This window comes from Clavibacter michiganensis (genome assembly GCF_002151125.1).
Classification (GTDB): domain Bacteria; phylum Actinomycetota; class Actinomycetes; order Actinomycetales; family Microbacteriaceae; genus Clavibacter; species Clavibacter michiganensis_C.
In genome coordinates this window covers 55260-285945 of sequence record NZ_MDJZ01000015.1, presented here as the reverse complement: position 1 = coordinate 285945, position 230686 = coordinate 55260, and the positions used below count along the sequence as shown (strand labels likewise).

The 230686-nt window shown below is 73.8% G+C and carries 202 protein-coding genes, 5 tRNA genes and 1 riboswitch (2 of these 208 only partly in view); of the genes, 72 read left to right on the top strand and 135 right to left on the bottom strand.

All coding sequences use genetic code 11. The features are described 5' to 3' along the window. The 3 genes in view from BFL37_RS09135 to BFL37_RS09125 are tightly spaced (at most 52 nt apart) and all read left to right on the top strand, a layout consistent with a single transcriptional unit that may run on beyond the window. Positions 1-2700 carry the 3' portion of a DNA polymerase III subunit alpha gene (locus BFL37_RS09135; RefSeq protein ID WP_086514800.1) on the top strand. 732 nt of this gene lie to the left of the window's left edge, so the window shows 2700 of its 3432 coding nt (coding positions 733-3432); its start codon lies beyond the left edge, outside the window; the stop codon is at positions 2698-2700. Between the two features lie 52 nt (positions 2701-2752). Further along, positions 2753-3799 (top strand): FUSC family protein, encoded by a 1047-nt coding sequence (locus BFL37_RS09130; protein ID WP_086514866.1) that lies wholly within the window; start codon positions 2753-2755, stop codon positions 3797-3799. Next, entirely contained in the window at positions 3796-4728 is a 933-nt protein-coding gene (locus BFL37_RS09125; protein WP_086514799.1) for an alpha/beta fold hydrolase, read from the top strand. Before BFL37_RS09130 ends, BFL37_RS09125 begins: the two co-directional genes overlap by 4 nt. A 123-nt stretch (positions 4729-4851) precedes the next feature. Here BFL37_RS09125 and BFL37_RS09120 read toward each other — a convergent pair whose 3' ends face one another. Further along, complete coding sequence (locus BFL37_RS09120; RefSeq protein ID WP_053774392.1) at positions 4852-5418, bottom strand: YceI family protein; 567 nt, start codon at positions 5416-5418, stop codon at positions 4852-4854. A gap of 153 nt (positions 5419-5571) precedes the next feature. Between BFL37_RS09120 and BFL37_RS09115 the strand changes: the two genes are divergently transcribed. Beyond that, positions 5572-6549 (top strand): NAD(P)H-quinone oxidoreductase, encoded by a 978-nt coding sequence (locus BFL37_RS09115; RefSeq protein ID WP_086514798.1) that lies wholly within the window; start codon positions 5572-5574, stop codon positions 6547-6549. Here the strand turns inward: BFL37_RS09115 and BFL37_RS09110 are convergent. The 3 genes from BFL37_RS09110 to BFL37_RS09100 are packed head-to-tail and all read right to left on the bottom strand — an operon-like array spanning position 6546 to position 9771. Then, the gene (locus BFL37_RS09110) at positions 6546-8027 is read right to left on the bottom strand and encodes an MFS transporter (protein WP_241533928.1); all 1482 of its coding nucleotides are present in this window, start codon (positions 8025-8027) and stop codon (positions 6546-6548) included. The two genes, BFL37_RS09115 and BFL37_RS09110, sit on opposite strands and share 4 nt — an antisense overlap. A 30-nt stretch (positions 8028-8057) precedes the next feature. Continuing rightward, complete coding sequence (locus tag BFL37_RS09105) at positions 8058-8792, bottom strand: esterase/lipase family protein (protein WP_086514797.1); 735 nt, start codon at positions 8790-8792, stop codon at positions 8058-8060. A 58-nt stretch (positions 8793-8850) separates the two neighbouring features. After that, complete coding sequence (locus tag BFL37_RS09100; protein ID WP_086514796.1) at positions 8851-9771, bottom strand: alpha/beta fold hydrolase; 921 nt, start codon at positions 9769-9771, stop codon at positions 8851-8853. Positions 9772-9855: 84 nt separating this feature from the next. Here BFL37_RS09100 and BFL37_RS09095 point away from each other — a divergent pair, with 84 nt between their 5' ends. Next, entirely contained in the window at positions 9856-10977 is a 1122-nt protein-coding gene (locus BFL37_RS09095) for a histidinol-phosphate transaminase (protein ID WP_086514795.1), read from the top strand. A gap of 33 nt (positions 10978-11010) precedes the next feature. Here the strand turns inward: BFL37_RS09095 and BFL37_RS09090 are convergent, their stop codons facing one another. Next, positions 11011-11946, bottom strand: coding sequence for an SDR family NAD(P)-dependent oxidoreductase (locus tag BFL37_RS09090; RefSeq protein WP_086514794.1), 936 nt, complete (start codon positions 11944-11946; stop codon positions 11011-11013). Further along, positions 11943-14483, bottom strand: a complete 2541-nt coding sequence (locus tag BFL37_RS09085) for a DEAD/DEAH box helicase (protein WP_086514793.1) — start codon at positions 14481-14483, stop codon at positions 11943-11945. Before BFL37_RS09085 ends, BFL37_RS09090 begins: the two co-directional genes overlap by 4 nt. Before the next feature lie 87 nt (positions 14484-14570). On the opposite strand from BFL37_RS09085, the gene BFL37_RS09080 reads away from it, so the two are divergent. Then, complete coding sequence (locus tag BFL37_RS09080; protein WP_086514792.1) at positions 14571-14834, top strand: hypothetical protein; 264 nt, start codon at positions 14571-14573, stop codon at positions 14832-14834. A gap of 71 nt (positions 14835-14905) precedes the next feature. Then, positions 14906-16429, top strand: a complete 1524-nt coding sequence (locus tag BFL37_RS09075; protein ID WP_172403776.1) for an SDR family oxidoreductase — start codon at positions 14906-14908, stop codon at positions 16427-16429. Between the two features lie 74 nt (positions 16430-16503). On the opposite strand, the gene BFL37_RS09070 is transcribed toward BFL37_RS09075, so the two are convergent. The 17 genes from BFL37_RS09070 to rplU form a co-directional block, all read right to left on the bottom strand. Then, a complete protein-coding gene (locus tag BFL37_RS09070) occupies positions 16504-16776 on the bottom strand; it encodes an HPr family phosphocarrier protein (protein ID WP_086514791.1) in 273 nt (90 codons plus the stop codon). Between the two features lie 56 nt (positions 16777-16832). Further along, positions 16833-18884, bottom strand: a complete 2052-nt coding sequence (locus BFL37_RS09065; RefSeq protein WP_086514790.1) for a PTS fructose transporter subunit IIABC — start codon at positions 18882-18884, stop codon at positions 16833-16835. 22 nt (positions 18885-18906) lie between these two features. Next, entirely contained in the window at positions 18907-19878 is a 972-nt protein-coding gene (locus BFL37_RS09060) for a 1-phosphofructokinase family hexose kinase (RefSeq protein WP_086514789.1), read from the bottom strand. Continuing rightward, positions 19875-20663 carry a DeoR/GlpR family DNA-binding transcription regulator gene (locus BFL37_RS09055; RefSeq protein WP_086514788.1) on the bottom strand — a complete coding sequence of 263 codons (789 nt, stop codon included), beginning with the start codon at positions 20661-20663 and terminating at the stop codon, positions 19875-19877. The genes BFL37_RS09060 and BFL37_RS09055 overlap by 4 nt, the downstream gene beginning before the upstream one ends. 135 nt (positions 20664-20798) lie before the next feature. After that, the gene (locus BFL37_RS09050) at positions 20799-21818 is read right to left on the bottom strand and encodes a GDSL-type esterase/lipase family protein (protein WP_086514787.1); all 1020 of its coding nucleotides are present in this window, start codon (positions 21816-21818) and stop codon (positions 20799-20801) included. Positions 21819-21859: 41 nt separating this feature from the next. Next, a complete protein-coding gene (locus BFL37_RS09045; protein WP_086514786.1) occupies positions 21860-22183 on the bottom strand; it encodes a hypothetical protein in 324 nt (107 codons plus the stop codon). 153 nt (positions 22184-22336) lie between these two features. Further along, positions 22337-22409, bottom strand: a tRNA-Ala gene (locus BFL37_RS09040). Positions 22410-22510: 101 nt separating this feature from the next. After that, positions 22511-22921: a zf-TFIIB domain-containing protein gene (locus BFL37_RS09035; RefSeq protein WP_086514785.1), complete on the bottom strand. Its 411-nt coding sequence runs from the start codon at positions 22919-22921 to the stop codon at positions 22511-22513. 31 nt (positions 22922-22952) lie between these two features. Then, positions 22953-23330, bottom strand: coding sequence for a ribosome silencing factor (gene rsfS, locus BFL37_RS09030; protein WP_086514784.1), 378 nt, complete (start codon positions 23328-23330; stop codon positions 22953-22955). Positions 23331-23368: 38 nt separating this feature from the next. Continuing rightward, positions 23369-24937, bottom strand: coding sequence for a hypothetical protein (locus BFL37_RS09025; RefSeq protein ID WP_086514783.1), 1569 nt, complete (start codon positions 24935-24937; stop codon positions 23369-23371). Continuing rightward, on the bottom strand, positions 24934-25536 hold the full coding sequence (nadD, locus tag BFL37_RS09020) for a nicotinate-nucleotide adenylyltransferase (RefSeq protein ID WP_086514782.1): 603 nt from the start codon (positions 25534-25536) through the stop codon (positions 24934-24936). Before nadD ends, BFL37_RS09025 begins: the two co-directional genes overlap by 4 nt. A 17-nt stretch (positions 25537-25553) precedes the next feature. Further along, positions 25554-25769 (bottom strand): hypothetical protein, encoded by a 216-nt coding sequence (locus BFL37_RS09015; protein WP_086514781.1) that lies wholly within the window; start codon positions 25767-25769, stop codon positions 25554-25556. A 100-nt stretch (positions 25770-25869) separates the two neighbouring features. After that, positions 25870-27189 (bottom strand): glutamate-5-semialdehyde dehydrogenase, encoded by a 1320-nt coding sequence (locus BFL37_RS09010; protein ID WP_241533927.1) that lies wholly within the window; start codon positions 27187-27189, stop codon positions 25870-25872. Between the two features lie 60 nt (positions 27190-27249). Then, positions 27250-28029 carry a glutamate 5-kinase gene (gene proB / locus BFL37_RS09005; protein WP_086514780.1) on the bottom strand — a complete coding sequence of 260 codons (780 nt, stop codon included), beginning with the start codon at positions 28027-28029 and terminating at the stop codon, positions 27250-27252. 3 nt (positions 28030-28032) lie between these two features. Then, complete coding sequence (gene obgE, locus BFL37_RS09000; RefSeq protein ID WP_086514779.1) at positions 28033-29571, bottom strand: GTPase ObgE; 1539 nt, start codon at positions 29569-29571, stop codon at positions 28033-28035. A 119-nt stretch (positions 29572-29690) separates the two neighbouring features. Beyond that, positions 29691-29945 carry a 50S ribosomal protein L27 gene (gene rpmA / locus BFL37_RS08995; RefSeq protein ID WP_012299161.1) on the bottom strand — a complete coding sequence of 85 codons (255 nt, stop codon included), beginning with the start codon at positions 29943-29945 and terminating at the stop codon, positions 29691-29693. Between the two features lie 25 nt (positions 29946-29970). Further along, positions 29971-30279, bottom strand: coding sequence for a 50S ribosomal protein L21 (rplU, locus tag BFL37_RS08990; RefSeq protein WP_012038175.1), 309 nt, complete (start codon positions 30277-30279; stop codon positions 29971-29973). Positions 30280-30578: 299 nt separating this feature from the next. On the opposite strand from rplU, the gene BFL37_RS08985 reads away from it, so the two are divergent. Then, positions 30579-30875, top strand: a complete 297-nt coding sequence (locus tag BFL37_RS08985) for a DUF4031 domain-containing protein (RefSeq protein ID WP_086514778.1) — start codon at positions 30579-30581, stop codon at positions 30873-30875. Between the two features lie 63 nt (positions 30876-30938). Here the strand turns inward: BFL37_RS08985 and BFL37_RS08980 are convergent, their stop codons facing one another. Beyond that, positions 30939-33944, bottom strand: coding sequence for an Rne/Rng family ribonuclease (locus tag BFL37_RS08980; RefSeq protein ID WP_086514777.1), 3006 nt, complete (start codon positions 33942-33944; stop codon positions 30939-30941). Between the two features lie 305 nt (positions 33945-34249). Between BFL37_RS08980 and BFL37_RS08975 the strand changes: the two genes are divergently transcribed. Then, positions 34250-34858: a vitamin K epoxide reductase family protein gene (locus BFL37_RS08975; RefSeq protein ID WP_086514776.1), complete on the top strand. Its 609-nt coding sequence runs from the start codon at positions 34250-34252 to the stop codon at positions 34856-34858. A gap of 64 nt (positions 34859-34922) precedes the next feature. Here BFL37_RS08975 and ndk read toward each other — a convergent pair whose 3' ends face one another. The 6 genes from ndk to BFL37_RS08945 all read right to left on the bottom strand — a co-directional run bounded on the left by ndk (position 34923) and on the right by BFL37_RS08945 (position 42358). Then, positions 34923-35342 carry a nucleoside-diphosphate kinase gene (gene ndk, locus BFL37_RS08970; protein WP_043672318.1) on the bottom strand — a complete coding sequence of 140 codons (420 nt, stop codon included), beginning with the start codon at positions 35340-35342 and terminating at the stop codon, positions 34923-34925. A gap of 9 nt (positions 35343-35351) precedes the next feature. Next, entirely contained in the window at positions 35352-35849 is a 498-nt protein-coding gene (locus tag BFL37_RS08965; RefSeq protein WP_086514775.1) for a DUF4233 domain-containing protein, read from the bottom strand. Beyond that, positions 35846-37414, bottom strand: a complete 1569-nt coding sequence (locus tag BFL37_RS08960) for a bifunctional folylpolyglutamate synthase/dihydrofolate synthase (protein WP_086514774.1) — start codon at positions 37412-37414, stop codon at positions 35846-35848. The genes BFL37_RS08965 and BFL37_RS08960 overlap by 4 nt, the downstream gene beginning before the upstream one ends. Continuing rightward, complete coding sequence (gene ileS / locus BFL37_RS08955) at positions 37411-40713, bottom strand: isoleucine--tRNA ligase (protein ID WP_086514773.1); 3303 nt, start codon at positions 40711-40713, stop codon at positions 37411-37413. The genes BFL37_RS08960 and ileS overlap by 4 nt, the downstream gene beginning before the upstream one ends. A gap of 243 nt (positions 40714-40956) precedes the next feature. Continuing rightward, positions 40957-41706, bottom strand: a complete 750-nt coding sequence (locus tag BFL37_RS08950; RefSeq protein WP_086514772.1) for a class I SAM-dependent methyltransferase — start codon at positions 41704-41706, stop codon at positions 40957-40959. Between the two features lie 46 nt (positions 41707-41752). Next, complete coding sequence (locus tag BFL37_RS08945; protein WP_086514771.1) at positions 41753-42358, bottom strand: TetR/AcrR family transcriptional regulator; 606 nt, start codon at positions 42356-42358, stop codon at positions 41753-41755. Positions 42359-42462: 104 nt separating this feature from the next. Here BFL37_RS08945 and BFL37_RS08940 point away from each other — a divergent pair, with 104 nt between their 5' ends. The 4 genes from BFL37_RS08940 to BFL37_RS08925 are packed head-to-tail and all read left to right on the top strand — an operon-like array spanning position 42463 to position 47679. Further along, positions 42463-44109, top strand: coding sequence for an ABC transporter substrate-binding protein (locus BFL37_RS08940; RefSeq protein WP_086514770.1), 1647 nt, complete (start codon positions 42463-42465; stop codon positions 44107-44109). After that, entirely contained in the window at positions 44106-45161 is a 1056-nt protein-coding gene (locus BFL37_RS08935; RefSeq protein ID WP_086514769.1) for an ABC transporter permease, read from the top strand. Before BFL37_RS08940 ends, BFL37_RS08935 begins: the two co-directional genes overlap by 4 nt. Further along, positions 45158-46018: an ABC transporter permease gene (locus tag BFL37_RS08930; RefSeq protein ID WP_086514768.1), complete on the top strand. Its 861-nt coding sequence runs from the start codon at positions 45158-45160 to the stop codon at positions 46016-46018. The genes BFL37_RS08935 and BFL37_RS08930 overlap by 4 nt, the downstream gene beginning before the upstream one ends. Beyond that, on the top strand, positions 46015-47679 hold the full coding sequence (locus BFL37_RS08925; RefSeq protein WP_086514767.1) for a dipeptide ABC transporter ATP-binding protein: 1665 nt from the start codon (positions 46015-46017) through the stop codon (positions 47677-47679). The genes BFL37_RS08930 and BFL37_RS08925 overlap by 4 nt, the downstream gene beginning before the upstream one ends. A 57-nt stretch (positions 47680-47736) precedes the next feature. Here BFL37_RS08925 and BFL37_RS08920 read toward each other — a convergent pair whose 3' ends face one another. Then, positions 47737-49164: a helix-turn-helix domain-containing protein gene (locus BFL37_RS08920; protein ID WP_086514766.1), complete on the bottom strand. Its 1428-nt coding sequence runs from the start codon at positions 49162-49164 to the stop codon at positions 47737-47739. Positions 49165-49275: 111 nt separating this feature from the next. On the opposite strand from BFL37_RS08920, the gene BFL37_RS08915 reads away from it, so the two are divergent. The 4 genes from BFL37_RS08915 to BFL37_RS08900 all read left to right on the top strand — a co-directional run bounded on the left by BFL37_RS08915 (position 49276) and on the right by BFL37_RS08900 (position 54709). Beyond that, positions 49276-51216 (top strand): phosphoenolpyruvate carboxykinase (GTP), encoded by a 1941-nt coding sequence (locus BFL37_RS08915; protein ID WP_086514765.1) that lies wholly within the window; start codon positions 49276-49278, stop codon positions 51214-51216. Positions 51217-51351: 135 nt separating this feature from the next. Beyond that, positions 51352-53997 carry a valine--tRNA ligase gene (valS, locus tag BFL37_RS08910; protein ID WP_086514764.1) on the top strand — a complete coding sequence of 882 codons (2646 nt, stop codon included), beginning with the start codon at positions 51352-51354 and terminating at the stop codon, positions 53995-53997. After that, a complete protein-coding gene (locus BFL37_RS08905; RefSeq protein ID WP_086514763.1) occupies positions 53994-54446 on the top strand; it encodes a GNAT family N-acetyltransferase in 453 nt (150 codons plus the stop codon). The genes valS and BFL37_RS08905 overlap by 4 nt, the downstream gene beginning before the upstream one ends. Then, positions 54446-54709: a hypothetical protein gene (locus tag BFL37_RS08900; protein ID WP_086514762.1), complete on the top strand. Its 264-nt coding sequence runs from the start codon at positions 54446-54448 to the stop codon at positions 54707-54709. The genes BFL37_RS08905 and BFL37_RS08900 overlap by 1 nt, the downstream gene beginning before the upstream one ends. Before the next feature lie 84 nt (positions 54710-54793). Here the strand turns inward: BFL37_RS08900 and BFL37_RS08895 are convergent, their stop codons facing one another. Next, on the bottom strand, positions 54794-55597 hold the full coding sequence (locus BFL37_RS08895) for a methyltransferase domain-containing protein (protein WP_086514761.1): 804 nt from the start codon (positions 55595-55597) through the stop codon (positions 54794-54796). 39 nt (positions 55598-55636) lie between these two features. Between BFL37_RS08895 and BFL37_RS08890 the strand changes: the two genes are divergently transcribed. Further along, positions 55637-57700, top strand: coding sequence for a M3 family metallopeptidase (locus BFL37_RS08890; RefSeq protein WP_086514760.1), 2064 nt, complete (start codon positions 55637-55639; stop codon positions 57698-57700). A gap of 85 nt (positions 57701-57785) precedes the next feature. Here BFL37_RS08890 and clpX read toward each other — a convergent pair whose 3' ends face one another. Next, the gene (clpX, locus tag BFL37_RS08885) at positions 57786-59066 is read right to left on the bottom strand and encodes an ATP-dependent Clp protease ATP-binding subunit ClpX (protein WP_086514759.1); all 1281 of its coding nucleotides are present in this window, start codon (positions 59064-59066) and stop codon (positions 57786-57788) included. Between the two features lie 152 nt (positions 59067-59218). Between clpX and sfnG the strand changes: the two genes are divergently transcribed. Continuing rightward, complete coding sequence (gene sfnG, locus BFL37_RS08880) at positions 59219-60361, top strand: dimethylsulfone monooxygenase SfnG (protein ID WP_086514758.1); 1143 nt, start codon at positions 59219-59221, stop codon at positions 60359-60361. A gap of 64 nt (positions 60362-60425) precedes the next feature. Here sfnG and BFL37_RS08875 read toward each other — a convergent pair whose 3' ends face one another. From BFL37_RS08875 to BFL37_RS08860, 4 genes are all read right to left on the bottom strand, one after another. Beyond that, positions 60426-61106 (bottom strand): ATP-dependent Clp protease proteolytic subunit, encoded by a 681-nt coding sequence (locus tag BFL37_RS08875; protein ID WP_086514757.1) that lies wholly within the window; start codon positions 61104-61106, stop codon positions 60426-60428. 36 nt (positions 61107-61142) lie between these two features. Beyond that, a complete protein-coding gene (locus BFL37_RS08870) occupies positions 61143-61730 on the bottom strand; it encodes an ATP-dependent Clp protease proteolytic subunit (RefSeq protein WP_086514756.1) in 588 nt (195 codons plus the stop codon). Positions 61731-61930: 200 nt separating this feature from the next. Beyond that, positions 61931-63397 (bottom strand): trigger factor, encoded by a 1467-nt coding sequence (gene tig / locus BFL37_RS08865; RefSeq protein ID WP_086514755.1) that lies wholly within the window; start codon positions 63395-63397, stop codon positions 61931-61933. A 65-nt stretch (positions 63398-63462) separates the two neighbouring features. Beyond that, a tRNA-Pro gene (locus tag BFL37_RS08860) sits at positions 63463-63538 on the bottom strand. A gap of 192 nt (positions 63539-63730) precedes the next feature. Here BFL37_RS08860 and BFL37_RS08855 point away from each other — a divergent pair. The 3 genes from BFL37_RS08855 to BFL37_RS08845 all read left to right on the top strand — a co-directional run bounded on the left by BFL37_RS08855 (position 63731) and on the right by BFL37_RS08845 (position 70201). After that, positions 63731-63804: transfer RNA gene (locus BFL37_RS08855), tRNA-Gly, on the top strand. 598 nt (positions 63805-64402) lie between these two features. Next, the gene (locus tag BFL37_RS08850; RefSeq protein ID WP_241533926.1) at positions 64403-69562 is read left to right on the top strand and encodes an SCO7613 C-terminal domain-containing membrane protein; all 5160 of its coding nucleotides are present in this window, start codon (positions 64403-64405) and stop codon (positions 69560-69562) included. Positions 69563-69715: 153 nt separating this feature from the next. Next, on the top strand, positions 69716-70201 hold the full coding sequence (locus tag BFL37_RS08845) for a Dps family protein (protein WP_086514753.1): 486 nt from the start codon (positions 69716-69718) through the stop codon (positions 70199-70201). An 81-nt stretch (positions 70202-70282) separates the two neighbouring features. On the opposite strand, the gene BFL37_RS08840 is transcribed toward BFL37_RS08845, so the two are convergent. The 3 genes from BFL37_RS08840 to BFL37_RS08830 form a co-directional block, all read right to left on the bottom strand. After that, positions 70283-71272, bottom strand: coding sequence for an Fpg/Nei family DNA glycosylase (locus BFL37_RS08840; protein WP_086514752.1), 990 nt, complete (start codon positions 71270-71272; stop codon positions 70283-70285). A 6-nt stretch (positions 71273-71278) separates the two neighbouring features. After that, positions 71279-71767: a ribose-5-phosphate isomerase gene (locus tag BFL37_RS08835; protein WP_086514751.1), complete on the bottom strand. Its 489-nt coding sequence runs from the start codon at positions 71765-71767 to the stop codon at positions 71279-71281. Between the two features lie 115 nt (positions 71768-71882). Beyond that, complete coding sequence (locus BFL37_RS08830) at positions 71883-72509, bottom strand: DsbA family protein (protein WP_086514750.1); 627 nt, start codon at positions 72507-72509, stop codon at positions 71883-71885. Positions 72510-72661: 152 nt separating this feature from the next. Between BFL37_RS08830 and pepN the strand changes: the two genes are divergently transcribed. The 3 genes from pepN (at position 72662) to BFL37_RS08815 (ending at position 77049) form a co-directional block, all read left to right on the top strand. Continuing rightward, the gene (pepN, locus tag BFL37_RS08825) at positions 72662-75205 is read left to right on the top strand and encodes an aminopeptidase N (RefSeq protein WP_086514749.1); all 2544 of its coding nucleotides are present in this window, start codon (positions 72662-72664) and stop codon (positions 75203-75205) included. A 159-nt stretch (positions 75206-75364) separates the two neighbouring features. Further along, entirely contained in the window at positions 75365-76654 is a 1290-nt protein-coding gene (locus BFL37_RS08820) for a mechanosensitive ion channel family protein (protein ID WP_086514748.1), read from the top strand. Beyond that, positions 76654-77049 (top strand): globin, encoded by a 396-nt coding sequence (locus tag BFL37_RS08815; protein ID WP_086514747.1) that lies wholly within the window; start codon positions 76654-76656, stop codon positions 77047-77049. Before BFL37_RS08820 ends, BFL37_RS08815 begins: the two co-directional genes overlap by 1 nt. A 44-nt stretch (positions 77050-77093) precedes the next feature. Here the strand turns inward: BFL37_RS08815 and BFL37_RS08810 are convergent, their stop codons facing one another. Beyond that, a complete protein-coding gene (locus tag BFL37_RS08810; RefSeq protein ID WP_086514746.1) occupies positions 77094-77789 on the bottom strand; it encodes a hypothetical protein in 696 nt (231 codons plus the stop codon). An 83-nt stretch (positions 77790-77872) separates the two neighbouring features. Between BFL37_RS08810 and BFL37_RS08805 the strand changes: the two genes are divergently transcribed. Then, the gene (locus tag BFL37_RS08805) at positions 77873-78778 is read left to right on the top strand and encodes an acyl-CoA thioesterase (RefSeq protein ID WP_086514745.1); all 906 of its coding nucleotides are present in this window, start codon (positions 77873-77875) and stop codon (positions 78776-78778) included. Positions 78779-78787: 9 nt separating this feature from the next. Here the strand turns inward: BFL37_RS08805 and BFL37_RS08800 are convergent, their stop codons facing one another. From BFL37_RS08800 to msrA, 6 genes are all read right to left on the bottom strand, one after another. Further along, positions 78788-79267, bottom strand: coding sequence for an acyl-CoA thioesterase (locus BFL37_RS08800; protein WP_086514744.1), 480 nt, complete (start codon positions 79265-79267; stop codon positions 78788-78790). A gap of 4 nt (positions 79268-79271) precedes the next feature. After that, positions 79272-80954 carry an energy-dependent translational throttle protein EttA gene (ettA, locus tag BFL37_RS08795; RefSeq protein WP_086514743.1) on the bottom strand — a complete coding sequence of 561 codons (1683 nt, stop codon included), beginning with the start codon at positions 80952-80954 and terminating at the stop codon, positions 79272-79274. 63 nt (positions 80955-81017) lie between these two features. After that, positions 81018-81500, bottom strand: coding sequence for a DUF6993 domain-containing protein (locus tag BFL37_RS08790; RefSeq protein WP_086514742.1), 483 nt, complete (start codon positions 81498-81500; stop codon positions 81018-81020). Next, complete coding sequence (locus tag BFL37_RS08785; protein ID WP_086514741.1) at positions 81497-82060, bottom strand: MarR family winged helix-turn-helix transcriptional regulator; 564 nt, start codon at positions 82058-82060, stop codon at positions 81497-81499. Before BFL37_RS08785 ends, BFL37_RS08790 begins: the two co-directional genes overlap by 4 nt. A 537-nt stretch (positions 82061-82597) precedes the next feature. Continuing rightward, the gene (locus BFL37_RS08775) at positions 82598-82846 is read right to left on the bottom strand and encodes a hypothetical protein (protein ID WP_241533925.1); all 249 of its coding nucleotides are present in this window, start codon (positions 82844-82846) and stop codon (positions 82598-82600) included. 107 nt (positions 82847-82953) lie between these two features. Continuing rightward, positions 82954-83481 (bottom strand): peptide-methionine (S)-S-oxide reductase MsrA, encoded by a 528-nt coding sequence (gene msrA / locus BFL37_RS08770; RefSeq protein WP_086514738.1) that lies wholly within the window; start codon positions 83479-83481, stop codon positions 82954-82956. Positions 83482-83651: 170 nt separating this feature from the next. On the opposite strand from msrA, the gene BFL37_RS08765 reads away from it, so the two are divergent. Beyond that, positions 83652-83888, top strand: coding sequence for a hypothetical protein (locus BFL37_RS08765; protein WP_086514737.1), 237 nt, complete (start codon positions 83652-83654; stop codon positions 83886-83888). A gap of 84 nt (positions 83889-83972) precedes the next feature. Further along, complete coding sequence (locus BFL37_RS08760; protein WP_086514736.1) at positions 83973-84677, top strand: hypothetical protein; 705 nt, start codon at positions 83973-83975, stop codon at positions 84675-84677. Positions 84678-84753: 76 nt separating this feature from the next. Here the strand turns inward: BFL37_RS08760 and nadE are convergent, their stop codons facing one another. The 4 genes from nadE to BFL37_RS08740 all read right to left on the bottom strand — a co-directional run bounded on the left by nadE (position 84754) and on the right by BFL37_RS08740 (position 86280). Then, a complete protein-coding gene (gene nadE, locus BFL37_RS08755; protein ID WP_086514735.1) occupies positions 84754-85575 on the bottom strand; it encodes an ammonia-dependent NAD(+) synthetase in 822 nt (273 codons plus the stop codon). Between the two features lie 40 nt (positions 85576-85615). Beyond that, positions 85616-85688, bottom strand: a tRNA-Arg gene (locus tag BFL37_RS08750). 14 nt (positions 85689-85702) lie between these two features. Continuing rightward, positions 85703-86002 carry a thioredoxin family protein gene (locus BFL37_RS08745; RefSeq protein ID WP_086514862.1) on the bottom strand — a complete coding sequence of 100 codons (300 nt, stop codon included), beginning with the start codon at positions 86000-86002 and terminating at the stop codon, positions 85703-85705. 62 nt (positions 86003-86064) lie between these two features. Next, complete coding sequence (locus tag BFL37_RS08740; protein WP_086514734.1) at positions 86065-86280, bottom strand: SCO4848 family membrane protein; 216 nt, start codon at positions 86278-86280, stop codon at positions 86065-86067. A gap of 56 nt (positions 86281-86336) precedes the next feature. Between BFL37_RS08740 and orn the strand changes: the two genes are divergently transcribed. The 3 genes from orn to BFL37_RS08725 all read left to right on the top strand — a co-directional run bounded on the left by orn (position 86337) and on the right by BFL37_RS08725 (position 87525). Next, positions 86337-86957 carry an oligoribonuclease gene (gene orn / locus BFL37_RS08735; protein WP_086514733.1) on the top strand — a complete coding sequence of 207 codons (621 nt, stop codon included), beginning with the start codon at positions 86337-86339 and terminating at the stop codon, positions 86955-86957. A 44-nt stretch (positions 86958-87001) separates the two neighbouring features. Next, positions 87002-87077 (top strand) — tRNA-His (locus tag BFL37_RS08730). A gap of 97 nt (positions 87078-87174) precedes the next feature. Beyond that, complete coding sequence (locus tag BFL37_RS08725) at positions 87175-87525, top strand: metallopeptidase family protein (protein WP_086514732.1); 351 nt, start codon at positions 87175-87177, stop codon at positions 87523-87525. A gap of 105 nt (positions 87526-87630) precedes the next feature. On the opposite strand, the gene BFL37_RS08720 is transcribed toward BFL37_RS08725, so the two are convergent. The 6 genes from BFL37_RS08720 to BFL37_RS08695 all read right to left on the bottom strand — a co-directional run bounded on the left by BFL37_RS08720 (position 87631) and on the right by BFL37_RS08695 (position 92056). After that, complete coding sequence (locus tag BFL37_RS08720; RefSeq protein ID WP_086514731.1) at positions 87631-87903, bottom strand: hypothetical protein; 273 nt, start codon at positions 87901-87903, stop codon at positions 87631-87633. Between the two features lie 9 nt (positions 87904-87912). After that, positions 87913-88461 carry an ATP-binding protein gene (locus BFL37_RS08715; protein WP_086514730.1) on the bottom strand — a complete coding sequence of 183 codons (549 nt, stop codon included), beginning with the start codon at positions 88459-88461 and terminating at the stop codon, positions 87913-87915. Beyond that, a complete protein-coding gene (locus BFL37_RS08710; protein WP_086514729.1) occupies positions 88451-89245 on the bottom strand; it encodes an energy-coupling factor transporter transmembrane component T family protein in 795 nt (264 codons plus the stop codon). Before BFL37_RS08710 ends, BFL37_RS08715 begins: the two co-directional genes overlap by 11 nt. Continuing rightward, the gene (locus tag BFL37_RS08705) at positions 89242-90804 is read right to left on the bottom strand and encodes an ABC transporter ATP-binding protein (RefSeq protein WP_086514728.1); all 1563 of its coding nucleotides are present in this window, start codon (positions 90802-90804) and stop codon (positions 89242-89244) included. Before BFL37_RS08705 ends, BFL37_RS08710 begins: the two co-directional genes overlap by 4 nt. Before the next feature lie 2 nt (positions 90805-90806). Continuing rightward, positions 90807-91466: an ECF transporter S component gene (locus tag BFL37_RS08700; RefSeq protein ID WP_086514727.1), complete on the bottom strand. Its 660-nt coding sequence runs from the start codon at positions 91464-91466 to the stop codon at positions 90807-90809. A gap of 34 nt (positions 91467-91500) precedes the next feature. Next, positions 91501-91601, bottom strand: a riboswitch (TPP riboswitch). A gap of 122 nt (positions 91602-91723) precedes the next feature. Further along, the gene (locus tag BFL37_RS08695; protein ID WP_086514861.1) at positions 91724-92056 is read right to left on the bottom strand and encodes a spore germination protein GerW family protein; all 333 of its coding nucleotides are present in this window, start codon (positions 92054-92056) and stop codon (positions 91724-91726) included. A gap of 206 nt (positions 92057-92262) precedes the next feature. Between BFL37_RS08695 and glgX the strand changes: the two genes are divergently transcribed. From glgX to BFL37_RS08675, 4 genes are all read left to right on the top strand, one after another. Further along, positions 92263-94467 (top strand): glycogen debranching protein GlgX, encoded by a 2205-nt coding sequence (gene glgX, locus BFL37_RS08690; RefSeq protein ID WP_086514726.1) that lies wholly within the window; start codon positions 92263-92265, stop codon positions 94465-94467. Further along, entirely contained in the window at positions 94464-96809 is a 2346-nt protein-coding gene (gene treY / locus BFL37_RS08685; RefSeq protein WP_086514725.1) for a malto-oligosyltrehalose synthase, read from the top strand. The genes glgX and treY overlap by 4 nt, the downstream gene beginning before the upstream one ends. Before the next feature lie 2 nt (positions 96810-96811). Further along, complete coding sequence (gene treZ / locus BFL37_RS08680; protein WP_086514724.1) at positions 96812-98614, top strand: malto-oligosyltrehalose trehalohydrolase; 1803 nt, start codon at positions 96812-96814, stop codon at positions 98612-98614. A gap of 167 nt (positions 98615-98781) precedes the next feature. Beyond that, complete coding sequence (locus BFL37_RS08675; RefSeq protein ID WP_086514723.1) at positions 98782-100095, top strand: UDP-glucose dehydrogenase family protein; 1314 nt, start codon at positions 98782-98784, stop codon at positions 100093-100095. Between the two features lie 32 nt (positions 100096-100127). Here the strand turns inward: BFL37_RS08675 and BFL37_RS08670 are convergent, their stop codons facing one another. From BFL37_RS08670 to BFL37_RS08645, 6 genes are all read right to left on the bottom strand, one after another. Then, positions 100128-100649 carry a DUF4190 domain-containing protein gene (locus tag BFL37_RS08670; protein WP_086514722.1) on the bottom strand — a complete coding sequence of 174 codons (522 nt, stop codon included), beginning with the start codon at positions 100647-100649 and terminating at the stop codon, positions 100128-100130. 11 nt (positions 100650-100660) lie between these two features. Then, positions 100661-101953, bottom strand: a complete 1293-nt coding sequence (locus BFL37_RS08665; RefSeq protein WP_086514721.1) for a DNA polymerase IV — start codon at positions 101951-101953, stop codon at positions 100661-100663. Positions 101954-102021: 68 nt separating this feature from the next. Then, the gene (locus BFL37_RS08660; protein WP_086514720.1) at positions 102022-103026 is read right to left on the bottom strand and encodes an oxygenase MpaB family protein; all 1005 of its coding nucleotides are present in this window, start codon (positions 103024-103026) and stop codon (positions 102022-102024) included. 117 nt (positions 103027-103143) lie between these two features. Continuing rightward, a complete protein-coding gene (locus BFL37_RS08655) occupies positions 103144-103677 on the bottom strand; it encodes a DUF1697 domain-containing protein (protein ID WP_086514719.1) in 534 nt (177 codons plus the stop codon). A 65-nt stretch (positions 103678-103742) separates the two neighbouring features. Continuing rightward, positions 103743-104513, bottom strand: a complete 771-nt coding sequence (locus tag BFL37_RS08650; RefSeq protein WP_241533924.1) for an FAD-binding oxidoreductase — start codon at positions 104511-104513, stop codon at positions 103743-103745. Beyond that, positions 104480-105094 (bottom strand): sulfite oxidase-like oxidoreductase, encoded by a 615-nt coding sequence (locus BFL37_RS08645; RefSeq protein ID WP_086514718.1) that lies wholly within the window; start codon positions 105092-105094, stop codon positions 104480-104482. The genes BFL37_RS08650 and BFL37_RS08645 overlap by 34 nt, the downstream gene beginning before the upstream one ends. Positions 105095-105229: 135 nt before the next feature. On the opposite strand from BFL37_RS08645, the gene BFL37_RS08640 reads away from it, so the two are divergent. Then, positions 105230-105736 (top strand): metallophosphoesterase family protein, encoded by a 507-nt coding sequence (locus BFL37_RS08640; protein WP_086514717.1) that lies wholly within the window; start codon positions 105230-105232, stop codon positions 105734-105736. A gap of 12 nt (positions 105737-105748) precedes the next feature. Here BFL37_RS08640 and BFL37_RS08635 read toward each other — a convergent pair whose 3' ends face one another. Continuing rightward, positions 105749-106954: a M20/M25/M40 family metallo-hydrolase gene (locus tag BFL37_RS08635; protein WP_086514716.1), complete on the bottom strand. Its 1206-nt coding sequence runs from the start codon at positions 106952-106954 to the stop codon at positions 105749-105751. Beyond that, positions 106951-107304 carry a hypothetical protein gene (locus tag BFL37_RS08630; RefSeq protein ID WP_086514715.1) on the bottom strand — a complete coding sequence of 118 codons (354 nt, stop codon included), beginning with the start codon at positions 107302-107304 and terminating at the stop codon, positions 106951-106953. Before BFL37_RS08630 ends, BFL37_RS08635 begins: the two co-directional genes overlap by 4 nt. Positions 107305-107427: 123 nt before the next feature. Here BFL37_RS08630 and BFL37_RS08625 point away from each other — a divergent pair, with 123 nt between their 5' ends. The 6 genes from BFL37_RS08625 to BFL37_RS08600 all read left to right on the top strand — a co-directional run bounded on the left by BFL37_RS08625 (position 107428) and on the right by BFL37_RS08600 (position 114950). Further along, entirely contained in the window at positions 107428-108357 is a 930-nt protein-coding gene (locus BFL37_RS08625; protein WP_086514714.1) for an oxidoreductase, read from the top strand. 64 nt (positions 108358-108421) lie between these two features. Next, positions 108422-110110, top strand: a complete 1689-nt coding sequence (locus BFL37_RS08620; protein ID WP_086514713.1) for a long-chain-fatty-acid--CoA ligase — start codon at positions 108422-108424, stop codon at positions 110108-110110. Positions 110111-110208: 98 nt separating this feature from the next. Next, positions 110209-111207, top strand: coding sequence for an SDR family oxidoreductase (locus BFL37_RS08615; RefSeq protein WP_086514712.1), 999 nt, complete (start codon positions 110209-110211; stop codon positions 111205-111207). A gap of 9 nt (positions 111208-111216) precedes the next feature. After that, positions 111217-112665, top strand: coding sequence for a phytoene desaturase family protein (locus tag BFL37_RS08610; protein ID WP_086514711.1), 1449 nt, complete (start codon positions 111217-111219; stop codon positions 112663-112665). Positions 112666-112737: 72 nt separating this feature from the next. Next, positions 112738-113184 (top strand): SRPBCC family protein, encoded by a 447-nt coding sequence (locus BFL37_RS08605; RefSeq protein WP_086514710.1) that lies wholly within the window; start codon positions 112738-112740, stop codon positions 113182-113184. 77 nt (positions 113185-113261) lie between these two features. Further along, a complete protein-coding gene (locus BFL37_RS08600; protein WP_086514709.1) occupies positions 113262-114950 on the top strand; it encodes a long-chain-fatty-acid--CoA ligase in 1689 nt (562 codons plus the stop codon). A gap of 24 nt (positions 114951-114974) precedes the next feature. Here the strand turns inward: BFL37_RS08600 and BFL37_RS08595 are convergent, their stop codons facing one another. Next, positions 114975-115628 carry a hypothetical protein gene (locus BFL37_RS08595; protein ID WP_086514708.1) on the bottom strand — a complete coding sequence of 218 codons (654 nt, stop codon included), beginning with the start codon at positions 115626-115628 and terminating at the stop codon, positions 114975-114977. A gap of 220 nt (positions 115629-115848) precedes the next feature. Here BFL37_RS08595 and BFL37_RS08590 point away from each other — a divergent pair, with 220 nt between their 5' ends. Beyond that, positions 115849-117498: a hypothetical protein gene (locus BFL37_RS08590; protein WP_086514707.1), complete on the top strand. Its 1650-nt coding sequence runs from the start codon at positions 115849-115851 to the stop codon at positions 117496-117498. An 18-nt stretch (positions 117499-117516) separates the two neighbouring features. On the opposite strand, the gene BFL37_RS08585 is transcribed toward BFL37_RS08590, so the two are convergent. From BFL37_RS08585 to gatC, 4 genes are read right to left on the bottom strand one after another with little or no spacing between them, the layout of a single operon-like run. Beyond that, positions 117517-119154 carry an ABC-F family ATP-binding cassette domain-containing protein gene (locus tag BFL37_RS08585; protein ID WP_086514706.1) on the bottom strand — a complete coding sequence of 546 codons (1638 nt, stop codon included), beginning with the start codon at positions 119152-119154 and terminating at the stop codon, positions 117517-117519. Further along, positions 119151-120653, bottom strand: coding sequence for an Asp-tRNA(Asn)/Glu-tRNA(Gln) amidotransferase subunit GatB (gene gatB / locus BFL37_RS08580; RefSeq protein WP_086514705.1), 1503 nt, complete (start codon positions 120651-120653; stop codon positions 119151-119153). The genes BFL37_RS08585 and gatB overlap by 4 nt, the downstream gene beginning before the upstream one ends. Continuing rightward, positions 120653-122200, bottom strand: coding sequence for an Asp-tRNA(Asn)/Glu-tRNA(Gln) amidotransferase subunit GatA (gene gatA / locus BFL37_RS08575; protein ID WP_086514704.1), 1548 nt, complete (start codon positions 122198-122200; stop codon positions 120653-120655). The genes gatB and gatA overlap by 1 nt, the downstream gene beginning before the upstream one ends. A 7-nt stretch (positions 122201-122207) precedes the next feature. Then, on the bottom strand, positions 122208-122576 hold the full coding sequence (gatC, locus tag BFL37_RS08570; RefSeq protein WP_086514703.1) for an Asp-tRNA(Asn)/Glu-tRNA(Gln) amidotransferase subunit GatC: 369 nt from the start codon (positions 122574-122576) through the stop codon (positions 122208-122210). 56 nt (positions 122577-122632) lie between these two features. Here gatC and BFL37_RS08565 point away from each other — a divergent pair, with 56 nt between their 5' ends. Continuing rightward, positions 122633-123079 (top strand): META domain-containing protein, encoded by a 447-nt coding sequence (locus BFL37_RS08565; protein ID WP_241533923.1) that lies wholly within the window; start codon positions 122633-122635, stop codon positions 123077-123079. A gap of 57 nt (positions 123080-123136) precedes the next feature. Here the strand turns inward: BFL37_RS08565 and BFL37_RS08560 are convergent, their stop codons facing one another. The 4 genes from BFL37_RS08560 to BFL37_RS08545 form a co-directional block, all read right to left on the bottom strand. Next, entirely contained in the window at positions 123137-124522 is a 1386-nt protein-coding gene (locus BFL37_RS08560) for an alpha/beta hydrolase (protein ID WP_086514701.1), read from the bottom strand. Positions 124523-124633: 111 nt separating this feature from the next. Next, on the bottom strand, positions 124634-127141 hold the full coding sequence (ligA, locus tag BFL37_RS08555) for an NAD-dependent DNA ligase LigA (protein WP_241533922.1): 2508 nt from the start codon (positions 127139-127141) through the stop codon (positions 124634-124636). 7 nt (positions 127142-127148) lie between these two features. Beyond that, positions 127149-128312 carry a tRNA 2-thiouridine(34) synthase MnmA gene (gene mnmA / locus BFL37_RS08550; protein WP_172403775.1) on the bottom strand — a complete coding sequence of 388 codons (1164 nt, stop codon included), beginning with the start codon at positions 128310-128312 and terminating at the stop codon, positions 127149-127151. After that, a complete protein-coding gene (locus BFL37_RS08545) occupies positions 128309-129514 on the bottom strand; it encodes a cysteine desulfurase family protein (RefSeq protein WP_086514700.1) in 1206 nt (401 codons plus the stop codon). The genes mnmA and BFL37_RS08545 overlap by 4 nt, the downstream gene beginning before the upstream one ends. 18 nt (positions 129515-129532) lie before the next feature. Here BFL37_RS08545 and BFL37_RS08540 point away from each other — a divergent pair, with 18 nt between their 5' ends. Both BFL37_RS08540 and BFL37_RS08535 read left to right on the top strand, forming a co-directional pair. Next, a complete protein-coding gene (locus BFL37_RS08540) occupies positions 129533-131590 on the top strand; it encodes a glycogen debranching protein (protein ID WP_086514699.1) in 2058 nt (685 codons plus the stop codon). A 176-nt stretch (positions 131591-131766) separates the two neighbouring features. Continuing rightward, entirely contained in the window at positions 131767-133116 is a 1350-nt protein-coding gene (locus BFL37_RS08535) for an SGNH/GDSL hydrolase family protein (protein ID WP_241533921.1), read from the top strand. A 42-nt stretch (positions 133117-133158) separates the two neighbouring features. On the opposite strand, the gene glgP is transcribed toward BFL37_RS08535, so the two are convergent. Further along, entirely contained in the window at positions 133159-135717 is a 2559-nt protein-coding gene (glgP, locus tag BFL37_RS08530; RefSeq protein WP_086514698.1) for an alpha-glucan family phosphorylase, read from the bottom strand. Positions 135718-135934: 217 nt separating this feature from the next. On the opposite strand from glgP, the gene BFL37_RS08525 reads away from it, so the two are divergent. After that, the gene (locus BFL37_RS08525; protein ID WP_241533920.1) at positions 135935-138445 is read left to right on the top strand and encodes an alpha-1,4-glucan--maltose-1-phosphate maltosyltransferase; all 2511 of its coding nucleotides are present in this window, start codon (positions 135935-135937) and stop codon (positions 138443-138445) included. Then, positions 138442-141009, top strand: a complete 2568-nt coding sequence (glgB, locus tag BFL37_RS08520) for a 1,4-alpha-glucan branching protein GlgB (RefSeq protein WP_086514697.1) — start codon at positions 138442-138444, stop codon at positions 141007-141009. The genes BFL37_RS08525 and glgB overlap by 4 nt, the downstream gene beginning before the upstream one ends. Positions 141010-141082: 73 nt before the next feature. On the opposite strand, the gene BFL37_RS08515 is transcribed toward glgB, so the two are convergent. Both BFL37_RS08515 and BFL37_RS08510 read right to left on the bottom strand, forming a co-directional pair. Continuing rightward, the gene (locus BFL37_RS08515; protein ID WP_086514696.1) at positions 141083-142078 is read right to left on the bottom strand and encodes a tetratricopeptide repeat protein; all 996 of its coding nucleotides are present in this window, start codon (positions 142076-142078) and stop codon (positions 141083-141085) included. Beyond that, complete coding sequence (locus BFL37_RS08510; RefSeq protein ID WP_086514695.1) at positions 142075-143943, bottom strand: hypothetical protein; 1869 nt, start codon at positions 143941-143943, stop codon at positions 142075-142077. Before BFL37_RS08510 ends, BFL37_RS08515 begins: the two co-directional genes overlap by 4 nt. A gap of 286 nt (positions 143944-144229) precedes the next feature. On the opposite strand from BFL37_RS08510, the gene BFL37_RS08505 reads away from it, so the two are divergent. Both BFL37_RS08505 and BFL37_RS08500 read left to right on the top strand, forming a co-directional pair. Further along, positions 144230-146002: a hypothetical protein gene (locus BFL37_RS08505; protein WP_086514856.1), complete on the top strand. Its 1773-nt coding sequence runs from the start codon at positions 144230-144232 to the stop codon at positions 146000-146002. A 27-nt stretch (positions 146003-146029) separates the two neighbouring features. Next, on the top strand, positions 146030-147088 hold the full coding sequence (locus BFL37_RS08500; protein ID WP_086514694.1) for an AI-2E family transporter: 1059 nt from the start codon (positions 146030-146032) through the stop codon (positions 147086-147088). 15 nt (positions 147089-147103) lie between these two features. On the opposite strand, the gene BFL37_RS08495 is transcribed toward BFL37_RS08500, so the two are convergent. The 11 genes from BFL37_RS08495 to BFL37_RS08445 all read right to left on the bottom strand — a co-directional run bounded on the left by BFL37_RS08495 (position 147104) and on the right by BFL37_RS08445 (position 157517). Continuing rightward, on the bottom strand, positions 147104-147838 hold the full coding sequence (locus BFL37_RS08495; protein ID WP_086514693.1) for an alpha/beta hydrolase: 735 nt from the start codon (positions 147836-147838) through the stop codon (positions 147104-147106). Then, on the bottom strand, positions 147835-148131 hold the full coding sequence (locus BFL37_RS08490) for a hypothetical protein (protein WP_086514692.1): 297 nt from the start codon (positions 148129-148131) through the stop codon (positions 147835-147837). The genes BFL37_RS08495 and BFL37_RS08490 overlap by 4 nt, the downstream gene beginning before the upstream one ends. Positions 148132-148166: 35 nt before the next feature. Beyond that, positions 148167-149897, bottom strand: a complete 1731-nt coding sequence (locus BFL37_RS08485; RefSeq protein ID WP_086514691.1) for a cation:proton antiporter — start codon at positions 149895-149897, stop codon at positions 148167-148169. A 68-nt stretch (positions 149898-149965) separates the two neighbouring features. Then, positions 149966-150676, bottom strand: a complete 711-nt coding sequence (locus BFL37_RS08480; RefSeq protein WP_086514690.1) for a hypothetical protein — start codon at positions 150674-150676, stop codon at positions 149966-149968. Between the two features lie 103 nt (positions 150677-150779). Next, positions 150780-151325, bottom strand: a complete 546-nt coding sequence (locus BFL37_RS08475) for a DivIVA domain-containing protein (protein ID WP_086514689.1) — start codon at positions 151323-151325, stop codon at positions 150780-150782. Positions 151326-151335: 10 nt separating this feature from the next. Beyond that, positions 151336-152376, bottom strand: a complete 1041-nt coding sequence (locus BFL37_RS08470) for a phosphatidate cytidylyltransferase (protein ID WP_086514688.1) — start codon at positions 152374-152376, stop codon at positions 151336-151338. Beyond that, positions 152377-152895 carry a ribosome recycling factor gene (gene frr / locus BFL37_RS08465; protein ID WP_241533935.1) on the bottom strand — a complete coding sequence of 173 codons (519 nt, stop codon included), beginning with the start codon at positions 152893-152895 and terminating at the stop codon, positions 152377-152379. It abuts the gene before it with no gap. A gap of 153 nt (positions 152896-153048) precedes the next feature. Continuing rightward, on the bottom strand, positions 153049-153765 hold the full coding sequence (pyrH, locus tag BFL37_RS08460) for a UMP kinase (RefSeq protein WP_012298201.1): 717 nt from the start codon (positions 153763-153765) through the stop codon (positions 153049-153051). A 153-nt stretch (positions 153766-153918) separates the two neighbouring features. Beyond that, on the bottom strand, positions 153919-154746 hold the full coding sequence (gene tsf / locus BFL37_RS08455) for a translation elongation factor Ts (protein ID WP_086514686.1): 828 nt from the start codon (positions 154744-154746) through the stop codon (positions 153919-153921). 111 nt (positions 154747-154857) lie between these two features. After that, on the bottom strand, positions 154858-155820 hold the full coding sequence (gene rpsB, locus BFL37_RS08450) for a 30S ribosomal protein S2 (RefSeq protein ID WP_086514685.1): 963 nt from the start codon (positions 155818-155820) through the stop codon (positions 154858-154860). A 239-nt stretch (positions 155821-156059) separates the two neighbouring features. Then, positions 156060-157517: a sugar porter family MFS transporter gene (locus BFL37_RS08445; protein ID WP_086514684.1), complete on the bottom strand. Its 1458-nt coding sequence runs from the start codon at positions 157515-157517 to the stop codon at positions 156060-156062. Positions 157518-157635: 118 nt separating this feature from the next. Here BFL37_RS08445 and BFL37_RS08440 point away from each other — a divergent pair, with 118 nt between their 5' ends. Beyond that, entirely contained in the window at positions 157636-158187 is a 552-nt protein-coding gene (locus BFL37_RS08440; protein WP_086514683.1) for a murein hydrolase activator EnvC family protein, read from the top strand. 75 nt (positions 158188-158262) lie between these two features. On the opposite strand, the gene BFL37_RS08435 is transcribed toward BFL37_RS08440, so the two are convergent. From BFL37_RS08435 to BFL37_RS08395, 9 genes are all read right to left on the bottom strand, one after another. Further along, positions 158263-159231 carry a tyrosine-type recombinase/integrase gene (locus BFL37_RS08435; RefSeq protein WP_086514682.1) on the bottom strand — a complete coding sequence of 323 codons (969 nt, stop codon included), beginning with the start codon at positions 159229-159231 and terminating at the stop codon, positions 158263-158265. Between the two features lie 246 nt (positions 159232-159477). Then, the gene (gene dprA, locus BFL37_RS08430; protein ID WP_241533919.1) at positions 159478-160860 is read right to left on the bottom strand and encodes a DNA-processing protein DprA; all 1383 of its coding nucleotides are present in this window, start codon (positions 160858-160860) and stop codon (positions 159478-159480) included. Beyond that, on the bottom strand, positions 160860-162410 hold the full coding sequence (locus BFL37_RS08425) for a YifB family Mg chelatase-like AAA ATPase (RefSeq protein ID WP_086514681.1): 1551 nt from the start codon (positions 162408-162410) through the stop codon (positions 160860-160862). Before BFL37_RS08425 ends, dprA begins: the two co-directional genes overlap by 1 nt. After that, positions 162410-162766 carry a YraN family protein gene (locus tag BFL37_RS08420; protein ID WP_086514854.1) on the bottom strand — a complete coding sequence of 119 codons (357 nt, stop codon included), beginning with the start codon at positions 162764-162766 and terminating at the stop codon, positions 162410-162412. The genes BFL37_RS08425 and BFL37_RS08420 overlap by 1 nt, the downstream gene beginning before the upstream one ends. 110 nt (positions 162767-162876) lie before the next feature. Then, the gene (locus BFL37_RS08415) at positions 162877-163200 is read right to left on the bottom strand and encodes a DUF2469 family protein (RefSeq protein WP_012298192.1); all 324 of its coding nucleotides are present in this window, start codon (positions 163198-163200) and stop codon (positions 162877-162879) included. A gap of 110 nt (positions 163201-163310) precedes the next feature. Further along, on the bottom strand, positions 163311-163970 hold the full coding sequence (locus tag BFL37_RS08410; protein WP_086514680.1) for a ribonuclease HII: 660 nt from the start codon (positions 163968-163970) through the stop codon (positions 163311-163313). Further along, complete coding sequence (lepB, locus tag BFL37_RS08405) at positions 163970-164722, bottom strand: signal peptidase I (RefSeq protein ID WP_086514679.1); 753 nt, start codon at positions 164720-164722, stop codon at positions 163970-163972. Before lepB ends, BFL37_RS08410 begins: the two co-directional genes overlap by 1 nt. 66 nt (positions 164723-164788) lie before the next feature. Then, a complete protein-coding gene (rplS, locus tag BFL37_RS08400; RefSeq protein ID WP_012298189.1) occupies positions 164789-165133 on the bottom strand; it encodes a 50S ribosomal protein L19 in 345 nt (114 codons plus the stop codon). Positions 165134-165297: 164 nt separating this feature from the next. After that, a complete protein-coding gene (locus tag BFL37_RS08395) occupies positions 165298-165789 on the bottom strand; it encodes a hypothetical protein (RefSeq protein ID WP_086514678.1) in 492 nt (163 codons plus the stop codon). A 70-nt stretch (positions 165790-165859) separates the two neighbouring features. Here BFL37_RS08395 and map point away from each other — a divergent pair, with 70 nt between their 5' ends. Next, entirely contained in the window at positions 165860-166627 is a 768-nt protein-coding gene (gene map, locus BFL37_RS08390) for a type I methionyl aminopeptidase (protein ID WP_086514677.1), read from the top strand. A gap of 27 nt (positions 166628-166654) precedes the next feature. Here map and trmD read toward each other — a convergent pair whose 3' ends face one another. The 4 genes from trmD to rpsP are packed head-to-tail and all read right to left on the bottom strand — an operon-like array spanning position 166655 to position 168612. After that, the gene (gene trmD, locus BFL37_RS08385; protein WP_086514676.1) at positions 166655-167341 is read right to left on the bottom strand and encodes a tRNA (guanosine(37)-N1)-methyltransferase TrmD; all 687 of its coding nucleotides are present in this window, start codon (positions 167339-167341) and stop codon (positions 166655-166657) included. A gap of 1 nt (position 167342) precedes the next feature. Next, positions 167343-167981, bottom strand: a complete 639-nt coding sequence (gene rimM / locus BFL37_RS08380) for a ribosome maturation factor RimM (RefSeq protein ID WP_086514675.1) — start codon at positions 167979-167981, stop codon at positions 167343-167345. Further along, positions 167959-168195 carry an RNA-binding protein gene (locus BFL37_RS08375; protein ID WP_012038054.1) on the bottom strand — a complete coding sequence of 79 codons (237 nt, stop codon included), beginning with the start codon at positions 168193-168195 and terminating at the stop codon, positions 167959-167961. The genes rimM and BFL37_RS08375 overlap by 23 nt, the downstream gene beginning before the upstream one ends. 3 nt (positions 168196-168198) lie before the next feature. Then, positions 168199-168612: a 30S ribosomal protein S16 gene (gene rpsP, locus BFL37_RS08370; RefSeq protein WP_086514674.1), complete on the bottom strand. Its 414-nt coding sequence runs from the start codon at positions 168610-168612 to the stop codon at positions 168199-168201. A gap of 273 nt (positions 168613-168885) precedes the next feature. On the opposite strand from rpsP, the gene BFL37_RS08365 reads away from it, so the two are divergent. Further along, positions 168886-170019, top strand: coding sequence for a glutamate--cysteine ligase (locus BFL37_RS08365; protein WP_172403773.1), 1134 nt, complete (start codon positions 168886-168888; stop codon positions 170017-170019). Positions 170020-170038: 19 nt separating this feature from the next. Then, positions 170039-171232: a MarP family serine protease gene (locus tag BFL37_RS08360; RefSeq protein ID WP_086514672.1), complete on the top strand. Its 1194-nt coding sequence runs from the start codon at positions 170039-170041 to the stop codon at positions 171230-171232. A gap of 66 nt (positions 171233-171298) precedes the next feature. Here the strand turns inward: BFL37_RS08360 and BFL37_RS08355 are convergent, their stop codons facing one another. The 13 genes from BFL37_RS08355 to BFL37_RS08295 form a co-directional block, all read right to left on the bottom strand. Next, positions 171299-171679, bottom strand: coding sequence for a VOC family protein (locus BFL37_RS08355; RefSeq protein ID WP_086514671.1), 381 nt, complete (start codon positions 171677-171679; stop codon positions 171299-171301). Positions 171680-171820: 141 nt separating this feature from the next. Continuing rightward, complete coding sequence (ffh, locus tag BFL37_RS08350; RefSeq protein WP_086514670.1) at positions 171821-173392, bottom strand: signal recognition particle protein; 1572 nt, start codon at positions 173390-173392, stop codon at positions 171821-171823. 118 nt (positions 173393-173510) lie between these two features. After that, positions 173511-174386: a signal recognition particle-docking protein FtsY gene (gene ftsY / locus BFL37_RS08345; protein WP_012038048.1), complete on the bottom strand. Its 876-nt coding sequence runs from the start codon at positions 174384-174386 to the stop codon at positions 173511-173513. A 20-nt stretch (positions 174387-174406) separates the two neighbouring features. Beyond that, positions 174407-178192: an AAA family ATPase gene (locus tag BFL37_RS08340; protein ID WP_086514669.1), complete on the bottom strand. Its 3786-nt coding sequence runs from the start codon at positions 178190-178192 to the stop codon at positions 174407-174409. Positions 178193-178274: 82 nt separating this feature from the next. Next, positions 178275-179210: a bifunctional DNA-formamidopyrimidine glycosylase/DNA-(apurinic or apyrimidinic site) lyase gene (gene mutM / locus BFL37_RS08335; protein WP_086514668.1), complete on the bottom strand. Its 936-nt coding sequence runs from the start codon at positions 179208-179210 to the stop codon at positions 178275-178277. A 6-nt stretch (positions 179211-179216) separates the two neighbouring features. Then, a complete protein-coding gene (gene rnc, locus BFL37_RS08330) occupies positions 179217-179933 on the bottom strand; it encodes a ribonuclease III (RefSeq protein ID WP_012038044.1) in 717 nt (238 codons plus the stop codon). A gap of 25 nt (positions 179934-179958) precedes the next feature. Beyond that, the gene (gene rpmF / locus BFL37_RS08325; protein WP_012298174.1) at positions 179959-180162 is read right to left on the bottom strand and encodes a 50S ribosomal protein L32; all 204 of its coding nucleotides are present in this window, start codon (positions 180160-180162) and stop codon (positions 179959-179961) included. A gap of 2 nt (positions 180163-180164) precedes the next feature. Further along, positions 180165-180737, bottom strand: a complete 573-nt coding sequence (locus BFL37_RS08320) for a YceD family protein (RefSeq protein WP_086514667.1) — start codon at positions 180735-180737, stop codon at positions 180165-180167. 19 nt (positions 180738-180756) lie between these two features. After that, positions 180757-181248 carry a pantetheine-phosphate adenylyltransferase gene (coaD, locus tag BFL37_RS08315; protein ID WP_086514666.1) on the bottom strand — a complete coding sequence of 164 codons (492 nt, stop codon included), beginning with the start codon at positions 181246-181248 and terminating at the stop codon, positions 180757-180759. A 25-nt stretch (positions 181249-181273) separates the two neighbouring features. Continuing rightward, on the bottom strand, positions 181274-183457 hold the full coding sequence (locus tag BFL37_RS08310; protein ID WP_086514665.1) for an ATP-dependent DNA helicase RecG: 2184 nt from the start codon (positions 183455-183457) through the stop codon (positions 181274-181276). Further along, on the bottom strand, positions 183454-185991 hold the full coding sequence (locus BFL37_RS08305; protein WP_086514664.1) for a transglutaminase TgpA family protein: 2538 nt from the start codon (positions 185989-185991) through the stop codon (positions 183454-183456). Before BFL37_RS08305 ends, BFL37_RS08310 begins: the two co-directional genes overlap by 4 nt. Continuing rightward, the gene (locus BFL37_RS08300; RefSeq protein ID WP_241533918.1) at positions 185988-187316 is read right to left on the bottom strand and encodes a DUF58 domain-containing protein; all 1329 of its coding nucleotides are present in this window, start codon (positions 187314-187316) and stop codon (positions 185988-185990) included. Before BFL37_RS08300 ends, BFL37_RS08305 begins: the two co-directional genes overlap by 4 nt. A 4-nt stretch (positions 187317-187320) precedes the next feature. Continuing rightward, positions 187321-188295, bottom strand: coding sequence for an AAA family ATPase (locus tag BFL37_RS08295; RefSeq protein WP_143331601.1), 975 nt, complete (start codon positions 188293-188295; stop codon positions 187321-187323). 253 nt (positions 188296-188548) lie between these two features. On the opposite strand from BFL37_RS08295, the gene rsmD reads away from it, so the two are divergent. After that, positions 188549-189145 (top strand): 16S rRNA (guanine(966)-N(2))-methyltransferase RsmD, encoded by a 597-nt coding sequence (rsmD, locus tag BFL37_RS08290; RefSeq protein WP_086514663.1) that lies wholly within the window; start codon positions 188549-188551, stop codon positions 189143-189145. Here rsmD and BFL37_RS08285 read toward each other — a convergent pair. Further along, positions 189142-190272: a thiamine-phosphate kinase gene (locus BFL37_RS08285; protein ID WP_086514662.1), complete on the bottom strand. Its 1131-nt coding sequence runs from the start codon at positions 190270-190272 to the stop codon at positions 189142-189144. The two genes, rsmD and BFL37_RS08285, sit on opposite strands and share 4 nt — an antisense overlap. Before the next feature lie 24 nt (positions 190273-190296). Between BFL37_RS08285 and BFL37_RS08280 the strand changes: the two genes are divergently transcribed. Next, positions 190297-190806 carry a DUF3515 domain-containing protein gene (locus BFL37_RS08280; RefSeq protein WP_086514661.1) on the top strand — a complete coding sequence of 170 codons (510 nt, stop codon included), beginning with the start codon at positions 190297-190299 and terminating at the stop codon, positions 190804-190806. Here the strand turns inward: BFL37_RS08280 and BFL37_RS08275 are convergent. From BFL37_RS08275 to BFL37_RS08235, 9 genes are all read right to left on the bottom strand, one after another. Then, positions 190763-191752: a glycosyltransferase family 2 protein gene (locus BFL37_RS08275; RefSeq protein WP_086514660.1), complete on the bottom strand. Its 990-nt coding sequence runs from the start codon at positions 191750-191752 to the stop codon at positions 190763-190765. The two genes, BFL37_RS08280 and BFL37_RS08275, sit on opposite strands and share 44 nt — an antisense overlap. 39 nt (positions 191753-191791) lie before the next feature. Further along, a complete protein-coding gene (locus tag BFL37_RS08270) occupies positions 191792-192901 on the bottom strand; it encodes a D-alanine--D-alanine ligase family protein (protein WP_086514659.1) in 1110 nt (369 codons plus the stop codon). Positions 192902-192903: 2 nt separating this feature from the next. Beyond that, the gene (locus BFL37_RS08265; protein ID WP_172403772.1) at positions 192904-193974 is read right to left on the bottom strand and encodes an NAD(P)H-dependent glycerol-3-phosphate dehydrogenase; all 1071 of its coding nucleotides are present in this window, start codon (positions 193972-193974) and stop codon (positions 192904-192906) included. Beyond that, positions 193967-194704: a lysophospholipid acyltransferase family protein gene (locus tag BFL37_RS08260; RefSeq protein ID WP_086514658.1), complete on the bottom strand. Its 738-nt coding sequence runs from the start codon at positions 194702-194704 to the stop codon at positions 193967-193969. Before BFL37_RS08260 ends, BFL37_RS08265 begins: the two co-directional genes overlap by 8 nt. Before the next feature lie 121 nt (positions 194705-194825). Further along, entirely contained in the window at positions 194826-196196 is a 1371-nt protein-coding gene (murA, locus tag BFL37_RS08255; protein WP_086514657.1) for a UDP-N-acetylglucosamine 1-carboxyvinyltransferase, read from the bottom strand. Continuing rightward, positions 196197-196811, bottom strand: coding sequence for a 3-isopropylmalate dehydratase small subunit (gene leuD / locus BFL37_RS08250; protein ID WP_086514656.1), 615 nt, complete (start codon positions 196809-196811; stop codon positions 196197-196199). It lies immediately after the preceding gene. A 3-nt stretch (positions 196812-196814) separates the two neighbouring features. Then, the gene (gene leuC, locus BFL37_RS08245; RefSeq protein WP_086514655.1) at positions 196815-198284 is read right to left on the bottom strand and encodes a 3-isopropylmalate dehydratase large subunit; all 1470 of its coding nucleotides are present in this window, start codon (positions 198282-198284) and stop codon (positions 196815-196817) included. A 79-nt stretch (positions 198285-198363) separates the two neighbouring features. After that, positions 198364-199185: a PP2C family protein-serine/threonine phosphatase gene (locus BFL37_RS08240; protein ID WP_086514654.1), complete on the bottom strand. Its 822-nt coding sequence runs from the start codon at positions 199183-199185 to the stop codon at positions 198364-198366. Beyond that, positions 199182-200216: a TerC family protein gene (locus BFL37_RS08235; RefSeq protein ID WP_086514653.1), complete on the bottom strand. Its 1035-nt coding sequence runs from the start codon at positions 200214-200216 to the stop codon at positions 199182-199184. The genes BFL37_RS08240 and BFL37_RS08235 overlap by 4 nt, the downstream gene beginning before the upstream one ends. Before the next feature lie 150 nt (positions 200217-200366). Between BFL37_RS08235 and BFL37_RS08230 the strand changes: the two genes are divergently transcribed. Further along, a complete protein-coding gene (locus tag BFL37_RS08230) occupies positions 200367-201041 on the top strand; it encodes a TetR/AcrR family transcriptional regulator (protein ID WP_086514652.1) in 675 nt (224 codons plus the stop codon). A gap of 33 nt (positions 201042-201074) precedes the next feature. Here BFL37_RS08230 and BFL37_RS08225 read toward each other — a convergent pair whose 3' ends face one another. After that, entirely contained in the window at positions 201075-201872 is a 798-nt protein-coding gene (locus tag BFL37_RS08225; RefSeq protein WP_086514651.1) for an SDR family NAD(P)-dependent oxidoreductase, read from the bottom strand. Between the two features lie 134 nt (positions 201873-202006). Here BFL37_RS08225 and BFL37_RS08220 point away from each other — a divergent pair, with 134 nt between their 5' ends. From BFL37_RS08220 to BFL37_RS08195, 6 genes are all read left to right on the top strand, one after another. Then, entirely contained in the window at positions 202007-203377 is a 1371-nt protein-coding gene (locus tag BFL37_RS08220; protein ID WP_086514650.1) for a bifunctional o-acetylhomoserine/o-acetylserine sulfhydrylase, read from the top strand. 41 nt (positions 203378-203418) lie between these two features. Further along, positions 203419-204630: a homoserine O-acetyltransferase MetX gene (metX, locus tag BFL37_RS08215; RefSeq protein ID WP_086514649.1), complete on the top strand. Its 1212-nt coding sequence runs from the start codon at positions 203419-203421 to the stop codon at positions 204628-204630. A 120-nt stretch (positions 204631-204750) separates the two neighbouring features. Then, the gene (locus BFL37_RS08210; RefSeq protein ID WP_086514648.1) at positions 204751-205431 is read left to right on the top strand and encodes a response regulator transcription factor; all 681 of its coding nucleotides are present in this window, start codon (positions 204751-204753) and stop codon (positions 205429-205431) included. A 160-nt stretch (positions 205432-205591) separates the two neighbouring features. Further along, entirely contained in the window at positions 205592-206746 is a 1155-nt protein-coding gene (locus BFL37_RS08205) for a sensor histidine kinase (protein ID WP_086514647.1), read from the top strand. Then, on the top strand, positions 206743-207975 hold the full coding sequence (locus tag BFL37_RS08200; RefSeq protein ID WP_086514646.1) for a hypothetical protein: 1233 nt from the start codon (positions 206743-206745) through the stop codon (positions 207973-207975). The genes BFL37_RS08205 and BFL37_RS08200 overlap by 4 nt, the downstream gene beginning before the upstream one ends. A gap of 27 nt (positions 207976-208002) precedes the next feature. Further along, positions 208003-208659, top strand: coding sequence for a response regulator transcription factor (locus tag BFL37_RS08195; protein WP_086514645.1), 657 nt, complete (start codon positions 208003-208005; stop codon positions 208657-208659). A gap of 27 nt (positions 208660-208686) precedes the next feature. Here BFL37_RS08195 and BFL37_RS08190 read toward each other — a convergent pair whose 3' ends face one another. Next, positions 208687-209967 (bottom strand): MFS transporter, encoded by a 1281-nt coding sequence (locus BFL37_RS08190; RefSeq protein ID WP_086514644.1) that lies wholly within the window; start codon positions 209965-209967, stop codon positions 208687-208689. 51 nt (positions 209968-210018) lie between these two features. Further along, a complete protein-coding gene (locus BFL37_RS08185; RefSeq protein WP_086514643.1) occupies positions 210019-210336 on the bottom strand; it encodes a thiamine-binding protein in 318 nt (105 codons plus the stop codon). 206 nt (positions 210337-210542) lie between these two features. Between BFL37_RS08185 and BFL37_RS08180 the strand changes: the two genes are divergently transcribed. Beyond that, positions 210543-211223 (top strand): YceI family protein, encoded by a 681-nt coding sequence (locus BFL37_RS08180; RefSeq protein ID WP_086514642.1) that lies wholly within the window; start codon positions 210543-210545, stop codon positions 211221-211223. On the opposite strand, the gene BFL37_RS08175 is transcribed toward BFL37_RS08180, so the two are convergent. Further along, positions 211220-212101, bottom strand: coding sequence for an ADP-dependent NAD(P)H-hydrate dehydratase (locus tag BFL37_RS08175; protein ID WP_241533917.1), 882 nt, complete (start codon positions 212099-212101; stop codon positions 211220-211222). The genes BFL37_RS08180 and BFL37_RS08175 overlap by 4 nt on opposite strands. A gap of 135 nt (positions 212102-212236) precedes the next feature. On the opposite strand from BFL37_RS08175, the gene BFL37_RS08170 reads away from it, so the two are divergent. Further along, positions 212237-213316 (top strand): NADH:flavin oxidoreductase/NADH oxidase, encoded by a 1080-nt coding sequence (locus BFL37_RS08170; RefSeq protein ID WP_086514641.1) that lies wholly within the window; start codon positions 212237-212239, stop codon positions 213314-213316. Between the two features lie 69 nt (positions 213317-213385). Here BFL37_RS08170 and BFL37_RS08165 read toward each other — a convergent pair whose 3' ends face one another. From BFL37_RS08165 to BFL37_RS08155, 3 genes are all read right to left on the bottom strand, one after another. Next, positions 213386-214429: a hemolysin family protein gene (locus tag BFL37_RS08165; protein WP_086514640.1), complete on the bottom strand. Its 1044-nt coding sequence runs from the start codon at positions 214427-214429 to the stop codon at positions 213386-213388. Continuing rightward, positions 214422-215852, bottom strand: coding sequence for a hemolysin family protein (locus BFL37_RS08160; protein ID WP_086514639.1), 1431 nt, complete (start codon positions 215850-215852; stop codon positions 214422-214424). Before BFL37_RS08160 ends, BFL37_RS08165 begins: the two co-directional genes overlap by 8 nt. Positions 215853-215965: 113 nt before the next feature. Beyond that, on the bottom strand, positions 215966-217405 hold the full coding sequence (locus BFL37_RS08155) for a GuaB1 family IMP dehydrogenase-related protein (RefSeq protein ID WP_086514638.1): 1440 nt from the start codon (positions 217403-217405) through the stop codon (positions 215966-215968). A 206-nt stretch (positions 217406-217611) separates the two neighbouring features. Here BFL37_RS08155 and BFL37_RS08150 point away from each other — a divergent pair, with 206 nt between their 5' ends. Then, entirely contained in the window at positions 217612-221430 is a 3819-nt protein-coding gene (locus BFL37_RS08150; RefSeq protein ID WP_086514637.1) for a multifunctional oxoglutarate decarboxylase/oxoglutarate dehydrogenase thiamine pyrophosphate-binding subunit/dihydrolipoyllysine-residue succinyltransferase subunit, read from the top strand. Between the two features lie 105 nt (positions 221431-221535). Here the strand turns inward: BFL37_RS08150 and BFL37_RS08145 are convergent, their stop codons facing one another. The 3 genes from BFL37_RS08145 to BFL37_RS08135 are packed head-to-tail and all read right to left on the bottom strand — an operon-like array spanning position 221536 to position 223009. Beyond that, on the bottom strand, positions 221536-221976 hold the full coding sequence (locus tag BFL37_RS08145; protein WP_086514636.1) for a GNAT family N-acetyltransferase: 441 nt from the start codon (positions 221974-221976) through the stop codon (positions 221536-221538). A 35-nt stretch (positions 221977-222011) separates the two neighbouring features. Beyond that, positions 222012-222254, bottom strand: a complete 243-nt coding sequence (gene rsrA, locus BFL37_RS08140) for a mycothiol system anti-sigma-R factor (protein WP_043672716.1) — start codon at positions 222252-222254, stop codon at positions 222012-222014. After that, complete coding sequence (locus tag BFL37_RS08135) at positions 222251-223009, bottom strand: sigma-70 family RNA polymerase sigma factor (RefSeq protein WP_277620512.1); 759 nt, start codon at positions 223007-223009, stop codon at positions 222251-222253. Before BFL37_RS08135 ends, rsrA begins: the two co-directional genes overlap by 4 nt. A gap of 129 nt (positions 223010-223138) precedes the next feature. Here BFL37_RS08135 and aroA point away from each other — a divergent pair, with 129 nt between their 5' ends. Genes aroA through BFL37_RS08120 form a run of 3 tightly spaced genes read left to right on the top strand, consistent with a single transcriptional unit; the run spans position 223139 to position 226512 of the window. Next, a complete protein-coding gene (gene aroA / locus BFL37_RS08130) occupies positions 223139-224602 on the top strand; it encodes a 3-phosphoshikimate 1-carboxyvinyltransferase (RefSeq protein ID WP_086514635.1) in 1464 nt (487 codons plus the stop codon). Then, a complete protein-coding gene (rsgA, locus tag BFL37_RS08125; protein WP_086514634.1) occupies positions 224599-225663 on the top strand; it encodes a ribosome small subunit-dependent GTPase A in 1065 nt (354 codons plus the stop codon). Before aroA ends, rsgA begins: the two co-directional genes overlap by 4 nt. A gap of 36 nt (positions 225664-225699) precedes the next feature. Next, positions 225700-226512 carry an inositol monophosphatase family protein gene (locus tag BFL37_RS08120; RefSeq protein ID WP_086514633.1) on the top strand — a complete coding sequence of 271 codons (813 nt, stop codon included), beginning with the start codon at positions 225700-225702 and terminating at the stop codon, positions 226510-226512. Between the two features lie 36 nt (positions 226513-226548). On the opposite strand, the gene BFL37_RS08115 is transcribed toward BFL37_RS08120, so the two are convergent. Beyond that, positions 226549-228039, bottom strand: a complete 1491-nt coding sequence (locus BFL37_RS08115) for an MFS transporter (protein ID WP_086514632.1) — start codon at positions 228037-228039, stop codon at positions 226549-226551. A 240-nt stretch (positions 228040-228279) separates the two neighbouring features. Between BFL37_RS08115 and BFL37_RS08110 the strand changes: the two genes are divergently transcribed. The 3 genes in view from BFL37_RS08110 to BFL37_RS08100 are tightly spaced (at most 2 nt apart) and all read left to right on the top strand, a layout consistent with a single transcriptional unit that may run on beyond the window. Further along, positions 228280-229362, top strand: coding sequence for an extracellular solute-binding protein (locus BFL37_RS08110; RefSeq protein WP_086514631.1), 1083 nt, complete (start codon positions 228280-228282; stop codon positions 229360-229362). Further along, positions 229362-230390 (top strand): ABC transporter ATP-binding protein, encoded by a 1029-nt coding sequence (locus BFL37_RS08105; RefSeq protein WP_086514630.1) that lies wholly within the window; start codon positions 229362-229364, stop codon positions 230388-230390. Before BFL37_RS08110 ends, BFL37_RS08105 begins: the two co-directional genes overlap by 1 nt. Positions 230391-230392: 2 nt before the next feature. Then, a protein-coding gene (locus BFL37_RS08100) for an ABC transporter permease (RefSeq protein ID WP_086514629.1) crosses the window boundary here: on the top strand, positions 230393-230686 show its start. It continues 1518 nt past the right edge of the window; only the first 294 of its 1812 coding nucleotides appear in the window; the start codon lies at positions 230393-230395; its stop codon lies off the right edge, out of view.

The window sequence follows — 230686 nt, the reverse complement described above, 5'->3', positions numbered from 1 at the left end:
GCGTGGCTCAAGACCCCGGCCGAGATGCAGGACATCGCGCGCGAGATCGCGGGCGCGTCCTCGCTCGACCGGCGCGCGGGCGAGGCGCTGCTGCGCGCCACCGAGGAGCTCGCCGACCGCTGCCGGCTGGATCCCGACGCCGACCTCGCCTGGCGGAAGCCGAAGCTGCCGGAGAAGGAGGTCATCGGCATCACGGGCGACCCGGACGAGGCGCTCTGGCGGAAGGCCGAGGCGGGCGTCACCGAGCGGTTCGGCCACGTCGACGAGGCCATGCGCCAGCGCGTGCTCGCGCGCATGCGCACGGAGCTGCAGACCATCACGGGCTTCGGCTTCGCCACCTATTTCCTCACCGTGGCCGACGTGTGCTCCCTCATGCGCGACATGGGCGTGCGCAACCAGGCGCGCGGATCCGGGGCGGGCAGCCTCGTCAACTACCTGCTGCGCATCTCGAACGTCGACCCGCTCGAGCACGACCTGCTCTTCGAGCGCTTCCTCGGCAAGGTGCGCTCGACGCTGCCCGACATCGACATCGACGTGGAGTCGGCCCGCCGGCACGAGGTGTACCACCGGGTGTTCGAGAAGTACGGCAGCAACCGGGTCACGCTGCTGTCGATGCAGAACACCTACCGGGCCCGCGGCGCCGCGCGCGACGCGGGGCTCGCGCTCGACCTCGACGAGCAGCAGATCGACTTCATCGCCAAGAACATCTGGCGCTTCAACGCGCGCGAGTTCCGCGCGGTGCTGGAGACGAAGCCGGAGCTCAAGCCCATCGCCGACCTCGTGCGCGACGACCCGAGCATCGACCTGCTGGTGGACCTCACCGAGCGGCTCGACCGGCTCCCCCGGCACATCTCCATGCACCCGTGCGGCGTGATCCTCGGCGACTCCGACCTGCTCAGCACCAGCCCCGTGCAGCCGAGCGGCATGGGCCTGCCGATGAGCCAGTTCGACAAGGACGACATCGACGACATGGGGCTGCTCAAGCTCGACATCCTGGGCGTCCGGATGCAGAGCACCATGGCGTACGCGCTGGACGAGATCCACCGCATCCACGGCGCGCGCTCGGCGGTCGCGGGCGGCGTCCCGGTGGATGCGCGCTACGTGCACCGCGACGGGCGCATCGAGCTCGACGAGATCCCGCACGACGACGAGGAGACGTTCGCCGCGATCCGCACCACGCACACGCTCGGCATGTTCCAGATCGAGTCGCCCGGGCAGCGCGAGCTCATCGGCAAGATGCAGCCGGACGTGTACGAGGACCTCATCGCCGACATCTCGCTGTTCCGGCCGGGGCCCATGAAGGGCAACATGGTGGCGCCGTTCCTCGACACGAAGCACGGCATCACCCGGCCCGACTACCTGCACCGCCGCTTCGCGCCGTTCCTCGCGCCCACGTTCGGCGTCGTCATCTACCACGAGCAGGTCATCCGGATCTTCGCCGACTGCATGCAGGTCTCCCTCGCGGAGGCCGACGAGCTGCGCCGCAACATGGAGCGGCAGGACACGGTGGTCGAGGCCGCGTTCCGGGAGCGCACGTCCGCCCACGTGGACGGGCGCACGGGTGAGCGCCCCTTCACGGACCAGGACGTCGAGCGCATCTGGAAGGCGCTGAAGGGCTTCGGCTCCTTCGGGTTCTGCAAGGCGCACGGCGCCGCGTTCGCGCTGCCCACCTGGCAGAGCGCGTGGCTGAAGACGCACTACCCGGCGGAGTTCCTCGCGGGGATCCTCACCCACGACCCCGGCATGTACCCCAAGCGCCTGCTCCTCACCGAGGCCCGGCGCATGGGCGTGCCCGTGCTGCCCCTCGACGTGAACCGGTCGCGCGGCGTCTACCGCGTGGAGCGCGTCGAGGGCGAGGAGACGACCGGGCGCACGCGCATCGGCGAGCTGGGGATCCGGCTGTCGCTGCAGGACGTGCACGGCATGAGCGAGGCGGAGCTGGAGCGCATCGAGCGGGGCCAGCCGTACGACTCCATCACCGACTTCTACGCGAAGGCGCAGCCGTCGCGCGCGCTGCTGGAGCGGCTGGCCGCCGTGGGCGCGCTCGACTCGCTCGCCGCGTCCGACGAGGACGCCGCTGCCCGCGGGGCCGCGTCGCGCGGCGACGTCATGGCGTTCGCGCGGCGGCTCACGGCGCGCACGGCCCGCCCGGCGGATCCGGCCGGGCAGCTGCCGCTCTTCGTCGACGACCGCGACCTCATCCCGCGCGGCTCGCCCGACCCCGACGGCCGCGCCCGGGTCGCCGCCGAGCTCGACATCCTGCAGATGGAGGTCACCGACCACGTGCTGGAGAGCTACCGGCCGATGCTCGACGAGCTCGGGGTGATCCCGGCGAGCCAGCTGCTCGAGGTGCGCAGCGGCTCCGAGGTGGTGGTCGCGGGGATCCGGATCGCCACGCAGACCCCACCCATGCGCAGCGGCAAGCGGGTGGTCTTCATCAGCCTCGACGACGGCACGGGCTGCTCCGACTCCACCTTCTTCGACGAGGCGCAGCAGAAGGCGGGGCCCATGCTCTTCGGCACGCTGCTGCTCGTCATCCGCGGGCGCACCCGGCGCACGGGCGAGCGCGGCGTCTCCATCCAGGCGGAGGACGCCTGGGACCTCAAGGAGATGTGGGCGCGCTGGCAGGACGCGCGGAAGCAGGGCGGCGCGGCAGGCGACGGGTCCGACGGGATGGACGACGCGGCCCAGGTCGCCTGAGCGCGCGGGCCGCGGGATGATGGAGGCACCCGAGAGCCGCCGGAGGCCGCACGTGCGCATCACCACGACCGTCCGCACGACCACGCGCATCCCGTTCGTCCAGGTGGTCAAGACCTCCGTCGCCGCGATCATCGCCTGGTTCGTCTGCATCGCCCTGCTGCCGGCGCAGCTGCGCATCTTCGCGACCATCGCGGCGCTGCTCGTGGTGCAGCCGAGCATCAACCAGACCTTCGGCAAGGCGGTCGAGCGCAGCCTCGGCGTCATCACCGGCGTGCTGCTCGCGCTCGTCCTCGGCCTCGCGCTCGGCACGTCGAGCTGGGTGGTGCTCCTCGCGGTCGTCGTCGCCGTGCTGGTGGGCTGGGTGTTCCGGCTGACGCCCGGGTCGAGCACGCAGATCCCCATCAGCGCCATGCTCGTGCTCGCCATCGGCCAGCTCTCGCCGGTGTACGCGGTCGACCGCATCGTGGAGACGATCATCGGCGCGGCCATCGGCGTGGTCGTCAACATCGCCATCGCCCCGCCCGTGCTGCACGAGGCGAGCCGCCGCGCGGTGGTGGGCCTCGCGGGCGACTGCGCCGCGGCCCTCGACCGGCTGGCCGGCGCGCTGTCCGAGCCGGTCGAGCGCGCGGAGCTCGACCGCATGCTCACGCGGGCCCGGGAGCTGCGGCCTCGGCACACGAAGGCCGTCGCCGAGGTCGACAGGGGGCTCGAGAGCCTCACCCTCAACCCGCTCCGCCGTCGGCACCGCGCGCTGCTCGAGGCCGACCGCGAGCTGCTCGCGACGCTGACCGTGCTCGTCAACCGCGTGGTCGGCATGACGCGCGCGGTGCACGACCGCTACGACCCGTCGCTCGCCGAGGAGCCGGTGGTACGCGGCATCGCGACGGAGCTGACGCGCGCCGCCCACGACGTGCGCCTCCTCGCCGAGCACGCGCTGCCGGGCGACGGCCACGGTGACGGTGGCGGGCCGCACGAGGAGCCCGCGCTGACCGCGCCGCTCGTGGTGCTGCAGCCGAGCGAGGAGCACTGGATCCTCATCGGCTCGCTGCTGGAGGACATCCGCCGCATCCGCTCGGAGATCATCGGCGGGGCCGAGTGACGCGACCGCTGCCCGGCTACAGCCCGCTCGAGCTCGACCCGGATCCGCGTGCGTCCGGCCTCGTCCGCGGCTCCACGCCCACCTCGCTCGGGATCGTCCGGCACCACCACGCGGAGCGCCGCGGCTCGGACACGGCGACGGTGCTGCTGCACGGCGCCGCCGGATCGTGGACCACCTGGACGCCGCTGATCCGCACGGCGCGCGACGCGGGCGTCCCGTTCGCGGATGTGGTCGCGATCGACCTGCCCGGCTGGGGCGGCTCCGCGCTCGACGCCACCGACGACGAGGCCACGGTCGACGCCATCGCCGACGCCGTCCGCGCCGTGGTCGACGGGCTCGGCTACGCGCGCTGGCGGCTGGTCGGCCACTCGATGGGCGGCTTCATCGCGCTGCACCTCGCGGCCCGCGACCCCGATCGCGCAGTCTTCGTCGCCCTCGTCTCGCCCACCACGTACTCGGTCATCGCGTCCGTCGCGCATCCCGTCCGCGCCTTCCGGGTCATCCCCGGCTTCACGATGATGCTCGGGGTGATGCGCACCATGCGCCGGCTCGGCCGCCCCGGCACCGCGCTCATCCGGGGCGTGGGCCGCATCCGCCTCATGCGGGCGGTCGCGCTGCCGCTCTTCGCGCACGGCTGGCGCGTGCGCCGGTCCGTCGTCGACGCCATCGCCACCGAGGCGCGTCCCCGCGCGTTCTCCCTCGCCGCGGAGGTCACGCGCGGCTACGACGCGGACGGCCGGTGGGCGCGCATCACCTGCCCGGTGGTCGCGGTGCGCGGCGACGACGACGTGTTCGTGTCGCGGGACGACCTCGACCTGCTGGCGCGCGCGGTGCCGGCGCTCCGGTCCCGCGTGATCCGCGACGCCGGCCACTTCGCGCACGTCGAGCGCCCGGTCGAGACGCTCCGCGCGCTCGACCTCCTCCCCTGACGCCCGCCGCCCGGACACGACGACGCCCCGGACACGACGACGCCCCCGGTCCCGGCGAGGGGAACGGGGGCGTCGGATCCGCGTGATGCGGAGGCGGCCGGACGGATGCCCGGCCGGTGCGCGCTAGGCCGCGGGGGTCGCGAGGACCGCCTGGATGTCGAGCGTGATGGTGACCTTGTCGCCGAGCAGCACGCCGCCGGTCTCGAGGGCCGCGTTGTAGGTCAGGCCGAAGTCCTCGCGGTTGATGACCGTGGTGGCCGTCGCGCCGAACTTGGTGTTGCCGTAGGGGTCGCCGCCGAAGCCGCCGAACTCGACGTCGAACGTGACGGGCTTGGTGACGCCGCGGACGGTGAGCTCGCCGTCGACCTTCGCGTCGCCGTCCTCCTCCACGCGCACGGCGGTGGAGACGAAGTCGATGGTGGGGTGGTTCTCGGCGTCGAAGAAGTCGTTCGTGCGGAGGTGCTGGTCGCGGTTCGGCTCGTTGGTGTCGATCGAGGCGATGGTCGCGTGGGCCTTCACGGAGCTCTGCTCGGGGGTGGCGCCCGTGACGATCTCGGCGTCGAAGTCCTTGAACGTGCCCTTGACCTTGCTGATCATGATGTGGCGGATGCTGAAGCCGATGGAGCTGTGGGTCTTGTCGATGGTCCAGGTGCCGGCGATGTAGCCGGGGACGGTGGTGGTGTCGCTCATGTGCGTGCCTTTCCTACGGGGTCATGGGTGCGGGCCGACGGCCTCGAAGGTATGCAAGCGCATGGACCTGGGGCCTATTCCCGAATTCAGTTGCGAGTTCATGTACTTCTGGGGCGGGCCGGGCAGCGCCGACGGCGGGCGTACCGTGGCGGGATGCGCGCGATCACCTTCCCCTCCCCCGGCTCCCCCGACGTCCTCTCCCTCACCGACCTCCCGGATCCCGTCGCAGGTCCCGGCGAGGTCCTGATCCGCGTGGCCGCCGCCGGCGTCAACCGCGCCGACCTCAGCCAGCGCGAGGGCGCGTACCCGCCGCCCGCCGGGGCGCCCACGCACCTGGGGCTCGAGGTCTCCGGCACGGTCCAGGCGGTCGGCGACGGCGCGACGCGCTGGAGCGTCGGCGACCGCGTGTGCGCCCTGCTCGCGGGCGGCGGCTACGCGGAGCTCGTCGCGGTCGACGAGCGCCACGTCCTGCCGGTCCCCGAGGGCGTCGACCTCGTCGAGGCGGCGGGGCTACCCGAGGTGGTCGCGACCGTATGGTCGAACGTCGTCCTCGACGCGGGCCTCGCGCCGGGCGAGACGCTCCTCGTGCACGGCGGGTCGAGCGGCATCGGCACCATGGCGATCCAGCTCGCCAGCCGGCTCGGCGCCCGCGTGGCCGTGACCGCGGGCAGCCCGGCCAAGCTCGCGGCGTGCCGGGCGCTCGGGGCGGACATCCTCATCGACTACCGGGAGCAGGACTTCGTGGCGGCGCTGCTCGAGGAGACCGACGGCCACGGCGCCGACGTGATCCTCGACGCGATCGGCGGCGACTACATCGACCGCGACATCCGCGCGCTCGCCCGCGACGGCCGGATCATGGTCATCGGCGCGCAGAGCGGCGCGCCCACGAGCATCGCGCTCGGCCAGCTGATGGCGCGTCGCGGCCGGATCTGGGGCACGACGCTCCGGGCCCGCGACGCTGACGACAAGGCGCGCATCGTCGCGGCGATCGGCGCCGACGTGTGGCCGGCGGTCGCCGACGGATCCGTGCGGCCGGTCGTCGACCGCGTGTTCCCGCTCGCGGAGGCGGCCGTCGCGCACGCCCACGTCGCGTCGTCGCAGCACGTGGGCAAGGTGCTGCTGGCGGTCTAGCCGCCGCCCGTCGTCGGGCTGCCGGCGGCCGTCGAGCTGCCGCCGGCCGTCGCGCCGGAGCCGTGCCGGGAGCGGATCCCGACCAGGGACACCAGCCCGCCCGCGACGAGCAGCGCCGCCGTCACGAGCACCACGCGGTGGAAGGCGGCCACGTCGAGCTCCGGGCCGGCGACCAGCCCGATCGCGGCGATGGCGACGAGCCCCGCGACGCGCGAGACGGCGTTGTTGACCGCCGAGGCGATCCCCGCCTGCGCGGAGGGCACGGCCTCGAGGATCGTCGCGGTCAGCGGCGCGACCGTCATCGAGAGGCCGAGGCCGAACACCAGGATCCCCGGGAGCAGCTGCCCCCAGTAGTCCACGGGCTCGGCGACGCGCAGCATGAGCAGGTAGCCGGCGCCCGCGACGATCGGCCCGACGCCCATGAGGAGCCGCGGCCCGATGCGCCCGGCCAGCGCGCCGAAGCGCGTCGACAGCAGGAGCATGATCACGGTGGTCGGCACGAGCGCGAAGCCCGCGGCCGTCGCGGACAGCCCGCCGGTCTGCTGCAGGAAGACCGCGATCACGAAGCCGCCGAGCGACAGCGCGCCGTAGATGCCGACCGTCGCGATGTTGCCCACGAGGAAGTCCCGCTCGCGGAAGAGCGACAGCGGCAGCATCGGGTGCGGCGTGCGCCGTTCGCGCAGCACGAAGAGCACGAGGCATGCGACGCCCACCACCAGGCTGCCGACGACGAGCGGATGCGCGGGCCCGAGCCGCGACTGCTCGATGAGCGCGAAGACGGGGCCGCCGATCCCGAGGGCGCCGAGCACCGCGCCCGGCACGTCGACGCGCGTGCCGTCGGCGACCGGCGCGTCGTGCGGCAGGCGGGCCAGGAGCACGAGGGTCACGACGATGGGCAGCACGTTGATCCCGAAGACGAGCCGCCAGTCGAGCGCGTCCACCAGGACGCCGCCGAGCACGGGGCCCACGAGCATCGCGGTGCCGGTCCAGGCCGTCCACGAGCCGATGGCCTTCGCCTGCGCGGGACCGCGGAAGGCCTGGGCGATGAGCGCCAGCGAGCTCGGCACGAGCAGCGCCCCGGCGGCGCCCTGCGCGGCGCGGGCGGCGATGAGGATCGCGGCGGTCGGCGCCACGGCGCACACCAGCGAGGTCACGCCGAAGCCCACGAGCCCCCAGCGGAGCACGCGCACGCGCCCGAACGCGTCGGACAGGGAGCCGGCCAGGAGGATCAGCGCGCCGAGGGTGATGAGGTACGCGTCCACGACCCATTGCTGCACGACGAGCCCGCCGCCGAGGTCGTCTCCGATGGCGGGCAGCGCGACGTTGACGACCGTGCCGTCGAGGAACGCGACGAAGGAGGCGAGGATCGCGACCGCGAGCACCGTGCGGCCGCGACCGTCAGCGGTGCCGTCGGGATGCCGGCCGGCGGATCGGTCCGCGTCGCCGTCCGCGTGGGACGCGGCGGCGAGATCGGGCATGTGCCCAGTATGCGCCCGGCGGGAGGCGGATCAGGCGGGCGGTGCCGCCGCGGTGCCCGCCCGGTCGATCGCGGCCTCGACCCGCCGCAGCACGTCCTCGTCGCCCATGATCCGGAAGTGGCCCGACGCCCGGACGCGCTCGTCCCTGGCGCCGTCGAGCGAGCTGCCGCCGGGGATGTGCGGGTCGAAGCGCGCGAAGACGCTCGTGATCCGCGCGTTGACCTCGCGCGACCGGCCGAGCTCCACGAGCGCGGCGTTCCGCGGTGAGAAGTCCCGGATGCTGCGGACGGGGAACAGGCGCGCGTACGAGGATCCGCCGAACGGCGTGTTGATCGCGACCATGGTCCGGATCCGCCGGTCCGGGTCGCCGAACGCCATGAGGTGCTTGCCGACGAGGCCGCCCTTGCTGTGCGCCACGATCACGACGTCGCGCAGGTCCTCCGCCTCCAGGTACGCGCGGGTCCGGCGCGACATCTCGGCGACGCGGCCCACGTTCGCGCCGAGCGCGCCGACGACGTGCACGCCGTGGCCGCGCGCGTGCAGGCGCCGGATGATCGGCAGCATGAACTGCCAGCGCTCGTACACGCCCGGCAGCACGAGGATCGTCGGCCGGTCGTCGCCCCCGTCCTGGAACGAGCGGGCCTCATCTCGGGAGAGCGTGGCGGCCGCCTGCCAGCGGAGGACGTACGCGTAGTCGAGCGCCCAGTCGAGCGCCTTCCGGAGGGCCGTCAGCGGCGGGAGGGCATCGGGTTCGGGGGCGGTCACCGCTCCATCCTGCCCGCGCGGAGGGGGCTCGGTGCCGGGAGGCGGCTCGTCGTCGACCTCAGCGGGCCCGCGCGTGCTCGACGATCGCGCGCGCCACGCCGAGGGGATCCGTGTACATCACGACGTGCGGGCCGCGGGCCACGCGGTGCGTGCCGCGCGGGAAGCGGGCGGCGAGGTCGCGGGCGAAGGCGCGGTCCACCACGGCGTCGCGGTCCCCCACGATCACGAGGGCACGGGCCCGGATCCCCGGCGCCCGCTCCTCGATCGCGTCGCCGATGAGGTGCGGGAGCTGGCGCACGTAGTACGGGATCCCGCAGCGCAGGAGGTAGTCGCCCAGCACGACCGCGTTCGCGAGCAGCGGCTCGCGGAGCATGTCGAGGGAGAGCGCCAGGGCGGCCCGCAGCAGGCCGCGCGTCCGCGGCGGCAGCGTCGGCGCGATGAGCACGATCCGGTCGGATGCTGCGGGGTGGTCCGCGGCGAGCCGCGCCACGATCTGCGCGCCCATCGAGTGGCCGACGACGACCGGATCCACCAGGCCGTGCGTCCGGACCACCTCGGCGACGACGGCCGCGTGGTCCGCGAGCGTCACGTCGCGGCGGACGCGCGGCGACTCCCCGTAGCCCGGCAGGTCGATCGCGTACACGTCGCCGTGCTCGGCGAGGAGGGCGGCGACGGGATGGAAGTAGCGCGACGAGACGCCGATCCCGTGCACGAGCACGAACGACGGCCGCGGCCCCGCGGGATCCGCCTCCGCCGGGCCGGCGGACGGGATGCGGCCCGCGTTCGCGCCCGCGGAACGGAACACCTTGATCGCGATCCGGAAGCCGAGGACGGTGCGGCGCTCGAGGTCGTGGTCGACCGGGACCGACCGCGACGCGTAGCGGCGGGAGAGCAGGAGCCACCGGGGCGGCGAGGACTCCGTGCGGTGCACGTCCCCGGGACGCCGGACGCGGGTGAGCCGGGCGAGGGGGGAGCGCATCCGATGACCCTAGCCGCCGGAGGCCGGGCGTCCGCGGTCCCGGTCGATGGGAGGATGGACTCCCGACGACGCCCGAGGAGACCCATGAGCCCCGACTGGTCCGAGACCGCCCTCGCCGACCTGCCCCTCCGCGACGGGATCCGCGGCGAGGAGCCCTACGGCGCCCCGCAGCTCGACGTGCCCGTGCTCCTCAACGTCAACGAGAACCCGTACCCGCTGCCCGAGGAGGTGGCCGTCGCCGTGAGCGAGGCCGTGCTCGAGGCCGCGCGCGGGCTGAACCGCTACCCGGACCGCGAGTTCCTCGAGCTCCGCACCGAGCTCGCCGACTACCTCACCGCCGACAGCGGGCTCGAGCTCGGACCGGAGAACGTGTGGGCGGCGAACGGATCCAACGAGGTCCTGCAGCAGGTGCTCCAGGCCTTCGGCGGCACCGACCGCGTCGCGCTCTCCTTCGCGCCGCACTACGCGATGTACCCCGAGTACGCGCGCAACACGCTCACCACGTGGGTCTCCGGGCGTCGCCAGGAGGACTTCACGCTCGACCTCGCGAACGTCACGGAGCTCGTCGAGCGGCACCAGCCGAGCGTCGTCTTCCTCACCTCGCCGAACAACCCCACCGGCACCGCGCTCACGACGCGCGAGATCGAGCACGTGCTGTCCGTGGCGCCCGGGGTCGTCGTGATCGACGAGGCGTACGCCGAGTTCCGCCGGGAGGGCGTGCCGACGGCGATCTCGCTGCTGCCGGAGAACCCGCGGCTGATCGTCTCGCGCACCATGAGCAAGGCGTTCGCGTTCGCGGGCGGTCGGCTCGGGTACCTCGCGGCGTCGCCCGCGGTCGTCGACGCGCTCCGCATCGTGCGCCTGCCGTACCACCTGTCGCGCATCACCCAGGTGAGCGCGACCGCCGCCCTCCGCCACAGCCGGGTGCTGCTCGCGCAGGTCGCGTCGCTGCGCGAGGAGCGCGACGCGCTAGTCGACTGGCTGCGCGGCCGCGGCTTCGAGGTCGCGCCGTCGGACGCCAACTTCGTGCTCTTCGGGCGGTTCGCCGACCGGCACGCGGTGTGGCAGGGCCTCCTGGACCGAGGCGTCCTGATCCGCGAGACCGGTCCCGAGGGCTGGCTGCGCGTGTCCGTCGGCACGCCGGAGGAGACGGCCGCCTTCCGCGACGCGCTCGACGACGTGCTCGGGACGCCGCGCGGCGCCTGATCCGCCCGCGGTCCGGGAACGGCGGACGCTGCGTCAGGGCCGGAAGCGGATCCCCGTGGCGTCCTCGGCGGCGGACCACAGCTGCTCGGCGACGGCCTCGGAGCGCGCGTGCTCGGCGACGAACCCGGGCGCCGGCGTGCCCTTCAGCTCGAGCGGGCCGCCGGGCCCCCAGAAGGCGCCGCCCGTGATCCCGTCGGCCGCCGCCGCGTGCGCCACCGGCCACGCGCCGGCGTCCTTGCCCTGCACGAGCACGCGCCCGGCGCCGGCGACGCCGCGTCGCACGGCCGCGGGGACCCCACCCTGTCGCGCGCCCGGATCCTGCGGCGGCGTCAGCGCGTCCACCGCGTACCCGGGGTGCGCGGAGAGCGCGACGCGGTCGGATCCCGCTGCCCGCCATCGCCGGTCGAGCTCCGCCGCGAGCATCATGCACGCGGTCTTCGACCGCCCGTAGCGCACGAGCGCCGGCATGCGGCGCTCCCCCGCGAGGTCGCCGAGGTCGAGCGGCGAGAAGCGGTGCGCGAGGGATCCCAGCATGACCACGCGTCCGCCCGCGCGCAGCCGCGGCGCGAGGCCGGCCACGAGCGCGAAGTGCCCGAGCGCGTTGACGCCCATCAGCTCCTCGAAGCCGTCGATGGTCGTCCTGCGCCGCCGGGCGCGGCCGCCCGCGGGTGTCAGCCCCGCGTTCGCGACGATCGCGTCGAGGTCCTCGCGGACGGCGGCGACGCACGCGTCCACGCTCGCGAGGCTCGCCAGGTCGAGGGCGACGACGTCCACGTCGGCTCCCGGCACCCGCGCCTGGAGCGCGCGAGCGGCGGCGTCCCCGCGCTCGGCGGATCGGCAGGCCATCAGCACGCGGGCGCCCGCGCCGGCGAGCTGCACCGAGGCCCAGAAGCCGATGCCGCCGTTGGCGCCGGTGACCAGAGCCGTGCGTCTCGCGAGGTCGGGCAGCTGCGGGGACGCGACGCTCACGAGAGCGTGCCCACGCGCGTCACGCGCACCACGGCCTCGCCGGCCTCGTTCGACGCGTCGAGGTCGACGGTCGCCTCGATCCCCCAGTCGTGGTCGCCCTCGGGGTCGTGCAGCGCCTGCCGCACGGTCCAGGCGGCCGGGCCCTCCTCGATCGCGACGAGCGCCTGGCTGCGGGCGTCGCCGTCGGTGAGGATCCGGTCGTACTCGCCGAAGTAGCCGTCGAGCGCGTCGCCCCACGCGTCCGCGTCGAAGCCCGCGGCCTGATCCAGCTCGCCGAGCGCCTGCAGGTCCTCGCGCGCGGCGAGCTGCACGCGGCGGAACATCTCGTTGCGCACCAGGATCCGGAACGCGCGCGTGTTCGAGGTGAGCAGCTTGGGCGCGGGCGGCAGCACCGGCGCGTCACCCGGGGCCGCGGTCGGGTGCGACAGCTCCTCCCACTCGTCGAGGAGGCTCGAGTCGACCTGGCGCACGAGCTCGCCGAGCCACTCGATCACGTCGAGCAGCTCCTCGGTCTTCGCCTCGTCCGGGATCGTCTGCCGGAGCGCCCGGAACGCGTCGGAGAGGTAGCGGAGCACGAGGCCCTCGGAGCGCATGAGGCCGTAGAACGAGATCAGCTCGCTGAAGCTCATCGCCCGCTCGTACATGTCGCGGACCACCGACTTGGGGCTGAGCGCGAAGTCGCCGATCCACGGCTGGCTCGCGCTGTACGTGGCGAACGACTGGTCGAGCAGCTCCTCGAGCGGCTTCGGGTGCGTGACCGACTCGAGCAGCTCCATCCGCTCGTCGTACTCGATGCCGTCGGCCTTCATCTGCTGCACGGCCTCGCCGCGGGCCTTGAACTGCTGCTGCGACAGGATCGGCCGCGGGTCGTCGAGCGTCGCCTCCACGACGCTCACCATGTCGAGCGCGTAGGTCGGCGACTCGCGGTCGAGGATCTCGAACACCGCGACCGCGAACGGCGACAGCGGCTGGTTGAGCGCGAAGTCGGCCTGCAGGTCGACCGTCAGCGTGATCCGCGTGGGGCCGCCGTCCGGGTCCTCCACCTGCTCGACGATGCCGGCCGTCCGCAGCGTGCGGTAGATGGCGAGGGCCCGGCGCGCGAGCGCGAGCTGGCGGATCCTCGGCTCGTGGTTGTCCTCGACGAGCGCGCGCATGTGGGCGAAGACGTCGCCGCCGCGCGCGATGACGTTGAGCATCATCGCGTGGCTCACCTGCATGCTCGAGGTCAGCCGCTCCGGCTCCGCGTCGATGAGCTTGCGGAAGCTCGGCTCGCCCCACGAGACGAATCCCTCGGGCGCCTTCTTGCGCACGAGCTTCCGGCGCTTCTTCACGTCGTCGCCCGCGCGCTCGAGCATCTTGATGTTCTCGGTCTCGTGCTCGGGCGCCTGCGCGACCACCGTGCCCGCGGTGTCGTAGCCGGCGCGTCCCGCGCGCCCGGCGATCTGGTGGAACTCGCGCGCGTTGAGCTGGCGCATCCGGGTGCCGTCGTACTTGGTGAGGCCCGTGAACAGCACCGTGCGGATGGGGACGTTGATCCCGACGCCCAGCGTGTCCGTCCCGCAGATGACGCGCAGCAGCCCGCGCTGCGCGAGCTGCTCGACGAGCCGCCGGTACTTCGGGAGCATGCCCGCGTGGTGCACGCCGATCCCTGCGCGCACGAGTCGCGACAGCGTCTTCCCGAACGCGGTGCTGAAGCGGAAGTCGCCGATGAGGTCGGCGATCTCGTCGCGCTGCTCGCGCGTCACGATCTTGATGCTCGAGAGCGCCTGCGCCCGCTCCAGGGCGGCGGCCTGCGCGAAGTGCACGATGTAGACGGGCGCCTGCTTCGTGTCGAGGAGCTCCTCGACGGTCTCCTGCACCGGCGTCACGGCGTAGTGGAAGAAGAGCGGCACCGGGCGCTCGATGCCCGTGATCCGCGCCGTCGGCCGGCCGGTGCGGCGCGTGAGGTCCTCGGCCAGGTCGGTCACGTCGCCGAGCGTCGCGGACATGAGCACGAACTGCGCGTGCGGGAGGAGGAGGAGCGGCACCTGCCAGGCCCAGCCGCGCTGCGGATCCGCGTAGAAGTGGAACTCGTCCATGACCACCTGGTCGACGGGCGTGTCCGCGCCGCCCCGGAGCGACCGGTTCGCGAGGATCTCGGCCGTGCAGCAGATGATCGGCGCGTCCGGGTTCACGGACGAGTCGCCGGTGACCATGCCCACCTGCGCCGCCCCGAACAGCTCCACCAGCGCGAAGAACTTCTCGGACACGAGCGCCTTGATCGGGGCCGTGTAGTACGAGCGGCGGCCGCGGGCGAGCGCCGCGAAGTGCGCGGCGACGGCGACGAGCGACTTCCCCGTGCCGGTGGGCGTCGAGAGGATGAGGTTCGCCCCGGACGCGATCTCGAGCGCCGCCTCGTCCTGCGCCGGGTACAGCTCGATCCCCTGCCCGAGCGCCCACTCGGTGAACGCGTCGTAGACGGCGTCGTCGGTCGCCCCGTCCACGGCCAGTCGGGCCGCCTCCTCGGTGAGCGTGGGGGCGAGGGCGGTGTCCGACATGATGCGTCCATCCTCCCCCACGCATCCCGCCGCGCAGTTCTCCACAGGCCGCAGGGTCCGCCGTGCGCCAGCGCGTACGGTCACCGGATGCCCTCCACCCCGCTCGACCCGCGTCCCGATCGCGCCCCGCTCGACCCCACGTCGGCACCGTCCGCGGAGACGGAGCGGACGGCATCGCACGGGGATTCCACGCCCTCCGGGGTCCCCGATCCGGAGGCCGTGCCCGTCGACCCCGAGTCGGAGCGCGCGCGCTGGCGCGACCGCCGCACCGGGCTCATCGCCCTCATCGTGGTCACGATCGCGCTCTGGGCCGTCATCGCGGCCGCGACCGGCTTCGCGACCACGATGTAGCGCGGGGCCGCCGCACCGCTCCGCCGCCCGGGAGTGCCCGGCGGCGCCCGGCAGCCCGGGTATCATCTCGTGTGCCCTCCGACGCCCTGCCCGACGACCCCGCCCGCCCCGCGGATCCCGTCACCGCCACGTCCCCCGCCGCCCCCGGGTCGGCCATCGATCCCGCCGACCTCGCGGTCGCGCTCCGCGTCCTCGGCTCGCTCGCCGACATCGACGAGGAGCACCCCGACTTCGTCGCCGTCCGCCGCGCCACCGCCTCCATGTTCAAGGAGGTGAAGAAGGCCCGCCGGCTCGAGAAGCGCGAGGCCGTCGCCAGCGCCGACCGCGCCGTCGTCGCCGCGACCGCCACCGGCGCGCCCGACCGCATCGACGACGAGACCCGCGGCATCCCGCTCGCGATCACGACCGCGAAGCCCACGGCCGGCACCCTCATCCGCTCGCGCCCCTGCTACATCTGCAAGCAGCACTACACGCAGGTCGACGCGTTCTACCACCAGCTCTGCCCGGACTGCGCGCTCCTCAACCACGCCAAGCGCGAGGCCCGCACCGACCTCACCGGCATGCGCGCGCTCCTCACGGGCGGCCGCGCCAAGATCGGCATGCACATCGCGCTGCGCCTCCTCCGCGACGGGGCGCACACCACCATCACCACGCGCTTCCCGCGCGACGCCGTCCGTCGCTTCGCCGGCCTGCCGGACGCGCACGAGTGGGTGCACCGCCTGCGCATCGTCGGCCTCGACCTCCGCGACCCGGCGCAGGTCATCGGGCTCACGGACGCGGTCGCCGCCGCGGGTCCCCTCGACATCCTCATCAACAACGCCGCGCAGACGGTGCGCCGCTCCCCCGGCTCCTACGCGCCGCTCTCCGAGGCGGAGGCGGCGCCGCTACCGGACGGCGACCTGCCCGAGCTGCTGACCTTCGGCCACACGGCCGACGCGCACCCCGCGGCCCTCGCCGCCTCGGTCGCCGCGCACCCGATCCTGTCGACCGCGACGGGCATCACGGCCGCCGAGGTCACCGAGCTGGCCATGACGGCCGGGTCCTCCTCGCTCGCGCGCCTCGCCGCGGGCACCGCGATCGACGCGGGCGGCCTCGTGCCCGACCTGCACGACGCGAACAGCTGGACGCAGGTGGTGCACGAGGTGGATCCGCTCGAGATGCTCGAGGTCCAGCTCGCCAACGTCACGGCCCCGTTCCTGCTCGTCAGCCGGCTGCGTCCCGCGATGGCCGCGTCCGCGTCCCGCCGGAAGTACGTCGTGAACGTCAGCGCCATGGAGGGCCAGTTCGCCCGCGCCTACAAGGGCCCGGGCCACCCGCACACGAACATGGCGAAGGCGGCGCTCAACATGATGACCCGCACGTCGGCGCGCGAGATGCGCGAGACCGACGGCATCCTCATGACGAGCGTCGACACCGGCTGGATCACCGACGAGCGGCCGCACCCCACGAAGGTCCGCCTCGCGGAGGAGGGCTTCCACGCGCCGCTCGACCTGGTGGACGGCGCCGCGCGCGTCTACGACCCCATCGTCATGGGCCAGGCCGGCGAGGACATCTCGGGCGTCTTCCTCAAGGACTACCGCGTCGCCGAGTGGTGACGACGCGCGCCACCTGAGACGACGAGGGGCCCGGACCCGCATGGCGGTGTCCGGGCCCCTCGTCGTGCGTGCGGCTACTCGACGGCGTCGAGGTCGCTCTCGAGCAGCGCCGCCAGCTCGTCGAGCGCGGCGTCCGCGCCATCGCCCTCGGCGGTGAGCACGACCTGGTCGCCGTTGGCGGCGCCGAGGCTCATGAGCGACAGGATGCTCGTCGCGTCGAGCGGCGTGCCGCCCGGCTTGCTGATCTTCACCGGCACGCCCGTGCGGCGCACGGCCTCGATGAAGAGGGATGCGGGTCGGGCGTGCAGGCCCACGCGGCTGCCGATGGTGGCGGTGCGCTCGGTCATGGACGTTCTCCTTCTGGTGGTGCGGATGGGACGGGCGGGATCAGGCGGGCGCGGGATCAGGCCGCGACGGGGACGCCCTGGTCGACGGACTCCGTCGCGGCCGCCTCGGGTCGCTTCGTCGTGAAGCGCTTGAGGAGGACCACGAGGAACGCGGAGATGACCGCGCCGACCGCGACCGACGCGAGGAACCCGAGGAACGTGCCGTTCATGGCGAAGAGCACGAACACGCCGCCGTGCGGGGCCTGCGAGACGACGCCGAGCCCCATCACCATGGCGCCCGTGACGGCTCCGCCGACGATGCTCGCCGGGATGACGCGCAGCGGGTCGACGGCCGCGAACGGGATGGCGCCCTCGGAGATGAAGGCGGCGCCGAGGAGCCACGCGGCCTTGCCGTTCTCGCGCTCGGCCGGGCTGAACAGGCGGCGGTCGATGACGGTGGAGGCGAGCGCGAGGGCGAGCGGCGGCACCATGCCGGCGGCCATGACCGCGGCCATGATCGCCCACGGGGCCTGGTTGTCGAGGGATCCGGCGCCGAGGCCGGCGACCGCGAACGAGTACGCGACCTTGTTGATGGGGCCGCCGAGGTCGATGCACATCATGACTCCGAGGATGATGCCGAGCAGGATCGCCGACGCGCCCGTGAGACCAGACAGGAAGTCGTTGAGGCCGCGCGTGAGCGCCGCGATGGGTCCGCCGAGCACCATGACCATGAGGCCGGACGCGACGATCGAGGCGAGCAGCGGGATGATCACGACGGGCATGAGGCCGCGCAGCCAGCGCGGCACGTCGATGCGGCCGATGGCGTAGGCGATGCCGCCGGCGAGGAGGCCGCCCACCAGGCCGCCGAGGAAGCCGGCGCCCATGATGACGGACACGGATCCGGCGACGAACCCGGGCGCGATGCCCGGCCGGTCGGCGATCGCGTAGGCGATGTAGCCCGCGAGGGCCGGCACGAGGAACGCCATGGACGCGTTGCCGATGACGAACGCGACCGCGCCGAGGTACTGCAGGAGGCCGCCGTCGGGCAGGTTCGCCAGCGAGTTCTGCAGCACCACGTCGGAGGCGGTCTCGGTGATCCGGTACCCGCCGAGCAGGAAGCCGAGCGCGATGAGGAGCCCGCCGCCCGCGACGAACGGGATCATGTAGCTGACGCCCGTGAGCAGCCAGCGCTTGAGGCGCGCGCCCACCGACTGCGACGCCTGCGGGGAGGCCTGCTCGGATCCGGCGGACGACGAGGCGCCGCCGGGGACGCGCGCGGCGCCCGGGTCCTTCGCGGCGGCCACGGCCTCGGCGACCATCTGGTCGGGCTGGTCGATGCCGCGCTTGACGGGCGACTGGATGACGGGCTTGCCGGCGAAGCGCGCGCGGTCGCGGACGTCCACGTCGACCGCGAAGATGACGGCCGTGGCGCGCGCGATGATGGCGGGGTCGACGGGCGTGACGGAGGAGGATCCCTGCGTCTCGACGTGCAGCTCGACGCCCGCGCGCTTGGCCGCGGCCACGAGCGAGTCGGCCGCCATGTAGGTGTGCGCGATCCCGGTGGGGCACGCGGTGACGGCGATGAGCACCGGCGCGTCGGCGGCGGGGGCCGCCGTCGGGGCGGAGGACGGTTCCGCGGGAGCCGACGCGGCCGGAGCGCCCGTCGAGGACGCGGGCTCGTCCACGAGCGCGCCCTCCACCAGCGAGACGACCTGGTCCTCGTCGGTGGCGGAGCGCAGCGCCTCGACGAACTCGGGCTTGATGAGCGAGCGGGCGAGGCGCGACAGCAGCACGAGGTGCTCCTGGTCGGCGCCGTCCGGCGCGGCGATGAAGAAGACGAGGTCGGCCGGTCCGTCCGGCGCGCCGAAGTCGACGGTCGGCGCGGGGCGCGCCATGACCAGCGTGGCCTCGGTCACCGCCGCGGAGCGGCAGTGCGGGATGGCGAGCCCGCCGCCCATGCCGGTCGCGGTCTTGGACTCGCGCTCCCAGGCGTCGGCGAAGAGGGCGTCGGCGTCGGTGGCGCGGCCCTCGGCGACCACGCGCTCGGCCAGCGTGCGGACGGCGTGCTCGCGGTCGGCGCCGAGGTCGGCGTCGAGGAGCACGAGGCGGTTCGTGATGAGCGATGGCATGTTCTTCTCCAGGTGGGGCGGGTCAGCGATCGGCGGCGATCGGGAGGAGCGGCTGGACGGTGACGCTGTCCGGCCGGGTCTGGTCGGGGGACGGCATGGTGCTGCCGGGGAGGCTCGCGGCGGCGGATCCGTGGGCGACGGCCTGCGCCAGCCGCCCCTCGGGTCCGGATCCGCGGTGGTCGGCGAGCAGGTAGCCCGCGAGCGAGGAGTCGCCCGCGCCCACGGTGCTCACCGGCACGATCGGGGGCATGGTGGCGAGCCACCCGCCCTCGGCCGTGGTGAGGACGGCCCCACGCGCGCCGAGGGTCGCGAGGACCGCCCGGCAGCCGCGGGACACGAGGGAGCGGGATGCGTCGTGGGCGAGCCGGGGGTCCGCCTCCAGCGCATCCGGGTCGTCGAGGCCGACGAGCTCCGCGAGCTCCTCGGCGTTGGGCTTGACGAGGTCGACGACCGCGTCGGACGCGACGAGCGCCGCCATGGGCGCGCCCGACGAGTCGACGGCGATGCGCGGCGCGGCGTCCCCGAGCTCGGCTTGCACGGCCTGCACCACGCGGGCGTGGAAGTCGTCGTCGAGCCCGGGGGGCAGCGAACCGGCGAGCACGAGCCAGCTGGCCGCGCGTGCGTGGCGGATGACGAGCGCGACGAGCGCGTCGGCCTCCGCGGGCGTGAGCACGGGCCCCGGCTCGTTGACCTTCGTGGTCGTGCCGTCGGGCTCCGTGAGCGTGACGTTCTGCCGCACGCGCCCCGTGATGTCGAGCTGGTCCAGCGGGATCCGCTCGGCGGCCAGCGCCACGAGCATCGGGTCGTCGAGGCGGCCGGGCAGCAGGGCGATCGTGTCGAGGCCGGAGGCGATCAGCGCGCGCGAGACGTTGACGCCCTTGCCGCCGGGCTGCTCCGCGACGCCGCGGGCACGCTGCACGGCTCCGCGCGCGAGGGCGCCGGCGAGGTCGATGGTGCGGTCGAGGCTCGGGTTGGCGGTGAGGGTGAGGATCACGCGACCATCACCTCCACCTCGGCGGCGTCGAGCGCCTCGGCCAGCGGGCCGTCGGGCGCGGCGTCGGTGACGAGCGCGTCGAGGTCGTCGAGGGCCGCGAAGCCGACGAGCGCCTCCTCCCCCGCCTTCGACGCGTCGACGAGCGCTACGGCGCGTCGGGATCCTCGGGTCAACGCGGTCTTCACGGCCGCCTCCTCTTCGTCGGGGGTGCTGAGGCCGAACTCCGCGTGGATCCCGTTCGCGCCGATGAAGGCGATGTCGGGACGCAGCCGCGCGAGCTGGCCGAGGGTCGCGGGGCCGACGGCCGCGCTCGTGATGCCGCGGACGCGTCCCCCGAGCAGCTGCACCTCGACCGCGGGGTTCCGGCTGACGGTCTGCGCCACGGCCATGGAGTGCGTGACGACGACGAGCGTGCGGCCGGGCACGTCGGGACGCCATGCGGCGACGCGCTCGGCGACCAGCCCCGTGGTCGTGCCGGCGTCGAGCGCGATGGATCCCGCGAAGCTGGCGGGCAGGAAGGCCATGGCCGCGTCGGCGATGCGCGCCTTGGCCGCCGTGTTGCGGGCACCGCGCGTGTCGAGGCTCTCCTCGGCGCGCGTGGACCGGTCGGCCATGACCGCGCCGCCGTGGACCCGGCGCAGGACGCCGCGTCCCTCGAGCTGGGCGAGGTCCCGCCGGACCGTCTCGGTCGTCACGTCGAAGTCGCGGGCCAGGTCGACGACCGCCACGCGGCCGGTGCGCTCGAGGAGGGCGACCACCCTGTCCTGGCGCTCTTCCGCGTACATGGGCGGTCTCCTTCGACTCCGTGGGGCACGTGCGCCTCGCGTCCTCGCACTGTAGCCCGCATCGGAGCGGAAGGCAACACGAACCCACACGAAACCACACGAACGCAGGCGCGCCGAGGCGGAGGGCGGATCGGGTCAGCGGTCGAGCGCCGACGCCTCCTCGCGGAGCACGTCCGCGAGGACGTCCGCCTCCCAGGCGAGCCCCGCCGCGTTTGGGTGGAGGGGCACGGCCCCCGCGGTGCCGCCGAGGCCCGCGACGTACGGATCCCCCACGTCGCCGACGCAGGAGCCGTGCGCGGCCGTCGGGGTCGCCTGGTCGACGAACCGGGCGTCCGCGTCCGCGGCGGCCCGGGCGATCGCGTCGTCGAGCTCGCGCTGGATCCCGGCGAGCCACACCGCGTCGCGGTCGGTGAGGAGCACCTGGCCGTTGACCTCCGAGGACGCCGTGGCCCGCAGGCAGCCCTCCGCGGGCAGGGCGTCGGGGTCGCCGAGCACGCTGAGGTAGCCGAGTGCGACGATGCGGGCCTCGGGGGCCGCGGCCCGGATCCCGGCGAAGGCCTCGCCGAGGCGCGTCGCCACCTCCCCGTCGATGCGCGCGCGGACGGCGTCGGTGCCGCCCGCGGGCGCCAGCGCGTCCACGCAGGTCGCGGGACCGGCGGCGACGGGACCCTCCGGATCCCGTGCCAGGCACCCGCCGACGAGCGCGGGGAAGCCGAGGTCGTTGCCGCCGAGGCGCACGAGGACGACGTCGGCGCCGTCGGCCAGCGCGTCGAGCTGCGCGGGCACGGTCTGCCCGCCGCGCTCGCTCGACGCGACGAGATCCGCCGTCGTGGCGCCGTCGCAGGCCGCGTCGACGAGCTCCGCGCCGACCTGCGCCGCCGCGACGCGCACCGAGGACGCGGCCGTGCGTCCGCACGCGCCCGGGTCACCGGGCACCGGGTCGGCGGGTCCCGTGCCCGTCGAGTAGGAGTCGCCGAGCGACACGACGCGCAGCGGGGTCGCCGGCGTCGTCGGCGCGACGGGATCCGGGGCCGCGCAGGCGGTGAGACCCAGGAGGAGGCCGGTGACCGCGACGGCGAGGGCGGTCGCGCGGAGGCGGGCCGGCGACGCCGACGGGATCCGCGGGCTCGGACGGGAGGCGGGGTGGCGGGGCATCCCGTCGACCCTACGCGCGGGTGGCTCCGGGTCGGCCCGGATCAGTCCTCGGCGGTGCGCTGGCGCGCGTAGACGACGGCGGCGACGATCAGGCCGACGACGAGCCCGGCGGCCAGCGGGAAGAGGAAGCCGCCCGGGCCGATCTGCGTCACGACGCTGCCGTGGTCGATGCGGGTGTCGACGACGCCCGGTACGTCCAGTCCGGGGTAGCCCTCGGTCCCCTGGGCGAACGAGGTGATGAGGAGCGTCACGATGACGGCCGCGCCGACCACGAACGCCGACAGGAAGCCGAGCACCGCGGAACCGACCACCGACGTGCGGTGCGGGTCGGTGGTGTGCGTCCGGTGCAGGGTGGCGTGCGACATTGTGGAGCTCCAGGGGTCGATGACCTGTGCCACGGTACCCGCGTCCTCCGAATGGAGGACAGTCCCCCGATCGGGGAGCCCGACGTGCCGCCCTCAGCGCCGTCGCAATGAGAAGAGCCCCGCCCCTCCGTGAGGAGGAGCGGGGCTCGAGGGTGGATCTGAGGGGATTCGAACCCCTGACCCCCTGCATGCCATGCAGGTGCGCTACCAACTGCGCCACAGACCCGTGATCCGCTTCCCTGCGGAAGCGACTCGTCTACATTACTACACATTCCGACCGCCCCATGACCAGGGCATCCTCGTCGGTTGTCGACCGGCGGCGTCGCCTCAGTCGAAGAGCTCGCTCAGCCAGCTCTCCTTCTTGCGGCGCTTCCCGCCGTACCCGTCGCCCTGTCCGTACCCGCCCGCTGCCGGGTACCCGGAGGCGCCCCGGTCGCGCCCGTCGCGCGATCCGTACGACCGGTCTCGATCGTCATCCCGGCGACGATCCTCGTCACGGCGACGGTCGTCGTCCCAGCGGCGGTCGTCGCGCCCGGGATCCGGGTATCCGCCGAGCGGCGCGGCCGGGGCGGTCGCGGCGGCCGCCGGTGCGGGTCGCGTCTCCTGCTCCGCGCGGTCGAGGATCTTGTCGAGCTCGCCGCGGTCGAGCCACACTCCGCGGCAGTCGGGGCAGTAGTCGATCTCGACGCCGCTGCGCTCGCTCATCACGAGGGTCGCGGAGTCGTTGGGGCACTTCATGCGGGCTCCTCGTGCGTCGGGTGCGGGACGATCAGGATGCGGAGGTGGTCGGCTCGATCTCGAGGGCGACGACCGGGCAGTCCTTCCAGAGGCGCTCCAGCGAGTAGTACATGCGGTCCTCCTCGGTGAAGACGTGGGCGACGACGTCGCCGAAGTCGAGGAGGATCCAGCGTCCCTCGCTCTTCCCCTCGCGGCGCAGCGGCTTGGCGCCCGCCTCGATCATCTTGTCCTCGATCTCGTCGGCCACCGCCTGCGCGTTCCGCTCGTTGCGAGCCGAGGCGATGAGGAAGACGTCGGTGAGGGGCAGGGGCCCGGAGACGTCGAGCGCCACCAGGTCGATGGCCTGCTTGGAGTCGGCGGCGGAGGCGGCGACCTTGAGCAGGTCGAGGGCGCGGGGAGAAGCGGTCACAGAGTCCTTCCGGGACGGGTGGGGTGGTGCATCAGCGATCAGAATACATTCGTCATGAACGCGACGATGACGAGGCCGGCGCCGATGACGGCCACCCCGCCTGCCGTGACGGCCGCCACGACGGGCGCGGTGAAGCGCTTGCGGGGCGGCGGCTGCACGACGGCGCGCGTGGAGGTGTGGGTGCTGACGGCGCGGCTGGCGCGCACGGGCTCCGAGTCGGATCCGGCGTGGGCGTGGTCGTGGTCGTCGCCCTGCTCGAGGATCCGGTCCATGTCGGCCGTGTCGAAGCGGTCCGGGTGCGTGCCCATGGAGCCGAGGCTGCGGGGCAGGTCGATGGACCCCGTGATGATGATCTCGCCCGTGCTGTTCAGCGCCTGCTGCATGTCGCCCGCGTGCGGGACGGTAGGGAGGATGAAGTGGTTGCCGGTGTGCGGCTGGTCCTCGTCGACCTGGTCCTGCACCGACCAGTGACCGGTCGGCGGCGTGAACGGCGCGCGGGCGTCAGGCGTGCTGGCCTCGGGCGCGGACGGGGACGAGACCGCCGGGGCGTCCGGCTCGGCGGTCTCGTCGCGCGCGCCGGCGACGTCGAGGCCCTCGGCGGCTGCCGCGGATGCGCGCGTGCCGAACGCGGGCTCGAGCGAGGGCCCGGTGATCCACGGGGTCGGCTCGAGGACGGGTGCGGGACGCGGATCCTCGTCGCGGCTCGGCACGTGGGCCGCCAGCGGCGGGACGGTCGGCTGCTCGCCCGAGGCGTCGACGTCGCGACCGGCGGCGTCGCCCGTGGGGACGATCGGCGCGAAGGGCCAGGCCGACGGCGTCCGGGCGGAGGAGTCCTGCGGGGCCGCGGCAGGGGCGGCGGTGACGGGCGCGTCCTCGGCGACGGCGGGCGTCTCCGCCTCGGCCTGTGCGTCCTCACGCGTCTCGGGCTGCTCGGGAGCGTCCGCCGGCACGGAACGGCGGTACGCGCTCCCGTAGGGAGCACGGGGGCGCGGCGTGGCACGGGATCCACGGCCGTAGCGGACGTACGGCGGGACGGAGGTGTCGGATGACGCCGGAGGCGCGTCGTCGACGGCCGCGGCCGCGGCCGCACGGTCGTCGGCGGCCGGCGCCGACGTCGGCTCGGGAGAGGCCGCCGGCTCCTGCGGGTCCTCGTGCTCGGAGCCGCGCTGCTGGCGGGCGGCCTCCTCGGCCTCGCGGATGGCGCGGAGCTGGCGGCGGGTGAGCACGCCGCCCGACAGGAGGATGGCCGAGGTGTCGGGGCCGACGCCGGGGGCGGTGAGCGGAGCGGCCTCGGGGGTGGGCGTCTCCTCGGCCGTGGGCTCGGATCCCTCGTCGTCGGGCGATGCCGGGTTCCCGGACCGGTCCTCCGACGGAGCGGACCCGGCGTCCGTCGCGGACTGGCCCTCCGACCGTCCGGCGTCCGCGCCGTCCTCGACGGGCGCCGTCTCCTCGACCGGGGCGTCGCCCGCCTCGTCGATGCCGAGCTCACGGGCGCGGGCGCGCTCGGCCGCACGCATCTCGCGGCGGCTGAGGCCGAGCGTCGCGGGAGCGGGACCGTCGTCGAACGAGGTCGGCCCGGTGTCGGGCGCGTCGTGGGAGGGGGTCATTGCGGGCTCCGATACAGGTGGTGCTTGGAGATGTACTGGACGACTCCGTCGGGGACGAGGTACCACACGGGGAAACCGCGTCCGACTCGGCTCCGGCAGTCGGTCGACGAGATCGCCAGCGCCGGGACCTCCAGCAATCTTACGTCGGCGTGCGGGAGGCCGCTCTCGGTGAGGTCGTGCCCCGGCCGGGTGACGGCGACGAAGTGCGCCAGGTCCCACAGCTCCGCGACGTCCTTCCAGCCGAGGATCTGCTGGATCGCGTCCGCGCCCGTGATGAAGAACAGCTCCGCGTCCGGGTGCGTGCGCCGGATGTCGCGGAGCGTGTCGATCGTGTAGGTGGTGCCCGCCCGGTCGATGTCGACGCGGCTGACGGTGAAGCGGGGGTTGGCCGCTGTCGCGATCACGGTCATCAGGTAGCGGTGCTCGCCGTCCGTGACCGTCTGCTTCTGCCACGGCTGCCCCGTGGGGACGAAGACCACCTCGTCGAGCTGGAGGTGCTGCTGGACCTCGCTCGCGGCGACGAGGTGCCCGTTGTGGATGGGGTCGAACGTGCCGCCCATGACCCCGATGCGGAGGCGCGGGGTCGCGGCTGTCGTCATGTGGCGGGTGCTCGCGCTCAGTGCGTGGAGTCGGCGGTGCCGTGGCCCTGCTCGGCGACGGGGGGCTTGCCCCACTTCTCCGAGTGGCGGTTGCTCACGTCGCGGAAGCTGAACATCACGACGCCGAGCGCGATGAACGCGACCGCCGCGACGCCCGGGAACACCCAGAGGGGCGCGGCGAGCTCCATGGCGTGCTCGGTGTCGGCGAGGATGGTCGTGGTCAGCGCGTGCATGGGGTCTCCGTTCGTGGCACGCCCCGTCGAGCGGAGGCGGCGCCTGCAATCCTACCGGCGGCCCCCCCGCGCGGGGCGCACCCCGCAGCCGGGCGTGCCGTCAGCCGCGGACCTGGCCGCTCCCCCGCACGATCCACTTGGTGCTGGTCAGCTCCTGCAGGCCCATGGGACCGCGCGCGTGCAGCTTCTGCGTGGAGATGCCGACCTCGGCGCCGAAGCCGAACTCCGATCCGTCCGTGAAGCGCGTGGACGCGTTGACCATGACCACGGCCGAGTCCACGGCGGAGAGGAACCTCTCGGCCACGGCGAGGTCACCTGTGACGATGGACTCGGTGTGGTGCGTCGACCACCGGGCGATGTGCGCGATCGCGTCCTCCACGCGGTCGACGACGCGCACCGCGACGTCGAGCGACAGGTACTCGGCTGCCCAGTCCTCGTGGGTCGCGGGCACGGCCTCGGGCCACAGGTCCCGGACCGCGGCGTCGCCGTGGACGGTCACGCCCCGGTCGCGGAGGGCGTCGAGGACGGCGGGGAGGATCCGCGGGGCGGCGTCCCGGTGCACGAGCAGCGTCTCCATCGCGTTGCACACGCTCGGGCGGCTGACCTTCGCGTCGACGGCGATGTCGACGGCCATGCGCGCGTCGGCCGATTCGTCGAGGTACACGTGGACGACGCCGGCACCGGTCTCGATGACGGGCACGGTCGACTCCTCCACCACGGTGCGGATGAGCTCGGCGGATCCGCGGGGCACGAGGACGTCGACCAGGCCGCGCGCCCGCATGAGCCGGGCGGCACCCGCGCGGCCGTGCGCGTCGACCGTCTGCACCGCGTCGGCGGGGAGGCCCGCCCGCTCGACGGCGCCGCGCATGACCTCGACGAGGACGGCGTTGGTGCGCAGGGCCGCGGATCCGCCGCGCAGGACGACGGCGTTCCCGCTCTTCAGCGCGAGCGCGGCGATGTCGACCGTGACGTTGGGGCGCGCCTCGTAGATCGCCCCGACGACGCCGAAGGGCACGCGCACCTGGGAGAGCAGCAGGCCGTTCGGCAGGGTGCGGCCACGGACGACGTGCCCGAGCGGGTCGTCGAGGCCGCGGATCCCGGTGACGGCGTCGGCCAGGGACGCCATGCGCCGGTCGTCGAGGGTCAGCCGGTCGAGGAGGCCGGCGGCCAGCCCGGAGACGCGGCCCGCCGCGAGGTCCTCGGCGTTGGCCGCGACGATGCGGTCGGCGGCGGAGACGAGGGCCGTCGCGATCGCGTCGAGCGCGGCGGCGCGCTGCCCGGACGTGCTGGCCGCGAGGGCCGTGGATGCGGCGCGGGCCGACTCGAGGATCCGCTCCAGCGCGGCATCCCGCGGCGGATCGGCTGGACGGTCAGGGGCGGCGGGCACGACGGCGGGGGCGCCGGAGGCGGTCGAGGGCATGCACGGCAGCCTAGCCAGGCCGAGGCGGCGCCCGAGTGCGACGCCGGGACGCTCGCGCGCTCAGGCGCGGGGCGCGAACCAGGTGCCCACGTGGGCGCCGGCGAGGGCCTCTGCGACCTGCGCGGTCGACGTGAGGAGGACGCCCGTGCCCGCCTCGGCGGCCAGGCGCGCGGCGGCGACCTTGGTCACCGCTCCCCCGGTACCCACCCCCGTGCCCGTGCTGCCGATCTCCACGCCCTCGAGCTCGTCCCCGAAGTCCACGTGCTCGATGCGCCGTGCGCCCGGCTCCTCGGGCGGCCGCGTGTAGAGCGCGTCCACGTCGGACAGGAGGAGCAGGAGGTCGGCGTCGACCAGGCGCGCGACGAGCGCCGCCAGCCGGTCGTTGTCGCCGAACCGGATCTCGTGCGTCGCCACGGTGTCGTTCTCGTTGACGATCGGCAGCAGCCGGAGGCCGAGGAGCCGCTCCATCGCCCGCTGCGCGTTCTCCCGGTGGTCGGGCGCGGCGAGGTCGCCGGCGGTGAGGAGCACCTGGCCGGCGACGATGCCGTAGCGGTCGAGGCTCTCCTGGTAGCGGAAGATCAGCACGCTCTGGCCGACCGCGGCGGCGGCCTGCTGCGTCGCGAGGTCCGCGGGACGGTCGTCCAGGCGGAGGAAGGGCATCCCCGTGGCGATGGCGCCCGACGAGACCAGCACGATCTCGGCGCCGCGCGCGTGGACGCCCGCGATCGCGTCCACTAGGGGCGAGATGCGGCCGGCGTTCTCCCCGCTGATGGAGGACGACCCGACCTTCACGACGATGCGCCGCGCGGACGCGATCCCGGCGCGCGAGGCCGTGCCCACCCGCTACTCCTTCTCGTCCGAGGGCGCGTCCTCGTCCGTCCCGTCCTGGTCCGCCCAGAGGCCGGCCTCGCCCTCGCGGACGAGCTCGGCGCGGGCCTCGGCCTTGGCGTCCATGCGGGCGAAGTAGTCCTCGCGACGTGCCTGGTTGGTGCGGCGGTTGACGGGATCCACGCGGGCATCCGCGCCACGGGGGCTCGTGATGAGCTCCGCGGTGGAGGTGAGGGTGGGCTCCCAGTCGAACACGACGCCGCTGCCCTCGCCGATGACGACGCTGGACCCGGCGACCGCGCCGGCCTTGAACAGGCCGTCCTCGACGCCGAGCTTCGCGAGCCGGTCGGCGAGGTAGCCCACGGCCTCGTCGTTGGTGAAGTCGGTCTGCTGCACCCAGCGCTCCGGCTTGGTGCCGAGGACGCGGTAGATGTCGCCGTAGCTGCCGCCGTCGACGCGGATGGTGAAGGGCTTCTCGTTGACGGCGCGGGGGCGCAGGACGATGCGCGGCGCCTCCGGCTCCTCGAGGGCCTTGGTGCGGGCGTCCTCCACGAGCTCGGCGAGGGCGAAGGACAGCTGGCGGAGGCCGTCGTGGCTGACCGTGGAGATGTCGAAGACGCGGTAGCCGCGGGCCTCGAGCTCCGGGCGCACGAGCTCCGCGAGCTCCTGCGCCTCCGGGACGTCGATCTTGTTGAGCGCGATGAGCTGCGGGCGCTCGAGCAACGGCACCTGGCCGGCGGGCACGGGATACGCGGCGAGCTCGGTGAGGATGATGTCGAGGTCGGAGATGGGGTCGCGTCCGGGATCCAGCGTGGCGCAGTCGAGCACGTGCAGGAGGGCCGAGCAGCGCTCCACGTGGCGGAGGAACTCGAGGCCCAGGCCCTTGCCCTCGCTCGCGCCCTCGATGAGGCCGGGCACGTCGGCCACGGTGTAGCGCGAGTCGGCGACCTCGACGACCCCGAGGTTCGGGTGCAGCGTGGTGAAGGGGTAGTCGGCGATCTTGGGCTTGGCGGCCGAGATGGCGGCGACGAGGCTCGACTTGCCCGCGGACGGGTAGCCGACGAGCGCCACGTCGGCGACGACCTTGAGCTCGAGGACGACGTCGCCCTCGTAGCCGCGCGTGCCGAGCAGGGCGAAGCCGGGGGCCTTGCGCTTCGTGGTGGCGAGGGAGGCGTTGCCGAGCCCGCCCTGGCCGGCCTCGGCGGCGACGAAGCGCATGCCGGGGGTGGCCATGTCGGCGAGCTCGTTGCCGTCGACGTCCTTGACGACGGTGCCCACGGGGACGGGGAGCTCGAGCGTCTCGCCGAGCGTGCCGTGGCGGTGGTCGCCCATGCCCGGACCGCCGTTGCGGGACGAGCGGTGCGGCCCGCGGTGGTAGGCCAGCAGCGTGGTGACCTGGGGGTCGGCGACGAGGACGATGTCCCCGCCGTTGCCGCCGTTGCCGCCGTCGGGGCCCGCGAGGGGCTTGAACTTCTCGCGGCGCACCGAGACGCAGCCGTTGCCGCCGTTTCCCGCCCGCAGGTGGAGGGTCACGGTGTCGACGAATGTCGCCATGGCTGGTGCTCGTTTCTTCTAGGGGTGTTCCCTGCGGAACGCAGACAAGGGCGGGCCGAGGCCCGCCCTTGAAGTGCTGCGCGGCAGAGCCGCAGCAGCGTCCGTGCTGTCGGCCTGCGCTAGGCCGGGACGACGATGTTGACGACCTTGCGGCCGCCCTTGACGCCGAACTCCACCGAGCCGGCGGAGAGGGCGAACAGCGTGTCGTCGCCGCCACGGCCGACGTTGACGCCGGGGTGGAAGTGCGTGCCGCGCTGGCGGACGATGATCTCGCCGGCGCCGACGACCTGGCCGCCGAAGCGCTTCACGCCGAGGCGCTGGGCGTTCGAGTCACGGCCGTTGCGGGTAGAGCTCGCGCCCTTCTTGTGTGCCATCTGCTTCTCCCTGCGTTCTTAGGTGCTAGTTGATCTCGGTGACCTGGACGCGCGTGAGGTCCTGGCGGTGCCCCTGGCGCTTCTTGTACCCGGTCTTGTTCTTGAACTTCTGGATGACGATCTTGGGACCGCGGAGGTCGTTCAGGATCTCGGCGCTGACGGTGACGTCGGCGAGCTTCGCGGCGTCCGTGGTGATGGTGTCGCCGTCGACGAGCAGGACCGCGGGGAGCACGACCTTGCCGCTCTGCTGGTTCTTGACCCGGTCCATCGTGACGATGGTCCCGACCTCGACCTTCTCCTGCCGACCGCCGGCGCGCACAACTGCGTAAACCACTTTTCCGTACCTGTTTTCTCTCGCGGGCTTGACTCACTGGGGACTTGACGCCCTGTGGCCCGAATCATTGGAGGAAGTCTGCGGCAGGCGCACGATCTCGGGGATCGGCGCATGCCAGCGACTCACGTTACCGGAACGCCGGACAGGGGTCAAACTCCGGACCCCCGGCGTCCTCGTTCGATCATACGCGAGCCGACCGCGGGACCGGCGCATGCTCTCCGGGCGCGTCGCGCGTGTCCGGTCTCCGCCGGGAGCGCCGGACGGGCCGCGGCCGGGTGCCGCCTGCCTATGCTCGCAGGATGAGCGTGCTCCTCGACCGACCCGCCTGGCCCGCCCACGGCACGCTCTGGGCGCACCTCGTGAGCGACGCCTCCCTGGAGGAGCTGCACGCCTTCGCCCGGGCCGCCGGGATCCCGGAGCGCGCCTTCGACCGCGACCACTACGACGTGCCGGAGGACCGGTACGCGGATCTGGTGGCGCGCGGCGCCGTGCCGGTCTCCAACCGCGACCTCGTGCGCCGTCTCCAGGCGAGCGGGCTGCGGGTCACCCAGCGCGAGCGAAGGTCCCCCCAGCGCCTGAGGGGGGCCCGGAAGTGACGGAGGGCCCGGAGCGTCAGCTCCGGGCCCTCCGTCGTGCGGCCGCCGCGGGGGCGGCCGGGATCAGCTCGCGTCGTCCGCCGGGGCGGGCGTCGTCAGCGTCGCGGTCGAGACGCGGCGGCTGCGCGAGCGCCCCTGTCCGGGCTCCTTGGGCTGCGGCAGCGCGTCGAGCACGGAGCCGAGCAGCTGCTCCGCGTCGGCCGAGCTCACGCGGCGCGGGGCCGTGCGGGCGCTCGCGACCGGGATGTCGAGGATCTGCACCGGCTCGAGGCGGATCGCCTCGCGCGGCTCGAGCGTCGACAGGGCGGGCTCCTCCACGGGCGCGTCGGCCGGCGTCGGGTCCTCGGCGGGAGCGTCCGGCGCGTCGGCGACGGCTGCCTGCGGCTCCGGGCGCTCCGGTGCCTCGGCGGTCGCGGACGACGCGCGTCCCCGTCCTCCTCGGCTCCGACGCGGGCGGTCGCCGCGCGGCTGGTCCTCGACCGGGGCGGGCTCGGTCCGCTCCGGGACCTCGGCGGTCCCGTCCGGGGTGCGCACCGCGTCCTCGACCCGGTCGATGGCCTCGTTCACCGTCTGGATGGTGCTCGTCGCGATCTTGGCGAGCGCGGAGCGCGCGTCGTCGGTGATGCTGTGCGTGCTGGCCGCGGGCGTGCGCTGCTGCTGCTGCTGCGCCTGGCCGCCGCCGTTGCCGCGGCCCCCGCCGGTGCCGTGCTCCTGCTGGCCCTTGCCGCCACGACGGCGACCCTGGCCCTGCACGGGCTCCTGCGGCGTCTGCTTGTGGGCCATGAGCGGGTCGTGGTGGATGATGATCCCCCGACCGGCGCAGGTCTCGCAGTTCTCGGAGAACGACTCGAGGAGCCCCAGGCCGAGCTTCTTGCGGGTCATCTGCACGAGCCCGAGCGACGTGACCTCGGCGACCTGGTGCTTCGTCCGGTCGCGGCTGAGGCACTCCACGAGGCGGCGGAGCACGAGGTCGCGGTTGGACTCGAGCACCATGTCGATGAAGTCGACGACGATGATGCCGCCGATGTCGCGCAGGCGCATCTGGCGGACGATCTCCTCCGCGGCCTCGAGGTTGTTCTTCGTGACGGTCTCCTCGAGGTTGCCGCCGGATCCGACGAACTTCCCCGTGTTGACGTCGACCACGGTCATGGCCTCGGTGCGGTCGATGACGAGCGAGCCGCCCGACGGCAGCCAGACCTTGCGGTCGAGCGCCTTCTCGATCTGCTCGCTGATGCGGTAGTGGTCGAAGGAGTCCCTCTCGCCGGAGTACGCCTGCACCCGGTCGATGAGGTCGGGCGCCACGCCGCGGAGGTAGCCCTCGATGATCTCCTGGGCGTCGCCGCCGTCGATCACGAGCTCGCGGAAGTCCTCGTTGAAGACGTCGCGGATGATCTTGAGCAGCAGGTCGGGCTCCGAGTGCAGGAGCGCGGGCGCCTGCGCCTTCTCTACCTGGCGGCTGATCTCGGCCCACTGCGACGTGAGGCGCTCGACGTCGAGCTTGAGCTGCTCCTCCGTCGCGCCCTCCGCCGCCGTGCGGACGATGACGCCCACGTTCTCGGGCAGCACCTCCTTGAGCGTCTTCTTGAGGCGCGCGCGCTCGGTGTCCGGGAGCTTGCGGCTGATGCCGTTCATGGATCCGTTGGGCACGTACACGAGGTAGCGACCGGGGAGGCTCACCTGGCTGGTGAGGCGGGCGCCCTTGTGGCCGACCGGGTCCTTCGTGACCTGGACCAGCACGCGGTCGCCGGGCTTGAGCGCGACCTCGATGCGGCGCGCGTGGCTCCCGCCGCCCTTGTCGGCGTTCGCGGCCTCCCAGTCGACCTCGCCGGAGTACAGCACGGCGTTGCGGCCGCGGCCGATGTCGATGAAGGCGGCCTCCATGCTCGGCAGGACGTTCTGCACGCGGCCGAGGTAGACGTTGCCGATGAGGGACGCCTCGTCGGCGCGGGCCACGTAGTGCTCGACGAGCACGTGGTCCTCGAGCACGCCGATCTGGATCTTGCCGTCGCGCGAGCGCACGACCATGCTGCGGTCGACGGACTCGCGGCGGGCCAGGTACTCGGACTCGGTGAGCACCGGGCGCCGGCGGCCGGCGTCGCGGCCGTCACGACGGCGCTGCTTCTTGGCCTCGAGGCGCGTGGATCCCTTGATCCGCTGCGGCTCGGTGATGAGCTCGGGCTCGCGGGGCGTGCGGACCTTGACGACCGTGCCGGGCGCGTCGTCGCCGTCGCGGCCCTCCTCGCCGGAGCGGCGGCGCGCGCGGCGGCGGACCGACGGCGAGTCGTCCTCGTCGTCGTGGTCGTCGTCCCGGCTGTCACGGCCACGGCCGTCGCGGCCGGTGCCGCGGTCCGAGGAGCGGTCCTGCCCGCGATCCTGTCCGCGGACGCCGCGGCGCGAGGAGCGCGACGGGCGCTCGTCGCGGTCGAGGTCGTCGTCCTCGTCGCGGGCGTCGTCGCGGCGGTCGTCCCGCTCGCGGCGGGGAGGCAGCGGCGCGATGTCCGGGGCCTGGAAGAAGACGGAGAGGGAGGGCACCGTGCGGGCGGGCGCGGCGGGCGCCTCCACCGGCTCGTCGGTCGGCTCGGCGACCGCGGGCGCGTCCACGACCGTGTCGGGGACGTCGGCGGCGGGCGCCTCCTGCGAGGCAGCGACCGCGGCCTTGCGCGGGGCGCGCTTCCGCGGGGCGCGCGCGGCGGGCGCCTCGGGCTGCTCGCCCGCCGCGACCTGATCGATCGGGTCCGCGGGCGCGGAGGCCGAGGCGGACGCGTCGACGCTGGCGTCGTCCGGCTGGGCGACCGCGGGAGCGGATGCGGCGGTGCTCGCACGGCGGGAGCGTCGGACGACCGGCGCCTCCTGCTCGTCGGGCGTGGGACGGGTGTCGTCGTTCTCGTTCAGGGTGTGGCCCTTCGCTTCGGAGGCGGCGGACGTGCCGCTCGCCTCGGGGGTCGCGGTCGCGGGGAGCGCGGGCGTGCCGCCGGTCCCCGTCGCCGCGTTCGGCTCGGCACGGCGGCCGGTCAGCCGCTCGAAGAGGCTGGGACGCCTCCTGCCGGTGTTCTCGTCTCTCTCCACCATCTCTGGTGCACTCCTCAACCGGTCGGTACGGCCGCGCCGTACCCCGGTAGCTCTCCGAGTGGATCCCCGCATCCGCGGCTCTCCGTCGATCCTGGTCTGCGACGTCCGGCCCGAGGCTTCGGTCGTGCGCACTGGTACGGAACTGGCTATCCGCCGCCGGACGTGCCGGGCGGCCCGGGTCTGCCCCGGGAAAGACTCTTCATGGCGGTCGTCCCGCGCGGCGGTCCGACCTGCCAGCCAGTATCGCACGTCGACGTGGATCCGGCCGTCAGGGTCGGCGCTCCCCCGTCTGCCATGATCGCCGCATGACCGCCACCCGGGCCCCCGCGCGTCCCCGCTCCCTGGCCCTGCTCCTCGTCGTCACGGGCGTGGTCGGCTGGATCGGGTCGTTCGTCCTCGTGCTCGAGCGGCTGAACCTGCTGGAGAACCCGGGCGCGTCGCTCTCCTGCGACATCAACCCCTTCATCTCCTGCGCGACGGTCATCGAGTCGCCGCAGGGCTCGCTCCTCGGGTTCCCCAACCCGCTCATCGGCGTCGCGGCGTTCGTCGTCCCGATCGTGATCGGGATGGCGCTCCTCGCCGGAGCCCGGTTCGCCAGGTGGTTCTGGACCCTGTTCGCGGTTGGCACGCTGGGCGGCTGGCTGCTCGTCACGTGGCTCTTCACGCAGAGCGTCTTCGTCATCGGCGCGCTCTGCCCGTACTGCCTGCTGGTGTGGAGCGCGATGATCCCGCTGTGGTGGGGCACGCTGTCCGCGACCGCGCGTGCGGGGCTGCTGCCGCTGCCCGCAGGCCTCCGCCGCGCCGCCGACGCCGTGGCGCCCTACACGTGGGCGGTCGTGGTCCTCAACTACGCGATCATCGTGGTCGCGATCATCGCGACGTTCCCCGCCCTCATCCCGACGCTGCTCGGCTGAGGGGCCCGGACGACGAGAGGGGCCGACCGGATCATCCGGTCGGCCCCTCTCGTGCGTCCCGGTCCTAGAACCAGAGCGCGAGCTCGCGCGCGGCGGACTCGGGCGAGTCGCTGCCGTGCACGAGGTTCTGCGCGACCGCGAGGCCCCAGTCGCGCCCGAGGTCGCCGCGGATGGTGCCGGGGGCGGCGCCCGTCGGGTCCGTCGTGCCGGCGAGCGAGCGGAAGCCCTCGATGACGCGGTTCCCGGCGACGCGCACGGCGACGATCGGGCCCGACTCCATGAACTCGACGAGCGGCTCGTAGAAGGGCTTGCCCTGGTGCTCCTCGTAGTGCTGCTCGAGCAGCGCGCGCTCCGCCTGCACCATGCGGAGGTCGACGATCTGGTAGCCCTTGGCCTCGATGCGGCGGAGGATCTCGCCGGTGAGGCCGCGGGCGACGCCGTCGGGCTTGACGAGGACGAGGGTCTCCTGGACGGGAGCGGTCATGGGTGTCTCCTACGGGGTGGGAGCCGGCGGCTCATCGGTCGTTCGGTGGTCGGTGGGGCGGTCGTCGCCCGGGGCGGGGGTGCCGTCCGCCGCCGTCTGCTCGTCGAGCATGGCCTGCTCCCACGCGCCGCGGGCGGCGGCCTTCTCGCGGTCGATGCGCGCGCCCTGCACCATGGCGTAGATCCAGAGCAGCAGGAAGAAGCCGCCGACCGCGAACATGGCGGGCAGCACGAGGCCGGTGAGGACGACGAGGACCTGCACGACCCAGCCGGCGCGGACGCCGAGCTGGGAGCGCAGGCTGCCGACGACGGCGAGCATGGCGAGCACGAGGAGCGCTCCGCCGCCGAGGGCGGGCAGGGGCGGCAGCGCCTCCAGCCCGAACGCCACGAGGCTCGCCAGGAACACGACGATGACCTGGAAGCCCATGACGATGGAGCCGAGGATCTCGACCGTCGTCCGGGGCGGCCGGGGTCGCCGGGTGCGGGCCGGTCGCCCGTCCGCGCTCACGCGGTCTTCCAGCCCTCGTCGGCGGCGTGCGCGATGGCCTCGCCGACGAGGAGGATCGAGCCGGTGACGAGCGCCGCGCCCTTCTCGGTCTCGCCCGCGGAGTCGCGCGCGTCGTCGAGGGCGGTGCGGAGGTCGGGCTCGACCGTGACGCGGTCGCGGCCGACGACGCCGACGACGATGCGCGCCAGCTCGTCGGGATCCACCGACCGCTCGGAGGCGGATCGCGTGACGATGAAGTGGTCGACGACGGGTGCGAGCTCGCGCACGATGCCCTCCGCGTCCTTGTCCGCGAGCACGCCGATGACGGCGGTCACGCGGTCGAAGGTGAAGTAGACGGGGAGCGCGGCCGCGAGGGACGCGGCGCCCGCGGGGTTGTGCGCGGCGTCCACGAGCACGGTGGGCTCGGTGCCGACGACCTGCAGGCGGCCGGGGCTCGTGGCGGTGGCGAGTCCCTCGGCGAGCACGTCGTCGTGGATGGCGTGGTCGCCGCCGCCGAGGAACGACTCGACCGCGGCGATCGCGACCGCGGCGTTCTGCGCCTGGTGCGCGCCGAACATCGGCAGGAACACATCGCGGTAGGTGCCCGCGAGGCCCTGCACGGAGATGACCTGGCCGCCGACGGCGAGCGTCGTGTCGAGGAGGCGGAACCGGTCCCCCTCCATCGACCACGTGGACTCGGTCAGCTCGGCGGCGCGCGTCAGCTCGGCGACGACCTCGGGCGCCTGCGCGCTGGAGACGACGTCGGAGGCGGGCTTCACGATGCCGGACTTCGTGCGCGCGATCTCCGCGACCGTGGATCCGAGCCGCTGGGTGTGGTCGAGGGACACGGGCGTGAAGACCGCGACCTGGCCGTCGCCGACGTTGGTGCTGTCCCACTCGCCGCCCATGCCGACCTCGATCACGGCGACGTCCACGGGCGCGTCGGCGAACGACGCGAACGCGAGCACCGTGAGCGCCTCGAAGAAGGTGACGGGCTCCTCGCCCGCGGCGACGAGCTCCTGGTCCACGAGGTCGATGAACGGCTCCACGTCGGCCCAGTTGCGGCTGAGCGCCTCGTCGGTGATCGGCTCGCCGTCGACGACGATGCGCTCGTTCAGGCGCACGAGGTGCGGGCTCGTGAACAGGCCCGTGCGGAGCCCGGCGGCGCGCAGGATGCTCTCGGCGATCCGGCTGGTCGACGTCTTCCCGTTGGTGCCCGTGACGTGCACGATCTTGTAGGCGCGCTGCGGGTCGCCCAGCAGCTCGACCACGCGTCGCGTCGCGGCGAGGCGCGGCTGCGGCGCCTGCTCCCCCACGCGGGCGAGGAGCGCCTGGTAAACGGCGTCGCCCTCCCGCTCGAAGTAGTTCTCGTCGTCGACCTCGCGGCCGGCGACGATCGACTGCTCCGCCTCGCGGCGGAGCTCCGCCGCGTCGTCGGCGAAGAGCTGGTCGTCGCTCAGGCCGTCGACGTCGGGGTCGAGGGCGCGCGCCGCGGCGTCGACGCCCTCGTCCGTCTCCGGCTCGAAGTCGTCGTCGCGCCGGGGCTCGTCGTCGTCGAAGGGCCGTCCGCCCTGCTGGTCGCTCATGCTCGCTCCACCTCGATGTACAGGGGCGATCCGCCGCCGACGGTGATGCCGGACTCCGTCGCCTGGGCGTCCGCGTCGATCCGCAGCGCCACCGCCAGGGTCTCACGCGCGATGAGGTCGCGGAACCGCTCGGCCTGCTCGGCGCCCGCGGCGTCCAGCCGGATCACGAGGGAGATGCGGTCGCTCACGTCGAGCCCCGCGCCCTTCCGCGCGTCCTGGACGTTCCGCACGACGTCGCGCGCGAGGCCCTCGGCCTCGAGCTCGGGCGTGAGCGCGGTGTCGAGCAGCAGGAAGCCGCCGCCCGGCAGCAGCGCGAGCGCCTGGTCGGCGCGGTCGCCCGCCACCTCCAGCACGAGCTCGTACTCGCCGGCCACGAGCGGCACGCCGCCCGCGACGACCTCGCCGTCGGCCTCCGTCCAGTCCCCGGCGCGGGCGGCCTGGATCACCTGCTGCACGCCCTTGCCGAGGCGGGGCCCGGCGACGCGCGCGTTGACGGTGAGCCGGCGGGTGATGCCCGCGTCAGCCGCGCTCGTCGGGGTCAGCTCCTCGACGGAGACGGCCTTCACGTTGAGCTCGTCGCGGAGGATGTCCTCGAAGCGCGCGAGCCCGTCGGCGTCGTCGCTCACGACCGTGAGGCGCGCCAGCGGCTGGCGCACGCGGAGGCCGGACTGCTTGCGGAGCGAGAGCGCGGTCGACGCGACCTGTCGCACGCGGTCCATCACCTCGACGAGGCGGTCGTCCGCCGGCAGGTCGTCGGGCTCGGGCCAGTCCTCCAGGTGGACGCTGCGCCCGCCCGTGAGGTCCTTCCAGATCCGCTCGGAGACGAGCGGGAGCAGCGGAGCAGCGACGCGCGTCACGGTCTCGAGGACCGTGTAGAGCGTGTCGAAGGCGCGCGTGTCGCCCGCCTCCGTGCCCGTCCAGAAGCGGTCGCGGCTGCGACGCACGTACCAGTTGGTGAGCACGTCGGCGAAGTCGCGGAGCGAGGCCGCGGCCAGCGTCGAGTCGAGCGCGGTCATGTGCTCGGTGACCTCGGTGACGAGCCGGCGCGTGCGGGCCAGGATGTAGCGGTCCAGCACGTCGTCGCTCGTCGTGTCGCGGCGCGCCTCGTATCCCCCGGGCTGCGCGGAGTTGGCGTAGAGCGAGAAGAAGTACCACGTGCTCCAGAGCGGGAGCAGCACCTGGCGGACGCCCTCGCGGATGCCCTCCTCGGTGACCACGAGGTTGCCGCCGCGGAGCACGGGGCTCGCGAGGAGGAACCAGCGCATGGCGTCGGATCCGTCGCGGTCGAACACCTCGTTGACGTCCGGGTAGTTGCGCAGCGACTTCGACATCTTCTGGCCGTCGTTGCCGAGCACGATGCCGTGGCTGACGACGCTCGAGAACGCGGGCCGGTCGAAGAGCGCGGTCGAGAGCGCGTGCAGCGTGTAGAACCAGCCGCGGGTCTGGCCGATGTACTCGACGATGAAGTCCGCCGGGCTGTGCTCGTCGAACCACTCGCGGTTCTCGAACGGGTAGTGCACCTGCGCGAAGGGCATGGACCCGGAGTCGAACCAGACGTCGAGCACGTCCTCGATGCGGCGCATGGTGCTCTTGCCGGTCGGGTCGTCGGGGTTGGGACGCGTGAGCCGGTCGATGAACGGCCGGTGGAGGTCGGTGGGGCGCACGCCGAAGTCCGCCTCGAGCTCGTCGAGGCTGCCGTACACGTCGACGCGCGGGTAGGCCGGGTCGTCGCTCTTCCACACCGGGATGGGGCTGCCCCAGAACCGGTTGCGGCTGATCGACCAGTCGCGGGCGTTCCCGATCCACTTGCCGAACTGGCCGTCCTTGACGTTCTCCGGCGTCCACTCGATGTCCTGGTTGAGGCGCACCATGTCGTCGCGGAAGTCGGTGACGCGCACGAACCAGCTCGACACCGCCTTGTAGATGAGGGGGTTCTTGCAGCGCCAGCAGTGCGGGTAGGAGTGCTCGTAGCTGGCCTGGCGGATGAGGCGTCCCTGCGCCTTGAGCATGCGCGTGAGCGTCCTGCCGGCGTCCGACCACAGCTCGCCCGCGACCTCGGGCACGGTGTCGACGAAGCGGCCGCCCTCGTCGAGGGACAGGATCACGGGGATCCCGGCGGCGGCGCAGACCTGCTGGTCCTCCTCGCCGTAGGCCGGGGCCTGGTGGACGATGCCGGTGCCGTCGGTGGTCGTGACGTAGTCGGCGACGAGCACCTGCCACGCGTTCTCCGTGCCGAAGCGCTCGACGTCGGCGTAGAAGTCCCACAGCCGGTCGTAGGAGACGCCCTCGAGCTGGCGGCCGAGCACGGTGCGGGACACGGCGGCGCGGGCCTCGTCGGCAGATGCGTAGCCGAGGTCCTTGGCGTAGTTGCCGACGAGGTCCTGGGCGATGAGGTACTCGGATCCGAGCACCTCGGCCGCGAGCTGCACCGACGACTCCCGGGGCAGCGAGTCGGGCGCCTCGGAGTCGGGCGCGCCGGCGGGCCCGGCGGGCACCACGGCGTAGGTGATGTCGGGGCCGACCGCGAGCGCCATGTTGGTGGGCAGGGTCCAGGGCGTCGTCGTCCAGGCGAGCGCGCGCACGGCGGTGAGGCCGAGCGACTCGGCCTTGGCGCCGACGAGCGGGAACGTGACGGTGACCGACTGGTCCTGGCGCATGCGGTAGACGTCGTCGTCCATCCGAAGCTCGTGGTTGCTCAGGGGGGTCTGGTCGTGCCAGCAGTACGGCAGCACGCGGAAGCCCTCGTAGGCGAGGCCCTTCTCGTGCAGCTGCTTGAAGGCCCAGATCACCGACTCCATGAAGTCGAGGTCGAGCGTCTTGTAGTCGTCCTCGAAGTCGACCCAACGGGCCGAGCGGGTGACGTAGTCCTCCCACTCCCCCGTGTACTCGAGCACCGAACGACGGGCGACGGCGTTGAACTGCTCGACGCCCATCTCCTCGATCTCGCTCTTCTCGGTGATCCCGAGCTGGCGCATCGCCTCGAGCTCGGCGGGCAGGCCGTGCGTGTCCCAGCCGAAGCGGCGGTGGACCTGCTTGCCGCGCATGGTCTGGAAGCGCGGGAAGGCGTCCTTGGCGTAGCCGGTGAGGAGGTGCCCGTAGTGCGGGAGGCCGTTGGCGAACGGCGGGCCGTCGTAGAAGACCCACTCGTCGCATCCCTCGCGCCGCTCGACGGAGGCGCGGAAGGTGTCGTCGCGCTTCCAGAACGCGAGGATGCCCTTCTCGACGTCCGGGAAGCGGGGGCTCGCGGCGACCTGGTCGGGCGCGCCCGGGTCGTCGGGGACGGGACGGGGGTAGGTCATGGCATCTCCTGCGGCGTCGGCTCTCCGCGAGGACGCCCGGACCCCTGTGCGGATCCCCGAGCGCGGTACCACCCCGCTTGCCACGCGACGCGCGGCCACTCTCTGCGAAGGCGATGACGGGCCCGGCCGTTCGGTTCTACTCGCCGCGTCCCCGCGGCTTTCTTCCGAAGGCTCCCCGGTGATGTCCGGATCGACGCCTGTGCCACAGATCCTAGCGCGCCGTCGCCGCGCGATCGGGCGCCGCTAGCCGCCGAGCTGGGCGCGGTACGCGTCGGCGCGGTAGGGCAGGTCGAGCGCGTCGCGGCCGCTCGTGTCCGGGTGGCCGGCGAGGAGCGTCCGGATGTCGTCGAGCACGCGGGCGCGCTCGACGCCGGGCAGCACGATGATCCGGCTGATGGATCCGGCGAGCTGCACCACGTCCTCCGGCGTCATGCGGTGCACGTGCGCGAACGACGCGTGCTCGACCGGGCCGTATCCGGGGAACGGGCCGGGCTCCGTGGCACGGGCCGGGCCCCGGGCGCCCGGCTGGAGGAGCGCGTCGAGCTCGCGGACCCAGTCGACCCTGGTGTCCATGACGTTCCAGACGATGCCGAGGCGGCCGCCCGGGCGGAGGACGCGCGCGGCCTCGCGCGCGGCCGTGCCCGCGTCCATCCAATGCCAGGCCTGCGCGACGAGGACCGCGTCCTCCTCGCCGTCGCCCAGGGGCATCGCCTCGCCGCTGCCGGCCCGGACGTCGACGTCGGGGGCGGTCGCGTGCAGGACCCGCCGCATGGCCGCATCGGGCTCGACCGCGGTGACGGCGAGGCCGCGCGCGCCCAGCAGGCGGGTGAGCTTGCCGGTGCCCGCCCCGAGGTCGACCACGCGGCGGGCGCCGGCCGGGAGCATCCACTCGACGGCCAGGTCGGGGTAGCCGGGGCGGACGCGGTCGTACTGGTCGGCCACCGACCCGAACGAGGAGGCGAGGTCGGGCTGCGGGACGGCGTCGGCGGTCATGCGCCCATCCTGGTCCGTCGCGGCGGATGACGGGCGGGCCCGCCGGTCAGCCGAGGGCGGCGGCGAGGGAGGGGCGGAGCGGATCCAGCGCGCGGCGGACGGCCTCGTCGAGCGGGCCGCGGCCCACGCCGTCGCCCGCCCAGGCGACGACCGCGGCGGCGGTCGCGGCCGCGAGCACGGCGGCGGCGACGCGCACAGGTGCGGCGGAGGCGCGGCGGCCCGAGGCGCGCGCGAGGGCCTGCGCCACGGGATCCACGAGCGGGGCCGCGCGCGCCACCCCCTCCCCCTGCACGTCGGCCCCGAGGCCCATGACCTCGTGCTGCGTGAGGGCGAGCGGCAGCCAGCCCTCGCCGCGGGAGCACGCCGCGTCGATCAGCGCGTCGACGACGCCGTCGACGGCCGGCGCCGCGGGATCCGCGGAGGCCAGCGCCTCGCCGCACGCGCGCAGCGTGTCGTCGAGGCCCGCCCACAGGAGGTCGGCCTTGGAGGCGAAGTAGTTGAAGAAGGTGGCGCGGCTGACGCCCGCCCGCTGGGCGATCTGCTCCACGGTCGTCGCGGCGTACGTGTTCTCGAGGAACAGCTCGGCTGCCGCCTCCTCGAGGGTCGCGCGCGACGAGCGGCGCGGGCGGCCGGCGGGACGGGCGGAGGTCATGCGCCCATCCTGGCGCACCGGACCTCCGGCTTCCGCGTATTGTTGGACGCGGTACAGAAACACCCGCACCAGCGTCCGCAGCGGCGCCCCCACCGGAAGCACCCATGATCCCCACCTCGCGCGCCCGCGCCCTCGCGGGCCTCGGCGCCCTCGCCGCGTCCGCCCTCGTCCTCACCGGCTGCACGTCGGCCACCCCCGAGGCGTCCACGACGCCCGTCTCCGGCGGCACGCTCGTCTACGCGTCCGGCGACGCGGAGCCCGAGTGCCTCGACCCGCACGTCGGCGGCAACTACCCGCAGGCGCTCGTCTCCTCGCAGTTCCTCGAGCCGCTCGTGTCGCTCGACGGGGAGGGCGGGATCACGCCGTGGCTCGCCGACAGCTGGACCTGGAGCGACGACGGCCTCGGCCTCACGCTCGCGCTCCGCCAGGGCGTGACCTTCACCGACGGGACGCCGTTCGACGCGGACGCCGTGGTCGCGAACATCCGCCACGTCCAGGATCCCGCGACCCTCTCCTCCACGGGGTACCTCGCGCTGCAGGCGATCACGGACGCGACCGCGGTCGACGCCTCCACCGTGCGGCTGACGCTCTCGACGCCCGACAGCGCGCTGCTCGAGTCGCTCTCACAGCCCTGGCTCGCGATGGAGTCACCCGCCGGGATCGCCCGCGGCACGGACGCGAACTGCGCGCAGCCCATCGGCACCGGCCCCTTCAGCGTCGAGCGCTGGGATCGCCAGCAGTCGATCTCGCTCGTGCGCAACGACGACTACTCCTCGCCGCCCTCGGACGCCGCCCACGAGGGCCCCGCGTACCTCGAGCGCATCGACTGGCGCTTCCTGCCGGACGCCGCCTCCCGCTACGCGGCCCTGCAGAGCGGCGAGGTCGACGTGATCGACAACGCGCAGCCCGACGCGATCGCCTCGGCGACGGCGGGCGACGCGCTCGGCGAGCTGGACGCGCCGCGACCGGGCGCCTCCAACCGCATCGAGCTGAACTCCGGCCAGGCGCCCTTCGACGACGAGCGCGTCCGCGAGGCGTTCATCCGCTCGGCCGACGTCGACGCGGGGATCACCGCGCTCTTCCAGGGCACGGCCGAGCGCTCGTACTCGCCGCTCGCGAGCACCGAGCCGGCCGCCGTCTCCGACCCCGACCTCTTCGCGATCGACGCCGACCGCGCGGCGGAGCTCCTCGACGAGGCCGGCTGGTCCGCGACGGACGCCGACGGGATCCGCACGAAGGACGGCCAGCGCCTCACGCTCCGCTTCCCCGTGAGCACCAACCAGTCGATCCCCGCCGAGCAGTCGCTGTTCGAGCAGATCCAGGCGAACGTGAAGGCCGTCGGGTTCGACGTGCAGCTCGAGCCCATGGACCTCGGCTCCTGGTACGAGGCGCTCGGCGACGACGCGTACGAGCTCGTCAGCGCGCCGTACACGAAGGCGGGGCCCGACGTGCTTCGGATCCTCTACGACACCTCCGGCATCACGCCCGCGCCGAGCGGCTACTTCGCGAACCACGCCAAGGTGTCGGTGCCGGAGATCGACCAGGCGCTCGCCGAGGCGCGCGCCACGACCGACCTCGACCGGCGGAACGCGCTCTACGCCGACGTGCAGCAGCGCGTGATGGCCGGGTACTGGATCCTCCCGCTGTACGACCAGCAGAACCACTTCCTGCACGGGACGGCCGTCCAGGGGCTCCGCGCCCTGCCGTCCGTCGCGACGCCGACGCTGTACGACACCTGGCTCGCCCGGTGACGCGCGGCCGCGCCGTCCCCGCGTCCGGCTCCCGTCGACCCGCGCTCCTGCGGGCCGCCGGGGCTCGGATCGGCGGCGCGGTCCTCGTGCTCTGGGCGGTCGCGACCGTCACGTTCCTCGCCGTCCGGCTCATCCCGGGCGACCCCGCGCAGGCGATCCTCGGCGGGCCCGGATCCCAGGCGCCGCCCGAGGCCGTGGCCGCCGTGCGCGCGGAGTACGGGCTGGACCAGCCGCTCCTCGTGCAGTACCTGGCGCAGCTCGGCCGCCTCGCGCAGGGCGACCTCGGCCGGTCGTACGCGCTCCGCGAGGACGTCGTGGCGGTCCTCGCGCGGCAGCTGCCGGGCACGCTGCTGCTGGCCGTGCTCGCGCTCGCCGTCGCGTGGATCCTCGCGCTCGGCCTCGCCCTCCTCTCCACGGGCGCCGGCCGCGTCGCGGGGGCGGTGGGCGCGGGCGTCGAGATCGTGGCGGCCTCGCTGCCGCACTTCTGGATCGGCGTGGTGCTGATCCTCGTGTTCTCCACCGGCCTCGGCTGGCTGCCGGCCGTCAGCGGATCCTCGCCCGCAGGGCTCGTGCTGCCGGTGCTCACGCTCGCGATCCCGCTGGCCGGGTTCCTCGGGCAGATCATGCGCGAGGCGCTGCTCGACGCGCTCGACTCCCCGTTCGCGCTGGCCGCCCGCGCCCGCGGCGAGTCGGAGGCGGGCGTGCGGCTGCGGCACGCGCTGCGGCACGCGGCGGCCCCCGGGATCGCGCTGTCGGGCTGGGCCTTCGGCTTCCTCATCTCGGGCGCCGTGGTGGTCGAGCAGATCTTCGCCCGGCCCGGCCTCGGCCGCACCGCCCTCTCGGCCGTGACCAGCCGGGACGTGCCCGTCATCGTCGGCGTGGTGCTCGTGGTGGCGGTCGTCTACATCGTGCTCACGGCCGTGACCGACCTGCTCGCGCGGATCGTGGACCCGCGGCTCGTCGACGCGCGGACGGGTCCCGTGCCCGCGGTCGCGCCCGGCGGCGGAGCGGCCTCGGCGACCGACGCCGACGTCTCGGCGGCCGCGCGATGAGCGACCCCCGGGCCGAGACGCTCCTCGCGTCCGCGCCGTCGCGCCCGCCCATCCGCGTGCTCGCCGCGATCGGCACCGCGGGGGCGTCGATCGTCGTGCTCGCGCTCCTGGCCGCCGCCCTCGTGCCCGGCCTCGTGGCGCCCGGCGACCCGCTCGCCATCGCCCCCGCCGAGGCGTTCCGAGCGCCCGGCCCGGGCCACCTCCTCGGCACCGACGAGTCGGGCCGCGACGTGCTCACGCGGGTCGTGCACGGCGCCGGCCCCAGCCTCGTCATCGGCGTGAGCGCCACCGCGATCGGCCTCGGCCTCGGCGCGGTCCTGGGTCTCGCCGCCGCGCTCCTCGGCCGCGTCGCCGACTTCGCCGTCAACCGGGTCATCGAGGTGGTCTTCGCCTTCCCCGGCCTGCTGCTCGCGCTCTTCCTCATCGTGATCCTCGGACCCGGCATCGGCAGCGCCACGCTCGCCGTCGGGATCTCGGCCGCGCCCGGCTACGCGCGCATCATCCGCGGCCGGGTGATGTCGGTGCGCCGCTCCGCGTACGTGGAGGCGGCCACCGTCCTCGGCCGCCCGCCGCTCGTGGTGCTGGCCCGCCACATCCTGCCGAACACGGCCGCGCCGCTCTTCGTGCTCGGCACGCTGGGCGTCGGCCAGGCGATCGTGTGGGCGTCCTCCCTCAGCTACCTCGGGCTCGGGACGGTGCCGCCGGATCCCGAGTGGGGCGCGATGCTCGCGGCGGGCCGCACCTACATCGGCTCGGCCCCGTGGCTCACAGTCGTGCCCGGCCTCATGATCGTGCTCACGGCGACCGCGTCGACCGTCCTCGGCCGCGCGCTCGAGCGACGGGTGCGCGAGTTGTGAGCGGCGGATCCGCGCCGGGCACCCCGGCTACCCCGCCCGCCCTGCGCGTCGAGGACCTCCGCGTGTCCTTCGACGGCGTACCCGTCGTCCGCGGCGTCTCCCTCCGCATCGCGCCCGGCGAGTGCTTGGCGCTCGTGGGCACGTCCGGCTCCGGCAAGAGCGTGACCGCACGCAGCCTCCTCGGCCTCGCCGGTGCGGGCGCCGACGTCCGCGCGGGCGCCCTCGAGATCGCCGGCCGCGACCTCCGCGACGCCGGCCCCCGCGAGTGGCGGCGCGTCCGCGGCACGGGCGTCGGCCTCGTGCTGCAGGACGCGCTCTCCTCGCTCGACCCGCTGCGCCCCATCGGCCGCGAGATCGGCGACGCCCTCCGCATCCACGGGATGCGGGACGCCCGCGCCCGGTGGGCGCGCGTCCTCGAGCTGCTCGAGCGCGTGGGCATGCCGGATCCGGAGACGCGCGTGCACCAGCGTTCCGGCGAGCTCTCGGGCGGGCTGCGGCAGCGGGCGCTGCTCGCGGCGGCGCTGGCGCTGGATCCCCCGCTCCTCGTCGCCGACGAGCCCACGACCGCGCTCGACGCCACCGTGCAGGCGCGCATCATCGACCTGCTCGCCGACCTCCGCACCCGCGGCCAGGCGACGCTGCTCGTCAGCCACGACCTCGCGGTCGTCGCGCGCCTCGCCGACCGAGTCGCCGTGATGCACGGCGGCGTGATCGTCGAGGAGGGCCCGACCGCCGACGTGCTCCGCGCGCCCGCGCACCCCCGGACGCGCGCGCTCGTGGCCGCCGTGCCGACCGGTGTCCCGCGCGGCACGGCCCTGTCGGAGGCCCGCGTCGAGGCGTCGGCCGTCGCCGCGGGGCCGCCCGCGACGCACCCGGACGACCGCGTCGTCCTCCGCGCCACGGGCCTCACCCGCTCCTACCGCGGCCCCGCCGGGTCCGTCCGGACGGCCGTCGACGACGTCTCCCTCGAGGTCCGCCGCGGCCGCACGCTCGGCCTGGTCGGCGGATCCGGGTCCGGCAAGACCACGGTCGCCCGCCTCCTGCTGGCGCTCGAGGAGCCGGACGCGGGCGACGTGACGCTCGACGGCGAGCCGTGGAGCGGCATCCCCGAGCGCGAGCGCCGGAGCCGACGCGCGCGCGTCGGGGCCGTCTACCAGGATCCGCTCGCGTCGTTCGACCCGCGCTGGACCGTCGACCGGATCCTCCAGGACGCCCTGGCCGTGGCGGGCCTCTCCGGCGCGCGCGCGTTCGACTCCCCCGCGACCCTCCTCGCGCAGGTCGGCCTCGATCCCGCGGTCCTCCGCCGCCGGCCCGGACGGCTGTCGGGCGGCCAGCGCCAGCGCGTCGCCATCGCGCGCGCCCTCGCGGCCCGCCCCGAGGTCCTCGTCTGCGACGAGCCCGTGTCCGCCCTCGACATCGCGGTGCAGGCGCAGGTGCTCGACCTCCTCGACGAGCTGCAGCGCCGGCTCGGCCTGGGACTCCTGCTGATATCGCACGACCTCGGCGTCGTCGCGCACATGAGCGACGAGGTCCTCGTGATGAGCGACGGCCGCGTCGTCGAGCGCGGCTCCGCCGACGACGTGCTCGTGCGCCCGACGCACCCCGTCACGCGCGCGCTGCTGGCCGCCGTCCCGCGGCTGGACCCGGACGCCGCGCGCTAGCGGCCCCGTGGCCGCGCAGCCGCACGGCGCCCCCGCCGCCGGCCCGGCGCCCGCGCGTCACACCCCCGCGTGCCGGTCGAGGAACGCGTACAGCTCGCGGTCGTCCACCCCGGGGAAGGACCCGCGCGGCAGCGGCGCGAGGATGTGCGCGTGCAGCCGGGCGCTCGGCCACGCGCGGTCGCGCCACCGGCCGGCGTCCGCGGGATCCGCCCGCCGGCAGCACGACTCGTCCGGGCAGCGCGACACGCTGCGCGCCGTCGTCTCCCGCCCGCGGAACCACTTCGCGTGCGCGAACGGCACGCCGAACGTGATCGAGTACTCGCCCTCGGCGGTGGATCCCGTCTGCGTCGAGCACCAGAACGTGCCCGCGGGCGTGTCCGTGTACTGGTGGAACTCGGTCGTGCGGTTGGTCCTGTCGAACGCGCCGCGGGCGGCCCACTCCTGGCACACCGGCTGGCCCTCGACCGCGCCCGTCACGTCGACGGGGAGCGGCAGGCCGTCGTTCTCGTACGCCTTGTAGACCGCGCCGTCGCCGCCGACCCGCAGGAAGTGCACGCGGAGGCCGAGGTGCGTCGTCGAGATGTTCGTGAGCCGGAGCGCCGCGGCCTCGTGCGTCACGCCGAACGCGTCCCGGAAGTCCTCCACGGCGAGGTCGCGCCGGGCCTTGGCCTCGGCCAGGAACTCGACCGACTGGGTCAGCGGCATGAGGCAGGCGGCCGCGAAGTAGTTGATCTCCAGCCGCTGGCGCAGGAAGTCCGCGTAGCTCGCGGGCTCCTCATGCCCGAGGACGCGGTGCGCCATCGCCTGCAGCGCCATCGAGCGGAGGCCGTGGCCGCCGGGGATGGACGCGGGCGGCAGGTAGATCCGCCCCTCCCCGAGGTCCGTCACCGAGCGCGTCGAGCGCGGCAGGTCGTCGACGTAGATGAGCTCGAAGCCGAGGCCCTCGGCCATGCGGCTGACGCTGCGGTGCGAGAGCGCGCCGCTCCGGTGGCCGACGTCGGCGAGCATCCGCTCGGCCAGCTCCTCGATGGCGGGGATGTGGTTGTCCTGCTGCCGCATCATGAGGCGCTGCTCGGTGTTCGCGCGCCGCGCCTCCTCGGGCGTCGCGATGGACTCGCGCTCCCGCCGGGCGAGCTCGCGATGCAGGCCGACGAGCGCCTCGAGCGTCTCCTGCGGCAGCGCACGGCTCGCCGGCACGGCGGGCAGCCCGAGCGAGCCGTAGAAGGAGGAACGCTGCGCCCGGTCGAGCTCGATCTCGAGGGCCGAGCGCGCGTCCGGCGCGTCCGCGGCGAGCAGGTGGGTGACGTCCACTCCGAGCGCGGCGGCGATCCGCCCGAGGGTCGACAGCCGGGTCTCGCGCCGGCCGTTCTCGATCATGCTCAGCTGGCTCGGCAGGATCCCCGCCCGCTCCCCGAGCGCCTGCAGCGTGAGCCCCGCGCCCTTCCGCGCGTGCCGGATGCGCCGGCCGATGACGAGCTGGTCCATGCATTCACCTCTCCGTGAACATCCGCGCTTCTTCACGCGGATAGATCCTGGAACCCCATCCTGACGGGTCGCACGCTGGAACAACAGACCGATCGACGAGGACGGACCGACATGACCACCATCCAGGACGCACCCACGCTCACCGCCGACCGCCCGCACGTGGGCGGGACGGGGACCGGGACCGGCGCCGCCGCGCACGACCCCGTCCCCCTCCCGCCCGGCGCGGCCGCTCCCGCGCGCTGCCGCGACCCGCGCATCGCCGAGTGGGTCGCCGACGTCGCCCGGCTCACGCTGCCCGACGAGGTGGTCTGGTGCACGGGCAGCGTCGCCGAGTACGACCGCATCACCCGGAGGATGGTCGACGCCGGCACGCTCATCCGGCTGAACCCGGAGTGGCGCCCGCACAGCTTCCTGGCCCGCAGCGACCCGGCCGACGTGGCGCGCGTCGAGGACCGCACGTTCATCTGCTCCAGGGACGAGGCCGACGCCGGCCCCACGAACAACTGGCGCGACCCGGCGGAGACGCGCGCCGAGCTCCGGGACCTCTTCGCCGGATCCATGCGCGGCCGCACCCTCTACGTCGTCCCGTTCTCCATGGGCCCGCTCGGCGGCGCGATCTCGCAGCTCGGCGTGCAGATCACGGACAGCCCCTACGTCGTCGCGAGCATGGCGCTCATGACCCGGATGGGCGACGACGCGCTCCGCCTCATCGGCCCGGACACCACGTGGGTGCGTGCGCTGCACGGTCTCGGCGCGCCCCTCGTCGACGACGACGGGATCCGCCGCCCCGACGTCGCCTGGCCGCACAACGCCGACAAGCGCATCTGCCACTTCCCCGAGGAGCGGGAGATCATCTCCTTCGGCTCGGGCTACGGCGGCAACGCTCTCCTCGGCAAGAAGTGCTTCTCGCTGCGCATCGCGTCGGTCATGGCGCGCGACGAGGGCTGGCTCGCGGAGCACATGCTGCTCATCCGGATCACGAGCCCCGAGGGCCGCCGGTTCCACGTCGCGGCCGCCTTCCCGTCGGCGTGCGGCAAGACGAACCTCGCGATGCTCACCCCGACGATCCCCGGCTGGACGGTCGAGACGCTCGGCGACGACATCGCCTGGCTCCGGCCCGACGTGCACGGCCGCCTCCGCGCGGTCAACCCCGAGCGCGGCCTCTTCGGCGTCGCGCCCGGCACGGGCGAGACCACGAACCCCGTCGCCATGTCCACCATCTGGGGCAACGCGATCTACACGAACGTCGCCCTCCGCCCCGATGGCGACGTGTGGTGGGAGGGCATGACCCCGACGCCGCCGGCGGGCCTCGTCGACTGGCAGGGGAGGCCGTGGTCGCCCGGATCCGGCACGCCCGCCGCCCACCCGAACGCCCGGTTCACCGTGGCGCTGGAGCAGTGCCCGTCGCTCGCGGACGACTGGGACGACCCCGACGGCGTCGTGGTCGACGCGATCCTCTTCGGCGGCCGCCGCGCGACGAACGTCCCGCTCGTGGCGGAGGCGGACGACTGGGAGCACGGCGTCTTCATCGGGGCGACCATGGCGTCGGAGCGGACGGCCGCCGCCGAGGGCCGCGTCGGGGAGCTGCGCCACGACCCCTTCGCGATGCAGCCGTTCTGCGGCTACGACATGGCCGACCACTGGCGGCACTGGCTCGAGGTCGGCGCGGGCCTCGGAACCGGAGCCCCGCGGGTCTTCCAGGTCAACTGGTTCCGCAAGGGCGACGACGGCTCCTTCCTCTGGCCCGGCTTCGGCGAGAACGCGCGCGTGCTCGAGTGGATCGTGCGCCGCGTCGAGGACCGCGTGGACGTCCGCCCGAGCCCGGTCGGCGGCCTGCCCGTCGCGGACGACCTCGACGTCGCCGGGCTCGACCTCGCCGACGGCGCGCTCGACGAGCTGCTGGCGCTGGATCCCGCACTCTGGCTCGAGGAGCTCGACGCCGTGGAGGCGCACTTCGCGCGCTTCGGCGACCGCGTGCCCCGGGAGCTGATCGAGCGGCTCGAGGGCATGCGCCGCGGATTCCGCACGGCAGCCGGAGGAGCCGCCGCCTAGCCCGGCGGGCCGGATGCGCGGGGTCCGCCGCCCCCGCATCCGGCCATCGCGCCCCCATCCGGTAGCCTGAACCCCGCACAGAAGGCACCTCACCATCGACACGGTGCCGTCCACATCGAGGGAACCGGAGCACGCATGGCTGACGAACGACGTCCGGACACCGCCGAGGGCCAGACCGCACCGGTCGCCCGGGTCCCCGACAAGCCGGCCCTCGAGGGCCTCGAGGCCAAGTGGGGCGGCCGCTGGCAGGCCGACGGCACGTACGACTTCCGCCGCGACGAGGCAGCCGCCGGCACCGTCTTCTCCATCGACACCCCGCCGCCCACGGCGAGCGGATCCCTCCACATCGGCCACGTGTTCAGCTACACGCACACCGACGTGATCGCCCGGTACCGCCGCATGCGCGGCGAGAGCGTCTTCTACCCGCTCGGCTGGGACGACAACGGCCTCCCCACCGAGCGCCGCGTCCAGAACTTCTACGGCGTCCGCTGCGACCCGACCCTCCCCTACGACCCGGACTACCGGCCCTCCGAGACGGGCGGCACGTCGAAGCCCGCCGACCAGGTGCCGATCTCCCGCCGCAACTTCATCGAGCTGTGCGAGCGCCTCACCGAGGAGGACGAGAAGCAGTTCGAGGACCTCTTCCGCACGCTCGGCCTCAGCGTCGACTGGCGCCAGAGCTACCGCACCATCGGCGCCGAGGCGCAGGTCGCCTCGCAGCGCGCGTTCCTCCGCAACCTCGCCCGCGGCGAGGCGTACCAGGCCGACGCGCCGACGCTCTGGGACGTCACCTTCCGCACCGCGGTCGCGCAGGCCGAGCTCGAGGACCGCGAGCAGCCGAGCGCCTACCACCGCCTCGCGTTCCACCGCCCCGACGGCGACGACGTGATCATCGACACCACGCGCCCGGAGCTCCTCGCGGCGTGCGTCGCCCTCGTCGCGCACCCCGACGACGAGCGCTACCAGGGCCTGTTCGGCACCACCGTCACGACGCCCGTGTTCGGCGTCGAGGTCCCCGTGCTCGCGCACCACCTCGCGCAGCCCGACAAGGGATCCGGCATCGCCATGGTCTGCACCTTCGGCGACCTCAACGACGTCGTCTGGTGGCGCGAGCTGCAGCTGGAGAACCGCGCGATCGTCGGCTTCGACGGCCGCATCGTCTCCGAGGCCCCCGCCGCGGTCACGTCGGAGGCGGGCCGCGAGGCGTACGCCGCCATCGCCGGCAAGACGGTCTTCTCCGCGAAGGCCGCCGTGGTCGAGCTCCTCACCGAGTCCGGCGAGCTCGTCGGCGAGCCCCGCAAGATCACCCACCCCGTGAAGTTCTACGAGAAGGGCGACAAGCCCCTCGAGATCGTCTCCACCCGCCAGTGGTACATCCGCAACGGCGGCCGGGATGAGGAGCTGCGCCAGGGCCTCATCGGCCGCGGCCGCGAGATCGGCTTCGTGCCCGACTTCATGCGCGTCCGCTACGAGAACTGGGTCGGCGGCCTCAACGGCGACTGGCTCGTCTCCCGCCAGCGCTTCTTCGGCGTGCCGCTGCCCGTCTGGTACCCGCTCGACGCCGACGGCAACCCGGAGTTCGACCGGGCCATCACTCCGACCGAGGACCAGCTCCCCGTCGACCCGTCCTCGGATCCCGCCCCCGGCTACACGGAGGACCAGCGCGGCGTGCCCGGCGGCTTCCAGGGCGAGCTCGACGTGATGGACACCTGGGCCACCTCCTCCCTCACCCCGCAGCTCGCGGGCGGCTGGGAGCGCGACCCGGAGCTGTTCGACCTCGTCTTCCCGTTCTCGATGCGCCCGCAGGGCCAGGACATCATCCGCACGTGGCTGTTCTCGACGGTCCTCCGGGCCGAGCTGGAGCACGGCGCCGCGCCGTGGAGGACCGCCGCGATCTCCGGCTGGATCCTCGACCCCGACCGCAAGAAGATGTCGAAGTCGAAGGGCAACGTCGTGACCCCGGCGGCCACCCTCGAGCAGTTCGGCTCCGACGCGGTGCGCTACTGGGCCGCGTCCGCGCGCCTCGGCGTCGACGCCGCGATGGACCCGCAGAACCCGACGCAGATCAAGATCGGCCGGCGGCTCGCGATCAAGGTCCTCAACGCCGCGAAGTTCATCCTCTCCTTCGAGGCCCCGGAGGGCGCCCGCGCCACGCACGCCATCGACGTGGGCATGCTCGCGGCCCTGGCCGAGGTCGTCGAGACCGCGACCGCCGCGCTCGAGGAGTACGACCACGCTCGCGCGCTCGAGGTCACGGAGAGCTTCTTCTGGACCTTCTGCGACGACTACCTGGAGCTCGTCAAGGACCGCGCCTACTCGGCCGACGCCGACCCGGCCGACCGGGGATCCGCGGTCGCCGCGCTCCGCGAGGCCCTCGACGTGCTGCTGCGCCTGTTCGCGCCCTTCGTGCCGTTCGCGGCCGAGGAGGCGTGGAGCTGGTCGCACGACGGCTCGATCCACACCGCCCCGTGGCCGACCGCGCCGACCCCGGACGCCCCCGCGACCGGCGGTACGGCCGATCCGCGGCTGCTCGCCCTCGCGGGTCGCGCGCTCGTAGGGATCCGCCGTGCCAAGACCGACGCCAAGGCGTCGCAGAAGACGCCCGTCGCCGAGGCCGTCGTCTCCGCGTCGCCCGAGGACATCCGCTCGCTCGAGCTCGTGGCGCGGGACCTCCGCGCCGTGGGCCGCATCACCGACCTGACCTTCACCGAGGGGGACGGCCCCGCCGTCACCCGCATCACGCTCGCGAACGCCGAGCAGCCCGAGGAGACCGACGCATGACCATCTCGATCCGCCCCGTCCGCGACGGCGACTTCTTCCCCTGGTTCGACCTGTTCGCCGGCTACGCCGACCACTACGGCACCGAGCTGACCGACGAGAGCGCCGTCCTGGCCTGGAGCCACCTCATCGACGAGCGGCACGCGAGCTCCGCGCTCGTCGCCGTGGACGACGCGCACGAGGGCGCCCTCGTCGGTCTCGCGCACTTCCACCGCTTCTCGCGGCTCGCGCGCGGCACCGACGGCCTCCTCGTCGACGACCTCTACGTGCGCGAGATCTCGCGTCGCCAGGGCGTCGGCGAGCAGCTCATCGGCGCGGTCGCCGAGGTCGCGCGCCGCGACGGCGCGCGCATGCTCCGCTGGATCACGGCGGAGGACAACGCGGACGCGCAGCGCCTCTACGACCGCGTCGCCCGCCGCACCACGTGGGTCACCTACGAGCAGGACGTCTGATGCAGCTCGGCACCCGCTGGCCCGTCGGCGGCACCGCCCCGGCGGAGCTGCCCGAGGTCGTCCTCCTCGCGGTGAAGACCGTCGAGAAGGACGTCGTCGCGCTCGCGACCGACACGTCGCAGTGGCGCTGGACGCTCACCTGGCTCGAGCGGAAGCCCGTCGTCGAGCTCGACGACGGCACCGTGATCCGCTACGACCCCGTCGAGGACGCGGCGACGATCACGATCCCCGGCGAGAGCACCGACGACCCCTTCGACGACTGACGCGCGCGCCGCGTCCGAGACCGGACGCACGACGAGGCCCGCCGGACGACCCGTCCGGCGGGCCTCGTCGCATCCCCCGACGGCTCAGCGCCGGGCGAGGATCTCGCCGTGCGGCATGGCGAGGAACCCGTCGTCGTCCGCGGCCCACGCCTGCCACCCCGCGCGGATGGCCTGCAGGTCGGCGTCCGTCGCGAAGCCGCCCTCGAGCGCCTGGCCCGCGAACGAGGAGGCCACCGCACGGTCGGCCCATGCGCCGCCCCACCAGGCCCGCTCGTCGTCCGAGGAGAAGCACCACACCGACGCGCTCGACGCGATCTCGGTGAAGCCCGCCTGGCGCGCCCACGCCTTGAGGCGGGATCCCGCGTCGGGCTCCCCGCCGTTCGCGCGGTGCACGGGCAGGTAGACGTCCGCCCAGAGCCGCAGCCCGTCCGACTCGGGGAAGAGCGCGACCTTCGAGTAGATGACGTCGCGTGCCGCCACGAGACCGCCGGGTCGGGTGACGCGGCGCATCTCCGCCAGCGCGCGCACGGGGTCGCCCACGTGCTGCAGCACCTGATGCGCGTGCACGACGTCGAACGACGCGTCGGCGTAGGGCAGCTCGTACACGGATCCCGTGACGAACTCCACGTTGTCGCTGCCGCGCTCGGCGGCGAGGGCGGCGGCCTGACGGACGACGTCCTCCGCGACGTCGAGCCCGATCACGCGGCCGGGCGCCACGATGTCGGCGAGCTCCACCGTGATGGTGCCGGGGCCGCTCCCCACGTCCAGGACGTCGAGCCCGGGCCGCAGGTGCGGTTCCAGGTAGGCGGCGGAGTTCCGGACGGTCCGCGCGCTGTGCACGCGGAGGACGCTCTCGTGGTGGCCGTGGGTGTATCGCTCGCTGTTCACCCTCCGAGCCTAGGTCGGCGCCCGGCCTAGGCTCGCTGTATGACGACGCCCCCGAACCCCTTCCTCGAGCCGAGCACCCTCCCCTACGGCATGCCCCCCTTCGACGACATCCGCGAGGAGCACTTCCGCCCGGCGTTCGAGGCCGGGATCGCCGAGCACCTGGCCGAGGTCCGCGCCATCGCCGACTCCCCCGAGGCGCCGACGTTCGAGAACACGCTCGTCGCCCTCGAGCGCGCCGGGCGGATCCTCGACCGCGTCAGCCACGTCTTCTTCACCCTCTCCTCCGCCGACAGCTCCCCCTTCACGCGCGACCTCGACGCGGAGATCGCGCCCGAGCTCGCCGCGCACGAGGACGCGATCCGGCTCGACTCCACGCTCTACGCGCGGATCCGCGCCGTGCACGACGCCCGCCACGAGTCCGGCCTCGACGCCGAGTCCGTCTACCTCGTCGAGCGGTACCTCGCCGAGTTCACGATCGCGGGCGCCGGCCTCGACGACGCCGCGAAGGAGCGGCTCCGCGATCTCAACCGCCGCCTGTCCGTCCTCACCACGCGCTTCGAGTCGAACCTGCTCGAGGACACGAACGACCTCGCCGTCGTCGTCGACGACCCCGCCCAGCTCGACGGCCTGGGGGCGGGAGCGATCGCGGCCGCGGCCCAGGCCGCGACCGACCGGGGCCTCGAGGGCAAGCACCTCATCACGCTCGTGCTGCCCACCGGCCACCCGTACCTGTCGCAGCTCACCGACCGGTCGCTCCGCCAGCGGATCCTCGAGGCGTCGCTCGCGCGCGGCGCCCGCGGGAACGCGCACGACAACCGGCCGCTCGTGCTCGAGATCACCCGGCTCCGCGCGGAGCGCGCCGCGCTGCTCGGCTTCCCGAGCCACGCGGCGGCCGTCACGGCCGACCAGACCGCGCGCACGCCGGAGGCCGTCGCCGACATGCTCGGCCGCCTCGCCCCTGCCGCCGCCCGCAACGCGCGCGCCGAGGCCGTCGAGCTGCAGCGCGTGATCGACCGCACGCAGGAGGAGCGCGGCGAGCCGACCTTCGAGCTCGCCGCCTGGGACTGGGCCTTCTACAGCGAGAGGGTCCGCACCGAGCGCTACGACGTCGACACCGAGCGGATGCGCCCGTGCCTCGAGGCAGACCGCGTGCTCCACGACGGCGTCTTCCGCGCGGCGACCGCGCTCTACGGCGTCACCTTCGCGGAGCGGGACGACATCACCTCGTACCACCCGGACGCGCGCGTGTTCGAGGTCCGCGACGAGGACGGCTCGCCCGTCGGCCTCTACGTGCTCGACCTGCACACGCGCGACTCGAAGCGCGGCGGCGCGTGGATGAACCCGCTCATCTCCCAGAGCGCCCTCCTCGACACGCCCACGGTCGTCCTCAACAACCTCAACGTGCCGAAGCCGCCGGCGGGCCAGCCGACGCTGCTGAGCTACGACGAGACGAACACGCTCTTCCACGAGTTCGGACACGCCCTGCACGGGCTCTTCGCGCGCGTCACCTACCCCCGCTTCGCCGGCACGAACGTGTTCCGCGACTTCGTCGAGTTCCCCAGCCAGGTGAACGAGATGTGGATGCTGTGGCCGGAGATCCTCGGCTCCTACGCGGTGCACCACGAGACGGGCGAGCCGATGCCGGCCGAGCTGGTCGCCGCGGTCCAGGCGTCGAGCGCCTTCAACGAGGGCTTCCTCACGAGCGAGTACCTGGGCGCCGCGCTCCTCGACCAGGCCTGGCACCGGATCGGCGTCGACGACCGGGTCGAGGACGTCGACGCCTTCCAGGCCGAGGCCCTCGCCGCCGTCGGCCTCGACGTGCCGGCCGTCCTCCCCCGCTACGCGTCCAGCTACTTCCAGCACACCTTCGCGGGCGGCTACGACGCCGGCTACTACTCGTACATCTGGAGCGAGGTCCTCGACGCCGACACCGTCGAGTGGGTCCACGAGAACGGCGGCCTCACGCGCGCCAACGGAGACCGGTTCCGGTCGCGGCTGCTGGGCGTCGGCGGATCGAAGGACCCGCTGGAGGCGTACCGCGACTTCCGCGGACGCGACGCCGTGATCGAGCCGCTCCTCGCACGAAGGGGTCTCGCCGACTGATCCGCATCCCGAGACGACGAGAGCGCCGCACCCCTCACAGGGTGCGGCGCTCTCGAAATGCGGGCCGTCGGTGCGGCCCGGAGGATCAGGCGGACTTCTCCGCGCGGAGCATGGACGCGCGCGGCACGATCGTGGGCGCCGCGTTCTGCACGACGGACTCGCGCGTGATCACCACGCGGCCCACCTCGTTGTCGGACGGGATGTCGAACATGATCGGCCCGAGCACCTCCTCGAGGATGGCGCGCAAGCCGCGCGCTCCCGTCTGGCGCAGCACCGCGAGGTCGGCGATCGACTCCAGGGCGCCCTGCTCGAACTCCAGCTCCACGCCGTCGAGCTCGAACATGCGCTGGTACTGGCGGACGAGCGCGTTGCGCGGCTTGGTGAGGATCTCCATGAGCGCGCGCTGGTCGAGCTGCGTGACCGTGGTCACGACGGGGAGGCGCCCGATGAACTCCGGGATGAGGCCGAACTTGTGCAGGTCCTCCGGCAGCACCTCGCCGAACACGTCGGCGTTGACGTCCTTGCGGTGCAGCGGGGCGCCGAAGCCGATGCCCTTCTTGCCCGCGCGCTGGCTGATGATGTCCTCGAGCCCGGCGAAGGCGCCCGCGACGATGAACAGCACGTTGGTCGTGTCGACCTGGATGAACTCCTGGTGCGGGTGCTTGCGGCCACCCTGCGGCGGCACCGACGCGACCGTGCCCTCGAGGATCTTCAGCAGCGCCTGCTGCACGCCCTCGCCCGACACGTCGCGCGTGATGCTCGGGTTCTCGGCCTTGCGCGCGATCTTGTCGACCTCGTCGATGTAGATGATGCCGGTCTCGGCGCGCTTGACGTCGTAGTCGGCGGCCTGGATGAGCTTGAGGAGGATGTTCTCCACATCCTCGCCGACGTACCCGGCCTCGGTGAGGGCCGTGGCGTCGGCGACCGCGAACGGCACGTTGAGCCGCTTCGCCAGGGTCTGCGCGAGGTACGTCTTGCCGCAGCCGGTCGGCCCGATGAGGAGGATGTTGCTCTTGGCGATCTCGATTTCGTCGCCCACGGTCTCCGCCGGACCGATGGTGCCGACCGCGCGCACGCGCTTGTAGTGGTTGTAGACGGCGACGGACAGGGCGCGCTTGGCGGCCTCCTGGCCGATGACGTACTCGTCGAGGAAGCCGAAGATCTCCTTCGGCTTCGGGAGCTCGAACTCGCCCGTGGTCTCCTCGCTGGCCTCGGCCAGGCGCTCCTCGATGATCTCGTTGCAGAGCTCGACGCACTCGTCGCAGATGTAGACGCCCGGTCCCGCGATCAGCTGCTGGACCTGCTTCTGGCTCTTCCCGCAGAAGGAGCACTTGAGCAGATCCGCGCTCTCGCCGATGCGTGCCATGGAAGCCTCCCCGGAAGTCGTGCGGTGTCCCACGAGCCTAACCCGTGCATGGGACATCGCCCGGACCCCTGGGAGCACGGCCCGTCGCGTGCTGGCCGTCACACGGCGCAACACTCGGGGTGCGCTCCAGGCGTCGCCCCCACCATGTCCGCATGACCGAGAACACCGCCACCGCATCCCCCGACGCGCTGTCCTTCGCCTACTGGGTCCCGAACGTCTCGGGCGGCCTCGTGACGAGCGACATCGAGCAGCGCACCCACTTCGACTTCGACTTCAACGTCCGCGTCGCGCAGCTCGCCGAGCGGAACGGATTCGACTACGCGCTCAGCCAGGTGCGGTACGCCGCGTCCTACGGCGCCGACCAGCAGCACGAGTCCACGTCGTTCTCGCTCGGCCTCCTGCTCGCGACCGAGCGTCTCAAGGTGATCGCCGCCGTGCACCCGGGACTCTGGCACCCGGGCGTGCTCGCCAAGTGGATCATCACCGCCGACCACATGTCCCACGGCCGCGCCGCCGTCAACGTGGTGTCGGGCTGGCTCAAGGACGAGTTCGTCGGGTTCGGCGAGCCGTGGCTCGAGCACGGGGAGCGCTACCGCCGCACCGAGGAGTTCATCCGCGTGCTCCGGGGGCTCTGGACGGAGAAGGAGTTCACGCACCTCGGCGACTTCTACCGGATCCACGACTTCACGCTGAAGCCGCCGCCCGTCGCCGTGCCCGGCCGGGCGCACCCGGAGATCTTCATGGGCGGCAACAGCACCGACGCCCGCGGGATGGGCGGCCGCGTCACCGACTGGTACTTCTCCAACGGCAAGGACTTCGCCGGGTTCGAGGAGCAGCGCGACGACGTGCTGGCGTCGGCCCGAGCTGCCGGTCGCGCCGAGCGCGTCAGGTTCGGCCTCAACGGCTTCGTCATCGCGCGCGACACGGAGCAGGAGGCGCAGGACGTGCTGGAGGAGATCATCGCGAAGGCCAACCCCGACGCGGTCGAGGGCTTCCGCCAGGCGGTGAAGCAGGCGGGCTCCTCCACCGGCGACGGGAAGGGCATGTGGTCCGACTCCACGTTCCGCGACCTCGTGCAGTACAACGACGGGTTCCGCACGGGCCTCATCGGCACGCCGGAGCAGATCGCGCGCCGCATGGTCGAGTACCGGAAGCGCGGCGTCGACCTGCTGCTGCTGGGCTTCCTGCACTACCTCGAGGACATCGAGCAGTTCGGCACGCAGGTGCTCCCCATCGTGCGGGAGCTCGAGCGCGAGGCGATCGAGCGCGGCGAGATCGCGGCGCCCGCGGCCTGACGCGTCCGGGCAGAGGAAGAGGGGCGGTCGGCTGATGCCGACCGCCCCTCTCGTCCGTGCGGGCCTAGCGGGCGGGGATCGCCGCCGTCAGGTTCTTGCGCGAGGTGAGCACCTGGTCGATGAGGCCGTACTCGAGCGCCTCGTTCGCGCCGAGGATCTTGTCGCGCTCGATGTCGCGGTTGATCTGCTCACGGTCGCGGTTGGTGTGCGACGCGAGCGTGTCCTCGAGCCAGGAGCGCATGCGCATGATCTCCGCGGCCTGGATCTCGATGTCGGAGGCCTGGCCGCCGCTCGACTCGCCCGTGGCGGGCTGGTGGATGAGCACCCGCGCGTTGGGGAGCGCGAGGCGCTTGCCAGGGGCGCCGCCGGCGAGCAGCACCGCCGCGGCCGAGGCCGCCTGGCCGAGGCACACCGTCTGGATCTGCGGGGAGACGTACTGCATCGTGTCGTAGATCGCCGTCATGGCCGTGAAGGAGCCGCCGGGCGAGTTGATGTACATCACTATGTCGCGGTCGGGGTCCATCGACTCGAGCACGAGCAGCTGGGCCATGACGTCGTCGGCCGACGCGTCGTCGACCTGCACGCCGAGGAAGATGATGCGGTCCTCGAAGAGCTTCGCGTACGGGTCCTGGCGCTTGTACCCGTAGGCCGTGCGCTCCTCGAAGCTGGGGAGGATGTACCGCGACGACGGGCTCGTGGCGGTGGAGCCGGCGCCGCGGGCGCCGCCGAAGGTGGGGAGTTCCATGTTCTCTTCTCTTACCTGTCTTCTCTGTCGCGGGCTCTAGGAGGTCTCGGTGCCGCCGCCGCCGACGACGTCGGTCGCCGACTCGCGGATGTGGTCCACGAAGCCGTATTCGAGGGCCTCCTGGGCGGTGAACCAGCGGTCGCGGTCGCCGTCCTCGTTGATCTGCTCGGCCGACTTGCCGGTCTGGCCCGCGGTGATCTCGGCGAGGCGCTGCTTCATCGAGAGGATGAGCTGGGCCTGCGTCTGGATGTCGCTCGACGTGCCGCCGAAGCCGCCGTGGGGCTGGTGCAGCAGGACGCGCGCGTTCGGCGTGATGTAGCGCTTCCCCTTGGTGCCGCTCGTGAGGAGCAGCTGGCCCATGGACGCGGCCATGCCGATGCCGACCGTGACGATGTCGTTGGGGACGAACTGCATGGTGTCGTAGATGGCCATTCCCGCGGTGATGGAACCGCCGGGCGAGTTGATGTAGAGGAAGATGTCCTTCTCGGAATCCTCCGCCGCCAGCAGCAGGATCTTCGCGCAGATCTCGTTCGCGTTGTCGTCGCGGACCTCGGATCCGAGCCAGATGATGCGGTCCTTCAGCAGTCGGTCAAAAACACCGGGTACCAGTGTCGGTTCGGCCATTGTTCGAGCTCCCATTCATTCGTCGCTTCGAGTCACGAATCTATCGGAGCGGATCCGCGCCGATCGCCGTGTTCGCCGCGGGCGGAGTGAACGGCCGCCGCGGGCGGAGCGGCGCCGCCTCCGGACGCACGAGGGCCCGGGGAGCGTGTGCTCCCCGGGCCCTCGTGCTGTCGACCGCCGGACGCGGCCGTCCGATGCGGCTACTCGGAGTCGGTCGCCTTCTCGGCGGCCTTCTTCGCGGGCGCCTTCTTGGCGGCGGCCTTCTTCTTCGGCTTCTCCGCGGGGGTCTCGTCGGAGGCGGGCGCCTCCGCGGCCTCCTCCGCGGGAGCGTCGGCCACGACGGCCTCGGCGTCCGCGTCGGCGGGCTCCGCGTCCACGGCATCCGCGTCGCGCACGACGGGCTGCGTGAACTCGGTCACGTCGACCGTGTTGCCGTCGGCGTCCACGACCTTCGCCTTGTCCAGGACGACCGCGAGGGCCTTGTTGCGCGCGACCTCGCCGACCATGGCCGGGATCTGGTTGTTCTGCTGCAGCACCTGGACGAACTCGTTCGGCTCCATGTTGTACTGCTGCGCGCCCTGGATGAGGTACTGGGTCAGCTCGTCCTGGCTGACCTTCAGCTCCTCCTTCTCGGCGATGACGTCGAGGAGCAGCTGCTGGCGGAAGGCCTTCTCGCTGGACTCCTTGACCTCGGCGCGGTGGACGTCGTCCTCGAGGCGGTTCTCGTTCTCGAGGTGGCGGTGCACCTCGTCCTCGACGAGCTTCTCGGGCACGGGGATCTCGACGCCCTCGAGGAGCTTGTCGACGATCTGGTCGCGGGCCTGGGTGACCTGGCCGAAGACCTTGGACTTGCCGACCTGCGTCTTGAGGTCCGCGCGGAGCTCGTCGATGGTGTCGAACTCGCTGGCGATCTGCGCGAAGTCGTCGTCGGCCTCGGGCAGCTCGCGCTCCTTGACGGACTGGACGGTGACGGCGATCTCGGCCGTCTCGCCCTCGTTGTCGCCGCCGAGCAGCTTCGACTCGAAGGTTGTGCTCTCGCCGGCGGTGAGGGACTCGAGCGCCTCGTCGATGCCGTCGATGAGGTCGCCGGAGCCGAGCTCGTAGGAGATGCCGCTCGCGGTGTCGACGGCGTTGCCGGCGATGGTGGCGGTGAGGTCGATCTGGACGAAGTCGCCCGTCTTCGCGGGGCGGTCGACCGTGATCAGCGTGCCGAAGCGGCTGCGCAGGTTGTCGAGCTCGGTGCCGACCTCATCGTCGGTGACCTCCACGGAGTCCACGGTGAGCTCGAGGCCCTCGTAGGCGGGCAGGTCGAACTCGGGACGGACGTCGACCTCGATCTCGAGGAGCAGGTCGCCGGTGCCGTCCTTCGAGGGCCACTCCTTGACGTCCGCCTCGGGGCGGCCGAGGGGGCGGATGTCCGTCTCCTTGACGGCGGCCTGGTAGAAGCCGTCCATGCCGTCGTTGACCGCGTGCTCGAGCACGGCCTCGCGGCCGACGCGCTGGTCGATGATGGGCGGCGGCACCTTGCCCTTGCGGAAGCCGGGGATGGCGACCTGCTCGGCGATGTGGCCGTAAGCGTGGTCGATGTGCGGCTTCAGGTCTTCGGGGGTGGCAGAGATCGCGAGCTTGACGCGCGTGGGGCTCAGCTTTTCGACCGTGGTCTTCACGTGTGGAGTTCTCCTGTAATCGCGGTACGCGCCTCGGCTGAGACGGCATTTCGTCGTCGGGGATGTGGTCGGGGCGACAGGACTCGAACCTGCGGTCTTCCGCTCCCAAAGCGGACGCGCTAGCCACTACGCTACGCCCCGGCTGCCACGCATTCCCTCGGTCGAGGCGGGCCCCGCGTGCCTCGACGTGCAGGCGCGCGGAAGCCGATCCGACCGTGGCACAGCCTATCCGACTCGTGCCGGGCGCTGGTCACCGGCGGCGGGCGGCTGCGCTACGCTGGATCCCGCGCATCCGGCGCACGGCCCCTCGGGGGCGGTGGTGCCGGGCATCGCGGGGATGTAGCTCAATGGTAGAGCCTCAGTCTTCCAAACTGATCACGCGGGTTCGATTCCCGTCATCCCCTCCACCGCGGTCACGCCGCTCCTCCCCAGCACCGTCGACTCGCGCCCCTCCCCCGTTCGGGGAGGCCCGATGCGCCCCGCCCGTCGAGCCGGTAGCTTCCTGCTCCGTGGATAGCCTGAGAGCTTCCGCAACGGGCGAGTTCGGGGGGCTGCATGGTCGAGGACGACGCACGGGGACAGCGGACCGGCGGCGCCCCCTGGCCGGCGCGAGCCGAGGACCTCCTGCGCACGGACCTGTGCCCGGCCTGCTTCGCGCCGCTGGGCGCGCTGGTATGCGGGCGCTGCGGGCTGGACGTCCGGGCCCCCGATGCAGCCGCCGTGCTGGAGGCGTCCCACCGCGTCGTGGACGCGGTGGCGGAGCGGGAGCGGCTCGTCGACGGCATGCGGCGCTGGAGCCGAGCCGCCGCGCCTCTCCGCGAGACCGTGGCCGCTCCCGCTCTGCGGCCCGTCGGGGACGCCGCCGCTCCGCCGCGGCCCGTCGAGCGGCCGTCGGTGCCCGCTCCCGCCCCTGCCGCGTCCACCGCTCCTCCTGAGCCGGTCGGGCCCCGTGCCGTCTCCGATCCCTCCGACTCCGCACAGGAGGACATCGGGATTCGGACCGCCGTGCGTCCCCCGATCGCGCGCGCGGCACCGCGGCACCGCATCAGCGTCCCGGCCGTCCTGCTCGCCGTCGGCGTCGTGCTGCTCTCGGTCGCCGCCGTGTTCTACGTCGTCTACGCCTTCGTCACCTACGGGCTCGTCGTGCGGGCGGCGATCACCGCGGCCGTCACCCTCGCCGCCCTCGCGGCCGCCGGAGTCCTGGCCCGGCGGCGGCTCCCCGGCACCGCGGAGGCCGTCGGCGCCGTCGGCGTCGTGCTGCTGCACCTCGACGTCTGGGCCGTGCGGTCCTACGACCTCGCGGGCGCCGCGTCGAACGACCCCTTCGTCCACTTCGGCGTCGGCACGCTCATCGTCTCGGCGGCGCTCCTCGCCCTCCGGCCACTGTTGCGGATCCGCGCGGCGGGCATCGCCGGATGGGCCGGCCTCACCGTCGCCGCCGGCCTCCTGGTCGGCGCCGTCCCCTCCGCGGACACCGGGACCCGCACCGCGCTCGCCCTGGCGGCGGCGTCCGCCGTGGCCCTCGTGCACGCGGCTCCGCGCTCGGGTGCCGCCGCGCTGCCCGACGCCCTCGAGCGTCGGATCCTCCGGGTCGTCGGCGTCGTCGGCGCGACGGCGGCGCTCGTGGCCGGCGCCGCCAGCGCCGTCGACCCCGACTCCGTCCCCGCACTCCCGCTCCTCGTCGCGGCCGTCGCCAGCGGCGCCCACGCGTGGGCGCTCGCGCGATCGGCGTCCGGCGCCGAACACGGCCACGACGAGGCGGTGGCCGAGGCCGCATCGCTGGGGAGCGACGTGGACGCCGGCCCGCCTCAGCCTCTAGCCGAGGCCAGGAGGATCGTCGCGGACGCAGCACCCGAGGCGGCCGACGCCGCGACGTCCGCGTGGGATCCGCTGCGCGTGCTCGCCGCCGCGGTCGCGGGCGTGGGAGCGGCGGCCGCCCTCCCGGTCACGGCGCTCACGGGTGGATCCGCGCTCCTCACCTTCTGCGCGCAGCTCGTGGCCGCCGCGTTCGTGTCCGCGGCCCTCGACGTGGCCGCGCGTCGCCTTCACGACCCCGTCCTCGCCGCCACCGCCCGGATCGCCGCGATCTCCGCCCTCGTGGTGACGGTCCTCGCCGGCCTGCCCGCTGCGTTCGCGGGCTCCGGTGGGATCACGGCCGTGCTCGTCGTGGGCATCCCGCCGTGGGGGCACGGCCCGCTGGATGACGCAGTGGCCGTCCTCGGGCGCACGAGCGTCGTCCTCGACCTCGTCGACGACGTCCGCGCGGCGGCGCTGGCCCTCGTCGCGGTGTGGATCCTCGCCGTCGTCGCCGCCGTCGCCGGCCGACGCCTGCGGGAACGCCGCGGGCTCCTCGCCTTGGCCGGGGTCGCCGCCCTGGTCGCCGCGATCCCCGCCCTCGGACCCGTCGCCGTCGTGGCCGGTGCGTACCTCGTCCTCTCCGCGGGGGCGCTCACCTGGCGCCTCTCCCCGCGGGGCACGGCGTCCGCCGCGCACGAACGCGTCGACGACACTCTCGCGCGGATCCACGCGGATCCGCAGGCGGACGCGCGCATCGAGGCCCACGCGCTCGACGCCCCGTCCGGACCGGTGGGGACGGGGTCGGGCTCCCCCGCCGCCGCGGCAGCCGCCCGCCCCGCCCGCCTGCCCGAGCGTCTGCCCGTGGTCCCAGCGGCCCCGCTCGTGACGCTGTCGCTCGCGGCGGGCGCACTCGCGTGGGCCGCGTCGTGGGCGAGCACGGGAACCTGGTGGGCGGTCAGCCCGCTCGTCGTCCTACTGCTCGTCGTCGGATCCCGTGCCGCGCGGACCGAGGACGCGGCGCGCTTCGCCGCCGCGGCGGCCGCGCTGGTGGGCCTCGTCGCCGCCGGCGGCCTCGCGCCGTCCCTCGTCGACGCGCGCGTCATCGAGGAGACGCCCTGGTCGAGCCCGCTCGACGCGGCCGCGGATCCGGTCGTGCTCCTCCTGCTGGCCTCCGCGCTGGTCGTCCTCGTCTCCGGCGTCCTCCCGGGGCGACCGGGCGTGCGACGACGCGCGCTGCTCGCGACCGTGCTGCTCCCCGGGGGCCTCACATCGGTCACCGTCGCGGTCGTCGGGGCGGATCGCGTGGGCGGCGTGCTGACCGGATCGCCCGTCTGGTCCATCGCGGCCCAGGTCGTCCTCGTCGTCGGCCTCGTCGCGTGGACCGTCGGCGGCCTCCGGCGCGTCGCCCTTCCCGCGCGTGCGCCCGGTCCGGAGGCGCAGCCCGCCGTCCCCCGACCCGCCGGGACCACGGCGCTCCGCCGATGGCGGCTCACGACCGCGGGCCTCGTCGCTCCGGCGCTGCTGCTCGCGGTGCTCACCGCCGGCGCCCTCGTCGAGCGCGGCGCCACGCCCCACGGCGCGGTCCCCGCCGGGGTCGCCCTCCTCGTCGTCACGGCCGCCCTGCTCGCGTACCGGCAGGTCTCCCCCGCACTGCGCGTCGCCCTCGACGTCGGTGCGGTCGTGGTGGCGGGCGGAGCGCTGCTCGCGGCCGTCTCCTTCGACCCGTCGCGCGCGGGACGGGAGCTCCTGTGGATCCCGCTGCTCGTCCTGGCGGCCACGGCCCTCGTCCTCTCGTACGCCCACGACGGGCTGCTCGTGTCCCGCAGCGTCCGCCGCGCATGGGGGTGGACGGCGCTCAGTACGGGGATCGCGGCGCTGTGGTCACGGCTGCTCGCGGTCGGCGCGACCACGTCCGAGGCCTACTGGCTGCCCGTCGCGGGCGCCCTGCTCCTGGTGGCGGCGCTCATGCACCGCGCGGCGGTCCGCGTCGACGACGGAGGGACGACGCCACCGGCCGGGCCGCGCGTCCGTCGTGGTGTCACGGCGCTCACCCTCGCTGGGATCCTGACGGCAGTGCTGCCGCTCGCCGCCGTCGGTCGCCCCGACGACGTGCTCCGGCCGTCCCTCCTCATCGGCATCTGCGCGGCCCTCGCGCTCACCGCCGCCGCCGCCCTCCGTCGCGCGCCGTCCCCCGTGCGCCCGCTGGTGCGCGCGGTCGTGATCGGCGGCGGCAGCGGGATCCTGGCCGTGGGCGGCATCCGAGCGCTCCGCCTCGCCGGCGGCCACGTCGACCGGACGCCGGCCGTCGACCTCCAGCTGACGATCACGGCGGTGCTCCTCATCGGGATCGGGGCCCTCGTCCTCCGCGGCTCCCGCGGCCCGGAGGACGCCCGCGTCGCCGCATCCGCCTGGACGGCGACGACCGCGCTCGTGAGCGTCGTCATGCTCGCGTCGGTGGGCATCGGCGACGGCGTCATCCGGCCTCTCGTCGGGAGCGTGGTGCTCGTCGCGGGAGCCGGGGTGCTCCTCGTGCTGCGGTCCGTGCACCGACGGGTGCTCGCGGCCTCCGCAGCGGTCGCGTTGCTCGGCGCCGTGGTGGTGGCGCTGCTCGCCTGGCGCGGCGGCTACACGCCCCTGGAGCCCGCCGCGCTCGCCGTGCCGGCGATCGTCGCCGTGCTCGCCGCTGCGGTCGGTGCCGCAGACCGCCTCCGGAACCCGGCTCCCGACCACGTCCCGGCATCCGCGTCGAGTCCGGCCGACCGCATCCTGCGGCACGCCGCCGATGCCGCGGCGGGCGTGCTCGTGGTCGGCACCGTCCTCGTCGGCGCGGCCTCCGACGCGGCCGGGCTCCCCGTCGCCCTCCTCCTCTCGGGCGTGACCGCGCTCCTCGTGTCCTCGGGCCCGGGGTCGCGCATGCGGCGCCACGTCGGTTGGGTCGCGCTCGCTCTCGGCTCCGCCGCCCTGTGGGTGGCGCTCGGCCGAGGCCGCGTCGACGCGGTCGAGCCGTACGTCCTCCCGCCAGCGGGGGTGCTGCTCATGGTGGCCGCGCTCCTCCATCGCGGGCTGCCCGCTCGACGGCGTCCTGACGGGCCCCGGGCATCCGGCGCGGCGCCCGTCCTCCTCGGCGCCCTGCTCCTCGCGGCCCTGCCCACGGCCGTCGCGTCGTGGACCGGGACGCCCGTCCGCGCCCTCGTGCTCGGCGGCGCCGCCGGCGCCGTCCTGCTGCTCGCCGCCGCCGCTCTGCGTCGCTCGGACGCCGCATCCCCGACGCGGTCGCTCCTCCTCGCGACGGGAGCGGCTGCCGGTCTCGCCGTCCCGGTCGTCGGCTTCGGGCGCGCCGTCGCTCAGCTCGACGCGCACGAACCAGCCACGTTCGCCCGCACGGACCTCTGGACGCTCACCGCGGCCCTCGTCCTCGTGCTCGCCGTCGCCCTCCTGCCCGCCCGTGCGTCGGGCCGCACCCGCAGCAGCGGGGACGCGGGCGCCTCGCCGGTCGCATCGACCGGTCACGCCGGGGACCCGGACGCAGCGGGGAGCGCGGCGGTCGGGATCCGCGGATCCGCCGACGCCCTGCTCCACGCCGCGCCCCGCATCATCGCGCTGGTCGCGCTCGCGGGCGTGGGCGCGGTGGGGACCGCCGGGATCCTCCGCGCCCACGCCGAGTGGATGGACGGGGTCGGCCCGCGCTCCGCCCTCCTGGTCACCCTGGTCGCCGCGCTCCACGTCGCCTGCTCGCCGTCGGTCGTGACGGCCGCGGCGGACACGTCGGCAGCGGCGCCGGCAGCAGCAGCAGCAGCGGCCTCCACGACGGAGGCACGCCCCGCCGGTGGGCCCGCCGCCGCTCCCCCGCTGCAGGACCGCGTCCTCGCGGTCGCGGCACTCGTCGTCGGCGGGCTGGTCGCCGCGGCCCTCGTCGCCGTGGGAGCGGCGGAGCCGGTCGAGAGCGTCACGGTGCCGATCGCCGCGGCGCTCCTCGTCGTGGGCTCGCGGCGCCTGATCCGCGACGCGTCGGCCGGCAGCATGCGGCACCTGGGCCCGGGACTCCTCGTCCTGCTCGTCCCGCCGCTGGTCGCCGACCTCGGCCCCAGCCCGGCCTGGCGCATCGTCGGCCTCGGGATCCTCGCGCTCGCGACCCTGCTCGCCGGAGCCCGCCTGAGGCTCCGCGCGCCCTTCCTCATCGGCGCCGGCGTCCTGCTGGTGCACGCGGTCGCGCAGCTGTGGCCGTGGATCCGGGAGGCCTCCGCCACCGTCCCCTGGTGGGCCTGGGCGGGCGTCGGCGGCGTCGTGCTCATCGCCGTGGCGGCGCGGTACGAGCGGCGGATCCGCGACGTCAAGGAGGTGGCGGCGCGCGTCTCGGCGCTCCGGTGACCGCGCTCCGCCGATGCCCGCCGATCCGCGCCGATCCGCGCCGGCGACCGGTAAGCCATGCCTCAGCTTGCTTGCGGGCGGCGGCAGGATGCGCGAGATTGACGGCATCGTCCGCAGCCCGCAGACCGTCCCCGACGCTCGAGGAGAGAACCCATGACCGACACCGTCCACGTCCCCACCAGCTCCGCATCGGCCGACGTCGCCGCCGGCGTGGCGCAGTTCCTCAGCCCCGTCGTCGTCAACCTCCAGGCCCTCGCCGTCAACGGCAAGCAGGCGCACTGGCACGTCCGCGGCGCCAACTTCATCGGCGTCCACGAGTTCCTCGACGTCCTCGTCTCCCACGCGCAGGGCTGGGCCGACACGGCCGCCGAGCGCGTCGTCGCCCTCGGCCTGCCGATCGACGCCCGCATCGAGACGATCGCCGCCTCCACCACGACCGCGCCGCTCACGCCGGGCTTCCGCCAGTCGAGCGCGACCATCGCCGAGGTCATAGCGCAGATCGACGCGACGATGGACCTCATCAACCGCGCCGTGCAGGAGCTCGGCGAGATCGACGTCAACAGCCAGGACGTCGCCATCGAGATCGCCCGCGGGCTCGAGAAGGACCGCTGGTTCCTCTTCGCCCACATCAGCGAGTAGCGCCGGCCGCAGCACCCGTAGCGACGGTCGAGGGGCCCGGATCCGATCGGATCCGGGCCCCTCCGTCGCGTCAGCGCTCCGTCAGGCCTGGCAGTACGGGCACCAGTAGAGCTTCCGTCCGGCGGCCTCCTCCATGACGATGTTCGTGCCGCACACCCGGCACGGCAGCCCCTCGCGGTGGTACACCCAGTGGCGGTCCGCGCGGTTGCGGAGCGCGGCCTCGAGCTTCTTCCCGCGCAGCCCGTCCATGGTCATCATCTGGCCGACCTCGACGCCCTTCCGCAGCAGCTTCGACCAGTCCCTCCAGAGCCCCCGGACCACGTCCTCGGGCACGTCGCGACCCGGCGTGTGCGGGTTCTGGCGGGCGCGGAACAGGAGCTCGGCCCGGTACACGTTGCCGATCCCGCTGACCACCGCCTGGTCCATGAGCAGCAGGCCGACGGCGGTCGGCTTCCTGCGGACGGTCGCCGTGAAGCGGTCCTCGGAGCGCTTGCCGCCGTCGACGAGGGGATCCGGGCCCAGCTTGTCGATCGCCTGCTGCACCTCCTCGGGGCTGGCCACGACGCACGCGGTCGGGCCGCGGAGATCCGCGACGGCGCGCTCGGTCAGGAGCCGCACGCGCACCTGCCCCACGGGCTCGGGAGGCCAGGCCCCCGCGGAGAACGGGTCGTGCACCTTCTCCTGCTCCGCCATGCGGAGCCGTGCGCGGCGGGGCGCGCCGATGCTCGCGAGCGAGTCCTCCGCCGCCGTGTCCACGGGCGCGTCGTCGACCCGGTCGTCCACGGGCACGTCCCCGCGCATGCCGTTCTGCCCCATCCGGTTGAGCGTCGTGACGTCGCCCGCGAAGTCCCACGCGCCGTAGAGGCCGAGGTGCACGCGGAGCCAGACGCCGCCGTCGAACTCGAGGAACATCTGCTTGCCGACGGCCTTCGCCGCGATCAGCCGGCGGCCGTCGAGCACGGCCGCGCCCTCCGCGAAGCGGCCCTGCGGGGAGGACGCCTGCACCACGTCGCCCACGAAGTGCGCCTCGAACTGCTTCGCGATCCGGTGGATCGAATGCCCCTCGGGCACGGCGGCCTAGTCGGTGACGGGGTGACCGGCGATGGCCCCCGTCGTCTCGTACTCGGCGAGCTGCGCGATGCGGCGCGCGTGCCGCTCCTCGGCGGAGAACGGCTCGGCGATGAAGGCGTCGATGAAGGCCGTGGCCTCCTCGACGGTGTGCTGGCGGGCGCCGATGGAGATCACGTTGGCGTCGTTGTGCTGGCGCGCGAGCACGGCGGTCGACAGGTTCCACACGAGCGCCGCGCGGACGCCCTCGACCTTGTTCGCGGCGATCTGCTCGCCGTTGCCGGACCCGCCGAAGACCACGCCGAGCGCCGTGGTGCCGCCGCGCTGGTCGGCGACGACGGCCCGCGCCGCCCGGATGCAGAACGACGGGTAGTCGTCGAGCGCGTCGTACGAGGTGGGCCCGTGGTCGACGACCTCGTGGCCCGCGGCCCCCAGATGATCGGCGAGGAACCTCGAGAAGTCGAGGCCCGCGTGATCGGTCGCGATGTGGATGCGCATCGTGCACTCCTCCTGCCGCGCGTCGCGGCGTCGTGCCCGCGGCGCGGGCGGTGCCGGGCGCACCGCGGCCGGGCACCCGCGGGTGCCCGGCCGCCGCGCACGCGACGGGAAAGGGTCAGTCGAAGATCGGGCCCACGGTGCGCGAGCGCTTGATCTCGAAGAATCCGGGGTACGCGGCGACGGCGACGACGCCGTCCCACAGCTCGACGGCCTCCTCGCCCTTCGGCGCGGGCGAGATGACGGGGCCGAAGAACGCGACGCCGTCGACGGAGATGACGGGCGTGCCGACGTCCTGGCCGACGCGCTCGATGCCGTCGAAGTGGCTGGCGCGCATCGGCTCGTCGTAGCGGTCGGTGCGGCTGGTCTCGGCGAGCTCGGCGGGGAGGCCGAGCTCGGCGAGGACCTCGGGGATCACGACGTCGGCGTCCTTCTGGTCGCGCAGGTGGATCCGCGTGCCGAGCGCGTCGTACAGCGGCTTGACGTGCTCGGCGCCGTGCTCGGCCTCGACGGCGGCCACGAGGCGCGTGAAGCGGAGCGCGCGCGGGAGGAACTCGGCGAAGTGCGGGTCGTCGGCCTTGTCCTCGTTGAGGACGGCGAGGCTCATCACGCGCCAGGTGATGTCGAGGTCGCGGTGGCGGGCGACCTCGTCGACCCAGCGGGACGTCATCCACGCCCAGGGGCAGGACGGGTCGAACCAGAACTCGACGGCGGTGGTGCGGGGGCTGCTCTGAACGTCGGACATGCCGCAAGCCTAGGTCAGCCGACGCAATAGGATCGGCTCCGAAAGCGGCGCATCTCCGCCCGCGCACCCGCGGTCCCGACCGCCCGGTGCGCCCTCCCGCGAGGCGCGTCCGCACGCACGGCCCACCCACCTCACGGACGAGCAGGAGCACCATGCCAGGAGAGAACCTCACCCGCGCCGAGGCCGAGGAGCGCGCCGCGCTGCTGGCCGTGTCCGAGTACGACGTGACGCTCGACCTCACGCGCGGCGCGGAGGTGTTCGGATCCACCACGACCGTGCGCTTCACCGCCACGGCAGGCGCGTCCACGTTCATCGACGCGATCACCCGCACCGTGCACGCCGTGACCCTCAACGGCCGCGAGCTCGACCCGGCGGACGTCAGCGACGGCGTGCGGATCCGCCTCGACGACCTCGCGCAGGAGAACGAGCTGACGGTCGTCGCCGACGCCATGTACACGAACACCGGCGAGGGCCTGCACCGCTTCGTGGATCCCGTGGACGACGAGGTCTACCTCTACTCGCAGTTCGAGGTCCCCGACTCCCGCCGCATGTTCGCGGTGTTCGAGCAGCCCGACCTCAAGGCCGTCTTCCGCTTCACGGTCACCGCGCCCGCGCACTGGGAGGTCGTCTCGAACTCCCCCACGCCCGAGCCGACCGCGGCCGCCGACGGCGCGTCCACCTGGACGTTCGAGCCGACGCTGCGCATGTCGAGCTACATCACGGCCCTCATCGCGGGCCCCTACGGCGTCGTCCGCAGCGAGCTGACCTCGAGCGACGGCCGCACGATCCCGCTCGGCGTCTTCGCCCGCAAGTCGCTCATGGAGCACCTCGACGCCGACTACGTGTTCGAGAAGACCCGCGAGGGCTTCGCGTTCTACGAGGAGCGCTTCGCGTACCCCTACCCGTTCCCCAAGTACGACCAGCTCTTCGTCCCCGAGTTCAACGCGGGGGCGATGGAGAACGCGGGCGCCGTCACGTTCGTCGAGAGCTACGTGTTCCGCTCCAAGGTCACCGACGCGGTGAAGGAGCGCCGGGTCACGACGATCCTGCACGAGCTCGCGCACATGTGGTTCGGCGACCTCGTCACGATGAGGTGGTGGGACGACCTGTGGCTCAACGAGTCCTTCGCCACATACATCTCCACGCTCGCGACCGCCGAGGGCACCGAGTGGACGGGCGCCTGGACCACGTTCAACGCCGGCGAGAAGTCCTGGGCGTACAACCAGGACCAGCTGCCGAGCACGCACCCGGTCTACGCGACCATCAACGACCTGGAGGACGTGCAGGTCAACTTCGACGGCATCACGTACGCCAAGGGCGCCTCGGTCCTCCGCCAGCTCGTCGCCTACGTCGGCCAGGACGAGTTCCTCGCGGGCGTCGCGGCGTACTTCCAGCGCCACGCGTTCGGCAACTCGACGCTCCGCGACTTCACCTCGGAGCTCGAGGGCACGAGCGGCCGCGACCTCGAGCGCTGGACCGACCTGTGGCTGAAGACCTCGGGCGTGAACACGCTGCGCCCCGAGATCGCGACGGACGAGGACGGGGTGATCACGTCGTTCTCGGTGCTGCAGGAGGCGGCCGCCGACTACCCGACCCTCCGGCCGCACCGCCTGGCCATCGGCTTCTACGAACTGCGCGACGCGAAGCTCGTCCGCACGGATCGGTTCGAGCTCGACGTCGACGGCGACCGAACCGACGTCGCCGAGCTCGTCGGCCGCCAGCGCCCGGCGCTCGTGCTGCTCAACGACGACGACCTGACCTACGCGAAGGTCCGGCTGGATCCCGCGTCGCTCGAGGTCGCGATGCGCCACCTGGCGGCGTTCGACGACTCGCTCGCCCGCTCGCTCGTCTTCGCCTCGGTGTGGGACGCGACGCGCGACGGCGAGATCCGCGCCCGCGACTACGCGCGCCTGGTGCTCGACAACATCGCGACCGAGGACGAGTCCACGGCCCTCCGCTACGCGCTGGCGCAGCTGACCGTCGCGGCGACCACCTACTCGGCGCCCGACCACCGCGCCGAGCTGCTCGCGACGGTCGCGTCCGAGCTGTGGGCGCTCACCGCGCAGGCGGCCCCCGGATCCGACAACCAGTTCCAGTTCCTGCGCACCTTCGCGCAGGTCGCCCAGGAGCCGGCGCAGCTGGATCACGTGCAGGCGCTCCTCGACGGCACCGAGACGCTGGAGGGCGTCGAGGTCGACGCGGATCTCCGCTGGGAGCTGCTGACCGCGCTCGTCGCGGGCGGTCGCGCGGGCACCGCCGAGATCGACCGGGCCCTCGCCGCCGACCGCACGGCGACCGGCGCGCAGTCCGCGGCGCAGGCCCGCGCGGCGCTCCCCACCGCCGAGGGCAAGCAGGCCGCGTGGGCGTCCGTGTGGGAGGCCGACACGGAGCCGAACACGATCGTCCGCACGACCGGCCTGGGCTTCCGCCGCGCGGCGGACGTCGAGCTGCTGCGCCCGTACGTCGGCGCGTACTTCGACGCTCTGCAGGGCGTCTGGGAGTCGCGGAGCTACGCCATCGCGGCGGCGCTCATCGGCGGGTTCTACCCGTCGCCGCTCGCCGACGAGGAGCTGCGCGACGCGACCGTCGCGTGGCTGGACGCGAACCCCGAGCCGCCGGCCCTCCGCCGCCTCGTCAGCGAGCTGCTGTCGGGCGTCGAGCGGGCGCTCCGGGCGCAGGCGAAGGACGCCGAGTAGCCACCGCTCCACCCGAGGGGGACGGTCGCGCCCGCGGCCGTCCCCCTCGTCGTCCCGCCGGCCGCACCTGCGCACGGACCCAGGGCCGGCCGGGGACGCCGCCGGTACACTCGGCCGGATGACCTCCCCTCTCCTGATCCCCGTCGGAAGCGCGCCGCGATGGACCTGAGCATGGTGTGCTGCGGCGACGGCTCGTTCTTCTCCACCTGGGGCGACCTGATCAAGATCGTGTCCTACATCGTCGGCGGCCTGCTGCTGCGGTGGATCCTGCTGGTCGTCATCCGCAACACGGTCTCCCAGATCGTGTCGGGGGTGAAGAAGCGGCAGAACGTCGACGACACGCAGTCGATCCAGTCCTCCCCGCTGACCGCCGTGCGCGTCGTCCAGCGCACCCGCACCCTGGGCAGCGTCCTCAGCAACATCACCACGGTCGTGATCGTGATCATCGTGCTGGCGCTGGTCGTCGACACGGCGCAGCCCGGGATCCTCACCTCCCTCGCCCTCCTCACCGCCGCCCTCGGCGCGGGCCTGGGCTTCGGCGCGCAGAACATCGTCAAGGACATCCTCAACGGCCTGTTCATGGTGGTGGAGGACCAGCTCGGCGTCGGCGACGTCGTGGACGTGGGCCCCGCCACGGGCGTCGTCGAGACGGTCGGTATCCGCATCACGACGCTCCGCGACGTCAACGGCACGCTCTGGTTCGTGCGCAACGGCGAGATCCTCCGGGTCGGCAACATGTCCCAGGGCTGGGCCCGCGTCGTCATCGACCTCGCCGTCCCCTACGACACCGACGTCCAGGCCGTGCAGGAGCGGATGCTCGCGACCGCGACGGAGCTCGCGTCCACCCCGAAGTGGCGCTCGCGCATCGTCGAGAAGCCCGAGCTCTGGGGCATCGAGTCGGTCGCAGAGTCGGCTGTCGTGATCCGCGTGGTCGTGAAGACCCGCAGCAACGCGCGCGACGACGTCTCCCGCGAGCTCCGCGCCCGGCTGAAGGCCAGCCTCGACGCGATGGGCGTCACCCTCCCGTCCCTCACCGCCGTCGTCCTCACCGGGTTCGACAGCGCGGCGAGCGTGGGCGGTGCGCATCCTCCGCGCACGGCGTCGACGCCCGTGCAGCAGCCCGAGGCACCCGCGCCGAGGAAGCGGGCCGCACGCAAGGCCGCCCAGCGGCCGCCGGCCGCGCGGCTGAGCGCACCGGAGGGCCCCGCGTCGCCCGTCGTCCGCGGCGCCGCCGGGCCCCCGCAGGACCCGCGCGCGACGAGCGTGATCCCGCAGCAGGATCCGGTCCCCGACACCCGACCCGATGGCGAGGACGAGGTCACCGCCACCTGGACCGTGCTCCCCGAGGATCCGGGTCCCGCGGATCAGGCCACCGACGCCGCTCCCCCGAAGCCGCCGCGCGCGCCGCGCCCGCCGCGCAAGCCCGCCACGCCGCCCGAGGAGTCCTGATGGCCGACCTGCTCGCGAGCTCGTTCTACGACGACGTCGGCGGCCGGCCGACGTTCGAGAGGCTGGTCCGGGAGTTCTACCGCGGCGTCGCGGAGGATCCCGTCCTCGTCGCGATGTACCCGGAGGAGGACCTCGAGGGCGCGATCCAGCGCCTCACGGGGTTCCTCGAGCAGTACTGGGGCGGGCCCACGACCTACAGCGACGAGCGCGGCCACCCGCGACTGCGGATGCGGCACATGCCGTTCCGCGTCAACCCGGACGCGCGCGACCGCTGGCTCGCGCACATGCGCGTGGCCGTCGACTCGCTCGACCTGTCGCCGATGCACGAGGCGCAGCTCTGGGACTACCTGGAGCGCGCCGCCCACGCGATGGTCAACACGTTCGACGAGACCTGAGCGGATCCCCGCCCGGGTCGGCGGAGGGCGGCGGCAGCGGCTCCCTAGAGCCGGCGGACCAGCACGTGGCCGCGCGCCGTCGTGAGTCGCGTCCACGGACCCGTGCGGAAGACCGCGGCGGGCGGCTCCTCGTCGTCCGGCGCGGCGTCGGGGGCGGGATCGGGGCCGAGGAAGCCTAGGCTGAAGGCCGCGAAGGCACCCCCGGCGAGGACGTCGGGCGCTCCCTCCACGGGTCGGCCCCACACCTCGCCGCGCACGCGCGCGACGATCTGCTCGCCGATGCCCGACGGCACCGCGGCGGCCACCTCGTCGATGCCCGCCCGCGCGGCGGCGCGGAGCACGGCCACGGGCGCGTCCGCGACGCGCTCCCACCCGGCGCGAGGCGGGGAGATCCCCGCCCATGGCGCCGTGGCGGTGTCCGGCGGCACGAGCACGCCGACGGACTCGCCCGGGGATCCGGTCGCCGGCCCCTCGAGGCGCGCCAGCCGGTCGAGGAGCGCGCGGATCGGCACGACGCTGTCCACGGGCGCCTGGGTCTCGGCCGCGAAGGTGCGGAGGCCGAGCACGGTGGGCGATCGGTCGAGGAGTCCGGCGGGCTGCAGCACCGAGGTGTAGACGGCGAGCACGCCACCGGATCCGATGAGGCGCACGGCCCCGTCGTCGACGCGGGCGGAGCGGCCGAGGAAGGTCTGCAGATCGCCGAGGGCGAGGGCGTCCCGGAGGGCGAAGGAGGGCGTCATGGCGTGTCTAAGCTACTGGATGCGCCCGTGCGATCCGCCGGGCGCCCGGCTGCCCGAAGCCGGACCCGCCAGGCGGAGGACCCATGACCGACCACGCATCCGACATCCCGGACGACGGGCCGCTCGCCGGCCTCCTCACCGCGCTCGACCTCACCGACACGGGCGCCCGCACGAGCGAGGACATCTCCACCGGGCCGTCGCAGTGGATGCCGATGGGCCGCGTCTTTGGCGGCCAGGTGCTCGCGCAGTCCCTCGTCGCGGCCATGCGCACCACGGACGCCGACCGCCGCCCGCACAGCATGCACGGCTACTTCCTCCGGCCCGGCGACGTCACGAAGCCCATCACCTTCTCGGTCGACCGCATCCACGACGGGCGCTCGTTCTCTACCCGCCGAACGCAGGCGTACCAGGACGGCCGCCCGATCCTGTCGATGATCGCCTCGTTCCAGGACGCGGACGAGGGCCTCGAGCACCAGGCGCCCATGCCCGAGGGCATCCCGGAGCCGGAGTCGCTGCCGAGCGCGCGCGACGTGCTCTCCCGCATCGACCACCCCGTCGCCGCGCACTGGGCGAACGACCGCCCCTTCGACATGCGCCACGTCGAGCAGCCCGTCTACTTCGGCGCGGCCCCGGACCGCGTCGCGCACCAGGCCGTGTGGATCCGCGCCATCGGCCGTCTGCCCGACGACCCGGCCGTGCACCTGGCGTCCCTCGCCTACGCGAGCGACTACTCGATCCTCGAGTCCATCTACCGCCGGCACGGCCTCTCCTGGGCGACGCCCGGCATCAAGGCCGCGAGCCTCGACCACGCCATGTGGTTCCATCGCTTCGGCCGCGCCGACGAGTGGATGCTCTACGTGCAGGAGTCCACGAGCGCGCAGGGCGGCCGCGGGCTCTCGCTCGGTCGCATCTACTCGCGCGACGGCGTGCTGCTCGCGAGCGTGGCGCAGGAGGGGATGGTCCGGGTCCCGCTCGCGGACCGCGGCTGACCGGCCGGCTCAGCCGCGTCGGCTGAAGGCGACCGGCTCCTCGACGTAGTCGGCCCACGCGGCGCGCTCGTCGTCCGTGATCCGACGGGGCCTCCCGGTCGCGGAGTCCACCAGCACGATGGTCGTCGTCGCACGGGCGTACAGCGCGGCGGGCTCGACGCCCACGGGGGTCCGCACCTCGTAGCAGGCCTCGAGGCTGGACCCGCCGAGCCGCCCCAGCCACACCTGCACGTCGAGCGGCCGGCGTCCGTAGGAGATGGGCAGCAGGTACTCGATCTCCTGCCGGGCGATCATCGTCATCGTCGCCGCGCCGGCCGTCGCGTCGATGAGCGCCATCCCCGGATCCACGCCGTCGCCGTCGTCGTCACCCCGCCAGAAGGCGCGGACGCGCGCCTCCTCGAGGAGACGGAGGACCTCCACGTTGTTCACGTGGTCGTAGGCGTCGAGGTCGGCCCACCTGAGATGGACCGGGACGTGGACCCGGGTCATGGGATCAGTCGCGCGTGAGCTTGCGGTACGCGGAGCGGTGCGGCTTCGCGGCGTCCGGGCCCAGGCGCTCGATCTTGTTCTGCTCGTAGGACTCGAAGTTGCCCTCGAACCAGTACCAGGCCGCCGGATCCTCCTCCGTGCCCTCGTAGGACAGGATGTGCGTCGCGATCCGGTCGAGGAACCACCGGTCGTGGGTGATGACCACGGCGCAGCCGGGGAACTCGAGGAGCGCGTTCTCGAGGCTGCCGAGCGTCTCGACGTCCAGGTCGTTGGTGGGCTCGTCGAGCAGCAGGAGGTTGCCGCCCTGCTTGAGCGTGAGCGCGAGGTTCAGGCGGTTGCGCTCGCCACCGGAGAGGATGCCGGCCTTCTTCTGCTGGTCCGGCCCCTTGAACCCGAAGGTGGAGACGTAGGCGCGCGCGGGGACCTCCTGCTTGCCGACCTGGATGTAGTCCTGGCCGTCGGAGACGACCTCGAAGAGCGACTTCTCCGGGTCGATGCCGCCGCGGCTCTGGTCGACGTAGGAGATGTCGACGGTGTCGCCGACCTTCAGCTCGCCGGAGTCGAGCGGCTCGAAGCCGACGATGGTCTTGAACAGCGTGGTCTTGCCCACGCCGTTCGGGCCGATCACGCCGACGATGCCGTTGCGCGGCAGCGTGAACGAGAGGTCGTCGATGAGGACGCGCTCGCCGAACTGCTTGTGCAGCTTCTTCGCGTCGATGACCTGCGAGCCGAGCCGGGGGCCGACGGGGATCTGGATCTCCTCGAAGTCCAGCTTCCTCGTGCGCTCCGCCTCGGTCACCATCTCCTCGTAGCGCGCGAGGCGCGCCTTGGACTTGGCCTGGCGGCCCTTGGCGTTGCTGCGGACCCAGTCGAGCTCCTCGGCGAGGCGCTTGGAGAGCTTCGCGTCCTTCTTGCCCTGGACGCTGAGGCGCTCCTGCTTCTTCTCGAGGTAGGTCGAGTAGTTGCCCTCGTACGGGTAGAGGCGACCGCGGTCGACCTCGGCGATCCACTCGGCCACGTGGTCGAGGAAGTACCGGTCGTGGGTCACGGCGAGGACGGCGCCCGGGTACTTGGAGAGGTGCTGCTCGAGCCAGAGCACGCTCTCGGCGTCGAGGTGGTTGGTGGGCTCGTCGAGGAGCAGCAGGTCGGGCTTCTGCAGCAGCAGCTTGCAGAGCGCGACGCGGCGCTTCTCGCCGCCGGAGAGGTTCGCGACGGAGGCGTCTCCCGGCGGGGTGCGGAGCGCGTCCATCGCCTGCTCGAGCTGCGAGTCGAGCTCCCAGCCGTCGGCGGCGTCGATGGCCTCCTGCAGGGTGCCCATCTCGGCGAGCAGGGTGTCGAAGTCGGCGTCGGGCTCGGCCATGGCCGCGGCGATCTCGTTGTAGCGGTCGACCTGCGCCTTGAGCGGGCCGACGCCCTCCTGGACGTTCTCGAGGACGGTCTTCGACTCGTCGAGCTCGGGCTCCTGCATGAGGATGCCGACGGAGTAGCCGGGCGAGAGCTTCGCCTCGCCGTTGCTGGGGGTGTCGAGGCCCGCCATGATCTTGAGGATCGTCGACTTGCCCGCGCCGTTCGGCCCGACGACGCCGATCTTCGCGCCGGGGATGAACGACATGGTGACGTCGTCGAGGATCAGCTTGTCGCCGACCGACTTCCGGGCGCGGACCATCGAGTAGATGTATTCAGCCATGGGAGCGAGTCTATTCAGTGCGGCGGACCCCGGACGCCGCACGTGGACCCCGTCGCCGCGCGCTCACCAGTCGATCGAGCGCGTCTGCCCGACCAGGCAGCGATCCGAGGAGAGCACCGGCTCCACATGGGCGCTGAAGCCGTCCTGCGCCCGCTGCCCGATGAGGCAGCCGTCCTGCAGCCGCACCGACACGAGGATCGAGTCGACGGAGTTGCCGAGGGGCGTGGCGTCGGCGGTGACCTCCATGCGGTCCTTCGGAAAGCCCGCGGCGACGAGCGCGTCCACGAGGGCGCGGCCCTGCGCGTTCGGGTCCGCGGCGACGACGCCTCCCGCGGTCGCCTCGAACGCGGGCAGGTTGCCCTCTGCCGTGCCGTCCGGGTCCACGGGCGCGATGGTGGGCGCGGCCGGCGACGCGCCCGGGTCCACGCCCTCCGTCACGGCGGCGGACGCCGTCGGCTCCGGCGCGGCGGGCGACTGCGTGCAGGCCGAGAGGAGCAGGGCGCCGAGGAGCGCCGGCGCCACGAGGGCGCGGCTGACGCGAATCACGCGGCGGGCTCGTCGGCGCGGGCCTGGTCGCCGTCGCGGTCGGGTGCCGGGGGGATGGCGAGGTCGTCGCCTCGGGCGCTCCCCCGGCCGTCGTCGAGGGAGGATGCGCTCATGCTCGCGAGGATATCCCGTGCGATGGCCTCGAGCTGCGAGGTCTGCTCCGGCGTCAACGGATCGAACACCGTGCGGAGCACCTCCTCGGCGTGTCCCGGGGCCGCGGCCTCGAGGGTCGCGCGGCCCTCGTCGGTGAGCTCCGCGAGCAGGCTCCGGCCGTCGTGCGGCGACCGCGAGCGGCGGACCCACCCCAGCTGCTCCAGCCGGGTCACGGCGTGGGAGGTGCGGCTCGCCGACGCCTGGAGCGCCCGGGCGAGGACGCTCATCGGGAGCGCGCAGCCGTCCGCCTCGGAGAGCCGCACGAGGATCATGTAGTAGGCGTGCGGCATCCCGGAGTCACGGAGGAGCTCGCGCTCGATGCGCTCGCTGACGTGGTTCAGCGCGACGATGACCGTCCGCCAGGCGCGCTGCTGGTCCGGCTCGAGCCACCGGGGGGATCCGCTCATGGTGCGATCCTAGGCTCCGGCGCCGCCGACGACGCGGACCCCGATCGGGCGAGCACCGTCTCCGCCACGAGCTCGACGGCGTCGTCCTCGGGCCGGCCGGCTCGTCGCGGCACGAGATCCCCCACGACGATCACGTCGTCTCCGATCGCGAGGCGCCCCAGCGCCCGGCACGCCCCGGCTCCGGAGCACACGACGAGGAGCGGGGCGTCGGCTACGTCGGCGGGCACGCGCGGCATCTCTCGGCGGTGGGTCGACCCTCGCCCGGAGCGTCCACCGACGAGCAGGCTGGTGACCTCCCAGCCCTCCGTGGTGCGGACGTGACGCGGGGGCCGGACCACGGACCCGTGCAGCGCGACCACCGTCCGGATCGACAGCGACTCCGCTCCACGCTCCGCGCCGTCCACCAGCATGCGTCCCCCGTCCGGCGATCGGTCGACCGCGGACGCAGCATGCGGGACCGCGACGTCGTACCGCCCGCCGCGCGCGGATCGCGGGACCCGTGCCACGCGCCTCCGCTGGGGAGGAGCGGGCGGCGGCTCAGTGCTCGGAGAAGCGGAGGTCGTCGTGGCCGGCCCGGAGGGCGGCCTTCGCGATCTCGAGCGTGGGATAGGTGCCGGCGACGACGCCGCGGTGCAGTGACCGCACCTCGTAGCCGTCCTCGTGCGAGTGGATGGAGGCGATCGCCCCCGTGGCCCCGAAGGCCACCCAGGTCTTGCCCGCCGTCCGCGGGATGCCGCTCGTGGTGCTGGTGGTCGTGCTCGTGCTCGTGCTCGTGCTCGTGGTCATCGACATCGTCGTCGTCCCTCCTGCCCGGGCTCCGTCGCCCGGACGTGCCGATCGTACGCCGACGCCCCGCGGCCGTACAGGCCGCGGGGCGTCGTGGAGCACGTGGATCAGGCGGCGCGCACGTACTGCGCGAACGACTTCCGCACCTTGTTGACCTTGGGCACGGCGACCGCGTTGCAGTAGCCCTGGCCCGGGTTCTTCGCGAAGAAGTCCTGGTGGTAGTCCTCCGCGTCGTACCAGGTGCCGACCGGCTCGATCGTGGTGACGGCGGTGCCGTCCCACAGCTCGCCGGCGCGCGCGATGGCGTCGCGGAACAGCTGCTCCTGCTCCGCGTCGGCCGGGAACATGGCCGAGCGGTACTGCGTGCCGACGTCGGCGCCCTGGCGGTTCAGCTGGCGCGGGTCGTGCAGCGTGAAGAACACGTCGAGGATCACGTCGGCGGGGATGACCTCCTCGTCGAAGACCACCTTCACCGCCTCGGCGTGACCGGTGGCACCCGTGCACACGGCGTCGTAGGAGGGGTGGGCGGTGTGCCCGCCGATGTAGCCGGAGATGACGTCCTGGACGCCGTCGAGCGTGCGGTAGACCGCATCGAGGCACCAGAAGCAGCCGCCGGCGAGGATGAATGTCTGCATGAGAGATGAACCTACTTCCCGTCGACGCGCGCGAGGTCCGCGGTGGTCGACATGGGAGGGAACCGTCATCGGGCGGCTCCCATTCCATGCCCCCTCGATGTCGGTGGTCGCCCGTAGCTTCGGTGACATCGGGACACCGCCGGGCCGGCGGCGCACGGACGGAGGACACCATGCCCAGCATCACCTACACCCCCCTGGCGCGCTCGGCGGCCCAGGTCCGCGAGCTGCACGACGGGCTCCTCCGCGTCACCCGGCCGGACGGCGCCGTGCTGGGGTACGTCGAGCGCATGCACGATCCGCAGGGCGAGCGCTTCCGGGCGAAGCGACTGCGTCGGGACGCGCAGGGGTTCGTGCCCCTCGGCGACTTCTGGGCCCTGCAGGACGCGGTCGACTGCCTGCGGTTCTGAGGCCCGCGGCTGCGGGCGGGTACCCGCGCGACGCGCCCGCGCCGCCTCCCCGTGCGCGACGGGAGCCCGGGGTACGGTCGCCGCATGCAGTGGTGGAATGATCTCCTCGATGCCCTCGCGTCCGAGCGGGGCACGCAGCTCCTCTCCGGCGTCGTCGTCCCCTTCGTCGCCATCGTGGTGGCCGGCGTGCTCGCCGCCCTCATCGCGCGCGGTGCCACGCAGCGGATCCTCACGCGCCACGACCGCGAGGTGAAGGCGGCCGCCATCGGCGTGCTGGTCGATGCCGCGCGCCAGGCGTCCGTCTGGGACGGGCTCACGGCGCAGGAGCGCGTGCTGGCCGACCGCGCCGCCGGCGAGGCCGACATCCGCATCCGTCTGCTGCCCGTCAAGGGCGCTGCCACCGCCGCCACCTGGGCCGCGCACGAGATCACCGAGTTCAAGCGCGGCAGCGGGAGCTTCGGCTTCCAGTTCGACGCGCAGCTCGCCGAGTTCCGCGACCGCATGGTCGAGTGGCAGCACCACCCGGGTCGTGCGCGCAAGATCTTCCAGGGCGACATCAGCCGCTGGCAGTTCGAGGACGACCAGCCCACCGCCGACGCCCCCGCGGCTCAGCCCGACCGACGCCAGGCCGAGCCGACCGCGATCGCTCCCGTCCCGGTGCCGTGGCGCAGCGGAGACGACCAGCCCGCCGCGGAGCGCCGGGTGGAGTCCCCCGACGAGCAGTACAGCCCGCCCGTGCCCTCGTCGGCAGCCGCCAACTCGCGCACCGCGGAGAGCGAGCGCCGCTGACGCCCTCGACCGGACGCGACGACGCCCCGCACCTCTTTCGAGGGGCGGGGCGTCTTGGCGTCCGGTCAGGCCGGGATCATCTCCACCAGTCGTCGAACATGCTCGCGGGGACGCGCCTCTTGTGCTCGGTGCTCGCGTAGCGGGCCTCGATCGCCTCGGCCACCTCGTCGTCGACGTCCCGGCCCTCGAGGAAGTCGTCGATGTCGGCGTACGTGAGGCCGAGGTTCGCCTCGTCGGTCTGGCCGGGGGTGTCGTCGAGGAGGTCGGCGGTGGGGGCCTTGAGGTACAGGCGCTCGGGCGCGCCGAGGTGCTCGAGCAGCGCACGGCCCTGGCGCTTCGTGAGGCCCGTCAGCGGGAGCAGGTCGGCGCCGCCGTCGCCGTACTTCGTGAAGAAGCCCGTGACCGCCTCGGCCGCGTGGTCCGTGCCGATCACCAGCAGTCGGGCCTGGCCGGCCAGCGCGTACTGGGCCACCATGCGCGAGCGCGCCTTGACGTTGCCCTTGGTGAAGTCGGTCATCGCGTGCCCGGCGGAATCGGCGTACTCCGCCTGGAAGCCGTCGACGGCGCGCTTGATGTCGAACACGACGCTCGACTTCGGCTCGATGAAGGAGAGCGCCAGCTGCGCGTCCTCCTCGTCGGCCTGCACGCCGTACGGGAGGCGGACGGCGACGAACTCGGCGAGGAGCCCCTCGGCGGCGAGCTCCTCGATGGCGAGCTGGGCGAGGCGCCCGGCGAGGGACGAGTCCTGCCCGCCGCTGACCCCGAGGACGAAGCCCTCGGCCCCGGTGGACCTGAGGTAGGCCTTGAGGAAGTCGACGCGCTTGCGGACCTCGTCGGCGGGATCGATGGTCGGACGCACCTCGAGGGCGGCGATGATCTGTGACTGGATGTCGCGCATGCGATGAATCTACGGCCGATCGCGCGCATCCGACAGCGGGTCCCCCCGGCGCGACTCGAACGCGCAACCGTCGGATTAGAAGGCCGATGCTCTATCCATTGAGCTACAGGGGGTCGAGACGAGGGTACTACGCGGGGTCCCGGCGGTCCCGGGCGCCCTGGGAGCCGGGCGGCGTCGCCCCGTCCATCGCCCGCACCACCGCCTGCAGCACCTGCGGGGCGGTGGGCACGCCCTCCGCGCGGAGCACCTCGCGGTCGCCGGCGCGCACGATGATCGTGGGCGTGGAGCGGATGCGCTGCTCCTCGGCGAGGTCCGGGTGAGCCGCCACGTCGAGCTCCTCGATCGGGAGCCAGGGCACGAGCCGCCGGACCTCGCCGAGCACTCGGCGGGTCGACTGGCACGGGACGCAGAACAGCGAGGAGAACATCAGGACCCGCACGCCGTCGGCGGCGACGGGCGCCGGCGATCCCGGCGTGCGCTCGTCGGAGGTCAGGAGACGAACGCCGCGACGGCGGCGACGATCGACACGAGGGCGAGGAGCAGGGACACGGACACCAGCACGAGGTGCACCGTGAAGAAGGGGGTGCGGGAGCCGTCCGCGGCGCGAGCGCGCGGGTCCTTCGCGACCCGGTTGAGGAACTGCGGCCAGACGACGACGTTCCAGACGCCGTTGACGATGAGGAGGACGGCGAGGAGGGTGATCACTCCCCCATGGTAGGCGGCGCATCGGGGCGGCCCGGGCCCGCCGATAGGATCGGGGGATGGGCAACAACGCGGACCGGCTGGTGTGGATCGACTGCGAGATGACGGGGCTCGACCTCGCGATCGACGAGCTGGTGGAGGTCGCGGTGGTCGTCACCGACTTCGACCTCGTGCCCGTGGACGACGGCTTCACGATCGTGATCAACCCCGATCCCGCCGCGCTCGCCAACATGGGCGAGTTCGTCACGGAGATGCACCGGTCCTCCGGGCTGCTCGACGAGATCCCCGCCGGGGTGAGCCTCGCCGACGCCGAGTTCGCGGTGCTCGAGTACCTGCTGCAGCACGTGCCGAACGGCGGCAAGGCGCCCATCGCCGGCAACACCATCGGCACCGATCGGGCCTTCCTCGCGAAGTACATGCCGCGGGTGGACGCGCACCTGCACTACCGCAGCGTCGACGTCTCCTCCATCAAGGTCCTCGCCAAGGAGTGGTTCCCCCGGATCTACTTCAACTCCCCCGCCAAGAACGGCGGCCACCGGGCACTCGCCGACATCCTCGAGTCGATCCGCGAGCTCGAGTACTACCGTCGCGCGGCCTTCGTGCCGGCGCCGGGACCCACGTCCGACGACGTGCAGTCCATCGCAGCGGACGTCACGTCCGCGTGGGCCCCGCGGCTGTAGTATCCTCATTCATGGCCGTCCGCGAGAGCGGGATCGGCCGCATGGTGGGCGTAGCTCAGTTGGCAGAGCGCTGGCTTGTGGAGCCGGAAGTCGCGGGTTCGAGCCCCGTCGTCCACCCCACCGGGAAGGGCCGGGATCCGAGAGGGTCCCGGCCCTTCCGTCGTCTCCGGCCCGCCCGGCCGACGGCTCCCCCATCGGCGTGTGGGAGGCTGGATCCGTGCTGCACTGCGATCCGGACGACTTCGAGCGGCTGGTGGTCGACGAGCTGGACGAGCTGCCGGACGAGATGGTCGACGGGCTCGACAACGTCGTGTTCGTGGTCGAGGACCGGCCCGAGGACGGGTCGCTCGACCTGCTCGGCCTCTACGACGGCGTCGCCATGACCGAGCGCGGCCAGTACGGGTTCGGCGAGATGCCGGATCGCATCGTCGTCTACCGCGAGCCGCACCTGCACGAGGCCGAGGACATGGACGCGCTGCGCGACCTCGTCCACGTCACGCTCGTGCACGAGATCGCGCACTTCCACGGCATCGACGACGCACGGCTGCACGAGCTCGGCTGGGCCTGATCCGCCGACGCCCACGCGTCGCCGGCCGGACGCACGACGACCCCGGTCACCGCGTCACGGGCCGGGGTCGTGGACGGGCGCCTCAGGCGCCCGGGAGGACGGGGATCAGAGCTCGAGGGACTCGTCGTCGCCCTCGCCGAGGACGTCGTCGCTGCCGTCGGGCACGAACGTGTAGGTGACGCGCTGCTCGCCGGCGACCTCGGACACCGCGCCCGCGCGGTACTGGAACAGCGACTCCTTGCCCTCCACGGCGGACATCGTGCTGATGGTCTCGTCGTGCTGGCCGTCGACGAGGACGCGGGTCTCGGTGGTGCCCTCGAGGGGGCCGTCGGCGAAGACGGCGAGGTAGCGGACGTCGGACGGTGCGGAATCGGTCATGGCCTCAGGCTACCCGGACGCCGCGACGGCGTCCGTGCGGACGACGGCGTCGGCCAGGGCGCGCGGATCCTCCCGGGCCACGTGCGCGCGCCACTGGGCGTCCCACCGCTCCCACTCGACCGCGAAGGACGCGCCGTCCCGGGCGATGGCGCGGGCCCGGCGGACGGCGTCGTCGGCCTCGACCCAGATGCGGTGCGTGGCGAGGCGCGCGGCGGCGCGAGTGAGGGATCCGCAGCCCTCGACCACGAGCGGGCGCACCGGGTCCAGGTCGTGCCACTCCGCCGGCGCGTCCGCGTGCCAGTCCCAGCGGCGCCAGCGCGGGCGTCCGCCCCGACGCATCTCGGGCAGGACGTGCCGCTCGAGGTGCCGGGACGCCGCCTCGAGGCCGTCCCAGCCGGGGTAGACGTCGTCGAGCCGGAGGAGCTGGGCGCCCGCGGGCAGGTGGGCGTCCGCGTCCCCGTCGCGCACGAGGACGTCGGCGAGGGTCGACTTGCCGGAACCCGACGGGCCGTCGACGAGGACCAGCGCCGGGCGCCGCTCCCGCGGATCAGGCCGCAACGAAGTCCCACGTCCCCGCGGCCACGGCCGCGGTCACCGAGCCGGCGGCGACGAGCACGGCCACGGCGAGCACGAGCGCCTCGCGCCGACCGACCACGCTGGGGCGCGCCCACGTGCGGGCGGTGCTCCCGCCGAAGCCCCGGGCCTCCATCGCGGTCGCCAGCTTGCTGCCGCGCCGGATCGAGAGCACGAGGAGGGCGAAGGCCTGGCCGGCGAACCGGCGGACGCGGCCGCGGTCGGCCACGCCCCGCGCGCGGCGGGCGAGCTCGAGCGAGCGCCAGTCGTCGAGGAGCAGGCCGACGAGCCGGACGCCCGCGAGGGCCCCGAGCACGAAGCGCGACGGCAGCCGCCCGACCTGCGCCAGGCCGTCGGCGAGGTCCGTGGGATCCACGTTCGAGAAGAGGATGAGCGACGCGACGCCGATGGCCAGCACGCGCAGCGTCGTCGCCACCGCCAGCAGCACCGAGCCCTCGCTCACGACCACGAGCAGGAACTGGGCGTAGACGTCGCCGGACGTGCGGCCGTAGAGCAGGATCGTGAGGCCGGCGCCGGGGGCCGCGATCCAGATGGGGATGCCGCGGACGAGGAACGCGCGCGGCCGGATCCCCGCGAAGGGCAGGAGCAGCAGCTCGAGGACGAGCGCCGCGCCGGCCGAGACCACGTCGAGGCTCAGCACGAGGGCGAGCGTCAGCACGAGGGCGGCCGCCAGGCGCGCGACGGGGTTCACCGCGGCGAGGCCGGTCGCGCGGGCGACGGGGACGGCCGCGGCGGGGCCGGCGCTCATCGCACGACCTCGAGGCGGCCGGCCCGGTCCGGGGCGGCGTCGAGGCGGAGGACGTCGTCGGCCAGCGCACGGACGAGGTCCGCGTCGTGGGTGACGGCGAGGACGCCGACGCCCTCGCGGTCGACGAGGTCGGCGAGGAGCTCGACGAGCTCGGCCCACGTCCGGGCGTCCTGCCCGAACGTCGGCTCGTCGAGGACGAGGAGCCGGGGCGCCGTCGCGAGTGCCGTCGCGACGGAGAGGCGCCGCTTCTCGCCGCCGGAGAGGGTGAAGGGGTTGGCCTGCGCGAGGCCGTCGAGGCGCAGGCGGAGGAGCAGCTCGTCCACGCGGCGCGCGGCGTCCGCGGCATCCATGCCCACGGCGCGGGGCCCCACCTCGAGCTCCGCGCGGACGGTGGCGGCGAGGAACTGGTGCTCGGGGTCCTGGAACACGGTCCCGATGCGGGAGGCCAGCTCGCGGGACCGCCAGGCGGCGGGATCCGCGCCGAGCCCGTCGGCGAGGCCCGCCTCCGCGACGACCCGGCCGGACAGCGGGGGCAGCAGGCCGCCGAGGGTCAGCGCGAGCGTGCTCTTGCCTCCGCCGTTCGGCCCGGTGAGCGCGGTGACCCGGCCGGAGGAGAGCGCCGCGTCGATGCCGTCGGCGACGACGGTGCCGCGCGGCCCGCCGCGCCCGACGGCGAGGCCCTCCGCGCGCACGAGCGCGTCCGTCGCGGCCCGCTCCCGCACGGGCGCGGCGGGCTCCCGCCCCGGCACCCAGACGCCGGCGGCGGCGAGCGACGCGCCCTGGTCGCGGAGGACGTCGTCGGGCGCGCCGTCGGCGAGGATCCCGCCGTCGGCGGCGAGCACCACCACCCGGTCGACGAGGTCCTGCCACACCGCGACCCGGTGCTCGATGACCACGAGGGTCGCGCCGGTCCGCTCGACCACGGACTCGACGGCGCGCCGCACCTCGCCGACGCCCTCGGGGTCGAGGTTCGCCGTCGGCTCGTCGAGGAGGAGGAGGCCGGGGCGCATGGCGAGGACCCCGGCGAGGGCGAGGCGCTGCTTCTGGCCGCCGGAGAGCGCGGTCGTGGAGCGGTCGAGGGCGACGTCGAGGCCGACGGCGTCGAGCGCCGCGCGGACGCGGACCCAGATCTCCTCGCGGGGGACGCCGAGGTTCTCGCAGCCGAACGCGACGTCGTCGCCGACGCGGGACAGGATCACCTGCGCGTCCGGGTCCTGCAGCACGAGGCCGGCGCGGCCCCGCCGGGTGGTCGGATCCTGCCCGTCCACGCGCAGCGAGCCGAGGGTCTCCCCCTCGTCGTCACCGCCGAGGACGCCCGCGAGGGCGTGCATGAGCGTGGTCTTGCCCGCACCGGACGCGCCGAGCAGGAGGACGCGCTCCCCCGGCTCGATCGCGAGGTCGACGTCGCGGACGGCCCACGCGCTCCGGCCGGCGTGCCGCCAGCCCCAGCCCTCGGCCCGCACGGAGGCACCGCCCGAGGCCTCGGCCGACGCTTCGGGCCCGCCGAGCCCGACGCGGGATGCGCCGACGGACGCCGGTCGACGATCCGGCCGCCGCACGGTCAGACGCGGGCCGCGGTGTCGCGGCCCGAGGCGAAGCGCGAGAGCGCGCCGGTGCGGGCGAGCGCCCGGGCGACGAGCCAGGAGAGCAGGCCGGCGATGACCGCGCCCGAGACGAGCGCCGCCGTCGTGTAGATCGTGGCGAACAGCGGCGTGGATCCCGGGTAGTAGGTGATGAGGTCGGTGATCGCCATCCCGAGCCCGGCGCCCATGCCCGCGAGCACGGCCACGTAGGCGCGCCAGTTCGCGTAGAGGAAGACGAGGAGCACGAGCTCCGCGCCGAGGCCCTGGGTGAGGCCGGAGAGGAGCGTGCCCACGCCCCAGACGTTGCCGACGAGCATCGACACGAAGGCCGCGAGCAGCTCGCCGTACAGGGCCGCGCCAGGCTTGCGGATCACGATGCCCGTGAGGACGCCCGCGAAGAGCCAGCCGCCGCCCGCGAGGGCCTGCAGACCCGGCAGCAGCGGCTGGAAGAAGCCGCTCACCGGCACGGACGCCGTGTTCCAGAGGACGAAGACGAGGCCGCACGCGACGCCGAGGACGCTGGCGACGACGATGTCGATGACCCGCCAGCGGGCGCGGAGGCCGGAGCGGAGTGCGCGCGGGCCGGTGTCGGGGGCGCCGGACGGGGCGGATGCGGTGGAGGAGGGTGATGCGGTCATTGACGTGCCCTTCGAAGGAGTGGAAGAGGGCACGGGTGCGAGATGGAAGCCTCCCTGCGCTGGCATGATCCAGATCAGGTTCGACGGTCGAAGATTGGTGATCTTCCTCTCAGCCCGGCTCACCGGACTCCCGTGTTCACGGTGAGCCTAGCGCGCGGTCGACGCGCCCGGGGCGCAGGGCGCGAGCACGGCCCCGGACGCACGGGAGCGCGGGTGCCCGCGGGCACCCGCGCTCCGCGGTGGTCGTGAAAGGAGGGCTACTTGAGCGTCTTGATGAGCTTGACGAGGACCTTGCCCGAGATCCAGATGACGGGCGTGGCCACCGGGAGCAGCGCGATGACGTTGGGCTGGAAGCGCACCTCGCCGTCGGTGGCGACGTAGGCGCCGATCGGCCACGTGGCGCCGCCCCCGCCGCCGCCGCCCGCGACGTTGCCCTCGGAGTCGGGGAGGTCGCTGCCCCCGCCGAAGCCGTACCAGGCGAATGCCACGGGCACGATGGTCGAGCCGTCGATGTCGAGGGGGTCGCCGTAGACCGTCCCCACTCCGGCGTTCTTCACGTTCTCTGCGAGCTGTGCGACGAGGTTGGTCATGCGTCCCACCGTACCCCGCGACGCCCGATGGATGCGGGGCGATCCGGGTCCTCACGGTACCCTCGCCCCTGGTGCGTCGCTGCGTCGCATCCGGCCTCCCTGCCGCTGCGGCCACGCGGATCCACCGCCTGCCCCGCCCCCGACGGACCCCGTGCACGCACCCCCGCGCGCCGTCGGCGGACGAGTCGACCCAACTGGAGGACCACTTGAAGACCTGGCCCGGAAACCCCTACCCGCTCGGCGCGACCTTCGACGGGAGCGGCACGAACTTCGCGCTCTTCAGCGAGGTGGCCGAGAAGGTGCAGCTGTGCCTCATCGAGGAGGACGGCACTGAGACCCGCGTCGACGTCACCGAGGTCGACGCCCACGTCTGGCACTGCTACCTCCCGCACGTGCAGCCGGGACAGCGCTACGGCTACCGCGTCACCGGGCCGTACGAGCCCGAGGACGGCCACAGGTCGAACCCCGCGAAGCTGCTGCTGGATCCGTACGCCAAGGCCACCTGCGGCGAGTTCGACTGGCACCCGTCGCTGTTCGCCTACGAGTTCGGCGACCCGTCCAGCCGCAACGACGAGGACTCGGGCCCGCACATGATGCTCGGCGTCGTGGTCAACCCGTTCTTCGACTGGGACGGCGACCGCCTCCCCCGCACCCCCTACAGCGAGACCGTCGTCTACGAGGCGCACGTCAAGGGCCTCACGCAGCTCAACCCGCGGATCCCCGAGGAGCTGCGCGGCACCTACGCCGGCATCGCGCACCCCGCGGTCATCGACCACCTCCAGAAGCTCGGCGTGACGGCCATCGAGCTCATGGCCGTGCACCAGTTCGTGCAAGACAACACGCTGCTCGAGAAGGGCCTCCGCAACTACTGGGGCTACAACACCATCGGGTTCTTCGCGCCGCACAACGCCTACTCGTCCACGGGCGAGCTCGGCCAGCAGGTGCAGGAGTTCAAGTCCATGGTGCGCGCGCTGCACTCCGCCGGCATCGAGGTCATCCTCGACGTGGTCTACAACCACACCGCCGAGGGCAACCACCTCGGGCCGACGCTCTCGTTCAAGGGCATCGACAACCAGGCCTACTACCGGCTCATGGAGGACGACCCCACGTACTACATGGACTACACGGGCACCGGCAACTCGCTCAACGTGCGCCACCCGCACGCGCTGCAGCTGATCATGGACTCGCTCCGCTACTGGGTCACCGAGATGCACGTCGACGGCTTCCGCTTCGACCTCGCCTCGGCGCTCGCGCGCGAGTTCTACGACGTCGACAAGCTCGCGACCTTCTTCGAGCTCGTGCAGCAGGATCCGGTGGTGTCGCAGGTCAAGCTCATCGCCGAGCCCTGGGACGTGGGCCCCGGCGGCTACCAGGTGGGCAACTTCCCGCCGCAGTGGACCGAGTGGAACGGCAAGTACCGCGACACCGTGCGCGACTTCTGGCGCGGCGAGGCCTCCTCGCTCGGCGAGTTCGCGGCGCGCATCACGGGCTCGGCCGACCTCTACGAGCACTCGGGGCGCCGGCCGGTGGCGTCGATCAACTTCATCACCGCGCACGACGGCTTCACGATCGCGGACCTCGTCTCCTACAACGAGAAGCACAACGAGGCCAACGGCGAGGACAACAACGACGGCGAGAGCCACAACCGCTCGTGGAACATGGGCGTGGAGGGGCCGACGGACGACCCGGAGGTGCTGACGCTCCGCGGCCGCCAGCAGCGCAACATGCTCGCGACGATGATCCTGTCGCAGGGCGTGCCGATGATCCTGCACGGCGACGAGCTCGGCCGCACCCAGCAGGGCAACAACAACACGTACGCGCAGGACAACGAGATCAGCTGGGTGCACTGGGACCAGGCCGACCAGCCGCTCGTGGAGTTCACCGCCTCGGTGGTGCGCCTGCGCAAGGAGCACCCGACCTTCCGCCGCGGGCGGTTCTTCGACGGGCGTCCCGTGCGCCGCGGCGAGGGGGAGCCGCTGCCGGACATCGTGTGGCTCGACGCCGACGCGACGCCGATGGTCGACGACGACTGGGAGTCCGGCCTCCGCGCGATCGGCATGTTCCTCAACGGGAACGGGATCCGCGGGCGCGACCGCCGGGGCGAGGACATCTACGACACGCACTTCCTCCTCTACTTCAACGCCCACGACGAGCCGGTCGCCTTCACGCTCCCGTCGGACGAGTACGCGGACGCGTGGGAGACCGTGATCGACACCGCGGGCGTCGGAGCCGACTCGACGGCCCTCCGCGCGAGTAGCGTCGTGGAGGTGGCGGCCAAGGCGCTCGTGGTGCTGCGCGCCTACACCGAGCCCGAGGTGGAACCCGACCACTCGGTCGCGGCGAGCCTCGCCGTCCTCACCCACGCGCAGGCCGACCGGCCGGCCGCAGACCCAAGGAGCGACATCAGTTGAGAACCCCCATCTCCACCTACCGGTTCCAGGTGCGGGAGTCGTTCGACCTCGCCGCCGTGGCCGAGCAGCTGCCGTACGTGAAGGACCTCGGCGCGGACTGGGTGTACCTCAGCCCGATCCTCGCGGCCGAGCCCGGATCCGACCACGGCTACGACGTCGTCGACCACTCGCAGGTCGACCCCTCCCGCGGCGGCGCCGCGGGCATGAAGGCCGTCGCGGACCGCGCCCACGAGCTGGGCCTCGGCGTGCTCGTGGACATCGTCCCGAACCACGTCGGCGTCGCGACGCCCGTCGAGAGCGTCTGGTGGTGGGACCTCCTCACGCACGGCACCGCGAGCCGCTACGCCGACGCGTTCGACGTGGACTGGGACTTCGGCGGCGGCAAGGTGCGGATCCCCGTGCTCGGCGACGGCGAGTCCGAGCTGGACGAGCTGATGCTCGTCCGCGGCGACGACGGCACCGTCGAGCTCCGCTACTACGACCAGCGGTTCCCCGTCGCGCCCGGCACGGCCGAGGACGACGCGGACGCCCGCACGGTGCACGCGCGCCAGTCCTACGAGCTGGTCAACTGGCGTCGCGCCGACGCCGAGCTCAACTACCGCCGCTTCTTCGCCGTCAACACGCTCGCGGGAATCCGCGTCGAGCTGCCGCGCGTGTTCGAGGAGTCGCACGCCGAGATCTCCCGCTGGTTCCGCGAGGGCCTCGCCGACGGGCTCCGGGTCGACCACCCGGACGGCCTGCTGGACCCGAAGGGCTACCTCGACGACCTCGCCCGCATCACGGGCGGCGCGTACGTACTCGTGGAGAAGATCCTCGAGCCCGGCGAGACGCTGCCCACCGACTGGGCCACCGCCGGCACCACGGGCTACGACGCGCTCGCGGAGATCGACCGCGTGCTCGTCGACCCCGACGGCCAGGTCGAGCTCGATCACCTCGAGGCGTCGCTCCGCGGGCTGCCGCAGGGCGAGCTCACGAGCTGGGCCGACATGATCCGCGGCACGAAGCGCGGCATCGCCGACGGGATCCTCCGCAGCGAGGTGCTCCGCCTCGAGCGCCTCGTGGAGGACGCTCCCACGGACGCCGCCGACGCGCTCGCCGAGCTGCTCGCGACCTTCCCCGTCTACCGCAGCTACCTGCCCGGCGGGATCCAGCACCTCGAGGAGGCCGCCGAGGCCGCCCGCACCAGCCGGCCCGACCTCGTCGCCACCATCGACGCGCTCATGCCGCAGCTGTCGGATCCGTCCACCCTCGTCGCGCAGCGCTTCCAGCAGACGAGCGGCATGGTCATGGCCAAGGGCGTCGAGGACACCGCGTTCTACCGCTACTCGCGCCTCGTCTCCCTCAACGAGGTCGGCGCCGACCCGTCGATCTTCGCGATCGACGTCGACGACTTCCACGCGCGCCAGCAGGAGCGCCACCGCATCGCGCCGCACGCGATGACGACGCTCTCCACGCACGACACCAAGCGCGGCGAGGACGTCCGGGCCCGCATCGACGTGCTCTCCGAGACGCCGGAGGCCTGGCGCGACGCGCTCGGCCAGCTGCGCGAGGTCGCGCCCACCGGCGACGGCCCGTTCGAGAACCTGCTCTGGCAGACGCTCGTCGGCACCTGGCCCGCGTCGCGCGAGCGCCTCCACGCGTACGCCGAGAAGGCGTCACGCGAGGCCGGCGACTCGACCACGTGGACCGCGCCCGACGAGGCCTTCGAGGAGCGCATGCACGCGCTCGTCGACGCCGCGTTCGACGACCCGCGCGCCCGCACGATCGTCGGCGGGCTCTACGACCGCCTCTCCGGCCCCGGCTGGTCGAACGCGCTGGCGGCGAAGGCCATCCAGCTCACGGCACCCGGCATGCCCGACGTCTACCAGGGCAGCGAGCTGTGGGAGACGAGCCTCGTGGATCCCGACAACCGCCGCGAGGTCGACTTCGGCATGCGCCGCGCCGCCCTCGACGCCGTCCTCAAGGGCGCCGAGCCCGCGATCGACGAGACGGGCGCCGCCAAGCTCCTCGTCACGGCGCGCGCGCTCCGCCTCCGCCGCGACCACCCGGAGCTCTTCACGGGCTACGAGCCCGTGCGCGCCACCGGCGACGCGGCGGCGCACGTCATCGCCTTCGACCGCGGCGGGGCGATCACCGTCGCCACCCGCCTGCCCGTCGGGCTGGAGTCCGGCGGCGGGTGGGGATCCACCACGATCACGCTGCCCTACGGCGAGCTCGTCGACCACGTGAGCGGTCGCCGCCTCGACGGCGGGCGCGTGTCCGTCGCGGCGCTCCTCGCCGACTACCCGGTCGCGATCCTCGCGCCCGCATCCACCGCCGCCGACCTCACCCCCGGGAGCTGAGCATGACCGACGACCGCTTCGACATCTGGGCCCCGAAGGCCCGCACCCTGGCTCTGTCCGTCGGGGATGAGCGCCTGCCGCTCTCCCCCACGGGCGACGGCTGGTGGACCCTCGACGCCGAGCGCGCCGAGGCCCTGCCCTCCGGGGACCTCGACTACGGCTACCTCGTGGACGACTCCGACACCCCGCTGCCTGACCCGCGCTCGCGCCGCCAGCCCGAGGGCGTCCACGGCCGCTCGCGCACGTACGACCCGTCGTCGTTCGCGTGGACCGACCAGGCCTGGACCGGCCGCCAGCTCGCCGGCGCCGTGATCTACGAGATGCACGTCGGCACCTTCACCCCCGAGGGCACCCTCGACTCCGCGATCGACCGGCTCGACCACCTCGTCGCCCTCGGCGTCGACCTGGTCGAGGTGCTGCCGGTGAACGGCTTCAACGGCACGCACAACTGGGGCTACGACGGCGTCCTCTGGTACACGGTGCAGGAGACGTACGGCGGGCCCGAGGCGTACCAGCGCTTCGTCGACGCGTGCCACGCACGCGGCCTCGGCGTCGTGCAGGACGTCGTCTACAACCACCTGGGCCCGTCGGGCAACTACCTGCCCGTGTTCGGCCCGTACCTGCACGAGGCGTCGGCGAACACGTGGGGATCCAGCCTCAACCTCGACGGCGAGGACTCGGGCCCGGTGCGCGAGTACATCATCGACAACGCCCTCATGTGGCTCGGCGACTACCACGTCGACGCGCTGCGGCTGGACGCGGTGCACGCGCTCGTCGACGACACCGCCACGCACCTCCTCGAGGAGCTCGCGGTGCAGGTGGACGTGCTGTCCGCGCACGTCGGCCGTCCGCTGACGCTCATCGCGGAGTCCGACCTCAACGACCCGAAGCTCATCACGTCCCGCGAGGCGCACGGCTACGGGCTCGACGCGCAGTGGAGCGACGACTTCCACCACGCCGTCCACGTCGCGCTCACGGGCGAGACCACGGGCTACTACGAGGACTTCGCCTCGCTCGAGGCGCTCGCCAAGGTCATCACACGCGGGTTCTTCCACGACGGCACCTGGTCGTCGTTCCGTGGCCGCGTGCACGGGCGACCGCTCGACACCGAGCGGATCCCGGCGCACCGCCTCGTGGTCGCGAACCAGAACCACGACCAGATCGGCAACCGCGCCACGGGCGACCGCCTCACGGCGACGCTCGACGAGGGCGGGCTCGCGCTGGCCGCGGTGCTGACGCTCACGTCGCCCTTCACGCCGATGCTGTTCATGGGCGAGGAGTGGGGCGCGACCACGCCGTGGCAGTTCTTCACGTCGCACCCGGAGCACGACCTCGGCGAGGCGACCGCGAAGGGCCGCATCGCGGAGTTCGCCAAGATGGGCTGGGACGAGTCGGTCGTGCCGAACCCGCAGGACCTCTCCACGTTCCAGGACTCCAAGCTCGACTGGTCGGAGCTCTACGGCGCCGAGGCGGCCGACTCGCGGCACGCCCGCCTGTTCGCCTTGTACGGCGAGCTGATCCGCCTGCGCCGCGCCCACCCGGACCTCACCGACCCCCGGTTCGCCGAGGTCGAGGTCGAGGTGCACGAGGAGGCGCGGCTGCTGGTGATGGACCGCGGCGAGCTGTCCATCGTGGTGAACCTGTCCGACGAGGAGCGGCGCGTGCCCGTCGTGGGCGAGCGTCCCGCGCTCCTGCTCGCGACCGCGGCCGGAGTCCACCTCGGCGACGACGAGGTCGTGCTGCCCGCGCGCTCGGCCGCGATCCTCGGCCCGGTGGCGGACTCCGCGGAGGCCCTGCTGGCCTGATCCACCGCGCCGGGGGCGGGGTCGGGCGGGGTGCGCGAGCGCCCGCCGGGCCCCGCCCTCCGTCGTCCACGCCGCGTGCTAGGTTCGTCCTGGCCGGGGCTGGGGGGCACGCCGACGAGGTTCCCGCATGTGCAGTCCGCGGCACCAACTCCAGGGAACGGACACTCGTGCGCATTTCTGTCATCGGCTGCGGCTACCTCGGTGCGGTCCACGCCGCGAGCATGAGCAGGCTCGGCCATGAGGTCGTCGCCGTCGACGTGGACGCCGGCAAGATCGCCGCTCTGCAGTCCGGCGTCGCCCCGTTCTTCGAGCCCGGGCTGCCGGAGCTGCTCACCGAGCAGCTCGCCACGGGGCGTCTCCGCTTCACCACGGACATCGCCGAGGCGGCGGGAGCCCGCGTGCACTTCGTCGCCGTGGGGACGCCGCAGAGGCGCGGCGAGAACGCCGCCGACATGACGTACGTGGATGCCGCGGTCGACGCGCTCACCCCCCATCTCGTCGACGGCGACGTCATCGCCGGGAAGTCGACCGTGCCCGTCGGCACCGCGCGACGCCTGGCGGAGCGCGTCCACGCGCGCGTGCCCGGAGCGATCCTGATGTGGAACCCGGAGTTCCTCCGCGAGGGATTCGCCATCGAGGACACGCTCACGCCCGACCGATTCGTGTACGGCCTGCCCGCGGGCGAGACCGGCGAGGCGGCGCGCGCCGTCCTCGACGAGGTCTACGCCACGGCGCTCGCCACGGGCACGGCCCGGGTCACCACCGACTACGAGACCGCCGAGCTCGTGAAGGTGTCGGCCAACGCGTTCCTCGCGACCAAGATCTCCTTCATCAACGCGATGGCGGAGGTGTGCGAGGCCACGGGCGCCGACGTCACCCAGCTCGCGGACGCCATCGGGTACGACGACCGCATCGGACGGCGCTTCCTCAACGCCGGCATCGGCTTCGGCGGCGGCTGCCTCCCGAAGGACATCCGCGCGTTCATGGCGCGCGCGGGCGAGCTCGGCGCCGACCAGGCGCTCACGTTCCTCCGCGAGGTCGACTCCATCAACATGCGCCGCCGCGTGCGGGCGGTCGACGTGGCCCGCGAGGTGTGCGGCGGATCGCTCCTCGGGCGCAACATCGCCGTGCTCGGCCTCGCCTTCAAGCCGGAGTCGGACGACGTGCGCGACTCCCCCGCGCTCAGCATCTCCGCGCAGCTGCAGCTGCAGGGGGCGCGCGTGCTCGCGACCGACCCGTACGCCAACGAGAACTCGCGCCGCCGGTTCCCGGAGCTCACCTACGTCGACACCTGGCAGGAGGCGGCCCGCGACGCCGACGCCGTCATGGTGCTCACCGAGTGGAAGCAGTACCGCGCCATCGACCCCGCGGAGCTGAAGGCCATCGTGGCGACGCCCGTCATCGTCGACGGCCGCAACTGCCTCGACCCCGTCGCCTGGCGTGCCGCCGGGTGGCGCTACCGCGGCATGGGCCGGCCCTAGCCGCCGCGCGCCGCGCGGGATCCGGCGCTCGGTCAGCGCGGGGTGGTGGCGGCGAGGCCGAACAACGCGCCGCCCGCGACGATGATCGCGATCGCGATGGCGACCGGGATGAGCAGCAGCAGGCCGTTGAGGATGAGGCCCGTGATGGCGAAGCCGCGGCCGGCCGGCTCCCGGCGGATGCCGATGATGCCGAACACCAAGCCGATCAGCGGGCAGAGGAACGTCCAGAAGAAGAGGACCGAGACGAGCCCCAGGATCATCGAGGTGAGGCTCAGGCCCTTCGGCGGTGCGGCCGCGTAGACGGGCTGACCCCAGGCGACCGCGGCCGGGGAGGGCGGCACCGGCGCGGGCGCCAGGCCGTAGGGCGCGGCGGCGGATCCCGAGGGGTACGGCGCGACGGGCGGCGCCGGGGCGGGCGGCGGCGCCGGAGTGGCCGACGGCTCAGGAGCGGGAGCAGGAGCAGGAGCAGCTGCAGGAGCCGCGTCATCCGCCGCGCGTGCGTGCTCGTCGTCGTGGGAACGGTCGTCGGCGGCGGGCGCGGCGGGATCGGTCATGGTGGTCCTCGTCAGTCGGGCGGGTGTGCGGGGAGGGTACCGCGCGCGGCCGCCTCCGTGCGCGGATCCGACACCGTCGCCCGTCTCGCCCCGGGCTTGCGGAGGAGCGACGCCGGGCCGATGGCTCCCCGGCCGAAGCGCTCCGCCGCCTGGTCGACCGTGCGCTCGGCCTCGCGCCAGCCCTCGTCCGCGTCCCACAGGGCGACGGCGCGGTTGTCGGCGTCGTCGAGCTGCTCCGCGCGGACGCCCACGAGCCGGATCCGGTCGCCGGGACGGGCGATCTGGTCGTACACGTCGCGGATCTCGTCGTAGATGCGGCGCGCGACGTCGGTGGGCTCCGACAGCGTGCGGGATCGCGTGATGGTGCGGAAGTCGGAGTAGCGGAGCTTGAGCGAGACGGTGCGCGCGGTGAGGCCCGCGCGCCGCAGCCGCTCGGCGACGCGCGTGGCCTGGCCGAGCAGCTCGCGGCGGACGATGTCCGGATCCGTCACGTCGTCGTGGAACGTGTTCTCGTGCCCCATGCTCTTCTCCTCCCGGTGCGTGCTGACGCGCCGGGGATCCCGACCCCAGGAGAGGTCGTGCAGCCGGGCGCCCGCGGACTCGCCGAGCATCGACTGCAGCGCGGGCAGGGGCGTGTCCGCGATGTCGGCGACCGTGCGGAGGCCGCGCCGGAGGAGCGCCTCCTCCGTGGTCTTCCCGACGCCCCAGAGCGCGCCAACCGGCAGCCCGTGGAGGAACGGCAGGGTCTCGGCCGCGGGGATGACGAGCAGGCCGTCGGGCTTGCAGCGCGTGCTCGCGAGCTTGGCGACGAACTTGGTGGACGCCGCGCCGACGGAGCAGGTGAGGCCGGTCTCGGCGTGCACGCGGCGACGGATCATCGCGCCGATCTCCGCGGGCGAGCCGAACAGCCCGCGTGCGCCCGCGACGTCGAGGAAGGCCTCGTCGATGCTGAGCGGCTCGACGAGGGGCGTGACGTCGCGGAAGATGCCCATGACGACGCGGGACCAGTGCGCGTACTTCTCCATGTGCCCGCCGATGACCGTGGCCTGCGGACACAGGCGGAGCGCCTGCGCCATCGGCATGGCCGAGCGGACGCCGAAGCGGCGCGCCTCGTAGGTGGCGCTCGTGACGACGCCTCGACCCGATGACCCGCCGACGATGACGGGCGTGCCCCGCAGCTCCGGCCGCTCGAGCAGCTCGACGGCGGCGAAGAACGCGTCCATGTCGATGTGGAGGATGGTGGCCTCGGAGTCGTCCGCGCTCGCGTCGGACGTGCGCCGGGTGGATCCGTCCTGCCTGCTCATGTCGTGTCCACGCTAGCCCGGGCCGCCGACATCGGCCGCTCGATGCTGCGCGCGGCGACGGGCAGGGATCAGGCCGCGGGCCGCGCGCGGTCGCCGACGTCGTCGCCGTGACCGGGGTGCGGATCCGGCGATTCACCGGACGCAGCGCCGGTCGACGCGTGCTCGTCCCGCAGCCGCGCGATGCGCTTGAGGGCGGCCTCGTGGCTCGTGGACTGGTCGCCCATCACCCGCCCGGCGACGCCGAGCATCACGCGGGTCGAGGCGAGCGCGGGAAGCGGGAAGGGACCGAAGGAGGCCTTGTCGAGCCCCAGGAGCTCGCGGTAGCGCGGCTCGAGCGAGGCCACCGCTCCCGCGAACAGCACGCGGTAGGCGGGCAGCATGGAGGCGCGCAGCGGCGGCTCGCGGAGGAAGGAGATCGTCTCGCGGGTGCGCTCGTCGGCGCGGAGGAGGCCCTGGTCGTGGAACGCGTCGATCTGGGCGTGCAGCTCGGCGTGCGAGCGGGGCGGAGCCTCCACCCCCATGAGCTCGCCGGCCTTGGCCCACTCGGCGACGTACCGGTCCGGCCCGCCCGGGATCGGCGGCCCCCACTGCATGTGCGTGCTGAGGAACGCGTCGGTGAAGACGATGTGGACCCACGAGAGCAGGTCGGGGTCGTTCGCGCTGTAGGGCCGCTCGACGCCGTGGCCGTCGACGAAGGTGCCCTGCACCTTGCGGTGGTAGCCGCGCACACGCCGGCTGACGTCGACGGCCGTGGCCTGGTCGCCGAACGAGGTGGTGATGACCCAGCGGACGGTCCCGGCGAGCCGGCCCAGCGGGTCCTCGCGGTAGCGCGACCAGTCGTGGACGCCGGCCATGGCGCCCGGGTGCAGCGTCTGCATGAGGAGGGCGCGGATCCCCGCGACGAGCGTCGGCATCCCGCCGTGGACCGCCCACACCGCGGAGCCGGGGCCGAACCAGCCCTCGTCCTCGCCCTTCTCCAGGTCCTGGATCCACTGGGGTCGCCCCTCGGAGTCCGCGGAGAACGTCTCCAGGATGTGGGACTTCCAGCGGTCCGCGAATCTGCTCACGTCCACGAACCTATCCCCCCGTCCGCGCCGTGAGGAGGCCCCCGCGCCCTCGACCCGGAACGGGGGCGTGACGGCTGTCTGGGCGCCACCCCCGAGCGGGGGACGCGCTCCCGGGCGCCGCCCTCAGTCGTCGAGGAGCGCGACGAGGGCGGCCACGGTCCGGGCGTTGCGGGCGGTGACGGAGGCCCCGAGCCCGCGCCAGAAGGCCGGGGGCACGCGCGACGCCGAGACGCCGTCGGGGTGCCAGGAGTAGATCGCGTCGCGTCCGACGACCACCAGGTCCGGGGCGATGGCGTCCGCGGGCGGCGGGTCCGGCAGCGGGTCCTGCGGCCGGTCGAGGAACGAGACGAGGAGGCGGGAGGGATCGTCGGCGACGTCGCCGAACGGGATCCCGGCCGCGATGCGCCGGAGGTCGTCCGCCGGCACGAGGTGGACGTCGGCCGTCACGCCCGTGGCGAGCCGCACCGCGTCCTCGATCGCGACCGCCGCTCCCCTGCCGCTCGGCCGCGCGTGGTCGACGACCGCGTTCCCGCTCCGCAGGTGGGTGCGGACGCGCAGGTATCCGAGGCCCTCGAGCGCCTGGGTCAGCTGCGCCATCGGGACCTGCTTGGCGCGCCCGACGTTGATCCCGCGCAGCAGCACGACCGATCGCTCCATGCGGCACCCGCTCCCCACGGCCCCGTCGCCGTCCGGTCCAGTGTGGCCCGGCGACCGCGCCGCCGTCACTCCCCCGAGGGGCCGAACTGCTCGATGCGGATCGCGTCGCGGCCGACGCCGGCATCCAGCAGCAGGCGCGTCGCCCCGCCCGCGAACGCGGTGGATCCGCACACGAGCGCCACCCCCGCGCCCACGGCGAGGTCCGCGACCTCCTCGGCCCGGAGCCGGCCGAATCCGCGTGGGCCGTGCCGCTCGCGCGTGGTCGCCACGAGCGCGCCGGCGGCCTCGAGCTCCGCCCGGCAGGGGACGTCGGCCGCGGTGCGCGCCGAGACGGCGACGCGGACGAGGTCCGGCACGCCCAGGTGCCGCGCGTGCCGGACCATCGCGACGAGCGGCACCGCGCCGGTCCCGCCGCCGAGCGCGACGGCGGGCGTCGCGCCGTCCCACACGAAGAAGCCGCCGATGGGCAGGCGCATCTCGATCTCGTCGCCCGCTCGCGCGACGTCGGCGAAGAAGCCGCTCACCTCGCCGTCCTCGTAGCGCTCCATCAGCAGCTCGATCCCCGGCTCGTGCGGCGCCGACAGGATCGAGTACGAGCGCTGGGCCGTGTACCCGTCCTCCGCGCGCAGCCGCACGACGCAGTGCTGGCCGGGCAGGTGCGGGATCCGGTCGGGCACGTCGAAGCGCAGCAGCACGGTGGTGGGGGTGGGGTGCTCGAGCGCCGTGATCGTCGCGGTCCGCCACTCGCCGCCGACCGAGGCCGGGACGGCGGGCTCGCGCGCGGGCCCGGGCGCCGACCCGCTCAGCGGTCGCCCTGGTAGCGCTGCTCGCGCCACGGGTCGCCGCGGTCGTGGTAGCCGTTGCGCTCCCAGAAGCCCTGCTGGTCGTGGTCGAGGAGCGTGAGGCGGGCGATCCACTTCGCGCTCTTCCAGAAGTAGAGGTGCGGCACGAGGAGCCGTGCGGGTCCGCCGTGGTCGGCCGTGAGCGGGCGGCCGTCGGCCTCGAAGGCGATCCACGCGCGACCCCCGCGGAGGTCCTCGAGCGGGAGGTTCGTGGTGTACCCGGAGTGCGAGGTCGCGAGGACGAAGCGCGCCTCGGGGAGCGGACCCGCCGCGTCGAGCAGCGTGTCGACGCTGACGCCGGCGAAGCGCGTGTCGAGGCGGGTCCACGTGGTGACGCAGTGGATGTCGCCCGCGTACTCCGAGCGCGGGAGCGCGTGCGCCTGGTCCCAGTCCCACGAGGTGGGGCGCTCGACGAGCCCGTCGACGGCGATCGACCAGCGCGACTCCGGCAGGTTCGGCACGGCCTCGGCGGTGAGGACGGGCCAGCCGCCCTCGGTGTCGTACTGGCCGGGCGGGAGGCGGTCGGCCGCGGCCTTCCGCGGGCGGCCGACGAAGCCGCGGGTGATGCCGGTCATGGGCGCCTCCTCGAGGGGCGGGTGGGGGACGTGACGCGTCCATCATGCCGCGCCCGCCACGGCGGTGACGGGCGCGGACGGGACCGGACCCTGCCGAGCGGCGGCCGGGGGCCCGCGCCGCGTAGCGTCGACGACGTGACCGCCTCCCTCGTGCTCCTCAGCGACACCCACCTCCCGAAGCGCGCGAAGGACCTGCCCGGAGCGCTGTGGCGGGCGATCGACGCCGCCGACGTCGTGGTCCACGCGGGCGACTGGGTCGACGAGCCGGCCCTCGACGCGCTCGAGGCCCGGGCCGCCCGGCTGGTCGCCTGCTGGGGCAACAACGACCCCGACGGCCTCCGCGCGCGGCTGCCGGAGACGGCGCGCACGGTGATCGAGGGGATCCGCATCGCCGTGACCCACGAGACCGGGGCGTCCACGGGCCGCGAGCGGCGGATGGACGTCGCGTTCCCGGAGACCGACGTGCTCGTCTTCGGCCACAGCCACATCCCGTGGGACACCGTGACGCCCGCCGGGCTCCGGCTGCTCAACCCCGGCTCGCCGACCGACCGCCGCCGTCAGCCGGACTTCACCTGGATGACGGCGACGGCCGACGCGGGGCGGCTCGACGTGGAGCTGCACCGGTCGGCCACGCGCGACTAGCCGGCTGGTCGGCTAGGGCCCGTCGCTCCCGCAGAAGTCGAGGATCGCGCCCTCGAGCACGTCGGCGAGCCGGCGGATCGAGTCGACCTCGGCCCACTCGACGTCCGCGTGCGCGCCGCCGCCCGTGACGCCGAGCAGGATGCAGGGGATCCCGGCCTCGTGCACGAGCCCGGCGTCGGTCCAGAACGGCTCGCCGCGGTGCGGGACGGGCGATCCCGTGACGCGGGCCCCGCTGTCGAGCACGGCGCGCGCCAGCGGCCCCTGGACGTCGGCCTCGAAGGCGGCGCGGGCCACCAGCGCCTCGAGCTCGACCTCCATGCCGGGCGTGCGGGCGGCGACCTCGACGAGCGCCGCGCGCAGCTCCGCCTCCACGTGCGCCGTCGACTGGCCGGGGAGGAAGCGCCGCTCGACCGTGAGCACGCAGGAGTCGGCGACCGTCGCGGCGTCCGAGCCGCCGTGGATCCGGGACACGCGCACCGCGCCCGTCCCGAGCAGCGGATGGCGCGGCCCCGAGGCGAGGCGCTCGGCCAGCGCGTCGAGCGCGCGCAGCACGAGGCCGGCGTGCGCGATGGCGTCCACGCCCTGCTCCGGCATCGAGCCGTGCGCTGCGCGTCCGCGCAGGCGGATCTCGTACCAGCCGAAGCCGCGGTGGGCGACGATCGCCTCGGACTGGCTGGGCTCGGAGATCACGGCGCCGTCGATGCGCGTGCCGTCCTCGGCCAGGGCCCGCAGCGCCTCCTCGGTGCCCAGGCTCCCGAACTCCTCGTCGGCGACGAGCGCGAGCACGACGTCGCCGCGCGTGCCGATCAGGCGGACTCGGTCGGCGGCGACCATCATCGCGGCGAGGCCCGCCTTCATGTCGAACGCCCCGCGGCCGAGGAGCCGGCCGTCCTCGATGCGCGGGTCGACGCCGCCGCGCTCCGGGTCGCCGGGCGGCACGGTGTCGAGGTGCCCGTCGAGGAGGACCGTGCGGCCCCCGCCCGTGCCGTGCGCCGTCGCGAGCACGGTCGGGCGGCCGGGCCGCTCCTCGAGCACCCGCACGTCGAAGCCGCGGGCGCGGAGCCAGCCGGCGGCGTGCGCGGCGACCGCGGCCTCCCCCGCGGCGCCCGGCACGAGGTCGGGGTTGGTCGAGTCGATGCGGATCAGCTCCGCGGCGAGGTCGACGGGGTCGACGGGTCCCGCGACGCCCGCGTCGGGTCCCGTGACGGCGCCGCTCACGCGCGCGGCGCGAGGTCGTCGGCGGGCGGCGCGGGGACCGTCTCCTCGCCGTCGTCGACGAGGCGCAGCGCGCTCTGCGGCACGACGACCCGGCGGCCGGCCGTGCCGTCGTCGTCCGAGCCGAGCTCCACGACCCACGCGCGGCCGCGGGCCGTCGGCACCGGGCTGACGCTGCGCAGGCCGTCGGAGGCGGAGGCCACCACGAGGCCGACGGGCTCGCCGTCGAGCGCGGGATCGCCCGTCGCGGCCTCGCCGTCGAGGATCACGACGACCGCCCCGACCCCGATCGCGTGCGACCCGCCGTCCGCCCGCTCGTCCTCGGATCCGTCCCGGCCGCGTCTCATCCACATGCCCCGATCCTCGCATCGGCGCGCCCGGGGGCCCGCTCGGCACGCGGCCCCCGCCGGACCCCGCACGGGCGACGTCCGGCCGACGTCGCTAGCGTGGGGATCCCACCCGCAAGAGGAGTCCGCGTGCCCCGTCCCACCGACATCATCATCAGCCCGCTCGACGGCAGGCGCGCCGTCGTCACCGGCGGCAACAGCGGCCTCGGCCTCGAGACCGCGCGCCGGCTCGCCGCGGCCGGCGCCTCCGTCGTCCTCACCTCGCGCGACCCGGAGCGCGGCGAGGACGCGGCGGGCTCCATCCGCGACCGCCACCCCGGCGTCCACGTGGAGGTCGGATCCCTCGACCTCGCCGACCTCTCCTCCGTGCGCGCCTTCGCCGACCGCGAGATCGAGCGCGGGCCGATCGACATCCTGGTCGACAACGCCGGCGTCATGGCCCCGCCGGACCGGCGCGAGACGCGCGACGGCTTCGAGATCCAGCTCGGCACGAACCACCTCGGCCACTTCGCGCTCACCGGGCTCCTGCTCCCCGCGCTCCAGGCGGCCGACGCCCCCCGCGTGGTCGTCGTGTCGAGCCTCGCGCACTGGATGGGCCGCATCGCGTTCGGCGACCTGCAGTCCGAGCGGCGCTACAGCCCCTGGGCCGCCTACGGCCAGGCGAAGCTCGCGAACCTCCTCTTCATGCGCCGCCTGCAGGCGCTGTCCGACGAGCGGGGCTGGGGCCTCACGGCCGCGGCCGCGCACCCCGGCGTCACGTCCACGAACCTCGCGAAGAACGGCCCGGGATCCGGACCGCAGGGCGTCGTGAGCGAGCTCTCGGCCAGGTTCGGGCCGGCCGCGATGGGGCAGGACGTGCGCGTGGGCGCGCTCCCGCAGATCCAGGCGGCGACCGGCCTCGGCGTGCACCCGGGCGACTACTACGGCCCCGCGGGCCCCGGCGGCATGAGCGGCATGCCGCACCTGGCGGCGTCGAGCCCGATCTCGAAGGACCTCGAGCTCGCCCGCCGCCTGTGGGACGCGTCCGAGCAGCTGACCGGGGTCGTCTACCCCGCCTAGCCCGCGACCGATGCACGGCCGATGCGCCCGGGTCACGCCCGGGCGCATTCCCTATGGTGGGGACATGAGCATCGACGCCGACCGCCCCTGGGTACGCAGCTACGCGGACGGGGTGTCGGCCGACATCCCTCCCGTGATCGGATCCCTGGTCGACATGGTCGAGCGCTCGATCCAGCGGCACGGCACGGCCGTCGCGCTCGAGTTCTTCGGCCGCGAGACCACGTACCGCCGGATGGGCGACCAGATCTCCCGCGCCGCCGAGGGACTGCGCCGCCTCGGCGTGCGGAAGGGCGACCGCGTCGCGCTCGTGCTGCCGAACTGCCCGCAGCACATCGTCGCCTTCTACGCGGTGCTGCGGCTCGGCGCGATCGTCGTCGAGCACAACCCGCTCTACACGCCGCGCGAGCTCCGCCACCAGTTCGAGGACCACGGCGCCCGCGTCGTCATCGCCTGGAACACGGTCGTCGGCACGATCCAGGACATGCCCCGCGACGTGCCCGTGGACACGATCATCTCGGTCGACCTGCCCGCGGCGATGCCGCTCGCGACGCGCCTGAAGCTGCGCCTCCCGATCCCCGCCGCCCGCCGCGCCCGCGCCGCGATCACCGCGCCCGTGAAGGACACCGTGACCTGGGAGGAGCTCGTCGACCACCGCCGCATCGCGGCGTCCCGACCCCGCCCCGAGCTCGACGACGTCGCGATCCTCCAGTACACGAGCGGCACGACCGCGAGCCCCAAGGGCGCGATCCTCACCCACCGCAACCTGCACGCCAACGCCATGCAGGGCCGCGCCTGGGTGCCCGGCCTCGCCGACGGCGGCGAGACGGTCTACGGCGTCCTGCCCATGTTCCACGCGTACGGCCTCACGCTCTGCCTGACGTTCGCCATGGCGATCGGCGCGCGCCTCGTGCTCTTCCCCAAGTTCGACGTCGACCTCGTGCTCGCCGCGGCGCGGAAGCACCCGCCGACGTTCCTGCCGGCTGTCCCGCCCATCTACGAGCGCCTGGCGCGCGCCGCGAAGGAGAAGCGCGTCGACCTCACGGGCGTCCGCTTCGCGATCTCCGGCGCCATGAACCTGCCCGTCTCCACGGTCGAGCTGTGGGAGGGCCTCACGGGCGGCTACCTCGTGGAGGGCTACGGCCTCACCGAGACGTCGCCCGTCGCGCTCGGCAACCCCATCGGCCCGTCGCGGCGCCCCGGCACCGTGGGCGTCCCGTTCCCGAGCACCGAGGTGCGGGTCGTGGATCCCGAGGACCCGTCCGTCGACCGCGCCCCCGGCGAGGAGGGCGAGCTGCTCATCCGCGGACCGCAGGTCTTCCAGGGCTACTGGCGCCGCCCCGACGAGACGCGCGCGGCGCTGATCGACGGCGGCTGGTTCCGCACGGGCGACATCGTGCGCGTCGACGCCGACGGCTTCACCACCATCGTCGACCGGATGAAGGAGCTCATCATCACGGGCGGCTTCAACGTCTCCCCCAGCGAGGTCGAGGACGTCGTGCGCGGCGCCCCGGGCGTGCAGGGCGCGGCCGTCGTCGGGCTCCCCTCGGCGGACGGCGGCGAGGACGTCACGGCCGCGGTGGTCCTGGACCCGGGCGCCACGCTCGACGAGGCCGCGATCCGCGCGTACTGCCGCGCGCACCTCACCGCCTACAAGGTCCCGCGCCGCGTCGTGCAGGTCGACGCGCTCCCCACCTCGCTCATCGGCAAGGTGCTCCGTCGCCAGGTGCGCGAGGACCTCCAGCGCGAAGGCTGACCGCCGCCTGGCAGGTCCGGTCCCGGGCGGGGTCGCCGGCGCCCGGCGGTCCTACGGTGGAGGAGCACGTTTCGTGCACCAACCATCGAAGGAGCGCAATGACCCGAGGCATCGCCGTCGTCACCGGAGGATCGGCCGGACTGGGCCGAGCGACCGTGCGGGAGCTCGCGGACCGCGGGTGGGACGTCGCCGTCCTCGCGCGCGGCGAGGACGGGCTCGCCGGCGCGGTCGCCGACATCGAGGCCCGCGGACGCCGAGGCCTCGGGATCTCCACCGACGTCGCCGACCGCCTGGCCGTCGAGGCCGCCGCCGACCGCGTCGAGGACGAGCTCGGCCCCATCGACCTCTGGGTCAACGACGCCATGGTCGGCGTCTTCGGCGAGTTCCTCACCACGGATCCGGCCGACTTCGAGCGGGCCACGGCGGTCAACTACTTCGGCTTCGTGAACGGCACGCGCGCCGCGCTCAGCCGCATGGTGCCGCGCGACCGCGGGCACGTGATCCAGGTCGGCTCGGCGCTCGCCCACCGCGGGATCCCGCTGCAGGCCGCCTACTGTGCCGCCAAGCACGCCGTCCAGGGCTTCACGGAGTCGGTGACGACCGAGCTGATCCACAACGGGAGCAGGGTGGTCATCTCCACCGTCGACATGCCCGCGCTCAACACCATCCAGTTCAACTGGGTCAAGTCCGAGCTGCCGCACCACCCGCAGCCCGTGCCGCCGATCTTCGAGCCCGAGGTGGGCGCGCAGGCCATCGCCGCCGTCGCCGAGAAGCCCAAGCGCCGCAACTGGGTCGGCGAGCCCACGGTCAAGACCGTGCTCGGGAACCGCTTCGTCGCGAACTGGCTCGACGGGTACCTCGCGAAGGTCGGCTACTCCGGCCAGCAGGCCGCCGAGAAGACGCAGCCCATGCTGCCGACCAACCTCTACACGCCGACCGCGGGCGACCACGGCGCCCGCGGCATCTTCAGCGACCAGGCCCGCACCATGAGCCCGCAGATCTGGATCGTGCGCAACCGCGCGAAGGCCGTCGCCATCGGCGCGGGCGCCCTCCTGTCCGGCGTCGTCGCCGGCACCGCCGCGCTCCGCCGCCGATAGCCTCGACGCATGGGTGACATCGACGCGATCGTGGTCGGCTCGGGACCGAACGGGCTGGCGGCGGCCGTGACGATGGCCCGCGCGGGCCTGTCCGTGCAGGTCCACGAGCGGGCGGACACCATCGGCGGCGGCAGCCGCACGGCAGAGCTCACGCTCCCCGGCTTCCACCACGACATCTGCTCCGCCGTGCACCCGATGGCGCTCGCGTCGGGCTTCTTCCGGGCGTTCCAGCTCGACCGGCGCATCGACCTCGTCGTGCCGGAGATCTCCTACGGGCATCCCCTCGACGGCGGCGTCTCGGGCATCGCCTACCGCGACCTCGAACGCACGGTCGACGCGCTCGGCGTCGACGGGCGCGCGTGGCGACAGATCATGGGCTCGCTCGCGGCCTCCGCCGACCGCGTCGCCCAGTTCACCAACGGCCCGCTCCTGCAGGTCCCTCGGCACCCGCCCACCGCGATCCGGCTGGGCCTCCGTGCGCTCGAGCAGGGGTCGCCCCTCTGGAACGCGCGCTTCCGCGGCGACGTCGCGCCCGCCATGTTCACCGGCGTCGCGGCCCACGCGATCCAGACCATGCCGAGCGTCTCCACCGCCGCTGCCGCGCTCTCCCTCGGCGCCTACGCGCACGCGCGCGGCTGGCCGGTCCCCATCGGCGGCAGCCAGTCCATCGTCGACGCCATGGTCGACGACCTGCGCGCCCACGGCGGCGAGGTGATCACGGGCTCCGAGGTGCGCCGGATCCGCGAGCTGCCCGCCGCCCGCGCGGTGCTCCTCGACACCAGCGCCCGGGCCCTCTCGCGCATCGCGAGCGACCGCCTGCCCGCCCGCTACCTCCGTGCCCTCCGCCGCTTCCGCTACGGCAACGCGGCCTCCAAGGTCGACTTCGCGCTCTCCGGTCCGGTGCCGTGGACGGATTCCGAGCTCCGGAAGGCGGGCACGCTGCACGTCGGCGGCACGCGCGCCGAGATCCAGGCGGCCGAGCGCGACGTGGCGGCGGGCCGCCACAGCGACGACCCGTACGTGCTCGTGGCGCAGCCCTCCATCGACGACCCGGGCCGCGCGCCCGCGGGACAGCACGTGCTCTGGGCCTACACGCACGTGCCCGCGGGATCCACGGTCGACCAGACCGAGGCGATCACGCAGCAGATCGAGCGGTTCGCCCCCGGCTTCCGCGACCTGATCCTCGCCTCCTCCAGCATCGACGCCGTCGGCATGGAGGAGCACGACCCCAACTACATCGGCGGCGACATCGCCGCGGGCGCCGCGAGCGTCTGGCAGCTGCTCGCGCGACCGGTGCTCTCGCCGGATCCGTGGCGCAGCCCGGCGGCCGGCGTCTACCTCGCGTCGAGCTCGGCCACGCCCGGCCCGGGCGTGCACGGCATGGCCGGGTACCAGGCGGCCCGGAGCGCGCTGCGGCACGAGTTCGGGATCGAGCGCGGGCCCGACCTCTCGCTGTAGCAGCGCAGCCCGCGGGTGCCTAGCCCGGCGTCCCGATTACCGGAGGCTGGACGCGCCCACCAGACTGGAGGCATGTCCGTCACCCGCCGCCGCATGAACTGCTCCCCGTCCGACGTCGCCGAGGTCGTCTCCGACGGCTGGCTGTTCCCCGCGTGGGTCGTCGGCGCGTCCCGGATGCGGTCCGTCGACGACGCGTGGCCCGCCGTCGGCTCCCAGCTGCACCACTCCTTCGGCTCCTGGCCCGTGCTCATCGACGACGCGACCACGATGCTCGAGTGGGATCCGCCGCGTCGCATGGTCATGCAGCCGAAGGGCTGGCCGCTCGGCGAGGCGCGCGTGACCGTCGAGGTGCGGACGCTCCCCGACGGCTGCGAGGTGCGCATGACCGAGGAGGCCGTGCGGGGCCCGGGGCGCCTCGTCCCCGCGCCCGTCCTGGACATGCTCCTGCACGCGCGCAACGTGGAGACGCTGCACCGGCTCGCCTACCTGGCCGAGGGGCGGCACGCGGGCCGCTCCTGACGCCGGGACGGCCTCGTCCCCGCGTCGTCGCCTCCGCGTCACCGGGCGAGCGACCCCCGCGGCCTAGGGTGGGAGGGGTGACCACCCCCACCGACCGGCCCTGGCTGGCCAGCTACGCGCCCGACGTCCCGCACGAGATCGACCTGCCGCAGGGATCGCTCGTCGACATCGTCGACCAGTCCGTGCTCCGCTTCCCCGGCGGCACGGCGCTCGACTTCCTCGGGGCCACGACGACCTACCGCGAGCTGGGCGAGCTGATCGCGCGCGCCGCGCAGGGCCTCGCCGACGCGGGCGTGCGCGCGGGCGACCCCGTGGCGATCGTGCTGCCGAACTGCCCGCAGCACGTCGTCGCGTTCTACGCGGTGCTGCGCCTCGGCGCGGTGGTCGTGGAGCACAACCCGCTCTACACGCCGCGCGAGCTGCAGCACCAGTTCGAGGACCACGGCGCGCGCACGGTGATCGCGTGGGACAGGTCCGTCGCCACCATCCAGGCCCTCCCCGACGCGGTGCGGCCCGAGCGCATCGTCTCCGTCGACGTGACGCGGGCGATGCCGCGGCGCACCCGCCTCCTCCTCCGCCTCCCCGTCCCCAAGGCCCGGGCGGCGCGCGCCGCCATCGCCGCGAAGGTCTCGGGCACGATCACCTGGGAGCGGATCACCGCCGCGGCGCCCCTGCCCGTCGAGCACCCGCGACCCGCGGCCTCCGACCTCGCGGTGATCCAGTACACGAGCGGCACGACGGGCGCGCCCAAGGGCGCGGAGCTCACCCACCTCAACCTCAGCGCGAACGCGGCCCAGTCCCGGGCCTGGGTGCCGACCATCCCGCGCGGCACGAGCGTCGTCTACGCGGTCCTGCCCATGTTCCACGCCTACGGGCTCACCCTCTGCCTGACCTTCGCGATGAGCATGGGCTCGCGCCTGGTGCTGTTCCCCCGCTTCGAGCCCGACCTCGTGCTGCAGGCGATCCGCCGCCACCCGCCGACGTTCCTGCCCGCCGTGCCGCCCATCTACCGGCGGCTGCGCGAGGCCGCCGAGGCGGAGGGCGTGTCGCTCGACGGGATCTCCATCTCCATCTCGGGCGCCATGGCGCTGCCCGAGTCGGTCGTGGTGCCGTGGGAGGAGCAGACGGGCGGCTGGCTCGTCGAGGGCTACGGCCTGTCGGAGTGCTCGCCGGTGCTGATGGCCAACCCCGTCGGCGACACGCGCCGCGCCGGGACGGTCGGGCTGCCGCTGCCGAACACCGAGGTGCGCGTCGTGGATCCCGAGGACCCGACCCGCGACCGGCCCGCGGGCGAGCCCGGCGAGCTGCTCGTCCGCGGACCCCAGGTGTTCCGCGGCTACCACGGCCGACCCGACGAGACGGCGGCCGTGCTGCTCGAGGGCGGCTGGTTCCGCACGGGCGACGTGGTCTCGATCGACGCGGACGGCTTCGTGCGCATCGCCGACCGGATCAAGGAGCTCATCATCACGGGCGGCTTCAACGTCTCCCCGTCCGAGGTCGAGGACGCCGTGCGCGCGCTCGACGGGATCAGGGACGCCGCGGTGGTCGGGATACCGCGGGACGGCGGCGACGAGGAGGTCGTCGCGGCCGTGGTCCTCGACGAGGGCGCGACGCTCGACGAGCAGGGCGCCCGGACGACGCTGCGCGCGGAGCTCGCCGCCTACAAGGTGCCCCGGCGGATCGTGGTGCTCGACGAGCTGCCGACCTCGCTCCTCGGCAAGGTGCTTCGCCGGAAGGTGCGCGAGGGGATCCTCGAGGCGGGCTAGGCCCGCCCCACCCGGCGGCGCGCGCTAGAAGAAGTCGCCGCCGCCGAAGTCGCTGCCGCCCATGTCGGCGCCGCCGCCGAAGTCCCCGGACCCGAACTCGCCGCTGCCGAAGTCGCCGGCGCCCGCGTCCGCCGCGCCCGCGTCGGCACCGGCATCCGCCCCGCCGTCCGCGCCCGCATCGGCACCGTCCGCGGCGGACGGGTCGTGCCCGACCGCGTCGGGGATCAGCGCCTGCGCGATGGCCGAGCCGACCACGACGCCGGCGATGGTGCCGAGCATGGATCCGGCGATCATGCCGCCCATGCCCATCCCGGCGCCGCCGCCCGCGAGGCCGCCCCGGGGTCCGAGGGTGCGCTCGAGCGTGCCGGGCGCGCGCATCTCCGACCGGGTGGCGGAGCGCGCGAGCGACTCGGGGCGGTCGTCGACGGGCGCGTCGCCCTCGGCCGCGTCCGAGCTGAGCTGGCGGAAGAGGATCTCGCGCTGCTCCGGGGTGAGCTTCCGGAAGGCCTCGAGGTGCACCTCCTCGATCCGCTCCGGCGGCGCGGTGCGGAGGAGGTAGCGGTAGCGCTCGACGGCGACCTCGTCGGCGCTGCGCTCCTGCGGGGCGGGGGCCGCACCGCGGCCGCGTCGCTCGGCGGGCTGCTCGTCGCGGCCCAGGAGCCTGTCCAGCAATCCCATGGTGGTGCCTCTCGCCGGGGCCGGATCGGCGCGTGTCGCCGACCGCATCGGCCTCCGGCCACCGTACGGGGCGGGACCGGGAGACCCGTGGGAGGCGGGTGCGGATCGCCCGCGCGCGGCACGAGGCGGCTGGTGGGGACCGTCGCGCGGCTGCCCGTGGAGCGGGGGCGGCGGCCCGCGCCGTCGTCGCGCCCCCGCCGGGGTCGCGTAGCGTGGGCGGGTGACGTCGCCGCTCCGCCTCCCCCGGTCCCTCCGCACCTCCGCCTCCCTCGTCGCCGCCGTCGGGCTCGTCGTCGGCCTCGGCGCGTGCACGGCCGAGGACCCGGCGCCCGAGGTGGTCCGCCCGGTGACCGCGGCGCCGGATGCGGCGCTCACCGTCGTGGGCGAGGCGGACGACGCGAGCGCGTCGGTCGCCATGAGCGGGAGCCTCTTCCGCTCGGCGCCCGTCGCGGTGCTGGCGCCCGCGGGCGACCTCCCGGCGCAGGCGCTCGGCGCCGAGGCCGCCGTGGCGCTGGGCGCTCCCCTCATCGTGCAGGGCTCGGGGACGGCCTCGGAGATCGAGCGCCTCGGATCCACCGGCGTGCTGGCCGTCGGCGACCTCGGGGACGACGCCGTCCAGGGCCTGCCCGCGTCGACCACGGTCGTCCGGGCCGACCACGCGGCCGACGTCGCGCGCGTGACCGGGGCCGACGTCGAGGACGCCGCCGACCAGGATCCCGCCGCCGCCGTGTCCCGCGTCGCCGGCCTCGCCGCGCCCGCCGCCGACGCCGCGCCGTCCCCCGCGCCGACCGGATCCGGGGACGACGCCCTCCCCGTGACCGCGCCGGCCGCCCCCCTCGACGGCGCGCACGCGCTCGCGACCGACGCCGCCTCCTCCCTCGCCGCGGTCGCGACGGCCCGCGCGGCCGGCGTCGGCGTGACCGTCGTGCCCGAGGCCACGCCGGATCCGCGCGCCTCCGCCGACGCGGTCGCCGCGCTGCACGACGCGGGCGCGGCGAGCACCATCGCCGTCGGGGCCGCCTACGCGGACGACGCCTCGCTCGAGGGCCGCATCAAGACCGCGGCTGCGGGCGACCAGCTGCCGGGCGGCGGGCAGCTCGTCCTGCCGGGCAAGCGCTACGTCGCGCTCTACGGCGCCGCCGGCACGGGCGCGCTCGGCGTGCTCGGCGAGCAGGGCCCCGCGGATGCCGTGGCGCGCGCGAAGGCGCAGGCCGCCGAGTACCAGCCGTTCTCCGACGAGCCCGTGATCCCCATGTTCGAGCTCATCGCCACGGTCGCCGCGGGCTCCGCCGGCCCGGACGGCGACTACTCCAACGAGGTGCCCGTCGAGACCCTGCAGCCGTGGATCGACGCCGCCCGGGACGCGGGCGTCTACGTCGTCATCGACCTGCAGCCCGGCCGCACCGACTTCCTCACCCAGGCGAAGCGCTACGAGACCGTTCTCGCGCAGCCGGGCGTGGGCCTCGCGCTCGACCCCGAGTGGCGGCTCGGCCCGGACCAGGTGCCGCTGAAGCAGATCGGCAGCGTGTCCGCCGCCGAGGTGGACGCCACGACCGACTGGCTCGCCGGCCTCGTCCGCGACCGCGGCCTGCCCCAGAAGATGCTCGTGCTGCACCAGTTCCGGCTCAGCATGATCCAGGACCGCGCGTCGCTCGACCTGGCGCACCCGGAGCTCGCGATGCTCGTCCACGCGGACGGGCAGGGGGGCCAACCGGACAAGCAGGCCACCTGGCGGGCGCTGCACGCGGATGCGCCGGCCGGCCTCGCATGGGGCTGGAAGAACTTCATCGACGAGGACACGCCGATGCTGACCCCCGAGCAGACCATGCGCGACGTGTCGCCGGTGCCGGACCTCGTCACGTACCAGTAGCGGGGCGGGGCCCGGGCGTCAGGACTCGGTGACGACGCCCCTGTCCACGTGCCAGTGCCGGTCGAGGCGCACGGCGTCGAGCATCCGCCGGTCGTGCGTGACGAGCAGGAGCGTGCCGTCGTAGGACTCGAGCGCCTGCTCGAGCTGCTCGATCGCGGGCAGGTCGAGGTGGTTGGTCGGCTCGTCGAGCACCAGCAGGTTGACGCCGCGGGCCTGCAGCAGCGCGAGCCCCGCGCGCGTGCGCTCGCCCGGCGAGAGACCGTCGACGGGGCGCGTCACGTGGTCGGCGCGCAGGCCGAACTTCGCGAGCAGCGTGCGGACCTCGGCGGGCGAGAGATCCGGCACCTGCTCCGCGAACGACTCGGCGAGCGGCGCGTCGCCGCGGAGCGCCTGGCGGGCCTGGTCGATCTCGCCCACCTGCACGCTCCGGCCCGGTGAGGCGTCGCCCGCGTCCGGCGCGATGCGGCCGAGGATCAGCCCGAGGAGCGTGGACTTCCCGGCGCCGTTCGGGCCGGTGATCCCGATGCGGTCGCCGCCGTCCACCTGCAGCGAGACGGGCCCGAGCGTGAAGCCGCCGCGCGTCACGGTGGCATCGCGCAGCGTCGCGACGACCGCGCTGGACCGGGGCGCCTGCCCGATGGTGAAGGCGAGCTCCCACTCCTTGCGCGGCTCCTCGACCTCCTCGAGCCGGGCGATGCGGCTCTCCATCTGGCGGACCTTCTGGCCCTGCTTCTCGCTCGACTCGACGCTCGCCTTCCGGCGGATCTTGTCGTTGTCGGGCGCCTTCCGCATGGCGTTGCGGACGCCCTGCGACGACCACTCGCGCTGCGTGCGGGCGCGGGAGACGAGGTCCGCCTTCGTGTCGGCGTACTGCTCGTACGCCTCCCGGGCGTGGCGGCGGGCCACCTGGCGCTCCTCGAGGAACGCGTCGTAGCCGCCCTCGTACACGCGGACGCTGTCCTGCGCGAGGTCGAGCTCGACGACCGTGGTGACGCAGCGCGCGAGGAACTCGCGGTCGTGCGACACGAGCACGACGCCGCCGCGGAGGCCGCGCACGAACGCCTCCAGCCGCGCGAGCCCGTCGAGGTCGAGGTCGTTGGTGGGCTCGTCGAGGAGCACCACGTCGAAGCGGCTGAGGAGGAGCGCGGCCAGGGCCACGCGCGCCGCCTGGCCGCCGGAGAGGCCCGCGGTCGGGAGCTCCGGATCCAGATCGAGGCCGAGCTCCGCGAGCGTCACGGGGAGCCGCTCGTCGAGGTCGGCCGCGCCGCTGGCCATCCACCGGTCGAGCGCGGTGCCGTACGCGTCGTCCGCGCCGGGCAGGCCCTCGCCGAGCGCGACCGCCGTGCGATCGAGCTCCGCCGATGCCTCGGCGCAGCCCGTGCGGCGGGCGACGTAGCCCGCGACGGTCTCCCCCGGGATCCGCTCGTGCTCCTGCGGCAGCCAGCCGATGAAGGCGTCGGCGGGCGCGAGCAGCACGCGGCCGTCCTGCGGCTGGTCGACGCCGGCGAGGAGCCGCAGCAGCGTGCTCTTCCCGGCGCCGTTCGCGCCGACCAGCCCGACGACGTCCCCGGGCGCGACCGTGAGGTCGAGCCCGGAGAACAGCGTGCGGTGCCCGTGGCCTCCGGCCAGTCCCCGGGCGACGAGGGTCGCGGTCACGAGGCCTGCGCGCGCTCCAGCACGAGCTCGCGGACGCGGGCCGCGTCCGCCTGGCCGCGCATGGCCTTCATCACGGCGCCGATGACGGCGCCGGCGGCCTGCACCTTGCCGTCGCGGATCTTCGCCAGCACGTCGGGCTGCGCCTGCAGCGCGGCGTCGATGGCCTCGATGAGCGGGCCGTCGTCGGACACGACCGCGAGACCGCGGGCGTCCACCACCTCCTGGGCCGTGCCCTCGCCGTCGATGACGCCCTCGATGACGTCGCGTGCGAGGCGGTTGGTCAGCGTGCCGGCCTCGACCAGCTCGATCACCGACGCCACCTGCTCAGGGGTGATGAGCGTCGCCGCGTCCACGCCGCGCGCGTTGGCGATGCGGGCGATCTCGCCCGTCCACCACTTGCGCGCCGCCTGGGGCGCGGCGCCCGCCTCGACCGTGCCGACGAGCTCGGTGAGGAGCCCGGAGTTCACGACGTCCTGGAACTCCAGGTCGGTGAAGCCCCACTCGGCCTTGAGCCGGCGGCGGCGGATCGCCGGCGCCTCGGGCAAGGCCGCCCGCAGCTCCTCGATGAGCTCGGCGCTCGGCTCGACGGGCAGCAGGTCGGGCTCCGGGAAGTACCGGTAGTCGTCGGCGTCGCTCTTCGGGCGCCCGGCGGAGGTGCGGCCGGTGTCCTCGTGCCAGTGCCGCGTCTCCTGCGTGATCGTGCCGCCCGAGGCGAGGATCGCCGCCTGGCGCTGGATCTCGTAGCGGATGGCGCGCTCGACGCTGCGGAGCGAGTTGACGTTCTTCGTCTCCGTGCGGGTGCCGAGCTTCCCGGATCCCCGCGGGCTCAGCGAGATGTTCGCGTCGCAGCGGAGGTTGCCGCGCTCCATCTTCGCGTCGGAGATGCCGAGCGCCACGACGATGTCGCGGATGGTCGACACGTACGCCTTCGCGAGCTCCGGCGCCTCGCCTTCCGCCCCGTAGATGATGTCGGTGACGATCTCGACGAGCGGCACGCCCGCGCGGTTGTAGTCGACGAGCGAGTGGTCGGCGCCCTGGATCCGGCCCGTCGCGCCGCCCACGTGCGTGAGCTTCCCGGCGTCCTCCTCCATGTGGGCGCGCTCGATCGGCACCGTGACGATGCGGCCGTCGGGCATCTCCACCTCGACCGAGCCGCGGAACGCGATGGGCTCGTCGAACTGGCTGATCTGGTAGTTCTTCGCGAGGTCCGGGTAGAAGTAGTTCTTCCGGGCGAAGCGCGAGCTCGGCGCGATCTCGCAGCCGAGCGCGAGGCCCAGGCTGATCGAGTGCCGCACGGCCTGCTCGTTCACCACGGGCAGCGAGCCCGGGAGCCCGAGGTCGACCGGCGTGATGTTGGTGTTGGGCTCGCCGCCGAAGAAGTTCGGGGCGTCGGAGAACATCTTCGTGCGCGTGTTCAGCTCCACGTGCACCTCGAACCCGAGCACGGGCTCGAACATCTCGATGGCCTCGTCGTAGTCCATCAGCTCTGCCTTGGCCATCAGTGCGTGTCTCCGTCCGTGGTGCGCGCGGCGGCGCGCGCGAGCTCGGGTGCCTGGGCGAGCAGGGGCCCGCCCCACTGCCGCTCGAGGATCTGCTCGAGGGCGGCGCCGACCGTGTAGAGGCGCGCGTCCTCGCGGGCGGGCGCCATGAACTGGATCCCGACGGGCAGGCCGTCCTCGGGCGCGAGCCCGATGGGGAGGCCGATGCCGGGGACGCCCGCGAGGTTCGCGGGGATCGTCGTGAGGTCGTTGAGGTACATCGCCAGCGGGTCGTCGAGCTTCTCGCCGAGCTTGAACGCCGTCGTGGGCGCGGACGGCGTGACCAGCACGTCCACCTGCTGGAACGCGGCGTCGAAGTCGCGCTGGATGAGCGTGCGGACCTTCTGCGCGCTGCCGTAGTACGCGTCGTAGTAGCCGGCGCTCAGCGCGTAGGTGCCGAGGATGATGCGGCGCTTGACCTCGGGACCGAAGCCGGCCTCGCGCGTCGCCGCCATGACGTCCTCGACCGTGCCGCCGCCGGGCGGGTTCACCCGGAGGCCGAAGCGCACCGAGTCGAACTTGGCGAGGTTGCTCGACGCCTCGGCCGGGAGGATCAGGTAGTAGGCGGCGATGGCGTGCTCGAAGTTCGGCGCGCTCACCTCGACGATCTCGGCACCGGCCTGCTCGAGGAGCGCGAGCGCCTCCCGGAAGCGCTGCGTGACGCCGGCCTGGAAGCCCTCGCCGTCGAGCTGCTTCACGACGCCGACGCGGACGCCGTTCAGCGATCCCTCGCGCTGTCCGGCGCGAGCGGCGTCCGCGAAGGACGGCCACGCGTCGGTGAGCGAGGTGGAGTCGCGCGGGTCGTGCCCGCCGATGACGTCGTGCACGAGCGCCGAGTCGAGCACCGTGCGGGACACGGGACCGACCTGGTCGAGGCTGGAGGCGAGCGCGATCGCGCCGTAGCGGCTCACGCCGCCGTAGGTGGGCTTGACGCCGACCGAGCCGGTGACCGCGGCGGGCTGGCGGATGGAGCCGCCCGTGTCGGAGCCGAGCGCGACGGGCGCCTCGAACGCGGCGACCGCGGCCGCGGATCCGCCGCCCGAGCCGCCGGGGATGCGGTCGAGGTCCCACGGGTTGTGCGTGGCGCCGAACGCGGAGTGCTCGGTGGAGGAGCCCATCGCGAACTCGTCCATGTTGGTCTTGCCGAGCGGCACGAGGCCGGCGGCGCGGAGGCGCTGGACGACCGTGGCGTCGTACGGCGGGGTCCAGCCCTCGAGCATGCGCGAGCCCGCGGTCGACGGCATGTCGATGGTGCAGAGCACGTCCTTGATGGCGATGGGCACGCCCGCGAGCGGTCCGAGGGCGGCGCCGTCGGCGCGCTGCGCGTCGATCTCGGCGGCGCGCCCGAGCGCCCGCTCCCCGGAGACGTGGAGGAACGCGTGGACGTCGCCGTCGACGTGGTCGATGCGGTCGAGGTGCGCGCGCACGGCGTCGACGCTCGACACGTCGCCCGAGGCGAGGCGGTCGGCGAGGGCGGAGGCGCTGAGGCGCGTGAGGTCGTCGGTCATGGTGCTCCTACTGCTCTTCGCCGAGGATCGCGGAGACCTTGAACCGGGATCCGTCGTGCTCGGGTGCGCCCTCGAGCGCCTGGGCGGTGGTCAGGGTCTCGCCCGGCACGTCGGGCCGGTAGACGTTGGCCAGCGGGATCGGGTGGCTCGTGGCGGGGACGTCCGGCCCCGCGACCGCGGTGACCTTCGCGACCGACTCGACGATCTGGCCGAGCTCCACCGTGAGGGTGTCGATCTCCTCCTCGCTGAGGCGGATGCGGGCGAGGCTTGCGAGGTGCTGCACCTGCTCCCGGCTGATCTGCTCCACGGGGGTCGGCGCCTGGGGGGTCTCGTCCCCGCTGGTCGCGTCGGCGGGCTCGGGCCGGGTGTCGGACATGCGTCTCCAAAGGACTGTGTGCGGGGGTACCGGGAGATTCTATTAGCGTGACCCCCATGCCCACCGCAGCCCGGATCCCCGCCCGACGCCGATCCGGACGCACCCGCGGCGCCGCGGTGGCCGTCCTCGCGGCCCTCGCCCTCGTCCCCCTGGCCGGATGCGCGCCCGTGAGCGACGTGCGGGGCAACTGGCACCTCGTCCAGGGATCCGACTCCGCGGGCGACCTCGGCGTGGGCGACGCGCTCATCACCATGCGGGTCGGCGGCGGCGAGGTCGGCGGCCGCGGGCCGTGCAACGACTACTCCGGGCGGATGGGCGCCGAGGGCGACGGGATGCTCGCCGCGGTCGTGCCCGGGACGCTCCCGTGCGAGGACGGCGGGCTCGAGTCGCGCTACTTCCAGGACCTCGCCGCGGTGTCGTCGCTGCGCGTCGAGGACGGCCACCTCCTGGCCACGGGCCCCGGCGACGTGCGGCTGGAGTACGCCGAGCGCAGCCGCGGCTGACCCGCGGTCCCCGCCGTCCCCTGATCCCGGCTGTCCCCCGCGGTCCCCGCGGGACCGCTACCTGCCGCTCGCGTCCGCGCGCACGTCGCGCGCGACGGGACGGTCGATCCCGATGAGCGCGATGTTCCGGAACGACTCCGTGCCGCGGTCGAAGTAGCTGTTGTGCCCGACGGCGCCCGCGAGGGATCCGTCCGCCGACACCCCGGACGACGCGCCCGTCCCGGCGACCCCGAAGTGCGCCGCCCCGAACGACGCGCTGCCCGGGTCCGACCCGAAGTACGACGAGCCGACCACCGGATCCCACGCGGCCTCGCCCACGTACACGCGACCGGCGGGCACGTCCAGCTCCGCCGCCTGGCGCACCGCGCCGCCGGGCGACCCGACCATGGCGAGCGCGTCGGCCGAGGCGCGACCGCTCGAGAGGGCGAGCAGCGCCGCCGTGGAGCCGTACGAGTGCGCGACCACCGTGAGGTGCGGCGGGTCGTCGGGACGCACGCCCCGGATCCCCTGGATGGCGCCCTCGAGGTACTGCGCCCCCTCGTGCGCGAGGTCGAGGTCCCCGATCCCCAGGAGGTCGGGCGTGCGGTAGCCGATCCAGGAGATCGTGGCGACGCCTCCTCCCGCGCTGCCGTCGGCGCCGCTGCCGCTGCCGAGCAGCGTCGTCTGCTGCTGCTGCAGGCGCGCGGCGACGTCGGTCCAGTCCACCAGGCGGTCGGAGACGGAGTAGAACATCCCGGGCACGACGATGTCGACGTAGGCCGCGGAGTCGAGGTCGCCCATCACGACGCCCGCCCGCCCGGGCCACGCCGTGTCGAGCACGAGGAGCGACCGTGCGGGGCCGCCCGCCGCGGGCTCCAGGGCGCGCCGCACCTCGGCGAGCATGCGCAGGTCGCGTCCGAGCGCCTGCTGCGCGCCGCGTCCCGGGGTCGTCGTCGCGCGGGCGCGCAGCTCGCCCTCGCGCTGGTCGAGGAGGCGGCGGTTGGCCGCGTCGCGCTCGACGACGGGGATCCCCTCGAGGTTCCCGACGAGCTCGGGGACGCCGCGGGCGAGGACGCGGCGCTCGTCCGCGGCGAGATCCGACCACCAGGCGGCGACGCCCGACGCGGCGGGAGGGCGGCGGATGAGCTCGCGGATCGTGGCCGGGACCGCGCGCGCGAGCAGCCGCAGCTCCGGCTCGTCGAGCGCGGGCAGCGCGCCGAGGAGCGCGACCGGGGACGTGTCCCGGAGCGACCGGTCGGACACGCGCGGGTCGCGGAGCTGCGCGACGACTCGGGTCGGGCTCGGCAGGTGGGCGCCGCGGGCGGGACCCGCGGCGTCGGGGCCGGCCAGCACGGCGGGCGGCCTGGTCGCCGCGACGGCCGCGGGGGCGGGGACGACGACGGACCCGATCAGCCCGCAGGCGATGGCCGATGCGGCGAGAAGCAGACGGACGCGAGTCGTCACGGTTCGAGATCCCCCAGAGAGCCGACGCGGAGGGCAGGCGCCGGTGGGTGGCGCGCCCGCGCCGACGCGTCCCATCATGCTATCGGCGCCCGGGGCCCGAGGAAGGCCCGATCAGGACTCTTCGCGGCCCCCATCCGGGTCCGGGTGGGCCGTCGAGCCGGATGCGGCGCCCGCGTCTCCATCGGCGACGGCGTCCGCTGCAGCGGCGGGCGCGGGATCCGCGTCCGCGGGCGCCTTCGACTTCCGCGCGCGCTTCGGCTTCGGCTCCGCGGCTCCCTCCTCGCTCGCCTCCGGGTCCGTTTCCGGCAGCGCGATGGCGTCCGGCCCCTGCTCCACGAGGAGGCGGAACTCGGCCGCGTCGATGATGCGGACGCCGAGCGCCTCCGCCTTGCCGAGCTTGGAGCCCGCGCCCGGGCCCGCCGCGACGTAGTGCGTCTTCTTGCTGACGCTGGATCCCGCCTTGCCGCCGGCCGCCATGATCGCCTCGAGCGCGCCCTCGCGGGTGTACCCCTCGAGGGAGCCGGTCGCCACGACCGTGAGGCCGGCGAGCACGCCGCCCGCGGCGGCCGCGGCGCCCGGTCCCGGGTGCCCGGGGACGGCGGTGACGACGCCCGCCCGCTCCCAGCGCTCCACGATCTCGCGGTGCCAGTCGACCTCGAACCAGTCGAGCAGCGCGTCGGCGATGATGCCGCCCACGCCGTCGACCGCGGCCAGCTCCTCGCGGCTGGCGGAGCGGATGGCGTCGAGCGAGCCGAACCAGCCCGCCAGGGCGCGCGCCGCGACCGGACCGACGTGCCGGATGCTGAGGGCCACGAGGATCCGCCAGAGGTCCTGGGTCTTCGCCTTCTCCAGGTTCTCGAGCAGCACCTCGGCCGACTTCGACGGCACGCTGTCCTCGTCGCCCCACGGCTCGGCGGGGTCGAAGGCGCCGTCGCGCTTGGGGGCGCGCTTCCGGCGGAACGGCGTGACGCGCTTCGCCTCGCCCGTCCTCTCGTCGACCTTGACCATGCCGGTCTCGGCGTCCCGGACGACCACGGTGATGGGCACGAGGTCGGCCATCGTCAGCTCGAACAGGCCCGCCTCGGTCTCGAGCGGCGGGTCCTCGGGCTCGAGCGGCTGCGTGAGGGCGGCCGCGGCGACCTCGCCGAGGCCCTCGATGTCGAGCGCGCCGCGGGAGGCGACGTGCTCGACGCGACCGCGGACCTGCGCCGGGCAGCTGCGCGCGTTCGGGCAGCGGAGGTCGATGTCGCCCTCCTTCGCCGGCTTCAGCGGCGTGGAGCACTCGGGGCAGAGCGCGGGCATGACGAACTCGCGCTCGGATCCGTCGCGGAGCTCCACGACCGGGCCGAGCACCTCGGGGATGACGTCGCCGGCCTTGCGCAGGACGACCGTGTCGCCGATGAGCACGCCCTTGGCCTTCACGACCTGCTGGTTGTGCAGCGTGGCCTGGCGCACCTCGGATCCGGCGACCTCGACCTTCTCCATGACCGCGAACGGCGTGGCGCGCCCGGTGCGCCCGACGCTGACGACGATGTCGAGGAGCGTCGTGTTGACCTCCTCGGGCGGGTACTTGTACGCGGTCGCCCAGCGCGGCGCGCGGCTGGTGGCGCCGAGCTCCTCGTGGAGCCCCAGGTCGTCGACCTTGACGACGATGCCGTCGATCTGGTGCTCGACCTCGGCGCGGTGCGCGCCGTGCCGCCGCACGAACTCCGTGACCTCCGCGACGTCGTCGAAGACGCGGAAGTGGGTGGAGATGGGCAGGCCCCAGCCGGCGAGCAGCTCGTAGACCTCGGACTGCGCGGACACGTGCGCGTCGCGCTCCAGCTCCCGGACGGGCCACGCGCCGATGCCGTGCACGAGCATGCGGAGGCGGCGGATGCGCGCGTGCATGAGCTCGAGACGGGCGGGGCTCTTGCCCTCCTCCTTCTGCCGGAGCGACCCGGCGGCGGCGTTCCGCGGGTTCGCGAAGACCCGCTCGCCCACCTCGAGCTGCCGCGCGTTGAGCTCGTCGAACTCGGCGACGGGGAAGAAGATCTCGCCGCGCACCTCGACGAGCGGCGGGTGCCCGGTGCCGGCGAGCCGCTCGGGCACCGTGCCCATGGTGAGGACGTTCTGCGTGACGTCCTCGCCGACGACGCCGTCGCCGCGCGTGGCCGCCGTGACGAGCAGGCCGTCCTCGTAGCGGAGGTTGATGGCGAGCCCGTCGATCTTGAGCTCGCTGAGGTAGCGGACGCGGCCGCTGCCGGCGTCGCGCTCGACCTTGGCCGCCCACTCGGCGAGCTCCTCCTCGCTGAAGACGTTGTCGAGGCTGAGCATGCGCTCGGCGTGCGTGACGGGCGCGAAGAGCGTGGTCTCCGCCCGGCCACCCACGGTCTGGGTGGGGCTGTCCTGGCTGCGGAGCGTCGGGTGCGCCTCCTCGAGGGCCTGGAGCTCGTGCACCAGGGCGTCGTACTCGGCGTCGCTGACGGTGCTGCCGTTCGCCGCGTAGTACTCGTCCCGGTGGCGCTCGATCCCGGCCCGCAGCTCGTCGACGCGCGCGGACGCGGCCTGGAGCTCGGCGGGCGTGGTGGGGGGGACGGCGTCGGCGGCCGCGTCGGTTCCGGTCGTCGTGTCGCTCATGCGCGCGTCACTCCCCCGCGGACGCGCCGACGAGGGCGGCGGCGCGCATGGGCGGCCGGGCGTCGGCGACGGCGCTCACGGTGCGGTCGATGGTGACCTGGCCGAGCACGCGCGTGCCGGCGTAGACGACGGCGGTCTGGCCGGGGGCGACGCCGTGGAGGGGGTCTCGCGGGGTTATCACGAGCTCGACCATGCCATCGACCTCCGACACCGCCGCCCGGGCGGGCACCGGATCGGCGTGGGCGCGGATCTGCACGTCGCAGTCGAACGGCTGGTCGGGCCGAGTGGGCGGCGTGCCCGCCCAGGTGTACGAGGATCCGGCGATCTCGCGGATCGCCAGCGCCTCCTGCGGGCCGACGACGACGGTGTTGTCCTTCGGGCGGATCTCCAGCACGAAGCGCGGCCGGCCGTCGGGCGCCGGCGTGCCGATGGCGAGCCCCTTCCGCTGCCCGACCGTGAAGGCCGCGGCCCCCTGGTGCGTGCCGATCGCGTTCCCCTCGCCGTCGAGGATGTCGCCGGGCTCGGCCCCCACGCGGTCGGCGAGCCAGCCGCGCGTGTCGCCGTCGGGGATGAAGCAGATGTCGTGGCTGTCGGGCTTCTGCGCCACCTGGATCCCCCGGGCCGCCGCCTCCGCGCGCACCTCGGCCTTGGAGGGCGTGGATCCGAGCGGGAAGTAGGAGTGCGCGATCTGGTCGGCCGTGAGCACGCCCAGCACGTACGACTGGTCCTTGGCCCACGCGGCCGCGCGGTGCAGCTCGGGCTGCCCGTCGGGCCCCGGGAGGACGTCGGCGTAGTGGCCCGTGCACACGGCGTCGAAGCCGAGGTCGAGGGCCTTCTCCAGCAGAGCGGCGAACTTGATCCGCTCGTTGCAGCGCATGCAGGGGTTCGGGGTGCGGCCGGCCTGGTACTCGGCCACGAAGTCGTCGACCACGTCGGCCGCGAAGCGCTCGGAGAAGTCCCACACGTAGAACGGGATCCCGAGGAGATCCGCGGCGCGGCGCGCGTCCATCGAGTCCTCGACGGTGCAGCAGCCGCGGGATCCGGTGCGGAGCGTGCCCGGCATGCGGCTGAGCGCGAGGTGCACGCCCGTCACGTCGTGCCCGGCCTCCACGGCGCGGGCGGCGGCCACGGCGGAGTCGACTCCGCCACTCATCGCTGCGAGGATCTTCACCCCGTGAGCCTACGCGCCGCGCGCCCGGCGAGGCCCGCCCGGGAGGCGCGGGCGACGGCGTCGGGCAGCGCCGCAAGGAGCGCGTCCACGTCAGCGTCGGTCGTGGTGCGGCCGAGCGTGAACCGGAGGGCGCCGCGGGCCTCGTCCTCGGGGATCCCCATGCCGAGGAGCACGTGCGAGACCTCGGGCACCCCGGCCTGGCACGCGGATCCGGTGCTCACCGACACGCCCGCCATGTCCAGCAGGAGGAGGAGCGAGTCGCCCTGGCAGCCCGCGAAGGTGAGGTGCGCGTTGCCGGGGAGGCGGCCCGCGGGATCCGGGTCGCCGCGCAGCACCGCGCCCGGCACGTCGCGGAGCACGGTCTCGACGAGACGGTCGCGGAGCGCGGCGACCCGCACGCGCTCGGCGTCGAGCTCGGCGACCGCCAGGGTCACGGCGGTCGCGAACGCCACCGCGGACGCCGCGTCCTGCGTGCCCGAGCGCACCTGCCGCTGCTGGCCGCCGCCGTGGATCTGCGGATCCACCGTCGCCTGCCGCGCGAGCACGAGCGCGCCGCTGCCGACGGGCCCGCCGACCTTGTGCGCCGAGACGCTCACCGCGGAGACGCCCGCCTCGCGCCAGCGCCGGAACGGCACCGGCATGTGGCCGAGCGCCGCGACCGCGTCGACGTGCACGGGCACGCCATGGGCCCCGGCGAGCGCCGCCAGCTCCTCGACCGGCTGGATGGTGCCGACCTCGTTGCTCGCGGCCAGGAAGGTGAGGAGGGAGACGGATCCGGGGTCGGCGGCGAGCGCGTCGGCGACCGCGTCGATGCGGACGCGCCCGAGCGCGTCGATCGGGATCCGCTCCACGACGGCTCCCCGGCGCTCGAGCCACTCGACCGTGTCGACCGTGGCGTGGTGCTCTCCGTCGGGCACGAGGATCCGCGTGCGCCGGGCATCCGACGCGACGCGTGCCCCGTGCAGCCCCTTGATGCCGAGGTTCACGGACTCCGTGCCGCCGGAGGTGAGGACGATCTCGACCGGGTCCGCGTCGAGCGCCCGCGCGATCGCCTCGCGCGCCTCCTCGAGCACGCGCCGGGCCTCCTGGCCGTGCGAGTGGATGGAGGACGGGTTCCCGACCAGGGTGAGCGCCCCGGCGAGCGCCGCGATCGCCTCGGGCCGCATCGGGGTCGTGGCCGCGTGGTCGAGGTAGACCGTCATGCATCTACCCTAGGTCGCATGCCGCGCCCCGGACCGCCCGTGCCCCTGGGGCTCACGCTCCACGACGGGGGCGGCACGCTGCGCCTCGTGAGCCACGGCGCGTCCGCCGTGGAGCTCACCGTGTCGGCCGCCGACGACGCCCGCCGCGTGGCCGAGGTCGTGCCCATGGAGCGCGGCGACGACGGCGTGTGGACGGGATCCAGCGCCCGGCTCGTGCCCGGCACCGCGTACTCGGTGCGCGTGGACGGCGACCCCGCCCCGGGCAACGCCTTCGACCCGACGCGCCACCTGCTGGATCCCTACGCGCGCGGCCTCGTGCAAGTGGGCCCGGCCGCGTGGCGCTCGGTCGTCACGAGCGAGGTGCCCGCCGAGGAGCGCGCCGCCCGCCGCGCCGCGCGCCCGCAGGTGCCGCGTGACCGCCAGGTGGTCTACGAGCTCCACGTGCGCGGCTTCTCCAAGCTCGACGAGCGGCTGCCCGAGGAGCTGCGCGGCACGTACGCGGGGCTCGGCCACGCCTCGTCCGTGGAGCGCCTGGTCGACCTCGGGATCACCACGGTGGAGCTCCTGCCGGTGCACGCCTCCACGAGCGAGGAGCGGCTGCGCGCGCAGGGCCGCATCAACCACTGGGGCTACAACACGCTCGCCTACCTCGCGCCGCACGCGCCCTACGCCACGCGCGCCGCACGGGAGGCCGGCGCCGACGCGGTGGCCGCCGAGTTCCGCGGCATGGTCGACGCGCTGCACGCGGCCGGGATCCAGGTCGTGCTCGACGTCGTCTACAACCACACGGCCGAGGAGGGCGCCGACGGGCCGGTCACGAGCCTCCGCGGCATCGACGGCTCGCGCTACTACCGGCACGCGCCCGACGGGACGCCCATCGACGTGACCGGGTGCGGCAACACGGTCGACCTGTCCCGGCCGGACGCGCAGCGCCTGGTGCTCGACTCGCTCGAGCACTGGTCCGACGTCATGGGCGTCGACGGCTTCCGCTTCGACCTCGCCGTGACCCTCGGGCGCGACGAGCGCGTGGACTTCGACCCCGCGCACCCGCTGCTGCGCGCCATCGTCGAGGACGAGGCGCTCGAGGGCCTCCTCATGATCGCCGAGCCGTGGGACGTGGGCATGGGCGGCTGGCGCACGGGCGGGTTCGGATCCGGCTGGAGCGAGTGGAACGACGGCTACCGCGACGTCGTGCGCGGCTTCTGGCTCACGGACCTGGCGGCGGCCAGGCTCCGCGGGCACGCCCCGAGCGGCGTCGGGGCGCTCGCCTCCTGCCTCGCGGGATCCTCGGGCACCTTCGCGGCCGACCGCGGCCCGCTCGCCTCCGTGTCGTTCGTCACGGCGCACGACGGCTTCACGCTCGCCGACCTCACCTCCTACGACCGCAAGCACAACAGCGGCAACGGGGAGTCGAACCGCGACGGCACGGACGCCAACCGCTCGTGGAACCACGGGGTCGAGGGGCCGACGCGCGACGCGGCGATCCTCGCGGCGCGGCGGCGGTCGTCCCGCAACCTGCTCGGCACGCTCCTCGTCTCGGCCGGGATCCCCATGATCACGATGGGCGACGAGCGCGGCCGCACGCAGCGCGGCAACAACAACGGCTACTGCCTCGACAACGCGGCCACCTGGATGCACTGGGACGAGGACGCGTGGCGGATGGACCTGCACGCGACCACGCGCCACCTCCTCCGCATCCGGCGGGAGAACCCGGCGCTCCGGCCCGTCCGCTACGCCGCGCCCGACGCGCACGTGCCGAGCGCCTCGGTCATCGCCTGGCGCGACGCCGACGCCGCTCCGATGACGGAGGCGGCCTGGGAGTCCGCGGGCACGCGCACGCTGCAGTGGATCACGACGTCGACCCCCGAGACCGAGGACCCGAGCACGGTGCTCGTCGTCGTGCACGGGCGGGAGGACCGCGCGACGGTGACGCTCGCCGAGCACGACGGCGTGACGGCCTGGCGGCTCCTGTGGTCGAGCGAGTGGGAGCGGCCCGAGGTCGTCGCGACGGACGACGCGCCCGGCGCGCGGGTCGAGGTCGACGGGCCGGCCCTGCGGATCTACCGCGCCTGCTGAGCGCGCCCGGGCCCGTCCGCGGGCGGTGATCCCGATCCGCGGCGACCTCCGCAGCGACGCCCGGCGCCCGGACGGGGGCCGCCACGGGTTCGCGTCGCGCGGCGCTCGTGTGCTCTCCTGGAGGCGCCCGCACGATCCGCCGCGCCCCGGCGCGCCCGAGCACGAGGACGCCGCCCATGACCGACGAGTCCCCCGCCCCGAACGGCGACCGCTCCCCCGACGCCCGGGGCTCCGACGCCGGGCGCCCCGCCGACGGTCCGACCCGGCGCCGCACCCTCACCCGCCGCGCGCTCGTCGCGGGCGGCGGCCTCGCCGCCCTCTCGGCCGTCGCCGCCGTCGCGGGCTGCACCACGACGCCCCGCCCGGCCCCGCCCACCTCGGGCGGCATCGCGACCCCGACCGCCGACGCCGGGGATCCGCCCGCGCCCGCCGTCACCGCGTCCGGCGGCCCGCCGATCGAGCCCATGACCTACGCGCCCGACGACGCGCTCGCGGGCTTCTACGCGCTGCGGGACCGGGTGCGGGAGCGACGCCTCACCATCGGCGTCCTCGGCGACAGCATCACCGAGGGGCAGGGCGCCACGACGCTGCAGCACGCCTACCCCGCCCAGCTCCGCGACCGCCTGCGCGGCGCGTACCCGTCCGGCGCGCGCGGCGGCCTCGACTACATCGCGTCGCGGCATCAGATCACGGTGCCCGCCGACCAGGGCTTCGCCTTCGCCGGGACGCCGACCCCGGGCGCCCGCCACGGCTGGGGGCGCCGGGTCGTGCTGCTCACGGAGGCGTCGGGCCCCGGCACCTACCGCGCGCGCATGACGTCGGCGAGGGTCTGCTGGTGGGCGCCGGACCTCGACGCCGCGATCACCGTCCAGGTCGACGACGGCCCGCCCGAGACCGTGCGGGCCGAGGCCGGCGGGTCCCTCACCTGGACGAGCCCGCAGCTCGAGTCCGCCGAGCACGCGATCACGGTCGCGTGGGCCGGCGGCGCACCCGAGCTCGAGGGCGCGTGGCTCTTCGACGGCGACGAGGAGCGCGGGATCCACGCCATCGAGGGCGGCAACTCCGGGTCGCAGCTCTGGCAGCTCTCGGAGAGGGCGCGGCCGGACGGCGTGAGCACGTGGATCCGCTCGGCCCCGCGCTTCGAGCTCGACCTCTGGATGCCCGAGCACCTCATCAACGACGTGGTCGTGCGCACGCCCGAGGAGGTGCGCTCCGACGCGGCGGTGCTCATCGAGCTGATCCGCACCACGAGCGAGGCGCCCGTCCTCTTCACGCCGCCGTACGAGCGCACGACGCTGCCGATCCGCGGGACGACGTGGGCCGACTACATCGGCGCGCTGCGGGACGCCGCGTCGGCCGATCCGCTCGCCGACGTCTTCGAGATCGGCGCGTACATCCCCCGCCTGGTCGGCGAGGGCGCGTCCGACCCGTACGGCTGGATGGGACCGGACAACCACCCGAACGACCGGGGATACGCGCGCTTCGCCGAGGTGCTCGCCGCGAAGCTCTCCGCCACCCCGGCCTGACGCGACGGGCGGCCCCGGAGGGCGCCGCCCGTCCACGCCGCGTCAGCTGCTCGCGACCGCGAGCAGCCCCGGCTCCGCGCTCGACGCCAGCAGCTCGTGCCGCGGCACGACCCGCACCGTGTAGCCGAACGGCCCCGCGCTCGCGAGCCGCACCGTGCCGGCGTACTCCTGCTGCCCGCCGGATCCCCCGACGGGCTCGAGCCCGTGCCGCACGACGTCCGTCAGCACGTCGCCCTCCCCGGTGCGCCCGTGCACGACCTCCACGGTCACGTCGTCCGCGCCGAGGCCGCCGAGCGCCACCCACGCGCGCACCCGCAGCTCGTCGCCCACCTGCGCCTGGTGCTCGACGCCCTCCGACTCCACGTGCGCGACCTGCACCGACGGCCACGCGGCGGCGACGCGTCCGCGCCAGGCCGCGAGCTCGCGGGCCCGGGCGGACCCGTCCGCGGCGACGACGGCCTGCGCGCGCCCCGCGGGCACGTACAGCCGCTCGACGTACTCGCGCACCATGCGGTCGGCGCTGAGCTCGGGCGACAGCGTCCGCAGCGTGTGCCGGATGTCGTGCACCCAGCCCGTGGGCACGCCGTCGCCGTCGCGGTCGTAGAAGCGCGGCGCGATGCGGTTCTCGATGAGGTCGTAGAGCGCGGTGGCCTCCATCGCGTCGCGCTCGGCGCCGTCGTGCGCGCGGTCGGCCGACGGGATCGCCCAGCCGTTCCCGCCGTCGAAGTACTCGTTCCACCAGCCGTCGAGGATGGACAGGTTGAGCGCCCCGTTGAGCGCCGCCTTCATGCCCGACGTCCCGCACGCCTCGAGCGGCCGGAGCGGGTTGTTGAGCCAGACGTCGGTGCCCGGGTACAGGAGCTGCGCCATGCCGATGTCGTAGTCGGGCAGGAACACGAGCCGCCCGCGGATCCCCGGCTCGGCCGCGAACCGCACGAGCTCCTGGATGAGGCGCTTGCCCTCGTCGTCGGCCGGGTGCGACTTGCCGGCCACGACGATCTGCACGGGACGGTCCGGGTCGGTGAGGATGCGGCGGAGGCGTTCCCGGTCGTGGAGCATCAGGGTCAGCCGCTTGTACGTCGGCACGCGTCGCGCGAAGCCGATGGTGAGGACCTCGGGGTCGAGCACGTCCTCGAGCCACGCGGGCTCGACGGCGCCCGGGTTCTGCTCGCGCCAGGCGCGCACGACGCGGCGGCGCGCGTCCTCCACGAGCTGGCGGCGCATGCGGCCGCGCACGTCCCAGAGGTCGCCGTCGCTCACGGCCGTGGAGGACCAGTCGGCCGCGGTGGTGTCCCACGTGCCGAGGCGCTCGCGCGCGAGCGACATGAGCATCGGATCCGTCCACGTCGGCGCGTGCACGCCGTTCGTGACGCTCGTGATCGGCACCTCGTCGGTGTCGAACCCCGGCCAGAGCCCCGCGAACATCCCCCGGCTGACCTCGCCGTGCAGCTGGGAGACGCCGTTGGCGCGCTGCGCGAGGCGGAGGCCCATGAGCGCCATGTTGAACACGTCCGGGGATCCGCCCTCGTGGGACTCCGCGCCGAGCCCGAGCACGCGCTCCGGCGGCACGCCCGGCAGCAGCCGATCCGTGACGTGCTGGCGGACGAGGCCGACGTCGAACCGGTCGATGCCCGCGGGGACCGGCGTGTGCGTCGTGAACACGGTGCCGGCGCGCACCACCTGCAGCGCCTCGTCGAAGTCGAGGCCGTCGGCCATGAGGGTCGAGATCCGCTCGACGCCGAGGAAGCCGGCGTGGCCCTCGTTGGTGTGGAAGACGCGCGGCACGGGCGAGCCGGTGACGCGCGCGTGCGCCGCGATGGCGCGCACCCCGCCGATGCCGAGCAGCAGCTCCTGGTGCAGCCGGTGCTCGCCGCCGCCGCCGTAGAGCCGGTCGGTGACGCGGCGGAGGTCCTCGTCGTTCTCGGGCACGTCGGTGTCGAGCAGGAGCAGCGGGATCCGGCCGACGCGCGCCTGCCAGATCCGCGCGTGCAGCGTCCTCTCGGCGGGCAGCTCGAGGGCGACGTGCACGGGCGCGCCGTCGGCCTCGCGCAGCACCTGGAGCGGCAGGCCGTCGGGGTCGAAGACGGGGTAGGTCTCCTGCTGCCAGCCGTCGGAGGAGATCCCCTGGCGGAAGTACCCGGACCGGTAGAAGAGGCCGACGCCCACGAGCGGGATGCCGAGGTCGGAGGCGCTCTTCAGGTGGTCGCCCGCGAGGATCCCGAGGCCGCCGGAGTACTGCGGGAGCGCGGCGGCGATGCCGTACTCGGGCGAGAAGTAGCCGATCGCCTCGGGAACGTCGCCCTCGAGGGACTGGTACCAGCGGGGCTCGCTCACGTACGCGCGGAGGTCCTGCCGCTGCTCCTCCGCCCACGCGACGAACCCCTCGTCGGCGGCGAGCTCGCGCAGCCGCTCCTGGTCGACCGCGCCGAGCAGCGCCACCGGATCGTGGCCCGTCCCCTCCCACAGCTCCGGGCTCACGTGCGCGAACACGCGGCGGGTGGGCTCGTACCACGACCACCGGAGGTTCCCGGCGAGCTCGTCCAGCGCGGACAGCTCCCCCGGGAGGACGGCACGGACGGTGAACCTGCGGATGGCCTTCACGGGACTCCCTCGAACCGGTACGGGCGGCGGGCGGACCCGCGCGATGGCTCCCGAGCCTAGGGGCGCGGGATGCACCGCACCAGGGTCCGGGCCGGTCGTGGAGGGAGCGTGGACGCGGGCCGGACGGAGGATGACGGGCGGGCGTCGGGCATCCGGACGGCGTCCGCCACCGCCGCGGCGAGCGACAGCCGGACGGCTCACGGGCTACGGTCGAACAGTGACCACACCCCAGGACGGACCCGATCCCCTCCCCCGCCCGGTGCGCGGCCGTGCAGCCCGCAAGCTCGCCAAGGCCCAGAAGCTCCAGGACGCGCAGAAGCCGCCGACGCCCGAGCCCCCGATGATCCCCGCGGCGCCCGAGCAGGCGGCCCCCGATGCCGCCGCCGAGGCGCCCGAGCCGACCCCGCAGCCGGACGTGGTCCCGGTGTCGCCCGTCGCGGCGCCGGTGTCCGCGGTCCCGGAGCCCGCCCCGGAGCCGGAGCCCGCGCCCGTGGCCCCCGAGCCGACGCCGGAGCCGGCGCCCGTGGTCCCCGAGCCGGAGGCCGCCCCCGCCCCGCCGTCCGCGCCCCGCCACGCGGCGCCCGCCGCCGAGCCGACGCCGTCCGCGGAGCCGACGCGCGTCGCCGAGCCCGCCCGGTCGGCCGATCCGTCGCCGGCCGCGCCGACCCCCGCGCCCGCTGCCCGGCCCGCGCCCGCAGCCGAGCCCGACGACGACGACTACGCCCCCGTCATCGGCCGCATCCCGATCCTGTCGCTCACCCCGCAGATCGAGGACGACCTCTGGCCCGCGAAGAGCTTCGTCCACGACGTGGTGCCGTTCGGCGCCACGATCTTCCGCGAGGGCCACGACCTCATCGGCGCCGACGTGCTGCTCACCGACCCGACCGGCGCCGAGACCTCGCACCGCATGTCGCTCGACGCCACGAAGCCCGGCCTCGACCGCTGGATCACGAGCGCGCAGCTCGAGACGCAGGGCGTCTGGACCTGGCGCGTGAGCGCGTGGTCCGACGACTTCGGCACGTGGCTGCACAACGCGGAGATCAAGGTCCCCGCGGGCCTCGACGTCGACGTGATGCTCGCCCTCGGCGCCGAGGCGCTCGAGCGCGCGGCCTCCGACGACACCCGCGACGCCGCCGACCGCGACGTCCTCCGCGCGGCCCTGGCCGGCATCGCCGACGCGGACGCCACCCCCGACGCTCGCCTCGCCGCCGCCACGACCCCGGAGGTCCTGGCCGCGATCGACCGCGTCCCCCTCCGCAGCCTCGTCACGCTCAGCCCCGAGCGCACCATCGTGGTGGAGCGCGAGCGCGCCGCCGTCGGATCCTGGTACGAGTTCTTCCCCCGCTCGGAGGGCGCCGTCCAGCACGAGGACGGCTCCTGGACGAGCGGCACCTTCGCCACGGCCGCCCGCCGCCTCCCCGCGATCCGCGACATGGGCTTCGACGTCGTCTACATCCCGCCGGTGCACCCCATCGGCCGCACCAACCGCAAGGGCCCGAACAACACGCTCACCGCGGGGCCCCACGACCCGGGCTCGCCCTACGGCATCGGATCCGAGGACGGCGGGCACGACAGCATCCACCCCGAGCTCGGCACGGCGGACGACTTCCGCGCCTTCGTCGACGAGGTCGCCGAGCACGGCATGGAGCTCGCGATCGACATCGCGCTGCAGGCGTCGCCCGACCACCCGTGGGTCACGACGCATCCCGAGCTCTTCACGACGCTCCCCGACGGCTCCATCGCCTTCGCGGAGAACCCGCCGAAGAAGTACCAGGACATCTACCCGCTGAACTTCGACAACGACCCGGAAGGGTCCTACCGCGAGATGCTCCGCGTCATGCGGGTCTGGCTCGGCCTCGGCGTCAAGATCTTCCGCGTCGACAACCCGCACACGAAGCCGCTCGTGTTCTGGGAGCGCCTCATCCACCAGGTGATGCGCGACGAGCCCGACGCGATCTTCCTCAGCGAGGCGTTCACGCGCCCCGCCATGATGCGGACGCTCGCCAAGATCGGGTTCCAGCAGTCGTACACGTACTTCACCTGGCGGAACACGAAGCAGGAGCTCGAGGAGTACCTCACCGAGGTCAGCCACGAGACGAGCGACTACCTCCGACCGAACTTCTTCGCGAACACGCACGACATCCTCACGCCCTACCTGCAGTTCGGCGGGCGCGCCGCGTACCGGATCCGCGCGGCCATCGCCGCGACCGCGTCGCCGTCGTGGGGCATCTACTCGGGCTACGAGCTGATCGAGAACGTCGCGCGCCCCGGCGCCGAGGAGAACATCGACAACGAGAAGTACGAGTTCAAGCCGCGCGACTGGGCACGGCAGGAGGAGCTCGGCGGATCCATCGCCCCGGAGATCACGCGCCTGAACGAGATCCGCCGCCAGCACCCCGCGCTCCGCCAGCTGCGGAACCTCGACGTGCACTGGAGCGACGACGACTCGATCCTCGTCTACTCCAAGCACCTCGCCGCCGAGCACACCGGCACGGGCGAGGCCGACACGATCCTCGTGGTCGCCAACGTCGACCCCCACTCGGCGCGTGAGACCCAGGTCTACCTCGACCCCACCCGCTTCGGCCTCGCCGAGGACGCCGTGTTCGACGTCGAGGACCTCCTCACGGGCGACGTCTACACGTGGTCGACCTCCAACTTCGTCCGGCTCGACGCGTTCACGCACCCCGTGCACGTGTTCCGGGTCCACCCGACCGCATCGAAGGGATGACGGACATGACCGACACCACCCCCGCGCACGACCCCCAGCACGAGCAGACGACGGGCGCCGACGTGGTCGTCCCGCCGGCCGCCGAGGTCGACCCCGACCGCGGGACCGACGTCGTCGTCCCCGCGGCGGACGACGCCTCCGGCGAGACCGCGTCCGCGTCCGACCCCGTCCGCCTCCCCGAGGTGGCGGACCACGACCTGCGCGCCGTCGCCGAGGGCGTCCACTCCGGCCCGCACTCGGTCCTCGGCCAGCACCCCGTCGCGATCGACGGCGTCGGCGACGACCTGGTCGTCGTGCGCGCGCTCCGCCCCCTCGCGGACGCCGTGTCCGTGATCCTCTCCACCGGCGCCCGCGTCGCCCTCGCCCACGTGGGCCACGGCGTCTGGCAGGGAGCGCACGTCCTCGGACTCCAGGACTACGAGGTCGAGGCCCGCTACCCCGACGGCGGTACCTGGACGAGCGAGGACCCGTACCGCTTCCTCCCCACGGTCGGCGACCTCGACCTGTACCTCTTCGGCGAGGGCCGCCACGAGCGCCTCTGGGACGTCCTCGGCGCCCATCACCGCGAGCACTGGGGCGTCGCGCGCACCTACGAGGGCGTGTCCTTCTCCGTCTGGGCGCCCCATGCCCGGGCCGTCCGCGTCATCGGCGGCTTCAACGGCTGGGACGGCGTGCAGCACGCGATGCGCCGCCTCGACGGCAACGGCGTCTGGGAGCTGTTCGTGCCCGGCGTCGAGCCCGGCGTCTCGTACAAGTTCGAGATCCTCACGCAGGAGGGGCGGTGGATCGAGAAGGCCGACCCCATGGCCCGCATGACCGAGGTCCCGCCCGCGACCGCGTCCCGCGTCGAGACGAGCGCGTACCAGTGGGACGACGCCGCCTGGCTCGAGGAGCGCGCCGCCCGCGACCCCCACGACTCCCCGATGAGCGTGTACGAGATGCACCTCGGATCCTGGCGCCCCGGCCTCGGCTACCGCGAGGTCGCCGGCGAGCTCGTCGCCTACCTCCAGGAGCTCTCCTACACGCACGTCGAGTTCCTGCCGCTCGCGGAGCACCCGTTCGGCGGATCGTGGGGCTACCAGGTCTCCGGCTACTACGCGCCGACCTCGCGGTTCGGCTCCCCCGACGACCTCAAGTTCCTCATCGACACGCTGCACCGCGCGGGCATCGGCGTCATCGTGGACTGGGTCCCGGCCCACTTCCCGAAGGACGCCTTCGCGCTCGCGCAGTTCGACGGCCAGCCGCTCTACGAGCACACCGACCCGCGCCGCGGCGAGCAGCAGGACTGGGGCACCCTCGTCTTCGACTTCGGCCACTCGCAGGTCCGCAACTTCCTCGTCGCCAACGCGCTGTACTGGTTCGAGGAGTTCCACATCGACGGCCTCCGGGTCGACGCCGTGGCCTCGATGCTCTACCTCGACTACTCGCGCGAGGAGGGCCAGTGGCTCCCCAACGTGCACGGCGGCCGCGAGAACCTCGAGGCGATCAGCTTCCTGCAGGAGGTCAACGCCACCGCGTACCGCACCCACCCGGGCATCGTGATGATCGCGGAGGAGTCCACGAGCTTCCCCGGCGTCACGCGCCCCACGAGCGACGGCGGCCTCGGCTTCGGGCTCAAGTGGAACATGGGCTGGATGCACGACACGCTCGACTACTCGGCCGTCGACCCGATGTACCGCGCGTACCACCACGGCCAGATCACGTTCTCGATGGTCTACGCGTACACGGAGAACTTCCTCCTCCCCATCAGCCACGACGAGGTCGTGCACGGCAAGGGCTCGCTCGTCGGCAAGATGCCGGGCGACCACTGGCAGAAGCTCGCCAACGTGCGCGCGTACCTGTCGTTCATGTGGTCGCACCCCGGCAAGCAGCTGCTCTTCATGGGCCAGGAGTTCGGGCAGCCGTCCGAGTGGAGCGAGGAGCGCGGGCTCGACTGGTGGATCCTCGACCAGCCCGTCCACCGCGCCCTGTTCGACCTCGTCGGCGCCCTCAACCGCACCTACGTCGAGACGCCCGCGCTGTGGGCGCTCGACAATGACCCGGCCGGCTTCGAGTGGATCGACGCGGGCGACGCCGGGCGCAACGTCCTCGCGTTCCTCCGCCGCGACCGCGACGGGAACCAGGTCGCCGTCGTGCACAACTTCTCCGGCGCGCCCATCACGGGCTACCGGCTGGGGCTGCCGCAGGCGGGCGTGTGGGAGGAGATCCTCAACACGGACGCCGAGCAGTTCGCCGGATCCGGCGTGGGCAACCTCGGCGCCGTGCACGCGGGCGACGAGGGCTGGCACGGACGACCGGCGTCGGCGGAGCTGACGCTGCCGCCGCTGGCGGGCCTGTGGCTGCGCCTGAAGCAGGATCCGGCCGACCTGCGTCCCGTGGAGGCGCCGGCGCATGCGGCACCCGACGCGGACGAGACGCGCGCCGACGGCACGCCGTTCGCCGTAGCGGACGCGGCTCCCGTCCTCCCGCAGTCGCGGGAGACTCAGCCGCCCGTCGAGGGGCTCTCGGCGACGGACGACGCACCGGGCTCGGACGACGGCACCCCGCGGGTGCCCACGGTCTGACCGGACCGCGCACGACGACGGCGCCGCATCCCGGAAGGGGTGCGGCGCCGTCGTCGTGCGGGCGGGATGCGCGTCAGTACAGGAGGCGCGTGAGGCGGCGGCGCGCGACGGCGACGCGGGGGTCCTCGAGCCCGACGACCTCGAAGTGCTCGATCAGGCGCTGGCGGACGGCCTCGCGGCCCTCCGCGTCGAGCCCGGGGAACAGCGTCAGGAGCCGGTCGAAGGCGTCCTCGACGTGCCCGCCCGAGAGGTCGAGGTCGGCCACGAGGAGCTGCGCGTCCACGTCGTCCGGGGCGGATGCGGCGGCGGACCGGATCCCGTCGGCCGCCTTCCCGTCGAGCCGGTGCAGCAGGCTCACCTGGGCGAGGCCCGCGACGGCGAGGGCGTCGCGCGGGTTCTGCGCGATCGCGGTGCGGTACTCGGCGGCAGCGGACGCGTAGTCGCCCTGCTCGATGAAGGCGTAGGCCTCCGCGTGGTGCGGCGGCAGCGGCTCCTCGACGGGGGCGGCCGGCTCGGCGGATCCGCCGGGGGCCACCGCGGTGCCGGTCACGCCGTTCTGCTGCGCCAGCTCCAGCACCTGCCGGATGACGTCGCGGACCTGGTCCTCGGGGATCACGCCGGCGAAGAGGCCCACGGGTCGGCCGCCGATGAGCGCCGCCACCGTCGGCACCGTCTGGGCCTGGAACGCCTGGCCGAGCTGCGGGCTCTGGTCGATGTCGATGCGGACGAGGAGCACGCGGCCGGCCTGCTCGGTGACCACGCGCTCCAGCACGGGCGACAGCTCGCGGCTGGAGGCGAGCCCCGTCGAGACGAGCTCGACGATGACGGGCACCACGGCGGAGATGTCGAGGAACTGCGTGAAGGACGCGTCGTCCGCCGCGAGCACGAGGCCGGGGACGTCCACCGACTGCGGCGCGCCCGCCGGGCCGCCCGGCGCGGCGGGCGCACCCGGGGCGCCGGGAGCCGCCGCCGCACCCGCGGGAGCGGCGGGCGCCTGCGTCCGGTTCACGAGCGAGGAGAGGTCGACGGCGCCGCGGAGGCTGGCGGCGGAGGGGGGCACGTTCGTCATGGGAGCTCCTTGGCCGAGGTGATGTGGGTGCTGGAGGCGTACAGGCGGATCTTCTCGCCCGAGTTCACGGGGGGCACGTACATGAGCATCTGCGCCGTGCGGACGGTGTCGAAGCCCTTCGCCGAGTCCGTGAGCCCGGTGATCGCCTGGACCTCCGGGTTCGCGTTGACCTTCGCGCCCTCCGCGGTGGGCTTCGCGACGATGCCGAGGTCCACGGTGACGCTCACGAGCGCGCCGGACTCCACGGTCGACATGGCGACGGGCGTCGCGGGGTTCGCGGTGGCGGAGAACTCGACGGTGCCGGTCTCGCCGATCGAGGCCGGGAAGTCGACCTTCCGCTTGGCGTCCTGCGCGCGCACCCCGTCGTCTGTCGCGTCGAACAGGTCCGCGTACTGGCTCTGGTCGCCCTTGTCGAGCAGGTCCGCATAGGCGGCCGAGAGCTGATCCGGCTGGACCGCGAGCAGCTTCACGTCGGGCGCGAGGCGGGCCGCCCCGATCGCGGCGGGCGCCACGTCGGGCAGGGCCGCCGTCGTCGAGATGGGCATGGCGTAGAGCACGTGGTAGTTCTCGCGCGGGCTGTCCTGCACGAGCGTGAGCGACAGGGTGGGCGCGTCGTCCGCGTCGGGGTCCTTCACGACCGCGGCGATCGTGCGCGGCCACGCGACGGTGGCCTGCGGGAGCGTGAGCTGCAGGTCGCCCGCCGGGATGGCCGGGACCGCGGCGATGTCGGGCTTGGCCTTGCGCACCTGGTAGTCAGACGTGCGCTCCTGCAGCGCGGGCCCGGCGAACCGCGAGGTCAGCTGCTCCGCGTCGAGCGCCTGGTCGGCCGCGGTCGCGACCTCCGAGACACGGGACACGATGCGCTCGGCCTGGTCCTGGGTGACGACGGGCGGATCCGCGTCCTCCGCCTCACGGGCGGCGTCGAGCGACGACGACGGGGTGGGCGTCGCCGTGGATCCCGCGGATCCCGCGCCGGCGGCGAGGTCGGCCGGCGCGCCCTGCACGGTGCACCCGCTCAGGGCGAGGCCGGTGACGACGAGGACCGGCAGCGCGATGCGGCTGCGTCGACCGCGGCCGCGGGGCTGCGCGGGAGCCGTCCCGGAGCCGGCCGTGAGGGCCGCCCGACGGGCGGCCGGGCCGATGCGCGGGACGCGGGGTCCGCCGCGCGGCGGCAGGTTGCGCCGCGGTCCGCGGCTGCGGCGCAGGTGGCGGAGCGCGAGGAGGTACAGGACGAGCCCGAGGACGAGCAGCGCGATGCCGCCCACCACGAGCGGGACGACCCAGGGCGACTCGCCCTCGGACGGCCACGAGAGCTCGATGTCGGCGGGAGCGGCGGCCTGGCCGTCCGTGGCGAGGATGAGGCTGACGTCGTCCGGGAGGCGCGTGCTGAGCGAGACCTCGCCCTGGCCGGTCTGCTCGGAGAGCCAGAGGTCGGATCCGCGCGGGTCGGTGACCGTGGGCGCGGCCTCGGCGGCGGTGCCCGATGCGTCTGAACCGGAGCTGTCGGCGGACGGGGTCGGGGCCGGCGTCGGCGTGGCCGCCTCCGGCTCCACGACCTGGCTGGTCAGCCCGCCCTGGTCGTCCATGGCGACGCGCGTGTACGGGCTCGTGCCCACCCACGCCTCGACGTCCGTCGTGGGGCCGTACGCGGCGAAGACCTCGCCGTCGCCGCGGGCCACGGTGTCCTGCAGCCCGGGGTGCGCGTTGAGCGTCTCCCCGCTGATGACCGTGTAGGCCGCGTCTCCCGCCGACGACGTCGACGCGGTGATGCGGTCGGGTCCGGCCAGGAACGTGTGCTGGGCGATCCCCAGCCCGATCATGAGGGCCGCGACCACGAAGGTCGCGATCGCCAGGACGAATCGCACGGGTGTCTCCTCTCGTGTCGTCGCGGGCGGCTGCTGCATGCGCGGCGGTCGTGGTGACGACCACGACGGCCGTCGAGCACGGGTGCTCTCGCGACGTACCCGCCGTGTTCGGGGCGGATCGGCGGCGGACGACGACATCGAAGGATACCGGACGACCCTGGGAGCGCCTCCCCCGCCCGTCGTCGCGGCCGTGGGGGGAGCCGCGGGCGCGGAGGGCCGACTCGGTAGGATCGGCACCTGCTGCGCCCCGCCCGGCGTGCGCGAGCCGCCCGCGAAGGAGTCCCCCGTGCCCCACGACGACACGCCGTTCAGCCCCGCCATGCGCGGCTACAACCGCGACGAGGTCGACCGGGCCGTCGCCGACCTGCGCCGCGAGCTCATCCGCTCGAACCAGCAGGGCGCGGAGCTCCGCGCCGAGGCCGAGCGCCTCCGCCGCAGCGAGCAGGAGCTGCGCGACGAGCTCGAGGAGGTCGGCAGCCCCACGTTCGCCGGGCTCGGCAGCCGGCTCGAGGCCACCCTGCGGGTCGCCGAGGAGCAGTCCACGCGCCTGGTCGCGCAGGCGGACGCCGACGCCGCCCGCCTCCGCCGCGCCACGCAGGAGGAGACGGACGCGCAGCGCGCCGAGGCCGAGGCGACCGCTCACCACCTCGTCGACCAGGCGCGCGCGCAGGCCGCGCAGATCCTCGACGCCGCCCGCCGGGAGGCCGACGACCTGGGCGAGCGCGCGGACGACCGGGCAGAGGGCCTGCGCAGCGACGCCGAGCGCGAGGCCGCCGCCCTCCTCCTCCGCACGCGCACGGAGGTCGCCGACCTCCGCGCCACGGCCCTGCGCGAGACCGACGCCGAGCGCGCCGAGGCGGCCCGGGAGGTCGCGGAGCTCCGCGCGCGGGTCGACCGCGAGACCGACGAGGCCCGCCGCGACGCGGCCGACCTCGCCCGGGAGAGCGTCCTCGCCCGCGGCGCGCTCGAGCGCGAGCTCGCGGACGCCCGCGCCCGGCACGACGAGTCGGTCGCCGAGGAGCGCGCCGAGCTCGACCGCGACGTCCGGGAGGCCGAGGAGCGGCTCCGTCTCGACGAGGAGACGAGGCGCATCGCCCTCGCCCAGCTCGAGGAGCAGACCCGGACCGACCTCGACCGGGAGATCGAGCAGGCGCGCACCGACTGGGACCGCGAGGTGCAGGCGTCCCGCGACGACTTCGACCGCCGGATCCATGCCGAGCGCACCGCGTTCGACCGCGACGTGGAGGAGACCCGGGCGGCCCTCGAGCGCGAGATCGCGGAGACGCGCGAGGCGCTCGAGCTCGAGGTGGCGACCGCGCGGGGCGACCTGGCCCGCGACGTCGACGAGGCGCGAACCGACCTCGCCCGCGACGTCGCGCAGGGCACCGATCGCCTGGAGCGGGAGACCCGGGCCACGCGGGAGCAGCTGGAGCTGGAGGCCGTCACCGCGCGCGGCGCGCTCGAGCGCGAGATCGCCGAGGCCGAGGCGCTGGAGGCCGACCGCCGGGAGGCGGAGCGCCTGCGCCTCGAGCGCGAGGCGGCCGAGACGCGCCGCGAGTTCGCGGCCGAGGCCGAGGAGGCGCGCCTGCTGCTCAGCCGCGAGATCGAGCAGGGCCACCTCGACCTCGACGCCGAGATCACGGCCCGCCGCGACCACGACGCCCGCGACGCCGCCGAGCGCCAGCGCGAGGCCGTCGAGCGCACGGCCGCGTACCTCGGCGAGGCCGAGGCACGGCTGCAGGAGGTCACCGCGCTCCTCGCCTCCACGCGCGAGGAGGCGGAGACGCTCGCGAAGGACAGCCGCGAGGCGGCCAGGAAGGCGCGCGACGACGCCGACCACGATGCCCGCGCCGCCATCGCCGACGCGGAGCGCCGCGCCCGCGAGACCGTGGCCGACGCGGAGCGCCGCGCGCGCGAGGCCGTCGCCGACGCGGAGGAGCGACTCGACCGCATTAGGATCGAGCGCGAGGCGGTGGCCGCGTACCTGGAGAACGTCCGCGGCGTGCTGACCCAGGCGGACGACGCCTCCTCCGACGACGAACCCCGCACCGCGCGCTGAGCGCGTGCCGAACCGGAGGCCTCCGACGTGAAGATCCAGAACCCCTACCGGCTCGGCCTCCTGGCGGGTCTCGGCGTGCTCACCGCGCTCGTCATCGGCGGCGCGCTCGTGTCCCTGGGGACCGTCCTCACCTACGTGGGCACGGCGATATTCCTGGCGCTCGGCATCGACCCTCTCGTCACGTACCTGGAGCGCAAGAGCGTCCCCCGTCCGGTCGCCATCCTCGTGATCTTCCTGGTGCTGCTCGGGTCGCTCGCGGGCGTGCTGCTGGCGGTCATCCCCGTCGTCGTGAACCAGGCGAGCGCGCTCGTCACGCAGATCGTCCAGTACGCGCAGAGCGTGAGCGGCGACCAGTTCATCGAGAACCTGCAGTCGTTCGTGCCGCGCGAGGTCTTCGACGTCCAGACCGGCGCGGACGAGCTCGTCCAGTACCTCTCCAACGCCTCGAACGTCGCCACCATCACGGGCAACGTCCTCACCGTCGCGTTCACGATCGGCAACTTCCTCTTCGGGCTGGTCATCGTCGTGATCCTCACGATGTACTTCACGGCCTCGCTCAACTCCTTCAAGAGCGGCCTCTACAAGCTCGTGCCGGCCACGCGCCGCGCGCGCTTCGCCGACATCGCCGAGCAGATCACGCAGTCGGTCGGCCGCTACGTCATGGGCCAGGTCGGCCTCGCGCTCTGCAACGGCGTCCTCAGCTTCATCTACCTCAGCATCGTCGGCGCGGCCCTGCCCGCCGTGTGGGCGTTCATCGCGTTCCTGTTCTCGCTGCTGCCGCTCGTCGGCACGATCACCGGCTCGGCGCTCATCCTGCTCGGCCAGATCGTGCTGCTGCCGGAGTCGATGAACACGTGGATCGCCGTGGCCGTCTACTACCTCGTCTACATGCAGATCGAGGCGTACGTGCTGAGCCCCAACATCATGAACCGGGCCGTCAAGGTGCCCGGCGTCATCGTCGTGATCGCCGCGCTCACGGGCGGCACGCTGCTCGGGGTGCTCGGCGCGCTCATCGCGGTGCCGGTCGCGGCCGCCGTGCTGCTCATCATCCGGCAGGTCGCGATCCCGCTCCAGAACGAGCGCTGAGGGACCGGCGCGGGATCAGCGCGCGGGCGGCCACTCCGTCGGGAGCGGCAGCGCCTGCGGGGCGACCGTCCGCACGATCTCGGTGAGCACGCGCGAGACCTGCGTCTCCCCCACCCAGAGGTGCTTGGCGCCGTCCACCGCGATCAGCTCCGCCTCCGGCACGGACGCGAACCGCTCGCGGGCCTCGGCGGGGCGGAGGAAGTCGTCGTGCTCGGGCACGAGGATCACGAGGCGGCGAGGATCCCCGTGCCACGCGGCCACCTCGTCGGCCGTGGCCCGGTGCAGGGGCGGCGAGAGGAGGATCGCGCCCTCCACGGGGTGCGCCCGTCCGTGCTTCAGCGCGATCTCGGTGCCGAAGGACCAGCCGACGATCCACGGGGCCGGCAGGCCGCGCTCGGCGACGAGGTCCATGGCCGCCGCCAGGTCGTGGCGCTCGGCGTCGCCGCCGTCGAACGCACCCTCGCTCGTGCCCCGGGTGGACGTCGTGCCGCGGGTGTTGAAGCGGAGCACCGCGAGGCCGGCCATGGCGGGGAGACGGAGCGCCGCCTTGCGGAGGACGTGCGAGTCCATGAAGCCGCCGGCGGTGGGCAGCGGGTGCAGCGTCACGAGCGTCGCCACCGGATCCCGGTCGGCCGGCAGCGCGAGCTCCCCCACGAGCCGCAGCCCGTCAGCGGTGACGAGCTCCACGTCCTCGCGGCGCGCGGGAAGCTCCGTCGAGCTGGTGATCGTGCGGGGAGCGGCGTCCGTCATGAGACCTTCCAGCAGTGGGTGTGCCAGTGACGGCGGGCGGCGAGATCGCTCTGCTCGCCCATCATGCCGTCGGCGCGCCAGGCGACGACGTGCGCGTGGCCGGGTTCGATGTCGAGGGTGCAGCCGGGGCAGCGGTAGACCTTGAGGGCCCGGGCCGCCGAGACGGGCTGCACGTTCCAGACGCGGCCGCGCCGTGTCTCGGTGTGCTGCGATCCGCTGAGGAGGCGCGTGAGCACGTCCTCGTCCTCCTCCTCGCGCGCACGTCTCCCCCGGGGTCGATTGCTGCGCGGCATGATCCGATCCTAGGCCGCGTCGTGCGCGGGTCCGGTCAGCCGGCGTCCGCCTGGCGGCCGAGGCGCGCCTCCTCCTGGTCGAGCATGCGCTGCGCCCGGGCCAGCACGCGCGACGGGTGCTCGCCCGCGCGGCGCGCCTCGAGCAGGGCCGCGCGCTCGGCGTCGAGCACGTGCCGCCGGAGCATCAGGTACGCGGCGCGCGGGGTGAGCGGGGCGCCGTCGTCGGCCGCCATCGCCTCCGCGCGCTCCGTCACCCACTCGGCCTTCATGGCCGTGTCGCGGCGCACGCGCTCGAGGACCTCCTCGTCCACGTCCGTCCCGTCGGGCAGCTGCCGCACGCCCTCGTCGACGGCGCGGATCCCCGCGTCGGCCAGCTCGGAGACGAGCGCCGCGAGCTGCCGCTGGTCCTCGACCGCGTCGCTGCCGCGGATGCCGCTCAACCGGATCACCGCGGGGAGCGTCCCGCCGTTGACGAGCAGCGACGCGATCGCGACCGTGAAGGCGATGAGGACGAGCTGCGCGCGGTACGGCGTGTCCGACGGCAGCGACTGGGCGGCCGCGAGCGTGACCACGCCGCGCATGCCCGCCCAGCCCAGCACGAGCCCGCCGCGCCACCCGAGGCCCTGCGAGCGGAGGGCCTGCATGTCGGCCCGTCGCCGCCGGAGGATCCGCGCGGCGGTCCGCTCGCGCCGTGACGGCCGGTCGTCGCCGCGCTCCCGGCGGAGACGCTCCAGCCCGCGGCGCACCCGACGCGTGCGCGCCGCGACGTGCTCCTCGTGGCGGCGGAGCCCGAGGAGCAGCGGCACCAGGAACCCGAAGCGGATGAGCGTCAGCGCCACCAGCGTGAGGAAGCCGTAGGCCACCGCCGTGCCGACGCCCAGGTCGGCCTCGTGCACCTCGTCGATGATGTCGCGCAGCTCCAGCCCCATCAGGAGGAAGACGCCGTTCTCGAGCAGGAACAGCACGGTCCGCCAGTTCAGCCGCTCGTTGATGCGCGACTGCGCCGAGAGCGTCGACGCGCTCCGGTGGCCCGACCAGATGCCCGCCGCGACGACGGCCAGGACGCCGGATGCGCCGACCTCCTCCGCCGGGATGAACGCGACGAACGGGACGGCGAAGGAGATCGCGGTGTCGAGGACGGGGTCGTCGAGCCGGCGCCGCACCTCGGTCGTGACGAGGCCGACCGCGAGGCCGATCGCCAGGGCTCCCACCGCGGAGAGCACGAAGCCGCCCGCGGCCTGCCAGAGGTCGACGGAGGCGCCGACCGCCGCGATCGATGTGCGCAGCAGGACGAGCGCCGTCGCGTCGTTGACGAGGCCCTCGCCCTCCAGGACGGTGACGAGGCGCGGAGGCAGGCCGAGCCGGCGGGCGATGCTCGTGGCGGCCACGGCGTCGGGCGGGCTCACGACGGCGCCGAGCGCGAGGGCCCCCGCGAAGGACAGGTCGGGGAAGAGCGCGTAGAGGAGCAGCCCGATGCCGAAGGCGGACACGAGGACCAGCACCACCGAGAGGCTGATGATCGTGCGCAGGTTCCGGCGGAGGTCGACCAGAGGCACCGTCACCGCCGCCCCGTAGAGCAGCGGCGGGAGCACGCCCGCGAGGATCAGCTCGGGTGGCACCTCGACGGGCGGCACGCCCGGCAGGAACGAGACCCCCACGCCGACCAGGACCAGCACGAGCGGGGTGGCCACTCGGATGCGCCGCGCGAGGAGCGTGACGGCCACCAGGGTCGCGATCCCGGCGACGCCGAGAGCCGCGTAGTCCATGGTCCGAGGCTAGCCCGGCGGGGTGCGCGACGATGCACGCCGAGCACCCGTGGAAGCGGAGCGCGCGGTCAGTACCAGTTCTTCAGGACGCTGTGGGCCTTCGCGCCGCACGGGGAGCCGTAGCGCGACTCGATGTAGCCGAGGCCCCACGTGATCTGCGTCGCCGGGTTCGTCTGCCAGTCGGCGCCCGCGGACGCCATCTTGCTGCCCGGCAGGGCCTGCGGGATGCCGTAGGCGCCGCTCGGGTTGTAGGCGTTCACGCGCCAGCCGGACTCCTTCGTCCAGAGGTAGTCGAGGCACGCGTACTGGTCGTCGCCCATGCCCTGGGACGCGAGGATGCTGCGGGCGATGCCCTTCGCGCTGCCGGGGTCGGGGATGGCGATCGCCCCGCCTCCCCCTCCCGAGCCCGGCGACTTCGCGCTGGAGCCGGAGCCGGTGGACGGCGCGGGGGTCTCGACGGGCGGCGGCGGGGGCGGCGGGGCCGCGACGGACTCGAACCCGGGCTCGATCTCGACGGCCGTGTCGGCCGAGGTCACGGAGATGCTCTGGGCATCGGCACGCGCCAGCTGCGCGACGGTGGTCTGGTACTCCTGGTACTGCGGGTTCGCGACGGCGCCGGACGTGGGATCCACGACGTTGACCAGCATGAAGGCGGAAGCCGCACCGAACGCGATGATGGGCGCGGCCACCCGCGAGAACGCGGAGCGCCGTCGCGGGGCGGGCCTCGGCGCGGCGGTGAGCGGCTGGCGAGGAGCGAGGTCGTTCGTGTGTCTACCCATGGCTTCGGACGACTTTACCCAACCGTTACCCGGATGGCGACTCCCTGCCCGCATCGGGGGCGTCCTGTCAGCCGATGCGGATGGGGAGGACGCCTGGCGGACGTCAGCGGACGGCGTTCATGACGTCGACGACGGCGTCCAGCAGCAGGTCGACCTGCGCCTCCCGGTAGCCTCCGCGACGCGGGTGGAACGCCACCGTGCGGACGTCGTCCACGCTCATCGGCTTGGTCCCCCGGAAGTACTTCGCGATGCGGTCCGCGAACCGGTCGACCTCGCGGCGGTCGTATCCGGTCGTCAGGAATCCCGCCCGGTCGAAGCGCTCCCCCGTCGGCCGGCTGACCCGGTCCAGGATCTCCTGCGCCGCGCGACGCGCCTCGGCGTTCCAGGCGTCGGCGCCGACCCGGGCGACCGTGCGGTCGCGCTCCCGCACCGCGAACGCGTCCTCCAGCCGCTCGAGGACCCGGTCGACGGCCGCTGCCGAGTAGCCCCCGCGGCGCATGTCGAAGGACACCCGGCGGATCGTCTCCGAGGTCAGCGAGCGGTCGGCCTCGTCGTCGTAGCAGCGCCGCGCGTCGCGCAGGAAGGTGTCGACCTGGTCCGGGTCGTAGCCGCGCTCGCGGCGCCCGGCGGTCGGGAAGGTGGTGGTCATCCGGGACATCCTACGAGGAAGCGCCCGTGACGATGAGGAACAGCGCATAGGCGACGGCGGCGGACGGCAGCACGGAATCGAGGCGGTCGAGGAAGCCGCCGTGGCCCGGCAGCCAGGAGCTGATGTCCTTGACCCCGAGGTCGCGCTTGATGAGCGACTCGGCGAGGTCGCCGAGCGTCGCGGTCACGACGATCACGAGCCCGAGCACCACGCCGAACCACCACGCCTGCTGGATCATGAACAGCGAGAGCAGGATCCCCGCGAGGACCGCCGCGACGACCGCCCCGGCGAACCCCTCCCAGGTCTTCTTCGGGCTGATGGTGGGCGCCATGGGGTGCTTGCCGAAGTTGAGGCCCGCGACGTAGGCGCCCGTGTCGCTGCACACCACGAGGATGAGGAACGCGAGCGTCCACCACTCGCCCCCGTCGCCCGCGGTGAGCAGCACCGCGAAGGACCCGAGCAGCCCCACGTAGCCGAGCAGGAAGACGCTGGAGCCGATGTCGCCGACGACCGCCCGCACGGGAGTCCGCCGCGCGGGCACGGCCTGCTCGGCGACGCGCCAGAGCGCGACGAAGGCCATCGCCCCGAGGAGGCCCAGCCACTGCCCGTCGGGCCGTCCGAAGTAGGTGATCGGCATGAGCGCGACGACCGCGATGACCGAGCCCACGCGCGGCACGCGCCGGCCCGCCTGGCGCAGCGCCGTGGCGAGCTCGTATGCGGTGAAGGCGACGAGAGCGACCGCGATGAGCAGGAAGAGCTGCTTGACGACCACGAGGCTGACGAGGACCACCCCGCCGAGCAGGAGGCCGACGCTCACCGCGAAGAGGAGGTTGCGTCCCGTGCGGGCGTTGATGCGGTCGTTCGTCGCCTCGAGGGACGCGCGCGTGGCACGCACCTGCGCGGTGAGGTCGGCGCGCGTGGCCTGGACCTGCGCCTCGAACTCGGCGCGCGTCACGCGGCCGCGGCGCCTGCGGATCCGCGGTGCGCCGTCGGGGCCCGGAGCGGGCGGCACGACGGGCGCCCGCTCGGCGGGATCCTCGGGGCTGGCCACCTAGACCTCGAGGAGTTCGGTCTCTTTGCGCTTCAGCGCGTCGTCGACCTGGTCGGTGTGCGTCTTGGTGAGCGCCTCAAGCTCCTTCTCGGCGCGCGCGACCTCGTCGTCGCCGACCTCGCCCTTGAGCGCGTCCAGCGTGTCCTTGGAGCGGCGGCGGATGTTGCGCACGCTGACGCGCCCCTCCTCCGCCTTGCCGCGGACGATCTTGACGAACTCCTTGCGGCGGTCCTCGGTGAGCTCTGGCAGCGTGAGGCGCACCATCTCGCCGTCGTTGCCGACGGTGGCGCTGAGGTTCGGGACGTTGACGAGGGCCTTCTCGATCTCCTTGAGGGCCGTCTTGTCGTAGGGCGTGACGATGAGCGTGCGCGCCTCGGGGTTGTTCATGCTCGCCAGCTGGCCGAGCGGCGTGGGGCTGCCGTAGTACTCGACCATGACCTTCTGGAAGAGGGCCGGGTTCGCACGGCCCGTGCGCACGCTCCCGAAGTCCTCCTTCACCGCCTCGACGGCCTTGCCCATCCGGTCTCGGGCATCTGCGAGGACTTCTGCGACGGTCACGGGTTCTCCTTCGGTAGCGCGGGCACGAGGGGCGCCCGGTCGATCTTAACGCGGATGGGGAGGCGCTCCGCCCGCGACGCGGCCCGTCGGGGCCCGCGGCGGAGCGCCGGGTCGTCAGTTGGAGACGATGGTGCCGATGCGCTCGCCCCGGATCGCGCGGGTGACGTTGCCACCCGGCTCCATCCCGAAGACGACCATCTTCATGTCGTTGTCCATGCAGAGGCTGAAGGCGGTCGAGTCGACCACCTTGAGGCCGCGCTGCAGGGCGTCCTGGTAGGTGACGGTGTCGAGGAGCGTGGCGGTCGAGTCGGTGCGGGGATCGCCCGTGTAGACGCCGTCGACGCCGTTCTTCGCGACGAGGACCTCGGTGGCCGAGATCTCGAGGGCGCGCTGCGCGGCCACGGTGTCGGTCGAGAAGTAGGGCAGTCCGGCGCCCGCGCCGAAGATGACGATGCGGCCCTTCTCGAGGTGGCGCACGGCGCGACGCGGGATGTAGGGCTCGGCGACCTGGGTCATCGAGATGGCGGACTGGACGCGGGTGGCGGCGCCGGCCTGCTCGAGGAAGTCCTGCAGGGCGAGCGCGTTCATCACCGTGCCGAGCATGCCCATGTAGTCGGCGCGGCCGCGGTCCATGCCGCGCTGCGACAGCTGCGCGCCCCGGAAGAAGTTGCCGCCGCCGACCACGATGGCGACCTCGACGGTCTTCGCGGCCTCCGCGATCTCCCGGGCGAGCGCGCTGACGACGTCCGGGTCCACGCCCATCTGGCCGCCGCCGAACGACTCCCCGGAGAGCTTGAGGAGGACACGGCGGGTGGTGGTCTGATCGGTCATTGGTGTTCCCGTCCTCGCGTTCCGGTCGCCGGATCCGGCCCCGGTCCAATCTACTGTGACGCCCGGCAGGGTCGGCGGCGCCTCGCGGCCGACGGCTCCGGACATGGAGAAGGGAGCCCGGGTCGCATGCGACCCGGGCTCCCCGTGGTGGTGCTAGGCGCCGACCTTGAAGCGGGCGAAGCCCGTGACCGTGAGGCCGGCGGCCTCGACGACCTTCTTCACGGACTGCTTGTTGTCCTTCGCGTAGTCCTGCTCGAGGAGCGCGACCTGCTTGAAGTAGCCGGTGAGGCGACCCTCGATGATCTTCGGCAGGGCGGCCTCGGGCTTGCCCTCGTTGCGCGAGATCTCGGTGACGATCGCGCGCTCGGCCTCGACCTTGTCCGCCGGGACGTCCTCGCGGGCGAGGTACTCCGGGTTGGCGAACGCGATGTGCTGGGCGATGCTGCGGGCCGTCTCGGCATCCGTGCCCGTGTAGTCGACGACGACGCCGACCTGGGGCGGGAGGTCCTTCGACGTGCGGTGGAGGTAGACCTCCTGGTGCTCGCCGTCGAGGCGGGCCACGCGACGCAGGGCGATCTTCTCGCCGAGGATGGCGGCCTGGTCGCTGATCAGCTGGTCGACGGTCTGCTCGCCGGCGGGGGCCTGGAGGGCCTCCTCGACGGTGGACGCGCCGGCCGCGACGACCGCGGCGAGGACGGACTCGGACAGCGCGATGAACTTGTCGTTCTTGGCGACGAAGTCGGTCTCGCACGCGAGCTCGATGAGGGTGGCGGCGCCGTCCTTGTCGCCGGCGGCGACGAGGCCCTCGGCGGTGGAGCGGTCGCCGCGCTTGGCGTTGCCCTTCTGGCCCTTGAGACGCAGGATCTCGATGGCCTTCTCGATGTCGCCGTCAGCCTCGACCAGCGCGTTCTTGCTGTCCATCATGCCGGCGCCGAGGCGGTCGCGCAGCTCCTTGACGTCAGCGGCAGTGAAGTTCGCCATGCTCATGGACTCCTTCTGTAGGTGATGATCCGGGGGTCTCCCGGAGGTGAGTGCCCGACGGGCGGACGCGGTTCCCCGCGCCCGCCCGTCGGGATGGTGCAGATGCTGTGACTACTCGGAGACCGTGGCCGTCGTGGCGGGCGCTGCCTCGGACTCGGTCGCCTCGGCCTCGATCTTCGCCTCGGTGGCGTCGTCGGACTCGGGGGCGTGCACGGGGGCGGGGACCTCGTCCTCGGACTTCGCCTCGTTCTTGGCGGAGACCTCGGCGTCGACGTCGTTCTCCTCGACGGGCAGCGCGGCCTTGGCGGCGTCGCCCTGCTCCAGCAGCTCGCGCTCCCAGTCGGCCATCGGCTCGACGGGCGCGGAGCCCTCGGCGTCGGGCTTCTGGTGGCGCTGGATGAGGCCCTCGGCGGCGGCGTCGGCGATGATGCGCGTCAGCAGCGCGACGGAGCGGATCGCATCGTCGTTGCCCGGGATCGGGTACTGGACCTCGTCCGGGTCGCAGTTGGTGTCGAGGATGCCGATGACGGGGATGCCGAGCTTGCGCGCCTCGTCGATCGCGAGGTGCTCCTTCTTGGTGTCCACGACCCACATCGCCGACGGCGTCTTGGTCAGGTTCCGGATGCCGCCGAGGCTCTTCTCCAGCTTGTCGCGCTCGCGACGCTGGATGAGCAGCTCCTTCTTGGTGAAGCCGCGCGTCGTGTCGTCGAAGTCGACGAGGTCGAGCTCCTTGAGGCGGTTCAGGCGCTTGTGCACGGTCTGGAAGTTGGTCAGCAGACCGCCCAGCCAGCGCTGGTTCACGTAGGGCTGGCCGACGCGCTGCGCCTGCTCGGCGATGGACTCCTGCGCCTGCTTCTTGGTGCCGACGAAGAGGATGGTGCCGCCGTGGGCGACCGTCTCCTTGACGAAGTCGTAGGCCTTGTCGATGAGGGCCAGCGACTGCTGCAGGTCGATGATGTAGATGCCGGAGCGCTCGGTGAAGATGAAGCGCTTCATCTTCGGGTTCCAGCGCGTCTTCGGGTGACCGAAGTGGACGCCGCAGTCGAGCAGCTGGCGGATGGTGACGACGGCCATGGCCGTACTCCTGTTCCGGCGCGCGCTCTCGCTGCGCGCCTCGTCGGTTCGCTCGGCGGTCGGGACGACCGCTGATCCTGGTGCCCGGCGCGCATCCGCTCCCGTCGGCGACATGGTTCATCGCCGGGAGGAGACCGAGTGGATGCGGAGGCCTGATGGGCACGCGTAGTCACCCGACCTGGATCGGGTGCTGCTCGATGGTACCACCCGCCGGGCGACCGGCAGGGCGACGCGGCGGATCAGGAGCGCGCGGCGTCCTTGCGCTTCTTGGGCTTGTCGACGAACAGGGTCTCGGCCTCCTCGAGCGACATGCCGTTGGTCTCCGGGATCTTCATGAGCACGAAGACGAACGAGAGGGCGGCGAACGCGGCGTACATGCCGTAGGTGAAGGGCAGCGAGAAGGCGGACAGCGCCGGGAAGGAGACGGTGATGGCGAAGTTCGCGATCCACTGGGCCATGGCGGCGACGCCGAGGGCCTTGGCGCGGATCCGGTTCGGGAAGATCTCGCCGAGGAGGACCCAGACCAGCGGACCCCACGACGCGCCGAAGCCGATGACGAAGACGTTGGCGGCGATGATCGCGATGACGCCGAACGGCTGCGGCAGCGACACCTCGCCGTCCTGGGTGAACGACTGGCTGAAGCAGACGGCCATCACCGCGAGGGACACGGCCATGGCGAGCGAGCCGGACAGGAGGATGGGGCGGCGGCCGATGCGGTCGACGAGCGCGATGGCGATGAAGGTGACGGCCACGTTGGTCACGGCCGTGATGACCGAGGTCGTCAGCGACTGCGACTCGTCGAAGCCGACGGCCTGCCACAGGGTCGTGGAGTAGTAGAAGATCACGTTGATGCCGACGAACTGCTGGAACACCGACAGGATGATGCCGATCCAGACGATGCCCTGGAGGCCGAGCTTGTTGCCGCGGAGGGTGCCGGTGCGCTTGGCGACGCGGTCCTCCTCGATCTGGCGCTCGAGGTCGCGGCTGGCGCGGTCGATGTCCTCCTGCTTCCAGACGCTCGCGAGGATCTCCTGCGCCTCCTCCTTGCGGCCCTTCTCGACGAGGTAGCGGGGGGACTCGGGCAGGCGCCAGGCCAGGAAGCCGTAGATCACGGCGGGGACGGCGCACACGAGGAGCATCCAGCGCCAGGCCTCGAGACCGAGCCAGAACTCCTCCGACGCACCGCCCGCGGCACCGGCGAAGACGGCGTCCGAGAGCAGGGCGGTGAAGATGCCGAGCGTGATCGCGAGCTGCTGCAGCGACGCGAGGCGGCCGCGGAGGAGCTTGGGCGAGATCTCGGCGATGTAGGCGGGTGCCACCACCGACGCGATGCCGATGCCGAGTCCGCCGACGATGCGCCAGATGGTGAGGTCCCAGACGCTGAACGCGTATCCGGAGCCGAAGGCGCTGATGAAGAAGAAGCCGGCGCCGATGATCATGGTCCAGCGGCGGCCGATGCGGTCGGCGATGCGGCCCGCCAGGTAGGCGCCCAGCGCGCAGCCGAGCAGCGCGCTCGCGACCGCGAAGCCGATGAGCGTCTCGCTGAGCTCGAACCTGCCCTGGATGGCGGAGACCGCGCCGTTGATGACGGAGGAGTCGAACCCGAACAGGAAGCCCCCCACCGCGGCCGAGACGGCCAGGCCTATCGCGCGTCGCTGGAGCTTCTTGTCATCCCGGGGGGTCGTCGTCTCGTTCACAACGGACCACTCTGCCACTTCTCCGGCGGGGTGGGAGCGTGGCTCGGATCCGGCGTCGCAGGGGGCATCATGCGGCCGACCGGCGCACGGGACGGGTCCGCCGGAGAGGGAGGGGCGCATGCGCGGCGGGGATGCACGGCGGAGGGCATGCGCGACCGCGCTGGCGATCGGGCTCCTGGCCGGGACGGGCGCGCCGGGGCTGCCGGAGCCGTCCGCGGCGGAGACGTCGCCCACCGGGACCGCGACCCCCGCGACGCCGCGCTGGGCGTGGCCGGTGGATCCGCCGCACACCGTCACGCGGCCGTTCGAGGCGCCGGCCACCCCCTACGGTCCCGGCCACCGCGGCATCGACATCGCCGTCGAGCCGGGGGCGGAGGTGCGCGCTCCCGCGGACGGGACGGTGTCCTTCGCCGGTGCGGTCGTCGACCGGCCCGTCGTGAGCGTGCAGCACGCCGACGGGTTCGTCTCCTCGGTGGAGCCCGTCGTCCCGCTGGTCGCGGCCGGCGACCACGTCGTCGCCGGACAGGTCATCGGCACCCTCGCCGCGGAGCCGCGGCACGAGCCGGACGGCGGGCTGCACCTCGGCGCGCGGCTCCACGGCGCCTACGTGGATCCGGCGCTGCTGCTCGCCGCCCTGAGGCACGCCGTGCTGCTGCCGCTGGATCCGTGACCCTCGACCATGTCACCCGATGCCATCCGCCGCGGATCCCGTCGGGGATCGCGCCGTCGTCGCCGCCTCCGAGGATCAGGCCCGCGGGTGCGCGCCCTCGTAGCTGCGGCGGAGCCGCTCGATCGAGACGTGCGTGTAGATCTGGGTCGTGCCGAGGCTCGCGTGGCCGAGCATCTCCTGCACGGTGCGGAGGTCGGCTCCCCCGTCGAGCAGGTGCGTCGCCGCCGTGTGCCGGAGGGCGTGGGGTCCCTGCGGCCCCGACCCGGGGATGTCCGCGAGCAGGGACGCCACGAGGCCGTAGACCGCGCGCGCCCCGAGCCGCCCGCCGCGCCCGCCGAGGAACAGGGCCGATCCGGTCCGCGGGGAGACGAGCCGCGGCCGGCCGCGTGAGAGGTAGGCGTCGATGGCCTCGGCCGCGGGGACGCCGAACGGCACGACGCGCTCGCGGTCGCCCTTGCCGATCACGCGCACCGTGAGCCGGGACGCGTCGACGTCGGCGATCTCCAGGCCCGTGAGCTCGGACACGCGGAGGGCGGACGCGTAGAGCAGCTCGATGACGGCGAGGTCCCGGAGCGCTGCGGGGTCGTCGTCCGCCGCGCGTGCGGTGAGGTCCGCCAGGAGCCCGGACATCTGCTCGCGGGCGAGCACACGCGGGAGGTGTGAGCCTGCGCGGGGTGCCTTCAGCCGGACGGCGGGGTCGGCCGGGACGCGCCCGGTGCGCAGCAGCCACGCCCCGAACCCCCGCACGGCGGCCGACCGCCGCGCGAGCGTCGCAGGAGACAACCGCGCCTGGGATCCCCGCCACAGCCAGTCGCGCAGCACCTCGAGGTCGAGGTCCGTGCACGACGTGACGCCCTGCCGGGCGGCGTGCGCGGCGAGGTCGCGCAGGTCGGAGGAGTACGCCCGGACGGTGTGGGACGCGCTGCCCCGCTCCCGCTCCAGGGATGTCCCGAACTCGGCGATGTCGACATCGAGGGCGGTGGCGACCCGGGCCTCGCGCGAGGACCGCGGGCGCGCGGGTGCGGTGCGCGCAGATGACTCCATCCCCGAAGGCTACGGCCAGGGGCAGGGTGCGGGCGAGGCGCAGCGGGTCCGCGGGCGCGAGCGGCGGAGTCGCGCGGCCCGACGCGATCGATCCCCGTCCCCGTCCCCGCCCTCCCGCGCGGTCCGGCCCCATCTGGTCCTCCAGCACGCATCCGGGCCGCCCTCCCCGCCCCGGCCGGCGTGGGGATATGCCGTGACACCCGCGGCCGACCGGTCGTCACCGCGTTGCCGGACGCGGGCTGGTCGTCACCGCGACGCCGGCCGCCGCACCCAGCCGCCGTCCGGCCGGGCCACCTCCCCCTCCAGCTCGAGCATGCCCAGCACGGACGAGGTCTCCGCCATGCTGAGGCCCGCTCGTGCCGCGACGTCCGCGGTGTCGCGTCCGCGGCGGACGGCGAGGGCGTCGAGCACGCGGACGACCCGCGGATCCCCCCTGTCCTCCGTGGAACGCGCATCCGCGCGATCCGGACCGGGACCGCTCGGCGTGGCCGGGAGCCGGGGATCCGGCGCGTGAGCCTGCGCTCCGCCTGCGCTCCATCCCGGCAGGAGGTCCATGACGTCGTCGGCGGAGGTGATGCAGACCGCGGCGGACTCGCGGAGGAGGCGGTGGCAACCCGACGACGACGCGCTGGTGACCGGCCCGGGGACGGCGCCGAGCGGACGCTCCAGCGCCACCGCGTGATTGGCGGTGTTCAGCGAGCCGCTCCTCGCACCCGCCTCGACCACGACGGTGGCCGCGCTGACCGCCGCGATGAGCCGGTTGCGGAGGAGGAACCGCCATCGGGTCGGTGACGCCCCGCAGGGAAGCTCGGAGACCACCGCCCCGTCCCGTCGCATCCGGGCGAACAGCTCCGTGTGGCCGGGCGGGTACAGGCGGTCGACCCCGCCGGCCAGGAACGCGACCGTCCGACCCGAGGACCCGACCGCGGCGCGGTGCGCGGCGCCGTCGATGCCGTAGGCGCCGCCGGAGACGACCGCCACACCGCGGTCGACGAGGCCGGCGGCCAGCTCCGCGGTGACGTGCTCGCCGTACCCCGTGGCCGCGCGCGCTCCCACGATGGCCACGGACCTCGGCAGCGCGGCCAGCGCTGCCGGAGCGCCGGTGCACCAGAGCACGAGCGGCGCGTGCGGCCCCAGGTCGTCCGCGCCGACGGGCCAGTGCGGATCACCCGGAACCAGGACGCGGGCGCCCACCGCGCGCGCGGCGTGCAGCCGCGCCAGCGCCTCCGTTCGAACGACGCGGGGCCGCCAGCGCTGCAGCGCCCCGTCGATCTCGCCGAGGAGCGCGGCGCGACCGTCCTCCTGCAGGTCGAGGCCGGCCTCGAGCATCGCCCCCACGACGGCATCGGCGGTGAAGCCGTCGACCACGGCGGCGAGAGCGGCGCCCGCGCCGAGCACGCCGATCACCGCGCCGGCGACGCGGTCGCCCGGCTCGGCGATGCCGGACCAGGTGCAGCGCGCTGCCACATCCACGCCGTCCTCGTCGTCCATCTCCTCCCCCGAGCCTCCGGGTCGGGGTCGGAGCGCGGCGACCAGCTCGTCCATGTCGCGCGCCGGCAGGCCGAGGCGGGCGACGGCGCGCGCACGTGCCGCGCCCGGTCCGGCGACGCCGCCGTCGCCGGCGGCCATCACGACGCGCCTCGCAGCAGGAGCGCCCGACCCAGGTGGTCCGCATCCGGGCTCGACGCCCCGTCCAGGTCCGCCAGCGTCCATCCGATCCGGAGGACGCGGTCGTAGCCGCGCATGGTGAGGAGCCCGCGGTCCAGCGCCCGGTCGAGAGCCGCCGTCGCGCCCCGGGCGACGCGCGCCTCGCGCCGCAACCAGGTGCCGGAGACGTGGGCGTTGGTGCGCCACGGCGTCGCGGCCCATCGCTCCGCGGCGGCCGCACGGGCGGCGGCGACCCGCTCACGGGCCAGCGCGGTCGTGACGCGCGGCGCGTCACCCGCGGCCAGGTGCACGGCCGTCGTGACCCTGCGGACGCCGAGCCGGATGTCCATGCGGTCCATGAGCGGTCCGGAGAGTCGCGCCAGGTATCGTCGGCGCGCCTGGGGCGGGCAGGAGCAGTCGGAGCCCGCGACGCCGTACGAACCGCACGGGCACGGATTGGCGGCCATCACGAGCTGGAAGCGTCCCGGGAAGTGCGCGACCCCGTTGGCGCGGTGGATGCTGATGACGCCCGACTCCAGCGGCTGGCGGAGGCAGTCCAGCACGGCACCCGCGAACTCCGGCGCCTCGTCGAGGAAGAGGACTCCCCCGCTGGCGCGCACGGCCGCGCCCGGACGGATCCGGCCGCTGCCTCCACCGACGATGCCGGCGGCGCTCGCGGTGTGGTGCGGCGCCTCCAGGGGCGGTCGCACGGGCAGCTCGGGCCCCAGCCTCTCACCGCACAGCGAGCGGATGCAGCCGACCTCCAGCGCCGCCTCCTCGTCGAGGTCGGGCAGCAGGCCGGGGAGCCGCTGCGCGAGCATGGTCTTCCCCGCGCCGGGCGGCCCGAGCAGGAACATGTGGTGCCCGCCCGCCGCCGCGATCACGAGCGCCTCCACGGCCTCCTCGTTGCCCACGACGTCGCCCAGGCAGGGCTCCGCGGGCTCCGGACCCCCCAGCAGCCGCGTCGACGCGGCTCCCGTGACGGCGACCGGTGGCCTGTCGTCCTCCTCCGGCTCGAGCTCCGCACCGTGATGGATCGCCGCGTCCCGGAGCCCCGCCACGGCGATCACGCGCATGTCCGGCACGAGGGACGCCTCGTCCGCATGGCAGCGCGGCACCATGACCCGGCGCACTCCGGCACGACGTGCCGCGAGCACCGCGGGCAGGATGCCGTGCGTCGGCCGCAGCCTCCCGTCGAGACCCAGCTCGCCGAGGTGGACCGTTCCCGCCACCGACTCGGCCGACACCGACCCTCCCGCGGCGAGCACCGCCAGGGCGATCGCGAGGTCGAAGCCGGACCCGTGCTTCGGCAGGACGGCGGGCGAGAGGTTGACGGTGACACGGCGGACCGGGAACTCGCATCCCGCGTTGCCCGTGGCCGCTCGGACCCGCTCGCGTGCCTGGCTGAGCGCGGCATCCGGCAGCCCGATGAGCACGAAGCCGGGGAGCTGGCTCGTGATGTCCGCCTCCACGTCGACGAGCGCCCCGTCGAGGCCGGAGAGGGCGACGGCCAGAGTACGGCCGACCGCCATCAGCAGGCGCTCCGCACGACCTCGACCGACGGCTGCCCGCCTCGCGGCCACACCACGCCGACGACATCGATCCGCACGGGACCGCGGCGCTCCGGGTGGGCCTCGCACCAGAGGCCCGCGAGGGTCCGCAGCCGCGCGGCCTTCGCGCGCGTGACCGCCTCGAGCGGATGCCCGTAGCCGAGCCCCGCCCGGGTCTTGACCTCCACGAGGACGGTCGTCCCCGCGTGCGTCATCACGAGGTCGATCTCGCCCTCGCGGCACCGCCAGTTGCGCTCGACGAGCGCGTAGCCGCGCCCGATCAGATGTCGCGCGGCGAGCTCCTCGCCGCGTCGTCCCAGGTCCTGCTCGCGTGTCATGCGCACCTCCACGAGGAGGATGCGCGACGGCGTCCGCATGGGCGTGCCCGCAGCACCAGGCCGTGGGGTGGGCTCCGACCGGCTGCCTGGGGAGGGATCCGGGAGGAGCCCTACTCGTCGATGGCGAGCTCCTTGGGGAGCTCGAACTCCTTCGCCGACAGCTCTTCGACGTTCACGTCCTTGAAGGTGAGGACCCGGACGGACTTCACGAACCGGTCGGAGCGGTAGACGTCCCAGACCCACACGTCGGTCATGCTCAGCTCGAAGTAGAAGTCGTGCTCCGTGTCGCGCCGCACGAGCTCGACCTCGTTGGCGAGGTAGAAGCGCCGCTCGGTCTCGACCACGTACTTGAACTGGGACACGATGTCCCGGTACTCCCGGTAGAGCGCCAGCTCCACCTCGCGGTCGTAGTCCTCGAACTCGTCGTCATCCATGGTCCGTCGATCCTAACCGCCCCCGTGACCGCCGCCGTCCGGGCGGCGCCGTCCGGGCGGCGCCGTCCGCACGGCACCGTCGTCCGACGGTGCCGCCCTCGAGGTGGGCCTCAGGCGACGGGAGCGGCCAGCACGCCGCCCAGCCACGTGCGCCGATGGATCCGCGACGCCCCGCTGGCCCGGATCGCGTCGAGGTGGGCTCGGCTCCCGTAGCCCTTGTTCCCCGCCCAGCCGTACTCGGGCGACTCCTCGTGCCAGGCGACCATGAGGCGGTCCCGGTGCACCTTCGCCAGCACGGACGCCGCCGCCACCGAGGCGCAGTCGCGGTCCGCCTTGACGCGCAGCCGCACCGGCACCGGATGCGCGAGCGCGGGGGTGAGCCAGTCGTGCGATCCGTCGAGGAGCACGACGCTGTCGAGGAGCGGCACGCCGAGGTGGTGGAGCTCGACGAGCGCGCGTCGCCCGGCGAGGCCGAGGCACGCCGTGATCCCGAGGGCATCCACCTCCTCGGCGGAGGCCATGCCGACCGCGGAGTGGCGCACCCACTCGGACACCCGGGGGTGCAGGGCCTCGCGGCGCTTCTCGCTCAGCATCTTCGAGTCGCGCAGCCCCGCCGGGAACGCGCCGGCATCGAGGCCGAGCGCCGCCATGCCCACCGCGACCGGCCCGGCGAGGGCGCCGCGGCCCACCTCGTCGCAGCCGATCACCAGCACCGCACCCGCCCCGAGGAGCTCGTGCTCGAGCTCGAGGGTCGGGTCAGCGACCGGCATCAGCCCGCGGGAGCGGCTTCGGGCACGTCGCCGAACGTCTCGGGGTGGTCGCTGAGGATCGACCAGCGGTCGATGGGCCAGGTGATCACGAATGCGCGACCGACGACGTGGTCGATCGGCACGAAGCCCTTGGTCGGACCGTCCTGGTTGTAGCGCGAGTCGGCGGAGTTGCCGCGGTTGTCGCCCATGACCCAGAGCGAGTCGGCGGGGACCGTGACATCGAAGTCGTCGTCCGAAGCCCTCGCGTCTCCGGGTACGAGCTTCAGGTAGGGCTCGTCCAGCGGGACGTCGTTGACGCTCATCTGCCCGAGCGAGTTGCAGCACACGACGTGGTCCCCCGGCAGCCCGATGAGGCGCTTGATGAGGTGGTCGTTGCTGTCCGACGCGGAAAGCCCGACGGTGGTGAGCGCCCAGTCGACGGCGGCCGCGATCGGGGGCTTGTCGACCTGGGGGGACGGGAGGAGCCAGCCGCCCGGATCGCGGAACACGACGACGTCCCCGCGCTCGAGCGGCATGAGGCGCGGCGTGAGCTGGTTCACGACGATGCGGTCGTTGATCTGCAGCGTGTCCTCCATGGAGGACGACGGGATGTAGAACGACCGGATCAGGAACGCCTTGATCAGGATCGAGACGAGCAGGGCGACCACGAAGATGACGAGGACGTCCCGGAGGAACGTCTTCCATCCGCGCGACGCGCTGCCGCTGTGCTTGCCCGAGGATCTCGTCTCCACGGGCGCCGTGCTGTCTGTCATTTAACCGCCTGAGCTCCCGGCAAGCATATGCGCCGGGAGCTCAGTGGGATGACAGGTGGGGATGCGCTAGGAGCGCTTCTCCTTGATCTTCGCCTTCTTGCCGCGCAGGTCGCGCAGGAAGTACAGCTTGGCGCGGCGCACGTCGCCGCGCGTCACGACCTCGATGTGGTCGATGACCGGGGAGTGCACCGGGAAGGTGCGCTCGACGCCGACCTGGAAGCTGACCTTGCGGACGCAGAACGTCTCGCGGACGCCCTCGCCCTGACGGCCGATGACGATGCCCTGGAACACCTGGATGCGCGAGCGGCTGCCCTCGACGATGTTGACGTGGACCTTGACCGTGTCGCCGGCGCGGAAGTCGGGGATGTCCGACCGCAGCGACGCCTTGTCGACGGAATCGAGGATGTGCATGGTGTACCGCTCTCTGCAACCGCCACGGGTCGACTGCGCATCAAGTTCTGGAAGGGGAACGGCCCGCATGGATGGCCGACTCCCCCGTGGCAGGGTCGGCGGCAGGCACGATCGCCCATTCTGTCACCTCGGGCGCGTCGAGCGCAAAGCGCCGGGAGCGCGGATCAGTCCAGCCGGATGGTGCGCCCGGCGTCGGGGCCCTCGGCGGCCTTCCACTCGGGCGGGCGCGGCTGGGCGTCCCGCTCGATGACGGCCATGACCTCCTCCATGCGCTGCCGTGCCTCCGTCACCAGCTGCCGGACGGCCAGCGCGACGAGCGCGACGGCCGCGATCGCCGCCACCACGGCGCACCAGGTGCTGACGACGGAGTAGGTGCCCGTCCCGATCACGGCGAGGGTCAGGATGCCCATCGCGACGGCGTCCGTCGGGGACACGGCGCGCGCGGTGCGGACGGAGCGGCGCGCCAGCAGGAGGCCGAGGGCGGCGAGCAGCGCGATCCCCAGGGCGACCGCCGCGGGCATCACGAGCAGGAGCTCCCATCCCCCCGAGCCGAAGGCCGCCCAGCCCACGAGGAGCCAGGCGGGGAGGACGGCGACCGCGGCGAACTGCCAGCGATAGAGCACGCGACGGAGACCGAGGGCCGGGGACTGCTGCATGGGCTCATGCTACGAGCGGATCCTGGACGCCCCGACAGGCCCGGGGCCCGGCTCCCGTAGGATCCTTCGCGTGATGGAACTGCGAACGCCCGCCGAGATGGACCAGATGCGACCCGCCGGGGAGTTCGTGGCCTCCGTGCTCACCGCCCTCGCCGCGCAGGCCGATGTGGGGGTCAACCTGCTCGACCTCGACCGGGAGGCGCACCGCATGATCCGCGCGCGCGGCGCCGAGTCCTGCTACATCGACTACCACCCGTCCTTCGGCGCGATGCCGTTCGGCAAGGTCCTCTGCACCTCCGTCAACGACGGCGTGCTGCACGGGCTCCCCCACGACTACCGGCTGCAGGACGGCGACCTCCTGAGCCTCGACTTCGCGGTGTCCGTCGACGGCTGGGTCAGCGACTCGGCCGTCAGCGTCATCGTCGGCACGCCCCGCGAGGAGGACGTCCGCCTCATCGAGGTCACGACCGCGGCGCTCGAGGCGGGGATCCGGGCCGCGCAGCCCGGCGGCCGCACGGGCGACATCTCGGCCGCCATCGGCGCCGTCGCGACGGAGGCCGGCTACTCGGTCAACACCGACTTCGGCGGCCACGGCGTCGGCCGCACCATGCACGGGGATCCCCACATCCCGAACCAGGGCCGGCCGAACCGCGGAGTCCCCCTGCGTCCCGGCCTCGTCGTCGCGATCGAGCCGTGGTTCCTGCAGAGCACCGACGAGATCTACACGGACAAGGACGGCTGGACGCTCCGCAGCGCCGACGGCTCGCGCGGCGCGCACATGGAGCACACCGTGGCGATCACGGAGTCCGGCCCGCTGATCCTCACCGCTCGCTCCTGACGACGGCGCCGGCCGGGCCCCGCCGACCTAGTCCGGAAGGAGGTCCGGGCGGACGCGACGCGTGCGCTCGAGCTGCTGCTCGCGACGCCAGGCCGCGATCGCCCCGTGGTTGCCGCTGCGGAGCACGTCGGGCACGACCAGGCCGCGCCACTCGGGCGGCTTCGTGTAGCTGGGGTGCTCGAGCAGGCCGTCGGAGTGGCTCTCCTCGACGAGGCTCGCGGGGTTGCCGACGACACCGGGCACGAGCCGGCCGATGGCCTCGATCATCGCCATGACCGCCACCTCGCCGCCGTTCAGCACGTAGTCGCCGAGGCTCACGAGCCGGACCCGTGCCCGGGTCGCGGTGTGGTCGACGACGCGCTGGTCGATGCCCTCGTAGCGGCCGCAGCCGAACGCGAGGTGACGCTCCGCGGAGAGCTCCCGCGCCATGGCCTGCGTGAAGACCTCGCCGGCGGGCGAGGGGAAGATCACGACGGGGTCGGTGTCGTCCGACAGGACCTCGTCCATGGCCTCGCCCCAGGGCTCCGGGCGCATGACCATGCCGGCTCCGCCGCCGTAGGGGGTGTCGTCCACGGTGCGGTGGCGGTCGTGCGTGAAGGCGCGCAGGTCGTGCACGCGGAGGTCGATGAGGCCGGACTGCCGTGCGCGGCCGAGGAGGGAGATGTCGAGCACCCCGAAGAACTCCGGGAAGATCGAGACGATGTCGATCCGCATGTCAGCGGGCGTCGTCGCCCTCGGGGGCGGCGTCGGCGTCGGGCGCAGCGTCCGTGGCGGCCGCCTGCGGCTTCTCGTCGGGGATCTCCTCGAAGAGGCCGAGGGGCGGGGTGACGACGAGCGTGCCGGCCTCCACGTCGACCGACGGGACGATGGCCTGCACGAAGGGCACGAGGACGGTGCCCGTCGGGGTGTCCACGTGCAGCAGGTCCTGCGCCGGGAAGTGATCCACGAGCGAGACGGTGCCCACCTCGACGCCGTCGCGGAGGACCTTGAGCCCCACCAGCTGGTGGTCGTACCAGGCGTCGGGCTCGTCCGGCTCGTCGGCGGGCGGCGTCATCCAGAGGATGGCCTTGGCCAGCGACTCGGCGGCCGTGCGGTCGGCGACGCCCTCGAAGAAGCCGACGGGGTGGCTGTTGTACCAGCGGAGCTCGGTGAGCGTGAGGGTCCGCCCGTGCCACGGCGACGTGTCGGGGACCTGGAGCGAGAACTCGGCTCCGGGGACGAAGCGCTTGTCGGGGTCGTCCGTGAACAGCTCGAGCTTCACGGCGCCCTTGAGCCCGTGCGCCTTGGTGAGCCGGCCCACGCGGAACGCCGCGGGGTCCCGGACGATGTCCTCAGGAATCGGTGTCCACCACATCGACGCGGACGCGCTGGCCGTCGGCGAGAGCCGAGACGAGCGTCCGGAGGGCCTTCGCGGTGCGACCCGCTCGGCCGATGACCCGGCCGAGGTCCTCGGGGTGCACGCGCACCTCGAGGACCTCGCCACGGGGGGATCCCTTGCTCGTCACGGAGACGTCGTCCGGGTGCTCGACGATGCCCTTGACCAGATGAGCGAGCGCGGGAGCGAGCATGGGCTAGGCCTGCTCCTCGGTCGACTCGGCCTCGGGCGCGGCGGCCTCGGGCGCGGGTGCGGCCTTCTCGGTCTTGGGCTTGAGGACCGGCTTCTTCTTCTCGTCCGCGACGTAGGCGGGCTTCGCCTCGCGGGTGCGGACGGTGGAGACGGCGTCCTTGTCGCCCTTGAAGCGACCCCAGTCGCCCGTGAGCTTGAGGAGGGCCTCGACCTGCTCGGTGGGCTGGGCGCCCACGGAGAGCCAGTACTGCGCCCGGTCCGACTGGACCTCGATGAACGAGGGCTCCTCGGTGGGGTGGTACTTGCCGATCTCCTCGATGACGCGGCCGTCGCGCTTGGTGCGCGAGTCGGCGACGACGATGCGGTAGTACGGCGCGCGGATCTTGCCCAGGCGCTTCAGACGGATCTTGACAGCCACAATTCTCCTGAATTTCTTTTGTGTGGGGTGAACTGACGGCCGTGAGCGTGGGGGCACACTCGGCATTGGTTCGATGGGGTCTCGCGGCGCCTGATTAGAGGGTCGGACGTTCGCGGACTCGACAGATCATTATGGCAGACGCCGGGCTCGGCCGGGACCCCGCCTCCCGGCGCGCCGCACGGCGTCGTGCCCCGGCCGCGACGGGACCCGCGTGGCATGATCGGACGACACCCGGCGCATGCGCCCCGAGACCCCGTGGACGGCAGGACCCGCATGCAGATCGACTTCGCCCAGCAGCCCCCGTCCCGCGTCGGGATCGAGTGGGAGCTGGCCTGCGTCGACCGCGGTTCCGGCGAGCTCGCCGGAGCCGCGCCCGAGATCCTCCGCTCCTTCCCGCACGACGACGCGCACCCGCACGTGACCGGGGAGTTCCTCACCAACACCGTCGAGGTCGTCAGCGCTCCGCATGCGCGGGTCGAGGACGCCGTGGACGACCTCGCGCGGCTGATCGAGCGCGTGGTGGGCGTCGCGGATCCGCTCGGCATCGACCTCATGTGCGCGGGCACGCACCCCTTCAGCGCGTGGCCCGACCAGGACGTCACGCCCGACAACGAGCGCTACGCGACCCTGCTCGACCGCACCAGGTGGTGGGGGCGGCAGATGATGATCTGGGGCGTGCACGTGCACGTCGGCATCGACGACGCGTCGAAGGCGCTCCCGATCCTCAACGCGCTCCTCGTGCACCTCCCCCGCTTCCAGGCGCTCAGCGCGTCGAGCCCGTACTGGTCCGGGCAGGAGACGGGCTACGCGTCCAACAGGGCGCTGATGTTCCAGCAGCTCCCGACCGCGGGGCTGCCGCCGGACCTCACCACCTGGGCCGACTACGAGCGGCTCGTCGGCGACATGACGCACGTCGGCGTCATCGACCACCACAGCGAGCTGCGCTGGGACATCCGGCCGGCGCCCAAGTGGGGCACGCTCGAGACGCGCGTGTTCGACGGGGTCTCGACGCTCGGGGAGATCGCGTCGCTCGCGGCGCTCGTGCAGTGCCTCGTCCACGACATGTCCGCCTCGCTCGACCGCGGCGAGGAGCTGCCGCGCATGCAGCCGTGGTTCGTGCGCGAGAACAAGTGGCGGGCGGCCCGGTACGGCATGGACGCGATCATCATCCAGGACGCCGCGGGCGAGGAGGCCCTCGTCGGCGACGACACCCGGGCGCTCGTGGAGCGCCTCTCCCCCACCGCGGACGCGCTCGGCTGCGCGGCGGAGCTGCGCGGGATCCTCGACATCGTCGACCGCGGCGCGAGCTACCAGCGCCAGCTGCGGGTCGCCGAGGAGAACGACGGCGCGCTCGCCCCCGTCGTGACGCACCTCGTCCAGGAGCTCCGCTCAGGATTGGGACGGTGACCCGGGGCAGACTGTCCAGGTGAGCCCCGCCGTCGACATCGTCATCCTCGTCGTCGCCGTGCTCGCGGCCCTCGCCGGCTGGCGCCGCGGGGCCATTGTGACCGTCGCCGGGCTCGCCGGCATCGTGCTCGGCGTGGCCCTGGCGCTCGCGATCACGCCCGCCTTCCTGGCGCTGCTCGACCAGTTCGGCGTGGCCGACGGGTTGCAGCGCACGATCGCCGCCGCTCTGCTCATGCTCGTCACCACGTCGCTGGTGAGCGGGATCCTCGCCCAGATCGCGAGCGTCCTCACGCGCCTCCTCCGTCCCCGCGGCGCGGCGCGCGGGCTCGACCGCGGGATCGGCGCCGTCGCGGGGCTCGCGGCGTGGGCCGTCTCCGTCTGGTTCATCGGCGGGTTCCTCGGCTCCAGCGGCGTGATCCCCGCGGTGCAGCTCGCGTCGTCGTCGCGCATCGTCCAGGCGCTCGACCGGGTGAGCCCGATTTCCAGCGGCACCGCGCTCTCCGCGCTCGACGAGGCCCTCCACGACGTCGGATACCCGCGGGTCTTCGCGAACGGCGAGGAGTCGATCGCGGACACGGCCGCGCCCGACGCCGACGTGCCCGAGGCGGTGCGCCGGTCGTCCGCCAGCGTGGTGAAGATCCTCTCGTCGGCGCGGTCCTGCGGCACCTCGTCCTCCGGGAGCGGCTGGGTCGTGCAGGGCGACCGCGTCGTCACGAACGCGCACGTGGTCACGGGATCGGACGAGGTCTACGTGCAGCAGGGCGGCACCGGCGACCTGCTGCCGGCGGAGCTGGTGGTGTTCGACCCGGCCCGCGACGTCGCCGTCCTCGCCGTGCCCGGCCTCACCGCGGCTCCGCTCGCGCTCGGCGACGAGCTCGCCGCATCCGACGAGGCCGTCGTCGCCGGCTATCCGGGCGGCGGACCGTTCCAGGCGACGGGAGCCCGCATCCGCGAGGTGGTCCAGGCCCTCGGCACGGACATCCAGCACGAGCAGCCCGTGACGCGCGAGGTCTACTCCGTGCGCGGCACGGTCCGCCCCGGGGACTCCGGCGGCGCCCTGTTCGACCAGCAGGGGCGCGTCGTCGGGCTCGTGTTCGCGACCTCGACCGTGGACTCCCAGACGGGCTACGCCATGACGCTCGACGAGATCGCGCCCGTCCTGCAGCAGGCGGGGGCCACGACCCCGGTCGACTCCGGGCGCTGCGCGGTCTGAGCCGCGCGACCGCACGGACCGCCGTGTCGATCCGCGAGCTGACGGCTGCGGGCTGCGGGCCGTGGATCACTCGGCGGCGAGCACCGAGAGCACGTTGCCGGCGGGGTCGCGGAACCACGCGATGTCCGGTCCGTGCCCGCGCATGATGCCGTCGGCGTCCACGGGCATGCCGTCGAAGCGGGCCGTCGCGACGCCCCTGCGGCCCAGCTCGTCGACCGCAGCCTCCACGTCGCCCACCGCCAGGTTGAGCACCGTGTACTCGGCGGGCACGTGATCCGGTCTCGGGTACACGAGGACGCGCGCGCCCGATCCGGGGAGCACGAGGCGCAGCATGCCCATCTCCGGCATCTCCTCGACCTCGAGGCCGAGGGTGTCGCGGTAGAAGACGAGGGCGGCGGGGACGTCGTCCACGCTGAAGCCGCTGAAGGCGGTGACGGGTGCGAACACGGGGAGCTCCTGATGCGCGGGACCGCGACCGGGCGCCGCGATGCTGCCCCCACGCTGGCACGCGGGGGCACGCGCGTCGAGGGATGCGACGACGGCGCCCTCCCCGTGGGGAGGACGCCGTCGAGGGTCACATGGGGCGGGTCAGCGCCCGAGGAACTTCTGCAGCGAGGCGAGCTCCTCCTCGCTCGGGGCGCCGTTCGCGCCGCCCTTCGCACCGCCGGCGAGGCCGAAGCCCGAGCCCGCGGGAGCCGTCGGGCCACCGATGCGCTGGCCGGACGCGAGCGCGGCGTTCTCCTGCGCGCGCTTGGCCGGGTTGCCGGACTTCGAGCCCTTCTTCTTCTGCTGCACGGGCTTGCGGCTCGAGTGCGCACCGGGCATCGGGCCCATGCCGGGGATCTGCGGCATGCCGCCGCGCGCGACCGTGCGCATCATCTTCGAGGCCTGCTCGAAGCGCTGCACGAGGCCGTTGACGTCGGTGACCGTCATGCCGGATCCGCGGGCGATGCGGAGTCGACGCGAGCCGTTGAGGAGCTTCGGGTTCTGGCGCTCGGCCTTCGTCATCGACTGGATGATCGCCTCGGTGCGGACGATCTCCTTCTCGTCGAAGTTCTCCAGCTGCTCCTTCATGGCGCCCATGCCCGGGAGCATGCCCATCATCTTCTTGAGGGAGCCCTTGCCGCGGAGCTGCTGCATCTGCTTGAGGAAGTCGTCGAGCGTGAAGCTGTCGCTCGCGAGCTTCGCGGCGACCTCCATCGCCTCCTCCTCGTCGAAGGCCGACTGGGCCTGCTCGATGAGGGTGAGGATGTCGCCGAGGTCGAGGATCCGGCTCGCCATGCGGTCGGGGTGGAAGGGCTCGAAGTCGTCGAGGCCCTCGCCCGTGGAGGCGAACATGATGGGGCGGCCCGTGACGGAGGCGACCGAGAGGGCCGCGCCGCCGCGCGCGTCGCCGTCGAGCTTGGAGAGCACGACGCCCGTGAAGTCGACGCCGTCCTGGAACGCCTTGGCGGTGGCGACCGCGTCCTGGCCGATCATGGCGTCGATGACGAAGAGGACCTCGTCGGGATCGGTGGCCTTGCGGATGTCCGCGGCCTGCTTCATGAGCTCCTGGTCGACGCCGAGGCGGCCGGCGGTGTCGATGATGACGACGCTGTACTGCTTGTCGACCGCGTGCTTCATCGCGTCCTTGGCGACGCGCACCGGGTTGCCCTTCCCGTTGCCGGGCTCGGGCGCGAAGACGGGGACGCCCGCCTGCTCGCCGACGACCTGCAGCTGCTGCACGGCGTTGGGGCGCTGGAGGTCGGCCGCGACGAGCATGGGCGTGTGCCCGTCCTTCGCGAGCCACTTGCCGAGCTTGCCGGCGAGGGTCGTCTTGCCCGCGCCCTGGAGGCCGGCGAGCATGATGACCGTCGGCGGCCTCTTGGCGAAGGTGATGCGGCGCTGCTGGCCGCCGAGGATCCCGACGAGCTCCTCGTTGACGATCTGCACGACCTGCTGGGCGGGGTTCAGCGCCTGGCTGACCTCGCCGCCGAGGGCGCGCTCGCGGACGGAGGCGGTGAACGCCTTAACGACGTCGAGCGCGACGTCCGCCTCGAGCAGCGCGCGGCGGATCTCGCGGACGGTGCCGTCGACGTCCGCGGCGCTGAGCTTGCCCTTGCCGCGCAGGTTCTTGAAGGTCTCGGCGAGGCGGTCCGAGAGTGTTCCGAAGGTAGCCATGGTGGGTCCAGCTTAACCGGCGCGGACCAGCCGCCGGTCCAGCGCCCAGGTGGGAGCCCGGATCAGCCGACGAGGTCCTGGACGACGACGCGGGGGCCGAGGATCCCCGGCGCCCGGGTCAGCCGACGAGGTTCTGGGCGAAGACGTGGGGGGTGAAGCCCGTGAGGTCGCCGATGCCCTCGCCCTGGCCGATGAGCTTGATGGGGATGCCCGTGCGCTCCTGCACGTTGAGGATGAAGCCGCCCTTGGCTGATCCGTCGAGCTTCGTGATGACGAGGCCCGTGACCCCGCCGTGCTCGATGAACGCCTGCGCCTGCGCGAGCCCGTTCTGGCCGGTGGTCGCGTCGAGCACGAGGAGCACCTCGGCGATGGGCGACTGCTTCTCCACCACGCGGCGGATCTTCGACAGCTCGTCCATGAGGCCGCCCTTGGTGTGCAGCCGGCCGGCCGTGTCGATGATGACCATCTCGGTGCCCGTGCGCATCGCGTGCTCGACGGTCTGGAAGGCGACGCTGGCGGGATCCTGGCCGGGCTGCTGCGGGCGCACGATCTCGGCGCCGGCGCGGTCGGCCCATGTGGCGAGCTGGTCGACGGCGGCGGCGCGGAAGGTGTCCGCCGCGCCGACGACGACCGTGCGGCCGTAGTTGCGGAGGAACTTCGCGAACTTGCCGATGGTGGTGGTCTTGCCGACGCCGTTGACGCCGACCACGAGGATGACGGCGGGGCGGGCGCTGAGCTTGAGCGTGGGGTCGTGCTTCGCGAGGCGCTCCTCGATGCTCTCGCGGAGCATGCGCTGGAGGTCGCGCGGGTCGGTCGTGCGGTAGCGCTCGACCTTCTGGCGGAGGTCGTCGATGGTGGCCTCGGTGACGTCGGGGCCGAAGTCCGCGGTGATGAGGGCGGTCTCGAGGTCGTCCCAGGTGGTCTCGTCGATCGTGGGCTTCGCGAACATCCCGCGGAGCGCGCCGGAGAGGGACCAGGGGGTGCGGGCTGCCATGTGCCCAGCGTAGCCGCGGGTCAGGAGGCGGCCGGCTCCTCGCGGGCGGGCCCGGGCGCGGTGTCGGGCGCGGCGTCGGCGGCCGGACCGGGCGCGGCGTCGGTCCCCTCGTCGGCCGGCGTCGCGGGACGCTCGTCGCGGCTCACGCGCTGGCCGACGACCGCGCTGACGCCGTCCTGCCGCATCGAGACGCCGTAGAGCGCGTCGGCGATCTCCATCGTGCGCTTCTGGTGCGTGATGACGATGAGCTGCGACGTGTCGCGGAGCTGCTCGAGGATCGTGAGCAGGCGGCCGAGGTTGGCGTCGTCGAGGGCCGCCTCCACCTCGTCCATGATGTAGAACGGGCTCGGCCTCGCGGTGAAGATCGCGATGAGCAGGGCCACGGCCGCGAGCGACCGCTCCCCGCCGGACAGCAGGGACAGGCGCTCGATGCGCTTGCCCGCGGGCCGCACGCTCACCTCGATGCCCGTCGTGAGCAGCTGCTCGGGATCCGTGAGGTGGATGCTGCCGGTGCCACCCGGGAAGAGGATCGGGAACACGCGGTCGAACGCCTGCCGGGTGTCCTCGAACGCGGCCGCGAACACGCCCTGCATGGTGCGGTCGATGTCGTCGATGATCGTGAGCAGGTCCTTCCGCGTCGCGGTGAGGTCGGCGAGCTGCTCGGTGAGGAACAGGTGGCGCTGCTCGAGCGCGGCGAACTCCTCGAGCGCCAGCGGGTTCACGCGGCCGAGCTGGGCGAGCTTCCGCTCCGCCTGCTGCAGTCGCGCGCGCTGCTCCTCGCGGTCGAAGGGCCGGGTGGGGACGGGCTCGGCGTCGGATGCGTCGTCGTGCGCCGGTTCGGCGGGGCGCGCGTCGTCGTCCGCCGGGTCGGGAGCGGAGCCGGGCAGGGACTCCCCCTCGGGATCCGCGTCGGCGTCCTCGCGATCGGCGTCCTCGGGATCCGCGTCCTCGCGATCGGCGCGCGGACGCTGCCGCGGCGGGAGCGGCGCCTCGTCCGGGACGGGCACGTCGGGTCCGTACTCGGCGACGAGCACGTCCTCCCCCAGGCCGAGCTCGCTCGCGGCGCGCTCGAGCAGCTGCGACACCTGGAGCCGCTTCTCGTAGATCTGGAGCTCGAGGCCGTGAACGTCCTCGGTGATCCCGTGCAGGCGCGCGCGCAGCTCGGCCTCCTCGCGGCGGAGGGCGGCGAGCTCGGCGTTGCGGCCGGAGCGCGCCTCCTCGGCGCGCACCAGGAGGAGCCGCGCCTCCGCCGTGCTGCGGTCGGCGGCGCGCACGACGGCGGGCAGGGCGTCGGCGACGGACGCGGCGCGCGCGATCTGCCGGCGGCGGATCACCTGGCGGCGGGCGGCCTCCTCGGCCGCGGCGCGCTCCGCGGCGACCCGACGCTCGAGCGCGACCGTGCGCTCCTGCTCCGCGCGCACGCGCTCGCGCGCCGTCTCGACCTGCAGGCGGGCCTCGATCTCGGCCTCCCGCGCGGCCTCCCATTCGGCGACCAGCGCGTCGCGTCCGCTCGCGTCGAGGACGGGGCGGGGGCGGGATCGCGCGTCGTCGAGCGCGCGGCGGGCGGCGTCGGACGCGGCGACGGCCTCGTCGACGGATGCGCTCGCGAGGTCGAGGCCGCGCTGCACGCGGGCGAGCTCGGCCGCGGCCGACTCAGCCTGCGCGCGCGACCGGCTGAGTCGCTCGGCGTGGGCGGCGAGGCGCGCATCGGCCTCGCGGAGCCCGCCGAGCGCCGTGGCGGCGCGCTCCCGGGCGGCGCGCAGGCGCTCGCGACCGGCCGCGAGGTCCACCTGCAGGTCGTCGATGCGGGCGCGGACGCCGGTGAGCGTCCCGGCCGCGGCCTCGCGCGCGGCGACGAGCTCGAGCTTGGAGCGTGTGGCGCCGGATCCGCCGCGCAGCACGTGCGCCGAGACGACGTCGCCGCCGCGCGTGATCACGGTGGCGGGGGCGTCGGGACCGTGCGCGAGGGCGACCGCCTGCGCGAGGTCGTCGACCACCACGACCCCGGCGAGGATCCGCCGCACGCCGTCGGGCGCGTCGACGACGGAGGAGACGGGGACGGGACCCGAGGCGTCGTCGGTCGGTACCGCCGCCTCCCCCTCGCCCGGACCGGCGACGACCACCTCGACGCGCCCCAGGTCGTCGTCGACCGCGCGGCGGAGGGCCGCGACGGCGTCGTCGTGCGTCTCGGCGAGCACGGCGTCGGCCAGGGTGCCGAGCGCCGCGGCGACGGCGGCCTCGTAGCCCGCCTGCACGTGCACGTGCTCGGCGAGGAGGCCGCGGATGCCGGGGAGGCCGGCGGCGACGAGGTCGCTGGATCCGTCGCGCTGGTCGAGCGCGCTCGCGAGGGCCTGCTCGCGCGCGGCCAGGGCGTCGCGCTCGCGCTCCTTCGCGTGCAGCTCCTCGCGCACGGACTCGATGGCGGACTCCTCGGCGGCGACGTCGGCCTGCGCGTCCTCGTAGGCGCGCGTCAGCTCGGACCCGCCCTGCTCGTCGGCCTCGCCCTCCGCCTCGCCGCGTTCGCGCTCGGCCTCCGCGGCGGCCAGCCGAGCGCGCGCCGCGTCGAGCGCGTTCTGCTGGCGGAGCACCTCGCCGCGGACCGCGGCCAGCCGGGATCCCGCGGTCTCGGCGCGGCCCGTGAGCCCGGCGATCTCGAGGTCGTGCCGGGAGACGAGCGCGCTCTGCGCCTGGATCTCCTCGTCGAGCGCGTCGAGCGCCTGCCGTGCCGCCGCCGTGGACCGGCGCGCGGACGCCCACCCCGCCTCCGCCTCGCCGATGAGCGTCACCAGCCGTTCCGCCTCGTCGCGGGACTCCTGCACCTGCGCCGGGCTCGTGCCCGCTGCCGCCTCCGGGGCGTCGTCGGCGGATCCGAGGAGCGCGAGCCGCTGCTGCGCCAGCGACAGCAGGTTGCGCAGGCGCTCCTGCACCTGCTCGAGCGCGAAGGCCGTGCGGCGGGCGCCGTCGACCTCGTCGCCCTCCTGCGCCTCGACGATGCGCTCGGATCGGAGGACCGCCCGGTCGAGCTTCTCCTGCAGCACCATGCGCTCGGTCGTGCGCTCCTCCTCGGTGCGCGTGTGCTCCGCGAGGGCGCGACGCAGCGTGACGACCTCGTCGGCCACGAGCCGCGCCCGGGCGTCGCGCACGACGGCGGCGACCGTCTGCGCCTGCCGCGCGACCTCCGCCTGGCGTCCGAGCGGCTTGAGCTGGCGCCGGATCTCCCCGGCCAGGTCGTTCAGACGCGTGAGGTTCGCCTGCATCCCCTCGAGCTTGCGGAGGGTGCGCTCCTTGCGGCGGCGGTGCTTGAGGATCCCGGCGGCCTCCTCGATGAAGCCGCGCCGCTCCTCGGGGGTCGCGCGCAGCACGTTGTCGAGGCGGCCCTGGCCGACGATGACGTGCATCTCGCGGCCGAGCCCGGAGTCGCTCAGCAGCTCCTGCACGTCGAGCAGGCGGCAGGACGTGCCGTTTATCGCGTACTCGCTGCCGCCGTTGCGGAACAGCGTGCGGCGGATCGCGACCTCGGTGTAGTCGATGGGCAGTGCGCCGTCGGCGTTGTCGATCGTGAGCGTGACCTCCGCGCGGCCGAGGGGTCCGCGCGTGGACGTGCCGGCGAAGATGACGTCCTCCATCTTGCCGCCGCGGAGGGTCTTGGCGCCCTGCTCGCCCATGACCCAGGCGAGGGCGTCGACGACGTTCGACTTGCCGGATCCGTTCGGCCCGACGACGCAGGTGACCCCCGTCTCGAACTGGAACGTGGTCGGCTGCGCGAACGACTTGAACCCCTTGAGGGTCAGGCTCTTCAGGTGCACGCCCGCCGCCCTCCTCGCCTCGTGGTCTGGATCACGGTACCGGACGGGCGCCGGGCATCCGGGAGCCGCGACGGGTTGCGCATCAGTCCGCCCGGACCACCGCGTCCGGCAGCGCCTGGCACCGCGGGCAGTAGTGGCTCGACCGGTTCATGAACGCCTCGCGCACGATCGGCGTGCCGCAGCGCGGGCACGGCTTCCCCTGCTGCCCGTAGGCGTTGAGCGAGTGCGAGAAGTAGCCGGAGGCGCCGTTGACGTTCACGTACTGCGCGTCGAAGCTCGTGCCGCCCTCCGCCAACGCCTTCGCGAGCACGTGCCGCACCTCGGCGAGGAGCTTCAGCGCGCGGCCCCGACCGAGCCGATCCGTCGGGTGGGCGTAGTGGATCCTCGCCGCCCACAGCGCCTCGTCCGCGTAGATGTTGCCGATGCCGCTCACGAGCGTCTGGTCGAGCAGCGCGCGCTTGATCCCCGTGCGCCGCCGCGCCAGCCGGTCGAGCAGCAGCTCGTCGTCGAACGCGGGGTCGAGCGGGTCGCGCGCGATGTGGGCGACCTGCGTCGGCACGAGGGCGGCGGCGGATCCGCGGCCGCCCGCGTGCCCGTCGGGCGTCGGGACGAGGCGGTCGACGGCCATCGACCCGAAGATCCGCTGGTCGACGAAGGCGACCACGAGCTCGCCGTGCCGCGGGTGCTCGATGCCCATGCGGATCCGCAGCAGGCCGTCGGGGTCGGACCCGGGCTCCCGGAGGAGCACCTGCCCGCTCATGCCGAGGTGGGTGACGAGGGCGCGTGGGCCGGTGCCGTCGCGTCCGGCGTCGGCCTCGAGCGGCAGCCACAGGAACTTGCCGCGACGGACCGCGGAGGTGATCACGCGGCCGACGAGCAGTTCGACGAACGCGCCCTCGAGCGGGTCGTGCCGTTTGAGCGACCGGGCGTCGAGGATCTCGACGCCGGTGATCCGAGCACCGGACACGGCGGGCTCGAGGCCCGCGCGGACGACCTCGACCTCTGGGAGCTCGGGCACCGCGGGTCAGGCCGTGGTGCGCGCCTCGAGGCGCGTCCACGCCTCGAGCGCGGCCGTCATCTCGGCCTGCTTCTTGCTGGATCCCTCGCCCGTGGTCCGCACGGCGTCGCCGACGGTGACGACGGCGTGGAAGCGCTTGCTGTGGTCGGGTCCGCTGTCGCTCACGTCGTAGACGGGCGCGGGCAGGCCCTGGCGCGCGGCGCTCTCCTGGAGCGCGGTCTTCGGGTCCATGGCGGCGCCGAAGCGCGCGGGATCCTCGAGGAGCGGCGCGATGAGGCGGAGCACGAGGCCGGTCGCGGCCTCTCCCCCGGCGTCGAGGTACGACGCCCCGATGATGGCCTCGACGGTGTCGGCGAGGATCGACGACTTGGCGCGACCGCCCGTGAGCTCCTCGCCGCGGCCGAGCAGCAGGTGCTCGCCCAGCCCGATGCGGGTGGCGACCTCCGCGAGGGCGACGCTCGAGACGAGGCTGGCGCGCCGCTTGGCGAGCTCGCCCTCGTCGAGGTCGGGGTTCTCGAGGTAGAGCATGACCGTGACGGCCTGCCCGAGGATGGAGTCACCGAGGAACTCGAGGCGCTCGTTGTGCGGGATGCCGCCGTGCTCGTACGCGTACGAGCGGTGGGTGAGCGCGAGCTCGAGGAGCTCGGGGCTCACGTCCACGGCGAGGAGGCGCCGGAGCGCGTCGCGGTCGCCGTGGACGCGGGATCCCTGGGTGTCGGTCATGTCCGACGTACCGTGCGGGTCGCGACTAGACGTCGGCGACCTTGCGGCCCTTGTACTCCATGTACAGGGGCGTGCCGGCGGCGTCCTCGATCACGCGCGCACGGTGCGGCATGGAGTAGACGACCTTGCCGTTCTCGATGGTCTTGACGAGCGTGGGAGCCTCGGCCTTCCACTGCGAGCGACGCGCGCGCGTGTTGGATCGGGACATCTTCCTCTTGGGTACAGCCATGGCTAACTCTCATCTCTCTGCGTTTCGGTGTCGGCGTCTTCACGCGCCGCACCGCTGTCTTCGGAAGCTCGGAAGCCGGACAGGGCCGCCCAGCGCTGATCGATCACGGGCTCCGGGTCGGAGTCCGCCAGGACCAGGCTGATGCCGGGACCCAGATCGAGATCGAGGTCCTCGCCCGGCACTTCGGGCTGGAACGGCAGTGAAAGGACCACCGCATCCCGGATGACCGGCTCCAGGTCCACGTGCTCGTCCTGGACCTGGTAGTCGAAAGCTTCATCAAGAGAGTACGCGAACATCTCCGCGAAATCGACCTGGACACGCTCCTGCATGTCGGCGAGGGTGCGCGCGGACTGGCCGTCGGCCACCGTGTCGACCTCGCCGGTGGCCAGGATCCCGTCGTGGAGGGACTCGAGGCGCACGGTGACGTGCATTTCCCGGCCGGCGGGGACGGCGATGAGGCCCTCCCCCATGCGCTCGGGGGTGACGATGGTCAGGTCGAGCTCGCGCATCTCCCCGGGGCGGTGCACGATGTCGTGCACGTGGACCGTGAATGGGGTCTTCTGGAACCTGGACACCCGTAGATCCTACGGGGCGTCAGCCGGCGCGCCGGACGGCCAGCGCCTCCGCGACGGCCGGCGGCACGTACGGCGCGACGTCGCCGCCGAGCGCCTCGACCTGGCGCACGAGCGAGCTCGAGACGTGCGCGTGCGCGGGATCCGGGAGCAGCAGCACGGTCTCGACGTCGGCGAGGTCGCGGTTCACGAGCGCCATGGGCGTCTCGTACGTCACGTCGAGCTGCGACCGGACGCCCTTGACGAGCACGGTCGCGCCGATCCCGCGGCAGTACTCGACGAGGAGGCCGGCGCCCCACGAGTCGACGCGGACGGATCCGGGGAGGCCGGCGTCGCGGATCACGCGCTCGATGAGGCGGACGCGCTCCTCGAGCGGCAGCATGGGCGTCTTCGCCGGGTTGTGCACCACCAGCACGACGAGCTCGTCGTAGAGGCGGGCGGCGCGGCGGATCACGTCGAGGTGCCCGAGCGTGACGGGGTCGAACGATCCGGGGACGACGGCGATCCGCTGCATCCCGCCAGCCTAGGGCGGGGACGCGTCAGTTCTTGTCGAGGAACGCGCGCTCCTCGTCGTCGAGCCGTCGGGCCAGCGCGCGGGCGAGGGCGGGATGGCCCGCGAGGTCCGGCGACGCCTCGAGCACGTCGTGGGCGTGCTCGCGGGCGGACTCGATGAGGTCGCCGTCCTGCGCGACCCGCAGCAGCCGGAGCGACGAGCGGCCGCCCGACTGGTTCGTGCCGAGGACGTCGCCCTCGCGGCGGAGCTCGAGGTCGACGCGCGCGAGCTCGAAGCCGTCGAGGGTCGCGGCCACCGCGTCGACCCGCTCGCGCGCGACGGTCTCGGGCTCGGCGTGGGTGACCATGAGGCAGAGGCCGGGCACGCCGCCGCGGCCGACGCGGCCGCGCAGCTGGTGCAGCTGGGAGACGCCGAAGCGGTCGGCGTCGAGGATCACCATGGTCGACGCGTTCGGCACGTCGACGCCGACCTCGATGACGGTCGTGGCGACGATGAGGTCGATGTCGCCGGCGGAGAACGCGCGCATCACGCGGTCCTTCTCCTCCCCCGTCATGCGGCCGTGGAGGACGGCGCGGCGGACGGATCCGAGGCGCGGGTGGGCGGCGAGGAGCGCCTCGACCTCGGTGACGGTCGCGAGCGCCGGGCGCGTCGGCGCGTCCGCGTCGCCGCCGCCCGCGTCCTCGTCCTCCGCCTCGGGATCCTGCGGGTCGATCGCGGGGCACACGACGAACGCCTGGCGCCCCTTCTGGATCTCCTCGGCCGTGCGCTCCCACACCCGCTCGATCCACCGCGGCTGCTCGTGCAGCGGCACCACGAACGACTCGATGGGCTGCCGCCCGCTCGGCAGCTCGGCGATGGTCGACACGTCGAGGTCGCCGAAGACCGTCATCGCGACCGTGCGCGGGATCGGCGTGGCCGTGAGCACGAGCACGTGCGGCGGGGTGCCGCCCTTCCGCCGGAGCGCCTCGCGCTGGTCGACCCCGAAGCGGTGCTGCTCGTCGACCACCACGAGGCCGAGGTCGAGGAACTCGACGCGGTCCCCGAGGAGCGCGTGCGTGCCGACGACGATGCGCGCCTGGCCGCTCACGATGCGCAGCAGCGCGCGCTTCCGCTCGGCGGTCGACAGCTGGCCGGTGAGCAGGGTGGGCATCAGCTCGGCGGCGAGGTCGGGGCCGAGCGACGCGGTGAGCGAGCGGAGGTGCTGGCTCGCGAGCACCTCCGTGGGCGCGAGGAGCGCGGACTGGCCGCCGGAGTCGGCGACCGCGAGCATCGCCCGGAGCGCGACGAGCGTCTTGCCGGAGCCGACCTCGCCCTGCACGAGCCGGTTCATGGGCCAGGTGCGCGCCATGTCCGCGGCGATCTCCTGGCCGACGAGCCGCTGGTCGCCCGTGAGCTCGAACGGCAGCTGCGCGTCGAGGCGGTCGAGGTGGCCCCCGGGGGTGGGGATCCGCGGCGTGGCCGGGAGCGCGCGCGCCGCCTGCCGTCGCTGCAGCAGCGCGGTCTGCAGCACGAAGGCCTCCTGGAATCGGAGCGCGTCGCGGCCACGCCTCCAGTCGACGTCCTTCTCGGGCCGGTGCACGCCCTCGAGCGCCTCGCGGTACGGGAGGAGGCCGCGCTCGGCACGCACGTCGGCCGGGACGGGATCCTCGAGGTCGTCCACCGCGTCGAGCGCCAGCTCCACGGACTTCGCGACCTGCCAGCTCGCCATCGAGGCGGTGGCCGGGTAGATGGGGATGGGCATCTCGGCCCAGCGGCGGGCGGCTGCGTCGGGCTCGCCGCCCGAGAGCGCCGGCCCCTCGTGCGCGTCGAAGAGCTCGTAGTCGGGGTGGGCGAGCTGGAGCGCGCCGCGGTAGTCGCTGACCTTGCCCGCGAAGATCCCGCGGACGCCGGGCACGAGGTCCTTGGCGCGCCACGCCTGGTTGAAGAAGGTGAGGGTGAGGAAGCCGCGGCCGTCGGTGATCCGCACCTCGAGGATGCTGCCGCGCCGCGCCCGCATCGGGCGCTCCCGCACCTCGCGCACCTCGGCGACGATGGTGGCCTGCTGGTCGACGGGCAGCTCCGCGAGGGCCGTGAGCTCGCCGCGGCGGGCGTAGCGGCGCGGCAGGTGCTCCAGGAGGTCGGCGACCGAGCGCAGCCCGAAGGCCTTCTGCAGGACGCCGGCGGTGCGGCCGCCCACGACGCCCGCGAGCGCGGCGTCGGATCCGGTCATCCTCCGAGTGTACGAGGGGCGTCCGACGCCGACGGCCCGGCGGGCGGCGGGGCCGCCGTCCCGTCGCCGGCCCCGTCGTCGGACCGCGGTCGGCGGCGCACGAGCGAGCGCGGGGCGGCCAGGGCGAGGATCCGATCGACGCGGCTCGCGCGGGCACGCAACGCGTCGGCCAGCGCGCCGAGCGCGGCCGCCTGCGCGGCGCCCGTCGCGGCGTCGACGGGGACGTCGGCCCGGGCGAACCGCTCCCGCTCGCGCGCGGTGACGAGGAGCGCCACGGGGTCCGCCAGCGACGGGTCGTCGCCTGCGAGGCGACGGCCGAGCTCCCGCGGCGAGTCGGTGTCCGGCACGCGGATCCCGAGGTCGACCGCCTGGTCCTCGGCCTCGCGCCAGGCCGTGCCCGCCGGGGCGTCACCCGCCTCGAGCGCGCGGAGCCGGCCGGCGCGCCGGGCGCGGCGCAGCAGGGCCGGGGTCGCGAGGAGGGCGAGCACGAGGAGCACGAGGGCGACCGTGCCGAGCGCGGCCCACGGGATCCGGACGCCCGCGGCGCCGCTCGCGCCGGGCGCGGCCGACGTGGTGGGCGCAGGCGTCGCGGACGGGGCGGCCTCCGTGGGCGCGCTCGGCGACGCGGACGGCGTGGGCGCCGCGGTCGGCGCGGCCGACGGCTGGGCGTAGGGCGCCGCCTGGCCGCGACCCGGGGTGGGCTCGAACGCGATCCAGCCGATGCCGGAGAAGTACAGCTCCGGCCACGAGTGCAGGTCGTGGGATCCGACGCGGTAGGTGATGAGGTCGCCGTCGCGCCCGACCTGGTCGCCCGGCAGGTAGCCGACGGCCACGCGCGACGGGATGCCGGCCTCGCGCGCCATGATCGCCATCGCCGAGGCGAAGTGCACGCAGTAGCCCGAGCGGACGCGGAGGAACTCCCCCACGACGTCGACGCCGCTGCCGTCGTAGCCCTGCTCGACGGGCGCCTCCTCCGAGTAGCGGAACTGCCCGCCGGTGAAGAACTCCTGGAGCGCGAGCGCCTGGTCGTACGGCGCGTCGATCCCGGCGAGGACGTCCGCCGTGGTCGAGGCGATGACGGCCGGGGTGCCGGCGGGGACCTGCAGGTACGGTTCGAGGTCGTCGTCGGTCGCGGGCGCCACGGCCTTCAGCTGCTCGCGCTCGGGGCGCGGCAGCTCGCTGGTCACGGTGTAGCTCTGGTCGCGGCTGTCGGAGTCAGACGAGCGGATCGCGAGGCCCTGCTCGGACCAGCGCCAGGAGCCCTCGAGCCCGGTGACGCTGCGGGGCGCGTACGGCGCGGGGAGCCAGGCGCTCGAGGAGCCCTCGACCTGCACGCGCGTCTCGACCTCCTCGGCCGGGACGCCGGGTCCGGAGCCGAGGTCCGGCCCGATCGCGTCGACGGTGTTCCCGTCCGGCGGCCGCAGGGGCGACGGCGCCCACTCGTCGCCCTCGAAGCGCGAGAGCGTCGTGACCTTGAAGTAGAGGGGCGTCAGCGACGCGGTCGAGTAGCGGAGGGCCTCGACGTCGACGGGGCGGCGGAGGTCGTCGCCGAGGTCGAGGATCGGGTTGACGACGCGCGAGCCGCCCTGGCCGGAGCCGGACGCCGTGGGGAAGGTCGCGGACGTGAGGCCCGGGACGATCGCCGGGGCGACGAGGGAGAGCACCACCGCGCCGCCCGCGAGCGCGCCCGCGGAGGCGAGCGTCGTCCGGGCGGATCCCGCGCGGCGGCCGGGCGCCGACCGGAAGGGCGACGGCGGGGGCGATGGACGCGCGCCGCCGAGGAGGCCGGATCCGCGCCAGCCGCCGTCCCCGTCCGTCTCGCGCGCATCCGCGGCGAGCACCGCGAACCAGGCGAGCGCCGTCACGGCGAAGGACGCCACGGAGAACTCGCCCGCGAGCACGGCGCCGGGGACGGAGACGAGTACGAGGAGCGGCAGCCCGGTCACGGCCGGCAGACGGAGCGCGTGCGCGAGCACGTCGAGCACCACCGCGAGCGCGCCGAGCGAGGCCACGACGACGAAGACGATGGAGGCGAGCGGCGGCACGGGAGCCGAGCGCCGGTAGATCTCCTGGCCGGCCTGGTCGCCGACGGCGAGGAGCGTGCGCACGGTCTCCGGAGTGGGGATCACGCCGAGCACCGCGGTGCGCCCGGCGAACACGAGGGTCACGACGAGCACGAGGACGACGAGGCCGCCGAGCGAGGCGAGCAGGCGCGGCACGCCGACGGAGCGGAGCAGGGCGGCGGATCCGAGCACGGCGGCGACCACCACGACGCAGAGCACGAACCACGCGCCGGGCTCGACGAGGAGGTGGAGGCTGGCGGCGCCCGCGAGGAGGGCGACGCCCAGGGCGGCGGTGAGCGGCCAGCGGGCGGCGGCGCGGCCCGCGCCCCGTCCCCCGCCACGACGGCCGGGCCCGGATCCGCGGCCGCCGGACCGGTCCCCGGGTCCGCCCGCGCGCTCCCCCGGCAGCGGGCGCGGCTCCACGGTCCAGTGCTCGCGGCCGCCGAGGCCGACGGCGTCGAGGTCGGTCATCGTGCCATCTCCTCGGTGCGGGCCGCGCCCCACGCGTCGGCGGGGCGGGTGTCCTCGTCGAGGACGACGGTGCGCCAGCCGGCCTCGCGGAGGATCCGCAGGGCCTCGCGGTCGTCGCGTCCGTCGACGCGGCCCGCGTGGGCGAGGAACGCCACGGCGGGGCGGCAGGCGGAGCCGAACCCGGCGAGCCGGTGCGCCTCGTGCTCGTCGAGGTGGCCGAGCACGGCGTGGATCGGGACGGCGCGGCGGCTGCGACGCAGCTCGGCCAGGGCCTCCTGCACGCCGTCGCGCTCGGGGTCGACGGCGGCCGGTCGCACCTCCGCGAGGTGGAGGAGCAGGTCGCCCTCGGCGGCCGCGTCCCCGGGCCGTGCCGAGACGGCGGCCTGCCGGTCGGATCCGGCGGCCGTCTCCACGAGGTGCACCGCGTACCCGCCGCGCTGCAGGTGCACGCCCACCGACGCCGCGAACGCGACGGCGCGCTCGAAGGCCCGGTCGCCGTCGCCGTCGTCGTCGGCGTGCAGGGGGAAGCCGGCCGCGCGCGTGTCCAGCAGCACGAGCGAGCGCGGGCTCGACCGCTGCTCCTCCTGCCGCACCATGAGCTCGCCGTGCCTCGCGGTGGCGCGCCAGTGCACGCGGCGGAGCGGATCCCCCGCGCGGTACTCGCGCGTGCCGAGGTCGTCCTCGCCGCCGTCGGCGCGCCGCTGCACGCGCTCGGACTCGCCCTCGGAGGACACCTGCCCGCCGGGCTCGGCCTCGAGGTCGGCGAGGCGCGGGGTCACGACGAGCCGGGAGGTGCCGCCGGCGACGTGCCGCAGCCCCATCAGGCGGAAGGGGTCGTGCTCCTCGACGGCGAGCGGGCCCACCTCGTGGATCCCGCGTCGCTCGGGCGTGAGGTCGTAGCGGAGGACGGCGCGCGGGGCCGAGCGGCGGGATCCGCGCGGCACGCCCCGCAGCGACGGCAGCTCGGCGGGCGGCGTCGCCCCGTCGGATCCGGGGACGAGGTCGAGCACCCACGAGCGCGGCGTGGGCATCGTCCCGGTGTTCGCGACGGACACGGTGACGGTGGTCGCCGTGCCGGACTCGACGACCTCGGACGTGAAGGCGCGCTCCACGTGCAGCCGCACCCGGGCGATCACGAGCCAGGCGGCGGCGAGGAGCGGCAGGGCGATGAGCGCGACGCCGATGAAGACGAACTCGCGCCGGCCCGCGATGAAGGCGCCCGCGAACGCGGCGACCCCGGCGGCGAGCAGGGCGATGCCGCGGAGGGTCGGATGCGGGACCGCCTCGATGCCGATCCGGCGCATCAGGCGCGCGAGGCGCGGCACGGGGTCAGCGCGTCCGACCCGCGGCGCTGAGCGGCACGGCCGTCGACGCGACGATGCGCTCGAGGATCTCGACCACCGCGGCCTGGCCTCGACCGCGCTGCCCGAGCGCGCGCCCGGTCGCGACGAGCCGGTGCGCGAGCACGGGCGCGGCGAGGGCGTCGACGTCGTCGGGCAGCACGAAGTCGCGGCCGTCGAGCGCCGCGCGGGTCTTCGCGGCGCGGATGAGCTGGAGCGTGGCGCGGGGGCTCGCGCCGAGGCGGATGTCCTCGTGGCCGCGCGTCGCCTGCACGATGGCGACCGTGTAGCGGGACACGGGGTCGGACACGTAGACGCCGCGGGCCGCGTGCATCATCGCGTCGAGGTCCTCGGCGTCCACCACGGGCCGCAGCTCGTCGAGCGGGCTGACGGTGTCGCGGGAGCGCAGCATGGCGAGCTCCGCGGACGCGTCGGGGTAGCCCATCGAGATCCGCGCCATGAAGCGGTCGCGCTGCGCCTCGGGGAGCGCGTAGGTGCCCTCCATCTCGACCGGGTTCTGCGTGGCGACGACGGTGAAGGGCTGCTGCAGCGGATGCGTGACGCCGTCGACCGTCACCTGCCCCTCCTCCATGCACTCCAGGAGCGCCGACTGGGTCTTGGGGCTCGCGCGGTTGATCTCGTCGCCGATGACGATGTTCGCGAACACCGCGCCCGGCTGGAACTCGAAGCGGTGGTCGGCCTGGCTGTAGACGGAGACGCCCGTGACGTCCGAGGGCAGGAGGTCGGGCGTGAACTGGATCCGGTTCACCGTGCAGTCGACGCTGCGGGCGAGCGCCTTGGCGAGCATGGTCTTGCCGACGCCCGGCACGTCCTCGATGAGGAGGTGGCCGCCGGAGAGGAACACGGTGAGCGCCATGCGCGTCGCGTCCTGCTTGCCGGACATGACGGAGTCGATGTTGCCGAGGATCAGGTCGGCGAGCCGGCGCACCTCCGGCAGCGGCATGGCGCTCGCGTGGTCCGCCTGGCGCGCGGCGGCGCGGATGCGGGCGGGGTGCGCGCCCGATGCGGAGTGCAGGGGAACGGACTCGGACTCGGGACTCGTCACGGAGGTCCTCCAGCGTCGTGGGCGTCTTGGCAGCATACGTCAGGGATCCGAGAGCGTCCGGCCCACCTCCGGGGGCGGCCGGCCGGGTAGCGTGGTCGCCCGTGCACCCCGCTCCGATCGCCGCCGTCCCGCGACCCGCCGGGGTCCGCCCGTGACCCGCATCGTCGCCGGGTACGCCGGCTCCCTCGTCCTCCGCGTGCCGCGCACGGGTACGCGGCCCACGAGCGACCGCGTGCGCGAGGCCCTGTTCTCCGGGCTCGAGGCCCGGGACGCGCTCGACGGCGCCCGCGTCCTCGACCTGTACGCCGGATCCGGCGCCCTGGGCCTCGAGGCCGCCAGCCGCGGCGCGCGCGAGGTCGTCCTCGTCGAGCGCGCCGTGCCCGCCGCCGTGGTCTGCCGGTATAACGCCGCGCTGATCGAGCGGGCCGCGCCCGCGGGGTCCGTGCCCGCGATCCGCGTGGCCGCCCAGAGCGTGCACGCGTTCCTCGCCGGCGACCGCGGCTCCTACGACGTCGCCTTCCTGGATCCGCCGTACGAGGTCGGCGACGCCGAGCTGGCGGAGGAGCTGACGGCGCTCGTGCCGCGGCTGGTCGACGGCGCCGTGGTCATGGTCGAGCGCAGCGCCCGCTCCGCCGAGCCGGCGTGGCCGGCGGGCATCGCGCTCGACCGGCGGAAGGCGTACGGCGACACGGTCGTGTGGTGGGCGGTCGCGGAGTCGCCCGACGCCGCGGACGACGACGCGTCCTAGCGCGCCCCGTCCCAGTCCGCGTACGGGTCCCAGCCGCCGAGCGGGGTCCGCGGGCCGGAGTACGGCGCGCCGTCGACGGTCACGGCGGGCCCGTCCGCGCCGGCGCTGACGACCGTGCCGATCGCCCGGAAGGGCGCCGGCAGCGTCGCGCCCGCCGGGAACGCCGCGACGAGCGCGTGGTCCTCGCCCCCGGTGAGCACGAGGTCGAGCGCGACGGGAGGCAGCGCCGGATGCGCGGCGGCCACCCGGCGCGCGTCGTCGGCGAGGGCGGCGGATCCGAGGTCGATGCCCACTCCGCTCGCCCGGGCCATCCGGCCGAGGTCGAGGAGGAGGCCGTCGGAGACGTCGAGCATCGCGGTCGCCCCGGCGCGGGCCGCGTCGACGCCCGCGGTCAGCGGCGCGGCGGGCGCCAGCTGCGCCTCCACCGCGTCCGGGTGGGCGGCCCGCAGCGTCCGGGCGAGCGCCGGGTCGGGCACGAGCGCGCCGTCCGCGTCGGCGCTCCTGGCGTGGTCGAACAGGAGGCGGACGCCCGCCGCGGCCATGCCGAGCGCGCCGGCCACGGCGATCACGTCGCCGGGCCGGGCTCCCGAGCGCAGCACGGGGTCGCGTCCCTCGAGGTCGCCCGTGGCCGTGACGGATATCACCACGGCGTCCGAGACGGAGAGGTCGCCGCCCACGACGCCGCAGCCCGGCGCCTGGAGGAGGCAGCCCTCCCGCAGGCCGTCCGCGAGGGACTCGAGGTCGGCGACGCGCGTGTCCGCGGGAGCGGCGATGGCGACGAGGAGCGCGGTCGGCCGTGCGCCCATGGCCGCCGCGTCGGCCAGGTTCGAGGTCGCGGCGCGGCGCCCGAGGTCGTGGAAGGACGACCAGGCGCGGCGGAAGTCGGGGCCCTCGATCATCATGTCGGTCGTGATGACGAACCGGCCGTCGGGTGCCCGCACGACCGCGCAGTCGTCGCCCGGGCCGACCTCGGCGGCGTCGCCGGCGGGCAGGTGCGGGAGGATCCGCGCCAGGGTCGCGAGCTCCCCCGCGCTCCCGAGGGTGGCCGCGTCGCGGGCGCCGGGTCGGTCGGGATCCGCGCCCCCGTCGGGCCGATCCGCGGCGGAGGGGGTCCCAGGAGTCGTCACGACTGCCACGGTAGCCTGCTCTCGATGACTCCCCGCCGCCCCGCCCGCGCCCTGCGCACCGCCGCCGCAGCCGCCGCCGCGTGCGGCCTCGCCCTCGTGCTCGCCGGCTGCTCCCCCGCCGTCTCGCTGGAGGCCGCGCCGGGCGCGACGGACCCGCTGTGCGCCGACGTGGTCGTGCACCTCCCCGCGACGCTCGGCACCGCGCCGATCCGCGAGACCGACGCGCAGGGCACGGGCGCGTGGGGCGACCCGCAGAGCACGGTCATCCTCCGCTGCGGCGTCGCGACACCCGGGCCCACGACGGACGCGTGCATCAGCTACGACGACGTCGACTGGGTCGAGGACGACTCGCGCTCCCCCGACATCCGCTACACGACGTACGGCCGCACGCCCGCGGTCGAGGTCATCATCGACTCGACGCAGGCCAGCTACACCGCGCTCACCGACCTCAGCGGCGTCGTCTCGGTCATCCCGCAGACCGCGAAGTGCGTCAGCGCGCAGGACCTCGGCGTCGCGCCGCCTCCGGGGAGCTGACCAGCGGGGATCCCGTCGCCACGGGCCGTGGCGTCCCGGTCGCACCCGTCCGGCGCGCGCGGCGGTCGTCGAGCACCCGCCGACCGGTGCGACGCCAGCGCAGCCACGGCAGCTCGTGCGGCCAGTGCACGGTCAGCGACGCCATCCCGCGGCTCATGCGCAGCGGCAGGGTCGCGGGCCGGGTGAGCGGCCGCATGCTGATGCCCATGCGCAGTCGCGGATCCAGCACGATGCGGTGCTCGGGTCCGAGGTGCACCGACAGGTCGATGTCGTCGTGCAGGTGGGTGCCGTCGCGGTGCACCTCGTCGCGCACCCGGAGCCAGGCGTCGCGGCGGAGCGCGAAGTTGGATCCGAACAGCGGCGGATGCCCGAGCGCCAGCGTCACCGAGGCGAAGTAGGCGCCGAGGTAGGCCACCGCGGCGACGCCCCGGAGCGCCCGGGGGCCGTCGAGGAAGCGGGCCGCGCCCGTGACCGCGGCGACGTCGGGACGTGCGGCGAGCACGTCGCCGAGCCTCTCGATCCAGTCGGCCGGCGGCACGCAGTCGGCGTCGAGGCGCGCGATGACCTCGTGGCGCGCGGCGTCGTAGCCGGCGGAGGCGGCAGCGGGGATGCCCACGACGGGCTCGTGGACGACGCGCGCGCCGGCCCGGCGGGCCACCTCGGCGCTGTCGTCGCCCGACGCGTTGTCGACGACGACGATCTCGTCGGGCGCGACGGTCTGCCCGGCCAGGGCCTGGAGGCACGCGCGCAGGTGGCCGGCGTCGTCGCGCACGGGGATGACGACGGAGACGGTGGGGCGGACGATCGACGGCACACGCAGGGCCTCCCCGTCGAGCGCCGCGGGACGGGGCGTCGTGCGGCCACCGCGGGACCCCGTCCGCATGAGCGGACCGGGTCGGGCGTCGGGATGGAGGCGGGGCCGGGCGACGGATCGTCCTACGAGCATGCGTCCGAGCCTAGGCTCATCGCCCCGGCCCGACCGGCCTCAGGCGCGGGCGCCATCCGCCTCCCACGCGAGCGCCACGTCGAGCAGGCGCGAGATGAGGTCCGGGTACGCGAGGCCCGACGCCTCCCAGCACGCGGGGAACATCGAGATGGGCGTGAAGCCCGGCATCGTGTTGATCTCGTTGAGCACGAACCCGTCCGCGGTGAGGAAGAAGTCCACGCGTGCCAGGCCGCGGCCGTCGACTGCCCGGAAGGCGCGCACGGACAGCTCCTGCAGCTCGGCGAGCTGCGCGTCCGTCACGTCGGCGGGGCACACCAGGTCGATCCCGTCGGCGCCGAGGTACTTCGCGTCGAAGTCGTAGAAGTCGCGGCCGGAGACCACGATCTCGCCCGCGACGGAGGCGCGCGGCTCGCGCCCCGGGCCGTCGTCGAGGATCGCGCACTCGACCTCGCGGCCGACGAGCCCCGACTCCACGAGCACGCGGTCGTCCTCCCGGAACGCGGTCGCGAGGGCCGCGTCGAGCTCGTGCGGCTCGGCCACGCGGCTGACGCCCACGCTGGATCCGGCGCGCGCGGGCTTCACGAACGCCGGGAGGCCGAGCGCGGACGCCCGCTCCCGCACCGCGGCGGGATCCGCCGCCCACTCGTGGCGCGACACCGTGGTCCACGGGGCCACGTCGATGCCCGCCGCCTGCAGCACGGTCTTCGCGTAGTGCTTGTCCATGCCGAGCGCCGAGGCCAGCACGCCGGATCCGACGTACGGCAGGCCGGCGAGCTCGAGCATGCCCTGCACCGTCCCGTCCTCGCCCTGCGTGCCGTGCAGGATCGGGAACACGAGGTCGACCCGGCCGAGCGAGCGCTCGGCGCCGTCCGCGTCGTGCACCGTCAGCTCGCGGCTGGCCGCGTCCTCCGGCCAGCGCACGCGCGTGCCGTTGTCGACGACCCGGGGCAGGTCCTCGGCGTCGAGCGCGAGGGCGGACGCGTCGTCCTCCTGCAGCGTGAAGGCGCCGCGCGGCGTGATGCCCACGGGGATCACCTCGAAGCGCTCGCGGTCGATGGCGCCGAGCACGCCGCTCGCGGTCGCGCAGCTGATGGAGTGCTCGCTGGAGGTCCCGCCGAAGAGCAGGACGACCCGGGTGCGTGCGGTCATGGTCATTCCCCCTGCGGAGTGTCGTCGTCGGTGGTCAGGTGCGGCGCGATGTCGCGCGGCGACAGCGTGCCCGCGAGCACCTGCGACACCTGCTCGACGATCGGCATCAGCACGTCCCGCTGGCGGGCGAGCTCGAGCACGGGCGCGACGGAGGAGAGCCCCTCGGCCGTCTGCTGCATGCTCTTGACGACGTCGGTGAAGCTGTAGCCCTGCCCGAGCAGCCGACCCGCGGTGTTGTTGCGCGACAGCGAGGACTCGCACGTGGCGATGAGGTCGCCGAGGCCGGCCAGGCCCGCGAGCGTCTCGGCGCGCGCGCCGTAGGCGACGGAGAACGCGGTCATCTCGGCGAGGCCGCGCGTGATGATCGAAGCCTTCGTGTTCTCGCCGTAGCCGACCCCGTCCACGATGCCGACCGCGACGGCGATCAGGTTCTTGAGCACGCCGCCGAACTCGGTGCCGATCACGTCGGTGTTCACGAACGAGCGGAAGTAGGGGCTCCGGGCGATCGTGGCGACGCGCTCGGCGGTGGCCTGGTCGGCGGACGACACCACGACGGCGGTCGGCTGCTCGCGGGCGATCTCGAGCGCGAGGTTCGGCCCCGACGCGACCGCGATGCGCTCCGGCGCGATGCCGAGCACCTCGGAGATCACCTCGCTCATGCGCAGGCCCGTGCCCTTCTCCACGCCCTTCATGAGGCTGACGACCACGGCGTCGGCGGGGATCAGGTCGCGCGCCGCCTCGAGGTTCGCGCGCAGCGTCTGGCTGGGCACGGACACGAAGACGTCGGTGGCGCCCTGGAGCACGCGCTCGAGCGACGGGTCGGCGGTCAGCCGCTGCGGCAGGTTGATCCCCGGCAGGTAGTCGCTGTTGCGCTTCGCCTCGGTGATCTCCCGGGCGAGCTCGGGGCGACGGGCCCACATGAGGACGTCGCTGCCGCCGTCGGCCATCACCTTGGCGAACGTGGTGCCCCAGCTGCCGGCGCCGAGGACGACGATGCGGCGCCGCTCCCCTCCGTCGGGCTCGCGCGTCGGGGCGGTCGGTGCGGTGCTCGGGCTCGCGGTCGCGTCACTCAAATCGGCCGGTCTCCTTCTGGTTCCTCGAGCGGGGATCCCACCGCTCGATCGGGGCGGTCTCGCCGCGCAGCTCCTCCACGAGCTCCGTGATGGCGGCCATGACGACGGCGGTCGCCTCGGACAGGGTCGCGGAGTCGAGGCTCCGGTCGCGGAAGCGCTCGAGGTCGACGGGCTCGCCGATGACCACGTGGATGGTCTTCCGCGGGAAGAGCCGCACGCGCTTCGAGTAGCGGCCCATGAGCTGCTGCGTGCCCCAGTGCGCGGCGGGGATGACGGGGATGCCGGCCTGCAGCGCGAGGCGCACGGCGCCGGTCTTGCCGCGCATGGGCCAGAGGTCGGGATCGCGGGTGAGCGTGCCCTCGGGATAGACGACCACGATCCGGCCGTCGCGGGCGAGGTCGGATGCCGCCTCGATCGCCTTGCCGCCGCGGAGGCCGCCGTCGCGCTGCACGGGGATCTGCCCGGAGCGGCGGAGGAACCAGCCCACGACCGGCACGTCGAACAGCGACGCCTTCGCCAGGAAGCGGGGCAGGCGCCCGAGCTTCCACGCGACGGCGCCCATGACGACGGGGTCGATCTCGCTGTAGTGGTTCGGGGCGAGCACGTAGGAGCCGGTGCGGGGCAGTCGCTCCGGGTTCCGGATCTCGAACCTCACGGCCGCGTTCAGGACAGGCAGCACGAGGGCGGCCAGCACCCAGAAGATCGACGGTCGCGCCTTCTCGTTCGCCATGGATCCTCCGGTCGGGTCGCGGTCGTCGTCGGTCGCCCGCCGGGTCCGCCCGGCGGCGGACCGGGCGCGTCCTCATGGACGCGCCCGGTCGGCACAGGCGGCGCGGGCGCCGCCGGCGAGGCTATCCCTCGTAGGAGAAGTCCGCGCCCAGCTGGCGCAGCTTCCCGATGAAGTCCTCGTAGCCGCGGGAGATGATCCCCACGTTGCTGACCGTGGACCGGCCCTCGGCCGTGAGCGCGGCGATGAGGTGGCTGAAGCCGCCGCGGAGGTCGGGCACCGTGATGTCGGCCCCGTGCAGGTGCGTCGGCCCGGTGATGACCGCGGCCTGCTCGAAGTCGCGACGCGCCACGCGGCGCTCGTGGCCCTCGAGGCCCTCCTTGTGCACGACGATGTCGGCGCCCATCTCGTTGAGCGCGTCCGTGAAGCCGAAGCGGTTCTCGTACACGGTCTCGTGGATGATCGAGACGCCGGGCGCCTGCGTGAGCGCCACGACGAGCGGCTGCTGCCAGTCCGTCATGAAGCCGGGGTGCACGTCCGTCTCGATGACCACGGGCTTGAGGTCGCCGCCCGGGTGGTAGAACCGGATGCCGTCCTCCTCGATGTCGAACGCGCCGCCGACCTTCCGGAAGACGTTGAGGAAGGTCATCATCTCGGCCTGGCGCACGCCGCCGACGAAGATGTCGCCGTGCGTGGCGAGGGCGGCGGAGGCCCAGCTCGCGGCCTCGTTGCGGTCGAAGAGCGCGCGGTGCGTGTAGCCCTCGAGGCGGTCGACGCCCTCGATGAGGATCACGCGGTTCGGCTCCACGGAGATGATCGCGCCCATCTTCTGCAGGATCGCGATGAGGTCCATGATCTCGGGCTCGATGGCCGCGTTCTTGAGCTCCGTGATGCCCTTGGCGCGCACGCCCGTGAGCAGCACCTGCTCGGTCGCGCCGACGCTCGGGTACGGCAGCTCGACGTTCGCGCCCTTCAGGCCGTCGGGCGCGGTGAGGCGGATCCCGCTCGGCAGCTTCTCGACGACGGCGCCGAACGCGCGGAGCGCGTCGAGGTGGAAGTCGATGGGGCGGTCGCCGATGCGGCAGCCGCCGAGGTCGGGGATGAACGCCTCGCCGAGCCGGTGCAGCAGGGGGCCGCAGAACAGGATCGGGATCCGGGAGCTGCCCGCGTGCGCGTCGATGTCCGCCATGTGGGCGCTCTCGACGTCCTTCGGGTCGAGGATGAGGTCGCCCTCCTGCTCGCCCTTGCGGAGGGTCACGCCGTGCACCTCGAGGAGGCCGGACACGACGCGGACGTCGCTGATGTCGGGCACCGAGCGCAGGAGGCTGGGGCTCTCGCCGAGGAGCGAGGCGACCATGGCCTTGGTGGCCAGGTTCTTGGCCCCGCGGACCTCGATGCGGCCGCGCAGCGGGATGCCGCCGTTGATCACGATGGAGTCGGACAGGAGGCCCACCCGCTCCCCCGCCTTCTTGGCGTCGCTGACTAGTGAGTTCATTCAGTTCTCCAGAGCTGCCGGCCGAGCCGGCAAGGTGCGCGGGCGCCATGAGGCCCGTCGTGATTCGAAGGTGGTGATGGCGTCCTCGTCCCGGAGGGTGAGGGCGATGTCGTCGAGCCCCTCCAGGAGCCTCCACCGAGTGTATTCGTCGATCTCGAACGGGACCGTCAGGCCGGGTGCCGTGGCGACCCGCTCGACGAGGTCGACGGTGAGGTCGAGTCCGGGCTCCGCGTCCATCGCGGCCCACAGCCTCTCGACGTCGTCCTCCGTCACGATGCCCGTGAGGAGGCCCTGCTTCCCCGAGTTGCCTCGGAAGATGTCGCCGAACCTCGGGCTGAGCACGGCGCGGAAGCCGTAGTCGCGCAGCGCCCACACGGCGTGCTCGCGGGACGAGCCCGTGCCGAAGTCCGGACCGGCGACGAGGACGGTCGCGCCCTCGTAGACCGGCTGGTTGATGAAGAAGTCGGGATCCTGCCGCCACTGGTGGAAGAGCGCGTCCTCGAAGCCCGTCTTGGTGACGCGCTTGAGGAACTGGGCGGGGATGATCTGGTCGGTGTCGACGTTCGACTGCCGGAGAGGGACGGCGGTGCCGGTGACGCGGCTGATGGGCTGCACGGCTCAGACCCCCTGTCCGACGGCGGCGGCCTGGCGGATGGAGTCGGCGTCGACGACGCCGTCCTCCTGCAGGTCCCACGGGCTCGAGAGCGTGCCGCGGATCGCGGTGGCCGCCGCGACGAGCGGCGACACGAGGTGCGTGCGCCCGCCCTTGCCCTGCCGGCCCTCGAAGTTGCGGTTGCTCGTGGAGGCGCATCGCTCGCCCGGCGCCAGCTGGTCGGGGTTCATGCCGAGGCACATGGAGCAGCCGGCGAAGCGCCACTCGGCGCCGAAGTCGGTGAAGACCTTGTCGATCCCCTCGGCCTCCGCCTCGAGGCGCACGCGCGCGCTGCCGGGGACGACCATCACCCGGACGCCCTCGGCCTTGGTGCGGCCGCGCACGATCTCGGCGGCGGCGCGCAGGTCCTCGACGCGGCTGTTGGTGCAGGAGCCGATGAACACGGTGTCGACCGCGATCTCCTTCATGGGCGTGCCGGGGGCGAGGTCCATGTAGGCGAGCGCGCGCTCGGCCGCGGCGCGCTCGTTCGGGTCGGCGACCTGGGCGGGATCCGGTACGGGCTCGCTCAGCGAGACGCCCTGGCCCGGGTTGGTGCCCCAGGTGACGAACGGCTCCAGCGTGTCGGCGTCGAGGAACACCTCGGCGTCGAACACGGCGTCGTCGTCGGTGGCGAGGGTGTCCCAGTAGGCGACGGCCTCGTCCCAGTCGGCGCCGGCCGGCGCGTGCGGGCGGCCGCGGAGGTAGTCGTACGTGGTCTGGTCGGGGGCGACCATGCCGGCGCGCGCGCCGGCCTCGATCGACATGTTGCAGATGGTCATCCGGCCCTCCATGGAGAGCGAGCGGATGGCGCTGCCGCGGTACTCGAGCACGTAGCCCTGCCCGCCGCCGGTGCCGATCTGCGCGATGACCGCGAGGATGATGTCCTTCGCCGTGACGCCCGGCCGCAGCGTGCCCTCGACCGTGACCGCCATGGTCTTGAACGGCTGGAGCGGCAGCGTCTGCGTCGCCATGACGTGCTCGACCTCGCTCGTGCCGATGCCGAACGCCATCGCGCCGAACGCGCCGTGCGTGGAGGTGTGCGAGTCGCCGCAGACGACCGTGATGCCGGGCATGGTCAGCCCGAGCTGCGGGCCGACGACGTGGACGATGCCCTGCTCGATGTCGCCCAGCGAGTGCAGGCGGATCCCGAACTCCTCGGCGTTCCTCCGGAGGGTGTGGATCTGCGTGCGGCTCGTCAGGTCGGCGATGGGCCGGTCGATGCCGACGGTCGGCGTGTTGTGGTCCTCGGTCGCGATGGTGAGGTCGGGACGGCGCACGGGGCGGCCGGCGAGCCGGAGGCCGTCGAACGCCTGCGGGCTGGTGACCTCGTGGACGAGGTGGAGGTCGATGTAGAGGAGGTCGGGGGTGCCGTCCTCCCCCTCGGCGACCAGGTGGTCGGCCCACACCTTCTCGGCCAGGGTCTTCGCAGGCTGCACGCGGCTCTCCTCATGGCAGTGGCGCGAGGGTCCCCGCGCGCATCATGGGAGTCTAACGCCGGGTGCCCGCGGCTATTCCTCAGGTGGTGGGCGCGCCCGCGGACACGTCGCCCCGCGGATCGTCGTCCGCGTGCGCCTCGATCACCACGACCGTCACGTTGTCGCGGCCGCCCGACGCCAGCGCCTGGGCCACGAGCGCGTCCGCCGCGCGGTCGACGCCGCCGCCGTCCGCGTGCGCCAGCTCCAGCACGCCCGAGATCGCCTGGTCGTCGAGCTCCTTGGTGAGCCCGTCGGAGCAGATGAGGAACACCTGGTGCTCGGCGACCGGGAGGAGCCACTCGTCCGCGGCGACCTCGTCGTGGGACCCGACGGCGCGCGTGATGAGGTTGCGCACCGGGCTCCGCTCGGCCTCCGCGCGGGTCATGCGCCCCTGGTCGACGAGCTCCTGCACCGCCGAGTGGTCGACGGTCACCTGCTCGAGGCGCCCGTCCGTCCAGGCGTACACGCGCGAGTCGCCGACGTTGAAGACCATCCAGAGCGGCTCGCCGTCCTCCGCGCGGACGAGCGCCACGCCCGCGAGCGTGGTGCCGGCGACCGTCCCGGGCGGGTCGTCGCCCGTGATGAGGTCGCCGATCGCGTCGTTGGACGCATCCACCGCCTCGACGATGAGGTCGCGCGTGACCGGGGCCTCGCCGGACAGCTCCCCGAACGTCTCCACGAGGGTCGCGCTCGCGCGGTCGCCGAACGCGTGCCCGCCCATGCCGTCGGCCACGAGCCAGACGGGCGGGTCGGCGAGGAGCCCGTCCTCGTTGACGGCGCGCACGCTGCCGACGTCGGTGCGCGCGGCCCAGGTGACGTGGATCCGACGCCCGCCGAGCGCGATGGCGCGCGCCTCGGTCACCGTCCCGACCGGTCGTCGTCGCGCTCGACCGACATGGGCTCGGCCCGGGCCTCGGTGACGGGGATCCCGTCGACGCGCATCTTGATGAGGCTCGCGACCGTGGCGACCAGCATCGAGGCGAGGATCACCACGAGGCTGACGACCGTCGGGATCTCGGGCGCCCACTCGATGCCCTCGCCGCCGTTGACGAAGGGCAGCGTGTTCTCGTGCATCGCGTGCAGCACGAGCTTCACGCCGATGAAGAAGAGGATGAACGCGATCCCGTACTTGAGGTACACGAGCCGGTCGAGCAGCCCGCCGAGGAGGAAGTAGAGCTGTCGCAGGCCCATCAGGGCGAAGATGTTCGCGGTGAAGACGATGAACGGCGACTGCGTGATGCCGAAGATCGCCGGGATCGAGTCGAGGGCGAAGATGAGGTCCGTCGTGCCGATCGAGACGAACACGATGACCATGGGCGTCAGCACCTTGCGGCCGTCGATGACGGTGCGCACCTTGGAGCCGTCGAAGTCGGGCGCGATCTTGAGGCGGCGCCGGAGGAACCTGATGAAGAGGGAGTCCTCGCTCTCCTCGTCCTCGTCGCCCACGGCCTGCTTGATCGCCGTGTAGAGCAGGAACGCGCCGAAGATGTAGAAGATCCAGCTGTAGCTCTCGATGAGCTCCGCGCCCAGCAGGATGAAGATCCCGCGCAGCACCAGGGCGATGATGATGCCCACCATGAGCACCTCCTGCTGGTACTTCCGGGGCACGCTGAACCGGCTCATGATGATGACGAACACGAACAGGTTGTCGATGCTGAGGCTGTACTCCGTCAGCCATCCCGCGAGGAACTGGCCCGCGTGCTCGCCGCCGCCGACGAACAGCATGATGACGGCGAAGACCAGCGCCAGCCCGACGTAGAAGCCGACCCAGAGGGCGGACTCCTTCGTCGACGGCACGTGCGGCCGCCGGTACACGATCAGCAGGTCGGCGACGAGGACGAGGACGAGGATCGTCAGCGAGACGATCTCGAACAGGAGGGGGAGCTGGGGCACGCGGAGGCTTTCTGCAGCACGGGGACGGCACGGACATGCCTCGACGAAACTACATGGCGGCCGACGGGTTGTTCACAATTCCCCCATCCGGGGCATCCGGCCGCCGGCCCGCGGTTACGGTGGTCGCTCATGACACGAGAGGGACGCCCCATGGCCGTACTGGCGCACGAGCTCGATGCATCCACCAGCGGAGGGGACGAGGCAGGGCCCCGTCGTCGCGGCCCCCGCACCTCCGGCGACGCCCGGGCCAGCATCATCGAGGCGGCCCGCATGCTCTTCATCGAGTCCGGCGCCGACCGCGTGAGCGCCCGCCGCATCGCCGCCGCCGCGGGCGTCGACCCGAGCCTCGTCCGCTACTACTTCGGCTCCCTCGAGGCCCTGCTCGAGGAGGCGCTCCGCCCCTCCGACGACCTCATCGCCCCCTACGTCCGGATCCGCGAGCTGCCCGTCGAGGAGCGCGGTGCGGCGCTCGTCGACGCGGCCCTGCACACGTGGGAGCACCCGGTCGGGTCGACCATCATGCGCTGGGTCACCGTCACCTCCGACCACGACAGCACCGCGTACAAGCGCTTCTCGGAGGCGGCACCGCAGCACTGGATGGGCGCCCTGCCCGAGGGGACCCCGGCCGATGAGGTCGACATCCGCAACTCGCTCGTCGGCGCCGCGCTCGGCGGCATCGCCATCACCCGGTACATCTGGCGCATGGAGCCCATCGCGAGCATGTCGCGCGAGACGGTCGTCGCGCTGCACGGGCCCGTCGTGCAGGGCTTCCTCACCGGACCCCTGCCGGACGTCCCCGCCGTCGCCTCGGCTCCCGCGGCCTGACTCGGCTCTCCGCGTCCGCCCCGGCGCGCGGGCTCAGCCGCGGTCGGTCAACTCCTCGCGCACCGCGAGCGGCCGCCGGATCAGCTTGTGCGGCGCGGCCTGCGCCACGGGCTTGAGGGAGAGCAGGTCGACGTTCACGTGCGGCGGCAGCTCCACGGCGTGGACGATCGCCTCCGCCACGTCCTCCGCGGTCAGCGGTCCCGGGACGCCGTCGTACACCGCGTCCGCCTTCGCGCTGTCGCCGCGGAAGCGCACGAGCGAGAACTCCTCCGTGCGCACCTGGCCGGGCGCGATCTCGATCACGCGGATGGGCTCCCCCGCCAGCTCGAGGCGGAGCACGCCGAGCATGGCGTGAGCGGCGGCCTTCGCCGCGTTGTACCCGCCGCCGCCCTCGTAGGGCACGTGCGCGGCGATCGAGCTGACCGTGACGATGTCCGCGCTGCCGCCCGCGGACACGCCGGCGCGGAGGAGCGGCAGGAGCGCGCTCGTCACCCGCTTCACGGCGAGGACGTTGATCTCGTACATCCAGGCCCAGTCCTCCGGCGAGCCGGCCTCGACCGAGTCGGTGCCGACGGCTCCCCCGGCGTTGTTCACGAGGGCGTGCACGTCGCCCGTCTCGCGGAGGTGGTCGCGGAGGGCGTCGACGTCGGCCTGCACCGTGAGGTCGGCGACGGCGTACGCGGCGCCGGTCTCCTCGGCGAGCGCGCGCAGACGGTCCTCGCGGCGGGCGACGGCGACGACGTCCCACCCCCGGCTCCGGAACATGCGGACGGTGGCGGCGCCGATCCCCGAGCTCGCACCCGTGACGACGACCCTCTTGCTGCTGGACATGACCCCAGCGTAGGGAACGCGGGCGCCCGCGGGTTACGCCCCGCGACGGGCCGCGTTGACCGGCCGCCGCGGCGCTTCCTACTGTCGTGGTGCGCCCGCACGGGCGGCACCGACGCACGAGGGAAGGCACGACGATGAGCGACCACGACGAGGACCGGGCAGCGGGCTGGCGCTTCGAGACGCAGCAGATCCACGCGGGGGCGGCGCCGGATCCGACCACCCACGCGCGCGCGACGCCGATCTACCAGACCACGTCCTACGTGTTCGACGACTCCCAGCACGCGCAGGACCTGTTCGCGCTGGCGCAGCCCGGCAACATCTACACGCGCATCATGAACCCGACGCAGGCCGTGGTGGAGGAGCGCATCGCCGCGCTCGAGGGCGGCACGGCCGCGCTCCTCGTCGCCTCCGGGCAGTCGGCCTCGACCTTCGCCGTCCTCAACATCGCGCAGGCGGGCGACCACATCGTCTCGAGCTCGTCGATCTACGGCGGCACCTACAACCTCTTCAAGTACACGCTCGCGAAGCTCGGCATCGAGACGACGTTCGTCGAGGACCAGGACGACCCCGCGGCATGGGCCCGCGCGGTGCGGCCGAACACGAAGCTCCTCTTCGCGGAGACGATCGGCAACCCGCGCATCAACATCCTCGACATCCGCGCCGTCGCCGACGTGGCGCACGAGGCGGGCGTGCCGCTCATCGTGGACAACACGATCGCGACGCCGTACCTCATCCGCCCGTTCGAGCACGGGGCGGACGTCGTCGTGCACTCGGCGACGAAGTTCCTGGGCGGGCACGGCACGGTCATCGGCGGTCTGGTCGTCGACGGCGGACGGTTCCCGTGGTCGCAGCACGGCGAGCGCTTCCCGGGCCTCACCGCGCCGGACCCGTCGTACCACGGCGTCACGTACTCCGAGGCCGTGGGCGACGGCGTCGCCTACATCACGAAGGCGCGCGTGCAGCTGCTGCGGGACCTCGGCGCGTCCATCGCCCCGGCGAGCGCGTGGCAGCTCATCCAGGGCATCGAGACGCTGAGCCTCCGGATCGAGCGGCACGTGCAGAACGCGCAGGCGGTGGCCGAGTGGCTCGACGCGCACGAGGACATCGCCGACGTCTACTACGCGGGCCTCCCCGGCAGCCCCTGGCACGCGGCCGCGGACCGGTACGCGCCGCGCGGCGTCGGCGCCGTGCTCTCCTTCGAGCTCAAGGGCGGGGTGGACGCGGGGCGCGCGCTCGTCGACTCGCTGCAGCTGTTCAGCCACCTGGCGAACATCGGCGACGTGCGGAGCCTCGTGATCCACCCGGCGTCGACCACCCACGCGCAGCTGACGCCCGAGCAGCAGCTCACGGCGGGGGTCACGCCGGGGCTCGTGCGCCTCTCGGTCGGGCTCGAGAGCGTCGACGACATCCTCGAGGACCTCGCGGCCGGGCTTCGGGCCGCGCGCCGGGTCAAGGACGCGGCGATCGACTCGTCGCTCGCGGCCCCGCGGCCGGTCGGGGCGTAACACTCGGACGTGCGTCCGTCGCGGGTGCTTCACTGATCGGGATGGACTGGCAGACACCCGAGGACACCGTCCCGTCGAGCCTCGTGACGGACGCGCAGATCCGCTCCCTGATCGGCCGGCCGCCCGCGTCCGGCGCCTGGCGCGAGGGCGACCCCGTCGCCGACCGCCTGTTCGCCCAGGTGGGCGGCATCGACCTGGAGGCGGGCGGGCGGATCCCGTCGGTGCGCGTCGCGTACGAGACCTTCGGCGAGCGCGACGCCGACGGCCGCAACGCCGTCCTGGTGCTGCACGCGCTCACGGGCGACAGCCACCTCCGCGGCCCCGCCGGCCCCGGGCAGCCGACGGGCGGCTGGTGGTCGGGCATCGTCGGCCCCGGCCTCGCGATCGACACCGACCGCTGGTTCGTCGTCGCCCCGAACATGCTGGGCGGCTGCCAGGGCACGACCGGTCCCGCCTCCCTCGCGCCCGACGGCGCCGAATGGGCGGCGCGTTTCCCGTACGTCACCATCCGCGACCAGGTCGCCGTGCAGGTGGCCCTCGCGGACGCGCTCGGCATCGACGTGTGGGCCGCGGTCGTCGGCGGATCCATGGGCGGCATGCAGGCGCTCGAGTGGGGCGTCGGCTTCCCCGAGCGGATGCGGCGCCTGGCCGTGCTCGCCGCGCCCGCCATCGCCAGCGCCGACCAGATCGCGCTCAACTCCGTGCAGGCCGAGGCCATCCGCATGGATCCCGCCTACCGCGACGGCGACTACCTCGACGCGGCCGACGGCGAAGGCCCCCACCGCGGCCTCGCCCTCGCGCGGCGCATGGCGCTCCTCAACTACCGCAGCCCGGACGAGCTGAACCAGCGGTTCTCCCGCTCGTGGCAGAGCGGCATCAGCCCGATGGGCGACGAGGGCAGGTACGCGGTGGAGTCGTACCTCGACTTCCACGGCAACAAGTTCACGCGTCGCTTCGACGCGACCAGCTACATCCGCCTCATCGACGCGATGAGCTCGCACGACGTCGGCCGCGGCCGCGGCGGGGTGGAGGCCGCGCTCGGACGCGTGCGGGCGGCGACCCTCGTGGTGGGCATCGACAGCGACCGGCTGTTCCCCGTCCCCGACCAGCGGCTCATCGCGCGGGCCGTGCCGGGCTCCGTCGACGGCGGCGAGGTCGTGGTGATCTCCTCCGACTACGGCCACGACGGGTTCCTCATCGAGAGCGAGGCCATGGGACGCGAGCTCGCCCGCCTGCTCGACGTGGAGGCGTAGCAGCGCCCCAGTCCGGGGGTGAGTTCTCCTCGCGGCATCGCCCCGCGACATCATGCGTTCCTATGCTTCCCCTGGGAGCGCGCCGCACCCTCCGGGCGCCGGCGTACGAGGGGAGCACCGATGAGCCGACGTCCGCTGCACGCGATGGGCCATGGCCAACGGGTGCGCGTGGCGCTGGTCGACGACCACGTCCTCCTGCTCGACGGCCTGAGCGCACGGCTCTCCCGTCCCCGCACGGGCGTCGAGGTCGTCGCCACCTCCCCCACCTGGAGCGGGCTCGTGCGCGACGAGCGGTTCCCGGACGCGTTCGACGTCGTCGTCCTCGACCTCGCGCTGCGGGACGACGTCCCGGTCGCCCAGAAGATCCGCACGCTGACGGGCGTCGGCCTCACGTCCGTGCTGCTGAGCACGCACGCGGACCCGTCGACCATCCACGGCGCCATGCGCGCGGGCGCCTCCGCCGTGGTGCCGAAGGCCGAGTCGTCGGAGGAGCTGATCGCGAGCATCCACGCCGCGGCCGACGGCACCCCCCGGCAGTCCGCGCTCGTGCAGCAGGCGATGCAGGACTTCCAGGCCGAGGAGGACCCGCGGCTCGGCCAGCAGGAGCAGCGTGCGCTCGTGCTCTACGCGGGCGGGCGATCGATCCGCGACGTCGCCGAGGCCATGAGCACCACCGAGGAGACCGTCAAGTCGTACATCAAGCGGGGACGGCGCAAGTACCTGCACGCGGGGACGGACCTCGGGAGCAAGCTGCTGCTGCGGCGCCACGCCATCCGCCACGGCTGGATCGCGCCCGAGTAGGGCAGGGGCGCCTCCCGGCCGGATGGCGGGGATCCTACGACACGCGCAGGATCGCCCCGCCGCCTCCGCCGGACGTGCCAGCGGCGTGACGGACGCGCCTAGGATCGGAAGCACACCCAGCGCACGCCACCGGCGTCGGCGCACTCCGAGCGGGGACCCGATGGATCGCATGAAGCGCGAGCGCGAGCGCCTGCTGCAGCGGACCGGACGCGTGTACGGACTCAGCTTCACCGCGGTCGCCGCCGCGTGCATCCTGCTCCCGGGCGAGATCCCCGTCGCCGCCGCGACCGGCAGCGTCGCGCTCCTGGTCGTGCTGGCCGTCGCCCAGTGGCGGATGGGGACCGACGCGCGCGTCCGGTGGATGGTCGTCGTCCTGGTCGCCGGGCTCGCCGCCATGGTCGTCGCCCAGCTCGCCGGGCGCTCCGCGTCGTCGCTCACGGCGCTCACCCACATCTCCGCGGGCGCCGTCGGATCGCTCGCGCTCCTGGAGACGATCCGACCGGGCCGGCTCCGCGTCGTGGCGGCCGCCTTCGTCCTCACCAGCGTGGTCGCCGTCGGCACGTCCTGGGGCACCCCCGCGTTCCCGTACGTCGTGCTCGTCCACGTGTTCGGCTGGCTCCTCGCCGGGATCCTCGGCTACTGGCTGAGCGTGGCGGTGCACCGGGTCGGCCGCCGCATCACCGACATCGGGCGGGCCCACCGCGCCGAGCGCATGGCGAGCGAGCTCGAGGCCCAGCGGCGCCAGGGCGCACGTCTCCTGCACGACACGGTGCTCGCGACCCTCACGCTCCTCGCGCACTCCGGCGTCGGCGTCACGCCGCAGGCGATGCGGCAGCAGGCGGCCGACGACGCGCGCCTCCTCCGCCAGCTCCGCCTCGGGGCGAACCCGACCCCGCAGGCGTCGGGCGGCTACACGCTCGAGCCCGTGGAGCAGTCGGTGCTCGGCAACACGCTGGAGTCGGTCAAGCAGCGCTTCGGGCGCATGGGCCTCGAGGTGAGCTGGCACGGGACCGGGCAGGTCCTGCTGCCGAGCGACATCCTCGACGCCTTCCTCCTCTCGCTCGCCGAGTGCCTCGAGAACGTCCGGCGGCACGCGGGCGTCACCGAGGCGCACGTGACGATCACCGACGACGACACGACCGTGCGCGCCATGGTCACCGACGCCGGCGTCGGCTTCGACCTCGCGCACGTGGACCAGGCCAAGCTCGGCTTCAAGGAGTCCGTCGTGGCGCGCCTCACCGACGTGGGCGGCAACGCCCGGCTGTTCTCCTCCCCCGGCTCCGGGACGACGGTCGTCCTCGAGGTGCCCAAGTGAGCGTCCGCGCGGACGGCGCGCCGACGCCCGAGGGCCGACGGATCCGCATGCCCGCCGGGACGCCCGCGCAGCCGACGTCCATCGGCCTCGGCTACCTCGGGGCGGGATCCGCCGTCGTCTGCGCCATCGCCATGGGCTACGGCCTCGTCCGGTTCGCCCTCGACTACCGGACCATGCCGTCGCCCGGGCTCACGGCCACCGCGTGGATCCTCCTGGTGGCCCTCCTCGTCGCCGCCGTCGGTGCCATCCGCGCCCTCCGGGACCGCATGCCCGGCCCGCTCATGGTGGTCTTCGTCGCCGGCCTGGGCGTCGTGGTCGCGCTCGACCTCGCGGCGGTGTGGCCGCTCGGCGACGTGATGCAGCACGCCACCGCGGGCGTCGCGGCCGGGGCGGCGCTCCTCACCACCGTCACGTACCGGCCGGCGCGCGAGGTGCTGGCCGTCGACGTCGCCCTGGGCACGGTGCTGCTCGCCGTGTTCCTCTTCTCGGATCCCGTCCACTCCGCCGACCTCGCCCCCGAGATCTCCGCCATCGCCCGCGCCGTGGTGCCCGCGGCGTTCGGCGTCACGGTCGTCCGCGGCTTCCGGCGCGTGACCGAGATGGAGCTCGACCGCGTCCTCGTGCAGAGCACCGTGTCCGCACCGCGCTACGCCGTCGGCATGATGGCCTCGGAGGAGCTGGCGCGCCTCGACCTCGCGGCGGAGCAGCTCCTCGACGACGTCGCCAACTCGCGCGAGCCGCTGCCGCTGTCGCCGCTCGCCGCCTCGACGGCCGCGTCGCTCGCCACCGAGCTGCGGCTGCACCTGATCGAGGGCCGACGGGAGACGTGGCTGCACCACGCCATCACGGAGTCGGAGTTCCTCGGACCGGACGTCACGCTCAGCGACCCGAGCGCGCTGGCGGGGCTCCTCGACCGGCGCCAGCGCGACGGCCTGCTCTCGGCGGTCTGGCTCCTGCTCACGTCGACGGAGCGGCGCAACGGCGTGCCCGAGGTGTCGGTGCAGCTCGCCCTCGGCCCGCTCCGCGGACGGCCGCCCGGCGCGCAGCCCGTGCCGCTGCGTCGCGCCGTGGTGCCCATCGTCATCACGACGACGGGTCTCCCCCGGACCCGACTGGACCCCTCGACGTGGGATGCTATCGACAAGGTCGGCACGCACACCGAGAGCACCCGCGGTACGAGCCTCCTGATCACCATCGACTGCGTAGTGGACAACCCCGCCGACCGGTGAGGACCGCGCACAAGGACCGGAGAGCACGTGTCAGCTGAGAACCCACCGATCACCCTCGCCATCGTGGACGACCACAGGATGCTGCTCGGGGCCCTGACGGAGTGGATCCGCAACGCCGCGTCCGACATCGAGATGGTCGCCGCCGTGTCCACCTGGCCCGAGCTGCTGACGCATCCGCGCTTCCCCGTCGACGTGGTCCTCCTCGACCTCGACCTCAAGGACAACCTGCCGATCTCGCTGAAGATCGCGACGCTCAAGACCACGGGCGTGAAGACCGTGCTGATGAGCACCTACTCCGAGCCCAACGTCGTGCGCGAGGCGCTGGCCTCCGGCGCCCTGGGCTACCTCGTCAAGAGCGAGGACGCCAGCATGATCGTCGACGCGATCCGCCTCGCGGCCGACGGCCAGTCGTACATCTCCGCGGAGCTCGACCTCGCGATCAACAGCACCGACGTGGGCGGCGTGCCGAAGCTCAGCGCGCAGGAGCGCCGTGTCATGGCGCTCTACGGCGGCGGCGAGCCCGTGAAGTCCGTGGCGTACAGCCTCGGCATCTCCGAGGAGACGGCGAAGTCGTACCTCAAGCGGATCCGCGAGAAGTACCGCGTCGCGGGCTTCGACGTGGGCACCAAGGTGGCCCTCCGCAAGCGCGCGATCCAGGACGGGATCCTGCTCCAGGGCGAGTGACCCGAGCGGCCCGCCCGCGGCCCCGGCTCAGCCGCCGAGGGCGATCGGCTGGGTCGTGGGCCGCTGCCCGTCCGCCCGCCCGCGGGATCCGCGACGGTGCCGGTCCAGCCCGAAGCTCGCGAGCGCGATGAGGAGCCCGGCCACGCTGAGCCCCACGCCCACGAGCGCGGGCGACGTGTAGCCGAAGCCTGCCGCGACGGTGACCCCGCCGAGCGCGGCGCCGACCGCGTTGCCGGTGTTGAGAGCCGAGTGGTTGAGCGCCGCGGCGATGGACTGCGAGTCGTGCGCGACGTCCATCAGGCGGATCTGGATCCCGGGCGACAGCGCCGCCGCCGACCCGCCGATGAGGAAGAGGAACGCGAAGAGCCCCACCGGATTCGACGCCGTGAGCACCAGGCCCACGAGCGATGCGATCAGCAGCCCGAAGAGCGACAGCAGAGCGGCCTTCACGTCGCGGTCCGCCCACCAGCCGCCCGCGAGGTTGCCCGTGGTCATGCCGAGGCCCACGACCACGAGCGCCAGGGGCACCGACCACTCGGGCAGCCCCGTCACCTCGGTGACCATGGGCGACACGAACGTGTACACGGCGAAGAACCCGCCGAAGCCGATCGCCCCGATGAGGAGCGCGAGCCACACCTGCACCCGCGTGAAGGCCCGGAGCTCGCGCCGCAGCGTCGCCTCGGGGTTGCCCGCCTGCGCGGGCACGGCGAGGAAGACGGCGACGAAGGTGGCGGCGAAGATCGCGGCGACCACGAGGTAGGCGATCCGCCAGCCCGCGTTCTGCCCGATCCACGTGACGATCGGCACGCCGATCACGTTGGCGATGGTGAGCCCCGCGAGCACGAAGGCGACGCCGCGGGCGCGCTTGCCCTCCCCCATCAGCTGCGCGGCGACGAGCGACGCGATGCCGAAGTAGGCGCCGTGCGGCAGCCCCGCGACGAAGCGGGCGAGCACGACGAGGCCGAAGCTCGGCAGGATCGCGCTGAGGACCGTGCCGAGCGTGAAGGCCAGCAGCAGCCAGAGCAGCAGCTTCCGGCGCGGCGCCCGGGCCGACGCGGCCGCGATGGTCGGGGCGCCCACCACGACGCCGAGGGCGTACGCGCTGATGAGCGTGCCGGCCTGCGCGTTGGCGGCCTCCGTCGAGCGCGCGGCCACCTCGGGCAGGAGGTCCGCCGCGAGCTGGGGCAGGAGCCCCATCGCGACGAACTCGGTCGTCCCGATGGCGAATCCGCCCATCGCGAGGGCGAGCAGGGCGACGCGGACGCGAGCCGGCGACAGCGTCGCCTGCCCGGATGAGGGGGGATTCACCCGACGAGCCTACCGGTGGTCGGGATCCGGGCCGGGGCGCTGTCCCCCGCGTCAGGCGTCGGTGCCGCGCGCCTCGAGCGCCTGCTCGAGGCGGTCGAGCTTGCCCGTCAGCTCCCCCTGGTAGCCGGGCCGGATGTCCGCCTTCAGCACGAGGGACACGCGCGTGCCGAAGGGCGCGACGGCCTCGGTGGCGCGGCGGACGACGTCGAAGACCTCGTCCCAGTCGCCCTCGATCGTGGTGAACATCGAGTCGGTGCGGTTCGGCAGGCCGGACGCGCGGACGACGGCGACCGCGGCGGCCACGGCGTCGTGGACGGACGCGTCGGGCGCGTCGCCCCCGCTGGGTGCGACGGAGAAGGCGACGAGCATGGGGACCCCCGGGATCGACGGCGGCGGTGACCCGGGCGGGCGCCCGGCCGGCGACCGGCTGTGCGCCCAGGCTACCGACGGCGGTGCGGCCTGTGGAGGGACGCCGATGCCGAGGTCGGCTCCCCGGGAGACTCCTCGGGTACTTGAGAGTTCAAAGGACGGTGGGCAGCAGCTCCGCCGTCCTCATCGCACGGAGGAGCAGCGCCATGGACAGGAAGACGAAGATCACCATCGGGATCGCGGGAGGCGTGGTCGTGCTCGTCGGCGCCTTCGCGGCGTTCGGGGGCCCGATCTACAAGCAGCTGGCGGGCACGCCGGACGCCGCACCCACGCTCGCGTCGACGCCGGCGGCGGGCGGCGCCCTCGGCGACCTGTCCGGCGACTGGACGGTCGGCGGATCCTCGTACGCCGGCTACCGCGTCGACGAGGTGCTGAACGGCACGCCCGTCACCGTGAACGGACGGACGGACGCCGTCACCGGCGACATCACGGTCGCCGGATCGCAGGTCACTAAGGGCACCATGACGGTCGACGTGACGGGGATCCACACCGACCAGCCGGCGCGTGACGCCTACTTCCAGGGCGAGGCCATGAAGACGGGTGACTTCCCCACCGCCACCTTCACGCTCACGCAGCCGATCGCCGCCGACGGCGTCGAGGCCGGCGTCCCCGCCACCTACGACGTGACGGGCGACCTCACGCTGCACGGCGTGACGAAGCCGGTGACCGCGCAGATGCAGGCGTCCTTCACCGCGGACGGCGGGCAGATCGTGGGCTCGATCCCCATCACGTTCCAGGACTTCGGCGTCGAGGCTCCGAGCCTCGGCTTCGTGACGGTCGAGGACCACGGCTCGGTCGAGTTCTCGCTCGACGTGGCGAAGGCCTAGCCCTCCGGATCCCCGGCCAGCGTCTCCCGCACGGCCCTCGGCATCGCCTCCGCGACGTCGAGTGCCGTGATCGGTCCGCCGCCGGACGCGAGGTCGCCCGCCCGCCCGTGCAGCCACGCCGCGGCGGCCGCGACCTCCGCGAGGTCTGCGAGGGGATCCCGCGCCTCGGCGATCGGCGCGGACGCCCCCGCGAGGAGCGCGCCCAGCACGCCGCCCAGGACGTCGCCCGAGCCGGCCGTCGCGAGCCAGGGCGTCCCCGCGCGCACCGCGATCCGCGCGGATCCGCCGACCACCAGCGTCGTCGCGCCCTTCAGCAGCACGCAGACGCCGAGCTCCCGTGCCGCGCGCTCGGCCCAGCCCGGGGCGTCCCCGGCGATCTCCTCCGCAGAGGCCCGGATCCCCGCGCCGTCCAGCAGCCGCGACAGCTCGCGGAAGTGCGGCGTGACGACCACGGGTCCCGTCGCCCGGCCCACGAGGTCGAGCGCGCCGGCGTCGACGACCGCGGGCAGGCCCTGCTCGAACGCGGCGACTATCGCGTCGGTCGCCGCCTCGTCGCGATGCGCCCGGTCCATGCCGGATCCGACGAGCCACGCCTGCACGCGCCCGTCGGCCGTGACGACCTCGGGGCGCCGGGCGAGCACGGAGGCGGAGGCGCCCGCGGGCCCGAGGTACCGGATCATGCCGACGCCCGTGCGCGCCGCTGCCTCGACGCCGAGGACCGCCGCACCCGGGTAGCGGTCGGAGCCCGTGCGGACGCCGAGCACGCCGCGCGTGTACTTGTCGTCGTCGTCCCGCGGGAGACGGATCGCGCGGCGCGTGCGACGGGCGTCCTGCCGGATCCAGCCGTCGGGTGCGTGGTCGTGGTGCGCGTCGCTCATCCCCTCACGATAGGCGGGCGGGAATGCGGCGACCGCGGCGGGCCTTGGGACGATGGGGCCACCGTCGCCCTCCGCCCGTCCCCGCGCGCCGCGCCTCCTCACCGGATCCGCGGCCGCCCGCCTGGAAGGATCCCCATGACCACGTCCCCGCTCTTCGAGCCGATCACCGTCCGCGGCGTCACCGCCCGCAACCGCATCTGGGTCGCGCCGATGTGCCAGTACAGCATCGACGCGCGCGACGGGATCCCGGGCGCGTGGCACCTCGCGCACCTCGGCTCGTTCGCGCGCGGCGGCGCGGGCCTCGTGATGGCCGAGGCCACGGGCGTCAGCCCCGAGGCGCGCATCACGCCCGAGGACACCGGCATCTGGGACGACGCGCAGCGCGACGCGTGGAAGCCCATCGTCGACTTCATCCACGGGATGGGCGCGGTCGCCGCGATCCAGCTCGCGCACGCCGGCCGCAAGGCCTCCACCTACTCCTTCTCCGGCCGCGGCACCATGCCCGCCGCGGAGGGCGGCTGGGAGACCGTCGCCCCGTCGGCCGAGCCGTTCCCCGGCTACGGCACGCCCACGGCGCTCGACGCGGACGGGCTCCGCAAGGTGGTCGACGACTTCGCCGCCGCCGCACGCCGCTCGGTCGACGCGGGCTTCGACGTGCTCGAGATCCACGCCGCGCACGGCTACCTGATGCACCAGTTCCTCTCGCCCCTCAGCAACCACCGCGACGACGAGTTCGGCGGCAGCCTCGAGAACCGCGCGCGCCTGCTGATCCAGGTGATCGACGCCGTGCGCGCCGAGGTCCCCGACGTGCCGCTGCTGGTGCGCTTCTCCGCCACCGACTGGGCGGGCGACGCGGGCTGGGACGAGCAGCAGACGGCCACGGTCGCCGGCTGGGCCGCCGAGCACGGCGCCGACTTCTTCGACATCTCCACGGGCGGCAACACCACGGGCGTCACGATCCCCGTCGCCCCCGGCTACCAGGTGCCCTTCGCCGAGTACGTGAAGGAGCACGCGAAGGTGGCGCTCAACGCCGTCGGCCTCATCACCGAGCCCGCGCAGGCCGAGGCGGTCGTCGCCGAGGGCCGCGCGGACGCCGTGATGCTCGGCCGCGAGATGCTGCGCGACCCGCACTTCGCGCTGCGGGCCGCGCACGAGCTGGGCGTCGAGATCGACTACTGGCCCAAGCAGTACGACCGCGCGCGCTGGGCCGCCTGACCCGACGCCCCTCCTCCACGCACGACGGCGCGGCACCCGATGCGGGTGCCGCGCCGTCGTGCGTGCGGATCAGATGCGCCGGGTGGCGTCCTGCACCTCGCCGACGAGCTCCTCGATGATGTCCTCGAGGAACAGCACGCCCGTCGTCTCCCCCGCCTCGGTGAAGGCGCGGGCGAGGTGCGCGCCGGACCGGCGCATCATCGCGAGGGCGTCCTCGAGCTCGGTGCCCTCGAACACCGACACCAGCTGCCGGATCCGCTTGGCCGGCACCGGCCGCACGAACTCGTCGGCGTCGTCGAGGTCGATGACGTCCTTGAGGTGCAGGTAGCCGGTCGGCTCCCCCGCCTCGTCGACGATCACGTAGCGCGAGAAGCCGTGGCGGGCGACGGCGCGCTCGACCTCCGACGGCGACGCGGTCTCGGGCAGGCTGACGAGCGCGCCCAGCGGGATCGCGATGTCCTGCACCTTCTTGCCCGTGAACTCGAACGCCGCCGTCAGCGCGCCCGTCCGGTCCTCCAGGAGCCCCTCGCGCGTCGACTGGTCGACGATGCCCTGCACCTCGTCCAGGGTGAACGCGCTCGCGGCCTCGTCCTTCGGCTCGACCTTGGCCAGGCGCAGCACGCCGTTGGAGATCCCGTTGAGGGCGACGATGAGCGGCTTCACGACGCGCGCGATGCCGACGAGCGGCGGCGCGAGCAGCAGGGCCGCCCGGTCCGGCACCGAGAACGAGATGTTCTTGGGCACCATCTCGCCGAGCACCACGTGCAGGAACGACACGATCAGGAGCGCGATGACGAAGGCGATCGTGGAGATCGCCTCCTCCGGCAGGCCGGTCGCGCCGAGCGGGATCTCGAGCAGGTGGTGGATCGCCGGCTCGGACACGTTGAGGATCAGCAGCGAGCACACCGTGATGCCGAGCTGCGTCGTCGCGAGCATGAGCGTCGCGTGCTCCATGGCGTAGAGCGTGACGCGCGCGGCGCGGCTGCCCTCCTCGGCGCGCGGCTCGATCTGCGACCGCTTCGCGGAGATGACCGCGAACTCGGCGCCGACGAAGAAGGCGTTGACGGCGAGCAGCACGACGAGCGCGATGATCCCCCCGGCGTACTCACCCACGGGACGGCTCCTTCCTCATGGCGGCGCGTTCCGCGTCCGCCTGTCGTCCGGCCTCGCGGTCGGCCTGCCGCTCGGCCTGGCGGTCCGCCTGGCGCTCGGCGCGCGTGGTGCCCACCGCGGTGGCGACGGGCTCGGGGACGGGCGTGAAGCGGATCCGGTCGATGCGCCGGCCGTCGAGGCGCTCGACCCGGAGCGTGCCGGTCTCGAGCTCGAGCTCGTCGCCCACGACGGGCAGGCGCCCGAGCTCGCTCATGATGAAGCCCGCCGCGGTCTCGTACGGCCCCTCGTCCGGGATGCGCAGGCCCGTGCGCTCGAGGAGCTCGTCGGGCCGCAGCATGCCGGGGAACGTCAGCGAGTCGCGCGAGCGGACGACGCCCGCTCGGGTGCGGTCGTGCTCGTCGGCGAGCTCGCCCACCAGCTCCTCGACCAGGTCCTCGAGCGTCGCGACGCCGGCGGTGCCGCCGTACTCGTCGACCACGACCGCCATCTGGAACCCGCGCCCGCGCAGCTCGCCGAGCAGGTCGTCGAGCTTCATGGTCTCGGGCACGCGGATCGCCTCGGACTGCAGCGCGGTGACGGGCACCTGCGCGCGCTTCTCGCGCGGCACGGCCACGGCCTGCTTCACGTGCACGAGGCCGATGACGTCGTCGACGCCGTCGTCCGTGACGGGGAAGCGCGAGTAGCCCGTGGTCATGGCCAGCTCGATCACGGTCTGCGCGCTGTCGGTGCGCTCGACCGACTTCACGCGGAGGCGCGGCGTCATGACGTCGGACGCCGTGAGGTCGGCGAAGCGGAGCGTGCGGCTGAGGAGCATCGCGGTGTCGTCCTCGAGGAGGCCGGCGAGCGCGGATCGACGGACGAGCGAGGAGAGCTCCTCGGCGCTCCGGGCGCCGGACAGCTCCTCCTTGGGCTCGATGCCGACGAGCCGCAGGATCCCGTTGGCGCTGTTGTTGAGCAGCAGCACGGCGGGCTTGAACACCGTGGTGAACAGCGCCTGGAAGGGGATCACGAGCTTGGCCGTCTCGCGCGGCAGCGCCAGCGCGAAGTTCTTCGGCACGAGCTCGCCGATGATCATCGACAGCAGGGTCGCGACGACGAGCGCCACGACGGTCGAGACCGGCGGGACGAGCCCCTCGGCCAGGCCGGCCGACGTGAGCGGGCCGGCGAGGAGCAGGCTGAGCGCCGGCTCCATCGTGTACCCGGTGAGCAGCGTCGTCAGCGTGATGCCGAGCTGGGCGCTGGAGAGGTGGGTCGAGGTGATGCGCAGCGCGCGGATGGGCGGCCCGAGCCGCTTCTCCCCGCGCTCCTGGCGCTTCTCGAGGTCGGATCGGTCCAGGTTGACGAGCGCGAACTCGCTGGCCACGAAGAGGCCGGTGCCGAGGGTCAGGAGGAGACCGACGGCGAGGAGGAGCCATTCATGCAAGGGGACGGCTCCCGGGCGCCGGGCGCACGGCCGGCTTCAGTCGGAGGGGCGCGCGCAGCGGGGGTCTATGAGCAGGAGGAGGGTCGTCCATCGTCCGTCGAGCATACCGGCGCTCACCAGCCGACCGGCAGCGGCTTGCCCTCCTCGTAGCCCGCCGCGGACTGGATCCCGACGGCCGCGCGATCGGCGAACTCGGCCCGCGTACGCGCCCCGGCGTAGGTGAAGGCGCTGCGGACGCCGGACGTGATCGTGTCGAGCAGGTCCTCGAGGCCGGGGCGGAGCGGGTCGATGCGGATCCGGCTGGTGGAGATCCCCTCGGCGAACAGCGTGCGGCGTGCGAGCTCGAAGGCCTCGCGCCGGCCGAAGCGCTCCTGGACGGCGCGGGTCGACGCCATGCCCCAGCTCTCCTTGGCGAGCCCGCCGTCGTCGTCGACCAGGAGCCGGCCGGGCGACTCGACGGTGCCCGCGAACCAGGATCCGATCATCACGCTCGCGGCGCCCGCGGCCAGGGCCAGCGCGACGTCCCGCGGGTACCGCACTCCCCCGTCCGCCCAGACGAGGGCGCCGGCGGCGCGCGCGGCGTCGGCCGTGTCGAGCACGGCCGAGAACTGCGGCCGGCCGACGGCCGTCATCATGCGCGTGGTGCACATGGCGCCGGGGCCGACGCCGACCTTGACGATGTCGGCGCCCGCCTCGACGAGGTCGCGCGCGCCCTCGGCGGTGACGACGTTGCCCGCGACGAGCGGCACGTGCGGGTCGAGGGCGCGCACGTCGCGGATCGCCCGGAGCATCGCCTCCTGGTGCCCGTGCGCCGTGTCGAGGACGAGCACGTCGACGCCGGCCGCGAGGAGCGCGCGGGCGCGGCCGACGGGATCGCCGTTCACGCCGACCGCGGCGCCCACCGCCAGGCGCCCGCGGCCGTCGACCGCCGGAGCGTAGACGGTCGAGCGCAGCGCGCTGCGGCGGCTGAGCGTGCCGACCAGCCGGCCGTGGGCGAGCACGGGCGCGAAGTCGATCCCGGCGGCGTGCATGAGGTCGAAGGCGGCGCGGCCGGTGGGCACGTCGTCGGCGTCGAGGGAGGCGAGGGCGCCGTGCGGCAGGTCGCCGAGCCGGGTGCCGTCGGGCACGCCGGCGAGCTGCGTGCCCTCGAGGCAGCCGACCATCTCGCCGTCCGCGTCGCGCAGCACGATCCCGTGGCCGGCGATGGGCGGGAGCAGCTCGCGCGCCTGGCCGGCGGTCGCGTCGGGCGGCAGCTCGAGCGGCGAGTCGTAGGCGACCGGCTGGTCCTTGACCCGGTGGATCGCGGCGTCGAGCTCCTGCGGGCGGAGGTCCTGCGGCAGGATCCCGATGCCGCCGCGCCGCGCGAGCACGGCCGCGAGGCGCGGGCCGGTGACGGATCCCATGTTGCTCGCGACGACGGGGATGGTGCACGGCGTGCCGTCGACCGGGGCGAGGTCGACGTCCATCCGACTGGCGACATCCGACCGGCCCGGGCTCAGGAACACGTCCGAGTAGGTCAGGTCGTGGGCGGGAGCCTCTCCGGTGAACCTCATGCCCCGACGCTAGACCGCCGTCCGGGCGCGCGCCAGGCCGCCGACGAGGCGGCGCTCCCGACGCGCCGTCCCCGAGGCGCTGTCCCCGACGCGCCGCTCCCGTCAGCCCGACCGGAGGAAGGTTTAGGCTGGGTCATCGTGGACGCGCGGACGCGAACGGGCCGCGCGAGGCAGACGACCAACAGCAAGAGAGCGGGCGATCAACTGTGTCGAGCCAGGTGACTGGTACGGGGACCGATGACGGTTCCACGGGCGACTTCGGAGCCAACGAATGGCTCGTCGACGAGATGTACGAGAGGTTCGTGGTCGACAGGGACTCCGTCGACCGCAGCTGGTGGCCGATCCTGGAGAACTACCACACCACCGTGATCGAGGGCCGCGAGGCGGACCCGGCCACGGGCGACCAGACGGCCGAGGCGCAGATCCCCGACGGGGAGAGCTCCTCCGCCCCGGCGTCGACCAACACGGGCACCCCGGCATCGACGCCGGCCCCCGCGTCGGACGGCCAGCCCGACGCGCAGGCGCAGCAGCCCGCCACCGGATCCCAGCCCGCCGCGCGCACCACGAGCATCGCGCCGAAGCAGCAGCCGATCCCCGCCCAGGCCCCCGCGAAGGCGCCGGCCAAGAAGGGCGCGGAGCCCACCCCGCCCGGCGAGGACGAGGTGTCCCCCCTGCGCGGCATGGCGAAGTCGCTGGCGACCAACATGGACGCGTCGCTCACCATCCCGACCGCGACGAGCGTCCGCACGATCCCGGCGAAGCTGATGATCGACAACCGCATCGTCATCAACAACCACCTGAAGCGCGCCCGCGGCGGCAAGGTCTCGTTCACGCACCTGATCGGGTGGGCGCTGATCCAGGCGCTCAAGGAGTTCCCGAGCCAGAACGTGCACTACGACGAGGTCGACGGCAAGCCCAGCGTCGTCTCCCCCGCGCACATCAACCTCGGCATCGCCATCGACATGCCGAAGCCCGACGGCACGCGCGCGCTCCTCGTCCCGAGCATCAAGGGCGCCGAGGCCATGACCTTCGGCGAGTTCCTGTCGGCGTACGAGGACCTGGTGAAGAAGGCGCGCTCCAACAAGCTCGCCGCGGGCGACTTCGCCGGCACCACCATCTCCCTCACCAACCCGGGCGGCATCGGCACGGTCCACTCCGTGCCGCGCCTGATGAAGGGCCAGGGCGCCATCATCGGCGCCGGCGCCCTCGAGTACCCGGCCGAGTTCCAGGGCTCCTCGCCCAAGACCCTCGTCGAGCTCGGCATCGGCAAGACCATCACGCTCACGAGCACCTACGACCACCGCGTCATCCAGGGCGCGGGCTCGGGCGAGTTCCTCAAGATCGTGCACGAGCGCCTCATCGGCCAGCACGGCTTCTACGAGGACATCTTCGCGGCGCTCCGCATCCCGTACGACCCGATCCAGTGGGCCACCGACATCAACGTCGACCTCTCCGAGCGGGTCTCCAAGACCAGCCGGGTGCAGGAGCTCATCAACGCGTACCGCGTCCGCGGCCACCTCATGGCCGACATCGACCCGCTCGAGTACCAGCAGCGCACGCACCCGGACCTCGAGATCACGAACCACGGGCTCACCTTCTGGGACCTCGACCGCGAGTTCGTCACCGACGGCTTCGGCGGCCGCCGCCAGGCGCTCCTCCGCGACGTGCTCGGCATCCTGCGCGACTCGTACTGCCGCACCATCGGCATCGAGTACATGCACATCCAACAGCCCGACGAGCGGCGCTGGATCCAGGGCAAGGTCGAGCAGCCCTACGCCAAGCCCACGCACGACGAGCAGATGCGCATCCTCTCCAAGCTCAACGAGTCGGAGGCGTTCGAGACGTTCCTGCAGACCAAGTACGTCGGGCAGAAGCGCTTCAGCCTCGAGGGCGGCGAGTCCACCATCTCGCTCCTCGACACGCTCCTCCAGGGCGCGGCGGACCACGGGCTCGACGAGGTCGCGATCGGCATGGCCCACCGCGGCCGTCTCAACGTCCTCACCAACATCGCGGGCAAGAGCTACGGACAGATCTTCCGCGAGTTCGAGGGCACGCAGGACCCCCGCACCGTGCAGGGATCCGGCGACGTCAAGTACCACCTCGGCACCGAGGGCACCTTCCGGGGCGTCCACGGCGAGGAGATGCCGGTCTACCTCGCGGCGAACCCGTCGCACCTCGAGGCCGTCAACGGTGTGCTCGAGGGCATCGTCCGCGCCAAGCAGGACCGGAAGCCCATCGGCTCGTTCTCGGTCCTGCCGATCCTCGTGCACGGCGACGCGTCCATGGCCGGCCAGGGCGTGGTCTTCGAGACCCTCCAGCTCTCGCAGCTGCGCGCGTACCGCACGGGCGGCACGGTGCACATCGTGATCAACAACCAGGTCGGCTTCACCACGCCGCCGTCGGAGTCCCGCTCGTCGGTGTACTCGACCGACGTGGCCAAGAGCATCCAGGCGCCGATCTTCCACGTGAACGGCGACGACCCGGAGGCCGTGGCGCGCGTCGCGCACCTCGCCTTCGAGTTCCGCCAGGAGTTCCACAAGGACGTCGTCATCGACCTCGTCTGCTACCGCCGCCGCGGCCACAACGAGGGCGACGACCCGTCGATGACGCAGCCGCTCATGTACAACCTCATCGAGGCCAAGCGCTCGGTGCGGAAGCTGTACACGGAGGCGCTCGTCGGACGCGGCGACATCACGCAGGAGGAGTACGACGCGGCGCAGAAGGACTTCCAGGACCGTCTGGAGCGCGCCTTCGCGGAGACGCACGCGGCGCAGACCTCGTCCATCCCCATCCAGACCGAGGACGCCGGGGCCATCGCGGACCTCGAGCGCCCCGACTCCCAGCAGGACGACGGACACGGCGAGCCCGAGACCACCGGCGTCTCCGAGTCCGTCGTCCACGCGATCGGCGACGCCCACGACAACCCGCCGCAGGGCTTCTCCGTCCACCCCAAGCTGCAGGCGCTCATGCGCAAGCGGCTCGAGATGAGCCGGAGCGGATCCATCGACTGGGCCTTCGGCGAGCTCCTCGCCATCGGCTCGCTGCTGCTGGAGAACACGCCCGTCCGCCTCGCCGGCCAGGACTCGCGCCGCGGCACGTTCGTCCAGCGCCACGCGGTGCTGCACGACCGCGACAACGGCCAGGAGTGGCTGCCCCTCGCGAACCTCAGCGACCGCCAGGCGCGGTTCTGGATCTACGACACGCTGCTCAGCGAGTACGCGGCGATGGGCTTCGAGTACGGCTACTCCGTCGAGCGGCCCGACGCGCTGGTCCTCTGGGAGGCCCAGTTCGGCGACTTCGCGAACGGCGCGCAGACCATCATCGACGAGTTCATCTCCTCGGCCGAGCAGAAGTGGGGCCAGCGCTCGAGCGTCGTGCTCCTGCTGCCTCACGGCTACGAGGGCCAGGGTCCCGACCACTCCTCGGCGCGCATCGAGCGGTTCCTGCAGCTCTGCGCCGAGCAGAACATGACGGTCGCCCGCCCCTCGACGCCCGCGTCGTACTTCCACCTGCTGCGCCGCCAGGCGTACTCGCGTCCCCGCCGTCCGCTCGTGGTCTTCACGCCGAAGGCGATGCTGCGGCTGCGCGGTGCCACGAGCGACCTCGAGGCCTTCACCTCGGGCCGCTTCGAGCCGGTGATCGACGACGTGCGGATCGAGGACCGCGGCGCCGTCCGCCGCGTGCTGCTCCACTCGGGCAAGGTGCACTACGACCTGCTCGGCGAGCTGGAGAAGCGCCAGGACACGTCCGTCGCCCTCGTGCGGCTCGAGCAGTTCTACCCGTTCCCCGAGGAGCAGGTGAAGCGGGTCGTCGAGTCGTACCCGGACGCCGAGGTCGTGTGGGTGCAGGACGAGCCGGAGAACCAGGGCGCGTGGCCGTTCGTGCACGTCGAGCTCAGTCGGGTCCTGCCCGACCGCGCGGTGCGGGTCGTCTCCCGTCCCGCGGCGGCATCGCCCGCGGCAGGCTCCAGCAAGCGCCACGCGACCGAGCAGACGGACCTGATCGCCCGCGCCACCGCCGAGTGATCCGGTAGGGCGCCTGCCCGTACGACGAGAGGCCCGATCCCCTGGGGATCGGGCCTCTCGTCGCATCCGCGGAGCCTGCCGACGTGCGTCGGCGCCCGGGTGGCGTCAGCCGAGCTTCGAGTAGCGGATGCCGGACGCGTGGTACCCGCGCCGCGCGTAGAAGCGCGTGACGTTGTCGCGCGCGGCGGCGCTGGTGGCGAGGAACCGCGTCGCCCCGTGCTCGCGCGCCCAGGCCTCGTAGTGGCGGATGAGGTCGGACCCGATGCCGCCGGCCTGGCGCCCCTCGCGCACGACCAGGATGATCAGCTGCGCGATGGGCTCGTCGTCGGCGAGGCCCCACATGAGGTGCCCGCCCGCGAGCCCGGCGATCTCGCCCGCGTCGTCGCGCACGACCCAGGTCTCGTGGCCCGCCGCCGCCGTCATCCGGGAGAGCCGTGCGGCGACGCGCTCCTCATCCACCTCGTAGTCGAGCAGCCGGAGCAGCTCGACGATGACGGTCAGGTCTTCAGGCGAGGGCGTCCCGAGGGACTGGATGGCGTTGGTCACGTCCCGAGATTACCGGGCGCTCGGCGCCGCCTCGGTCAGTGGGTGGCCTGGATGGCCCGCAGCCTCTCCATCACCTGCGTGCGGAGGTCCTCCGGGGCCGCCTCCGTGCAGGCGCGCCGCACGGTGTCGCGCAGCACGACGCCGACGCGGTGCTCCCGCGCGCAGTCCGGGCAGTTCGCCATGTGCTCGCGGATGTCGGCGGCGTCCGCCTTGTCGAGCTCGTGGTGCAGGTACTCCTCGAGATCCTTCTTGGCCTTGTCGCAGCCGCAGTCGCTCATTTGGTCGCTCCAGTGAGGTGCGCGGTCGAGATGCCCCGCTCGCGCGCGTAGTCGGAAAGCAGGCTCCGCAGCATCCGGCGGCCGCGGTGCAGGCGGCTCATGACGGTGCCCACGGGAGTCTTCATGATGTCGGCGATCTCCTGGTAGGAGAAGCCCTCGACGTCAGCGAAGTAGACGGCCATCCGGAAGTCCTCCGGGATGGACTGCAGCGCGTCCTTGACGGTGCTGTCCGGGAGGTGGTCGATGGCCTCCGCCTCGGCCGAGCGCGTGGTGGTGGCCGTGGCGCTCGTCGCGCCGCCCAGCTGCCAGTCCTCGAGCTCGTCGATGGTGCCGTTGTAGGGGTCCCGCTGCTTCTTGCGGTAGTTGTTGATGAAGGTGTTCGTGAGGATCCGGTACAGCCAGGCCTTGAGGTTCGTGCCCTGCTTGAACTGGTGGAAGGCGGTGTAGGCCTTGACGAACGTCTCCTGCACCAGGTCCTGCGCGTCGGCGGGGTTGCGCGTCATGCGGAGGCCGGCGGCGTACAGCTGGTCGATGAAGGGGAGCGCCTGCTCCTCGAAGAGCTCGCGGTTGTCGCCGGGCTGGGCCTTGCGCGGCTCCTCGACCTCGGCCTGCGCGGCCTCCCGCTGGTCCGCGGCCTCCTCGGTGGAGTGCACGACGGCCTCCACGAGCTCCGCGGGCGCGGCTGCCGCGGTGGGTGCGTCGCCCCCGGTGGTGTCGGCCGGCGCGTCGTGACTGGTGTTCCCTGAAGTGGCCATCAAGGCAGATTCTACGGCGCGCACGAGCTCGACGGACGGGGCCGCCGGTGCTGTCCTCGTGATCACGGTGATCCTTCCCGGCCCGGGATCCGGGCCTGCCGGACGTCTGCCCGGTACTCTGGTGAACCCATGGAGATCTTCAGGTATTCCGGTCCGACCTTCAGCCCGTACGACGACGACCGGACCCACGCGCCCGTGCCGACGGACGACGGTCCCTGGGCCGCGCCGGTGGCCGACGGGCCGCTCGACGCGACCGTGCCGCTGCCGGGATCCAAGAGCCTGACGAACCGCGAGCTGGTGCTGTCCGCCCTCGCGGACTCCCCCTCGACGCTGCGCGCGCCTCTCCGCTCGCGGGACACGCGCCTCATGGTCGAGGCGCTGCGGTCGCTCGGCACGGTCATCGAGGAGGTCGACGGGGACGGCGCGTTCGGGCCGGACCTGCGGATCACCCCGGCCGAGCTCGCGGGCGGCGTCACCATCGAGTGCGGCCTCGCCGGCACCGTGATGCGCTTCCTCCCGCCGGTAGCCGCGCTGGCCTTGGGGCCCGTCTCCTTCGACGGCGATCCGAGCGCCCGGCGCCGCCCGATGTCCGGCACCATCGAGGCACTCCGGGCCCTCGGGGTGGACGTCAACGACGACGGGCGACGCGCGCTGCCGTTCAGCCTCTACGGGACGGGCGAGGTGCCGGGCGGCGAGATCGCCATCGACGCGTCCGCCTCCAGCCAGTTCGTCTCCGGCCTCCTGCTCGCCGCGCCCCGGTTCGCCCAGGGACTTCGGCTCCGGCACACGGGAGCGACGCTGCCGAGCATGCCGCACATCGAGATGACCATCCGCACGCTCGCGGAGCGCGGCGTGGTGGTCGAGAGCCCGGAGCCCGGGCTGTGGATCGTGCCGCCCTCCCCGATCGCCGGCCGCGACGTGCGGATCGAGCCCGACCTCTCGAACGCCGCGCCGTTCCTCGCCGCGGCGATCGTCGCGGGCGGGCGGGTCGCCGTCCCCGGCTGGCCCGCGGAGACGACGCAGGTCGGCGCCGACCTCGCGCACCTGCTCCCGCGGTTCGGCGCGACCGTCACGCGCGAGGGCGGCGCGCTCGTCGTCGACGGCGGCCCGGGGCTCGCCGCGGGCGGGCGCATCCCCGGCGTCGACCTCGACCTCAGCACCGGCGGCGAGCTCGCGCCCGCGCTGGTCGCGCTCGCGGCCCTCGCCGACGGACCCAGCCGCATCACCGGCATCGGGCACCTGCGCGGGCACGAGACCGATCGCCTCGCGGCGCTGGCCGCGGAGATCACCGGTCTCGGCGGATCCGTCACCGAGCTGGAGGACGGCCTCGCCATCTCCCCGGCCCCGCTCCACGGCGGCCCGTGGCGCGCCTACGAGGACCACCGCATGGCGACCGCGGGCGCGATCGTCGGCCTCGCCGTGCCCGGCGTGGAGATCGACGACATCGGCACGACCGCGAAGACGCTGCCCGAGTTCCCGGAGCTGTGGCTCGGGCCGCTCCTCGGCCGCGCGCCGCGTGCCGCCGACGACCCGCTCGCCCTCGGCGGCATCACCGGGCCGGGCGCCGTGGGCGGCCTCGGCGGGATCCTGTGAGCTGGCTCGCGGATCCCGAGCAGGACGACGGCGTCTGGGACGCCTACGACGAGTCCTCGGTGCGCGTGCGCCCCAACCCCAAGGGCAACAAGCCGCGCAGCAAGCAGCGTCCCGGGCACACCGATGCGGTCGAGGGCCGCGTGCTGACCGTCGACCGCGGGCGCTTCGGCGTGCTCGTGGGCGAGGACACCCCCGACGAGCACACGCTGACCGCGACGCGCGCCCGGGAGCTCGGCAAGAAGGCCGTCGTCACCAACGACCGGGTCGACATCGTGGGCGACACCTCGGGCGACGAGGGCAGCCTGTCCCGCATCGTCCGCATCGCGCCGCGGCGCACGCTGCTGCGCCGCAGCGCCGACGACTCCGACGCCGTGGAGCGCGTGATCGTGGCCAACGCCGACCAGATGCTGATCGTCGTCGCCGCCGCCGAGCCCGAGCCGCGCGCGCGCCTGGTCGACCGCTACCTCGTGGCCGCTTTCGACGCGGGGATCCAGCCGATCCTCTGCATCACCAAGTCCGACGTCGCGGATCCCGCTCCCTTCGCCGCCCACTTCCGCGTGCTCGACGTGCCCGTGGTCCTCAGCCGCTCGGACGACGTGCCGCTGGACGAGCTGCGCGCCCTGCTGGCCGACCGGACGACCGTCGCCGTCGGGCACTCGGGCGTCGGCAAGTCCACGCTCGTCAACGCGCTCGTGCCGGACGCGAGGCGCGCCACGGGCGTCGTCAACCAGGTCACGGGGCGCGGCCGCCACACCTCCAGCTCGACCGTGTCCATGCGCGTCGAGACGGGCGACGGCGGGCACGGATGGATCATCGACACCCCCGGCGTCCGCTCGTTCGGCCTCGGGCACGTGGATCCCGCCAACATCCTCCGCTCGTTCGCCAGCTACGCGCACCTGCCCGAGGGCGAGCCGCCGGGCGGGATCCCGCTGACCGAGGCGCACGACTGGGAGATCGTCGACCGGGTCGAGGCGGGCGAGCTCGGCGACGCCGGGCGCGAGCGCCTCCACTCCCTGCAGCACCTCGTCGCGAACCGCTCCGACGCGGGCAAGGCGGAGTGACCGGGCGGGGCGGGACCGATCGCTAGGCTCTCCCCCGTGGCCTCCGAACCCCTGCACTCCCTGTCGACCGACCTGCGGCTCGCGAGGGAGCTGGCCGACATGGCCGACGCCATCTCGCTCGACCGGTTCCGTTCCGCCGACCTCGCCGTCGAGACGAAGGCCGACGACAGCTGGGTCACCGACGCCGACATGTCCGTCGAGCGGGCGATCCGCGCCGGGATCGCCGACAGCCGCCCGCACGACAGCGTGCTCGGCGAGGAGTACGGCACGTCCGGCTCGTCGTCGAGGCAGTGGATCGTCGACCCGATCGACGGCACCTCGAACTTCGCGCGCGGCGTGCCCGTCTGGGGCACCCTCATCGCGCTCGCGGTCGACGGCGTCCCCGTGGTGGGAGTCGTCAGCGCACCCGCGCTCGGCCGCCGCTGGTGGGGCGCGACCGGCCTCGGCGCCTACGTCGACGACACGCTCGGCCAGGCCACCACCTCTCAGGAGCGGCGGATCCGCGTCTCCGACGTCGACCGGCTCGAGGACGCGTCCATGAGCGTCGCGGGCGTGCAGCGCTGGCGCGACGCGGACCGCCTCGACGAGCTGCTCGACCTCTCCGCCCGCGTGAAGCGGTCGCGCGACTTCGGCGACATGTGGGCGTACATGCTGCTCGCCGAGGGACTCGTCGACATCGCGGGCGAGCACGACCTCAAGCCGTACGACATGGCCGCGCTCATCCCCGTGATCGAGGAGGCGGGCGGTCGCTTCACGTCGATCGACGGCGGGGCCGGGCCCTGGCACGGATCCGCGCTCGCCACCAACGGGCGCCTGCACGACGCCGTGCTGGCGGTCGTCGCGCGCTGAGCCCGGCCGCGCTGAACCCGGCCGTGCGGAGCCCGCTCAGGCGGTGGCGGCGCGCTCCCGGCGGCGCCGGCGCTGGCCGAGGTCGACCAGCCCGAGCGCGAGGGCCACGGCGACCAGCGCGATCGTCACGAGGAAGCCGTTGCGGAACCCGTCGTGGTACACGGCGAGGCTCGCCTCCGCGCCCCCGGAGGCCTCCGCGTAGAGGGTGCTGAAGAACACGGCCGACGCGGCGGCGACGCCCACGGCGGTGCCGACGCGCTGGCCGACCTGCGCCATGGATCCGGCGACGCCGCCCTCCGTGACGGGGATCTCGGCGAGCGTGAGCGTCTGGTTCGGCGAGATCACGAAGCCCGCGCCGACGCCCGCGACGAGCATGGCCGCGGCCATCGCCCACGGCGTCGCCTCCTGCGGCGTGAGCACGGCGGCCAGGAGCAGCAGCGTGATCCCGACCGCGACGATCGCGAGGCCGATCACGACGAGCTGCCGGCCGAGCCGGGAGACGAGGCGCCCGCCGATCCACGCGGTGACCGCCGACGAGAGGGCGAACGGGATGCTGACCATGCCCGCGAACACGGGCGCGAGGCCGAGCCCCTGCTGGAGGTACAGCGTGGTGAGCAGGAACACGGCCGGGATCGCCGCGAAGTAGGCGGTCGCGATGAGGATCCCGTTGCGGTACGACGACAGCCGGAAGAGCGCGAAGTGGACCACGGGCGACTTGCCCGAGCGCTCGTAGCGCCGCTCCCAGGCGACGAAGAGAGCCCCGGCGACCACCGCCGCCGCGAGCCAGATCCACCGCAGCGGGTCGTCGTCGGGACCGCCCGTCGTGAGGACGAAGGGCAGCATGAGCGAGAACGTGGCGATCGCCAGGAGCACCACGCCGACGGGGTCGAGGCCCGCCTTCGTCTGGGGCCGCGCCTGCCTCCGCGGCAGCAGCTTGAGCGCGAACGCGATGGCGACGATGCCGAGCGGGATGTTCATCCAGAACAGCAGCCGCCAGCCGTCCTCGGGGCCGCCGAGCTGGATCAGCAGGCCGCCGAGCGTCGGCCCGAACGCCGTGGAGATGCCGACGACGGCGCCGAACAGGCCGAAGGCGCGCGCCCGCTCCTCCCCCTGGAAGAGCTGCTGGATGAGGCCGAGCACCTGCGGCATCTGGATGCCGGCGGCGACGCCCTGCAGGATCCGCGCCACCACGAGGGTCTTCACGTCCGGCGCGATGGCGCAGAGGAGGCTCGCGACGGTGAAGGAGCTGAGGCCGACCACGAACATGAGCCGGCGGCTGCGGATGTCGCCGAGGCGGCCGGCGGGCACGAGGGCCAGGCCGAAGGCGAGGGCGTAGCCGGCGACGATGAGCTGCAGGTCGGTGGATCCGGCGCCGAGCGACTCCTCGATCGACGGGAGGCCGACGTTGACCTTCGAGAGGTCGAGGATGGTGAGGGCGGCGACGCCGACGCAGACCCAGAAGGCCTGCCAGCGGGTGCGTTCCTGGTCGTCGGTCGGGGTCGTGCCCGCGGTGGTGCGTCCGGTCATGAGGTATCGAATCCCATACACGGGCTATGTATTCCCGCTCCCGTGAGCGCGGGCGGCCTGCCCCGGACCAGCTTGCTCCTCATGCGAGGGGGTCGTCCGGCGTGTCCCTATGCTGAACAGCGAGCCAACAGCGACCGCCGCAACGGGCCGCCGGGGATCCCGCTCCTAGTGTGGGGACTCCGTGCCGGTCCGGCGCGACCGCCCGCGAGCACACCGACGTGCTCACTCCGAGAGGACACCATGAAGAACCGCGCCCGCCGTCTCACCTCCTCGCTCGCCGCCGTGGTCGCGGCCGGGCTCGCCCTCAGCGGATGCGGGTCGGCGGCCGACGGCGGCTCGGCGGATCCCGCGGTCTCCCCCGCCACCGGCGACACCCTCATCGTCTACACGAACTCCAACGGCGACGGGCGCGGCGACTGGGTCACGGCGGAGGCGGCGAAGGCGGGCTTCGACATCCAGATCGTGGGCCTCGGCGGCGCCGACCTCGCGAACCGCATCGTCGCGGAGAAGAACAACCCCGTCGGGGACGTGGTGTTCGGCCTCAACAACATGTACTTCGAGAACCTCAAGGCCGAGGACGCGATCACCGCGTACACGCCGGCGTGGTCGGGCGAGGTGGACCAGGCCTCCGGAGACCCCGAGGACGGCGCCTACTGGCCGCTCGTGGAACAGGCCATCGTCACGGTGCACGACGCGAAGCAGACGTCGGGCGGCGACGTGCCGGAGGACGTCACCGACCTCTACTCCTCGGAGTACGAGGGGAAGTACGAGGTCAACACGCGCCTGGGCGAGGCGACGCCGCAGCTCATCCTCGCGGGCCTGCTCGCGCCGTACGAGGACGAGGACGGCGACCTCGGCATCAGCGACGCGGGCTGGAAGGTCGTCGAGGACTACTTCGCCGACGGATCCCCCGCGGTCGAGGGCACCGACCTGTACGCCCGCCTCTCCCGCGGCGAGGTCTCCTTCGGCACGCTCGCCTCGAGCGGCATCGCGGCGCGCGACGCGCAGTACGGCACCACCACCGAGGTCGTCCCCGCGAAGGCCGGCGTCCCGTTCGTGACCGAGCAGATCGCCGAGATCGCCGGCACGAAGAAGGAGGAGCGCGCCCGCGCGTTCATCGACTGGTTCGGCAGCGCCGACGTGCAGGGCGCGTTCGCCGAGGAGTTCTCCAGCTACCCCGTCAACAGGATCGCGCGCGAGAAGGCGCTGCCCGCCGTGACGGAGCTCATCGAGTCGCTCGACAAGCAGGACGTCGACTACGGCTTCGTGCGGGAGCACATCGCCGACTGGGTCGAGAAGACCGAGCTGGAGTACCTGCCCTGATGATCCGCTTCGACGACGTCGAGGTGAGGTTCGGCGAGCAGGTGGCGATCCCGGGGCTCGACCTGGAGATCCACGAGGGCGAGTTCTTCACCCTCCTCGGGCCCTCCGGCTGCGGGAAGACCACGGCGCTCCGGACCCTCGCGGGCTTCGTCGACCCGAGCCGCGGCGACGTCGTCATCGACGGTCAGGTCGCGACGCGGCTGCCGAGCGAGAAGCGCCGCGTCGGCATGGTCTTCCAGAACTACGCGCTCTTCCCCAGCATGTCGGTGCGGCAGAACATGGCCTTCGGCCTCACCGTGCGGAAGGCCGGCAAGGCGGAGACCGAGCGGCTGGTGAGCGCGATGGCCGACCAGGTCGAGCTGAGCGCCGCCCAGCTCGACAAGAACGTGGCCGAGCTCTCCGGCGGGCAGCAGCAGCGCGTCGCCATCGCGCGCGCGCTCGTGCTGGAGCCGCGGATACTGCTGCTCGACGAGCCGCTGTCGAACCTCGACGCGAAGCTGCGCGTGCAGCTGCGCGACCAGCTGAAGGGCCTGCAGTCCCGGCTCGGGATCACGACGGTCTACGTCACGCACGACCAGGAGGAGGCGCTCACCATGAGCGACCGCATCGCCGTCTTCGACGCGGGGCGGATCGAGCAGGTCGGCACCCCGGAGGACATCTACGACCGCTCGGCGACCGAGTTCGTCGCGACCTTCGTCGGCGCGATCAACGCGCTCGGGCCCTCGACGGTCGCCCGCCTCCGCGACGCCGGCGCGACGGACCTCGACGCCTCGGGCCGCGCGTACGTGCGCCGCGAGCGCGTGTCGGTGGCCGCCCGCGACGCGGCCTCCGCGGATCCGGGCCGCGTGCGCATCGACGGCGTGGTCGCCGAGCGCACCTACCACGGCTCCCACAGCACCTACCGGATCGACCTCGGGGACGACGCCATCGAGGCGCTCGTCGCCGAGACGGGCGCGGCGCCGCTGGCGCCCGGCGCCGAGGTGGTCGTGGGCATCGACCCGGCCGCGATCCTGCAGTACCGGTCGTAGCCGTGCGCACCCCGGTCCGCGCCCTGCTGCGCTCCCCGCTCGGCGTCGTGGTGCTCATCGCCGCGCTGTGGTTCGTCGTCACGTTCCTGGTGTTCCCGAACGCGAACCTGCTCGTCACGACCTTCTTCCCCGACGGCTCGTTCAGCGGCCGGGCGCTCGAGAAGCTCGTCAGCTCCGACCGGGCGATGCGCAGCGTCGGCAACAGCCTCCTGCTCGCGGTGACCCTCGCCGTCACCGTGAACGTGGTCGGCATCTTCATCGTGCTGGTGACCGAGTACTTCGTCGTCCGCGGATCC

Coding starts and splice junctions, on each gene's coding strand:
- BFL37_RS09120 (WP_053774392.1), bottom strand. CDS start 5,418: ATGAGCGACACCACCACCGTCCCCGGCTACATCGCCGGCACCTGGACC.
- BFL37_RS09115 (WP_086514798.1), top strand. CDS start 5,572: ATGCGCGCGATCACCTTCCCCTCCCCCGGCTCCCCCGACGTCCTCTCC.
- BFL37_RS09110 (WP_241533928.1), bottom strand. CDS start 8,027: ATGCCCGATCTCGCCGCCGCGTCCCACGCGGACGGCGACGCGGACCGA.
- BFL37_RS09100 (WP_086514796.1), bottom strand. CDS start 9,771: ATGCGCTCCCCCCTCGCCCGGCTCACCCGCGTCCGGCGTCCCGGGGAC.
- BFL37_RS09095 (WP_086514795.1), top strand. CDS start 9,856: ATGAGCCCCGACTGGTCCGAGACCGCCCTCGCCGACCTGCCCCTCCGC.
- BFL37_RS09085 (WP_086514793.1), bottom strand. CDS start 14,483: ATGTCGGACACCGCCCTCGCCCCCACGCTCACCGAGGAGGCGGCCCGA.
- BFL37_RS09080 (WP_086514792.1), top strand. CDS start 14,571: ATGCCCTCCACCCCGCTCGACCCGCGTCCCGATCGCGCCCCGCTCGAC.
- BFL37_RS09070 (WP_086514791.1), bottom strand. CDS start 16,776: ATGACCGAGCGCACCGCCACCATCGGCAGCCGCGTGGGCCTGCACGCC.
- BFL37_RS09065 (WP_086514790.1), bottom strand. CDS start 18,884: ATGCCATCGCTCATCACGAACCGCCTCGTGCTCCTCGACGCCGACCTC.
- BFL37_RS09055 (WP_086514788.1), bottom strand. CDS start 20,663: ATGTACGCGGAAGAGCGCCAGGACAGGGTGGTCGCCCTCCTCGAGCGC.
- BFL37_RS09050 (WP_086514787.1), bottom strand. CDS start 21,818: ATGCCCCGCCACCCCGCCTCCCGTCCGAGCCCGCGGATCCCGTCGGCG.
- BFL37_RS09045 (WP_086514786.1), bottom strand. CDS start 22,183: ATGTCGCACGCCACCCTGCACCGGACGCACACCACCGACCCGCACCGC.
- BFL37_RS09035 (WP_086514785.1), bottom strand. CDS start 22,921: ATGAAGTGCCCCAACGACTCCGCGACCCTCGTGATGAGCGAGCGCAGC.
- BFL37_RS09025 (WP_086514783.1), bottom strand. CDS start 24,937: ATGACCCCCTCCCACGACGCGCCCGACACCGGGCCGACCTCGTTCGAC.
- nadD (WP_086514782.1), bottom strand. CDS start 25,536: ATGACGACAGCCGCGACCCCGCGCCTCCGCATCGGGGTCATGGGCGGC.
- BFL37_RS09015 (WP_086514781.1), bottom strand. CDS start 25,769: ATGCACGCGCTGACCACGACCATCCTCGCCGACACCGAGCACGCCATG.
- BFL37_RS09010 (WP_241533927.1), bottom strand. CDS start 27,189: ATGCCCTCGACCGCCTCCGGCGCCCCCGCCGTCGTGCCCGCCGCCCCT.
- obgE (WP_086514779.1), bottom strand. CDS start 29,571: ATGGCGACATTCGTCGACACCGTGACCCTCCACCTGCGGGCGGGAAAC.
- rpmA (WP_012299161.1), bottom strand. CDS start 29,945: ATGGCACACAAGAAGGGCGCGAGCTCTACCCGCAACGGCCGTGACTCG.
- BFL37_RS08985 (WP_086514778.1), top strand. CDS start 30,579: ATGAGCGTGCTCCTCGACCGACCCGCCTGGCCCGCCCACGGCACGCTC.
- BFL37_RS08980 (WP_086514777.1), bottom strand. CDS start 33,944: ATGGTGGAGAGAGACGAGAACACCGGCAGGAGGCGTCCCAGCCTCTTC.
- BFL37_RS08975 (WP_086514776.1), top strand. CDS start 34,250: ATGACCGCCACCCGGGCCCCCGCGCGTCCCCGCTCCCTGGCCCTGCTC.
- ndk (WP_043672318.1), bottom strand. CDS start 35,342: ATGACCGCTCCCGTCCAGGAGACCCTCGTCCTCGTCAAGCCCGACGGC.
- BFL37_RS08960 (WP_086514774.1), bottom strand. CDS start 37,414: ATGAGCGACCAGCAGGGCGGACGGCCCTTCGACGACGACGAGCCCCGG.
- ileS (WP_086514773.1), bottom strand. CDS start 40,713: ATGACCTACCCCCGTCCCGTCCCCGACGACCCGGGCGCGCCCGACCAG.
- BFL37_RS08950 (WP_086514772.1), bottom strand. CDS start 41,706: ATGACCGCCGACGCCGTCCCGCAGCCCGACCTCGCCTCCTCGTTCGGG.
- BFL37_RS08945 (WP_086514771.1), bottom strand. CDS start 42,358: ATGACCTCCGCCCGTCCCGCCGGCCGCCCGCGCCGCTCGTCGCGCGCG.
- BFL37_RS08940 (WP_086514770.1), top strand. CDS start 42,463: ATGATCCCCACCTCGCGCGCCCGCGCCCTCGCGGGCCTCGGCGCCCTC.
- BFL37_RS08930 (WP_086514768.1), top strand. CDS start 45,158: ATGAGCGACCCCCGGGCCGAGACGCTCCTCGCGTCCGCGCCGTCGCGC.
- BFL37_RS08920 (WP_086514766.1), bottom strand. CDS start 49,164: ATGGACCAGCTCGTCATCGGCCGGCGCATCCGGCACGCGCGGAAGGGC.
- BFL37_RS08915 (WP_086514765.1), top strand. CDS start 49,276: ATGACCACCATCCAGGACGCACCCACGCTCACCGCCGACCGCCCGCAC.
- valS (WP_086514764.1), top strand. CDS start 51,352: ATGGCTGACGAACGACGTCCGGACACCGCCGAGGGCCAGACCGCACCG.
- BFL37_RS08905 (WP_086514763.1), top strand. CDS start 53,994: ATGACCATCTCGATCCGCCCCGTCCGCGACGGCGACTTCTTCCCCTGG.
- BFL37_RS08900 (WP_086514762.1), top strand. CDS start 54,446: ATGCAGCTCGGCACCCGCTGGCCCGTCGGCGGCACCGCCCCGGCGGAG.
- BFL37_RS08890 (WP_086514760.1), top strand. CDS start 55,637: ATGACGACGCCCCCGAACCCCTTCCTCGAGCCGAGCACCCTCCCCTAC.
- clpX (WP_086514759.1), bottom strand. CDS start 59,066: ATGGCACGCATCGGCGAGAGCGCGGATCTGCTCAAGTGCTCCTTCTGC.
- sfnG (WP_086514758.1), top strand. CDS start 59,219: ATGACCGAGAACACCGCCACCGCATCCCCCGACGCGCTGTCCTTCGCC.
- BFL37_RS08875 (WP_086514757.1), bottom strand. CDS start 61,106: ATGGAACTCCCCACCTTCGGCGGCGCCCGCGGCGCCGGCTCCACCGCC.
- BFL37_RS08870 (WP_086514756.1), bottom strand. CDS start 61,730: ATGGCCGAACCGACACTGGTACCCGGTGTTTTTGACCGACTGCTGAAG.
- BFL37_RS08845 (WP_086514753.1), top strand. CDS start 69,716: ATGACCGACACCGTCCACGTCCCCACCAGCTCCGCATCGGCCGACGTC.
- BFL37_RS08835 (WP_086514751.1), bottom strand. CDS start 71,767: ATGCGCATCCACATCGCGACCGATCACGCGGGCCTCGACTTCTCGAGG.
- BFL37_RS08830 (WP_086514750.1), bottom strand. CDS start 72,509: ATGTCCGACGTTCAGAGCAGCCCCCGCACCACCGCCGTCGAGTTCTGG.
- pepN (WP_086514749.1), top strand. CDS start 72,662: ATGCCAGGAGAGAACCTCACCCGCGCCGAGGCCGAGGAGCGCGCCGCG.
- BFL37_RS08820 (WP_086514748.1), top strand. CDS start 75,365: ATGGACCTGAGCATGGTGTGCTGCGGCGACGGCTCGTTCTTCTCCACC.
- BFL37_RS08815 (WP_086514747.1), top strand. CDS start 76,654: ATGGCCGACCTGCTCGCGAGCTCGTTCTACGACGACGTCGGCGGCCGG.
- BFL37_RS08810 (WP_086514746.1), bottom strand. CDS start 77,789: ATGACGCCCTCCTTCGCCCTCCGGGACGCCCTCGCCCTCGGCGATCTG.
- BFL37_RS08805 (WP_086514745.1), top strand. CDS start 77,873: ATGACCGACCACGCATCCGACATCCCGGACGACGGGCCGCTCGCCGGC.
- BFL37_RS08800 (WP_086514744.1), bottom strand. CDS start 79,267: ATGACCCGGGTCCACGTCCCGGTCCATCTCAGGTGGGCCGACCTCGAC.
- ettA (WP_086514743.1), bottom strand. CDS start 80,954: ATGGCTGAATACATCTACTCGATGGTCCGCGCCCGGAAGTCGGTCGGC.
- BFL37_RS08785 (WP_086514741.1), bottom strand. CDS start 82,060: ATGAGCGGATCCCCCCGGTGGCTCGAGCCGGACCAGCAGCGCGCCTGG.
- BFL37_RS08775 (WP_241533925.1), bottom strand. CDS start 82,846: ATGACCACGAGCACGAGCACGAGCACGAGCACGACCACCAGCACCACG.
- msrA (WP_086514738.1), bottom strand. CDS start 83,481: ATGCAGACATTCATCCTCGCCGGCGGCTGCTTCTGGTGCCTCGATGCG.
- BFL37_RS08765 (WP_086514737.1), top strand. CDS start 83,652: ATGCCCAGCATCACCTACACCCCCCTGGCGCGCTCGGCGGCCCAGGTC.
- BFL37_RS08760 (WP_086514736.1), top strand. CDS start 83,973: ATGCAGTGGTGGAATGATCTCCTCGATGCCCTCGCGTCCGAGCGGGGC.
- nadE (WP_086514735.1), bottom strand. CDS start 85,575: ATGCGCGACATCCAGTCACAGATCATCGCCGCCCTCGAGGTGCGTCCG.
- BFL37_RS08745 (WP_086514862.1), bottom strand. CDS start 86,002: ATGTTCTCCTCGCTGTTCTGCGTCCCGTGCCAGTCGACCCGCCGAGTG.
- orn (WP_086514733.1), top strand. CDS start 86,337: ATGGGCAACAACGCGGACCGGCTGGTGTGGATCGACTGCGAGATGACG.
- BFL37_RS08720 (WP_086514731.1), bottom strand. CDS start 87,903: ATGACCGATTCCGCACCGTCCGACGTCCGCTACCTCGCCGTCTTCGCC.
- BFL37_RS08710 (WP_086514729.1), bottom strand. CDS start 89,245: ATGAGCGCCGGCCCCGCCGCGGCCGTCCCCGTCGCCCGCGCGACCGGC.
- BFL37_RS08700 (WP_086514727.1), bottom strand. CDS start 91,466: ATGACCGCATCACCCTCCTCCACCGCATCCGCCCCGTCCGGCGCCCCC.
- BFL37_RS08695 (WP_086514861.1), bottom strand. CDS start 92,056: ATGACCAACCTCGTCGCACAGCTCGCAGAGAACGTGAAGAACGCCGGA.
- treZ (WP_086514724.1), top strand. CDS start 96,812: ATGACCGACGACCGCTTCGACATCTGGGCCCCGAAGGCCCGCACCCTG.
- BFL37_RS08670 (WP_086514722.1), bottom strand. CDS start 100,649: ATGACCGATCCCGCCGCGCCCGCCGCCGACGACCGTTCCCACGACGAC.
- BFL37_RS08665 (WP_086514721.1), bottom strand. CDS start 101,953: ATGAGCAGGCAGGACGGATCCACCCGGCGCACGTCCGACGCGAGCGCG.
- BFL37_RS08655 (WP_086514719.1), bottom strand. CDS start 103,677: ATGGAGCGATCGGTCGTGCTGCTGCGCGGGATCAACGTCGGGCGCGCC.
- BFL37_RS08645 (WP_086514718.1), bottom strand. CDS start 105,094: ATGACCGGCATCACCCGCGGCTTCGTCGGCCGCCCGCGGAAGGCCGCG.
- BFL37_RS08630 (WP_086514715.1), bottom strand. CDS start 107,304: ATGTGGATGAGACGCGGCCGGGACGGATCCGAGGACGAGCGGGCGGAC.
- BFL37_RS08620 (WP_086514713.1), top strand. CDS start 108,422: ATGAGCATCGACGCCGACCGCCCCTGGGTACGCAGCTACGCGGACGGG.
- BFL37_RS08615 (WP_086514712.1), top strand. CDS start 110,209: ATGACCCGAGGCATCGCCGTCGTCACCGGAGGATCGGCCGGACTGGGC.
- BFL37_RS08610 (WP_086514711.1), top strand. CDS start 111,217: ATGGGTGACATCGACGCGATCGTGGTCGGCTCGGGACCGAACGGGCTG.
- BFL37_RS08605 (WP_086514710.1), top strand. CDS start 112,738: ATGTCCGTCACCCGCCGCCGCATGAACTGCTCCCCGTCCGACGTCGCC.
- BFL37_RS08595 (WP_086514708.1), bottom strand. CDS start 115,628: ATGGGATTGCTGGACAGGCTCCTGGGCCGCGACGAGCAGCCCGCCGAG.
- gatB (WP_086514705.1), bottom strand. CDS start 120,653: ATGGCCAAGGCAGAGCTGATGGACTACGACGAGGCCATCGAGATGTTC.
- gatA (WP_086514704.1), bottom strand. CDS start 122,200: ATGACCGACGACCTCACGCGCCTCAGCGCCTCCGCCCTCGCCGACCGC.
- gatC (WP_086514703.1), bottom strand. CDS start 122,576: ATGTCCGACACCCGGCCCGAGCCCGCCGACGCGACCAGCGGGGACGAG.
- BFL37_RS08565 (WP_241533923.1), top strand. CDS start 122,633: ATGCCCACCGCAGCCCGGATCCCCGCCCGACGCCGATCCGGACGCACC.
- ligA (WP_241533922.1), bottom strand. CDS start 127,141: ATGAGCGACACGACGACCGGAACCGACGCGGCCGCCGACGCCGTCCCC.
- BFL37_RS08545 (WP_086514700.1), bottom strand. CDS start 129,514: ATGACGGTCTACCTCGACCACGCGGCCACGACCCCGATGCGGCCCGAG.
- BFL37_RS08540 (WP_086514699.1), top strand. CDS start 129,533: ATGCCGCGCCCCGGACCGCCCGTGCCCCTGGGGCTCACGCTCCACGAC.
- BFL37_RS08535 (WP_241533921.1), top strand. CDS start 131,767: ATGACCGACGAGTCCCCCGCCCCGAACGGCGACCGCTCCCCCGACGCC.
- glgB (WP_086514697.1), top strand. CDS start 138,442: ATGACGGACATGACCGACACCACCCCCGCGCACGACCCCCAGCACGAG.
- BFL37_RS08515 (WP_086514696.1), bottom strand. CDS start 142,078: ATGACGAACGTGCCCCCCTCCGCCGCCAGCCTCCGCGGCGCCGTCGAC.
- BFL37_RS08495 (WP_086514693.1), bottom strand. CDS start 147,838: ATGACGGACGCCGCTCCCCGCACGATCACCAGCTCGACGGAGCTTCCC.
- BFL37_RS08490 (WP_086514692.1), bottom strand. CDS start 148,131: ATGCCGCGCAGCAATCGACCCCGGGGGAGACGTGCGCGCGAGGAGGAG.
- BFL37_RS08485 (WP_086514691.1), bottom strand. CDS start 149,897: ATGGACTACGCGGCTCTCGGCGTCGCCGGGATCGCGACCCTGGTGGCC.
- BFL37_RS08480 (WP_086514690.1), bottom strand. CDS start 150,676: ATGGGTAGACACACGAACGACCTCGCTCCTCGCCAGCCGCTCACCGCC.
- BFL37_RS08475 (WP_086514689.1), bottom strand. CDS start 151,325: ATGACCACCACCTTCCCGACCGCCGGGCGCCGCGAGCGCGGCTACGAC.
- frr (WP_241533935.1), bottom strand. CDS start 152,895: ATGGGCAAGGCCGTCGAGGCGGTGAAGGAGGACTTCGGGAGCGTGCGC.
- pyrH (WP_012298201.1), bottom strand. CDS start 153,765: ATGACCGATCAGACCACCACCCGCCGTGTCCTCCTCAAGCTCTCCGGG.
- tsf (WP_086514686.1), bottom strand. CDS start 154,746: ATGGCGAACTTCACTGCCGCTGACGTCAAGGAGCTGCGCGACCGCCTC.
- rpsB (WP_086514685.1), bottom strand. CDS start 155,820: ATGGCCGTCGTCACCATCCGCCAGCTGCTCGACTGCGGCGTCCACTTC.
- BFL37_RS08440 (WP_086514683.1), top strand. CDS start 157,636: ATGCGCGGCGGGGATGCACGGCGGAGGGCATGCGCGACCGCGCTGGCG.
- BFL37_RS08435 (WP_086514682.1), bottom strand. CDS start 159,231: ATGGAGTCATCTGCGCGCACCGCACCCGCGCGCCCGCGGTCCTCGCGC.
- dprA (WP_241533919.1), bottom strand. CDS start 160,860: ATGGCCGCCGGCGACGGCGGCGTCGCCGGACCGGGCGCGGCACGTGCG.
- BFL37_RS08425 (WP_086514681.1), bottom strand. CDS start 162,410: ATGGCGGTCGGCCGTACTCTGGCCGTCGCCCTCTCCGGCCTCGACGGG.
- BFL37_RS08420 (WP_086514854.1), bottom strand. CDS start 162,766: ATGACACGCGAGCAGGACCTGGGACGACGCGGCGAGGAGCTCGCCGCG.
- BFL37_RS08415 (WP_012298192.1), bottom strand. CDS start 163,200: ATGGATGACGACGAGTTCGAGGACTACGACCGCGAGGTGGAGCTGGCG.
- BFL37_RS08410 (WP_086514680.1), bottom strand. CDS start 163,970: ATGCCGGTCGCTGACCCGACCCTCGAGCTCGAGCACGAGCTCCTCGGG.
- lepB (WP_086514679.1), bottom strand. CDS start 164,722: ATGACAGACAGCACGGCGCCCGTGGAGACGAGATCCTCGGGCAAGCAC.
- rplS (WP_012298189.1), bottom strand. CDS start 165,133: ATGCACATCCTCGATTCCGTCGACAAGGCGTCGCTGCGGTCGGACATC.
- BFL37_RS08395 (WP_086514678.1), bottom strand. CDS start 165,789: ATGCAGCAGTCCCCGGCCCTCGGTCTCCGTCGCGTGCTCTATCGCTGG.
- trmD (WP_086514676.1), bottom strand. CDS start 167,341: ATGCGGATCGACATCGTCTCGATCTTCCCGGAGTTCTTCGGGGTGCTC.
- rimM (WP_086514675.1), bottom strand. CDS start 167,981: ATGTGGTGGACACCGATTCCTGAGGACATCGTCCGGGACCCCGCGGCG.
- BFL37_RS08375 (WP_012038054.1), bottom strand. CDS start 168,195: ATGCTCGCTCCCGCGCTCGCTCATCTGGTCAAGGGCATCGTCGAGCAC.
- BFL37_RS08365 (WP_172403773.1), top strand. CDS start 168,886: ATGCAGATCGACTTCGCCCAGCAGCCCCCGTCCCGCGTCGGGATCGAG.
- ffh (WP_086514670.1), bottom strand. CDS start 173,392: ATGGCTACCTTCGGAACACTCTCGGACCGCCTCGCCGAGACCTTCAAG.
- ftsY (WP_012038048.1), bottom strand. CDS start 174,386: ATGGCAGCCCGCACCCCCTGGTCCCTCTCCGGCGCGCTCCGCGGGATG.
- rnc (WP_012038044.1), bottom strand. CDS start 179,933: ATGACCGACACCCAGGGATCCCGCGTCCACGGCGACCGCGACGCGCTC.
- rpmF (WP_012298174.1), bottom strand. CDS start 180,162: ATGGCTGTACCCAAGAGGAAGATGTCCCGATCCAACACGCGCGCGCGT.
- coaD (WP_086514666.1), bottom strand. CDS start 181,248: ATGCAGCGGATCGCCGTCGTCCCCGGATCGTTCGACCCCGTCACGCTC.
- BFL37_RS08310 (WP_086514665.1), bottom strand. CDS start 183,457: ATGACCGGATCCGACGCCGCGCTCGCGGGCGTCGTGGGCGGCCGCACC.
- BFL37_RS08305 (WP_086514664.1), bottom strand. CDS start 185,991: ATGACCGACCTCGACGCCGTCGGCCTCGGCGGCCGCGAGCACTGGACC.
- BFL37_RS08295 (WP_143331601.1), bottom strand. CDS start 188,295: ATGCCGCTGCCGGAGGTGCGCCGGCTCGCCGACCTGATCCTCGGCAAC.
- BFL37_RS08280 (WP_086514661.1), top strand. CDS start 190,297: ATGACTCCCCGCCGCCCCGCCCGCGCCCTGCGCACCGCCGCCGCAGCC.
- BFL37_RS08275 (WP_086514660.1), bottom strand. CDS start 191,752: ATGCTCGTAGGACGATCCGTCGCCCGGCCCCGCCTCCATCCCGACGCC.
- BFL37_RS08270 (WP_086514659.1), bottom strand. CDS start 192,901: ATGACCGCACGCACCCGGGTCGTCCTGCTCTTCGGCGGGACCTCCAGC.
- BFL37_RS08260 (WP_086514658.1), bottom strand. CDS start 194,704: ATGGCGAACGAGAAGGCGCGACCGTCGATCTTCTGGGTGCTGGCCGCC.
- murA (WP_086514657.1), bottom strand. CDS start 196,196: ATGAACTCACTAGTCAGCGACGCCAAGAAGGCGGGGGAGCGGGTGGGC.
- BFL37_RS08230 (WP_086514652.1), top strand. CDS start 200,367: ATGGCCGTACTGGCGCACGAGCTCGATGCATCCACCAGCGGAGGGGAC.
- BFL37_RS08225 (WP_086514651.1), bottom strand. CDS start 201,872: ATGTCCAGCAGCAAGAGGGTCGTCGTCACGGGTGCGAGCTCGGGGATC.
- BFL37_RS08220 (WP_086514650.1), top strand. CDS start 202,007: ATGAGCGACCACGACGAGGACCGGGCAGCGGGCTGGCGCTTCGAGACG.
- metX (WP_086514649.1), top strand. CDS start 203,419: ATGGACTGGCAGACACCCGAGGACACCGTCCCGTCGAGCCTCGTGACG.
- BFL37_RS08210 (WP_086514648.1), top strand. CDS start 204,751: ATGAGCCGACGTCCGCTGCACGCGATGGGCCATGGCCAACGGGTGCGC.
- BFL37_RS08205 (WP_086514647.1), top strand. CDS start 205,592: ATGGATCGCATGAAGCGCGAGCGCGAGCGCCTGCTGCAGCGGACCGGA.
- BFL37_RS08185 (WP_086514643.1), bottom strand. CDS start 210,336: ATGCTCGTCGCCTTCTCCGTCGCACCCAGCGGGGGCGACGCGCCCGAC.
- BFL37_RS08180 (WP_086514642.1), top strand. CDS start 210,543: ATGGACAGGAAGACGAAGATCACCATCGGGATCGCGGGAGGCGTGGTC.
- BFL37_RS08175 (WP_241533917.1), bottom strand. CDS start 212,101: ATGAGCGACGCGCACCACGACCACGCACCCGACGGCTGGATCCGGCAG.
- BFL37_RS08170 (WP_086514641.1), top strand. CDS start 212,237: ATGACCACGTCCCCGCTCTTCGAGCCGATCACCGTCCGCGGCGTCACC.
- BFL37_RS08155 (WP_086514638.1), bottom strand. CDS start 217,405: ATGAGGTTCACCGGAGAGGCTCCCGCCCACGACCTGACCTACTCGGAC.
- rsrA (WP_043672716.1), bottom strand. CDS start 222,254: ATGAGCGACTGCGGCTGCGACAAGGCCAAGAAGGATCTCGAGGAGTAC.
- BFL37_RS08135 (WP_277620512.1), bottom strand. CDS start 223,009: ATGGCCACTTCAGGGAACACCAGTCACGACGCGCCGGCCGACACCACC.
- aroA (WP_086514635.1), top strand. CDS start 223,139: ATGGAGATCTTCAGGTATTCCGGTCCGACCTTCAGCCCGTACGACGAC.
- BFL37_RS08115 (WP_086514632.1), bottom strand. CDS start 228,039: ATGACCGGACGCACCACCGCGGGCACGACCCCGACCGACGACCAGGAA.
- BFL37_RS08110 (WP_086514631.1), top strand. CDS start 228,280: ATGAAGAACCGCGCCCGCCGTCTCACCTCCTCGCTCGCCGCCGTGGTC.
- BFL37_RS08105 (WP_086514630.1), top strand. CDS start 229,362: ATGATCCGCTTCGACGACGTCGAGGTGAGGTTCGGCGAGCAGGTGGCG.